This window comes from Dechloromonas denitrificans (genome assembly GCF_020510685.1).
GTDB classification, from domain to species: Bacteria; Pseudomonadota; Gammaproteobacteria; order Burkholderiales; family Rhodocyclaceae; genus Azonexus; species Azonexus denitrificans_A.
Genome location: NZ_CP075185.1, coordinates 57672 through 284451, shown reverse-complemented (window position 1 = coordinate 284451; position 226780 = coordinate 57672). Strand labels below are relative to the sequence as shown.

224 protein-coding genes, 3 tRNA genes and 5 riboswitches (2 of these 232 only partly in view) are annotated in these 226780 nt (G+C 62.6%); of the genes, 99 read left to right on the top strand and 128 right to left on the bottom strand.

Annotated features, from left to right (window positions below):
* The 4 genes from KI611_RS01400 to KI611_RS01385 form a co-directional block, all read right to left on the bottom strand.
* A protein-coding gene (locus tag KI611_RS01400) for an acyl-CoA dehydrogenase (RefSeq protein WP_226418059.1) crosses the window boundary here: on the bottom strand, nt 1-1519 show its 5' portion. It extends 260 nt beyond the left edge of the window; only the first 1519 of its 1779 coding nucleotides appear in the window; its start codon is at nt 1517-1519; its stop codon lies off the left edge, out of view.
* Between the two features lie 27 nt (nt 1520-1546).
* Nucleotides 1547-2476 carry an electron transfer flavoprotein subunit alpha/FixB family protein gene (locus tag KI611_RS01395; protein WP_226418058.1) on the bottom strand — a complete coding sequence of 310 codons (930 nt, stop codon included), beginning with the start codon at nt 2474-2476 and terminating at the stop codon, nt 1547-1549.
* Between the two features lie 13 nt (nt 2477-2489).
* Nucleotides 2490-3239, bottom strand: a complete 750-nt coding sequence (locus tag KI611_RS01390) for an electron transfer flavoprotein subunit beta/FixA family protein (protein ID WP_226416121.1) — start codon at nt 3237-3239, stop codon at nt 2490-2492.
* Between the two features lie 66 nt (nt 3240-3305).
* Nucleotides 3306-4949 carry an acyl-CoA synthetase gene (locus KI611_RS01385; RefSeq protein ID WP_226418057.1) on the bottom strand — a complete coding sequence of 548 codons (1644 nt, stop codon included), beginning with the start codon at nt 4947-4949 and terminating at the stop codon, nt 3306-3308.
* 155 nt (nt 4950-5104) lie between these two features.
* Between KI611_RS01385 and KI611_RS01380 the strand changes: the two genes are divergently transcribed.
* Genes KI611_RS01380 through KI611_RS01370 form a run of 3 tightly spaced genes read left to right on the top strand, consistent with a single transcriptional unit; the run spans nt 5105 to nt 8740 of the window.
* Nucleotides 5105-7126: a PAS-domain containing protein gene (locus tag KI611_RS01380; RefSeq protein ID WP_226418056.1), complete on the top strand. Its 2022-nt coding sequence runs from the start codon at nt 5105-5107 to the stop codon at nt 7124-7126.
* Nucleotides 7123-7863: a response regulator transcription factor gene (locus KI611_RS01375; RefSeq protein WP_226418055.1), complete on the top strand. Its 741-nt coding sequence runs from the start codon at nt 7123-7125 to the stop codon at nt 7861-7863. Before KI611_RS01380 ends, KI611_RS01375 begins: the two co-directional genes overlap by 4 nt.
* Nucleotide 7864: 1 nt before the next feature.
* Complete coding sequence (locus tag KI611_RS01370) at nt 7865-8740, top strand: EamA family transporter (protein ID WP_226418054.1); 876 nt, start codon at nt 7865-7867, stop codon at nt 8738-8740.
* A 48-nt stretch (nt 8741-8788) separates the two neighbouring features.
* Here the strand turns inward: KI611_RS01370 and fusA are convergent, their stop codons facing one another.
* The 16 genes from fusA to KI611_RS01290 all read right to left on the bottom strand — a co-directional run bounded on the left by fusA (nt 8789) and on the right by KI611_RS01290 (nt 31349).
* On the bottom strand, nt 8789-10837 hold the full coding sequence (gene fusA / locus KI611_RS01365) for an elongation factor G (RefSeq protein WP_226418053.1): 2049 nt from the start codon (nt 10835-10837) through the stop codon (nt 8789-8791).
* Nucleotides 10838-10874: 37 nt separating this feature from the next.
* The gene (locus KI611_RS01360) at nt 10875-11180 is read right to left on the bottom strand and encodes a hypothetical protein (protein WP_226418052.1); all 306 of its coding nucleotides are present in this window, start codon (nt 11178-11180) and stop codon (nt 10875-10877) included.
* On the bottom strand, nt 11180-12538 hold the full coding sequence (gene glmU, locus KI611_RS01355; RefSeq protein WP_226418051.1) for a bifunctional UDP-N-acetylglucosamine diphosphorylase/glucosamine-1-phosphate N-acetyltransferase GlmU: 1359 nt from the start codon (nt 12536-12538) through the stop codon (nt 11180-11182). Before glmU ends, KI611_RS01360 begins: the two co-directional genes overlap by 1 nt.
* 42 nt (nt 12539-12580) lie before the next feature.
* On the bottom strand, nt 12581-13309 hold the full coding sequence (locus KI611_RS01350) for a YEATS-associated helix-containing protein (RefSeq protein ID WP_226418050.1): 729 nt from the start codon (nt 13307-13309) through the stop codon (nt 12581-12583).
* A gap of 81 nt (nt 13310-13390) precedes the next feature.
* Nucleotides 13391-14917, bottom strand: coding sequence for a SpoVR family protein (locus KI611_RS01345; RefSeq protein WP_226418049.1), 1527 nt, complete (start codon nt 14915-14917; stop codon nt 13391-13393).
* Complete coding sequence (locus KI611_RS01340; protein ID WP_226418048.1) at nt 14914-16185, bottom strand: YeaH/YhbH family protein; 1272 nt, start codon at nt 16183-16185, stop codon at nt 14914-14916. Before KI611_RS01340 ends, KI611_RS01345 begins: the two co-directional genes overlap by 4 nt.
* Nucleotides 16186-16230: 45 nt before the next feature.
* On the bottom strand, nt 16231-18153 hold the full coding sequence (locus tag KI611_RS01335) for a PrkA family serine protein kinase (RefSeq protein WP_226418047.1): 1923 nt from the start codon (nt 18151-18153) through the stop codon (nt 16231-16233).
* A gap of 252 nt (nt 18154-18405) precedes the next feature.
* Nucleotides 18406-19872 carry a glutamate synthase subunit beta gene (locus KI611_RS01330; RefSeq protein ID WP_226418046.1) on the bottom strand — a complete coding sequence of 489 codons (1467 nt, stop codon included), beginning with the start codon at nt 19870-19872 and terminating at the stop codon, nt 18406-18408.
* Nucleotides 19872-24503 (bottom strand): glutamate synthase large subunit, encoded by a 4632-nt coding sequence (gene gltB, locus KI611_RS01325; RefSeq protein WP_226418045.1) that lies wholly within the window; start codon nt 24501-24503, stop codon nt 19872-19874. The genes KI611_RS01330 and gltB overlap by 1 nt, the downstream gene beginning before the upstream one ends.
* A gap of 187 nt (nt 24504-24690) precedes the next feature.
* Entirely contained in the window at nt 24691-25776 is a 1086-nt protein-coding gene (gene aroB, locus KI611_RS01320) for a 3-dehydroquinate synthase (RefSeq protein WP_226418044.1), read from the bottom strand.
* Nucleotides 25773-26300 carry a shikimate kinase gene (locus KI611_RS01315; protein WP_226418043.1) on the bottom strand — a complete coding sequence of 176 codons (528 nt, stop codon included), beginning with the start codon at nt 26298-26300 and terminating at the stop codon, nt 25773-25775. Before KI611_RS01315 ends, aroB begins: the two co-directional genes overlap by 4 nt.
* 82 nt (nt 26301-26382) lie before the next feature.
* A complete protein-coding gene (pilQ, locus tag KI611_RS01310; protein WP_226418042.1) occupies nt 26383-28497 on the bottom strand; it encodes a type IV pilus secretin PilQ in 2115 nt (704 codons plus the stop codon).
* Nucleotides 28494-29027: a pilus assembly protein PilP gene (locus KI611_RS01305; protein WP_226418041.1), complete on the bottom strand. Its 534-nt coding sequence runs from the start codon at nt 29025-29027 to the stop codon at nt 28494-28496. Before KI611_RS01305 ends, pilQ begins: the two co-directional genes overlap by 4 nt.
* Nucleotides 29028-29035: 8 nt before the next feature.
* Nucleotides 29036-29701 (bottom strand): type 4a pilus biogenesis protein PilO, encoded by a 666-nt coding sequence (locus KI611_RS01300; RefSeq protein WP_226418040.1) that lies wholly within the window; start codon nt 29699-29701, stop codon nt 29036-29038.
* Entirely contained in the window at nt 29698-30267 is a 570-nt protein-coding gene (locus KI611_RS01295; RefSeq protein ID WP_226418039.1) for a PilN domain-containing protein, read from the bottom strand. Before KI611_RS01295 ends, KI611_RS01300 begins: the two co-directional genes overlap by 4 nt.
* A complete protein-coding gene (locus KI611_RS01290) occupies nt 30264-31349 on the bottom strand; it encodes a pilus assembly protein PilM (protein ID WP_226418038.1) in 1086 nt (361 codons plus the stop codon). Before KI611_RS01290 ends, KI611_RS01295 begins: the two co-directional genes overlap by 4 nt.
* 150 nt (nt 31350-31499) lie before the next feature.
* On the opposite strand from KI611_RS01290, the gene KI611_RS01285 reads away from it, so the two are divergent.
* The gene (locus tag KI611_RS01285) at nt 31500-33818 is read left to right on the top strand and encodes a penicillin-binding protein 1A (protein ID WP_226418037.1); all 2319 of its coding nucleotides are present in this window, start codon (nt 31500-31502) and stop codon (nt 33816-33818) included.
* Here the strand turns inward: KI611_RS01285 and cyaY are convergent, their stop codons facing one another.
* Nucleotides 33819-34136: an iron donor protein CyaY gene (gene cyaY, locus KI611_RS01280; RefSeq protein WP_226418036.1), complete on the bottom strand. Its 318-nt coding sequence runs from the start codon at nt 34134-34136 to the stop codon at nt 33819-33821.
* 41 nt (nt 34137-34177) lie between these two features.
* On the opposite strand from cyaY, the gene lptM reads away from it, so the two are divergent.
* From lptM to KI611_RS01265, 3 genes are read left to right on the top strand one after another with little or no spacing between them, the layout of a single operon-like run.
* Nucleotides 34178-34360: an LPS translocon maturation chaperone LptM gene (gene lptM / locus KI611_RS22160; RefSeq protein ID WP_226418035.1), complete on the top strand. Its 183-nt coding sequence runs from the start codon at nt 34178-34180 to the stop codon at nt 34358-34360.
* Nucleotides 34357-35619, top strand: coding sequence for a diaminopimelate decarboxylase (gene lysA, locus KI611_RS01270; protein WP_226418034.1), 1263 nt, complete (start codon nt 34357-34359; stop codon nt 35617-35619). Before lptM ends, lysA begins: the two co-directional genes overlap by 4 nt.
* An 8-nt stretch (nt 35620-35627) precedes the next feature.
* Nucleotides 35628-35996: an RNA-binding S4 domain-containing protein gene (locus KI611_RS01265; RefSeq protein ID WP_226418033.1), complete on the top strand. Its 369-nt coding sequence runs from the start codon at nt 35628-35630 to the stop codon at nt 35994-35996.
* Here KI611_RS01265 and KI611_RS01260 read toward each other — a convergent pair.
* From KI611_RS01260 to KI611_RS01180, 17 genes are all read right to left on the bottom strand, one after another.
* Nucleotides 35991-36863 carry an AEC family transporter gene (locus tag KI611_RS01260; RefSeq protein WP_413463942.1) on the bottom strand — a complete coding sequence of 291 codons (873 nt, stop codon included), beginning with the start codon at nt 36861-36863 and terminating at the stop codon, nt 35991-35993. The two genes, KI611_RS01265 and KI611_RS01260, sit on opposite strands and share 6 nt — an antisense overlap.
* Before the next feature lie 11 nt (nt 36864-36874).
* Nucleotides 36875-38203: an ATP-dependent protease ATPase subunit HslU gene (gene hslU / locus KI611_RS01255; RefSeq protein WP_226419859.1), complete on the bottom strand. Its 1329-nt coding sequence runs from the start codon at nt 38201-38203 to the stop codon at nt 36875-36877.
* 14 nt (nt 38204-38217) lie between these two features.
* Nucleotides 38218-38754, bottom strand: a complete 537-nt coding sequence (gene hslV, locus KI611_RS01250) for an ATP-dependent protease subunit HslV (protein WP_226418031.1) — start codon at nt 38752-38754, stop codon at nt 38218-38220.
* A 15-nt stretch (nt 38755-38769) separates the two neighbouring features.
* Complete coding sequence (locus KI611_RS01245; protein WP_226418030.1) at nt 38770-39981, bottom strand: STAS domain-containing protein; 1212 nt, start codon at nt 39979-39981, stop codon at nt 38770-38772.
* An 81-nt stretch (nt 39982-40062) separates the two neighbouring features.
* Complete coding sequence (locus tag KI611_RS01240; protein ID WP_226418029.1) at nt 40063-40827, bottom strand: metal ABC transporter permease; 765 nt, start codon at nt 40825-40827, stop codon at nt 40063-40065.
* A complete protein-coding gene (locus KI611_RS01235; protein ID WP_226418028.1) occupies nt 40817-41395 on the bottom strand; it encodes an ATP-binding cassette domain-containing protein in 579 nt (192 codons plus the stop codon). The genes KI611_RS01240 and KI611_RS01235 overlap by 11 nt, the downstream gene beginning before the upstream one ends.
* Nucleotides 41392-42288 (bottom strand): metal ABC transporter substrate-binding protein, encoded by an 897-nt coding sequence (locus KI611_RS01230; protein ID WP_226418027.1) that lies wholly within the window; start codon nt 42286-42288, stop codon nt 41392-41394. The genes KI611_RS01235 and KI611_RS01230 overlap by 4 nt, the downstream gene beginning before the upstream one ends.
* A gap of 9 nt (nt 42289-42297) precedes the next feature.
* Complete coding sequence (locus tag KI611_RS01225; RefSeq protein WP_226418026.1) at nt 42298-43656, bottom strand: TonB-dependent receptor; 1359 nt, start codon at nt 43654-43656, stop codon at nt 42298-42300.
* A gap of 97 nt (nt 43657-43753) precedes the next feature.
* Nucleotides 43754-44035 (bottom strand): hypothetical protein, encoded by a 282-nt coding sequence (locus KI611_RS01220; RefSeq protein WP_226418025.1) that lies wholly within the window; start codon nt 44033-44035, stop codon nt 43754-43756.
* 9 nt (nt 44036-44044) lie between these two features.
* Nucleotides 44045-45238 carry a class I SAM-dependent rRNA methyltransferase gene (locus KI611_RS01215; RefSeq protein ID WP_226418024.1) on the bottom strand — a complete coding sequence of 398 codons (1194 nt, stop codon included), beginning with the start codon at nt 45236-45238 and terminating at the stop codon, nt 44045-44047.
* Between the two features lie 73 nt (nt 45239-45311).
* Nucleotides 45312-45464: a hypothetical protein gene (locus tag KI611_RS01210; protein ID WP_226418023.1), complete on the bottom strand. Its 153-nt coding sequence runs from the start codon at nt 45462-45464 to the stop codon at nt 45312-45314.
* 114 nt (nt 45465-45578) lie between these two features.
* Nucleotides 45579-46472 carry a tyrosine recombinase XerC gene (gene xerC / locus KI611_RS01205; RefSeq protein WP_226418022.1) on the bottom strand — a complete coding sequence of 298 codons (894 nt, stop codon included), beginning with the start codon at nt 46470-46472 and terminating at the stop codon, nt 45579-45581.
* Nucleotides 46469-47140 carry a DUF484 family protein gene (locus KI611_RS01200; RefSeq protein ID WP_226418021.1) on the bottom strand — a complete coding sequence of 224 codons (672 nt, stop codon included), beginning with the start codon at nt 47138-47140 and terminating at the stop codon, nt 46469-46471. The genes xerC and KI611_RS01200 overlap by 4 nt, the downstream gene beginning before the upstream one ends.
* Nucleotides 47137-47967, bottom strand: coding sequence for a diaminopimelate epimerase (gene dapF, locus KI611_RS01195; RefSeq protein WP_226418020.1), 831 nt, complete (start codon nt 47965-47967; stop codon nt 47137-47139). The genes KI611_RS01200 and dapF overlap by 4 nt, the downstream gene beginning before the upstream one ends.
* Nucleotides 47968-48026: 59 nt before the next feature.
* Entirely contained in the window at nt 48027-48530 is a 504-nt protein-coding gene (locus KI611_RS01190; RefSeq protein WP_226418019.1) for a GNAT family N-acetyltransferase, read from the bottom strand.
* Complete coding sequence (locus tag KI611_RS01185; protein WP_226418018.1) at nt 48527-49402, bottom strand: lysophospholipid acyltransferase family protein; 876 nt, start codon at nt 49400-49402, stop codon at nt 48527-48529. Before KI611_RS01185 ends, KI611_RS01190 begins: the two co-directional genes overlap by 4 nt.
* A gap of 6 nt (nt 49403-49408) precedes the next feature.
* Entirely contained in the window at nt 49409-50251 is an 843-nt protein-coding gene (locus tag KI611_RS01180) for a lysophospholipid acyltransferase family protein (protein ID WP_226418017.1), read from the bottom strand.
* 159 nt (nt 50252-50410) lie between these two features.
* Between KI611_RS01180 and metK the strand changes: the two genes are divergently transcribed.
* The 8 genes from metK (at nt 50411) to KI611_RS01140 (ending at nt 58842) form a co-directional block, all read left to right on the top strand.
* The gene (metK, locus tag KI611_RS01175) at nt 50411-51574 is read left to right on the top strand and encodes a methionine adenosyltransferase (protein ID WP_226418016.1); all 1164 of its coding nucleotides are present in this window, start codon (nt 50411-50413) and stop codon (nt 51572-51574) included.
* A 111-nt stretch (nt 51575-51685) separates the two neighbouring features.
* Nucleotides 51686-51747, top strand: a riboswitch (S-adenosyl-L-homocysteine riboswitch).
* A gap of 81 nt (nt 51748-51828) precedes the next feature.
* Nucleotides 51829-53241 (top strand): adenosylhomocysteinase, encoded by a 1413-nt coding sequence (gene ahcY / locus KI611_RS01170; protein WP_226418015.1) that lies wholly within the window; start codon nt 51829-51831, stop codon nt 53239-53241.
* A 3-nt stretch (nt 53242-53244) separates the two neighbouring features.
* Nucleotides 53245-53595, top strand: a complete 351-nt coding sequence (locus tag KI611_RS01165) for a phage holin family protein (RefSeq protein WP_226418014.1) — start codon at nt 53245-53247, stop codon at nt 53593-53595.
* The gene (locus KI611_RS01160; RefSeq protein ID WP_226418013.1) at nt 53595-54338 is read left to right on the top strand and encodes a TlyA family RNA methyltransferase; all 744 of its coding nucleotides are present in this window, start codon (nt 53595-53597) and stop codon (nt 54336-54338) included. The genes KI611_RS01165 and KI611_RS01160 overlap by 1 nt, the downstream gene beginning before the upstream one ends.
* A complete protein-coding gene (gene metF, locus KI611_RS01155) occupies nt 54335-55159 on the top strand; it encodes a methylenetetrahydrofolate reductase [NAD(P)H] (RefSeq protein WP_226418012.1) in 825 nt (274 codons plus the stop codon). Before KI611_RS01160 ends, metF begins: the two co-directional genes overlap by 4 nt.
* A gap of 136 nt (nt 55160-55295) precedes the next feature.
* Nucleotides 55296-55371, top strand: a tRNA-Lys gene (locus KI611_RS01150).
* Nucleotides 55372-55388: 17 nt separating this feature from the next.
* Nucleotides 55389-55464, top strand: a tRNA-Lys gene (locus KI611_RS01145).
* A gap of 237 nt (nt 55465-55701) precedes the next feature.
* Nucleotides 55702-58842 (top strand): EAL domain-containing protein, encoded by a 3141-nt coding sequence (locus KI611_RS01140; RefSeq protein ID WP_226418011.1) that lies wholly within the window; start codon nt 55702-55704, stop codon nt 58840-58842.
* Between the two features lie 109 nt (nt 58843-58951).
* On the opposite strand, the gene KI611_RS01135 is transcribed toward KI611_RS01140, so the two are convergent.
* From KI611_RS01135 to rng, 3 genes are all read right to left on the bottom strand, one after another.
* Nucleotides 58952-59374, bottom strand: coding sequence for a ProQ/FINO family protein (locus KI611_RS01135; protein WP_226418010.1), 423 nt, complete (start codon nt 59372-59374; stop codon nt 58952-58954).
* Between the two features lie 63 nt (nt 59375-59437).
* Entirely contained in the window at nt 59438-60313 is an 876-nt protein-coding gene (locus KI611_RS01130; protein WP_226419858.1) for a dienelactone hydrolase family protein, read from the bottom strand.
* Between the two features lie 21 nt (nt 60314-60334).
* Nucleotides 60335-61786 carry a ribonuclease G gene (rng, locus tag KI611_RS01125; RefSeq protein ID WP_226418009.1) on the bottom strand — a complete coding sequence of 484 codons (1452 nt, stop codon included), beginning with the start codon at nt 61784-61786 and terminating at the stop codon, nt 60335-60337.
* Nucleotides 61787-61822: 36 nt separating this feature from the next.
* On the opposite strand from rng, the gene yegQ reads away from it, so the two are divergent.
* Both yegQ and KI611_RS01115 read left to right on the top strand, forming a co-directional pair.
* Nucleotides 61823-63115, top strand: coding sequence for a tRNA 5-hydroxyuridine modification protein YegQ (gene yegQ, locus KI611_RS01120; protein ID WP_226418008.1), 1293 nt, complete (start codon nt 61823-61825; stop codon nt 63113-63115).
* 67 nt (nt 63116-63182) lie between these two features.
* Nucleotides 63183-64292, top strand: a complete 1110-nt coding sequence (locus KI611_RS01115) for an acyltransferase family protein (protein ID WP_226418007.1) — start codon at nt 63183-63185, stop codon at nt 64290-64292.
* On the opposite strand, the gene KI611_RS01110 is transcribed toward KI611_RS01115, so the two are convergent.
* Genes KI611_RS01110 through KI611_RS01075 form a run of 8 tightly spaced genes read right to left on the bottom strand, consistent with a single transcriptional unit; the run spans nt 64289 to nt 72621 of the window.
* On the bottom strand, nt 64289-66241 hold the full coding sequence (locus KI611_RS01110; protein ID WP_226418006.1) for an acetoacetate--CoA ligase: 1953 nt from the start codon (nt 66239-66241) through the stop codon (nt 64289-64291). The genes KI611_RS01115 and KI611_RS01110 overlap by 4 nt on opposite strands.
* A 17-nt stretch (nt 66242-66258) precedes the next feature.
* Entirely contained in the window at nt 66259-66906 is a 648-nt protein-coding gene (maiA, locus tag KI611_RS01105; RefSeq protein ID WP_226418005.1) for a maleylacetoacetate isomerase, read from the bottom strand.
* Nucleotides 66907-66919: 13 nt separating this feature from the next.
* Entirely contained in the window at nt 66920-68122 is a 1203-nt protein-coding gene (locus KI611_RS01100; RefSeq protein ID WP_226418004.1) for a multidrug effflux MFS transporter, read from the bottom strand.
* Nucleotides 68119-69135, bottom strand: a complete 1017-nt coding sequence (locus tag KI611_RS01095) for a fumarylacetoacetate hydrolase family protein (RefSeq protein ID WP_226418003.1) — start codon at nt 69133-69135, stop codon at nt 68119-68121. Before KI611_RS01095 ends, KI611_RS01100 begins: the two co-directional genes overlap by 4 nt.
* 6 nt (nt 69136-69141) lie before the next feature.
* The gene (locus KI611_RS01090) at nt 69142-69681 is read right to left on the bottom strand and encodes a VOC family protein (protein ID WP_226418002.1); all 540 of its coding nucleotides are present in this window, start codon (nt 69679-69681) and stop codon (nt 69142-69144) included.
* Nucleotides 69682-69691: 10 nt separating this feature from the next.
* Nucleotides 69692-69916 carry a DUF2783 domain-containing protein gene (locus KI611_RS01085; RefSeq protein ID WP_226418001.1) on the bottom strand — a complete coding sequence of 75 codons (225 nt, stop codon included), beginning with the start codon at nt 69914-69916 and terminating at the stop codon, nt 69692-69694.
* 10 nt (nt 69917-69926) lie between these two features.
* Nucleotides 69927-71600 (bottom strand): FAD-dependent oxidoreductase, encoded by a 1674-nt coding sequence (locus KI611_RS01080; RefSeq protein WP_226418000.1) that lies wholly within the window; start codon nt 71598-71600, stop codon nt 69927-69929.
* Between the two features lie 52 nt (nt 71601-71652).
* On the bottom strand, nt 71653-72621 hold the full coding sequence (locus KI611_RS01075; RefSeq protein ID WP_226417999.1) for an MBL fold metallo-hydrolase: 969 nt from the start codon (nt 72619-72621) through the stop codon (nt 71653-71655).
* A 168-nt stretch (nt 72622-72789) separates the two neighbouring features.
* Here KI611_RS01075 and KI611_RS01070 point away from each other — a divergent pair, with 168 nt between their 5' ends.
* On the top strand, nt 72790-73587 hold the full coding sequence (locus KI611_RS01070; protein WP_226417998.1) for an IclR family transcriptional regulator: 798 nt from the start codon (nt 72790-72792) through the stop codon (nt 73585-73587).
* A gap of 28 nt (nt 73588-73615) precedes the next feature.
* On the opposite strand, the gene KI611_RS22120 is transcribed toward KI611_RS01070, so the two are convergent.
* From KI611_RS22120 to KI611_RS01040, 5 genes are all read right to left on the bottom strand, one after another.
* A complete protein-coding gene (locus tag KI611_RS22120; RefSeq protein WP_319002321.1) occupies nt 73616-74932 on the bottom strand; it encodes an ATP-binding cassette domain-containing protein in 1317 nt (438 codons plus the stop codon).
* Nucleotides 74933-75054: 122 nt separating this feature from the next.
* Complete coding sequence (locus tag KI611_RS01055; RefSeq protein ID WP_226417997.1) at nt 75055-75816, bottom strand: ABC transporter ATP-binding protein; 762 nt, start codon at nt 75814-75816, stop codon at nt 75055-75057.
* A 1-nt stretch (nt 75817) separates the two neighbouring features.
* Nucleotides 75818-76750, bottom strand: a complete 933-nt coding sequence (locus KI611_RS01050) for a branched-chain amino acid ABC transporter permease (RefSeq protein WP_226417996.1) — start codon at nt 76748-76750, stop codon at nt 75818-75820.
* Between the two features lie 2 nt (nt 76751-76752).
* The gene (locus KI611_RS01045; RefSeq protein WP_226417995.1) at nt 76753-77628 is read right to left on the bottom strand and encodes a branched-chain amino acid ABC transporter permease; all 876 of its coding nucleotides are present in this window, start codon (nt 77626-77628) and stop codon (nt 76753-76755) included.
* Nucleotides 77629-77945: 317 nt separating this feature from the next.
* Complete coding sequence (locus KI611_RS01040; RefSeq protein ID WP_226417994.1) at nt 77946-78749, bottom strand: IclR family transcriptional regulator; 804 nt, start codon at nt 78747-78749, stop codon at nt 77946-77948.
* 78 nt (nt 78750-78827) lie between these two features.
* Between KI611_RS01040 and paaY the strand changes: the two genes are divergently transcribed.
* From paaY to KI611_RS01020, 4 genes are all read left to right on the top strand, one after another.
* Nucleotides 78828-79448: a phenylacetic acid degradation protein PaaY gene (gene paaY / locus KI611_RS01035; protein ID WP_226417993.1), complete on the top strand. Its 621-nt coding sequence runs from the start codon at nt 78828-78830 to the stop codon at nt 79446-79448.
* 23 nt (nt 79449-79471) lie between these two features.
* Nucleotides 79472-80290, top strand: coding sequence for a YdcF family protein (locus tag KI611_RS01030; RefSeq protein WP_226417992.1), 819 nt, complete (start codon nt 79472-79474; stop codon nt 80288-80290).
* A 14-nt stretch (nt 80291-80304) separates the two neighbouring features.
* The gene (locus KI611_RS01025; RefSeq protein ID WP_226417991.1) at nt 80305-80517 is read left to right on the top strand and encodes a heavy-metal-associated domain-containing protein; all 213 of its coding nucleotides are present in this window, start codon (nt 80305-80307) and stop codon (nt 80515-80517) included.
* A 148-nt stretch (nt 80518-80665) separates the two neighbouring features.
* Nucleotides 80666-81193, top strand: coding sequence for a winged helix DNA-binding protein (locus KI611_RS01020; protein ID WP_226417990.1), 528 nt, complete (start codon nt 80666-80668; stop codon nt 81191-81193).
* Nucleotides 81194-81325: 132 nt separating this feature from the next.
* On the opposite strand, the gene KI611_RS01015 is transcribed toward KI611_RS01020, so the two are convergent.
* The 16 genes from KI611_RS01015 to KI611_RS00935 form a co-directional block, all read right to left on the bottom strand.
* Nucleotides 81326-81592 carry a hypothetical protein gene (locus KI611_RS01015; protein ID WP_226417989.1) on the bottom strand — a complete coding sequence of 89 codons (267 nt, stop codon included), beginning with the start codon at nt 81590-81592 and terminating at the stop codon, nt 81326-81328.
* A gap of 289 nt (nt 81593-81881) precedes the next feature.
* On the bottom strand, nt 81882-82262 hold the full coding sequence (locus KI611_RS01005) for a hypothetical protein (RefSeq protein ID WP_226417988.1): 381 nt from the start codon (nt 82260-82262) through the stop codon (nt 81882-81884).
* 22 nt (nt 82263-82284) lie between these two features.
* Nucleotides 82285-83001, bottom strand: a complete 717-nt coding sequence (locus tag KI611_RS01000; protein ID WP_226417987.1) for an RHS repeat domain-containing protein — start codon at nt 82999-83001, stop codon at nt 82285-82287.
* A 204-nt stretch (nt 83002-83205) separates the two neighbouring features.
* Nucleotides 83206-83793 (bottom strand): hypothetical protein, encoded by a 588-nt coding sequence (locus KI611_RS00995; protein WP_226417986.1) that lies wholly within the window; start codon nt 83791-83793, stop codon nt 83206-83208.
* Between the two features lie 205 nt (nt 83794-83998).
* Nucleotides 83999-87976, bottom strand: a complete 3978-nt coding sequence (locus KI611_RS00990; RefSeq protein ID WP_319002320.1) for an RHS repeat-associated core domain-containing protein — start codon at nt 87974-87976, stop codon at nt 83999-84001.
* 1225 nt (nt 87977-89201) lie between these two features.
* The gene (locus KI611_RS00985; RefSeq protein ID WP_226417985.1) at nt 89202-90209 is read right to left on the bottom strand and encodes a 2Fe-2S iron-sulfur cluster-binding protein; all 1008 of its coding nucleotides are present in this window, start codon (nt 90207-90209) and stop codon (nt 89202-89204) included.
* An 8-nt stretch (nt 90210-90217) separates the two neighbouring features.
* Nucleotides 90218-90529: a non-heme iron oxygenase ferredoxin subunit gene (locus KI611_RS00980; protein WP_226417984.1), complete on the bottom strand. Its 312-nt coding sequence runs from the start codon at nt 90527-90529 to the stop codon at nt 90218-90220.
* 62 nt (nt 90530-90591) lie between these two features.
* Nucleotides 90592-91767: an OmpP1/FadL family transporter gene (locus KI611_RS00975; protein ID WP_226417983.1), complete on the bottom strand. Its 1176-nt coding sequence runs from the start codon at nt 91765-91767 to the stop codon at nt 90592-90594.
* 36 nt (nt 91768-91803) lie between these two features.
* On the bottom strand, nt 91804-92592 hold the full coding sequence (locus KI611_RS00970; protein WP_226417982.1) for an SDR family oxidoreductase: 789 nt from the start codon (nt 92590-92592) through the stop codon (nt 91804-91806).
* Nucleotides 92593-92602: 10 nt separating this feature from the next.
* Entirely contained in the window at nt 92603-93130 is a 528-nt protein-coding gene (locus KI611_RS00965; RefSeq protein ID WP_226417981.1) for a flavin reductase family protein, read from the bottom strand.
* Nucleotides 93120-94385 carry a styrene monooxygenase/indole monooxygenase family protein gene (locus tag KI611_RS00960; protein WP_226417980.1) on the bottom strand — a complete coding sequence of 422 codons (1266 nt, stop codon included), beginning with the start codon at nt 94383-94385 and terminating at the stop codon, nt 93120-93122. The genes KI611_RS00965 and KI611_RS00960 overlap by 11 nt, the downstream gene beginning before the upstream one ends.
* Nucleotides 94386-94396: 11 nt before the next feature.
* Complete coding sequence (locus KI611_RS00955) at nt 94397-94897, bottom strand: nuclear transport factor 2 family protein (RefSeq protein ID WP_226417979.1); 501 nt, start codon at nt 94895-94897, stop codon at nt 94397-94399.
* A gap of 19 nt (nt 94898-94916) precedes the next feature.
* Nucleotides 94917-95255 carry a hypothetical protein gene (locus KI611_RS00950; protein ID WP_226417978.1) on the bottom strand — a complete coding sequence of 113 codons (339 nt, stop codon included), beginning with the start codon at nt 95253-95255 and terminating at the stop codon, nt 94917-94919.
* Nucleotides 95256-95266: 11 nt separating this feature from the next.
* Complete coding sequence (locus tag KI611_RS00945; RefSeq protein ID WP_226417977.1) at nt 95267-96472, bottom strand: aromatic ring-hydroxylating oxygenase subunit alpha; 1206 nt, start codon at nt 96470-96472, stop codon at nt 95267-95269.
* Nucleotides 96473-96530: 58 nt separating this feature from the next.
* Complete coding sequence (locus KI611_RS00940) at nt 96531-97850, bottom strand: acetamidase/formamidase family protein (protein WP_226417976.1); 1320 nt, start codon at nt 97848-97850, stop codon at nt 96531-96533.
* 689 nt (nt 97851-98539) lie between these two features.
* Nucleotides 98540-99046 carry a hypothetical protein gene (locus KI611_RS00935; protein ID WP_226417975.1) on the bottom strand — a complete coding sequence of 169 codons (507 nt, stop codon included), beginning with the start codon at nt 99044-99046 and terminating at the stop codon, nt 98540-98542.
* Nucleotides 99047-99285: 239 nt separating this feature from the next.
* Here KI611_RS00935 and KI611_RS00930 point away from each other — a divergent pair, with 239 nt between their 5' ends.
* Nucleotides 99286-100332, top strand: a complete 1047-nt coding sequence (locus KI611_RS00930; RefSeq protein ID WP_226417974.1) for an IS110 family transposase — start codon at nt 99286-99288, stop codon at nt 100330-100332.
* Nucleotides 100333-100753: 421 nt separating this feature from the next.
* Here KI611_RS00930 and KI611_RS00925 read toward each other — a convergent pair whose 3' ends face one another.
* The 3 genes from KI611_RS00925 to KI611_RS00915 form a co-directional block, all read right to left on the bottom strand.
* Nucleotides 100754-101017, bottom strand: coding sequence for a hypothetical protein (locus tag KI611_RS00925; protein ID WP_226417973.1), 264 nt, complete (start codon nt 101015-101017; stop codon nt 100754-100756).
* Nucleotides 101018-101090: 73 nt separating this feature from the next.
* Entirely contained in the window at nt 101091-101276 is a 186-nt protein-coding gene (locus tag KI611_RS00920) for a hypothetical protein (protein WP_226417972.1), read from the bottom strand.
* A 142-nt stretch (nt 101277-101418) separates the two neighbouring features.
* Nucleotides 101419-102537: a hypothetical protein gene (locus tag KI611_RS00915; protein ID WP_226417971.1), complete on the bottom strand. Its 1119-nt coding sequence runs from the start codon at nt 102535-102537 to the stop codon at nt 101419-101421.
* 402 nt (nt 102538-102939) lie between these two features.
* Here KI611_RS00915 and KI611_RS00910 point away from each other — a divergent pair, with 402 nt between their 5' ends.
* On the top strand, nt 102940-103170 hold the full coding sequence (locus KI611_RS00910; RefSeq protein WP_226417970.1) for a ParD-like family protein: 231 nt from the start codon (nt 102940-102942) through the stop codon (nt 103168-103170).
* Entirely contained in the window at nt 103167-103982 is an 816-nt protein-coding gene (gene map / locus KI611_RS00905; RefSeq protein WP_226417969.1) for a type I methionyl aminopeptidase, read from the top strand. Before KI611_RS00910 ends, map begins: the two co-directional genes overlap by 4 nt.
* 64 nt (nt 103983-104046) lie before the next feature.
* Here the strand turns inward: map and paaX are convergent, their stop codons facing one another.
* The 3 genes from paaX to KI611_RS00890 form a co-directional block, all read right to left on the bottom strand.
* Complete coding sequence (gene paaX, locus KI611_RS00900; protein WP_226417968.1) at nt 104047-105033, bottom strand: phenylacetic acid degradation operon negative regulatory protein PaaX; 987 nt, start codon at nt 105031-105033, stop codon at nt 104047-104049.
* 44 nt (nt 105034-105077) lie between these two features.
* Complete coding sequence (locus KI611_RS00895; protein WP_226417967.1) at nt 105078-106127, bottom strand: 2Fe-2S iron-sulfur cluster-binding protein; 1050 nt, start codon at nt 106125-106127, stop codon at nt 105078-105080.
* 88 nt (nt 106128-106215) lie between these two features.
* Nucleotides 106216-107244: a hypothetical protein gene (locus KI611_RS00890; protein WP_226417966.1), complete on the bottom strand. Its 1029-nt coding sequence runs from the start codon at nt 107242-107244 to the stop codon at nt 106216-106218.
* A 377-nt stretch (nt 107245-107621) separates the two neighbouring features.
* Between KI611_RS00890 and paaN the strand changes: the two genes are divergently transcribed.
* From paaN to KI611_RS00825, 13 genes are all read left to right on the top strand, one after another.
* The gene (paaN, locus tag KI611_RS00885) at nt 107622-109289 is read left to right on the top strand and encodes a phenylacetic acid degradation protein PaaN (protein WP_226417965.1); all 1668 of its coding nucleotides are present in this window, start codon (nt 107622-107624) and stop codon (nt 109287-109289) included.
* A gap of 9 nt (nt 109290-109298) precedes the next feature.
* Nucleotides 109299-110093 (top strand): 2-(1,2-epoxy-1,2-dihydrophenyl)acetyl-CoA isomerase PaaG, encoded by a 795-nt coding sequence (paaG, locus tag KI611_RS00880; RefSeq protein WP_226417964.1) that lies wholly within the window; start codon nt 109299-109301, stop codon nt 110091-110093.
* 4 nt (nt 110094-110097) lie between these two features.
* On the top strand, nt 110098-111627 hold the full coding sequence (gene paaH, locus KI611_RS00875) for a 3-hydroxyacyl-CoA dehydrogenase PaaH (RefSeq protein ID WP_264180083.1): 1530 nt from the start codon (nt 110098-110100) through the stop codon (nt 111625-111627).
* Nucleotides 111620-112099 (top strand): hydroxyphenylacetyl-CoA thioesterase PaaI, encoded by a 480-nt coding sequence (paaI, locus tag KI611_RS00870; RefSeq protein ID WP_226417962.1) that lies wholly within the window; start codon nt 111620-111622, stop codon nt 112097-112099. The genes paaH and paaI overlap by 8 nt, the downstream gene beginning before the upstream one ends.
* An 80-nt stretch (nt 112100-112179) precedes the next feature.
* On the top strand, nt 112180-113505 hold the full coding sequence (paaK, locus tag KI611_RS00865; RefSeq protein WP_226417961.1) for a phenylacetate--CoA ligase PaaK: 1326 nt from the start codon (nt 112180-112182) through the stop codon (nt 113503-113505).
* Between the two features lie 68 nt (nt 113506-113573).
* Nucleotides 113574-114779: a 3-oxoadipyl-CoA thiolase gene (gene pcaF / locus KI611_RS00860; protein ID WP_226417960.1), complete on the top strand. Its 1206-nt coding sequence runs from the start codon at nt 113574-113576 to the stop codon at nt 114777-114779.
* A gap of 26 nt (nt 114780-114805) precedes the next feature.
* Nucleotides 114806-115951, top strand: a complete 1146-nt coding sequence (locus KI611_RS00855; protein ID WP_226417959.1) for an ABC transporter substrate-binding protein — start codon at nt 114806-114808, stop codon at nt 115949-115951.
* Nucleotides 115952-116027: 76 nt separating this feature from the next.
* Entirely contained in the window at nt 116028-117041 is a 1014-nt protein-coding gene (paaA, locus tag KI611_RS00850) for a 1,2-phenylacetyl-CoA epoxidase subunit PaaA (RefSeq protein ID WP_226417958.1), read from the top strand.
* Nucleotides 117038-117331 carry a 1,2-phenylacetyl-CoA epoxidase subunit PaaB gene (paaB, locus tag KI611_RS00845; protein WP_226417957.1) on the top strand — a complete coding sequence of 98 codons (294 nt, stop codon included), beginning with the start codon at nt 117038-117040 and terminating at the stop codon, nt 117329-117331. The genes paaA and paaB overlap by 4 nt, the downstream gene beginning before the upstream one ends.
* Entirely contained in the window at nt 117331-118113 is a 783-nt protein-coding gene (paaC, locus tag KI611_RS00840) for a 1,2-phenylacetyl-CoA epoxidase subunit PaaC (RefSeq protein WP_226417956.1), read from the top strand. The genes paaB and paaC overlap by 1 nt, the downstream gene beginning before the upstream one ends.
* Nucleotides 118114-118117: 4 nt before the next feature.
* Nucleotides 118118-118618: a 1,2-phenylacetyl-CoA epoxidase subunit PaaD gene (gene paaD / locus KI611_RS00835; RefSeq protein ID WP_226417955.1), complete on the top strand. Its 501-nt coding sequence runs from the start codon at nt 118118-118120 to the stop codon at nt 118616-118618.
* A 19-nt stretch (nt 118619-118637) separates the two neighbouring features.
* The gene (locus tag KI611_RS00830) at nt 118638-119735 is read left to right on the top strand and encodes a 2Fe-2S iron-sulfur cluster-binding protein (RefSeq protein WP_226417954.1); all 1098 of its coding nucleotides are present in this window, start codon (nt 118638-118640) and stop codon (nt 119733-119735) included.
* A 127-nt stretch (nt 119736-119862) separates the two neighbouring features.
* Nucleotides 119863-120636 carry an enoyl-CoA hydratase gene (locus KI611_RS00825; RefSeq protein WP_226417953.1) on the top strand — a complete coding sequence of 258 codons (774 nt, stop codon included), beginning with the start codon at nt 119863-119865 and terminating at the stop codon, nt 120634-120636.
* Between the two features lie 60 nt (nt 120637-120696).
* On the opposite strand, the gene KI611_RS00820 is transcribed toward KI611_RS00825, so the two are convergent.
* A complete protein-coding gene (locus KI611_RS00820; RefSeq protein WP_226417952.1) occupies nt 120697-121566 on the bottom strand; it encodes a hypothetical protein in 870 nt (289 codons plus the stop codon).
* A 135-nt stretch (nt 121567-121701) separates the two neighbouring features.
* Here KI611_RS00820 and KI611_RS00815 point away from each other — a divergent pair, with 135 nt between their 5' ends.
* Nucleotides 121702-122772, top strand: coding sequence for a hypothetical protein (locus tag KI611_RS00815; RefSeq protein WP_226417951.1), 1071 nt, complete (start codon nt 121702-121704; stop codon nt 122770-122772).
* 22 nt (nt 122773-122794) lie between these two features.
* On the opposite strand, the gene KI611_RS00810 is transcribed toward KI611_RS00815, so the two are convergent.
* The 9 genes from KI611_RS00810 to KI611_RS00770 are packed head-to-tail and all read right to left on the bottom strand — an operon-like array spanning nt 122795 to nt 128435.
* Nucleotides 122795-123397, bottom strand: a complete 603-nt coding sequence (locus KI611_RS00810) for a Maf family protein (RefSeq protein ID WP_226417950.1) — start codon at nt 123395-123397, stop codon at nt 122795-122797.
* A complete protein-coding gene (gene rlmH / locus KI611_RS00805) occupies nt 123397-123867 on the bottom strand; it encodes a 23S rRNA (pseudouridine(1915)-N(3))-methyltransferase RlmH (protein WP_226417949.1) in 471 nt (156 codons plus the stop codon). Before rlmH ends, KI611_RS00810 begins: the two co-directional genes overlap by 1 nt.
* The gene (gene rsfS, locus KI611_RS00800; protein WP_226417948.1) at nt 123864-124229 is read right to left on the bottom strand and encodes a ribosome silencing factor; all 366 of its coding nucleotides are present in this window, start codon (nt 124227-124229) and stop codon (nt 123864-123866) included. The genes rlmH and rsfS overlap by 4 nt, the downstream gene beginning before the upstream one ends.
* A 6-nt stretch (nt 124230-124235) precedes the next feature.
* A complete protein-coding gene (gene nadD / locus KI611_RS00795; protein WP_226417947.1) occupies nt 124236-124892 on the bottom strand; it encodes a nicotinate-nucleotide adenylyltransferase in 657 nt (218 codons plus the stop codon).
* Nucleotides 124885-125658 (bottom strand): BPSS1780 family membrane protein, encoded by a 774-nt coding sequence (locus tag KI611_RS00790; RefSeq protein WP_226417946.1) that lies wholly within the window; start codon nt 125656-125658, stop codon nt 124885-124887. Before KI611_RS00790 ends, nadD begins: the two co-directional genes overlap by 8 nt.
* A gap of 2 nt (nt 125659-125660) precedes the next feature.
* Complete coding sequence (locus KI611_RS00785) at nt 125661-126407, bottom strand: BPSS1780 family membrane protein (RefSeq protein WP_226417945.1); 747 nt, start codon at nt 126405-126407, stop codon at nt 125661-125663.
* 9 nt (nt 126408-126416) lie between these two features.
* Nucleotides 126417-127343: a homoserine kinase gene (locus KI611_RS00780; RefSeq protein WP_226417944.1), complete on the bottom strand. Its 927-nt coding sequence runs from the start codon at nt 127341-127343 to the stop codon at nt 126417-126419.
* Between the two features lie 3 nt (nt 127344-127346).
* Entirely contained in the window at nt 127347-127673 is a 327-nt protein-coding gene (locus KI611_RS00775) for a DUF2782 domain-containing protein (RefSeq protein ID WP_226417943.1), read from the bottom strand.
* Between the two features lie 33 nt (nt 127674-127706).
* Nucleotides 127707-128435, bottom strand: a complete 729-nt coding sequence (locus KI611_RS00770) for a TIGR00730 family Rossman fold protein (RefSeq protein ID WP_413463926.1) — start codon at nt 128433-128435, stop codon at nt 127707-127709.
* Between the two features lie 5 nt (nt 128436-128440).
* Between KI611_RS00770 and polA the strand changes: the two genes are divergently transcribed.
* The gene (polA, locus tag KI611_RS00765; RefSeq protein ID WP_226417942.1) at nt 128441-131164 is read left to right on the top strand and encodes a DNA polymerase I; all 2724 of its coding nucleotides are present in this window, start codon (nt 128441-128443) and stop codon (nt 131162-131164) included.
* On the opposite strand, the gene KI611_RS00760 is transcribed toward polA, so the two are convergent.
* Genes KI611_RS00760 through cobC form a run of 12 tightly spaced genes read right to left on the bottom strand, consistent with a single transcriptional unit; the run spans nt 131161 to nt 144159 of the window.
* Complete coding sequence (locus KI611_RS00760) at nt 131161-132186, bottom strand: glycosyltransferase family 9 protein (protein ID WP_226417941.1); 1026 nt, start codon at nt 132184-132186, stop codon at nt 131161-131163. The genes polA and KI611_RS00760 overlap by 4 nt on opposite strands.
* Nucleotides 132183-133493: an O-antigen ligase family protein gene (locus KI611_RS00755; protein ID WP_226417940.1), complete on the bottom strand. Its 1311-nt coding sequence runs from the start codon at nt 133491-133493 to the stop codon at nt 132183-132185. The genes KI611_RS00760 and KI611_RS00755 overlap by 4 nt, the downstream gene beginning before the upstream one ends.
* Complete coding sequence (locus tag KI611_RS00750; RefSeq protein ID WP_226417939.1) at nt 133490-134221, bottom strand: hypothetical protein; 732 nt, start codon at nt 134219-134221, stop codon at nt 133490-133492. The genes KI611_RS00755 and KI611_RS00750 overlap by 4 nt, the downstream gene beginning before the upstream one ends.
* Complete coding sequence (locus KI611_RS00745) at nt 134221-135339, bottom strand: glycosyltransferase family 9 protein (protein ID WP_226417938.1); 1119 nt, start codon at nt 135337-135339, stop codon at nt 134221-134223. Before KI611_RS00745 ends, KI611_RS00750 begins: the two co-directional genes overlap by 1 nt.
* Nucleotides 135336-136529 carry a glycosyltransferase gene (locus KI611_RS00740; RefSeq protein ID WP_226417937.1) on the bottom strand — a complete coding sequence of 398 codons (1194 nt, stop codon included), beginning with the start codon at nt 136527-136529 and terminating at the stop codon, nt 135336-135338. Before KI611_RS00740 ends, KI611_RS00745 begins: the two co-directional genes overlap by 4 nt.
* Nucleotides 136526-137674: a glycosyltransferase family 9 protein gene (locus KI611_RS00735; RefSeq protein ID WP_226417936.1), complete on the bottom strand. Its 1149-nt coding sequence runs from the start codon at nt 137672-137674 to the stop codon at nt 136526-136528. The genes KI611_RS00740 and KI611_RS00735 overlap by 4 nt, the downstream gene beginning before the upstream one ends.
* A 1-nt stretch (nt 137675) precedes the next feature.
* Nucleotides 137676-138506, bottom strand: coding sequence for a polysaccharide deacetylase family protein (locus KI611_RS00730; RefSeq protein ID WP_226417935.1), 831 nt, complete (start codon nt 138504-138506; stop codon nt 137676-137678).
* Nucleotides 138503-139591 carry a glycosyltransferase family 4 protein gene (locus tag KI611_RS00725; RefSeq protein WP_226417934.1) on the bottom strand — a complete coding sequence of 363 codons (1089 nt, stop codon included), beginning with the start codon at nt 139589-139591 and terminating at the stop codon, nt 138503-138505. The genes KI611_RS00730 and KI611_RS00725 overlap by 4 nt, the downstream gene beginning before the upstream one ends.
* Entirely contained in the window at nt 139591-141336 is a 1746-nt protein-coding gene (gene msbA, locus KI611_RS00720) for a lipid A export permease/ATP-binding protein MsbA (protein WP_226417933.1), read from the bottom strand. Before msbA ends, KI611_RS00725 begins: the two co-directional genes overlap by 1 nt.
* A gap of 45 nt (nt 141337-141381) precedes the next feature.
* Complete coding sequence (locus tag KI611_RS00715) at nt 141382-142542, bottom strand: glycosyltransferase family 4 protein (RefSeq protein WP_226417932.1); 1161 nt, start codon at nt 142540-142542, stop codon at nt 141382-141384.
* Nucleotides 142539-143636, bottom strand: a complete 1098-nt coding sequence (rfaQ, locus tag KI611_RS00710; RefSeq protein ID WP_226417931.1) for a putative lipopolysaccharide heptosyltransferase III — start codon at nt 143634-143636, stop codon at nt 142539-142541. Before rfaQ ends, KI611_RS00715 begins: the two co-directional genes overlap by 4 nt.
* A gap of 10 nt (nt 143637-143646) precedes the next feature.
* Nucleotides 143647-144159 (bottom strand): alpha-ribazole phosphatase family protein, encoded by a 513-nt coding sequence (gene cobC / locus KI611_RS00705; RefSeq protein WP_226417930.1) that lies wholly within the window; start codon nt 144157-144159, stop codon nt 143647-143649.
* A gap of 117 nt (nt 144160-144276) precedes the next feature.
* Here cobC and KI611_RS00700 point away from each other — a divergent pair, with 117 nt between their 5' ends.
* On the top strand, nt 144277-144603 hold the full coding sequence (locus KI611_RS00700; RefSeq protein ID WP_226417929.1) for a hypothetical protein: 327 nt from the start codon (nt 144277-144279) through the stop codon (nt 144601-144603).
* 1 nt (nt 144604) lies between these two features.
* On the opposite strand, the gene KI611_RS00695 is transcribed toward KI611_RS00700, so the two are convergent.
* Together KI611_RS00695 and cobT are read right to left on the bottom strand one after the other, a co-directional pair.
* Complete coding sequence (locus tag KI611_RS00695; RefSeq protein WP_226417928.1) at nt 144605-145366, bottom strand: adenosylcobinamide-GDP ribazoletransferase; 762 nt, start codon at nt 145364-145366, stop codon at nt 144605-144607.
* Nucleotides 145366-146415 carry a nicotinate-nucleotide--dimethylbenzimidazole phosphoribosyltransferase gene (cobT, locus tag KI611_RS00690; protein ID WP_226417927.1) on the bottom strand — a complete coding sequence of 350 codons (1050 nt, stop codon included), beginning with the start codon at nt 146413-146415 and terminating at the stop codon, nt 145366-145368. The genes KI611_RS00695 and cobT overlap by 1 nt, the downstream gene beginning before the upstream one ends.
* A gap of 82 nt (nt 146416-146497) precedes the next feature.
* Nucleotides 146498-146682, bottom strand: a riboswitch (cobalamin riboswitch).
* A gap of 36 nt (nt 146683-146718) precedes the next feature.
* On the opposite strand from cobT, the gene cobU reads away from it, so the two are divergent.
* On the top strand, nt 146719-147276 hold the full coding sequence (cobU, locus tag KI611_RS00685; protein WP_226417926.1) for a bifunctional adenosylcobinamide kinase/adenosylcobinamide-phosphate guanylyltransferase: 558 nt from the start codon (nt 146719-146721) through the stop codon (nt 147274-147276).
* A 60-nt stretch (nt 147277-147336) separates the two neighbouring features.
* A complete protein-coding gene (locus tag KI611_RS00680) occupies nt 147337-147762 on the top strand; it encodes a Pvc16 family protein (RefSeq protein WP_226417925.1) in 426 nt (141 codons plus the stop codon).
* On the opposite strand, the gene KI611_RS00675 is transcribed toward KI611_RS00680, so the two are convergent.
* Nucleotides 147738-149237, bottom strand: coding sequence for a cobyric acid synthase (locus KI611_RS00675; RefSeq protein ID WP_226417924.1), 1500 nt, complete (start codon nt 149235-149237; stop codon nt 147738-147740). The two genes, KI611_RS00680 and KI611_RS00675, sit on opposite strands and share 25 nt — an antisense overlap.
* 85 nt (nt 149238-149322) lie before the next feature.
* Nucleotides 149323-149510, top strand: a riboswitch (cobalamin riboswitch).
* Nucleotides 149511-149550: 40 nt separating this feature from the next.
* On the opposite strand from KI611_RS00675, the gene bluB reads away from it, so the two are divergent.
* The 9 genes from bluB to KI611_RS00630 are packed head-to-tail and all read left to right on the top strand — an operon-like array spanning nt 149551 to nt 157913.
* Entirely contained in the window at nt 149551-150306 is a 756-nt protein-coding gene (gene bluB, locus KI611_RS00670) for a 5,6-dimethylbenzimidazole synthase (RefSeq protein WP_226417923.1), read from the top strand.
* Nucleotides 150303-151217: an adenosylcobinamide-phosphate synthase CbiB gene (gene cbiB, locus KI611_RS00665; RefSeq protein ID WP_226417922.1), complete on the top strand. Its 915-nt coding sequence runs from the start codon at nt 150303-150305 to the stop codon at nt 151215-151217. Before bluB ends, cbiB begins: the two co-directional genes overlap by 4 nt.
* Complete coding sequence (gene cobD, locus KI611_RS00660; protein ID WP_226417921.1) at nt 151210-152202, top strand: threonine-phosphate decarboxylase CobD; 993 nt, start codon at nt 151210-151212, stop codon at nt 152200-152202. Before cbiB ends, cobD begins: the two co-directional genes overlap by 8 nt.
* Complete coding sequence (locus KI611_RS00655) at nt 152199-153101, top strand: cobalamin-binding protein (protein WP_226417920.1); 903 nt, start codon at nt 152199-152201, stop codon at nt 153099-153101. Before cobD ends, KI611_RS00655 begins: the two co-directional genes overlap by 4 nt.
* Entirely contained in the window at nt 153098-153892 is a 795-nt protein-coding gene (locus KI611_RS00650; protein ID WP_226417919.1) for a cobalamin-binding protein, read from the top strand. The genes KI611_RS00655 and KI611_RS00650 overlap by 4 nt, the downstream gene beginning before the upstream one ends.
* A gap of 57 nt (nt 153893-153949) precedes the next feature.
* Nucleotides 153950-154285, top strand: coding sequence for a hypothetical protein (locus tag KI611_RS00645; protein ID WP_226417918.1), 336 nt, complete (start codon nt 153950-153952; stop codon nt 154283-154285).
* Complete coding sequence (locus KI611_RS00640; RefSeq protein ID WP_226417917.1) at nt 154282-154866, top strand: SCO family protein; 585 nt, start codon at nt 154282-154284, stop codon at nt 154864-154866. The genes KI611_RS00645 and KI611_RS00640 overlap by 4 nt, the downstream gene beginning before the upstream one ends.
* 51 nt (nt 154867-154917) lie before the next feature.
* Nucleotides 154918-155823 (top strand): ABC transporter substrate-binding protein, encoded by a 906-nt coding sequence (locus KI611_RS00635; protein ID WP_226417916.1) that lies wholly within the window; start codon nt 154918-154920, stop codon nt 155821-155823.
* Nucleotides 155820-157913, top strand: a complete 2094-nt coding sequence (locus KI611_RS00630; RefSeq protein WP_226417915.1) for a diguanylate cyclase domain-containing protein — start codon at nt 155820-155822, stop codon at nt 157911-157913. The genes KI611_RS00635 and KI611_RS00630 overlap by 4 nt, the downstream gene beginning before the upstream one ends.
* Nucleotides 157914-157958: 45 nt before the next feature.
* Here the strand turns inward: KI611_RS00630 and KI611_RS00625 are convergent, their stop codons facing one another.
* Nucleotides 157959-160052 (bottom strand): TonB-dependent receptor plug domain-containing protein, encoded by a 2094-nt coding sequence (locus KI611_RS00625; RefSeq protein ID WP_226417914.1) that lies wholly within the window; start codon nt 160050-160052, stop codon nt 157959-157961.
* Nucleotides 160053-160646, bottom strand: coding sequence for a PilZ domain-containing protein (locus KI611_RS00620; RefSeq protein ID WP_226417913.1), 594 nt, complete (start codon nt 160644-160646; stop codon nt 160053-160055). It abuts the gene before it with no gap.
* Nucleotides 160647-160901: 255 nt separating this feature from the next.
* Here KI611_RS00620 and metX point away from each other — a divergent pair, with 255 nt between their 5' ends.
* Genes metX through KI611_RS00605 form a run of 3 tightly spaced genes read left to right on the top strand, consistent with a single transcriptional unit; the run spans nt 160902 to nt 163890 of the window.
* Nucleotides 160902-162026 (top strand): homoserine O-succinyltransferase MetX, encoded by a 1125-nt coding sequence (metX, locus tag KI611_RS00615; protein WP_226417912.1) that lies wholly within the window; start codon nt 160902-160904, stop codon nt 162024-162026.
* Complete coding sequence (gene metW, locus KI611_RS00610; RefSeq protein ID WP_226417911.1) at nt 162023-162622, top strand: methionine biosynthesis protein MetW; 600 nt, start codon at nt 162023-162025, stop codon at nt 162620-162622. Before metX ends, metW begins: the two co-directional genes overlap by 4 nt.
* Nucleotides 162622-163890, top strand: coding sequence for an AmpG family muropeptide MFS transporter (locus KI611_RS00605; RefSeq protein ID WP_226417910.1), 1269 nt, complete (start codon nt 162622-162624; stop codon nt 163888-163890). The genes metW and KI611_RS00605 overlap by 1 nt, the downstream gene beginning before the upstream one ends.
* On the opposite strand, the gene KI611_RS00600 is transcribed toward KI611_RS00605, so the two are convergent.
* The 5 genes from KI611_RS00600 to KI611_RS00580 form a co-directional block, all read right to left on the bottom strand.
* Nucleotides 163874-164182, bottom strand: coding sequence for a hypothetical protein (locus KI611_RS00600; RefSeq protein WP_226417909.1), 309 nt, complete (start codon nt 164180-164182; stop codon nt 163874-163876). The two genes, KI611_RS00605 and KI611_RS00600, sit on opposite strands and share 17 nt — an antisense overlap.
* Nucleotides 164183-164184: 2 nt before the next feature.
* Complete coding sequence (locus KI611_RS00595; protein ID WP_226417908.1) at nt 164185-164478, bottom strand: YqjK-like family protein; 294 nt, start codon at nt 164476-164478, stop codon at nt 164185-164187.
* A complete protein-coding gene (locus KI611_RS00590) occupies nt 164475-164882 on the bottom strand; it encodes a phage holin family protein (protein WP_226417907.1) in 408 nt (135 codons plus the stop codon). The genes KI611_RS00595 and KI611_RS00590 overlap by 4 nt, the downstream gene beginning before the upstream one ends.
* A 4-nt stretch (nt 164883-164886) precedes the next feature.
* Nucleotides 164887-165201: a DUF883 family protein gene (locus tag KI611_RS00585; protein ID WP_226417906.1), complete on the bottom strand. Its 315-nt coding sequence runs from the start codon at nt 165199-165201 to the stop codon at nt 164887-164889.
* Nucleotides 165202-165280: 79 nt separating this feature from the next.
* Nucleotides 165281-166060 carry an exodeoxyribonuclease III gene (locus KI611_RS00580; protein WP_226417905.1) on the bottom strand — a complete coding sequence of 260 codons (780 nt, stop codon included), beginning with the start codon at nt 166058-166060 and terminating at the stop codon, nt 165281-165283.
* Between the two features lie 47 nt (nt 166061-166107).
* Between KI611_RS00580 and pyrE the strand changes: the two genes are divergently transcribed.
* Both pyrE and KI611_RS00570 read left to right on the top strand, forming a co-directional pair.
* Nucleotides 166108-166749, top strand: coding sequence for an orotate phosphoribosyltransferase (pyrE, locus tag KI611_RS00575; protein WP_226417904.1), 642 nt, complete (start codon nt 166108-166110; stop codon nt 166747-166749).
* A 19-nt stretch (nt 166750-166768) separates the two neighbouring features.
* Nucleotides 166769-167404: a hypothetical protein gene (locus KI611_RS00570; protein WP_226417903.1), complete on the top strand. Its 636-nt coding sequence runs from the start codon at nt 166769-166771 to the stop codon at nt 167402-167404.
* Here KI611_RS00570 and gatB read toward each other — a convergent pair whose 3' ends face one another.
* From gatB to gatC, 4 genes are read right to left on the bottom strand one after another with little or no spacing between them, the layout of a single operon-like run.
* Nucleotides 167405-168859 carry an Asp-tRNA(Asn)/Glu-tRNA(Gln) amidotransferase subunit GatB gene (gene gatB / locus KI611_RS00565; protein WP_226417902.1) on the bottom strand — a complete coding sequence of 485 codons (1455 nt, stop codon included), beginning with the start codon at nt 168857-168859 and terminating at the stop codon, nt 167405-167407. It lies immediately after the preceding gene.
* A 12-nt stretch (nt 168860-168871) separates the two neighbouring features.
* Nucleotides 168872-169405: a hypothetical protein gene (locus tag KI611_RS00560; RefSeq protein ID WP_226417901.1), complete on the bottom strand. Its 534-nt coding sequence runs from the start codon at nt 169403-169405 to the stop codon at nt 168872-168874.
* A gap of 1 nt (nt 169406) precedes the next feature.
* A complete protein-coding gene (gene gatA, locus KI611_RS00555; protein ID WP_226417900.1) occupies nt 169407-170864 on the bottom strand; it encodes an Asp-tRNA(Asn)/Glu-tRNA(Gln) amidotransferase subunit GatA in 1458 nt (485 codons plus the stop codon).
* On the bottom strand, nt 170861-171148 hold the full coding sequence (gene gatC / locus KI611_RS00550; protein WP_226417899.1) for an Asp-tRNA(Asn)/Glu-tRNA(Gln) amidotransferase subunit GatC: 288 nt from the start codon (nt 171146-171148) through the stop codon (nt 170861-170863). Before gatC ends, gatA begins: the two co-directional genes overlap by 4 nt.
* Before the next feature lie 103 nt (nt 171149-171251).
* Between gatC and KI611_RS00545 the strand changes: the two genes are divergently transcribed.
* From KI611_RS00545 to ubiT, 9 genes are all read left to right on the top strand, one after another.
* Nucleotides 171252-172295, top strand: a complete 1044-nt coding sequence (locus tag KI611_RS00545; RefSeq protein ID WP_226417898.1) for a rod shape-determining protein — start codon at nt 171252-171254, stop codon at nt 172293-172295.
* Between the two features lie 33 nt (nt 172296-172328).
* Complete coding sequence (gene mreC, locus KI611_RS00540; protein WP_226417897.1) at nt 172329-173261, top strand: rod shape-determining protein MreC; 933 nt, start codon at nt 172329-172331, stop codon at nt 173259-173261.
* Complete coding sequence (gene mreD / locus KI611_RS00535) at nt 173261-173782, top strand: rod shape-determining protein MreD (RefSeq protein ID WP_226417896.1); 522 nt, start codon at nt 173261-173263, stop codon at nt 173780-173782. Before mreC ends, mreD begins: the two co-directional genes overlap by 1 nt.
* A 12-nt stretch (nt 173783-173794) precedes the next feature.
* Entirely contained in the window at nt 173795-175705 is a 1911-nt protein-coding gene (mrdA, locus tag KI611_RS00530; protein WP_226417895.1) for a penicillin-binding protein 2, read from the top strand.
* The gene (rodA, locus tag KI611_RS00525) at nt 175702-176814 is read left to right on the top strand and encodes a rod shape-determining protein RodA (protein ID WP_226417894.1); all 1113 of its coding nucleotides are present in this window, start codon (nt 175702-175704) and stop codon (nt 176812-176814) included. Before mrdA ends, rodA begins: the two co-directional genes overlap by 4 nt.
* Nucleotides 176815-176816: 2 nt before the next feature.
* Complete coding sequence (locus KI611_RS00520; RefSeq protein ID WP_413463925.1) at nt 176817-177785, top strand: septal ring lytic transglycosylase RlpA family protein; 969 nt, start codon at nt 176817-176819, stop codon at nt 177783-177785.
* A gap of 83 nt (nt 177786-177868) precedes the next feature.
* Complete coding sequence (gene ubiU / locus KI611_RS00515) at nt 177869-178876, top strand: ubiquinone anaerobic biosynthesis protein UbiU (protein ID WP_226417892.1); 1008 nt, start codon at nt 177869-177871, stop codon at nt 178874-178876.
* An 11-nt stretch (nt 178877-178887) separates the two neighbouring features.
* Complete coding sequence (locus KI611_RS00510) at nt 178888-179790, top strand: U32 family peptidase (protein ID WP_226417891.1); 903 nt, start codon at nt 178888-178890, stop codon at nt 179788-179790.
* A 2-nt stretch (nt 179791-179792) separates the two neighbouring features.
* A complete protein-coding gene (ubiT, locus tag KI611_RS00505) occupies nt 179793-180245 on the top strand; it encodes a ubiquinone anaerobic biosynthesis accessory factor UbiT (protein WP_226417890.1) in 453 nt (150 codons plus the stop codon).
* A gap of 404 nt (nt 180246-180649) precedes the next feature.
* Here ubiT and KI611_RS00500 read toward each other — a convergent pair whose 3' ends face one another.
* Entirely contained in the window at nt 180650-182485 is a 1836-nt protein-coding gene (locus tag KI611_RS00500) for a PHA/PHB synthase family protein (protein WP_226417889.1), read from the bottom strand.
* 17 nt (nt 182486-182502) lie between these two features.
* Nucleotides 182503-183543 (bottom strand): MBL fold metallo-hydrolase, encoded by a 1041-nt coding sequence (locus KI611_RS00495; RefSeq protein WP_226417888.1) that lies wholly within the window; start codon nt 183541-183543, stop codon nt 182503-182505.
* A 102-nt stretch (nt 183544-183645) separates the two neighbouring features.
* Between KI611_RS00495 and KI611_RS00490 the strand changes: the two genes are divergently transcribed.
* The 17 genes from KI611_RS00490 (at nt 183646) to KI611_RS00410 (ending at nt 200494) form a co-directional block, all read left to right on the top strand.
* A complete protein-coding gene (locus tag KI611_RS00490; RefSeq protein WP_226417887.1) occupies nt 183646-184038 on the top strand; it encodes a MerR family transcriptional regulator in 393 nt (130 codons plus the stop codon).
* Between the two features lie 112 nt (nt 184039-184150).
* A complete protein-coding gene (locus KI611_RS00485; RefSeq protein WP_226417886.1) occupies nt 184151-185323 on the top strand; it encodes an isovaleryl-CoA dehydrogenase in 1173 nt (390 codons plus the stop codon).
* Between the two features lie 54 nt (nt 185324-185377).
* Nucleotides 185378-186526 (top strand): carbonate dehydratase, encoded by a 1149-nt coding sequence (can, locus tag KI611_RS00480; RefSeq protein ID WP_226417885.1) that lies wholly within the window; start codon nt 185378-185380, stop codon nt 186524-186526.
* A gap of 30 nt (nt 186527-186556) precedes the next feature.
* On the top strand, nt 186557-187747 hold the full coding sequence (locus KI611_RS00475; RefSeq protein ID WP_226417884.1) for an acetyl-CoA C-acyltransferase: 1191 nt from the start codon (nt 186557-186559) through the stop codon (nt 187745-187747).
* Complete coding sequence (locus KI611_RS00470) at nt 187748-188650, top strand: DMT family transporter (RefSeq protein ID WP_226417883.1); 903 nt, start codon at nt 187748-187750, stop codon at nt 188648-188650.
* Nucleotides 188647-189783 carry an acyl-CoA dehydrogenase gene (locus tag KI611_RS00465; protein WP_226417882.1) on the top strand — a complete coding sequence of 379 codons (1137 nt, stop codon included), beginning with the start codon at nt 188647-188649 and terminating at the stop codon, nt 189781-189783. Before KI611_RS00470 ends, KI611_RS00465 begins: the two co-directional genes overlap by 4 nt.
* A 69-nt stretch (nt 189784-189852) precedes the next feature.
* On the top strand, nt 189853-190470 hold the full coding sequence (locus KI611_RS00460) for a 2-hydroxychromene-2-carboxylate isomerase (RefSeq protein ID WP_226417881.1): 618 nt from the start codon (nt 189853-189855) through the stop codon (nt 190468-190470).
* A gap of 7 nt (nt 190471-190477) precedes the next feature.
* Nucleotides 190478-191077 (top strand): TIGR00730 family Rossman fold protein, encoded by a 600-nt coding sequence (locus tag KI611_RS00455; protein WP_226417880.1) that lies wholly within the window; start codon nt 190478-190480, stop codon nt 191075-191077.
* A gap of 75 nt (nt 191078-191152) precedes the next feature.
* Nucleotides 191153-192760, top strand: a complete 1608-nt coding sequence (locus KI611_RS00450) for a carboxyl transferase domain-containing protein (protein ID WP_226417879.1) — start codon at nt 191153-191155, stop codon at nt 192758-192760.
* A gap of 9 nt (nt 192761-192769) precedes the next feature.
* Nucleotides 192770-193555, top strand: a complete 786-nt coding sequence (locus tag KI611_RS00445) for an enoyl-CoA hydratase/isomerase family protein (protein WP_226417878.1) — start codon at nt 192770-192772, stop codon at nt 193553-193555.
* A 3-nt stretch (nt 193556-193558) separates the two neighbouring features.
* Nucleotides 193559-195610, top strand: coding sequence for an acetyl/propionyl/methylcrotonyl-CoA carboxylase subunit alpha (locus KI611_RS00440; RefSeq protein WP_226417877.1), 2052 nt, complete (start codon nt 193559-193561; stop codon nt 195608-195610).
* A gap of 18 nt (nt 195611-195628) precedes the next feature.
* The gene (locus tag KI611_RS00435; protein ID WP_226417876.1) at nt 195629-196537 is read left to right on the top strand and encodes a hydroxymethylglutaryl-CoA lyase; all 909 of its coding nucleotides are present in this window, start codon (nt 195629-195631) and stop codon (nt 196535-196537) included.
* The gene (locus KI611_RS00430) at nt 196534-197523 is read left to right on the top strand and encodes a hypothetical protein (protein ID WP_226417875.1); all 990 of its coding nucleotides are present in this window, start codon (nt 196534-196536) and stop codon (nt 197521-197523) included. The genes KI611_RS00435 and KI611_RS00430 overlap by 4 nt, the downstream gene beginning before the upstream one ends.
* On the top strand, nt 197524-197715 hold the full coding sequence (locus KI611_RS00425; protein ID WP_226417874.1) for a DUF1289 domain-containing protein: 192 nt from the start codon (nt 197524-197526) through the stop codon (nt 197713-197715). It begins immediately after the preceding gene.
* Between the two features lie 7 nt (nt 197716-197722).
* The gene (locus KI611_RS00420) at nt 197723-197902 is read left to right on the top strand and encodes a DUF1289 domain-containing protein (RefSeq protein WP_226417873.1); all 180 of its coding nucleotides are present in this window, start codon (nt 197723-197725) and stop codon (nt 197900-197902) included.
* The gene (locus KI611_RS00415; protein WP_226417872.1) at nt 197899-198813 is read left to right on the top strand and encodes an MBL fold metallo-hydrolase; all 915 of its coding nucleotides are present in this window, start codon (nt 197899-197901) and stop codon (nt 198811-198813) included. The genes KI611_RS00420 and KI611_RS00415 overlap by 4 nt, the downstream gene beginning before the upstream one ends.
* Nucleotides 198814-198880: 67 nt before the next feature.
* Entirely contained in the window at nt 198881-200494 is a 1614-nt protein-coding gene (locus KI611_RS00410) for a methyl-accepting chemotaxis protein (protein WP_226417871.1), read from the top strand.
* Between the two features lie 3 nt (nt 200495-200497).
* Here the strand turns inward: KI611_RS00410 and KI611_RS00405 are convergent, their stop codons facing one another.
* The gene (locus tag KI611_RS00405; RefSeq protein WP_226417870.1) at nt 200498-201673 is read right to left on the bottom strand and encodes a M20 aminoacylase family protein; all 1176 of its coding nucleotides are present in this window, start codon (nt 201671-201673) and stop codon (nt 200498-200500) included.
* Nucleotides 201674-201744: 71 nt separating this feature from the next.
* Here KI611_RS00405 and rapZ point away from each other — a divergent pair, with 71 nt between their 5' ends.
* From rapZ to KI611_RS00380, 5 genes are read left to right on the top strand one after another with little or no spacing between them, the layout of a single operon-like run.
* Nucleotides 201745-202590, top strand: a complete 846-nt coding sequence (gene rapZ, locus KI611_RS00400) for an RNase adapter RapZ (protein ID WP_226417869.1) — start codon at nt 201745-201747, stop codon at nt 202588-202590.
* Between the two features lie 27 nt (nt 202591-202617).
* Nucleotides 202618-203043: a NusG domain II-containing protein gene (locus KI611_RS00395; protein ID WP_413463924.1), complete on the top strand. Its 426-nt coding sequence runs from the start codon at nt 202618-202620 to the stop codon at nt 203041-203043.
* Nucleotides 203024-203560: a Gx transporter family protein gene (locus KI611_RS00390; RefSeq protein WP_226417868.1), complete on the top strand. Its 537-nt coding sequence runs from the start codon at nt 203024-203026 to the stop codon at nt 203558-203560. The genes KI611_RS00395 and KI611_RS00390 overlap by 20 nt, the downstream gene beginning before the upstream one ends.
* Nucleotides 203553-204158 carry a flavin prenyltransferase UbiX gene (locus KI611_RS00385; RefSeq protein ID WP_226417867.1) on the top strand — a complete coding sequence of 202 codons (606 nt, stop codon included), beginning with the start codon at nt 203553-203555 and terminating at the stop codon, nt 204156-204158. The genes KI611_RS00390 and KI611_RS00385 overlap by 8 nt, the downstream gene beginning before the upstream one ends.
* Nucleotides 204155-204790 (top strand): LON peptidase substrate-binding domain-containing protein, encoded by a 636-nt coding sequence (locus tag KI611_RS00380; protein WP_319002319.1) that lies wholly within the window; start codon nt 204155-204157, stop codon nt 204788-204790. The genes KI611_RS00385 and KI611_RS00380 overlap by 4 nt, the downstream gene beginning before the upstream one ends.
* On the opposite strand, the gene KI611_RS00375 is transcribed toward KI611_RS00380, so the two are convergent.
* The 6 genes from KI611_RS00375 to KI611_RS00345 all read right to left on the bottom strand — a co-directional run bounded on the left by KI611_RS00375 (nt 204787) and on the right by KI611_RS00345 (nt 210110).
* Nucleotides 204787-206361, bottom strand: coding sequence for a tetratricopeptide repeat protein (locus KI611_RS00375; RefSeq protein ID WP_226417866.1), 1575 nt, complete (start codon nt 206359-206361; stop codon nt 204787-204789). The genes KI611_RS00380 and KI611_RS00375 overlap by 4 nt on opposite strands.
* A 73-nt stretch (nt 206362-206434) precedes the next feature.
* Entirely contained in the window at nt 206435-207046 is a 612-nt protein-coding gene (locus KI611_RS00370) for a carbonic anhydrase (RefSeq protein WP_319002318.1), read from the bottom strand.
* Nucleotides 207047-207338: 292 nt separating this feature from the next.
* The gene (gene cbpB, locus KI611_RS00365; RefSeq protein ID WP_226417864.1) at nt 207339-208709 is read right to left on the bottom strand and encodes a peptide-modifying radical SAM enzyme CbpB; all 1371 of its coding nucleotides are present in this window, start codon (nt 208707-208709) and stop codon (nt 207339-207341) included.
* Complete coding sequence (cbpA, locus tag KI611_RS00360) at nt 208706-208861, bottom strand: modified peptide precursor CbpA (RefSeq protein WP_226417863.1); 156 nt, start codon at nt 208859-208861, stop codon at nt 208706-208708. The genes cbpB and cbpA overlap by 4 nt, the downstream gene beginning before the upstream one ends.
* A gap of 84 nt (nt 208862-208945) precedes the next feature.
* A riboswitch (cobalamin riboswitch) is annotated at nt 208946-209135 on the bottom strand.
* Nucleotides 209136-209493: 358 nt separating this feature from the next.
* Nucleotides 209494-209567, bottom strand: a tRNA-Gly gene (locus tag KI611_RS00350).
* A 51-nt stretch (nt 209568-209618) separates the two neighbouring features.
* On the bottom strand, nt 209619-210110 hold the full coding sequence (locus tag KI611_RS00345; RefSeq protein ID WP_226417862.1) for a flavin reductase family protein: 492 nt from the start codon (nt 210108-210110) through the stop codon (nt 209619-209621).
* A 72-nt stretch (nt 210111-210182) separates the two neighbouring features.
* Between KI611_RS00345 and mutY the strand changes: the two genes are divergently transcribed.
* Nucleotides 210183-211220, top strand: coding sequence for an A/G-specific adenine glycosylase (gene mutY / locus KI611_RS00340; protein ID WP_226417861.1), 1038 nt, complete (start codon nt 210183-210185; stop codon nt 211218-211220).
* Here mutY and KI611_RS00335 read toward each other — a convergent pair.
* From KI611_RS00335 to KI611_RS00325, 3 genes are read right to left on the bottom strand one after another with little or no spacing between them, the layout of a single operon-like run.
* Nucleotides 211192-212412, bottom strand: a complete 1221-nt coding sequence (locus KI611_RS00335) for an HD-GYP domain-containing protein (protein WP_226417860.1) — start codon at nt 212410-212412, stop codon at nt 211192-211194. The genes mutY and KI611_RS00335 overlap by 29 nt on opposite strands.
* A gap of 15 nt (nt 212413-212427) precedes the next feature.
* Entirely contained in the window at nt 212428-213033 is a 606-nt protein-coding gene (locus KI611_RS00330) for a hypothetical protein (RefSeq protein WP_226417859.1), read from the bottom strand.
* Complete coding sequence (locus KI611_RS00325) at nt 212997-214202, bottom strand: HD-GYP domain-containing protein (RefSeq protein WP_226417858.1); 1206 nt, start codon at nt 214200-214202, stop codon at nt 212997-212999. Before KI611_RS00325 ends, KI611_RS00330 begins: the two co-directional genes overlap by 37 nt.
* A 41-nt stretch (nt 214203-214243) precedes the next feature.
* On the opposite strand from KI611_RS00325, the gene KI611_RS00320 reads away from it, so the two are divergent.
* The 5 genes from KI611_RS00320 (at nt 214244) to KI611_RS00300 (ending at nt 219394) form a co-directional block, all read left to right on the top strand.
* Entirely contained in the window at nt 214244-216151 is a 1908-nt protein-coding gene (locus KI611_RS00320; RefSeq protein WP_226417857.1) for an ATP-binding cassette domain-containing protein, read from the top strand.
* Nucleotides 216152-216173: 22 nt separating this feature from the next.
* Nucleotides 216174-217208, top strand: coding sequence for a class I SAM-dependent methyltransferase (locus KI611_RS00315; RefSeq protein WP_226417856.1), 1035 nt, complete (start codon nt 216174-216176; stop codon nt 217206-217208).
* 92 nt (nt 217209-217300) lie between these two features.
* Nucleotides 217301-217909 (top strand): bifunctional phosphoserine phosphatase/homoserine phosphotransferase ThrH, encoded by a 609-nt coding sequence (thrH, locus tag KI611_RS00310; RefSeq protein ID WP_226417855.1) that lies wholly within the window; start codon nt 217301-217303, stop codon nt 217907-217909.
* A gap of 75 nt (nt 217910-217984) precedes the next feature.
* Complete coding sequence (gene purU, locus KI611_RS00305; protein WP_226417854.1) at nt 217985-218848, top strand: formyltetrahydrofolate deformylase; 864 nt, start codon at nt 217985-217987, stop codon at nt 218846-218848.
* A gap of 3 nt (nt 218849-218851) precedes the next feature.
* A complete protein-coding gene (locus tag KI611_RS00300) occupies nt 218852-219394 on the top strand; it encodes a hydrolase (protein WP_226417853.1) in 543 nt (180 codons plus the stop codon).
* A gap of 58 nt (nt 219395-219452) precedes the next feature.
* Here the strand turns inward: KI611_RS00300 and KI611_RS00295 are convergent, their stop codons facing one another.
* The 3 genes from KI611_RS00295 to KI611_RS00285 form a co-directional block, all read right to left on the bottom strand.
* A complete protein-coding gene (locus KI611_RS00295) occupies nt 219453-220958 on the bottom strand; it encodes an ammonium transporter (protein WP_226417852.1) in 1506 nt (501 codons plus the stop codon).
* 10 nt (nt 220959-220968) lie between these two features.
* Nucleotides 220969-221307: a P-II family nitrogen regulator gene (glnK, locus tag KI611_RS00290; protein WP_226417851.1), complete on the bottom strand. Its 339-nt coding sequence runs from the start codon at nt 221305-221307 to the stop codon at nt 220969-220971.
* An 81-nt stretch (nt 221308-221388) separates the two neighbouring features.
* Nucleotides 221389-222246 carry a TorF family putative porin gene (locus tag KI611_RS00285; protein ID WP_226417850.1) on the bottom strand — a complete coding sequence of 286 codons (858 nt, stop codon included), beginning with the start codon at nt 222244-222246 and terminating at the stop codon, nt 221389-221391.
* A 243-nt stretch (nt 222247-222489) separates the two neighbouring features.
* Between KI611_RS00285 and KI611_RS00280 the strand changes: the two genes are divergently transcribed.
* From KI611_RS00280 to KI611_RS00270, 3 genes are read left to right on the top strand one after another with little or no spacing between them, the layout of a single operon-like run.
* Nucleotides 222490-222732 (top strand): accessory factor UbiK family protein, encoded by a 243-nt coding sequence (locus KI611_RS00280; RefSeq protein WP_226417849.1) that lies wholly within the window; start codon nt 222490-222492, stop codon nt 222730-222732.
* 6 nt (nt 222733-222738) lie between these two features.
* A complete protein-coding gene (locus tag KI611_RS00275) occupies nt 222739-224232 on the top strand; it encodes a YifB family Mg chelatase-like AAA ATPase (protein ID WP_226417848.1) in 1494 nt (497 codons plus the stop codon).
* Entirely contained in the window at nt 224225-225430 is a 1206-nt protein-coding gene (locus KI611_RS00270; protein ID WP_226417847.1) for a multidrug effflux MFS transporter, read from the top strand. The genes KI611_RS00275 and KI611_RS00270 overlap by 8 nt, the downstream gene beginning before the upstream one ends.
* On the opposite strand, the gene KI611_RS00265 is transcribed toward KI611_RS00270, so the two are convergent.
* Entirely contained in the window at nt 225410-225802 is a 393-nt protein-coding gene (locus KI611_RS00265; protein ID WP_226417846.1) for a rhodanese-like domain-containing protein, read from the bottom strand. The two genes, KI611_RS00270 and KI611_RS00265, sit on opposite strands and share 21 nt — an antisense overlap.
* 130 nt (nt 225803-225932) lie before the next feature.
* Between KI611_RS00265 and KI611_RS00260 the strand changes: the two genes are divergently transcribed.
* Nucleotides 225933-226427, top strand: coding sequence for an outer membrane protein assembly factor BamE (locus KI611_RS00260; RefSeq protein ID WP_226417845.1), 495 nt, complete (start codon nt 225933-225935; stop codon nt 226425-226427).
* Between the two features lie 49 nt (nt 226428-226476).
* Nucleotides 226477-226543, top strand: a riboswitch (S-adenosyl-L-homocysteine riboswitch).
* A gap of 72 nt (nt 226544-226615) precedes the next feature.
* Nucleotides 226616-226780 carry the start of a methionine synthase gene (gene metH, locus KI611_RS00255; RefSeq protein ID WP_226419966.1) on the top strand. Its footprint extends 3498 nt past the window's final position, so the window shows 165 of its 3663 coding nt (coding positions 1-165); it begins with the start codon at nt 226616-226618; its stop codon lies beyond the right edge, outside the window.

Genomic DNA, 226780 nt, shown 5'->3' with positions numbered 1-226780 from the left:
TCTCGTAGTTGGCGAGAATCCACTCGGCAGCACCGCTCAGGGCTGCGATGCCGTTTTTCAGATTGGCGGCAATGCCGGCCAACTGGGCGTTGCCGGCCAGTTCTTCAGCCGTGGCCGTCATTTCGGCCAACAGGGCTTTCATTCCGGCGCCCGGCACCTTCTCGCGGGCCAGCTTGCGGCCGACCAGGTCGTTGGCCTGGATCGCCGTCGTGCCTTCGTAGATGGTGGTGATGCGCGAATCGCGGTAGTACTGGGCCGCCCCGGTTTCCTCGATGAAGCCGACGCCACCGAAAACCTGGACGCCGGTCGACGACAGTTCGACGCCCTGCTCGGTACTCCAGCCCTTGACCACCGGGGTCAGCAGGTCAACACGGACCTGGGCGGCGGCATCGCCGGCGTGGGCGCGGTCGATGTTGGCGGCGGTGTAGTAGGCCAGCGTACGCATGGCTTCGGTGCGCGACTTCATATCCATCAGCATGCGGCGGACATCCGGGTGATGCAGGATGGGCTTCTTGACGCCGGATTTGTCGCCGACCGGCGCCCCCTGGATGCGCTCGCGGGCATACCACAGGGCGTGCTGGTAGGCGCGCTCGGCGATGCCGACGCCTTCCAGGCCGACATTGACGCGAGCGTGGTTCATCATGGTGAACATGTAGCCGATGCCCTTGTGCTCTTCGCCGACCAGATAGCCGACGGCACCTTCGTTCTCGCCATAGGACATCACTGCCGTCGGGCTGCCGTGGATGCCCATCTTGTGTTCGATGGAGGCGCAGATCAGGTCGTTGCGCTTGCCCAGCGAACCGTCGTCATTGACCAGGAATTTCGGCACGATGAACAGCGAGATGCCCTTCAGTCCCGGCGGGGCATCCGGCAGACGGGCCAGCACCAGGTGAATGATGTTCTCGGCGACGTCGTGTTCGCCCCAGGTGATGAAGATCTTGGTGCCGCTGACCAGGTAGGTCCCGTCGCCGGCCGGCTTGGCCTTGGTCGAGATGGCGGCGAGATCGGAACCGGCGTTCGGCTCGGTCAGGTTCATCGTGCCGGTCCAGGTGCCTTCGACCATCTTCGGCAGGTATTTCTGCTTCAGCTCTTCGGAAGCGTGGTGGGCGATGGCTTCGATGGCGCCGCCGGTGAGCATCGGGCACAGGCCGAAGGCCATGTTGGCGCCCTTCCACATTTCGTTGACCGCCATCGACACGACGGCCGGCAGACCCTGACCGCCGAATTCCGGCGAGAAGGGCATGGAGGTCCAGCCGGTTTCGGCGAACAGCTTGTAGGCTTCTTTGAAGCCGGGCGCCGTGGTGACGACGCCATCCTTGCAGACGTGGCCGGTGCGGTCGCCGACGCGGTTGATCGGGTCGAGGACGCCGGTGGCGAACTTGGAAGCCTCATCGAGGATGGACTCGACGAGATCGACGGAACATTCCTCGTTGCCGGGCAGCGCGCAGATCTCTTCGAGACCGGCGACTTCGTTGAGGACGAACTGCATGTCGCGAATCGGGGCGATATAGGTGCTCATAGGGGTATCTCCTGGCTATTTTTGGGTTTAGACGGTGGCAACGAGTTGCGGTACGACTTCAAACAGATCGCCGACCAGGCCGTAATCGGCGACCTGGAAGATCGGCGCATCGGGATCCTTGTTGATGGCGACGATGACCTTCGATTCCTTCATGCCGGCCAGATGCTGGATGGCACCCGAGATGCCGACCGCGATGTAGAGCTGCGGTGCGACGATCTTGCCGGTCTGACCGACCTGGTAGTCGTTCGGCACGAAGCCGGCATCGACCGCCGCACGGCTGGCGCCGAGGGCGGCACCGAGCTTGTCGGCGAGCGGTTCGAGCAGGGCGTGGTAGTTCTCGCCACTGCCCAGACCGCGCCCGCCGGAAACGATGATCTTGGCGGCGCCGAGTTCGGGCCGTTCGGATTTGGTCAGTTCGCGGTGGGTAAGTTGGGTTTGGGCGGTGTCGGCCGCCGGGCTGATGGTCTCGACCGGGGCGCTGTGGCCGCTGGCTACGGCATCGAAGGCGGTGGTGCGGACGGTGATGACCTTGACCGGATCGGCGCTCTTGACCGTGGCCAGGGCGTTGCCGGCGTAGATCGGGCGGACGAAGGTGTCGGCGGCTTCGACGCCGGTGATTTCCGAGATCTGGGCGACGTCGAGCAAGGCGGCGACGCGCGGCAGCAGGTTCTTGCCGAAGGTGGTGGCCGGGGCGAGGATGTGGCTGTAGCCGGCGGCCTGGGCGATGATCAGAGCGGTCAGGTTTTCGGCGGTCTGGCTCTGGTAGTGGGCGGCGTCGGCGACTTTGACCTTGGCGACGCCGTGCAGGCCGGCGGCTTGCTGGGCGGCGCCGGCGCAGGCGCTGCCGGCGACCAGAACGTGCACTTCGCCACCGATCTTGACGGCGGCGGCGACGGTGTTGAGGGTGGCGGCTTTGAGGCTGAGCTGGTCGTGTTCGGCAATGACGAGAATGGTCATGGTGTGTTCTCCCTTAGATCACTTTCGCTTCATTGCGAAGCTTGTTGACGAGTTCGGCGACGTCGGCGACCTTGACGCCGGCACTGCGCTTGGCGGGTTCGGCGACTTTCAGCGTCGTCAGGCGCGGCGCGACATCGACGCCGAGGTCGGCCGGCTTGACGGTGTCGAGCGGCTTCTTTTTGGCTTTCATGATGTTGGGCAGCGTAGCGTAGCGCGGCTCGTTCAGGCGCAGGTCGGTGGAAACGACGGCTGGCAGGCTGATCGCCAGGGTTTCGAGGCCGCCGTCGATTTCCCGGGTGACCGTCGCTTGGCCGTCGGCGATGACGACCTTCGAGGCGAAGGTGGCTTGCGGCCAGTTTTGCAGCGCGGCGAGCATCTGGCCGGTCTGGTTGGCATCGTCGTCGATGGCTTGTTTGCCGCAGATGACGAGTTGCGGTTGTTCCTTGTCGCACAGGGCTTTCAACAGCTTGGCGACGGCCAGTGGCTGGAGCTCGACGTCGGTTTCGACGAGGATGCCGCGGTCGGCACCGATCGCCATCGCGGTGCGCAGGGTTTCCTGGCAGGCGGCGACGCCGCAGGAGACGGCGATGACTTCGCTGGCGATGCCGGCCTCCTTCAGCCGGACGGCTTCTTCAATGGCGATTTCGTCGAAGGGGTTCATGCTCATCTTGACGTTGGCCAGGTCAACACCCGAACCGTCGGCCTTCACCCGAATCTTGACGTTGTAGTCCACTACCCGTTTCACGGGGACGAGAATTTTCATGGGATATTCCTTTTCCGGACACAAAACCCCCTGCCGACCAAGGCATGGTGACAGGGGGTATGCCGATTACTCGATGGCGAGCGCGGAGTTGGCGTGCTGGCGCAGGACGTATTTCTGGATTTTGCCGGTGGACGTTTTCGGCAATTCACCGAACACCACCTGCTTCGGCACCTTGAAGCGGGCCAGGTGAGCTCGGCAATGCTCGATGATCTCAGCTTCGGTCGTCGTCGAACCTTCCTTCAGCTCGATGAAGGCGGCCGGCACTTCGCCCCACTTCTCGTCGGGCTTGGCGACCACAGCGGCGGCGATCACCGACGGATGACGGTAGAGCACATCCTCGACCTCCAGCGAGGAGATGTTCTCGCCGCCGGAAATGATGATGTCCTTCGAGCGATCCTTGATCTTGACGTAGCCATCGCTGTGCACGACGGCCAGGTCGCCGGTATGGAACCAGCCGCCGGCAAAGGCTTCCTCCGTGGCATGCGTGTTCTTCAGGTAACCCTTCATCACCAGATTGCCGCGGAACATGATTTCGCCCATCGTTTCGCCATCCCAGGGCACCGGATCGAGAGACACCGGGTCGAGTACGGCGATCGCTTCCTGCATGTGGTAGCGGACGCCCTGTCGGCCGTTGCGCGCGGCGCGCAGGTCGATTGGCAGCCGGTCCCATTCGGGATGCTTGGCGCACACCGAAGCCGGACCATAGGTTTCGGTCAGGCCGTAAACGTGGGTGATATTGAAGCCCATCTGCTCGCAGCCTTCGATGATGGCCGCCGGGGGGGCAGCACCGGCGATCAGGCCGTTGACCTGATGGGTGATGCCTTCCTTGAGCGCCGCCGGGGCGTTGATCATCATGCCGTACACAATCGGCGCACCGCACATGTGGCTGACCTTGTGCTCCTTGATCAGGCCGAAAATCAGGGCCGGATCGATCTTGCGCAGGCAGATGCTGGTTCCGGCATTGGCCGCCATGGTCCACGGGAAGCACCAGCCGTTGCAATGGAACATCGGCAGCGTCCACAGATAGACCGAGTGCTGCGGCATGCCCCAGGAAATGATGTTGGACGCGGCATTCAGGTAGGCGCCGCGATGGTGGTAGACGACGCCCTTCGGATTGCCAGTGGTGCCCGAGGTGTAGTTCAGCGCGATGGCATCCCACTCGTTGGCCGGCAGTTGCCAGGCGAAATCGGGTTCGCCTTCGGCGAGGAAGGCTTCATAATCCTTTTCGCCCAGCGTTTCGCCACCGGTGAATTCCGGGTCCAGCGTATCGATAATCAAGGGCTTGGGGCCTTCGAGCAACGCCAGGGCCGGTTTGACGATGGCGGAAAATTCCGGATCGGTAATCAGCACTTTGGCTTCACCATGCGTCAGCATGAAGGCGATGGCTTCCGGATCAAGCCGGGTATTCAGGGTATTGAGTACGGCGCCGCTCATCGGCACGCCGAAATGACATTCGAACATCGGCGCCGTATTCGGCAACATTACGGCAACGGTGTCGCCCTTGCCGATACCGCGGCTCTTCAGCGCGGAGGCAAGCTGGCGACTGCGTTCATAACTTTCCTTCCAGGTATATTGACGAGCACCCTGGATGACGGAAATACGTTTGGGGTAGATAAACGCCGAGCGCTCGATGAAGCTCAGCGGGGAAAGCGGAACATAATTAGCCGGGTTCTGATCGAGCCCGACGGTGTACGGATTGGCCACAAACATCTCCTCACGATTCTTGCGAAAGCGCTGTTCTCTTTTGGGCTTTGGTTTTTTTATATCTGACAAGAGTGACAAAATACTCTTGCGCAACTATTGGTCGAATGTAACGAATGGTTACACCGACCGAACTCGCCAAACGCCTGCTCTAGAATTGTGACATGAACCTCGCCCCCCCTGCTCCGGGTCTCGCCCAGCATGACGCAATGCTGCAAACCGGGCTGGATTTGCTCGACCAGGGCATCACCGTCTTCGACGGCGATCTGCGGTTGGTTGCCTGGAACCAGCCCTTTCTCCGGCTACTCGATTTTCCGGACGAGATGGCCTGGGTTGGCGCCTCTTTCGCGTCGTTCATCCGCTACAACGCCGAACGGGGCGAATACGGACCCGGCGACAAGGAAGCCCAGATCGCCGAACGGGTGACCGCGGCGGCCGGCTTCGCGGCCCGGGTCACCGAACGCCAGCGGCCGAACGGGCGGGTTTTGCTGCTGCGCAGCGAGCCGCTGCCGGACGCGGGATTCGTTACCTTGTACAGCGACATCACCGAACAACGTTACATCGAGAACCTGAGCGAACATCAGAATATCCAGCTCGAGGAACGGGTCCGCCGGCGGACCGCCCAGCTGGAAAACGCCAACGCCAACCTGATCCGGGCCAATACCGAAAACACCCGGATTGCCGCTGCCCTGCGCCGCAGCGAGGAACGCCTGCGGCTGATCAACGACACCATTCCGATCCTGATCGGCTATGTCGACAAGGACGAGGTCTATCAATACGCCAACAAGGGCTACTCCGACTGGTACGGACATCCCGAGGGCGGAGTCACCGGGCGGGCCGTGCGCGAGGTGACCGGCGAACAGGTCTATAGCCAGGTGCGCGAGCCGGTACGCAAGGCGCTGGCCGGCCAGCAGGTGACTTACGAATACAAGATGGATCGTCCGGGGCAAAGCGTTTTCGCGCGCAGCACACTGGTTCCGGAAATCAGTGCGGAAGGCGAAAAGTTGGGATTCTTCGTCTTCTCGCATGAAATTACTGAGCAAAAACGGATGGAGGCCGCCCTCGTCCAGGCCCAGAAAATGGAGGCCATCGGCCAGCTGACCGGCGGCCTGGCCCACGACTTCAACAACCTGCTGACCGTCGTCATCGGCAATCTCGCGGCGCTGCAGGATCATCGGCCGAATGACGCCGAGATCAACGAATTCGTCACCCCGGCGCTGCAGTCGGCGCGGCGCGGCGTACAACTGATCAAGCGCTTGCTCACCTTCTCCCGCCAGCAGCCGCTGGAACCGCAGGCGGTCGATATCGGCCGGCTGACCGCCGGGCTGGCCAAGCTGGTACGCCGCTCATTGCCCGAATCGATTGTCGTATCGACCGATCTGGCAACCGGCTCGGTGCATGCCCTGGTCGATCCGGGGCAACTGGAAAGCGCCCTGCTCAATTTTGCGCTGAATGCGCGCGACGCGATGCCGGCGGGTGGCCGACTGCACATTGCCGCGCGCGCCATCGAACTGTCGAGCGATGCCGCGGCTTTCGACGTCGCCCCCGGCCCCTATGCGCTAATCGAAGTGGCCGACAACGGCTGCGGCATGGATGCGGCGACCCTGGCCCGCGTCTACGAACCTTTTTTCACCACCAAGCGCTTCGGTCTGGGCAGCGGCCTCGGCCTGTCGATGGCCTACGGCTTCGTCAAGCAGTCGGGTGGCGGCATCGCCATCCAGAGCCAGACCGGCCAGGGCACGACGGTGTTGATGGTGCTGCCGCTGGTCGCCGCCGAACCGGACATCGACCCGCCGGCCGCCGATGCCCTGTTGGCGCACGGCGGCGAACTGGTGCTGCTGGTCGAAGACGAGCCGAATGTCCGGCGCGTTGTCCGCCAGCAACTGATTGACCTCGGCCACCCGGTGATCGAAGCGGAGAACGGCGCCCAGGCGCTGGAAATGATCGAACAAATCCCCGATATCGGAATCGTCGTCAGCGATGTCATCATGCCGGGCGGCATCAACGGCCGCCAACTGGCCGAGCAGACGCTGGCCGGACACCCGGCCATGCGCATCGTGCTGATGAGTGGCTACACCGACGAAGGCGAGGAGGACACTGGCAACAATCTGCCCATCCTCGCCAAACCCTTCGCCCGTCAGGATCTGGCCCGCGCCCTGCAACGAGCAAACAAAGACAAGCCATGAGCGAAACCGACGTCCACAAACTGATTGCCATCGTCGAGGACGACCCCGACGTCGCCCGCATCATCGAACAGGTCCTCGGCGATTTTTCCTTCCGTACCGTCTGGTGCCGCAGTGCCGGCGACTTGCTGCGCCGCCTGCGCTCGCTGGCGCCCGACCTGTGCATCATCGACCTCGGCCTGCCGGACATGGATGGTCTTGAAGTGATGCAGCGCGTCCGCACCCAGTCGGCCTGCGGCATCGTCATCCTGACCGGCCGCGCCCATGTCAGCGACCGGGTGATGGGGCTTGAGCTGGGGGCCGACGATTACATCCTGAAGCCGTTCGAACCGCGCGAACTGGTCGCCCGCGTCCGCAGCATCCTGCGCCGCCGGGAAACGGCAAGCAGCAGCCCGTCCCGGCAGATCGCCGAATTCTCCGGCTGGCGCTTCAACCTCGGCAACAACACGCTGTACGCCCCGAACGGCGAGGAACACCTGCTCAGCACCTCGGAAACCGAGTTGCTCAAGGTCTTCGTCAGCAATCCGAATCGCATCCTGCAGCGCGAACAGCTGATGGGCACCCGCGACCTGGCGCCGACCGACCGCAGCATCGATGTCCGCATCTCGCGCCTGCGTCGCAAGCTCGAACCCGATGCACAAAGCCCGGCCTTCATCAAGACGGTGTACGGCGCCGGTTATCTCTTCCTGGCCACGGTCAACTGGGCTGGCGAGGCGAATTCCGCGAACGCGAGTCGCTGAGATGCGCTACCTCGGCATCGTCACCGTCCTCTGGGCGTTTTCCTTCAGCCTGATCGGTGTCTATCTGGCCGGTCAGGTCGATAGCGACTTCGCCGTGCTGGCCCGGGTGTGCATCGCGGCCCTGGTCTTCGCCCCTTTTACGCTGTGGCGCGGCCTGCCACCCCGCCTGCTGGCCGGCTTCTGGCTGGCCGGCGCGCTGCAATTCGGCGTCACCTATCTCTGCCTCTATCGCAGTTTTGCGGTGCTGACGGTGCCCGAGGTGCTGCTATTCACCGTGCTGACGCCGATCTACGTCACGCTGCTCGACGACGCCCTGGCCCGCCGCTTTTCGCCGTGGTCGCTGCTCGCCGCGCTGGTCGCGGTCGGCGGCGGCGTGATCATCCGTTTCGAGCATCTCGAAGGCGATTACCTGATCGGCTTCCTGCTGCTGCAACTGGCCAACGCGACCTTTGCCGCCGGCCAGGTGCTATGCCGCCAGTTGCTCGTCCGCTATCCGACCGAGCAACCGCTGCACCGCTTCTTCGGCCATTTCTTCCTCGGTGCCCTGCTCCTTGCCCTGCCCTCCTTCCTGCTCTTCGGCAATCCGGAGCGCCTGCCGCACACCGCGATGCAGTGGGGCGTGCTGCTCTGGATGGGGCTGTTCGCCACCGCCCTCGGCATGTTCTGGTGGGTCAAGGGCAGCACCCTGGTCGACGCCGGCACGCTGGCGATCATGAACGAACTGCACGTGCCGGCCGGCCTGCTGGTCAATGTGCTGATCTGGAACCGCGAGGCCAACCTGCCCCGCCTGGCACTCGGCGGCGCCATCATCGTCGCCTCGCTCTGGCTCAATCGCCAGGGGCGGCAAGCGGCCTTGCCGGCCAGCCAGGCGCCATAGAAAAAGGGGCAGTTGCCTGCCCCTTGGTGACTGATGCCCGGACGGAAATTACTCGTCTTCGTCGTGCAACTGGAACTTGCCGGCCAGTTGCTGCTGGACGTTGGCCGGGACTGCCGAATAGCGGGCGAACTCGATGGTGTAACTACCCTGGCCGCCGGTCAGCGACTTGAGCCGTGACTGGTAGTCGTTGAGCTCCGCCAGAGGCACTTCGCCGCTGATCGCCGCCAGACCGTGGCCGCGCCCGTCGGTACCGGTGATGTGGCCGCGCCGGCCGGAGAGATCGCCGCTCAGGTCGCCGATCGCGCCTTCCGGCACGACGATCTCGATATTGACGATCGGTTCCAGCACGATCGGTTTGGCGGCCCGGATGGCCTCGATAACCGCCTTGCGACCGGCGACCACGAAGGCCACTTCCTTGCCGTCGACGGCGTGGGTCTTGCCGTCGAAGACGGTCACTTTCAGGTCGTCGACCGCATAGCCGGCGACGACGCCACCCTCCAGACCCTGGCGCACGCCTTTTTCAACTGCCGCCATGAAGACGCCGGGAATGACGCCGCCCTTGACCGCATCGACGAACTCGAACCCGGCACCGCGCTCCTTCGGCTCGATGCGCAGATGCACTTCGCCGAACTGCCCGGCACCGCCGCTCTGCTTCTTGTGGCGATGCATGCCTTCGGCCGAACCGGTGATCGTTTCGCGATAGGGAATGCGCGGTGGCTTGGTGTCCACTTCCAGCTTGTACTGGCTGGCCATTTTCTCCAGCTTGGCCTTCAGGTGGATTTCGCCGAGGCCGCGGATGACCGTTTCGTTGCTGGTCGGATGACGCTCGATGAGGAAGGTCGGATCTTCCATCGCCAGCTTGCCGAGGATGTCGAACAGTCGCTGTTCGTCGCCCTTTTTCCGGGTTTCGACGGCCAGACCAGCCATCGGCCGGGGAAACTCGAGCGGCACCAGGTGGATGTGGTCTTCGTCATGCGAATCGTGCAGCACGCTGTCGAAATCGATGTCGTCGACCTTGGCGACCGCCCCGATATCGCCCGGCTGGAGTTCGTCGACTTCGACCGTATCCTTGCCCTGCAACTGGTACAGGTGAGCGACCTTGAACGGCCGCTTGCTGTCGCCGACGAAGAGCTGCATGTCCTTCTTCACCGTGCCCTGATGGACCCGGAAGATGCCGATCTTGCCCATGTAGGGATCGGCCACCACCTTGAACACATGGGCCAGCACGTGCTTGCCGGCATCCGGCACGGCGGCGAACGGTTCCGTGACGTCGCCCGGCTGCCCTTTGTAAAACGGGGGCCGGTTGCCTTCGGCCGGATTCGGCGCCAGCGAGGCCAGCACATGCAGCAATTCCTTGATGCCGGCGCCGGTTTTGGCCGAGACGAACAGGATGGGAATCAGATGCCCTTCGCGCAGCGCCTTCTCGAAAGGCGCATGCAGGTCGGTCGCTGTCGGATCGTTGCCGTCCAGATAGCTGGCCAACAGATCCTCGTCTTCCTCGACGATCTGGTCGATCAGTGCACGGTGGGCAGCGGCGACCGATTCAAAATCGGCATCGCCGGCGGCCTGTTCGAGCACCTCGACGACATCTGCCGCACCATGGGCCGGCAGGTCTAGCAGCATGCACTGCTTGCCGAAACGCTCGCGGATATCGGCGATCAGACCCGGCAGATCGAGGTTGTCGGCATCGATCTTGTTGATGACGATCATCCGGCACAGCTTGCGCTCGGCGGCATGCCGCATCATCCGCTCGGTCATCAGCTCGACGCCGGTCTGGGCATTGATGACGACCAGCGCGGTATCGACACCGGCCAGCGCGGCAATGGCCTGGCCGGCAAAATCCGGGTAGCCCGGCGTGTCGATCAGATGGACATGGGTATTTTCGTAGCCGAAATTGACGATGGCCGAACTCAGGGAATGGCCGGCTTCCTTTTCCTGGGTATCGAAATCGCAGACGGTGCTGCCTTTCTCGACGCTGCCCCGGGTGTTGATGGTGCCGGTGGCGTGAAGCAGAGCTTCGGCCAGACTGGTCTTGCCGGCCGCGCCATGGCCGACAAGCGCGATGGAACGGATAGCCTCGGTGGTGTACTTGGACATTTTATTCTCCCTGAGCTTGCGCGAAATCAGTTCAACATCATTTGACGCCGGCCGCCATGCGGTCGACGAAGTGCGGCCCGGCACCGTAGAGCAGGCCGACGGCGGCCGCCAGCAGGATCAGGCCGACCAGCAGTTGCCGACCAGGCCGCGAAAACTCCGCCCAGCGCGTGCTGGCGAACCACAACGGGCCGAGCACCGGCAACAACAGCGCCGGCATCCAGGAGCGCCAGCCATGATCGAACGAAGCCGGAAGAGTGCCGAGATAACCGACGAGCAACAGCGAAACACCAACGGCAACCAGAATGGCGACCGTGAACAGAAAAGTCAGGAACCAGAAATCCATTATTTTTTTACCTTTTGCGGACGCCGCCAGCCGGTCAGCGTCAGTTGTTTGGCGCGCGATACGGTCAACGCATCGGGCGGCGCATTTTGCGTCAAGGTCGTGCCGGCGCCCAGCGTCGCCCCCCGCCCGACGGTGACCGGCGCAACCAGTTGGGTATCGGAACCGATGAAGACGTCGTCCTCAATGATCGTCTTGTGCTTGTTGGCGCCGTCGTAATTGCAGGTGATGGTGCCGGCGCCGACATTGACCCGCTGGCCGATCTCGGCATCGCCGATATAGGCCAGATGGTTGGCCTTCGACTGGGCGCCGATGATGCTCTTCTTGACCTCGACGAAGTTGCCGATATGGACTTCGGGACCGAGTTCGGTACCTGGCCGCAGGCGGGCGTAGGGGCCGAGCACGCCGTCCGGACCGATCACCGCATCCTCGAAATGGCAGAAAGCGGCGATCCGGCTGCCGGCGCCGACCTTGACGTTCTTCAGCACGCAATAGGGACCGACCTCGACGGCATCGGCCAGCTCGACCTTGCCCTCGAAAACACAGCCGACATCGATCGACACATCGCGGCCGTAGCTGACTTCACCCCGCACGTCGATGCGGTTCGGATCGGCCAGACGGACGCCGCCGACCAGCATGGCCTCGGCGATGTTGCGCTGATGGACGCGCTCCAGCTCGGCCAGCTGGACCTTGCTATTGACCCCCAGCACTTCCCATTCGCCATCCGGCTGCGCCGTGCGCACCGGCAGACCTTCGGCGACGGCCAGCGCGACGATGTCGGTCAGGTAGTACTCGCCCTGGGCGTTGTTGTTCGACAGCCGGCCCAGCCAGTCGGCCAGGCGCCCCGACGGAATGGCCATGATCCCGGTATTCACCTCGCGAATGGCCTTTTCTTCGGCCGTCGCGTCCTTCTCTTCGACGATGCGCTGCACGTTGCCGACGGCGTCGCGGACGATGCGCCCGTAGCCGGTCGGGTTGGCCAGATCGACGGTGAGAATGGACAGCGCATCCTTGCCGGCATGCAGCAGGCGTTTCAGGGTATCGACCCGGGTCAGCGGCACATCGCCGTAGAGAACCAAGGTCTGACCGCTGGCGCCCAGCGCCGGCACGGCCTGCGCCACGGCGTGGCCGGTGCCGAGCTGCGGCTCCTGCCTGGCCCAGGCCAGATCGTCGGCGGCCAGCGTCGAGCGCACCACGTCGCCGCCATGACCATAAACCACCACCATTTTTTCGGGGGCCAGCGCCCGCGCGGTATCGATGACATGTTGCGCTAGGGCCTTGCCGGCGATCGGGTGCAGCACCTTGGGCAGATTCGAGTGCATGCGCTTGCCTTGGCCGGCAGCGAGAATGACGATGTTCATGGTTTTGGCTTCAGGTTGGGGTCGGCGCACGGCCGGCCGGGTTCATGCGGTTTTTTTGTCTTCCTGACCGGACAGGATTTCACCGAGCACGGCCTTGCCGCGCGCCGAAACTCCCCAGTGCAGAACATTCTTGTCGTTGATGCGGGTTTCGATGACGCCCAACGCCTTCATCACCGTCAGGCGCTGGCTGACGAAATCGCGCGCCAGGCCGGTGCGCTCGCAGATGGCGGCGAGGTTGCCATAGACAAAACTCTCTTCGCTGAGCGTGCGGAGAATTTCGATGTCGTTGTAGGACAGCACCTCGCGCGGTTCCGGTTCGTTGTTCTTGGCCGCTTCCGCCCGGCCTGCCGCAATGATCGGTTCTTCGCGCTGCTGTTGGGCGAGATCGCCGACTTGTCGCTTGACCTGGTCGATCTGCCCGAGCAGGCGCTGGGCGACGTTGTCGAGCAGGCGCCGCGAGGCGACGACGTAGATCAGGCAAAAACCGGCGAAGGCGAAGAAATCGACCGGCTTGGTCCGCGCGCCCTCGAGCAGGGTGCTGGAAATCATGTTCAGGAACAGCGGCACGGTCAGCGCCGCGACAATGCCCAGAACAGGATATTTCAGCCAGTCCCGCCGGGCCGGTTCGGCCGGACGGTCGGCGAGGAAATAATTGGCCACGCCACCAAGAATTCCCGTCACCACCATGATGATCAGGATGAGCACCATGTGCGTATCAAGCCCACCGTTTGGCGCGCTCACCTGGAAGGCAGTTTGCAATTCAGCCGACATTTTTATCCCCCTATGATTGCCAAGCATTTTTACACGATTGCAGCGGCCTGTCGAAGGAGGAAGCGCTAATAATCGGCTGTTTCAGGGATCGGTGTGCTTCCGTCGCTCGGTCTTCCGTTCGGCGAGCAAGGTCCATTCGCCAGCCGGATTCTGGTGCTCGAGACGGACGTTGAAACCCCACAGCGTAGACAAGTGTTCGAGCACCACCAGACTGGCCGGCGAGAGCGGTCGGCGTTGATGGGCGAAATGGCGCAGGGTCAGCGAACGGTCGCCACGCAGATCGACGTTCCAGACCTGGATGTTAGGATCGCTGCTGCCCAGGTTGTATTGTTCGGCGAGGTTTCGGCGCAGCGCCCGGTAGCCCGGCTCATCGTGGATGGCATCGACTTTCAGCATCGCCTTGGCGTCATCGTCGAGCACGGCGAACAGGCGGAACTCGCGCATCAGCCGAGGCGACAGGTACTGGGCAATGAAGCTCTCGTCCTTGAAATTGCGCATCGCGAAGTCGAAAGTCTCCCGCCAGTCGGAATCGGCGATCTCCGGGAACCACTGGCGATCCTCGTCGGTCGGCGTCTCGCAGATGCGGCGGATGTCGCGCCACAGGGCAAACCCCAGCGCATAGGGGTTGATGCCGGAATACCACGGGCTGTTGTAGGGTGGCTGGTAAACGACATTGGTATGCGACTGGAGGAATTCCAGCATGAAGCCTTCGTTGAGCTTGCCTTCGTCGTACAGGGTATTGAGCAGGGTGTAATGCCAGAAGCAGGCCCAGCCTTCATTCATTACCTGGGTCTGGCGCTGCGGGTAGAAATACTGGCTGATCTTCCTGACGATACGAACAATCTCGCGCTGCCACGGCTCGAGAAGCGGCGCGTTTTTTTCGACGAAATAGAGCAGGTTCTCTTCCGGTTCCTCGGGGAAACGACGCTCCTCGGCAGCGCTCACCGTGGCATCGTGGCGCGGCAGGGTGCGCCACAGGTCGTTCACTTGCGCCTGCAGGTAGGCCTCGCGTTCACGCTGACGGACTTTCTCCTTTTCCAGCGACAGCGGCGGCGAGCGCTTGTAGCGGTCGACCCCGAGATTGCCGAGGGCATGGCAGGCATCGAGCAGGTGCTCGACGGCATCGACGCCGTGACGCTCCTCGCATTCGGCAATGTAGTGCCGGGCGAAGACCAGATAGTCGATGATCGCGTCGGCACTGGTCCATTGCTTGAACAGGTGGTTGCCCTTGAAAAACGAATTGTGGCCGTAGCCGGCATGGGCGATCACCAGCGCCTGCATGGTCAGCGTATTTTCCTCCATCAAGTAGGCGATGCAGGGATCGGAGTTGATGACGATTTCGTAGGCCAGCCCCATCTGGCCGCGTTTGTAGCGGTTTTCGGTTTCCAGGAAGTGCTTGCCGAAGGACCAGTGGTGGTAATAGACCGGCATGCCGATCGCCGCATAGGCATCCATCATCTGCTCGGCGGTGATGATCTCGAGCTGGTGACGATAGCAATCGAGCCCGAACTCGCGGGCCACACGGCCGATTTCGGCATCGTACAGGGCGAGGTTTTCGAGCGTCCACTCGGAACCCTCGGCAATCAGACGGGAGCGTTTTTTGGTCATGCCAGCCGCTTTCTGAACAGTTCGCGGAACACCGGGTAGATGTCGCTGGCCGCGGCGATGTGCTGCAAGGCAAAAACGCCGGCATGGCTGGCCGTCAGTTTTTCATACTCGTCCCACAGGTTCTGCGGTTCGCCATCGGTGATCTCGATGTAGGCGAAGTACTGGACCCACGGCAGGATGGCATTGGCCAGCAACTCCCGGCACTTCGGCGAATCGTCGTTCCAGTTGTCGCCATCGGAAGCCTGGGCGCCGTAGATGTTCCAGGTATCGCTGGCATAGCGCTCGCCGATGATCCGTTGCATCAACAGCAAGGCGCTGGAGACGATGGTGCCGCCGGTTTCGCGGGCGTGGAAGAAGTTCTCCTCATCGACCTCCTCGGCTGCCGTATGGTGACGGATGAAGACCACCTCGATATGCTCGTAATTGCGGTTGAGGAACAGGTAAAGCAGCATGAAGAAGCGCTTGGCCATCTGTTTCTTGGCTTCGTCCATCGAACCGGAAACGTCCATCAGGCAGAACATCACGGCTTGCGTCGATGGCTGGGGAATGCGGATGCGGTTGCTGTAGCGCAGATCGAAGGGGTCGATGAAGGGGATGGCCTCGCGGCGCAGCTTCAGACTGGCGATCTCGCGTTGCAGGTGGGCGATTTCCGGCTCGTCGGGCGGCATTTCGTCGAGCGCCAGTTCCAGTTCGGCTTGCAGGCTGCGCAGCCGGGTGGCGTAAGGTCCGCCGACCGCCACCCGCCGCCCGGCCGCGCCGCGCATGGTGCGCACCAGATTGATGTTGGTCGCCACCCCGGTTTGCGTATAGCCGGCGCGGACCCGCTTGTATTCGTCGATCCGGGCCAGTTGCCGCTTGACCAGGTTGGGCAGGGCCAGCTCCTCGAAGAAGATGTCGAGAAACTCGTCGCGACTCAGCGTGAACACGAAATCGTCCAGCCCCTCGCCATCCGGGCTGGCCTGGCCGCGCCCTGGCCCCGACGCGCCACCCAGCGGACGTTCCACCTCGTCGCCGCTCTGAAAGCGGTCATTGCCCGGGTGTACCGATTGCCTGACGCCGCCTTGGCCGTGATGGAATTGCGGCTCGGAAATGTCCTGGCCGGAGATGCCGATCTTCTCGCCGTTTTCCAGGTCGCGAATACCGCGCTGGGCGATGGCATCGGCCACCGCCTTGCGGATCTGTCCCTTGTAGCGGCGAATGAAGCGGCTGCGGTTGATGGAACTCTTGTTCCTGCTGTCCTGCCGCCGGTCGACGATGCGAACCGTCATGTGCGCTCCCTTGGCCCCCGGAACCTGCGCCCCGGAGCTAATCGATCAAGACGACTTGCGGACGCGCAGATACCATTCGCACAGCAAGCGCACCTGCTTTTCGGTGTAGCCCTTGGTAATCATGCGGTTGACGAAATCCTGATGCTTTTTCTGCTCGTCGGCGCTCGACTTGGTGTTGAAGGAGATGACCGGCAGCAGTTCCTCGGTGTTGGAGAACATCTTCTTCTCGATCACCGCACGCAGCTTCTCGTACGAGGTCCACGCCGGATTCTTGCCGTCGTGCTTGGCGCGGGCGCGCAGCACGAAGTTCACCACTTCGTTGCGGAAGTCCTTCGGGTTGCTGATGCCGGCCGGCTTCTCGATCTTGTCCAGTTCGTCGTTGAGGGCGCTGCGATCGAGCATTTCCCCGGTGTTCGGATCGCGGAATTCCTGATCCTGGATCCAGAAATCGGCGTAGGTGACGTAACGGTCGAAAATGTTCTGGCCGTACTCCGAGTAGCTTTCCAGGTAGGCCGTCTGGATTTCCTTGCCGATGAACTCGGCGTAGCGCGGGCTGAGGAACTCCTTCAGATAGCGCAGGTAGCGCTCCTCGACCTCGGGCGGAAACTGCTCCTGCTCGATCTGCTGTTCCAGCACGTACATCAGGTGCACCGGGTTGGCCGCCACCTCGCGATGGTCGAAGTTGAAGACCTTGGAGAGAATCTTGAAGGCAAAGCGGGTCGATAGCCCGTTCATCCCCTCGTCGACCCCGGCAAAATCGCGGTATTCCTGATAGCTCTTGGCTTTCGGATCGGTATCCTTGAGATTCTCTCCGTCGTAAATCCGCATCTTGCTGTAAATGCTCGAGTTCTCCGGCTCCTTCAACCGCGACAGCGTGGCGAACTGGGCCATCATGCGCAGCGTGTCGGGGGCGCATGGCGCTTTGTCGAGCGAGGAATTGAACAGCAGCTTCTCGTAGATGTGCATCTCGTCGGTCACCCGCAGGCAGTAGGGCACCTTGACGATGTAGATGCGGTCGAGGAAGGCTTCGTTGTTGCGGTTGTTCTTGAAGGTCAGCCACTCCGCCTCATTCGAGTGGGCGAGGACCATGCCGTCGAAGGGAATCGCCCCGAAACCTTCGGTGCCCTTGTAGTTCTGCTCCTGGGTTGCCGTCAGCAGCGGATGCAGCACCTTGATCGGCGCCTTAAACATCTCGACGAATTCGAGCACGCCGCGGTTCGCCAAGCACAGGCCGCCGGAGTAGGAATAGGCGTCCGGATCGTTCTGCGAATAGGTTTCCAGCTTGCGGATGTCGATCTTGCCGACCAGCGCCGAAATATCCTGATTGTTCTCGTCGCCCGGTTCGGTCTTCGACACGGCGATTTGCGACAGCACCGACGGGCGGAGCTTGACCACCCGGAAACGGCTGATGTCGCCGCCGAACTCGCTCAAGCGCTTGACCGCCCATGGACTCATCACCGTGCCGAGGTAGCGGCGGGGAATGCCGTAGTCCTCTTCGAGGATCGCTCCATCCTCATCGATATTGAACAGGCCAAGCGGTGACTCATGAACCGGCGAGCCCTTGATCGCATAGAACGGTACTTTCTCGATCAGGTACTTCAGGCGTTCGGCCAGCGAAGACTTGCCCCCGCCGACCGGGCCAAGCAGGTAGAGGATCTGCTTCTTTTCCTCCAAGCCCTGCGCGGCATGACGGAAGTAGGAAACGATGTTTTCGATCACCTCTTCCATGCCGTAAAACTCGCGGAAGGCCGGGTACAGCTTGAGCATCTTGTTGGCGAAGATCCGCGAGCGGCGCGGATCGCTGCGCGTATCGACCAGCTCCGGCTCGCCGATCGCCAGCAGCATGCGCTCGGCGACGCTGGCATAGGCGGTGCGATCGCTCTTGCAGACATCCAGATACCCCTGAAGTGACAGCTCTTCTTCCTGAAGGGCTTCATAGCGGTGCTGGTAGCGGGCGAATATCGACATGGCTGCCTCCTTCGATGTACTGCGACCAATCTGCCTTGCTGCTCCTGCCTTTTCCTGCTGATGCCTGGGTCGGGCGTCCACGGCAAGAACTCCCTGTCCGTTGGTGTGGCTGGGCAGGCAAAAGTTCGCTTGGCCACAGAGAAATTTCGCGCAAGCCTTCGGCCGCCAAGCGCTCACCGACAACCGCGAGGCCAAACAAAAAGCCCCGCCGGCATGGTGACCGGCGGGGCTTTTTTTGGGGATGCTGCGTTTTTAGCGCGGCAGCGTCGTGCTACCCATCAGGAAGTTATCGACCTCGCGGGCACACTGCCGACCCTCGCGGATCGCCCAGACGACCAGCGATTGACCACGCCGAACGTCGCCGGCGGCGAAGACCTTGCCGACATTGGTGGCATAGCAGCCGTCGCCGTCGGTCGTTGCCTTGGCATTGCCGCGGTTGTCCTTCTCGATGCCGAAGGCTTCGAGCAGGCTGCCGACCGGATTGGTGAACCCCATGGCGAGGAAAACGAGATCGGCCGGCAGTTCGAATTCCGAACCGGCAACTTCGCTCATCTTTCCGTCCTTCCATTCGACACGCACCGCCTTCAGCGCCTTGACGTTGCCTTTGCCATCATCGATCAACGCCTTGGTCGCCACCGCGAAATCGCGGCTGCAGCCTTCGTCGTGCGACGAGGAAGTGCGCAGCTTGTACGGCCAGTACGGCCAGGTCAGCGCCTTGTTTTCCTCTTCCGGCGGCATCGGCATCAGTTCGAACTGGGTCACCGAGGCAGCGCCCTGACGGTTCGAAGTACCGACACAGTCGGAGCCGGTATCACCGCCGCCGATGACGATCACGTGCTTGCCCTTGGCATTGATCGGGTTGGCCTTGCCGGCCTGGACTTCCTTGTTCTGCGGAATCAGGAATTCCAGCGCGGCATAGGTGCCCTTCAGTTGGCGGCCGGGGACCGGCAGGTCGCGCGGCACTTCCGAACCGGCCGCGACGATCACCGCATCGAAGTCTTTTTTCAGTTGCTCGGCCGAAACGAACTCGACGGCGTCATTGTTGATGCCGGCCGGCAGATCCTTGCTGCCGACGACGACCTTGGTCTTGAAGCTGACGCCTTCGGCTTCCATCTGGGCGACACGGCGATCGATCACCGTCTTTTCCAGCTTGAAGTCGGGAATGCCGTAACCGAGCAGGCCACCGATACGGTCGCTCTTCTCGAACACCGTCACGGCGTGACCGACCCGCGCCAGTTGCTGGGCGGCAGCCAGGCCGGCCGGGCCGGAACCGACCACGGCAATCTTCTTGCCGGTCTTGGCCTTCGGCGGTTGCGGCACGACCCAACCCATTTCCCAGCCCTTGTCGATGATGAAATGCTCGATCGACTTGATGCCGACCGGCGCAGCATTGATGCCCAGCGTACAGGCGGCTTCGCAGGGGGCCGGACAGATGCGGCCGGTGAAGTCCGGGAAATTGTTGGTGGAATGCAGCACTTCCAGGGCCTGCTTCCAGTTGCCGCGATAAACCAGATCATTCCAGTCGGGAATGATGTTGTTCACCGGACAACCGTTGTTGCAGAACGGAATGCCGCAGTCCATGCAGCGTGCGCCCTGGGTCTTGGCATCCTCGTCGTTCAGGGTATGAACGAATTCTTTGTAGTGCTTCAGGCGCTGTTCAACCGGATCGTAAGCCTCGGAGAGACGGTCGAATTCCATAAAGCCAGTCGGCTTGCCCATTATGCGGCCTCCTTCTGTGCAGCGGCCAGCTCGGTGAGCGCCCGCTTGTACTCATGCGGATAAACTTTGACGAACTTCTCGCGGTAGGCATCCCAGTCGGCCAGGATAGCCTTGGCGGTCGTGCTGCAGGTGTACTCGGCATGGCGGGTGACCAGTTCCTTGAGTTGCTCTTCGTCGGCGATGCCCAGGTGCAGAGGCTCACCGGCAGCCTGGCGGCTCGCCGGCAGAACCTTCTCAAGCGCGACCTGAGCCAGATTGGCGCGATGCTTGAAGCTGCCATCCTCGTCCAGCACGTAGGCGATGCCGCCCGACATGCCGGCCGCGAAGTTACGCCCGGTCATGCCAAGCACAACCACGGTACCGCCGGTCATGTATTCGCAGCCGTGGTCACCGACGCCTTCGACAACCGCCGTGCCACCGGAGTTACGGACGGCGAAACGCTCGCCGCCGACGCCGGCCAGGAAAGCCTCGCCATCGGTCGCACCGTACATGACGGTGTTGCCGACGATGATGTTTTCCTGCGTGTTGCCACGGAAATCGGGGCTCGGCTTGATGATCAGGCGACCGCCCGACAGTCCCTTGCCGACATAGTCATTACCTTCGCCACTCAGTTCGAGCGTGACGCCCTTGGCCAGGAAAGCACCGAAGGCCTGGCCGGCGGTGCCGGTCAGCTTGACGTGGATGGTGTCGTCCGGCAACCCGGCGTTGCCATAACGGCGGGCCACTTCACCCGACAGCATGGTGCCGCAGGTGCGGTTGACGTTGATGATCGAGGTTTCGATCTGCACCTTCTGACCCTTTTCCAGGGCTGGCTTGGCCTGCTCGATCAACTTGTGATCGAGCGCCTTGGCCAGACCGTGATCCTGCGTTTCGGTCTGGCGACGCGGCTCGCTGGCCGGCACGTTCGGCTGGTAGAAAATGCGCGAGAAATCGAGACCCTTGGCCTTCCAGTGTTCGATACCCGGACGGGTGTCGAGCAGGTCAGCCCGGCCGACCAAGTCGTCAAACTTGCGAATGCCCAGCTGGGCCATGATTTCGCGGACTTCTTCGGCAACGAAGAAGAAGTAATTGACAACGTGCTCCGGCTGGCCGCTAAAGCGCTTGCGCAACTCAGGGTCCTGGGTGGCAACGCCGACCGGACAGGTGTTGAGGTGACACTTGCGCATCATGATGCAGCCCTCGACGACCAGCGGCGCGGTAGCGAAACCGAATTCGTCGGCGCCGAGCAGGGCGCCGATGACGACGTCGCGGCCGGTCTTGATCTGGCCGTCGACCTGGACGCGGATACGGCTGCGCAGGCGATTCAGGACAAGAGTCTGCTGGGTCTCGGACAGACCGAGTTCCCACGGCGTACCGGCATGCTTGATCGACGATTGCGGCGAAGCACCGGTGCCGCCGTCGAAGCCGGCGATCACCAGGTGATCGGCCTTGGCCTTGGAAACACCGGCAGCCACGGTACCGACGCCCACTTCGGAAACCAGCTTGACCGAGATCGACGCTTTGGAATTGGCATTCTTCAGGTCATGGATCAGCTGGGCCAGATCTTCGATCGAGTAGATGTCGTGGTGCGGCGGCGGCGAAATCAGGCCGACGCCCGGCACCGAGTGACGCAGGAAGCCGATGTACTCGGACACCTTGTGCCCCGGCAACTGGCCGCCCTCGCCCGGCTTGGCGCCTTGGGCCATCTTGATCTGGATCTGGTCGGCATTGACTAGGTATTCGGCGGTGACGCCGAAACGACCGGAAGCGACCTGCTTGATCGCGGAACGCAGCGAATCACCTTCCTTCATCTCGATGTCGCGCTCGATGCGGCCGGCGCCGATGATTTCGGAGAGCATGGTGCCCGCCTTGACCGGGGCGAAACGCTTGGCATCCTCACCACCTTCGCCGGTGTTCGACTTGCCGCCGATGCGGTTCATCGCCAGGGCAAGCGTGGTGTGGGCTTCGGTCGAAATGGAGCCGAGCGACATGGCGCCGGTCGCAAAACGCTTGACGATCTCCTTGGCCGACTCGACTTCATCGAGCGGTACCGGGGTACCTTGCGGCTTGAATTCGAACAGGCCGCGCAGCGTCAGGTGACGCTTGGTCTGATCGTTGATCAGCTTGGCGTATTCCTTGTACGTCTCGTACTTGCCGGAGCGCGTCGCATGCTGCAGTTTGGCGATCGAATCGGGCGTCCACATATGCTCTTCGCCACGCGTGCGATAAGCGTACTCACCGCCGGCGTCGAGCATGCTGGTCAGCACCGGATCAGCCGAGAAGGCTTCCGTATGCAAACGAATGGCTTCCTCGGCCACTTCGAAGACGCCAATGCCTTCGACGTTGGATGGCGTGCCGGTGAAGTACTTCTCGATGAAGTCCTTCTGCAGGCCGATCGCTTCGAAAATCTGCGCGCCGGTGTAGGACATGTAGGTCGAGATGCCCATCTTGGACATGACCTTGTTCAGCCCCTTGCCGATCGCCTTGACGTAATTCTTGACGTATTTGTCGGCTTTTTCGGCATCGCCCTTGGCAAAGCCCTCGATCGTTTCCAGAGCCAGGTAGGGGTGAATCGCTTCGGCGCCGTAACCACCGAGCAGCGCGAAGTGATGCGTTTCACGCGCCGAGCCGGTCTCGACGACCAGACCGGCGCTGGTGCGCAAGCCCTTCTTGACCAGATGCTGGTGAATGGCCGAGGTCGCCAGCAGCGCCGGGATCGCCACGTGATCGGCATCGACCTTGCGGTCGGAGACGATCAGGACGTTGGCGCCGGAGCGCACGGCATCTTCGGCATCCGCCGCCAGCGAGGCGAGACGGGCTTCGACACCGGCCTTGCCCCAGGCGACCGGGTAGCAGATATCCAGCTCGAAAGAGCGGAACTTGCTCGAGGTGTATTTCCCGATATGGCGCAGCTTCTCCATGTCGGTGCAGTTCAGGACCGGCTGCGACACTTCCAGGCGGATCGGCGGGTTGATGTCCGTGGTATTCAGCAGATTGGGCTTGGGACCGACGAACGAGACCAGCGACATGACCAGTTCTTCACGGATCGGATCGATCGGCGGATTGGTAACCTGGGCAAACAGCTGCTTGAAGTAGGTGTAGAGGGTCTTGTTCTTGCTCGACAGCACCGGCAGCGCGGAATCGGTACCCATCGAACCGGTCGCTTCTTCGCCGTTCTGTACCATCGGCTCGAGGATGACCTTGATGTCTTCCTGGGTGTAACCGAAGGCCTGCTGACGATCGAGCAGCGAAGCGGACGGCACGGCACACTTTTCGTCGGCCGCCGGGACCTGGTCGAGCTTGATGCGGATCTTTTCGATCCACTCGCGATAGGGCTTGGCCTTGGCCAGCGAGTCCTTGAGTTCCTTGTCGTCGATGATGCGGCCTTGTTCCATGTCGATCAGGAACATCTTGCCCGGTTGCAGGCGCCACTTTTTGACGATCTTCTTTTCCGGAATCGGCAGCACGCCGGATTCGGAGGCCATGACCACGAGGTCATCGTCGGTAACAAGATAGCGGGCAGGCCGCAGACCGTTACGGTCGAGCGTCGCGCCGATCTGGCGACCGTCGGTGAACGCGACGGCGGCGGGGCCATCCCACGGCTCCATCATCGCAGCATGGTATTCGTAGAACGCCCGACGATTTTCGTCCATCTGCGTGTGCTTTTCCCAAGCCTCGGGAATCATCAGCATCATCGCCTGGGCCAGCGAATAGCCGCCCATGACCAGCAGTTCGAGTGCGTTATCGAAGGAGGCCGAATCGGACTGCCCCGGATAATGCAGCGGCCAGACCTTCTTCAGGTCATCGCCGAGAATCGGGGAGGAAATTGCCTGCTCGCGCGCCTTAAACCAGTTGACGTTGCCGCGCACCGTGTTGATTTCGCCGTTATGGGCGATGTAGCGGAACGGGTGGGCCAGATCCCAAGTCGGGAAGGTATTGGTCGAAAAGCGCTGGTGCACCATGGCCAGGGCGGAAACGGTGCGCTTGTCCTGCAGGTCGAGATAGTAGACACCGACCTGGTCGGCCAGCAACAGGCCCTTGTAGTTGACCGTACGAGCCGAGAAGGACGGCACGTAGAATTCCTTGCCGTGCTTCAATTTGAGCGACTTGATCGCATTCGCGGCACGGCGGCGGATGATGTAAAGCTTGCGCTCGAGGGCATCGGTGACAAATACGTCAGGACCGCGACCGACAAAAATCTGACGGATCACCGGTTCCTTGGCGCGTACCGTCGGCGACATCGGCATGTCACGATTGACCGGAACTTCGCGCCAGCCGAGAACAACCTGGCCTTCGGCCTTTACCGAGCGTTCGATCTCCTCGACGCAGGCGTGGCGCGATGCAGCCTCCTGCGGCAAAAAGACCATACCGACACCGTATTCGCCAAGCGGCGGCAACTCGATGTCTTTCTTAGCCATTTCTTCCCGATAGAACTGGTCGGGAATCTGAATGAGAATACCGGCACCGTCACCCTGCAACGGGTCGGCACCAACGGCGCCCCGGTGATCAAGGTTTTTCAGGATCAACAAACCTTGCTCGACGATGCTATGACTCTTCAGCCCCTTGAAATGGGCAACAAAACCCACGCCGCAAGCGTCGTGCTCGTTGGCTGGGTCGTACAAACCCTGCCGATCAGGTACTGCCGGTTCCATCACACGCATTCCTTCAAATAACTTGGCCAGACCACATGGACCAAAGATAAAAAAAGCCGAACATCATAATTTATGCGTCGGCCTGTACGAAATTTTGAGGCAACCATCAAATATACTGGTAAAACCCTGTCAATTCAAGATGCTGCAATGCACCAATATGGCCCAATCGCATTCAAGCGGTCCCCGCTCAAGTGCATCGGGCTTCGATCGCCGCACGGATCAACTCCTTGCCAGCCTCATCGGACATTACCGCCTTGCCTATTTCTTTCAGTAGCACAAGACGTAACTTGCCATCCTGCACCTTCTTGTCGTGGCTCATCAACTCAAGATAACGTGCCGCACCCAAGGCCGGTCCTTGCACAGGCAAGCCTGCCTGAATGAACAATTTTTCGATTCTTTGAACCGTCTCGGCTGACAGCCAGCCAAGGCGACGCGACAGCTCTGCCGCAATTAGTGTGCCGGCCGCTACTGCTTCGCCATGCAGCCACACCCCATAGCCCATACCTGTTTCAATGGCATGACCGAAGGTATGACCAAGATTCAGCAGCGCGCGCTCGCCGCTCTCCCGCTCATCAGCGGCCACCACCTTAGCCTTGTTCGAGCAAGAGCGATGCACAGCATAGGCGAGGGCCGTCTTGTCACGGGCCAGCAATTTGTCGATATTCGACTCCAACCAAACGAAGAAGTCCGGATCACGAATCAAACCATACTTGATGACTTCGGCCAGGCCTGCCTGCAACTCTCTGTCGGGCAAGGTATCAAGGGTCGATAGGTCGGCCAGCACCAGCTTGGGCTGATAGAAGGTGCCGATCATGTTTTTCCCCAGAGGGTGGTTGATGGCAGTCTTGCCACCGACCGAGGAATCGACCTGCGACAGTAACGTTGTGGGCACCTGAATGAATGGCATACCCCGCTGGTAGCAAGCCGCGGCAAAGCCCCCCATATCGCCGATCACGCCTCCGCCGAGAGCGATCAGCGTGGTGCTGCGTTCGCAATGCGCCCCGAGTAAGGCGTCGAAGATCAGATTCAAGGTTTCCCAAGTCTTATAGCGCTCTCCATCCGGGAGAATGACCGGCAAAACTGAAACACCACCCTTTTCCAAGGTTGATCGCAGGACATCAAGGTAAAGAGGCGCGACGGTCGTGTTGGTCACCACCACCGCATTTTTCTGCTTCAAATGAGAAAGCAGCAATTCGGCGTCAGTCAGAATGCCGCAGCCGATATGGATCGGATAGGAGCGCTCACCCAGCGCCACATTCAAAGTCTGATTCATGATTTACCCAGCCGATTAAATTCCCGCAGCAAATGCTGCACGATGCCCGAAGCGACGAGATGAGAACCTTCAACAACGAAATGGGCTACATCTCGATAAAGTGGGTCACGCACCGCATAAAGCTCTTCCAGCCTGGCCAACGGATCCGGCACATTGAGTAGAGGTCGATTCCTGTCGTGACGGGTGCGTTCATACAAGAGCCTTGGCGGCACATTCAGATAAACCACCCAGCCCGTATCGTGCAGACGCCGACGATTTTCCGGATTGAGCACAACACCGCCGCCAGTCGCCAGGACAATATCTTGTGCATTTGACAACTCTGCGATTGTTTGGGCCTCCCGACGCCTGAACCCGTCTTCACCCTCAATTTCGAAAATAGTCGGAATGGGAACCCCCGTCCGCTCGACGATTTCATGATCGGAGTCGTAAAAGGCGCGTCCCAGACGTTTCGCCAGTTGCCGCCCTACGGTTGTTTTGCCGGCCCCCATCAGGCCGACGAGATAGATATTTCGACGATTTTCCACGACCGAATTCTATCCGACTCTAGCCTAGCCACAAAAAACAAAGGCCGGCTAAGCCGGCCCCTGATGACAAATCGGTTACTTATCAATCCAAACGCATCTTGTCGGAAAGAATGCGTGGCGTGATGAAAACCAGTAATTCGCGACGCTCTGCAATATCGTTCTTGTACTTGAAGAGCCAACCAAAGAACGGAATATCACCCAACATCGGCACCTTCTCGGTGGACGCTTGAGTATTCGTGATAAAAACCCCGCCGATCACCACAGTGCCACCATTTTCGACGACGACATTGGTTTCCACAATTGAACTTTTCAGTGGTGGATTCCCCAAAATAGCCTTCGTCCAATCCGGCTCCTCTTTTTTGACGATCAAAGCCATCCGCACGGTTCCTTCCGGCGTGATCTGTGGCGTCACTTCAAGAGATAACTTGGCCGCCTTGAAGCTAACAGTCTGCGTAGTCGTTCCGCCACTGCTTGAGGTGGTTACGTAGGGAATCTCCGAGCCATCCTCAATCTTAGCCTTTACGTTATTGGCGGTTATCACCCGCGGACTCGAAATGATCTTGCCAACGCCATCCGACTCCAATGCAGCCAATTCAAGATTTAGAATACGAGTCAGTGAAGAGTTGAACAAAGACAACGCCAGCGTTCCTCCCGTTGAAGTAAAAGAAGGAAGGTTAACGCCCACGGCGCTGGTTGCTGATTGAGTCCCTGTACTGCTGTAGGCACCACCATTTACGGCGATTCCACTACCCCCAATATTGGTCGCGCTTTTAGCTCCTGAGAGAAAATTAAGCTTCACCCCCAAGTCACGATTAAAACTGTCGTTAGCTTCAACCACGCGCGCTTCAATCAATACCTGCCGAGCACCAATATCAATTGCATTGATAAAGGAACGAATTTCTTCCAACTTCGATGGAATATCATTTACGAACAGAATATTGGATTGTGGGTCTGCCACCGCACTTCCCCGCTTACTCAAAATACGCTGTGCTGCGCCAGCAACCCCTCCCGTCGGGGCCACCCCGGCAAGAAGGCGGGCAACATCGATCGCTTTCTGATAATTGAGGGCAAATTGCTCAAGCTTAATTGGCTCAAGATCGTTGATCTGTTGCTTAGATTCGAATTCAAGCTTTTCTCGAGTCGATATTTCATCACGCGGGGCAATCATGATGATATTGCCCTTTTTGCGCATATCCAGACCCTTTTGCTGGAAAATAATATCAATGACCTGATCAGCAGGCACATCCTTGAGGACCAATGTAGTTGTTCCCGTCACGGTTTCGCTGATCACCGCATTCAAGCCCAACTCTTCGGCCATTAAACGGAGCAACGCCCGAACATCACCATTTTGGTAATTGATACTGACACGCGGCCCCTGATAACCGACTTTCGACCCCTGAACCAGTTTGTTCGGATCTTCGACAATCCGTTTTACCTCAACGATAAACTGATTGTCGCTCTGATAGGCATTGTGTTCCCACTGGCCTTTGGGCGAGATCGTCATGCGCGCATTTTCACCCAGCGACTTCGTTTCAACGGTACCCACCGGTGTGGCAAAATCAGTAACATCCAGTTTGCGACGGAGATGCTCGGGAACAGCTGTTTTGATGAAATCAACAATCAACGCAGACCCTTGTTGCCGGATGTCGATCCCGGTACCCGCGTCACTTAGATCAACAACAATACGACCTTCGCCATCTTTCCCCCGGCGAAACAGGACATCGCGCAAGGCATGCCGACTCCCAACCGCGCTTTCTTCAGCGAATCGGGTCACTTGCTGCGCGGCCGTATCGCCAATCCGAGCAATCGGAGAAAGCGTGACGTAAAGCGACTTGCCTTCCAGGCGGGTCGTGTAATTCATGTGACGCACCAGATTCAGTACCAGACGAGTCCTTTCGCCAGCCTGAACGATGTTCATGCTACGCAAATCCCCCTCATTCAGCACCTGGCTATTTTTTCCGAGACTGTTCGCCGTTGACGGAAAATCAAGCGCAATCTTGGCTGGATTGGCAACGCTAAAGCCCGCAGGAGGGACAGACAGCGCTTCCTTTAGATCAATCTTGACCGCTATTTCGTTGCCTTGTTTGGCCACATTAATCGCCTCAATGGCGTTGGCCGGAACGTTCTGGGCACGAACAGGCGAAATCAAGGCGAGGCAAGCCATGGCCGCAAGCAGCGTGTAGTTTAATAGTTTCATTTCTTGCTTCCCTCCTTGCTCTGCAGGTAGAGCGAACTCTTGCGCTCGCTCCAGTCACCGGCAGAATCCTGTATCAATTCGCGCAACTCAACTTCCTTGTCGGTAATCTGCGTCACCATCCCAAAATCCAGACCGATGTAATCGCCAACCTTGACTTGCTTGACCTTGTCGTCAACCTGAATGGCCGCCATCGGACGATTGTTGATATTCAGATAACCAATCATTTTCAGCGACTCAATCGGATATTTCTCAAGTAGGCTGTTACGCATTTCACGAGCCTCGAAATCAGGCTGAAAAGCGCCTCCCTTCCCGGCTGCTTGCTTGTACTTTGACTCTGGCTCTATCTTGTTCGGCTTGAATGGGTCCAAAACCCCCTCCACCTCATAAGGAACTGGCTGGTAGGGCAAAACTTCAGGCACCTTGGGAACACTCCCTCGCATATCCTTGGTGCTCTCGACCATCCATTGCTTCAAGTCTTCATGGTCCCCTCCGGAGCAAGCTCCAAGGGCACCACACAAGGCGACAAGCATTATCCGCTTCACTTCTTCGCTCCTTGTGCTGGCTTCTTCTGTTTGGCGATCTCTTCTTCATCCAGATAGCGGAAGGTCTTGGTCGTAGCATCCAAGGATAAAACGCCCCCCTCCTTGACCGGTGTGATTGAAATATTATTCAGGGTCACGATCCGAGGCAATTTTGCGATATCAGCAGCGAACGCACCAAAATCGTGATAACTGCCATTAATTTTTACAGCAATCGGTAATTCGGCGTAGAAATCCTTGATCTGCTCCTGACCAGGCCGGAACAGCTCAAATTGCAGGCCGCGCCCCAAGCCAGCCTGGTTCACCTCGATAAGTAAGGCTTCAATTTCCGACTTATTAGGTAACTGCTTGAGCAAAGCACCAAACGAACGGTCGATTTCCGCTAGCTGTTGCGTATAAAGGTCGAGATTGACGGCCTGACGCTTTTTGTCGAGATACTGTTGCCTCAGAGTCTCCTCTTCACGCCGCTTGCTTTCAAGCTCTGTCAGCTGATCGCTCCAGACAAACCACCATCCGGCCACCAAGATCGCCACAAACAAGCCGAGCAACACTGCAATCTTTGGAATTAATGGCCAAGCACCTGGGTCATTCGGATTCAAGTATTTAAAATCATCCAGAATGTCTTGGAGATTAATTTTGGGCAACGAAATGGATTTTGCACTCATTTCTTCCCCTTTGCATCTTCAGGCTTGACTCGAGTCAGAACAAAAGTCATGCCGAACTCGTTGATCCGTCGCCCCCCCAGCACACCAGCCTTAGTCTCGATCAAGCGAGGATTTTCGAGCCACGGAGAAGCTTCCAGATTGCGCATCAATGCCGAAACCCGCGCATTGGATTGGGCAAAGCCGGATATATTCACATTCAAGCCATCCTGCTTGAGGGTTTTCAAATAAATCCCCTCGGGAACCTGCTTGACAAGCTCACTCAGCAAATAAACGGTTTCACCGCGATCGCGCTGCAAATTTTCAATGACCTGCTTACGAGACAGCAAGGCTTGGGTCTGCTCCTTAAGCCTCTTGATTTGATCAAGCTGCTTGTCAAGAACGGCAATTTCCTTCTTAAGAAAATTATTGTTGCTAATCTGGTTTCCGATGGAGTTATCGATCAGCGTGTAGACGGCAAAAACAATCAGTGCCGAAAGTACCGCAACAAGGCCACCCAACACAAAAAATTGTTCACGCCGAGCCTTTTTCGCCTCTTCGCGATGAGGAAGGAGGTTGATACGAATCATGAGGGATCAAACCTCCGCAGAGCTAGGCCACAAGCCACCATCAGTGATGACGAATCTGCCAACAGATTCTTAGCCCGAACACGGTCGGAAAGAACCATGTTGGCAAACGGGTTGGCAACCAGTGTATTAACCTGCGTTCGCGTCGCAACAACCTCATCGATACCGGGAATCACAGCACACCCACCCGCCAATACGATGTGATCGACTTGATTGTATTGCGTCGAGGTGAAGAAGAACTGCAGCGCCCGCGATACTTCGAGTGCCAGATTTTCCATAAACGGATTAAGCAACTCGGCCTCGTAGCCTTCAGGCAGATTTCCGGCTCGCTTTGCCGCCTCGGCATCCTCGTAACTCATCCCATAGTGCCGGGAAATGTCTTGCGTCAGTTGACCACCGCCAAATGCTTGCTCGCGTGAATAAACCTGCTGCCCATTGCGTAAAACTGTCAGGTTCATGACATTGGCACCGGCATCGATCAGCGCTACCACCTGATTTTTCCCGGATTCGGGCAGTTGCCGCTCGACCAGCTCAAAAGCAGACAATGACGCCAGTGACTCGACATCGATGACGACAGCCTTGAGGCCAGCCGCATCCGCCACCGCCACACGATCTTCAACCCGCTCCTTCTTTGAAGCGGCGATCAGAACCTCCAACTCGTCGGGCACAGAAGGCGCCGGACCAATTACCTGGAAATCCAGATTCACTTCATCGATGGAAAAAGGAATGTACTGATTGGCCTCCGACTCGACCTGAGCTTCGAGCTCATCGTCGCGCAGACCTGCCGGCACAATAATTTTCTTGGTAATCACTGCCGACCCAGGCAAAGCCATGGCGACGTGACGAGTCGAGGTGCCGAGACGTTTCCAGGCACGCCGGACACAGTCAACGACCCCTTCCAAATTGGCAATATTGCCGTCGGATACCGCATCTTTAGGCAACACCTCTATGGTGTAGCGTTCGACGCGGTAGCCATCTTTTCCGTTGGCGGTCAATTCGACCATCTTGACTGCGGAGGAACTAATGTCCAAACCGAGCAAGGAACGCGCCTTGGGATTTAATAACGCGGAGATATCGAAGCCCACCAGACCCCCAAAAAGTCCTTACGGAATACGAAGTTAGCAAAACAACCAATAATTCACTTCAGATGCTAGCAACAACCTATAGGCATGTAAAGCACTTTCACGGCCAAGAATTGACGCAGCGTATAATCCGCGCAATTCCAATTTGCACCCTTGACCACCTTGCCCACCCTTCCTTTGGCACTCCGTATCGTTCTGTACCCGCTGATTGTTCTGCTGGGTACCGCTTCCATCATCGTGGCAATCATTCTGATTGTCCTGGTCCTGACCTACCCCAATCTTCCCTCTCTCGAGGTGCTGACCGATTACCGGCCGAAGATACCTTTACGTGTCTATACCGCCGACGGCTACCTGATCGGTGAATTTGGCGAAGAACGACGCGCCGTGGTGACGATCCAGGAGGTTCCTGAAATCATGAAACAAGCCATCCTGGCGGCAGAGGACGACCGTTTCTATCAGCACGGCGGCATTGATTACGTCGGCATACTGCGCGCCGCCGGCGCCAATGTACTCGGTGGCGGCAAAAGGCAGGGGGCATCAACGATTACCCAACAGGTTGCCCGTAATTTCTTTCTGACCGGCGAGAAGACCTACACCCGAAAGCTCTACGAGGCGCTTCTTTCCTTCAAGATTGAAAGCAATCTATCCAAGGACCAAATCTTCGAGCTGTACATCAACCAGATTTTCCTCGGCCAGCGAGCTTACGGCTTTGCCGCTGCCTCCCAGATCTATTTCGGCAAGCCGCTCAAGGATATTTCCATCGCCGAAGCTGCAATGCTGGCCGGTTTGCCCAAGGCACCATCGGCTTACAATCCAATCGTCAATCCCAAACGGGCAAGGCTCCGCCAGCAATACGTGCTGCGCCGGATGCACGAACTGGGAAAAATTACCGAAACCCAGCACGAAGCGGCGCTCAAGGAGCCCCTCGTGGTCAAGCGCGAACTCGCCGAATATTCCGTCCATGCAGAATTCGCCGCTGAAATGGCGCGCCAGATCACCGCTGAACGCTTTCCAGACGACGTTTACTCGCGCGGCATGAAGGTCTACACAACACTGATCAAGTCCGAGCAGGAAGCCGCCTATAACAGCTTGCGCCGAGGGGTGATGGATTACGACCGGCGCCATGGCTATCGCGGTGCCGAGTCCTATCTCGACATGAAGGATTTCAAATCCGATCAGGACGAGGCGATTGACGAAGCACTGCAGGAGATTGCCGAAGCTGGCGACCTGATCCCTGCCTTGGTTCTGGCGGCCGATGCCAAGCAGATCCGCGCCTATCGCAAGGGCGGCGAACTTGTCCAGCTCAATGGCGAGGCGATGAAATTCGCCGTCAAGATGCTCGACGACAAGGCCCCGCAGAACAAACGCCTGCGGCGGGGCGCAATCATCCGCCTGCAGAAGAACGAGAAGGGTGACTGGCAGATCAGCCAGCTACCGGAGGTTGAATCGGCCTTCGTCGCAGTTACGCCGAAGGATGGGGCGATTCGCGCGCTGATCGGCGGTTTCGATTTCAATCGCAACAAATTCAACCACGTCACGCAAGCCTGGCGACAGCCCGGATCAAGCTTCAAGCCTTTCATTTACTCGGCCTCGCTGGAAAAAGGCTACAGCCCGAACAGCGTGATCGCCGACGAGCCGATTGTCATTCCGGCCAGCCAGACGGGCGCCCAAGCCTGGCAGCCGCACAATTACGACGGCAAGTATGAAGGCCCGATGAAAATGCGGACCGCGCTGGCCAAATCCAAGAACATGGTGTCGATCCGCATTCTGCAATCGATCGGCACGCAATACGCACAGGATTACGCCAGCCGCTTCGGTTTCGATGCCGACAAGCACCCACCCTACCTGACGATGGCGCTTGGGGCGGGTTCAGTCACTCCGTGGCAGATGGTGACGGCCTATTCGGTATTCGCCAATGGCGGTTTCAAGATCAATCCTTACATCGTGCGCGAGATCCGTGACGAACGGAACCAGGTCCTGGCTCATTCGGCCGGCGTCGAAGCAGGAGAGGAATCGATCCGCGCCATCGACCCGCGCAATGCTTTCATGATGGATGCCATGCTGCGCGATGTCGCCATCTATGGCACTGCGGCAAAAGCCTCGGCAACCCTGAAACGCCAGGATCTGGCAGGCAAGACCGGGACGACCAACGAGTATGTCGATGCCTGGTTCTGCGGTTATCAAATGACTGTCGCTGGCTGCGCCTGGCTAGGCTTCGACCAGCCCAAAAAACTGGGTGACCGGGAAACCGGCGGCGCGGCGGCATTGCCGATCTGGATCGGTTATATGAGCCGCGCTCTCAAGGACGTGCCAATTCAGCTCCCGGAAATGCCGGATGGCCTGATCACCTCGGGAGAAGGCCGGGATCGCAGCTATATTTATGCCGAGAATGCCAGCAAGGGGCATCCGCCAGAAGACGCAGCAACCGCCCCGGAGCCGGTTCCCGACTTGAGCGCGCCACCGAGCGACTGATCAGCTCAGCGTAATGTTCTCGCCGGCTTGCTGGCTGGCGAGGGCTGACAGCTTGCCCATCAACTCGGCGCCATCCCGGGTATCAATCCAGGCACTACCATCCCAGCGAAAATGGAAGCCGCCGGCCCGTGCGGCAACCCATATTTCACGCGCCACGCCGTGTCGATTGACGATGATCTTGCCGCCATCCTCGAACTCGATTTCCAGCACGCCGCCGGCGGCCAATTCGAAATCAATATCGGCCCCACTGGCCTCCAGTGCAGACTCGATCCGGGCCAATACTGCATCGGCCAAACCGTTGAATTCCTTGTCATCCATCGTGTGCTACCATCCCGCTCTTTGCTGACAACCCATCGCCAATGTCCAGAATTGCAGCCGTTTTACTGACTTTCAGCCTCGCCGCCTGTGGCATGAAAGGCCCTCTCGAATTGCCGCCCGGCCCGGCGCCGGAACCGCTGCTTGGCACACCGAAACCGGCCAAGCCGGCCACTAAGGCAAGCCCGGCCGATGTTAGCACGACCACCAAAACAAACACCCAATGAGCCCATTTACCCTGAAAGACGGCGTGCTGCATGCCGAATCCGTTGCCCTGCCGGCCATTGCCGACCAGTTCGGCACCCCCGCCTATGTCTATTCACGTGCCGCCCTGGAATCTGCACTCGGTGAATTCCACGATGTCCTCGCCAGCCACCCGGCCGGCCTGGGCGCACTCGTCTGCTATGCGGTCAAGGCCAACTCGAACCTCGCCATTCTGAATATCTTCGCCCGCCTCGGCGCCGGCTTCGACATCGTCTCGGGCGGCGAACTGCAGCGCGTCCTGGCAGCCGGGGCCGATCCGCAAAAGATCGTGTTTTCCGGGGTCGGCAAGACCGCTGACGAAATGAAACAGGCGCTTGAGGCGGGCATCTTCTGCTTCAACGTCGAATCAGCGCCCGAACTGGAGCGCCTCAACGAAGCCGCCGGCCAGCTTGGCAAGAAGGCGCCAGTCAGCTTGCGCGTCAATCCGAATGTCGACCCGAAGACGCACCCCTATATTTCCACCGGACTCAAGGAAGCGAAATTCGGCGTCGCCTATGACGACGCGCTGCCCCTCTATCGCCGTGCCGCTGCCTTGCCGAATATCGAGGTGGCCGGCATCGACTGCCATATCGGCTCCCAGTTGCTCGACCCGTCACCCTTCAGCGAAGCGCTTGAGCGGATTTTGGCGCTGATCGATCAGCTGACCGCAGCCGGCATCCATATCCACCACCTCGACCTCGGTGGCGGCCTCGGCATCAAGTACAAGGACGACCAGGTGCACCCGACCGTTGCCGCCTATCTGACGCCCTTGCTCGACAAGCTGGCTGGTCGCGGCCTGAAGGTCGTGCTCGAACCCGGCCGTCGGCTGGTCGGCAATGCCGGCCTGTTGCTGACCCGTGTCGAGTATCTGAAACCGGGTGAAGGCAAGAGTTTCGCCATCATCGATGCAGCCATGAACGACCTGATGCGCCCGGCGCTCTATGAAGCCTGGCATGACATTCTGCCCGTCGTGCCACATGGCGGCGAAAGCCGGGTTTATGACGTCGTCGGCCCGGTTTGCGAAACCGGCGATTTTCTCGGCCAGGCACGGCCGCTGGACATCGCAGCTGGTGACCTGCTCGCCGTGATGTCGGCTGGCGCCTACGGCATGGCGATGAGTTCCAATTACAACACCCGGCCGCGGGCGGTCGAAATCATGGTCGATGGCGACCGGACCTTCATCATCCGCCAGCGTGAAACAGTCGCCCAGCTATACGCCGGCGAAACCTTGTTGCCGCAATAAGCGACGTCGTGCGCCTCGACAAATGGCTGTGGGCTGCGCGTTTTTTCAAGACGCGCACGCTGGCCAGTGATGCGGTCAGTGGCGGCAAGGTCCAGCTTAACGGGACGCGCATCAAGCCATCCCGCGAAGTCAAAATCGGCGACCGCCTGGATGTCGCCAATAGCGAAACGCATTGGGAGCTTACGGTCCGGGCGCTTTCCGACAAACGCGGCCCGGCTCCCGAAGCACGGCTGCTCTATGAAGAAAGCCAGGCGAGTATCGCCAGCCGCGAAGCACAGCGCGAAACCCGCCAGCTGGTCGTCGATCCGGCAGCCGATTTGCACGGCCGTCCAACCAAGCGCGACCGCCGTCAGATCAACCGATTCGGCGGCTCATAACACCATCGCCAGCGCCAGCGGCAGGAACAACAGCGCCGCCAGATTGCCGATCAGCACAATCGACGCGACGCGCTCCGGTTCCTGCTTGTAACGTTCGGCAAAGAGGAAGTTGAGCACGGCCGGCGGCAAGGCACCGAAGACCAGCAGCATCGCGGCTTCCCGACCATGCAGGCCGAGCAGCTGGATGACCCCGGCAGAGATCAGCATGCCGGCAAGCGGCCGCAGCACAGCACTGCCGGTTGCCACCTTCCACTCGCGGAAGGAGACATCGGTCATCCGCACGCCGAGCGAGAACAGCAGCAACGGCACCGAAACGTCGCCGAGCATCTTGATGGCAATGACCAGCGGCTGCCAGATGGGAATCTTGAGCATGGCGACGGCCAACCCGGCGATTGCGGCAAAGACCACCGGCACCCGCCACAAGGTCAGCAGGCGGGCATGCGGATCGAGCAGCCGGGCGCCGAACGAAAAATGCAGGGTGTTCTCGACCATGAACAGGATGACCGCCGCCGGCAGCGCATCTTCGCCCCAGGCCAGCACGGCGAGCGGCAGGCCGATGTTGCCAGAGTTGTTGAAGATCATCGGCGGCACCAGCGTCTTTGGCTGCACACCGATCAACTTGGCGACCGGCCAGGCCAACAGGCCGCAGGTCGCCAGCACGATGAAGCCGCCCAGCGCCAGCGGCCCGAAAGCCACCAGATCGAAGGACTTGCCGGCCATCGCGGCGAAAACCAGGGCCGGGACGAAGACATCCATGTTCAGCCGGTTGGCCACGGCCATTTCCGGCTTGTGCTGGCGGGCGTAGAAATAGCCCGCGGCGATAATCCCGAAAATCGGGAAGAGAATGGCCAGCAGCCGGAAGGCCAGGCTATCCGGCGTCACAGAACGTAACGCGACAGGTCTTCGTCGGCGGCCAGCTCCCCGAGACGTTGATTGACGCTGGCTGCGTCGATGACGATCTTTTCCTGACCGGCCTTGCCGGCATCGAAGGAAATTTCCTCGAGCAGCTTTTCCATCACCGTATGCAGGCGACGGGCGCCAATGTTTTCAGTCTTCTCGTTTACCTGAAAAGCGATTTCCGCCAGCCGGCGGATACCGTCGGCGGCGAATTCGAGATGGACGCCTTCGGTTTCCAGCAATGCCTGGTATTGCCGCGTCAGGCAGGCGTCGGTCTGGGTCAGGATGCATTCGAAATCGGCTACTGACAGCGAATCGAGTTCGACGCGGATCGGGAAGCGCCCCTGCAGCTCGGGAATCAGGTCGGATGGTTTCGACAGATGGAAGGCCCCCGAGGCAATGAACAGGATGTGGTCGGTCTTGATCATCCCGTACTTGGTCGACACCGTGGTCCCTTCGACCAGCGGCAACAGGTCGCGCTGGACGCCCTGACGGGAGACATCGGCCCCCTGCATTTCGGAACGGCTGGCGATCTTGTCCAGCTCGTCGAGAAAGACGATGCCATTCTGTTCCACTGCGGTAACCGCCTGCTGTTTCACTTCCTCGTCATTGACCAGTTTGCCGGCCTCTTCCTCGGTCAGCAGCTTGAGCGCTTCCTTGATCTTCAGCTTGCGCGATTTCTTCTTGCCGCCGCCGATGTTCTGGAACATTCCCTGAATCTGCTGGGTCAATTCCTCCATGCCGGGCGGGGCGAAGATCTCGGCCTGCATGCCCGGCGCGGCGACTTCGATATCGATGTCCTTGTCGTCCAGCTCGCCCTCGCGCAGCTTCTTGCGAAATTTCTGGCGGGTCGCATTGTCTTCGGCCGGGCCGCTGTTCTCGGCATAAAACCCGGGGCTGCGGGCCGGCGGCAGCAGCACGTCGAGGATGCGATCCTCGGCTGCATCCTCGGCGCGCGAGCGCATCTGCTTGATGGCCCGCTCGCGATGGCTCTTGATGGCGATTTCCACCAGGTCGCGGATGATCGTTTCGACATCGCGCCCGACGTAACCGACTTCGGTGAACTTGGTCGCTTCGATCTTGATGAAGGGCGCGTTGGCGATCCGCGCCAGTCGCCGGGCGATTTCGGTTTTGCCGACGCCGGTCGGGCCGATCATCAGGATGTTCTTCGGGGTGATTTCCTGGCGCAGGGGTTCCGCCACCTGGGCTCGCCGCCAGCGGTTGCGCAGCGCAATGGCCACCGATTTCTTGGCATTGGTCTGGCCAACGATATGTTTGTCCAGCTCGGAAACGATTTCCTGCGGCGTCATCGATTCTCCAGCGCTCATTCCAGCACCTCGATGGTGAAATTGCGATTGGTGTAGATGCAGATATCGCCGGCAATCTCCAGCGACTTGGTAACGATGTCGCGCGGACTCAGTTCGGTATTTTCCAGCAAGGCACGGGCCGCGCTCTGGGCGTAGGAGCCACCCGAGCCGATGGCGACGATGCCTTGTTCCGGCTCGAGCACATCGCCATTGCCGGTGATGATCAGCGAGACGTCCTGGTCGGCCACCGAGAGCATCGCCTCCAGCCGGCGCAGCGCGCGGTCGGAACGCCAGTCCTTGGCCAGTTCGACCGCCGAACGCGTCAGGTTGCCCTGATGCTTTTCCAGCTTGGCTTCGAAACGCTCGAACAGCGTGAAGGCGTCGGCCGTACCGCCAGCGAAGCCGGCCAGAATGCGGCCCTGATACAGTCGCCTGACCTTTTTCGCAGTCGCCTTGATGACGATGTTGCCCAGCGTCACCTGACCGTCACCACCCATGGCGACCGAATTGCCCCGCCGCACCGACAGGATGGTCGTGCCGTGATATTGCTCCATGCTTTTTCCTGACTCTTAAAACTTGGGAACGATGATCCGGGCCTGCTTGTTCAGCCCGACCACGGCCATCAGCTCGGCGACCAGATGATTCGGGCTGCGGATCACGATGTCGCAACCCTTTGCCTTGAACGGCGCGATGCGATTGACCAGTTGCCCGGCCGAAAAGAAATCCATCCGGCGCACGGCGGAGAAATCGAGAATCGTTAGCTCCCCTGCTTCGAACACGGCGACCAGTTCATCGAAACGACAATTTTTGAGTTCGCCGGACAGGTAGTACGCCTCATCGCGCGGCCGCTCGCTGGCCTTTGGCACCACGGAGTGTTTGGCCGGCAAGGTTTCCCAGGACGGTGGCGACAATTCGAAAGTCACCGCGTAATCGACCGCCCGCTCCTCGAAGGTGTCCTGGGTACCGTGCCGTTGCAGCAACTCAAGCAGCAACAGCCAGGCCGTGGCGCGGGTTGCCTCACCCGCCACCAGACGCTCATTCAGTCGATCGATGAAACCCTCGACATGCTCCAGATCCACCGCGACACCGGTACGCCGTGCTTTTCTCAGCAGCGCGGCCAATTCGCCGGCGACATCGTCGTCGCAACCGACCAGCTTGCCGCAGTCGACGCGAACATCAATTTTCTGATCGACCAGTTTGGCCAACTCGGCGACCGGCTGCGCGCCATCGCCGGTCAACACCCCCTGCAGCACGAAAACCCGGGGGCCGGCAACGGCGGTCGGCGGCGCCGGGTGCTCCTGCCGCCAGGTTGGCGGCGAGGTTTCACAGGCCTCGGCAAACTCGAACCCGAGTTTTTCAAACGCCGCCCGGTCGCCCGTTGCCTGCAGCAAATCGAACAGCAAGCGCCAGAAGCGCATGCCTTCTTCGCGCGAATAGCTGCGAATCAGCATCTCGAGCAGGGCGCGGGCCGGGGCATCCTGGCTGTTGGCGAACATCACCACGACTTGTTCGATATCGGCCTGGACGGGATCGCCGCCCTGCTCGACGTCGATGGCCATGACGCTTGATTCGGTGAAATCGCGATCGAAATCTTCGCCGGAGAAATCGAAATCATCAGTAACCGCCAGCGGCATCAGGGGCGCTGACGGCGCCGGATTGCTGTTGGTGAACTCGAGATCGGGCAACGGCTCGGCCAGCGGGGCCGCAGCCTCCGGCTCAGGCTGTTTCAGGACAACGGGCGGCTCAGCGGGGCGGGGGCGGGCAGCCGGGCGCTCCGGCATTTTCTGAGGTTGTTTTTTGAAGAAGGAAAAAACCATAAGCACTCCGCGTACAGAATGGATGTTTTAGCACGCCATCCGGCGTCATGCAATGACCAGCCCTATGCCAATCAGGAGAAGCGCCAGGACCGGCCCGAACGGTTGGTCCAGGCCGAGCGCCAGTAGAAAGCCGGCAATATAGGCGAGGACGCCGATGACTTGGGCAAGGAGCAGCCCGCGCCGCCAGTTGGGCGCCCGCCGGAAGGCCAGCCAGGGCGGAATGAAGACCAGGGCAAATGCCCCCATCACCCCGATGCTCATGGTCGCCAGGGCCAGCAGCAAGGCGGCGAGCACATCGAAGCCGCTCTGCGTTGGCCAGGCATGCAGACCGCGCAGACGGAAAAAATCGGGATAAACATGGGCCAGCAGCAGGTGTTTGGCTAGCGCCCGCAGAATGGCCAAGGCGATCAGGCTACCGCCGGCAACCAGCCAGAGCTGTTCGCTGCTCGAGAAATAGAGCTGACCATCGAACAGGGCATGGCCGAGGCGCTCGGCCAGCGGATGATTGGCCGCCAGCAAGACCGCCACCGCCCAGCCGCCGAGCAGCAGCAAGGCATAACTGGCGCCACCGGCCAGCTTGCTGGCAAAAAACCGTTTGCCGGCCCCGACCAGGCCGGCCGCCGCCATACCGCCGAGCACCGGCGGCATGGCGATGACCAGGGCGAGCAAGGCACCGGCAGCGGCAACATGCGAATAGGCCAGCGCCGCCAGCCATTCATCGCGCAACCGCAGGTAACAGCCGAGCAGGGGCAGCACGATGGCAAGACAAAGGCCGGTCAGGAACGGCACCAGGAAGAGGTCACTCCACATCGCCGGCTCCCAGTACGATGACGCGATCGCAGACGGCTTCTACAAAAGCGGCGTCGTGACTGACGACAATCACCCCCGCCCCGGCTTCGGCCCTCTCGCGCAGGTGAGCCGTCAGGTGGGCGACACCGGCGGCATCGAGATTGTTGGTGGGTTCGTCGAGCAGCACAAGGTCGGCCGGCGCCTGCACAATGGCCCACAGCACCAGGTAATGGCGCTGACCGCCGGACAGGCGGTCGAGGCGGCTATCGATGCGCTCGGCCAGCCAGGGTGGCAGGCCGGCGGGACTGGCGCCGGTCAGCGCCAGCAATTCCCGGCCGGCCAGCGGCAGGCCGTCGACCGGCGGGATATCCTGGGTCTGCAAGGCCAGGCGCAGCCCCGGTTGCCGTTCGAGACGACCGGAGAAGACGGTTGCCCGGCCGGCCAAGGCCGCCAGCAGCGTGCTCTTGCCAACGCCGTTGGGGCCGGTCAGGCCGACGATCTCACCGGCTGCCAGCGTCAGGTCGACGGGCTGGGTGGCCGGCCGTTGCCAGCCGGCCACCAAGTGCTCGATGCGCAGCAGGAAACTCAAGGTAGAGCTTTCAATAAACGTTGCAGCGTGTCGTCAAACAGGCCGAAGAGATCTTTCGCCTCGGCCGTCCCGCCCACCGTATAGGGCAGCAGCACCGCCGGAATGCCCGCCTTGCCGGCAATCCACTGACTCGGACCATCCTGGTTGTAGGCGGCGCGCAGCACCATTTTGGCGGGCGTCGCTTGCTGCTTGGCCAGCAACCCGGTCAGATGTCCGCTGCTCGGCTCGATGCCGGGCTTTGGTTCAAGCGCCCCGACCTCCTTCATCGCCAACCAGTTGGTCAGGTAAACGAAGGAAGAATGATGGACCAGCACCGGCACGCCGCGCAGCGGGGCGGCCGCCTTCTCCCAGCGGGCCATCGCCGTCTGCCACTTGCCGGCAAATGCCTTGAAGCCGGCCTGATAGGCCGGACCATTGGCGGCATCGAGTTCCGCCATGCGGGTAGCCAGAGCCGCACCGACCAGCATCACGTTATGCGGATTGAGGTGGGTATGCGGATTGCCCGCCGCATGCACATCGCCATGGGCACGATCAAGCACGGCCGGGACATCCAGACGATTGACGTAGTTGGCGGCTTCGAAATAACCCGGGCTACCGGGCTGTATCGTCGAATTGCCCGAATCGCGGACGACCAGCGGCAGCCAGCCGATCTCCAGATCGGCGCCGGCGGCGACGACCAGCTGAGCCCGCCGCGCCTGGGCGAGCAATGACGGTTTGGCCTCGATCCGGTGCGGATCCTGAAAGGCGGTGGTGGCGCTATAGACGGTGACCTTGTCGCCGCCGATCTCCTTGGCCAGCGCCGCCCATTCCGGCACGGTGGCAAAGACATTGAGATTGGCCCAGGCCGGCAAGGCGGCCAGCGTCAGTAACAAAAGGGATAGTTGTTTGCGCATCGTCCGCTCCTAGAACTTGTGCGCACCATGGGCACCCAGGCTCATGATGTACTGCATGGTGAGTTGATTGTCGGTAATGCCCTGCATCGATTTGTCCTGGGCAAACTGCAGGCGAACGCGCGAGAACTCGCTCCAGCTGTAATCGATCATCGCCGTGGCTTTCTTCGGCTTGTAGGCGTCGACTGCCAGATTCGCCGCATTGAGACCGAAATCGCGTGTGCCGCTGTCGAGTTGCTCGTAACGCAGACCGGCCCGCCATTCGGGTGTGAATTGGTAGACGCCTTGCGCATACCAGCCGGACTGGCGCGTCCGGTAACTGCTGTCGACGGCGACATTGCACAGGCTGGCCGCGTCATCCGAACGGCAGCTCAGGGCCCCCTTCTCCTCCCGCGAGAAGTACTCGCTCTGGAACTTGAAGTTCTGGTATTTCGGATTGCCGTTCGGCGCCCATTTCCAGACGAAATCGGCCAACCAGGTTGTCGAGTCGCCGCTGAAGGCACCCTGCGCCGTCACCCCGGCCAGATCGGTGAAATCGGCACTACGCTCGCCCGCCTTGGTCTTCAGCCAGGACATGCCGACCCGCCAGCTATTCGAAATCCCAAGGTCGTCGCCGACATGGACATAGAGCGCCGACCCGTTAGCGCCATTGCGATTGCGCTCGGTGCCCGGGAAATTGGCGCCGCGGCCGACCTCCGCACCCAACTCGACAAACAGCGGCGTCGGTGCCAGCCATTTGAGCTGCACGCCATCCTGGGCGTAGCTGTCGCCGAACATCGCCTGGTACATCAGCGGCGCATCGGCGAAATCGCGCGCATGCGGGTGCTGCTCGTTGATATAGCCGATACCGGAGCGGAAGCGCCCGGCCTTCAGGCCGACGCCATGGCCGATAGCCAGTGACTGGAACCAGGCCTCCTCGACTTCGGCCTGGCCATCGGCCATGGCAATAATTGCTTGGCCGCGCCAGTAAGGATCGATGTTGGCGGCCAGCACGAGCTCCGTTTCATCGGCCGAGAAGCCGCGCTTGTTGGCGCCTTCGATACCGGCCGGAAAAAATCCGGTGATACCGCGGTTCGGAATATCCTTCATCTGGCGAAACTTGCCTTGGAGGATCAGCGACACTTCTGGATTGAAAGCGCTGGCCGAGGCTTGCGCCTGCGGGGCGGCGGCAACCACTGGGGCCTGGGCCGGCTGAGCCGTCTTGCTCTCGGCTTCGGCCAGTTTGTTTTCGAGCGCGGCGATGCGCTGCTCGTAGCTTTGCTTCATTTCGGCGATCTGGGCGCGAATGGCGGCCAGATCGGCATCACTGCCAGCCGCCTGGGCCGCGCACGACGCAGCAAGCAAGGCAGCCATGGCAAAAGACTTCTGCATGGGATTCTCCTGAAAAATGCACGGGTTCGGCCGCCAACGGCGCGTCTCGGTAAAGACAAGCCGTGTCAGGCGGGCGACGCTTTAGAAAAGGCAGTTTTCAGGCAGAAGGAGGATCGCGTTGGCGCGCCAGCGGCGGCGGGAAGGCTGTGCGCGCATGCGTTTGCAGCGTTTCCGGCCGCACATAGGCAGTGACGACCGGCGGCAACACCGCCAGCGATGGCAGGGCCGAACCGAGGTCGTGCGCCGCCAGACAGAGTTCGCAGACGTGCGTCGGCGGCGCCCCCTCGTTGTCCACCGCATGCCCGACGGCATGCGCCCCCGCCGCCAGTTGGGCGAAGAGGAGAACGGCAACGAGAAGAAGATGGCGCAGCGAATTCACGATGAGAGTTTAATCGACCTGGACGAGCAAGCCTTTGAGATATTCACCTTCCGGAAAGTTCAGTGCCACCGGATGGTCGGCCGCCCCGGCCAGACGCCGGACAATGCGCGCCTCGCGCCCGGCGTCGTGGGCCGCGCCGGCGACGATCTTCTGGAACAGCTCAAGGCCGATGCCGCCGGAACAGGAATAGGTCATCAGCAGACCGCCCGGCCTCAACAGTTTGAAGCCGAAGACATTGATGTCCTTGTAAGCCTTGGCGGCCCGCTCCGCATGGGCGGCCGAGGGGGCGAACTTGGGCGGATCGAGGACGATCAGGTCGAACAACCGCCCTTCCTTGCGAAAATCGCGCAGCGCCTGGAAGACGTCAGCCTCGCGCCACTCGGCCCGTTCGGCCGGCAGTTGCGGATTCAGCGCCAGATTGGCCTTGGCCTGCTCGAGCGCCGGGCCGGAGGAATCGATCGAAAGGACGCTCGCCGCGCCGCCAGCCAGAGCCTGCAGCGAAAAGCCGCCGGTGTAGCAGAAGCAGTTCAGGACATCCTTGCCGGCCGACAACTGGCCGAGCAAGGCGCGGTTGTCGCGCTGGTCGAGATAGAAGCCGGTCTTGTGGCCGCCGACGATATCGACCGCCAACTTGACACCGTTTTCGGCGATGGCCAGCGGGGTCGTCGGCGCTTCGCCGTACAACCAGCCGGTGGTCGGCTCCAGGCCTTCGAGGCCGCGCACGTCGGAATCCGAACGTTCGTAGATGCGGGCGCAGCCGGTCGCCTTGACCAGCCCGGCAACAATCGCGTGGCGCCACTTGTCGGCCCCGGCCGAAGTCAGCTGCAGCACCACGGTATCGCCGTACTGGTCGGCAATCACCCCGGGCAGCCCGTCCGACTCGGCATGGATCAGCCGCAAGCCGGCCTGGCCAAGCAACTCGGGCAGGGCCTGCCGCCGTTCGACGGCCGCCGCAACGCGGCGCTTGAAGAAGGCATCATCCACCGATTCTTCCGGATCGAAAGTCCAGAAACGCCCACGGATCTGCGATTTCGGACTGTACGCCGCACGGCCCAGCGGGCGCAGATTGTCGGCCAGCACCTCGACCGTATCACCCGGTCGGGCCCTGCCTTCGAGACGCCCGACCGAACCGGCAAACAACCACGGATGATGCTGCTTGAACGCGGAGCGTTCCTTACCCGGCATGAGAATCAGCTGAGCCATGTTTTTCTCGACCTCAAATGCAAGAGGCCCCGGTTACCGCAAGGTAACCGGGGCCCAACAAACCTGAATTGGCTTAAGCGCCCAGTGCCTTGCGATTGCGTGCGTGGCATTCGGCAGCGTAGATGACCTTGAACATGGTCTTGCCGGTGCCCTTGAACAGGCGCTTGGTGGACTTGGAAACGCTGCGGCGTTCCAGCGACGAACGGCGGGTACGATTGATAGCCATGACTAACTCCTTGATTCCGGCGAAATTTTGAACTCCCAATAATAGAGGCTGGCGAAGAAAAGGTCAATTGAAGCGTATTTTTTGTCGATTTTCCCCGGCCGCCGAAGCCAACCGCTAGCGCTTGGCGCGCGGATGCGCCGAGTCATAGACCTTGGCCAGATGCTGAAAATCGAGATGGGTATAGACCTGCGTCGAAGCGATGCTGGCGTGGCCGAGCATTTCCTGTACCGCGCGCAAATCGCCGGACGACTGCAGCACGTGTGAAGCAAAGGAGTGGCGCAACATGTGCGGATGGACGTGTTGCGGCAGGCCGAGTTGCACGGCACGGCGGGCCAGGCGCAACTGGATCATGCGATGGCTGATGCGCGTGCCGCGCCGGCTGACAAAAAGGGCAGCCTCGTTGACCGCCGCCAAGGTATCGCGCAGCGCAGCCCAGGCGGCGAGCGCCTCGCGGGCCTTGCTGCCGACCGGGACAATGCGCGCCTTGCTGCGCTTGCCGAGGACGCGAATTTCACCTTCATCGAGCGCCGATTCAAGGGCTGCGAAATCGAGCGCCGCGAGTTCGGCCAGGCGCAGGCCTGATGAATAGAACAACTCGAACATCGCCGCATCGCGTGCCGCCAGTACCGGATCGGCCTCGTCATCGGGTTCGAGCAGATGCGCCGCCTCATCGACCGACAGGGCATTCGGCAGATGCTTCGGGGATTTCGGGGCGCGAATGCCGTCGCAGGGGTTGGCGCGCACCACGTCGCCTCGCCCCAACCACTTGAAAAAGCCGCGCCAGGCCGACAACAGCCGCGCCAGCGAACGGCCGGAAAGGCCCTGGCCATGCATTTGCGCGACAAAACGGCGAACGTGATGGACCTGCAGTTCGGCCAGCGGCGTTTCGCCAGCCAGCGTCACCAAACGGACGAGATCGCGCCGGTAATTGCTGACGGTATGGGGCGACTGCCGCCGTTGCTCGGCCAGCTCGGCCAGATACGCAGCGACGGCAGCAGTGGAGCTCACAGTACGCTCTTGGTCACCCGGGCGAGCGCGGCGGAAACCATCTCGCCGAGACGTTCGAGGTAAAGCGTGCCCATGTCGGCGTAGAAACGCTGCGTCTCTTCGCTGCCCAAGGCGATCATGCCGATCGTGCCACCGCCGTTGCGCAGCGCGATCAGCGCTTGCGAGCGAACGTGATTGGCATGCTCGCCGAACCACGAAGCGGTACCGAAGCCGGCGGTCGAACCGCAATACGGACGGCTGAGCGTTTCGGCGAAAACCTGCAACTCTTCGCTGACGGCGGCGAATTCCGGCAGGTCATCGATGTCGGCCGGCGTGTTCCACAAGCGTAGCGCGACATGCGGCACGGTAAAGTCGTCGCGCAAATGGAAGTTCAACAGATGAATGACCGCCTGGAAGGTTTCAGCGGCAACCAGCGCCACGGCCAGGCGATGCACCTTCTCGCTGATGGCATCGTTTTCCTCGCCAAAGGCAGTCAATTCGGCCAGCTTGCTTTCCGTTTGCCGGTTCTTCTCGCGCAAGGTCAGCATCTGGCGCTCGGCCAGCGAAATGGCGCGGCCGCCATGCGGATGCGGCAGGAAAATCTGCGCGATCAGGTCGGCGTACTGCTCGAAAAATCCAGGGTTGTTCTTCAGGTAATCGGCAACATCTTCGGGGAACAGCGCACTCATAATTCAATTTCTCCAGTGAAGACCGTCATTGCCGGTCCGGTCATCAGCACGGGCCGCTCGGCGCCGCCCCAGACGATGCTCAAATCACCGCCACGCGTGCTGACCCGCACCGGCGAATCGAGCAGGCCGCGGCGAATGCCAGCGACCACCGCGGCGCAAGCACCGGTGCCACAGGCCAGCGTTTCGCCCGACCCGCGTTCATAGACGCGCAATTTGATGGCATGCCGGTCGATCACCTGCATGAAGCCGGCGTTGACCCGCTGCGGAAAGCGTTCGTGGTTTTCGATCAGCGGACCGTGCTCGCCAACCGGCGCCAGATCGACGCTATCGACAACCTGGACGGCATGCGGATTGCCCATCGAGACGACGCTGATGTCGAGTGTTTCGTCTGCCACGTCGAGCGAGTAGATGATCACATCGTCGTCGTGCAGGAAGGGAATCTGGTTTGGCGAGAAGCGCGGAATGCCCATGTCCACGGTGACGCTGCCGTCCGCTTCGAGACGCGGCGCGATGATGCCGCTTTTCGTCTCAACGCGAATTTCGCGCTTGTCGGTCAGCCCTGCTTCATGCACGAAACGGACGAAGCAGCGTGCGCCATTGCCGCACTGCTCGACCTCGCTGCCATCGGCATTGAAGATGCGATACCGAAAATCGATCTCCGGCTGACTGGGCTTTTCGACCAGCAAAATCTGGTCGCAGCCGACGCCGAAATGGCGATCGGCCAGGTAGCGCAGCTGTTCCGGGGTCAGGGAAATCTGCTGACGAATGCCGTCGAGGACAACGAAGTCGTTGCCCAGCCCGTGCATTTTCGAGAATTTGAGTTTCACATGCCGCTCCGCTGAGTAATTAAAAAAGAATAGCAGAGACAGCAACTTGTCTCAAATTCTTAAAGTTTTTTCTCCATCACGAAATCGTCCATCACGAAACCGTGACCGATGTCGTCAACAATCGCCTCGCGCACGGCAAAACCGTATTTCTTGTACGAACCGATGGCCTTGTCGTTGCGTTTGTTCACCGCCAGGATCACGCACGGATAACCCAGCTTCTTGGCCCGCGCCGCGACATGCGCGATCAGTTGGCCGCCGACGCCCTTGCGCTGAACATCCGGATGAATATAAAGCTTGTCGAGCTTGAACTCACCCTTGTATATCTCGCTGAAGGCGAAGCCGACGCGACGTCCTTCATGGAAGGCCTGATCCAGCCACTTGTCGGCATCCTCGATATCGTCATAGAGCCGTTCGTGGCCGTAACGCTGTTCGAGCATGAAGTCGATCTGTTCCTGGGTGATGATGCCCGGGTAGGTGGCCTGCCAGATTTCGCGGGCCAGTGTCGAGATGGCCGGCACGTCGGGCGGCGTGACGGGACGAATTTCGATGTTCAGGCTGCTCATTTGTAAAACCTCTGTTCTCCGGGTGGCCGGGTCTTGAACCGCTTGTGCAACCAGAAGTACTGTTCCGGCATGCGCAGTACCTGGCTTTCGATAAACCGATTAACATACTCCGTATCCGCCTCGACGCTTGCCCCGGGGAAGTCTTGCCAGGGCGGCATCACCTCGACTTCGTAGCCATCCGCCACCTGACGGGTGATGCAGGCAACCACCCTGGCCCCGGTCAGGCGGACCAGCCGGGCAACACCCGGGATAGTCGCGGCCTGCACGCCGAAGAACGGCACGAAAATCGATTCCTTCGGACCAAAGTCCATATCCGGCAGATAGTAGAACTGATGCCCCGCCTTCATTGCCTTGATGATGCCGCGCATCCCCTCCTGACGGGAAAAGAGCACGGTCGGGTTAAATCGCTTGCGGCCATCATAAAGCAACTTGTTGAAAACCGGATTCTTCTGGTTTGAATAGACGCTGCAACCGGTGACGTACATCGAAATTCGCGTCGCCCCGGCATCGAGACCGACAAAATGCGGCGACAGCAGGATGATCGGTTTGCCTTCCGGATCGTTCAAATGTTCGGCACCGTGGATCCGGATGATGCGCTCCAGTCGCTCCTTCGATGCCCACCAGCCGAGCGTCCGGTCGAGCACGGCGCGACTGAAGGCAATGAAATGGCGGCGCGCCAGATCCTCGCGTTCGGCTTCCGTTTTTTCCGGAAAACACAGGCGCAGATTGGTCAACGCCACCTTGCGCCGCTCGCGACCAACCGCGTACAGCAGGGCACCCAGCGCACCGCCGATAGCCCGCAGGACAGGCAAGGGCAGCCAGTGCAAAAGCCAGAGAAAACCAACCAGAAGATAAGTAAACAATAGTTTCAAGACAAATTACTCCACCGGCGGCGCATCGGCGCCGCCCGGCTGTTTGTAGCGGTTGTAACCCCACAGGTACTGCGTCGGACATTCGCGGACCAGCGCCTCGATCTCATGATTGATCTGCTGGGCGCGCTCCACGGTAGCTCCGCTCAGCGGCTGGCGCGGCGGGTGAAAATGCAGGCGGTAGCCACGTCCGGCCGGCAACCGCTCGCCCCAGGCCATCAATGTCGTCGCCCCGGTTTCGGTCAGGCGTGCCGCCAGGGTCATCGTATAGGCCGGTTTGCCGAAGAACTTGAGCCAGACGCCTTCGCCAACTTTCGGCGCCTGATCCGGCAACATGCCGATCGCTTCACCTTTTTTCAGCGCCTTGATCAGCGCCCGCACCCCCGACAAATCGGCCGGCGCCAGATGCAGACGCTCGCGCTTGCGGCCATCGAGAATCATTTTTTGGATTGAGGCCTGACGCGGCGGCCGGTAAAGCACGGTCACATCGCCGAAGGCCGAATAATACTGGGCGGTAATCTCGAAACAACCGAGATGCGGCGTCATGAAAACAATGCCCTTGCCGGCCTGCTGTGCTGCCTCGACATGCTCCCAACCGCATACCTCGACGACCTGGGCGTTGGTCTCCGCCAGCGTCCGCAACCAAATGCGGGCCAGTTCGACCATTTGCTTGCCCGCCTCGGCCACCGCCGCGCCGCGTAGCGCTGAATCGATACCGGCTTGCGCCATGTTCTCCTGCACATGGCGACGATAGGTTGGCGACAGCAGATAGGTCAGCCAGCCAAGCCAGCCACCCAGGCGGTGCACCAGCGACAAAGGTAGCCGGGAAAGAATCCTGAAAAGAAAAACCATGCGACTCCGGGGGTTGATACCCGCCGTGAAAAGTTTAATATTATGGGATCGCCGAGTTAAACAGACAACTTGCGGGGCGATTTACAAATTCTGCTAAAGCGTCACCCGCTCATGGTCCGAGGCTGGTAACGCCAGATCAAAGGACCATTGGAGCATCGCATGAGCGAGTACTTCTTCACTTCGGAATCGGTTTCCGAAGGCCATCCCGACAAAGTCGCCGACCAGATTTCCGATGCCATCCTCGATGCCATCCTGGCCCAGGACAAGCATTCCCGCGTCGCCGCCGAAACGCTGTGCAACACCGGTCTGGTCGTACTGGCCGGTGAAATCACCACCAACGCCAACGTCGATTACATCCAGGTGGCGCGCGACACCATCAAGCGCATCGGCTACGACAACACCGACTACGGCATCGATTACCGCGGCTGTGCCGTGCTGGTCGCCTACGATAAGCAAAGTCCGGACATCGCCCAGGGCGTCAACAAGGCCTACGACGACGGCCTCGACCAAGGTGCCGGCGACCAGGGCCTGATGTTCGGCTACGCCTGCGACGAAACGCCATCGCTGATGCCGCTGCCGATCTACCTGTCGCACCGCCTGGTCGAACGCCAGGCCATGCTGCGCAAGGACGGTCGCCTGCCGTGGGCGCGCCCGGACGCCAAGTCGCAGGTCACCATCCGTTACGTCGACGGCAAGCCGCACTCGATCGACACCGTCGTGCTGTCCACCCAGCACTCGCCGGACATCAGCCTGGAAGACCTGCGCGAAGCGACCATTGAAGAAATCATCAAGCCGGTGCTGCCGAAGGAACTGATCAAGGGCGACATCAAGTACCTGGTCAATCCGACCGGTCGCTTCGTCGTCGGTGGCCCGCAGGGTGACTGTGGCCTGACCGGCCGTAAGATCATCGTCGACACCTACGGCGGTGCCGCACCGCACGGCGGTGGCGCCTTCTCCGGCAAGGATCCGTCGAAAGTGGACCGATCCGCCGCCTATGCCGGTCGTTACGTCGCCAAGAACATCGTTGCCGCCGGTCTCGCCTCGCGCTGCCTGGTGCAGATTTCCTACGCCATCGGCGTTGCCCATCCGACGTCGATCATGGTCGACACCTTCGGCACCGGCAAGGTCAGCAACGAAACCCTGACCGCCCTGATCGCAAAACACTTCGATCTGCGGCCGAAGGGCATCGTCAACATGCTCGACCTGCTCCGCCCGATCTACCAGAAGACCGCCGCCTACGGCCACTTTGGTCGCGACGAGCCGGAATTCACCTGGGAAAGTACCGATCGCGCCGCCCTGCTCAAGGGCGACGCCGGGCTGTAACACCACGACGCACCAACAAAGGGGAGCCATCACGGCTCCCCTTTTTCGTCAGGACAATTTGAACCGCTAGCGGGCCGACGACAAAATCCAAAACCGGTTTATAATCCTCGGCCTACCGAGGGGCGCTGCAGGAGATCACTCCCAGGCTCGGTTTAAAACGGCGCTCACTGATCAACCCTGCCGGGCGCAGGGGGCCGCCGGTGAGTATCCAAGCCGTCTTTCCCCTCCCCGTCACAGTTATTTAGGAGCTTACTGTGGCTGAATTCAAAGATTACGTTATTGCCGATCTGAACCTTGCCGACTGGGGTCGCAAGGAAATCCGCATTGCCGAAACCGAAATGCCGGGCCTGATGGCCATTCGCGAAGAATTTGCGAAGACCCAGCCGTTGAAGGGCGCGCGCATCACCGGTTCGCTGCACATGACCATCCAGACCGCCGTCCTGATCGAGACGCTGACCGCGCTTGGCGCCGAAGTCCGCTGGGCTTCCTGCAACATCTTCTCGACCCAGGATCACGCCGCTGCCGCCATTGCCGCCGACGGCATCCCGGTCTTCGCGGTCAAGGGCGAAACCCTGGTCGATTACTGGGATTACACCCACCGCATCTTCGAATGGACCGACGGCGGCTATTCGAACATGATTTTGGATGACGGCGGCGATGCCACCCTGCTGCTGCACCTCGGTGCCCGTGCCGAAAAGGACATCTCGCTGCTCGCCAAGCCGGGCTCGGAAGAAGAAACCATCCTGTTCGCCGCGATCAAGGCCAAGCTGGCCGTCGATCCGACCTGGTACTCCGTGCGCCTGGCCCAGATCAAGGGCGTCACCGAAGAAACCACCACCGGCGTCCATCGCCTGTATCAGATGCATCAGCGCGGCGAACTGAAGTTCCCGGGCATCAACGTCAATGACTCGGTCACCAAGTCCAAGTTCGACAATCTCTACGGCTGTCGCGAATCGCTGGTCGATGGCATCAAGCGTGCCACCGACGTGATGATCGCCGGCAAGGTCGCCGTCATCATCGGCTACGGCGACGTCGGCAAGGGCTGCGCCCAGGCCATGCGCGCCCTGTCGGCCCAGGTCTGGGTCACCGAAATCGACCCGATCTGCGCCCTGCAGGCGGCCATGGAAGGCTACCGCGTCGTCACCACCGAATTCGCCGCCGACAAGGCCGACATTTTCGTCACCACGACCGGCAACTTCCACGTCATCACGCATGACCACATGGTCGCGATGAAGAACAACGCCATCGTCTGCAACATCGGTCACTTCGACAACGAAATCGACGTCGCTTCGATCGAAAAGTACCAGTGGGAAGAAATCAAGCCGCAGGTCGATCACGTCATCTTCCCGGACGGCAAGCGCATCATCCTGTTGGCCAAGGGCCGCCTGGTGAACCTCGGCTGCGGCACGGGCCATCCGTCCTACGTGATGAGTTCCAGCTTCGCGAACCAGACGATCGCCCAGATCGAACTGTGGACGGAAGCGGTCAAGGGCTCGAACAAGTACCCGATTGGCGTGTACACGCTGCCCAAGCACCTCGACGAGAAGGTCGCCCGTCTGCAGCTGAAGACGCTGAACGCCCAATTGTCCGAGCTGACCGACGAACAGGCCGCCTACATCAGCGTCCCCAAGGAAGGCCCGTACAAGGCCGACCACTACCGCTACTAAGCCATGCGCCTGCTCGCCATCTGGATCGTCAATGCACTGGCCTTGCTGGTGCTGCCTTATGTGGTGCCTTCGGTTCAGGTGGCGAGCTTCGGCACGGCGCTGATGGTGGCGCTCGTGCTCGGGTTGATCAACGCCGTGCTGCGGCCGCTGCTCATCCTGCTGACCTTGCCGGTCACCCTGCTGACCATGGGCCTGTTCATTTTCGTGATCAACGCCCTGCTCTTCCAGTTGGCCGGCAATCTGGTCGACGGCTTCAATGTCGGCGGCTTCTGGCCAGCGCTGCTCGGCTCCATCGTCTATAGCCTGATCTCCTGGATCCTCAGCAGCCTGTTCTTTTCAGCCAGGAAACCCTGATGCCGCGGGCCGATCAGCTGCTGGTCGAGTCCGGCCTCGCCGTGTCGCGCACCGCTGCGCAACGATTGATTGCTGCCGGGCGCGTCAGCTGGGCGGGCGGGGTGATCAGCAAACAGTCGCAGGAATTGGCCGCCAATACACCGCTGACCGTGACCAGCGACCCCGACGACCGCTACGTCTCGCGCGGCGGCCTGAAGCTGGCTGGCGCCCTGGGCGAAACCGGCATTGCCATCGCCGGCAAGACCTGTCTCGACGTCGGCCAATCGACCGGCGGTTTTACCGATCGCCTCCTGCAATCCGGGGCGCGCCATGTGGTCGGCGTCGACGTCGGTCACGACCAGTTGCATCCTCGTCTACTCGCCGATCAACGCGTCACCAGCTTCGAAGGCATCAACTGCCGGGCGCTGAGCCCCGACGATCTCGGCGAAGCGTTCCCGCCAGCCGGTTTCGACCTGATCGTCGGCGACCTCTCCTTCATCTCGCTGACCCTGATCCTGCCGCAACTACCGGCTCTGCTGGCCGACCACGGCGACCTGCTGATGCTGGTCAAGCCGCAGTTCGAGGTCGGCTTTGGCAAGGTCGCCCGCGGCGGCATCGTCCGCGACTCGACACTTTTTGCCGAAGTCGAAAGCAAGCTCCGGAACTGCGCCCAAAACCTTGGCCTCACCGTCCGCGCTTGGCTCGACAGCCCGATTACCGGCGGCGACGGCAACCGCGAATTTTTCATCTGGTTGAACAAATGAACCCTGAAATCTCCATCGAGTTTTTCCCGCCGCAAACGCCGGAAGGCGTAGACAAGCTGCGTACCGTGCGCGGCGAGCTGGCCAAACTGAAACCCGCCTTCTTTTCGGTAACCTATGGCGCCGGCGGCTCGACCCGGGAACGCACGTTCTCCGTCGTCAAGGAAATCGCCACCGAAGGCTTCGATGCGGCGCCCCACCTGTCGTGCATCGGTTCGACGCGCGACAGCATTCGCGAAATCCTCGGCGAGTACAAGGCGGCCGGCATCAAACGTACCGTTGCGCTGCGCGGCGACCTGCCCTCAGGCATGGCCGAAGCCGGCGAGTTCCGCTACGCCAACGAACTGGTCGAATTCATCCGGGCCGAAACCGGCGACTGGTTCAGCATCGAAGTCGCCGCCTACCCGGAGTGGCACCCGCAGGCCCGCAGCCCGAAGGATGACCTCGAAGCCTTCGCCCGCAAGGTCAAGGCCGGCGCCAACTCGGCCATCACCCAGTATTTCTACAACGCCGACGCCTATTTCCATTTCGTCGATGAAGCGCGGGCGCTGGGCGTCACGATACCGATCGTGCCGGGCATCATGCCGATCGCCGGGTTCACCAAGCTGGCCCGTTTCTCGGATGCCTGCGGTGCCGACATCCCGCGCTGGATGCGCAAGAAATTTGAAAGCTATGGCGACGATGCCGAGTCGATTCGTGCCTTCGGTCTCGATGTCGTCACTGAGTTGTGCGAACGCCTGCTCAAGGGCGGCGCCCCCGGTCTGCATTTCTATTGCATGAACCAGTCGGCACTGACCACCGAGATATGCCAGCGACTCGCCTGACCCAAGATTGGCGGCACGAAGCACCGGCAACCTGGAATAGCCCGATTTTTTCAGGCTTTTTCACGAACAATTGTCGACAAACAGCAATTTCGTTGACGCCGGTTTACCCCATCTATATAATTCGCGCTCCCTCGGCGGGTCGGTAGCTCAGTCGGTAGAGCAGCGGACTTTTAATCCGTTGGTCCCGAGTTCGAATCTCGGCCGACCCACCAGTCGCAGAAGGAATCTTGGGGCGCTAGCTCAGTTGGTAGAGCAGCGGACTCTTAATCCGTAGGTCGACAGTTCGAATCTGTCGCGCCCCACCAAGAATTCACCGGATAAAGGCCAATCGTCAGGTTGGCCTTTTTCTTTGTCCATTTTTTGGACTGCTTGTTTCCGGCGTGGTCGTCAGCCAAACCACAATCCATAGTGCGGACATTCACCGAAAACGAGCGGCGCCATCGGTCTTTGACGGGTATGCTCCGTAACATCCGTGCCGTGCATTGGATCAACAAGGCTTTATCGCAACAGGTAGAGCAAGCTCATCAACGGTGAACGTCTGCATGAACTTGAGTATTTTTCAGAACTGGTCGCTCAAGACCCGGGCAACCCTCTTCACGCTGGCCATTTTCCTCGGCGGCCTGTGGACGCTTGCCTTGTACGCCAGCCAGATGCTGCACAACGACATGCAACGCCTGCTCGGCGAGCAGCAGGTTTCGACGGTTACCTTCATCGCCGCCGAGATTAATCGTGAACTCGGGGATCGCCTAAGCGCCCTGAAGGCAACGGCGAAAATCATCAGCCCAACGGTACTGAGCGGCCCGACGACTATTCAGGACTTCCTCGAACAGCGCCCGGTTCTGCAAAACCAGTTCAATGGCGGCATCGCCGTCCTCGATCGCACCGGCACCGCAATTGCCGATGTACCTCGGACAGCCGGACGAATCGGCGTCAACTATCAGGACGTCGAGAGCGTAGCCACCGTGCTGCGCGAGGGGAAAGCGATGATCGCCCGACCGGTGATGGGGAAAAAGCTGCGCGCCCCGATTTTCACGATGCTGGTCCCCATTCTCGATGCCGAGGGCGGCGTCGTCGGCGTCCTGAGCGGGATAACCAACCTGAGCACGCCGAACTTCCTCGATCAGATTACCGAGAACCACTACGGCAGAAGCGGCTACTACCTTCTTCAAGAGCCGAGCGCCAGACTGATCATCACCGGCAGCGGCAAGGCGCACATCATGCAGTCGCTTCCGCCCCCCGGCGTCAACGCGCTGGTCGACCGACACCTTGCCGGCGATGATGAAACGGCGGTCACCGTCGATCCGTTTGGCACCGAAATACTCGCATCGGCGCGCCGCATCCCGATCGCCAACTGGCTCGTGGTCGCCGCTTTGCCCACCGCCGAAGCATTTGCCCCAATTCGCGCCATGCAGCAGCGGATGATCGGGGCGACGATCCTGCTCACCGTGCTGGCCGGCCTCCTGACCTGGTGGATGTTGCGACGGCAACTGGCCCCGATGCTGGCGACCATTAAGACATTGGCCAGCCTGGCCGAGAAGGATCAGCCGCTGCGGCCCTTGCCTATCGCCCGTCAGGACGAAGTCGGGCAATTGATCGGCGGCTTCAATCGCTTGCTCGAAACGGTGCGGCAAAGGGAGGAGGCGCTGATCGAGAGCGAGGCGCGTTTCCGCAATTTTTTCGAGAAAAATTCCTCGGCGATGCTGATCATCGATCCGGCCACCGGGTCCATCAAGGAAGCCAACAAGGCGGCCGCCGCTTATTACGGTTATTCATCGGCGCAACTGACCGGGATGCCGATTAGCAACATCAACACCCTGCCGGCGGCCAGCATTGCCGAGGACAGGCAGCGGGCGATGAAAGAGGAGCGTAACTATTTCCAGTTCCGCCACCGCCTCGCGTCGGGCGAGATCCGCGATGTCGAGGTGCATGCGACACCGATGGAAATGGGCGGACGCACCCTGCTGTTCTCGATCATTCACGATATCACCGAACGCAAGCAGGCCGAGGACGATCTGCGCATTGCGGCGGTCGCCTTCGAGTCGCAACAAAGCATGATCGTCACCGATGCCAACCGGGTGATTCTGCGGGTAAACAGGGCCTTCATCGAGAACACCGGCTACAGCACCGAGGAGGTGCTGGGCCAGACACCGCGCCTGCTCCATTCCGGACGTCAGGACAAGGATTTTTATCGCGCGATGTGGGAGACCATCGGCCGCACCGGCGGCTGGCAAGGCGAGGTCTGGGACCGCCGCAAGAATGGCGAAATTTTCCCCAAATGGCTGACCATTACGGCCGTCAAGCGTGATGATGGCGTCGTCACGCATTACATCGGCACGCACCACGACATTACCGAACGCAAGCAGGCCGAAGAAAAAATCGAGGCGCTGGCATTCTTTGACCAGTTGACCGGCTTGCCCAACCGCACACTGCTGCTCGATCGCTTGAAGCAGGCGCAGCGGAGCAGCGCCCGTAGCGGCAACTACTGCGCCTTGCTCTTCCTCGACCTGGACAATTTCAAGACGCTCAACGACACGCTCGGTCACGAGGTCGGCGACCTGCTCCTCAAGCAAGTCGCCCAGCGACTGCTGAGCTGTGTGCGCGAAGGCGACTCGGTCGCCCGCCTGGGCGGCGACGAATTCGTCGTGATTCTCTCCGGCCTGAGCGGCAATGAGCGGGAGGCCGTCAATGGCACCGAGACGGTTGCCGAGAAAATACTTGCCGCGCTCAACCAGATTTACCAGCTCGGCGACGTTGGCCATCACAGCACGGCGAGCATTGGCGCCACCTTGTTCAATGGCGCCCGGACACCGATCGACGAGTTGATGAAGCAGAGCGATCTCTCGATGTACAAGGCCAAGTCGGCGGGGCGCAATACGTTTCGCTTCTTCGACCCGGCGATGGAGATCGCCGCCAAGGAACGGGCGGCGCTCGAAGGCGATCTGCGGCGGGCGCTGGCGGACGGCCAGTTCCTGCTCCATTACCAGGCCCAGATGGCCGATGATGACCGCCTGACCGGGGCGGAAGTCCTCGTCCGCTGGCAGCACCCGCGGCGCGGCATGGTGTCGCCGGCCGATTTCATTCCGCTGGCGGAAGAATCCGGGCTGATCCTGCCGCTCGGCCAGTGGGTTCTGGAAACGGCCTGCCGGCAATTGGCGACCTGGGCGCGCCGGGCCGACATGGCGCATCTGACGCTGGCGGTCAATGTCAGCGCCCATCAACTGCACCAGGCCGACTTCGTCGAGCAGGTCCTCGGCGTTCTGGACGAGAGCGGCGCCAATCCGCAGCACTTGAAGCTGGAGCTGACCGAAAGCCTGCTGGTCGATAACGTCGAGGCGATCATCGAGAAAATGTCCGCACTGAAAGCCAAGGGCGTCGGCTTCTCGCTCGATGACTTCGGCACCGGCTACTCCTCGCTGTCCTACCTCAAGCGCTTGCCGCTCGACCAGTTGAAGATCGATCAGTCCTTCGTCCGCGACGTGCTGATCGACCCGAACGATGCGGCGATTGCCAAAACCGTCGTCGCGCTGGCCCAGAGCCTTGGCCTCGGGGTGATCGCCGAAGGGGTTGAAACGAAAGCGCAGCGCGACTTCCTGGCCGACGCCGGCTGCCATGCCTATCAAGGTTATTTCTTCAGCCGCCCCTTGCCGCTCGCCGACTTCGAGAAATTTGTCGAGCAGCGTTGATTTGCCCGACCGGGCGATGCGTTCTGAAAAACGAAAGGCCAGTCAAAATGACTGGCCTTTTACTGACTGGCTTGCTCGGCCGGAACAGAGCAAAAGCCGGCGCTAACCCTTATTTGCGACCGAATTTTTCGGCCAGCTGACTCAGCTTTGCCGCCCGCACCTGTTCCGCCTTGGCCGCCGCTTCGGCTGCCTTGCGCTGTTCGACCTGCTTCTTGAAGCGCTCGCGCAGCAGCTCGGCAGCGTGCTGACGGTTTTCGTCGGTGACTTCGCCGGCCGGCGTGCCATCCAGATTCAGGCGGACCGTTCCCTTTTCCATTTCCTTCAGGTAGCGGGTCGAGATGGTGTGGCTGCGCATGGCCAGGCGCAGCGCCTTCTTTTCCAGCTCCGGCAACTGGGCAAACACCTGTTTGTCGATACCGATGGCCAGCGGGCTGTGGTTACGGAAAACATCGAAGCGGTTTTGCAGGTCCTTGAGCAGGGCCCGGGCATCGATCGGTTTGGTTGCAGTCGGTTCGGCAGTCGTCATGGTCATACATTGTCTTTTCGAGGCGCGAAGCGTAGCACGAAGGCACGCCGCGCAGCCGCGAAATTAGTGTCACACACCGCTCTTGCGGAACCAGGCCAGCATGCGCTGCCAGCCGTCCTCGGCTTCTTCCTTGCGGTAGCTGGGCCGGTAGTCGGCATGGAAGGCATGCGGGGCGTTGTCATAAACATGAATCTCGGAAACCTTGGCGGCGGCGCTCCCCTGTTTCAGCGCCTTTTCCATGCTCTCGACCGTTTCAAGCGGGATGCCGGTATCCAGCCCGCCATACAGACCGAGCACCGGAGCCAGCAACTGGCCGACCAGATCCATCGGCTGCTTCGGCGTGATCTCGCTGGCACCACCGACCAGGCGGCCATACCAGGCCGCCGCGGCCTTCAGTTGCGGATTGTGCGCGCTGTACAGCCAGCTGATCCGGCCGCCCCAGCAGAAGCCGGTAATCGCCAGCCGGTTGGTGTCGGCCCCCTTACTGGCGGCCCAGGCGACACAGGCATCGAGATCGCTCATGACCTGGGCGTCGGGCGTCTTGTAGACGATTTTGGCCAGGATGTCGGGAATGCTGTCGATGCCGCGCGGGTCACCCTGGCGGGCGAAGAGTTCGGGGGCGATGGCGCAGTAACCGGCCTTGGCCAGGCGGCGGCAGGTGTCCTTGATGTATTCATGAACGCCGAAAATCTCGGAGACGACCAGCACCACCGGCGCCTTGCTCGCCCCCTTGGGCAGCGCGCGATAGGCCACCATCTCGCCATCCTTGACCGGCACCTTGATTTCGCCGGCCAGCAGACCGCTGTCGTCGGTCCGGATCGCCGTCTGGGCCATCACCGGCTGGACGGCCAGCGCGAAACCGGCACCCAGGCTGGTCACGAGAAAACTCCGCCGGTCAAAGAATTGCGCCGGGACAAGACTGTCGAATTCCGGATTGGGGTTCATCATGGGTCTCCTTCATGGTCATTACATCAGGACGATGTCGTACTGCTCGGGTGAGTAGCTCGGTTCGGACTGCAGCGAAACGGCCTTGCCGATGAAATCGGATAGCATGGCCAGCGACTGCGACTCTTCGTCGAGAAACAGGTCGACGACCGCCGGCCCTGCCAGGATGCGGTATTCACGGGCATTGAACTGGCGCGCCTCGCGCAGCAGTTCGCGGAGAATTTCATAGGCCACGGTGCGCGCCGTCTTGACCTCGCCGCGTCCACCGCAGGTCGGGCAAGGCTGGCACAGCACATGGGCCAGCGACTCGCGCGTCCGCTTGCGGGTCATTTCGACCAGACCGAGGGCGGTGAAGCCGTTTACCGTCAGCCGGGTGTGGTCGCGGGCCAGCGCCTTGTTGAATTCGTCGAGCACGGCTTTCTTGTGTTCCTCGTTCTCCATGTCGATGAAATCGACAATGATTATGCCGCCGAGGTTCCGCAATCTTAGCTGGCGGGCGATGGTGACCGCCGCTTCGAGGTTGGTCTTGAAGATCGTGTCGTCGAAGTTGCGGACGCCGACAAAGCCGCCGGTATTGACGTCGATGGTCGTCATCGCCTCGGTCTGGTCGATGATCAGGTAGCCGCCCGATTTCAGGTCGACGCGGCGGGCCAGCGCTTTCTGGATTTCCTCCTCGACGCCGTGCAGGTCGAACAAGGGGCGCTGGCCGGTGTAATGGTCGAGCAGCGGCAGGACGGCGGGCGTGAACTCCTGGGCAAAGGCACTCAGTTTCTGGAAATTTTCGCGGGAGTCGATGACCATGCGCGCCGTTTCCGGATTGACGAAATCGCGCAGCACGCGCTGGCTCAGCGAAAGCTCCTGATAGAGGACGCAGGGCGGCGCGCAGGTGCGCGCCTTGTCCCTGATATCGGCCCAGATTTTGCGCAGGTAGGCGATGTCGGTGGCGAATTCCTCGTCGCTGGCATTTTCGGCCATCGTCCGGACAATGAAGCCCCCGGTTTCATCGGCCGGGACCAGCCGGGTGATCCTTTCGCGTAGCGCTTCGCGCTCGGACTCCGCTTCGATGCGTTGCGAAATACCGATATGTTTTTCCTGCGGCAGGTAAACCAGCATCCGCCCGGCGATCGAAATCTGCGTCGACAGTCGGGCCCCCTTGGTGCCGATCGGATCCTTGACGACCTGGACGACGATGCTCTGGCCGTCGAAAAGAATTTTCTCGATCGGCCGCTCGGTCGTCGTTTCGCGCGGCTGCCAGATATCCGCCACATGCAGGAAGGCCGTGCGATCCAGGCCGACATCGATGAATGCCGACTGCATGCCGGGCAGGATGCGACAGATGCGGCCGAGATAAACATTGCCGACCAGGCCACGGCTCGCCGTGCGCTCGATATGCAGTTCCTGGACCACACCTTGTTGCATCACGGCAACGCGGGTTTCCTGCGGTGTGAAATTGATCAGTATTTCTTCGGACATGAGGGGATAGAATCCAAGGTTTTGCCTGATTCTACTATGCTCAAAGCCCCCGAACTCCTAGCCCCTGCCGGCTCGATCCAGATGATGCGCACCGCCTTCGATTTCGGCGCCGATGCGATCTATGCCGGCCAGCCGCGCTACAGCCTGCGCGTGCGCAATAACGAGTTCGGCACGGTCGCTGCGCTGAAGGAAGGGATCGACGAAGCGCATGCCCGCGGCAAGCAGTTTTTCGTCGTCAGCAACATCTTCCCGCACAACGCCAAGCTCGCCACCTACCTGGCCGACATGGCGCCGGTCGTCGCCCTGAAACCGGACGCGCTGATCATGTCCGACCCCGGACTGATCGACATGGTCCGCGAAACCTGGCCGGAACAGGCGGTGCATCTGTCGGTCCAGTCGAACACGGTGAACTGGGCGGCGGTACGCTTCTGGAAAAAACTCGGACTGACCCGCATCATCCTGTCGCGCGAGCTGTCGCTCGACGAAGTGGCTGAGATCCGCCAGCAATGCCCGGACATCGAACTCGAAGTCTTCATCCATGGCGCGCTGTGCATCGCCTATTCCGGCCGCTGCCTGCTCTCCGGCTACTTCAACCACCGCGACCCGAACCAGGGCAGCTGCACCAACTCCTGCCGCTGGGACTACAAGGTATCGACCTCGGATAACCCCGGCGTGGCGACGAATCAGCCCGTGTCGTTCTACAGCCATCCCGAGCAGGAAATCCTGCTCGAGGAAAGACAGCGTCCGGGCGAGCTGATGCCGATCGAGGAAGACGAGCACGGCACCTACATCATGAATTCGAAGGACCTGCGCGCCATCGAGCATGTCCAGCGCCTGGTCGAGATCGGCATCGACTCGCTGAAGATCGAGGGACGGACCAAGAGCGCCTACTACGTCGCGCGCACCGCCCAGTCCTATCGTCAGGCAATCGACGACGCAGTCGCCGGCAAGCCGCTCGACCCTTCGCTGCTGCGCGAACTCGACGGACTGGCCAACCGCGGCTACACCGACGGCTTCTACCAGCGCCACCACGATGCCGATTATCAGAACTACCTGCGCGGCCATTCCGAATCGGACCGCAGCCTCTACGTGGGCGATGCAATCGGTTTTGACGCGGCGCGCGGCCTGATGGAAATCGTCGTCAAGAACCGCTTCAGCGTCGGCGACCGTATCGAATGCGTGCATCCGTCCGGCAACCACATTTCATTGCTGAGCCGCATGGAAAACAAGGCCGGCCAGCCGATCACCGTCGCCCCGGGCAGCGGGCACCGGGTGTGGATCGATTTGCCGGCCTTGTACACCAATTCCTTCGTCGCGCGTTTTGTTTAGCTATATCCATATATATAGATAGGAACCTCGTTTGGTGCACCGCAGCAAACGGGGGTAAAATCCCCCCATGAGTCACCCCAGCAACCGCATGCCGCTGATCGACACCCTCAAGGCGATCGCGGCCATCCTTGTCCTGCTCAATCACTTCTCTTCCTACGGCCCGCTCGCCGCGGTGGCGAGCGAGGCTTTCCCCGACACCTTCGGCTGGCTCTACGGCTATGGCCGGATGGCTGTCCAGGTCTTCCTGGTCATCGCCGGCTTTCTCGCCGCCCGCGGGCTGTCGGCCAACGGTCAGGCGCTCGGCGCCTCGCCGCTGCCGCTGATCTGGAAACGCTATCTGCGACTGGTCGTGCCCTATCTGGCCGCCATCGGACTGGCCATTGCCAGCGCCGCCATCGCCGATCACTGGATGGATGACGACGCCATCCCGGCCCGCGCCACCTTCAAGCAGTGGCTGGCCCATGCCCTGTTGCTGCAAAGCCTGCTCGGCTTCGATTCGCTGTCGGCCGGCGTCTGGTATATCGCCATCGACTTCCAGCTCTTCGCGCTGATGGCCATGCTGCTCTGGCTCGGTCGCCGCAAACTGGTCGCCCCGGCGCTCGTGCTGAGCGTGGCGATCGCATCGCTGTTCTGGTTCAACCGCGATGCCGAATGGGACAACTGGGCGCTCTATTTCTTCGGTTCCTACGGACTCGGCGCCGCCGCCTGGTGGGCCTCCGACCGCCGGCAGATGTCGGCCTGGCTGGGGGTCATCGCCACCGTGGTGATCGCCACGCTGATCGTCGATTTCCGCCTGCGCATCGTGCTCGCCCTCGGCATCGCGCTGCTGCTCGGCTTCGGCCGCCGCACCGGCTTCCTGGAAAAATGGCCGGATATCCGGCCGCTGAGCTTTCTCGGCCAGATTTCCTACTCGATCTTCCTGGTGCACTTCCCGGTCTTGCTGCTGGTGAACGGCCTATACGCCAAGCTAGAGTTCGCCTCACCCGCCTCGGCCATTGTCGGCCTGCTGCTCGCCCTCGCCGCCAGCATCGGCGCGGCCACGCTGTTCTACCGCTGGATCGAAAGTCCGGCCGCCAGCCAGCGGATTACCGCGGCGCTCGGCGGGCTGTTCGACAAGGGCGAGGAACTGGCGCGCAAGGTGCCCGGCCTGGCCACCCTGCTCGCCCGCCGCGCCTAATCGGCCAGTTCGACCCGCCCCCGGAAGTATTCCAGCGCTTCCGGGTTGGCCAGCGCTTCGACGTTTTTCACCGGCTGCGCATGCACGACGTTGCGCACCGCCAGTTCGACGATCTTGCCCGACTTGGTGCGCGGAATGTCCGTCACCTGCACCACCTTGGCCGGGACGTGACGCGGCGTCGTGTTGTCGCGGATCTGTTTCTTGACCCGGTCGATCAGCGCCGCATCCAGCGTGTGACCGTCCTGCAGCTTGACGAACAGCACGACGCGGACATCGTCGTTCTTGCCCGGCGGCCAGTCCTGGCCGACCACCAGCGCTTCGGCGATTTCCGGTAGCTGCTCGACCTGGCGGTAGATTTCCGCCGTGCCGATACGCACCCCGCCGGGGTTCAGCGTCGCGTCGGAGCGGCCGTAGATGATCACGCCATCGTGTGCCGTCAGTTCCGAGAAGTCGCCGTGACACCAGATGTCGGCGAAGCGCTCGAAGTAGGCGGCGTGGTATTTCCGGCCGTCGGGGTCGTTCCAGAAACCGACCGGCATCACCGGAAACGGTTTGGTGCACACCAGCTCGCCTTTTTCGGAACGGACCGGCTGGCCGGCGTCGTTGAACACATCGACGGCCATGCCCAGGCCGCGGCACTGGATTTCGCCGCGATAGACCGGCAACACCGGGTTGCCGAGCACGAAGCAGGAAACGATGTCAGTGCCGCCGGAAATCGAGGCGAGCAGGATGTCCTGCTTGATCTCGCGATAGACCCAGTCGAAACCTTCCGGCGACAGCGGGCTGCCGGTCGAGAACATGGCGCGCAGCGCTGTCAGGTCGTGCGTCTTGCCCGGCGTCAGGCCGAGCTTGGCGGCTGCGTCGATGAATTTGGCGGAAGTGCCGAAATGGGTCATTTTCTCGGCTTCGGCATAGTCGAACAGCACCCTGCCCTTGGCGGCGAACGGCGAACCGTCGTAGAGCAGCAGCGTGGCGCCGCAGGCCAGGCCGGAAACCAGCCAGTTCCACATCATCCAGCCGCAGGTGGTGAAGTAGAACAGCCGGTCGCCGGGCCGCACGTCGCTGTGCAACTGGTGTTCCTTGAGGTGCTGCAGCAGCACGCCGCCGTGGCAATGGACGATGCATTTCGGGACGCCGGTGGTGCCGCTGGAAAACATGATGAACAGCGGATGCTCGAAAGCAACGCGCCGGAAACTGACCGCCTCGGTTGCGGCCGGCAAGGCATTCCAGGCGATGGCCCCGGCGATGCGATCGATGGCCGGGGCGGCAGCGAGATACGGCACGACGACGGTGCGGAGCAGCGACGGCATTTTCGCAACGATCTCGGCGTTCTTTTCCAGGCAATCGACCGGCTTGCCGTTGTACCAGTAGCCGTCGACGCAGATCAGCACCTTCGGTTCGATCTGGCCGAAACGGTCGAGCACGCCCTGCACGCCGAAATCGGGCGAGGCGGACGACCAAATGGCGCCGAGCGCCGTGGTCGCCAGCATGGCGATCAGCGTCTCCGGCAGATTGGGCAGGTAGCCGGCGACCCGGTCGCCCTCGCCGACCCCGGCGGCGATCAGGAATTGCTGGAAGCGGGCGACTTCGCCATGCAGTTCGGCCCGGCTCAGCCGCCGCTTGATCTTGTCCTCGCCCCAGAAAACCAACGCTTCGCCGGCATCGCGATGCTTCAGCACGTTTTCCGCGTAGTTCAGCCGGGCATCCGGGAACCAGCGGGCACCCGGCATTTTCTCGCCATCGACCAGGACGCGACCGCCTGCTTCGCCGACCGCGCCGCAAAAGCGCCAGATCTGCGACCAGAACTCGGCCGGCTGGTCCACCGACCACTGCCACAGCTCGGCATAGGGCGCCCGGCCCATTGCCTGCATGAACTGCGCCATGCGCGTGTCGCCGACGGTGGCGGGATTGGGTTTCCACAACGGGGTTGAATCGATGGCGTAAGTCATGTCGTCTCCGGTATTTTTTACTCGGCGTCCGGCTGATTGGCCGGCGCGGCATTCTGGAAAGCGGGCAGCGCCTCGCAGGCGGCGACGATGCGCTGGATGGTCGGCATTTTATCGAGGGCGCAGTTGAAACGGCGCGCATTGAAGACCTGCGGCACCAGACAGCAATCGGCCAGCGTCGGCGCCTGACCGTGACAGAAAGTGGCGGTGCCCGGCTGGGCAACCAGCATCTGTTCGATGGCGAGCAGACCCTCGATCACCCAATGGCGATACCAGGCATCCTTCTGCTCCTGGCTGGCGCCGAATTCACGGCCCAGGTAGTTGAGCACCCGCAGGTTGTTCACCGGGTGGATGTCGCAGGCGATGGTCTGAGCCAGCCCCCGGACGCGCGCCCGCCCTTCGGCCGAGGCCGGCATCAGCGGCGGCAGCGGATGCGTTTCGTCGAGGTATTCGATGATCGCCAGCGACTGGGTCATCGCCCCCGCCCCGGCATCCAGCGTCGGCACCGTGCCGAGCGGGCTCAGGGCGCGATAGCCCGGCTGGTTCTGCTGGCCGCCATCGCGCAGCAGATGCACCGGCACCGTTTCGTAAGGCAGGCCCTTCAGATTGAGCGCGATGCGCACCCGGTAAGCAGCGGAACTGCGGAAATAACTGTACAACTTGAGCATGACAACTCCGGAATCAGGGGGCTGGATGACGGACCAGCGCAAGATGGCATAAAGGTACCAGCAAGGCGCACCCGGCGACTGTCATCGGCAGGACAGTTGCCGCGCCATCGACGCCGTGGCCGACCAGCATGCCGACCAGCGCGCCGATCCCCATCTGGCAGAAACCCATCAGCGACGACGCGGCGCTGGCCATTTTCGGATAAGGGGCGAGCGCCTGGCCGACGGCATTCGACATCACCAGACCGACGGCCAGCGTGACGAAGAACATCGGCCCGAGCAGCGCCGCGACATGCCGTGGGCCGGCCGCTTCAAGGCCCCACATGGTCGCCCCGGCCAGCGCGCCGAGCCAGGCACCGGCGAGCAGCAGGCGGTCGCCGCCGAAGCGCCGGACCAGTTTGCCGGAGAGCATGCTGCCGGCCAGATAGCCGGCGACGACCAGCCCGAAGGACAGGCCGAAAAGCTGCGGCGACAGGCCGAAACGGCCGATCAGCACGAATGACGATCCGGAGATGAAGGCGAACAGCGTGCTGTAGGAAAAGGACAGGGCGAGCAGATAGCCGAGATAGTTGCGGTCGGCCAGCAGGATCCGGAAATTGGCCAAAATGCGCCCGGGCCGGGTCGCGGTCGGATCGCGATGGCCATTGCTTTCGGCCAGCCAGAACCAGACCGCGCCGATCTGCAGCAACGAAAACAGCACCAGCAATGCAAAGTTGGCCTGCCAGCCGAACCATACCGTCAGGTAACCGCCGAGCGTCGGGCCAAGCAAGGGCGCCAGGGCCATCGCGCCGCTGACGTAAGCGAGCACGCGCACCGCCTCGACCGGCCCCCAGACGTCGCGGACGATCGCCCGACCGAGCACCGGCCCGGCACAGGCGCCGAGCGCCTGGACGAAACGGGCGGCGATCAGCGTTTCGACGCTGTCGGCGAACAGGCAAGCGAGCGAAGCGACGAAATAGAGCAGCAGGCCGCCGAGCATCAGCGGCCGGCGGCCGAAGCGGTCGGACAGCGCGCCGTAGGCCAGCTGGGCGACGGCAAAGCCGGCGAGGAAGACCGACAGCGTCAGCTGGATGCGCGCGGCGTCGGTGGCAAAGACCCTGGCCAGCGTCGGCAGCGACGGCAGGTAGAGATCGGTGGACAGCGGGCCGAGGGCGACCAGCGTGGTCAGCAGCGCCGCCAGCCGGAAGGATGGCGACGCCGCGGCTGGCGAGGCGCTCACCCCGGGTAGGGGGCGACGCGCTGCTCGATGGCACCGAAGATGCTGGCCCCGGCGCGGTCGAACATCTCGATCCGGACGCGGTCGCCGAACTTCAGAAAAGCGGTCTGCGGCTTGCCCGATTCGATGGTCTCGTACATCCGCACTTCGGCCAGACAGCAGTAGCCGACCCCGCCGTTGGCGATCGACGAGCCGTGCAGGCCGCCCTGCTTGTTGGAGACGGTGCCGGAGCCGATGATCGAGCCGGCCGCCATGTCGCGCGTCCGGGTGACATGCGCCAGCAGTTGCGGGAAATTGAAGATCATGTCGGTGCCGGCATCCGGCCGGCCGAACAGCTGGCCGTTCAGATGCACGGTGAGCGGCCGATGCACCCGGCCCTCGCGCCAGTCGGCGCCGAGTTCGTCGGGGGTCACGGCGACCGGGCTGAAGGCGCTGGCCGGCTTCGACTGGAAGAAGCCGAAGCCCTTGGCCAGTTCGGCCGGGATCAGGTTGCGCAGCGACACGTCATTGACCAGCATGAGCAGTCGGATGGCCGGCGCGCACTGTTCCGGCGTCGCGCCCATCCGGACGTCGCCGGTGATCACCGCGACCTCGGCTTCGAGATCGATGCCCCAGTCTTCGGAACGGGCCAGGATCGGATCGCGCGGCCCGACGAAAGAGTCGGAACCGCCCTGGTACATCAGCGGATCGTTCCAGAATTCGGGCGGCAGTTCGGCGCCGCGCGCCCGGCGGACCAGTTCGACATGGTTCACGTAGGCCGAGCCGTCGGCCCATTGATAGGCGCGCGGCAGCGGCGAATGGCAGGCCGCCGGGTCGAACGGATCGGGATCGCTGAGCGCGCCGCTGTTCAGCGCTTCGTAGATCTGGCGCAACTGCGGCTCGACCGCCGGCCAATCGTCGAGCGCCGCCTGCAGCGTGCGGGCGATGGCCGGCACCGGGCGGCAATGGGTCATCTGGCGGTTGACGACGACCAGCGTGCCGTCGCGGCCGCCTTTTTTCAGGGTGGCTAGTTTCATTGCGGCTTACTCCCCGGCATAGCTGCCATCGTGCATCCAGCGCGCATGTTGCGGCGCCTTCCTGGTTATCGCCCACTCGTTGAGCATGTCCCATTTCACTTCGTCGAGCATTTTGGCCATTTTCGGCGTGCCGGTGTTGGCCGCCAGTTCGAGGCGATGGCCGCTCGGGTCGAAGAAATAGATGGATTTGAAAATGGTGTGATCGGTCGGCCCGACGACGGCGATGCCGTCGGCTTCCAGCTTGGCCTTGGTTTCGAGCAGCGACTCAAGCGAATCGACCTCGAAGGCGATGTGCTGGGTCCACGTCGGGGTATTCGGATCGCGCCCCATCGGCGGCTTGGTCGGCAACTCGAAGAAGGCCAGGACATTGCCGTGGCCGGCGTCGAGGAAGACGTGCATGTAGGGGTCCGGCTCCTTGGTCGACGGCACCTCGTTTTCGGCGATCGCCAGCACGAAACCCATGTTCAGGTACTTGCCGTACCACTCGACGGTTTCCTTGGCATCCTTGCAGCGGTAGGCCACGTGGTGAATTCTCTCGATTTTCATGGAGTTCTCCTTAAACGCCGGCCCGGGCGATCTGCATCGCCTGGCGGAGGACGGCGATGTCGCCGATATGGTTGGACAGCAGCAGGATCAGTTTGGCGTTGACCAGCGCGCTCTGCTCGTCCGACAGGTCGCGGTGAGTGTCGATCAGTGCTTCGTAGAAGTCGTCGCCGGGCGTGAAGGCGCGGAAATAGCGTTTGCCGGGCTCGGTGAAATTGGGCTTCAGATTGAGTGCCATGTCCGGCTCCTTATTGAACGTTGCAGGTGGCGCGGGCCAGCGCGGCCTTCAGGCGGGTCGCATCGAAGCTGCGCCAGCGGGCGGCGACATGCTGGTCGGGGCGCAGCAGGTAAACGGTGCCCGGCTCGCTGTCGTAACGCTCGGCGAAACGGCCGGTGTAATCCTCGAAGACGCGCAGGCCTTCCGGCGCCTGGCCGGCTATCGGCGAAACCAGCACCACCTCGAGCGGGATGCCGGCGTCGGCCAGTGCCTTGAAGCGGCGCGCCGTCGCGGCATCGAGCGCCGCCGGGTCGCCGACATGGACGAGCGCCATGAAGCGCTGGCCGACCCGGTCGAGCAACCAGAAATCGCTGCCGTTTTCGCGCATCGGGCTATCGTCCATCGGCGCCCCCGGCACCATGTCGCCGGCAAAGGCCGAGCCATCCGGCGTATTGAGCCGCGATTCGGTGAGATACGACGGCACCGACAGGCGGCCGGAATTGACCAGCGCCCGGGCGAAGGCATGGTCGCGAGCAAGGGTCAGCACGGCATTGCGGAAGGTCAGCGAGGTCTTGCTCTTTGGCGTGATGAAGTCGGTCGAGCGCGTCGAGTTCATGATGTTCTCGTCGGCCGCGAACTCGCGCTCTTCGCCATAGCTGTCGAGCAGGGCGGCCGGGGCCTGGCCGTCGATGACCAGCTTGAGCTTCCAGCACAGGTTGTCGGTGTCCTGGATGCCGGAGTTGGCACCGCGGGCGCCGAACGGCGACACCTGGTGCGCCGCGTCGCCGACGAACAGTACGCGACCATGGCGGAACTTGTGCATCCGCCGGCACTGGAAGGTGTAGACGCTGACCCATTCCAAGTCGAACTCGCGGTCGTCGCCGAGCATCGCCTTGATGCGCGGGATGACCTTTTCCGGCTTCTTCTCTTCTTCCGGATCGGCCTGCCAGCCGAGCTGGAAGTCGATGCGCCAGACATTGTCGGCCTGCCGGTGCAACAGCACCGACTGCCCCGGATGGAAGGGCGGATCGAACCAGAACCAGCGCTCGGCCGGGAAATCGGCCTTCATCACCACATCGGCGATCAGGAAACGATCCATGAAGATCTTGCCTTCGATCTCCAGGTCCATCATCCGGCGGATGCCGCTGCGCGCGCCATCGGCCACCACCAGCCAGTCGGTTTCCAGCGTGTAGATGCCGTCCGGCGTTTCGACCTGGAGCGTCGCGCCGTTGCCTTCGGGCGCCACCGAGACGACCTTGTTCCTGAAACGCAGGTCGAGGTTGGGCAATTCCTTCGCCCGCTTGACCTCGTATTCCTCGAGGTAGTACTGCTGCAGGTTGATCATGCCCGGGCGCTTGTGGTCGGGCTGCGGCAGCAGGTTGAAGTTATAGACCTCTTCCTCGCGGAAGAAGGTGCGCCCGACATTCCAGCTGACGCCCTTGGCGACGCAGGCATCGCCGACGCCGAGGCGGTCAAGTACTTCGAGAGCGCGCTTGGCGTAGCAGACGCCGCGCGAGCCGACCGAGACGGTGTCGTCGTCGTCGAGCACAACGACCGGCACGCCGGACTGCGCCAGCTCGATCGCCGCGGCCAGGCCGACCGGCCCGGCGCCGACGATGACCACCGGATAACGCTTGGTTACGCCGCTTTTCTGTTCCGGCGGCTGGACGTACTCGTACTTCGGGTATTGATAGGTACTCAGCATTTTTGTCTCCTCGTTCTCGTTATGGCCGCGCCCCAGCGAGGGGGAGCGGTCTTTACTCCGCCGCTTGCAGGCCGTGCCACATCTCCTTGTCGCGTTCCGCCGTCCAGATGCGCGGATGCTTGATGCCGCTCGCTTCATCGACCGCCCGGGTAACGTCGAAGGGCAGACAGTGTTCGTAGATGAAGACCTGGCCGAACTTCGGGTCCATCGCCTTGCGGCAATGCGCCATCGCCTGATTCAGGTTGAGGCCCTGGGCGACCGCTTCCCTGGCCGAGGCCAGCAGCGTGGTGACGAAATCGCGGGTATAGGCCAGGCCAGCCGCGACGCGTTCCGGCGTATCGAGAGCAGGACCGCGGCCGGGCACCAGCTTTTCGGCGCCGAAAGCAGCCAGCGCATCGAGCGTTGCCGGCCATTCCTCGAGCTGGGCATCGCCGGTGTAGCAGGCGGCGTCGGCTTCGACCAGATCGCCGGAGAACAGCACCTTCTCGGACGGCACCCAGACGATGGTGTCGCCCTTGGTGTGGCCGGGGCCGACGTGCATGATCTTGACTTCCAGATCCTTGCCCATCCACAGCGTCATTTCGTCCTTGAACACCAGCGTCGGCCAGGTCAGGCCGGGGATCGAGTCGTAGGCATCGAACAGCCGGGGAAAGCGCTCGTACTCCGACTTCCAGTCCTGTTCGCCACGCTCGACGATCATCTCGTAGGTGCCCTGGCTGGCGATGATTTCCTGCATGCCGGCGGCCTTGTAGCCGGAAGCGCCGAGCACGCGGACGGCGTGGTAATGCGAGAGGACGACGTACTTGATCGGCTTGTCGGTGATCTTGCGGATCTCGGCGATCAGGCTCTGGGCCATCACCGGGGTGGCCAACGCATCGCAGATCAGCACGGCATCGTCGCCGATGATGACGCCGGTGTTGGGATCACCCTCGGCGGTATAGGCCCAGCAATGGGCGGACAACTGGGCGAAGGTGGTTTTCTTGACGGCGAGATCGGCGACGGAGGCAAACTTTTTGGTCATGGTGAATTCCTTTACTGGACGATGAACGTAATTTAGATTTGCATTCGTTAATAGTCAATGCATTTGTTAATGGCGAACATTGAAACATGGGCAAACGGGTTTGCCATTGACCGCCCGGCGCACTCCCGCTAAGGTGGCCCCCGTCAGGGATAGACCGGCAGGAAGGCCATGGAGCACGAAGACGAAAAAGAACGGCGCGGCATTCAATCCATCGAGGTCGGCGGGCAACTGCTGACGGCGCTGGCCAAATCGGGCGGCGCGATGTCGCTCAAACAGCTCGCCCAGGAAGCGCAGATGACCGCGGCCAAGGCGCACCCCTATCTGGTCAGCTTCGGCAAGCTCGGGCTGGTCAGCCAGGACCCGGTCTCCGGGCGTTACGCCCTCGGCCGGCTGGCCCTGCACATGGGCCTGGCCTGCCTGCGCCAGCTCAATCCGGTGCGCCTGGCCACCGCGGCGGCGGTCGAGCTCGAACAGCGCATCCATCACACGGTGGCGCTGGCGGTCTGGGGCAATGCCGGCCCGACGGTGGTGCATCTGGAAGAATCCAGCCATCCGATTCACATGAACCTCCGGACGGGCACCGTGATGTCCTTAACGACCGCCACCGGCCTGGTCTTCGGCGCCTACATGCCGGCCCGGATGATCGAGCGCTTCGTCGAGGAATCGATGCACCCGGACGCCTTTCCGCACATCATCGGCGAGCGCCGCAACTGGCAGGAAATGCAGCCGGCCCTGGCCGAGGTCCGCGCCCACGGCATGGCGCGCGCCATCGGCCAGCCGATTGCCGGCGTCAGCGCCTTTTCCGTGCCAGTCTTCGATCACAACGGCCATATCGTCCTCGTCATCACCATCGTCGGCCCGACCGGCGGCTTCGATCCGGACTGGGACTGCACCAATGCCCGCGCCCTGAAGGAAACGGCCGCCGCCATCTCGGCCGATCTCGGCTTCAACGCGTCGGCCCACTGAGTCACGGCTGCCGCCTCGATCCCGGCGGCTACATGCCGAGGTACGCGGCGCGCACCTGCTCGTTGCTGATCAGCTCCTGGCCGGTGCCGGTCAGCGTGATGTGGCCGGTTTCCAGCACGTAGCCGCGGTCGGCGATGGCCAGCGCGGCAAAGGCGTTCTGTTCGGCGAGGATGATGGTCATGCCCTGCGCCTTCAGCGTCTTGACGACGTTGAACACTTCCTGGACGAGCAGCGGTGCGAGGCCCATCGACGGCTCGTCGAGCAGTAGCAGCTTGGGCCGGCCCATCAGCGCCCGGCCGATCGCCAGCATCTGCTGTTGCCCGCCGGACAAGGTGCCGGCCGGCAGGGCGCGCTTTTCCTTGAGGATCGGGAACATCGCGAAGATTTTCTCCATGTCCTCGGCGACCTGGCCCTTGGGTTGGGTGTAGGCGCCGAGCCGCAGGTTGTCCTCGATCGACAGCGGCCCGAAGACCTGCCGCCCCTCCGGGCTCTGGCAGATGCCCTGGCGCATGCGCATGTCGGAACGCAGCTTGCTGATGTCCTCGCCGGCGAAGCGGATCGTGCCGCCGCTCATCGGCTGAACGCCCGACAGCGTGCGCAGGAAGGTCGTCTTGCCGGCGCCGTTGGCGCCGACCAGGGCGATGGTTTCACCGCGCCGCACCTCGAAATCGATGCCTTTCAGCGCCTTGATCCGGCCATAGCAGCTTTCCATGCCGGATACCGCGAGCAGGACGTCGCCGCCCGGCACCCCGACACCCGGCTGCAGTTCGCCGGCGCTCTGCCCGCCCAGGCCGATCGATTCCGGCGCAAGGCTGGCGATGCGGTGGAACAGTTCGCGGAATTCGGCTTTCGCCTTCTCGCCGAACAGCGGGTCCTCGCCGTCGAGAAAGGCCCGGTCGATCTGCGCCCAGTCCTCCGCGGTCAGCACCTCGCGGGCCAGCGGCATGGCATCCTTCTCTTCGGTGCGGATGTGGTTCTTCAAGCTTTCCGTATAGGTCCGCAGGGCAGCGGCAAATTCGGCGTTGCCGAGTTGCCCAGCCGCCGTTTCGGCCAGCTTGCCGCGCAGCGACTTGAGGACTTCCGGCCCGTTGCGGTGCTCGGCCTGCAGGCGATCGAGAATGGCCGCCGCGTCGGCGCTGCGCGCCCGCAGCAACGGGAACAGGTGATCGTCCTCCTTGGCGTGGTGGCAGGCATCCATGAACTGTTCGATGTAATCGAAAATCGAGCTGAAGAAGGCCGGATCGACCTTGCTGCCGGCGGCCATCTCATCGGCCACGAGATCGATGGTGGCGACGATGCGCCACAGGTTGCGATGGTCTTCGCTGATGATGCGCAATGCTTCCATATCAAACTCCTAATTCTTCGATTCCGTTCCCGGCTCGCCGAGGACGCGAAGGCGAGCCGAAGACAATGCAAGTTGCACGGCGAGGCGAAGTTGACAAAGTCATGGGTGGGCCGGGAACGGAATCAGGCGTGCGCGCCGAGATAGGCGGCGATCACGTCGGGATTCTGGCGGACTTCCTCGCCCGTGCCTTCGGCCAGCTTCTTGCCGTAGTCGAGCACCAGGATGCGGTCCGAGAGGTTCATCACCATCTTCATGTCGTGCTCGACCAGCACCACGGTGACGCCGGAATCGGCCACCTTGCGAACCAGATGATCGACCTCGATGGTTTCCTTGGGATTGAGGCCGGCCGCCGGCTCGTCGAGGAAGATCAGGCGCGGCTTCATGGCCAGCGCCCGGGCGATCTCCAGCCGTTTGAGCGCGCCGTAGGGCATGCAGTCGGCGCGCGCCTCGATGAATTGCTCGAGGCCGACGAAGCGCATCAACTCGGCTGCCTCGGCCCGCATCTCGGCATCGCGCCGCTTCAGCGTCGGCAGACGCAGCGCCGCCTTGAGCAGGTTGCGGTCGAGCCGCAGGTGGGCGCCGACCATCACGTTCTCGATGGCGCTCATGTTCATGCAGATCTGCAGGTTCTGGAAAGTCCGGGCGACGCCGCGGGTGGCCAGTTCGTTCGGCGACTTGCCGCCGATCGCTTCACCGTCGAGGCGGATTTCGCCACTGGTCGGTTTGTACACCCCGGTAATCAGGTTGAACAGCGTCGTCTTGCCGGCGCCGTTCGGGCCGATCACCGCATAGACGATGCCGGCGTCGATGCTGAAGCTGACGTTCTGTACCGCCTTGACGCCACCGAAGTGGATGGAAAGATCCTGGACATCGAGCAGTGCCATATCAGTCTCCCTTCCCGAACTTGGCGGCCAGCGTCGGCACCAGTCCCTTGGGCATGAAAATCATGCACAACATCAGGATCGAACCGAAGGCGACGGTTTCCCAGCCCTCGAACGTGGCCAGCGCCTGCGGCAAGGCGGTCAGCAGCACGGCGCCGACCAGCGAGCCATAGACCGAGGCCATGCCGCCGATCACCACCATGGTGACCAGTTCGATGGAATGGAAGAAATCGGCCAGATTGGGCGTCACGAAGCCGACGTAGTGCGCCGTGACGCTGCCCATCAGGCTGGCGAAGACGGCCGACATGACGAAGATCGCCACCTTGTAGCGGACGACATCGACGCCGACCACCTGCGAGGCGACCTCCGAACCATGCAGGGCGCGCAGGGCACGGCCGAACGGCGAGTCGATCAGGTTGAGCGAGGCCCAGACGCTGACCGAAAGCAGCAGCGCGACGACCCAGTACCAGTGCTTGTCGCTGGCGAGATCGAAACCGAACAGGCCCATGGTCGGGACCGGCATGCCGTCCGGCCCGCCGGTCCAGGTCGCCTCGTTGCGCAGCGCGATGTTGATGATGATGCCGAGGCCGAGCGTCGCCATCGCCAGATAGTGGCCCTTCAGCTTGAAGATCGGCCGGGCGACCAGGCCGGCCAGCAGGCCGGTGGCGAGCGCCCCGGCCGCCATGGCGAGGACTGGATGCCAGCCGAAGTGGGTCGGCAGCACGGCCGAGGCGTAGGCGCCGATGCCGAGGAAGCCGGCATGCCCCATGCTGATCTGGCCGGCGAAGCCGATCAGCAGGTTGAGGCCGAGGACGATTACGGCGTTGATCGCCATGCGGATGACCAGATCGAGATAGAAGCTGTTGGGCACCACGAACGGCAGCACGACGAGGATGGCGATGACGATATACAGGCCGAAATAGGCGTTCTTCTTCATCGTTACACCCGATCCGTCGATTTGCTGCCGAACAGACCGCGCGGCATGAAGAACAGGATGAGCAGGATGAGCACGAAGGGAATCGCGTCCTTGTAGCTCGACGAGATGTAGCCGGCGCCCATCGCTTCGAGCACGCCGACCAGCAGGCCGCCGATCACCGCGCCAAGGCCGTTGCCGAGACCGCCGACGACGGCGGCGACGAAGCCCTTCAGGCCGAGCATGATGCCGACGTCGTAGGAAGTCAGCGTGATCGGCGTCAGCAGGATGCCGCCGAGGGCGCCGAGAGCGGCCGACATGGCGAAACTCATGAACAGCACCCAGCTGGTGTTGATGCCGACCAGCTCGGCGGCGACGCGGTTGAACGAGGTGGCGAGCATGGCCTTGCCCTGCAGCGTGCGGTTGAAGAAGTACCACAGCGCGACGACGACCAGCGCGGTGACGCCGAGCACCCACAAGCTCTGCGGCAACAGCGTGGCGCCGAGGATCTCGATCGGCGCATCGCCCGAGAAGGCCGGCAGGCTATGCGTGCCCTTGCCGAGCCAGACCTGGATCAGGCCGCGGATGACCAGCGAGGCGCCGATGGTGATAATGATCAGCGTCACCGTCTCGGCGCCCTTGACCGGCTCGATCGCCAGTTTCTCGACCAGGATGCCGACGATGGCCGGAATCAGGATAGCCAGGACCAGCGCCACCGGCAGCGGCAGGCCGGCCTGGGTGAAGAAGACGGCGAGCATGCCGCCGAGCATGATGAATTCGCCCTGGGCGAAGTTGATCACGTTGCTGGCGTTGTAGATCAGCGTGAAGCCGAGTGCCGCCAGCGCATAGGTCGCCCCGACGGTCAGGCCGGAAAAGAGAAATTGCAGGAACTGGGCCAGCATCAGAGGCTCCCCCGATTGCTGGGCGCCGCCCGGCCGCGGACATACCGTCGGTCTTTCATGTCGTCTCCTGTTGTTATCAGTCGAAGCAAATATGGATGTGTTGCTTCTTTTCTGTGGAATCGATTCTGAAATATGGAATTAATCCTGTCAAGCAGAAATGATACAAAGTTGCGCCAACTTTAAAAATTCCGTATCAATTTCAAGCAACTGATTTATTACTGTTTTTCACCCAATTCACATGTAATCCGCCAATGAAAAACCCGCCGGGCGGCGGGTCGATTTGGGCGGGTCGCACGGCCTGATCAGCCGGCTCGGGCTCACTCGGCTGGCGAATAACCGAGGCGCAGGGACAACTCGGCGGCGGTCTTTTTCATCGCCCCGACGACCTTGCCGTTCGGGTCCATGTCGAACATGCCCTGGACGCCAACGACCAGCATCGCCAACGTGATTTCACCCTTGAAATTGAATACCGGCGCGGCCAGCGCCTCGACGCCGGGCACCAGGTGATAACCGGAAACCCCGGCATAACCGTCGGCCCGGACCTTGGCCAGCAAGGCATCGACTTCGGCCCGCGTCTGCAACTCGGGCGGCAGGTCGCCGCCTTTCAGGCGGCGGTCGATCAGCCGGTTCATCGTTTCCTTCGGCAACCAGGCCGAAAACACCCGGCCGCTGGCCGAGGTCAGCGGATCGAGCGCCGTGCCGGTCACCACATTGACGGTAATCGGCCGGCGCGGCCGCTCCCAGCGCACGATGATCGGCCCGCTCTCGCCCCACACCGCCAGCGCCGTCGTTTCGTTGATCTCGTCGCGCAAGCCGGCAATGGCCGTCAGGCCGAGACGGATGCGATCGAGGCGGTCGATGGCGACCAGACCGATATTGAGCGCAAAGGGACCGAGGTCGTAGCGCGAGGTCATCGGGTCCTGCTCGACCAGGCCGGCCCGGATCAGGCTGACCAGATAGCGGTGCGCCTTGGAGGGCGGCATCTCGGCCGCCGCGGCAATGTCCTTGAGCATCATCGAACGCTGGCCATTGACCATGGCGCGCAGGATGCCCATCCCTATTTCCAGTGACTGGACGCCGTGTTTCCCCTCGCCCAGCCTGCTCTCGGATTCTTCGCTCATCACGCCCCCTGAAAATTCCACATGTCGAAACGACTTTTATTTTATAGAATCTGCGCTCTGTTTGTCTGGAGCATTTGCATGAAGCCCTTGCGCGTCTACGCCATCGACGGGATTGTACCGGTCGTCGATCCCACCGCCTTTGTACACCCGAGCGCCGTCCTGATCGGCGACGTGATCGTCGGCCCGGGCTGTTACGTCGGCCCGTGCGCCAGCCTGCGCGGCGATTTCGGCCGGCTGATCCTGGAGCGCGGGGCCAATCTGCAGGACACCTGCGTGATGCACGGCTTTCCCGGCACCGACACCGTTGTCGAGGAAGATGGCCACATCGGCCACGGCGCCGTGCTGCACGGCTGCCGGGTCGGGAAAAACGCGCTGATCGGCATGAACGCGGTGATCATGGACAACGCGGTAATCGGCGAATCGGCCATCGTCGCGGCCTGCGCCTTCGTCAAGGCCGGCGTCGAAATCCCGGCGCGCAGCCTGGCCGCCGGCATGCCGGCCAAGGTCATCCGCCAACTGTCCGACGAAGAAATCGCCTGGAAGACCGAAGGCACCCACACCTACCAGGACCTGACGCGGCGCTGCCTGGCAACCATGGTCGAATGCGAACCGCTGACGGCAATCGAAGCCGACCGCCCGCGCATTCACCTGCCGGACGTCATTCCGCTGGTCGAACTGAAGAAAAACAACCGCGCCTAGATGTCTGGCCCGGCCGCCGGGCGTTGACGCTGGCGAGCCAGCCGACGACACTCGCCGGCATGTCCTTCGCCTTCATCTTCAAGACCCTGCTCGGCACGCTGTTGCTGCCGCCGGCCAACGGCTTGCTGCTGCTCTGCCTCGCTGCCCTGTTCCGCCGGCGACGCTGGGCGCTTGGCCTGGCCCTGGCAGGCGGCGGGCTGCTCCTTGCCCAAAGCCTGCCGCCGGTGGCAACTGCGCTGATCGCGACCCTGGAGCAGCGGGCCGCACCGGTATTGAGCAATGCCGCCGGCGCCCAGGCCATCGTCGTGCTGGGCGGCGGAATCAAGATGGAAGCGGCCGAATACGGCGGCGACACGGCCAACGAGCGCAGCCTGATTCGCCTGCGCTATGGCGCCCGGCTGGCCCGCCAGCTCGGTTTGCCGCTGCTGATCAGCGGCGGCCGGCCGACCAATGCCGACAGCTCGGAAGCCGAGGCGATGGCCGGGATCATCGAACGCGAGTTTGGCGTGCCGGTGCGCTGGCGGGAGACGGAATCGCGCGACACCGCCGACAATGCAGCGATGTCCGCCCGCATTCTGCGCAGCGCCGGGATACACCGCATCGTGCTGGTCACCCAGGCTTTCCACATGCCGCGGGCAAAAAGCCTGTTTACGGCGGCCGGACTCGAGGTCATTCCCGCCCCAACCGATTTCAAGAGCGGCAAGCGGGAATCCTTCGCGCCGTTCGACTGGCTGCCGCAGGCCAATGCGCTGCAGACTTCCTACTACGCCCTGCATGAATGGCTGGGCATCCTGTGGATGCGCCTGGCGCAAATCGTCGGCCCGTCCGCCTCACCAAGCTAAGCCGAGGAAAGACCATGGACACCCTGCATTTGAAGATCGGCGGCCTGACCGACAAAGCCAGCGTGCGCACCTTGGCCAACGCCATCCAGGACCTGCCGAACATCGGCCATCTCGACATAAACCTGAGCAGCGGCGAAGCCAGCATCGAACACGGCCGCTTCATCAGCCCGGACGACATTGTTCAAGCCATCGTCGATGCCGGGTTTACCGCCGATTACTTGCCTTGAGTAAATCCGGCCTTGTCCGTGCCCCGCTCGACGCGCAGAATTACGCCCTGCAGATAGCCGCGGGCGGCCCGACGTTCAACCGCTATCGTTTGAGCATCCCGGCCCAGGCGCTTGGCTCAAACCCACTTCACGACACAGGTATCAGACGATGAAAGATCTAGCCCCGCAGGATTTGGAAAACTGGCATTTGGGTCAGGACAGCCTGGAAAAAACCATGGCCAACTTCGAACATACCCTGATGTGCCTGAACGAGGCGTTTGCCAGGTTCAACTGGCAGGGCCTGGCAACAGCCGCCCACGATCTGACGTTCAGCAGCCAGGACAACACGATACTTCACATCATTCACACGCTGGGTCGCCCCAAAAGCGTCTCGGACATTGCCCGTTTCCTGAATCGCGACGACCTGGCCAATATCCAGTACAGCATTCGCAAACTGCTCAAAGCGAAATTCATCGAAAAGGCCGACGACCGATCCAGTCGCGGCACGACCTACCGGACGACGGCCAGCGGCAAGTCGGTCATCGACGACTACGTCAATACGCGGCGCAATCTGGTCGCCAAACCGGCCAGCGACATCGCCAACATCGAAGAGCAACTCCAGGTGGCGACCCGGGCCATGGGCGTCTTTATCGGCCTTTACGATCACGCCGCCCGAGTCCTGACGACTCGCCCGTAATCGGCATTACCTACCGAGGGTGCCGGCGGCGTTGGCACTGACGGTCTGGCCGGCGATACTGGTCAGGCGCTCGGACTTGGCTAGGTAACTGTGCGGACCGCTGGCGTCACTGGTCCGGACTCTAGACCGTCACTATTCACTACGATTTACTTGAATCCGCTGATACCAATCACCAAGGACCTCCTTTAGCCCCTCAAAATCTAGTACATAGTCAAGCTGGGAATCCTTTAACTCAAGAAGATCTCCTGTACCGAGGTACTTGAAAATATGGGTTGATGGGCGCCTCTCCTCCTCTCCCAAATATTCAAAAGTACTAAGAATAGGACGCGAGAGACTTTCGTCGTCTTCGTAGCCCACCCCAAAATAGATTGCTCCGACCTGAAGCGAGTTTTCGTCCATGGCAGTTCCTAGCTAATGAGGACAACTCCCGGAGCCGTTCCCAGCCCCCGACCCTGAGCCCGATCCGGCTCCACTGCCGCCGCCCGGAATGCTTCTCTCCAACATTCCGCCCGATCCTGAATCGGTAGACGAACTTCCGCCACTTCGTCCCCGCCCCCCGGCCACCGAAGCCACCAAGCCCACCGAAACCTCCCGCGCTTCCACCAACAGCGCCACCAACTTGAAGTCCAAGTGGATCGGTATAGCTCAGCGGATTCCCCCCCACATACCCAAAAATGCTAAACCTGATTTAGGGGGTACAAAGCTCCCCTTCTTTGTAGTATCTGATTCTCAATTCACCATGCCCCAGTAATTCTGGAGCAATTTTCATAATCTCTGGCTCAACCATCTGGGCACAGCTAAGGGTTTCCAGGCATGCACGTACCGTGTTTACCTGAGCGCTGGCTTGAACGTTAATTAGGCATAGAGCTTGTGCATTTTTCCCCCCCGCTATTGCTTGGGCAATATCTGCCTGATATGAGTACGCGGCACTTGCGTTAATAACAGCCAAATAAGAGTCTCGCAACAGGTGTTGTCTCTCCGTTCCCGACGCTCCTATCTGACGGCCAGCAAAGAACGCGCCAATGCAAACAACTAACGCTACGAAACTATATACAACACTTTTTTTCATAATCAACTTTCGCTTAACCAGCTTATCTGCCTGGGGCTGTTAGGCCAGGCGGTGGTCCGCCTTGGTAATTTGGATCGAGACCAAACTGAATACACTTGCAAGTCGTAGTAGCAGGATCGAACGCATTTGTTTGCGTTGCTTTAGGCCCAGAGTAAAAGATTTTGCCATCGCACGTAGTGCAAATTGACAATTCGCATCGCAGCGCCTTTTGTATCTCTTTAAGCGCATCGCATGCTACAAGGCCGAAGGCACATTTCCATGCATCGAGTTGATCCTGTGCCGTTTGCTGATTGTTCTTAACACTCTCATTCGTGTCATTGGGCAGTTTTTCAGGTGGTGGTAACGGTTTGCCTTTACCAAAGCTCTTGGGGATTGCACCTGCGAGACCTTCAGGGTCAATTATTGATAGTGGGTTCCCGTTTACATACCCAAACAAATTCAACCCACCATCCAACCCAATCGGGTCCGCCGAAATATACCGCCCGACCCGCGGATCATAGTACCGATGCCAGTTGTAATGCAGCCCCGATTCCTTGTCGTAGTACTGCCCCGGGAATCGCAGGTTGATCGTCGTGGCAGTCCCGTCGCCATCCGGGTCTTCGTTGGCGGGCGTGGCCCCGAAGGCGTCGCTCTCCCATTGCCAGACGAGGGTGCCGGCGGCGTTGCGGGCGGCGCGCGGGGTGCCGAGGTGGTCGGTTTCGAGAAGGAGGACGCTGGCCGATGGGCCGTGCTCGATCACCGCGACCGGGATGTCGTCGCGCCAGACGTAGGTGCGCCGCGGGTTGCCCTGCCCGTCCGTTTCGCTCAGCAGGCGGTCGTCCTGGTCGTAGAGGTAGAGCGTCGTACCGGCGCCTTGCGCGGCGAGGGCGGTGGTGGTTTTCTTGAGCCGCCGGCCGAAGGCGTCGTAGTCGTAGGTGGCGATCAGCGCGCCGCCGGGGCTGCCCTAGCGGATTTCCTTGAGGGCGCCGGGGCCGTCCCAGATGAAGCCGAGACCCTGGGCCTGGGTGAGGTAGCCGGAAGTATTGGCGCTGATGGTCTGGCCGGCGATGCTGGTCAGGCGGTCGGACTGGGCCAGGTAACTGTGCGGGCCGCTGGCGTCGCTGATCCGGTTGCCGTTGGCGTCGTAGGTGAGGGTCTGGGTTTGGGCGGGACCGGCTTCGCCGACGACGCGGTCGAGGGGGTCGTAGGCGTAGGTGGTGGGGCCGGCCGGGCCGGCGGCGCTGACGAGGTTGCCGTTGAGGTCGTAGTCCAGGGTCCGCGGTGTCGTTCCGGCGATTTCGGCGAGCCGGCCGTCCGGGCCATAGCGGCGGGTCTCGCTGCGACCGTCGGCGAAGACCTGGCTGGTGGCTTGGCCGAGGGCGTCGACGGTGACGGTCAGCAGCGGCAGTTCGTTGCCGGCGAGGTTGGCCGCAATACGTTCGATGCGCCCGGCGGCGTCGCGGGCGTAGGTCAATGTCGTGCCCGAGGGAGCGACCAGGCTGGCCAGGCGGTTGCCTCCCGAGTCGGCGATCGCTAGAGGGAAAGATGGCACTAATTCACTCTGACCCTTTATCGCTTCTGGGCCTTCACTGGTCTGTTGCGCCTTCACAAAAAGAGGTAGTGCTGTTCCATCGCCCACCTCTATCAAGGCAGCTATCAATTCGAAGCTCATGTCGAACCCACAAAGCCCCCACCGCAATGATGGCCAATAGAATCGCGACCTTCCAGAACGTCAATGTACTTTTCTTCATATGCGCCTAATACCTACCAGGAAGTCCATTCGGCCTGAATGGCGAGCAAATCTCTTGGCAGGATTGTCCAGAGCTTGCCCCTTGGCTTCGGCCGTGATGATTTGCAATCTGGTCAGCCGCTGAAGCACTTGCAGGGTCTCCTTTAACGTTCTGATCGACCCACTCGCGGGTATCGGAAATCAAACAAGCCATTTTTTCTCCTTCCTTGCCGCGTTTAGATGCCTCGCAATTCGCCTTGCAGTGGAAATACTTATCTCCGCCAATAGTGTTGGCGTTTCGCATATCGTTGTAGTTTTGCACGAAGTCGTTCCATGCTCCGACAGTGCCTTGACCAGGCCCTGAAGGCACATATCCTGGATGCCCCGCAGGAGCGCTCGGCAAAGCCCCCGCCAATCCCAGGGGGTCAACAAAGCTCAGCGGATTCCCGCCGACATAGCTATAGGTGTTCAACCCACCCGCCAACCCAATCGGGTCCGCCGAAATATACCGCCCGACCCGCGGATCATAGTACCGATGCCAGTTGTAATGCAGCCCCGATTCCCGGTCGTAGTACTGCCCCGGGAATCGCAGGTTGATCGTCGTGGCAGTCCCGTCGCCATCCGGGTCTTCGTTGGCGGGCGTCGCCCCGAAGGCGTCGCTTTCCCATTGCCAGACGATGCTGCCGGCGGCGTTGCGGGCGGCGCGCGGGGTGCCGAGGTGGTCGGTTTCGAGAAGGAGGACGCTGGCCGATGGGCCGTGCTCGATCACCGCGACCGGGATGTCGTCGCGCCAGACGTAGGTGCGCCGCGGGTTGCCCTGCCCGTCCGTTTCGCTCAGCAGGCGGTCGTCCTGGTCGTAGAGGTAGAGCGTCGTGCCGGCGCCTTGCGCGGCGATGGCGGTGGTGGTTTTCTTGAGCCGCCGGCCGAGGGCGTCGTAGTCGTAGGTGGCGATCAGCGCGCCGCCGGGGCTGCCCTGGCGGATTTCCTTGAGGGCGCCGGGGCCGTCCCAGATGAAGCCGAGACCCTGGGCCTGGGTGAGGTAGCCGGCGGTATTGGCACTGATGGTCTGGCCGGCGATGCTGGTCAGGCGGTCTGACTGGGCCAGGTAACTGTGCGGGCCGCTGGCGTCGCTGATCCGGTTGCCGTTGGCGTCGTAGGTCAGGGTCTGGGTTTGGGCGGGACCGGCTTCGCCGACGACGCGGTCGAGGGGGTCGTAGGCGTAGGCGGTGGGGCCGGCCGGGCTGGTGGCGCCGACGAGGTTGCCGTTGAGGTCGTAGTCCAGGGTCCGCGGCGTCGTTCCGGCGATTTCGGCGAGCCGGCCGTCCGGGCCGTAGCGACGGGTCTCGCTGCGACCGTCGGCGAAGACCTGGCTGGTGGCTTGTCCGAGGGCGTCGAGGGTGACGGCCAGCAGCGGTAGTTCGTTGCCGGCGAGGTTGGCCGTGAGGCGTTCGATGCGCCCGGCGGCGTCGCGGGCGTAGGTCAGTGTCGTGCCCGAGGGGGCGACCAGGCTGGCCAGGCGGTTGGCTGCGTCGTAGGTGTAGGTGGTGGTGAACGGCAGGCTGGCGATGGTGCGGGTTTCGCTGAGCCGGTTGCCGTGTGCATCGAAGGCGTAGCTGCTGGTGCCGGCCGGGTCGATCACGCCGCACTGGCGGCCGATGCCCTGCGGGCAGCTATCCCAGGTGTAGGCGATGGTTTCGCCAGTCGGCGTGTAGCTGGCCGAGCGCAGCCGGTTGAGCGCGTCCCAGGTGAAGGTGGCGGTGACGCCACGCGATTCGGTCAGGCTCTTGATATTGCCGGCGGCGTCGCGCGGGGTGAGGCGCAGGCCTCGATTGGTCGAGTTCTCAGCCACGATATCGCCAAGATAGTTGGTTTCAAAAACCGTACCGCTACCGTTGGCGGCGATGACCTGTTTGAGCTGCTCCTGGCCGCCGTAATAACTGAACTGGGCGAGGCCGGCCAGCGGGTCGGTGGTGCCGGTGACACGACCGAGGGCGTCCCGGCCGATGGCGGTGGTCTGCTGCTTGGGATCCATGATGGTGGTAGACCGGCCATTGGCATCGTAGCCGTAGACCGTGGTGGCGTCCTGACCTTCACGCGGATCGACGAGGGCCTGCCGACGACCAAGGGCGTCGTAGGCGTAGCCTTGGCTCTTGGCTGTCGAGCCGTCGGAGTTTAGCCAGTCGACACGGGTGATGTTGCCTTGGGCATCGCGCTGATAGGCAAGGCGGTTGCCGGCCGAGTCGGTGATCGCTTCGAGACGGTGGGCGCTGTCGTAGATGTAATCGGTGCGGCTATCGTCGGGCAGGCTTATCTGGATGAGCTGGCCGACGCCGTCATAGTCGTAGGTGGTGGTCTGACCGGCGACGCTGCGGCTTTGCAGCCAGCCGCGTGGGGTATAGGTGAAGGTGGTGACAATGCCATTGGGGTCGACAACAGTGAGAGGGCGGCCGCTGAGGTCATAGGCGGTGTATTGCGTGACATGGCCGAGGGCGTTGGTGACCGTGGCGATATTGCCGCGCTTGCCGAGATCCGGGTCGTTGGCGGGGTAATACGTGGTGGTGGCGACATCCGCCACGTCGGTGCGCGGGCCATTTTCGCTGAGTACCTGACCGGTTGCGTTGTAGGTCCAGGCCCAAGTGCGAGGCAAGGAACCGGGCAGTGCGGTGGCGGCAAGCCCCAGGCTGCCGCTCTCGTCACCGCCTGCCTGTTCGGTCCTGGCGCAGAGGACGCCAATCGGTTGGGCGCCACCGTTAATGCCAGGGATGGTTGCCGTGGACGGGGCACAGTAGACGCCACCATCGCCGTTGTAGACGTAGGTGGTGATTTTCAGGGGGGCGACGATCTTGACCGGCAATCGCCAGTACGGGTGCCACTGTGTTGTGATCGTGCGCTGTTCCGGCTTGCCGGCAGCTTCGACCCGTTGCGTTTCGAGGTTGCGGGTCAGGTCGTAGGTGTAGGTGGTGGTGTTGCCGTTGAAGTCGGTGCGGGTCGCCACGTTGCCGTTGGCGTCGTAGGTGATGGCACTGGACGCCGGGCCGCAGCCGCTGCCGCCGGGTTGGGAAACGCCAGTGTTCTTCGCTACGCCGAGAATGGTCTGGAAATTGTAGGTGCGTTGCGTACCGAGCGGATCGGTGACCACCGTGCTGTTGGCGCCAAAGTTGAGCCCGTAGGGTTCGACATTCCCGGCCAGTATTTCGCCGATAGCCCGCCCCGTGCTGTCGTACGTGTAGGTGATGTAGCGGATGCCGTTCTCGTCGGTGATGCCGGTCAGGGCATTTGGGAAACGGCTGTCTTCGTAGTGGTAGGTTTTGCTGTTGCCGTCGGGGTAGGTCACCGTCGACAAGTTATTGGCCGCGTCGTAGGTATAGCGGATGATGCCACCGAGGGCATTGGTTAGGGTGGCAACGCGGTTCTGGCTATCGTAGGTGAAGGTAAGTATGCGTCCAAAACCATCCGTGATGCTGGATAACCGGCTCTGGAGATCGTAGGCCATAACCTGAGTCTTGCCGCTGACATCGGCAAGGCTGATCAGACGACCAGCAAGGTCGTAACGCTCCATGTGTAGATCGGCGGTATCAAGACGGTAGCCGGACAGGCCCCCATTGGGGTCGGTCTCGCGTCTAAGGCGGTTGTTGATGTCCGCATCCGAAAGATAGACATTTCCGGACAAGTGGAAGCTGTAGAGCTTGCCGTCGGGACGGTATGCCCGAACGGTGCCAGTCGAGGTTTCAAAACTGAGGCGCTGACCATAAGCCGATCGCCAGCGAGCACCGAAGACCGAGCCAACAGTGGCGGCGTTACTGTTGTAAGTGCGACCGAATTTCAACGAACCACTACCCGCTATATCTACTTCACTTAACCATTTGTTGCCTGTTCCAAGGGTTATCGGGTTGAAGGTGGATGGCTGACAGGTCGGACCGTTATCCTTACCAGACCCAGGATCTACGCACCGATTGGCATCGGCATCATCCTTTATCTGCCCGGTCGGGCACTGGCATATTCCCATTTCGTCTACGGTCTGCCCGGAAGGACACGACGTAATGCAAGCCCCTGTTCCAGCTTCACGAACTTTCGGAAAAATGCAAACAGGCTGACACACGCCTGAAACTGCTTCCATTCCTGCTGCACATACTGCTGTGCAACCAGCCACTTTGTTTTCCGCTAAAACCAAAAAACTTGAACCGCAGTTGTAGGTTCCTGAAGCAACGACTTGCCCACTTAAAACTTGCCCAGACTTGCGGCAATCTCCAGCGCCGCTAGGTGGACTCGATACGCCATTAGCAGTTTGCACAAAAAAAAATGGACCCGGCCCCCAAGGGCTGGAACCTAGCGCATCACAGGCTGCTTGCGCTGTAACGAAATTGTGTAACGACTGAGAACCAAGATAAGGAAAATCCCATACAACAACAGATGCCGCATAAGACAGCACCGATACCACCGAAAGCAACATACCAACCACAAACGATACAAGGCATGAAAAACTGCGAATTGAAGTCATATGTCAGATGGGTTTATTTTTTGTTGTCACGTCAAGAGACGACAAAGCGTTCGATTAATTGGTGTTACAAGCATATTGAAGAAATAAAATAATTGCTAATGCATATTTATATTTTGTCTACGAGTCAATAATAGTTGCAATTAATGACATTAAGATTACACGGTCTGGCCATTTGCACTAACATATAGCTATCAAACGTGCATCACTACGTTTAGTTAGTAATTTTATGAAAATAGGGATTTCTCATTATTACCAGACGTACGAGATTGTAGGGAATCAAGAGGCACCGGACTTCCTGAGCCCCCCGCTGGTTGCTGACTACACACAGGCAGGGCGGCCCTCAGGATCAATCGCGATCGCTAGTTTCGATCTCCCGGTGATCTTGATCCTGTATGGGATGTCAGCGAATTTTGGCAGACCCGCTCTAGACCGCACGAACCGTTCAAGCCATCCGTGAGGTGTCAGAGCGCACATCCCCTTCGGCGTTGGATTTGCCAATTAGATAGTGGCGCCACTCCCCGTCATCATCAACCTCAACAGGATTTCGGTGCAGGGAATGTCGTGATGAAGGAAACTCGGGAGTCGTCAGCTACCCGCTCTAGCAAAGTCTTGCCATGCGCCCTATGATATTGGTCGAACGCTATATCTGCGGCCAGATCCGTTGGAATTACAGCGATCGACTATCTTGGCTCTCGACAAGTCGGGCTATAGCGAAAGTCCAATTCATCGATCCCTAAAAAAATCGGTCGAAATGGATTTGTTGGGGCGGTACCGCGTGTGCGACGCACAAGGTATCGATCACGGCCTGAATCATCGCTGGCGGCCCGGCCATGTAGAACTCGTAGGATGCCGGTTCCTTGTCCAGGGTGCGCAAAGCCAGGTCGTGCACGTAGCCGACGGGACCATCCCACGGCAGTTTGCCGTCGGGATCGGAAACGATGGTGTGACTGAAAAGGTGCGAACCGAAGGCCGGCAGCGTTTGCAGCAGGGGCTCGCTGCAACAGTCGGCGGCGGTACGGGCGCCATAGAAGAAATGGACCTTGCCCGTCCACGCTGTCGCGGCACTCAGTCCCCGGGCGATCGACAGCATCGGCGCCAGGCCTGAGCCACCGGCCAGGCAAACGACATCGCGCGGAATTTCGGGGCGGACATGGGCCAGGCCATAGGGACCGTCCAGCACGATTTCGTCGCCCAAATCGATCTGCTCGAACAGGCAGGTCGTACCGCGCCCGCCGGGGACGCGGCGCACGATGAATTCCCAGGTGCCGTCCGGATTGGCGATGTTCGACAGCGAATAGGCCCGGACGCCCGGCACGCCGGGTAGCGAGAGCAAGGCATACTGGCCGGGCAGGAATTCGGCGGCGCCCGCACCGGCAAACGAGAATTGACGCATGTCGTGGGTGACGTTTGCCACCTGCTGCAAACGGACGGTGCGCTTGGTCGGGATGAAGAACGGTTTGGACGAGTCCGCCAGATGCGTCTTGATCAGGCAGTCGCCGAGCGCCTTCGACTGGCAGGCCAGTCGCCGGCCCTTCTTGATGTCGCGCGGCGATAATCCCGGCGCCTCGTTCCAGAGCGTTTCGACCGCGCCGGACAGCAACTCGAACTTGCAGCTGCCGCAGGCCCCGACGCTGCATTCATAGGGCATGCCGAGGCCGGCGCGCAAGCCGCCCTGGAGGAGCGTATCGCCCGCCGCACAAGAGAAACTCGACGGCTCGCCGTCAATGGTGATTTCAGCCATGGCCCACCTCAAGTAGTCGGAAGATCGGCAAAAACTTCGTCGCCCCGCGTTTCGCTGCGATAGACCTTGAGCGGAATGGCGCACGGGGCGGCCACCGGCTTGCCCGTGGCAATGTCGAAGGCACCTTGATGAAAGGGGCATTCGACGATGCCGTCCTCGATCTCGCCGTCGCAGAGCGAGGCATCGCCATGCGTGCAGGTATCGTCGGTTACGACAAAGCGTCCATCCAGAGAAAAGACGGCGAGTGGCGGACGAGCGGCCAGTTCGATACGCAGGGCGCCGCCTTCCGGCACCGCTTGTTTTTTACAGATGAAGTGCATGTTTTTCCCGCAGTGATTTGCTTGCAGCGGGGCATTCCAGCCGACGCCCCGCCGCTCGCCGATTAAAATTTCATGCCGTAGGCAATGCCGATCCAGTGCTGACCCATCGCGACATCGGTCCCGGTGGAGGCTCCGCTGCCGCTGACTTTCTCGCGGATGGCATAGCCGTAAACCGCGGACAGTTCGGCGGCCGGACTGACCGCCCAGGTGCCGCCGAGCGTCAGATGATCCTGCGGGGTCACCGGGGCCAGATAGTTCAAGGTCGTGTCGCGCGTCGGAACGATCTGCGAACCATGGCTATAGCCGGCGCGCAACGTGGTGCTGGCGGTTGCCGCATAGCTGAGGCCGATGCGGGCGACGTTCTGGTTCTTCCAGCCGAATCCCGGGCCGTTGTCGGCACCGAAGGCACCGACCGAGGTCAGGTGGTTGCCCAGGGACTTGATATCGCCCCAGTTGATCCGCAGATAATCGGCGGCCACGGTCAGGGCCGGCGTGACCTTGAAGGCGACGCCGACGCCGTAGTTCTCGGGAATATCGAATTCACCCTGGCCGGCCAGCAGATTGCGGTACTTGTCCAGCTTGCCCATCTTGGTCTTGCTGGTGTATTGCACGCCGAGGCTCAGGCGGTCGGTCAGCTGGCCCAGCCAGCCGAGCTTCAGGCCGTAGCCCCAGGAGCTATCGTGGCCTTGATCTTCCTTGCCCAGGCCATCCGGCACGCCGGTGATCTTGAAGTCCTGATAGGCGATGTTGAGCGCCACGCCGATGCTGTTAACGTCATCCAGCTTCATCGCAAAGGACGGCGAAATGATGATCTGCATCAGGTTGGAGCCGTCCTTGTCGCTGTTCGGCCCGCCGCTGATGTTGGCGTCGTACTTGGTCGTCACCCCGTTGCCGTAGACCGAAACGCCGACCGAATGGCGAGCGTCCAGCATGTGGTTGTAGCCGAGTTCGGGAATGGGAATCGCCTTGACCCCGCCGCCGTCGAAATCGGTGCCGCGGATGTCCGCATGAATATTCGGCAGGACCGCGGCCAGGCCGATATCCAGGCGTTCGCCCAGGCTGACCATGCCGGCCGGGTTGTTGGCGGCGGCCACGGCATCCTGCGGCAAGGCAATGCCGACGCCGCCCATGCCCTGCGCCTTGATGCCGTAACCGTGCGGCATCGTGCCATTGGTCGCCCATACGCCATGGGAGGCCGCCACGGCGGCCAGCAGCGTCACTAGTTTTCTGGTTTTCATTGTTTGTCCTGTTGGGGTTGGTTCAACAAAGGGGGGTTAATTCAACAAATCGTTGATCGGCGACAGGCACTGCTCCGGGCCGAGTGCCGAATAGCCGCCATCGACCGGCAAATTGACGCCGGTAATGAACGAGGCATGGCTCGAGCAGAGGAACAGAACCGCGGCGGCAACCTCCTCCGGCTCGCCGATCCGGCCGAGCATGTGATACTTGCCGGCCACCCGATTGGTCTTGTCCTTGTCGCCGCCGGAGAGCGTGTTCATGATTCCCGACCAGGTCCAGCCGGGCGAAACGGCATTGACCCGAATGCGATCCTTGGCCAGATCGAGCGCCTGGCTGCGGGTCAGTTGCAGCAGCGCCGCCTTGCTCGCCGGGTAAAGCCAACGCCCGGCCTGAGCCGAGGTAGCGCTGGTCGAGCCGAAATTGACCACGGCACCGCCGCCGCTCTTCAGCAAATGCGGATAGGCCGCCTTGAGCAACATCACGCCGCCGAACACATTGACGTCGAAGGCCTGATGCCAGTCGGCCCGGGACGACGCCATGCCGCTATCGACGTAGGCGGCGGCGACATTGACCAGGCAGTCGATGCGGCCGTAGTCGGCCACTGCCACCTCGACGCAAGCGGCAATGTCGGCATCCGAGGCCAGATCGGTTCGCACGAAGCGAACGCCGGCCCCGAGTTCGCCGGCCAGGGCGCTACCGCCGATCGTATCGATGTCGGCAATGACCACCCGCGCCCCGGCGGCGAGAAAGGCCTTGACCACTGCGGCGCCGATCAGCGTGGCGCCGCCGGTGACGATCGCCACCTTGTTTTCCAGTCCGTTCATGAGCATCTCCTCAAGCGGTTTTTTGCAAAGCGGCCGGGCTCGGCACGCCGCTCAACTGTCCCTGACAGAAGAGCAGCGGCACCGGCCCGAGGCCCCAGGCGTAGGCGAGCACCTTGCCGACCAGGATGAGGTGGTCACCGCCCGGATAGATCGCCGAGCGGGCGCATTCAAAATGCGCCAGAGCGCCCTCGATCAGCGGCACGCCGTGTTCCGACATGCGGTAATCGACGCCGGCAAACTTGTTGCCGCCCGGCGAAGCGAAGCGGTTGCACAGATCGAGTTGCTCCTCGGCCAGCACGCTGATGCCGAAATAGCCGGACTTTTCGAAGGTCGCCAGACTCGGCGAACTCTTGGCCAGGCTCCACAGCACCAGCGGCGGATCGATCGACACCGACGAGAAGGAGTTGGCGGTCAGGCCGACCAGCCGCCCATCCTCGGCAACGGTAGTGACCACGGTGACGCCGGTCGCGAAGCAGCCCAGGGCCCGGCGGAAATCCTTGGGGTCGAGCGCCACGCCGGATTTGAGCTCAGGCAGCAAGATGGCCTCCGTTGTCGACGATGAATTTGCGTGCGAGATCGAGATCGACCAGCCACGGCCAGTAGTCGCTGGGCTTGTCGAAGTTCTGCATGAACTTGTCGGCGATGGCCGGCGTCTGCGAGGCGGCGACCAGCACTTCCATCACCGACGGCGGCGGCGGATTGAGCAGGGCGTTGGTGAAGGCCGAGGTGTACTGGCCGGATTCGTGCCAGAAAGTATCGACGACGTCGTTGACCCAGCCCGGGGTGAAGCTGCCGTCACCCATGGCGAGGATTTTCTCGATGACGAATTTCGACATGCGGGCGGCGTTGTTCGAGCCCTGGCCGGTAATCGGGTCGTTGAGAACGACCGTGTCGCCGACGCCCATGACGAAGCGGCCCGAGGGCAGGCGGCCGACCGGCTTGCGGATGGTCGGCGTGAAGGCGCCTTTCAGCCAGGCATTCGGATCGGTCAGTTGGACATCCTCGAAATGATGCGCATCGTCGGGTGAAAATTCGCGGATCACGCCCTTGGCGATTTCCAGCAGTTCCTCGCCGCTCTGGGCGTTCTGGAAGCGGTCGATGGGGCCGCCGGGAATGGCTTCGAAGAGCACGCTCCGGCACTCGCCGACGGTGTGGGTATAGAACGGCAGCGAGAAGAACTCGCCGACGCCGGCGACGAAGTTGAAGCGCAGCGGCCGGAACGGGACGCGCAACCAGGGACGGTCGCCCATCAACTTGGGGCCGGTCAGCAGCAGCGCGGCGAGGTGGCGCGGCGGCTTGGTGTGCACGCTGCGTTGGTCGTCACGCTCGAACAGCGCATTGATGTTGCCCTTGCCGGCGGTGACGATGGTCAGGTCGTTTTCCGCCGAAATCTGGTCCAGTTCCTCGACCGAAACGGCCTTGATGACCAGCTTGCCGCCGCGTTTCGGAAACTCTTCCAGCCAGCGCGAAAACTTGGTGCGCTGGTCGAGGGCCTGGCCTTTCCGGTCTTCCAGCCGGCCCTGGACGGTGAGGCCGATGGCCCCGCTCGGATCGCGGAAATCGACGTGCATCCCTTCGCCGTAGGGAACCAGGTCTTCCCAGAAATTCAGACCGAGTTCCCGCTCCATGTCCAGCGTGCTGTTGAACAGGAAGGCCGTGCTGGGAATCCGGCTGCCCAGGATTTCGGCCGGAGTCCGGTCGCTGTACAGCGTCACGGCATGGCCCGCCTTGAGTAAAGCGAAACCGATATGCAAGCCGGCCTGCCCGCCACCGATGATTGCAAATTTGCGCATTGCCTTTCCTTTCAGTTCTCTGTTGGGGTTTTCTGTGTCGTTGATGGCTGGCTTTGCCAGCCTTCGGAATACCGGCTGTTCAGCTTCAGGTTGAGCAGCACGTGGGAAAAGCGCCAGCCGGCGGCCGTCTCGATCAATTCGCTGTGGTAGCAGCCGCCGATCCAGTGACTCTGCGCGCCATCGCCCCCGGGCATCTTGGCCAGTTCCCAGAGATACCAGTGACAACGGGCGCTCTGCCCGGACGGTGCCACCTCGATGACCGGAGAAACCATGTAGTGCAGCGACCAGAGGATTTCCTCGCGGCCGATGCGCGCCAGTTGGCGGGTGATTTCATCCCGGCCCTCGTAACGCCCGAAACCGGGCGCTTCCCAGACCGCATCGTCGGCCAGTAGCGCACCCATGATCTGCGGATCGTTGTTGCGATCCGCGCCGTGGGCATAACGGCCAACCAATAGACGGATGGCCTCGATATCCTCGAGGCGCTTGATCCGTTGCTCCAATGTCGCTGGCATCTCTTCCCCGGCCTCCGGATCAGGCGGCGACTTCGCCGTGTTCGGCGACGAAACGGGCTTCGTCGAAACTGTGCGGCACCTTGGGGTCGCCGCCGTACAGCTCGACGTGCGGGGCGATCTCGGCGAGCGACAGCGCCATGCAGTACAGCTCGTAGGCCGGCGACGGAATCTTGCCCAGCGGGTACTCGTCGGCCAGCTTCAGGATGCCTTCGATATTCGGCAGCATGGCGTCGTAAAAGGCCTGCAATTCACCGCGCGACGAGGAAATGCGCTTCTGCTGGCGTTGATTCTGCGTTGCCAGGGCCCATTGGCTGACGAAGGGGTCGAGGGCTTCAAATTTTTTCGGGAGGGTCAACATGATCATTCCTTTCAGTTCTGTTCCATGTAGTCGTGAAGCGCGGTGTAGCCATGGCGGATCAGGACTTCGTCGTCCTGCAGGTGCATGAACTGCTTGGCGCCGGACTCCAGCGCGCACTGGGTGTCTTCCATGGTCGCCGTGTCTTCCAGCCAGGCATTGCGCTGCAGGCACTGGGCGTGTTCGAGGGCCCAGCGTTCGCTGTTGGTCTTCGGCGCGGCCACGTAGTACTTGCCTTCCCACAAGGTCTTGTTGTGGGCGATGGGCCAGAACTGGTGGGTAAACCAGATGCCTTCGGAGATGTGCAGCAACAGGTTGGGGAAGGTCACCGACAGCTCGAAGGAGAAATCTTCGCGACGGGAAGGATTGACCGACGGCGGCAACATCGAGGCGCCGCGCTTGGCGACCAGCGAGCCGGTGACCAGCGAGTTGGCCAGCTTGGCGACCGGCGTCGGCTCGGCATTCAGGCTCAGACAGATGGCCGTGCTGCGATGCGGGCCGAACAACTGGACGTCCGACAAACCGGAAGAAAACACGTTCGGGAAAGAGCCGGCGTGGATGGTCGCCACGTGGTAGGCCTCGGCGAATGCGTCATGCGCCACCTTCCAGTTGCAGTCGAGATAGGTGTAGTAGCTGAAGCAGTACGGCAGTTCGCCATACGGGAAACCGGCCATGTGTTCGCCATAGCCGCCGAGGAAGTCCTTGAGCGGAACGACCGACTCGGCCGGGTTGAGATTGACGAAAATGAAGCCTTCCCAGACGTCGGTATGGACCGGGGTCAGCGCGTTCTTTTCCTTCTCGAAACAGGCGTGGAACTTGTCCTGCTCGGGCAGCTGGACGATCTCGCCCTTGGCGCCATAGACCCAGCCATGGAAGCGGCAGGTGACGACGGCGGCCTTGTTGCGGCCGAAGGTTTCCTCGCCCTGCTCGACGATCACCTTGTTGCCGCGGTGCGAGCAGACGTTGTGAAAGCCGCGGATCTGACCGTCCTTGCCGCGGATCAAGATGACCGAGGTCTTGGCGAAGGACAGCTTCTTGACCTTGTAATCACCAGGATTAGCGATTTCCTCGACGCGGCCGACTTTCAGCCAGCTGTTCAAAAATACCTTTTGCCGCTCTTCCTCGAAAAACTCCGGGGAAACGCAGGGTTCGACGGGAATCGGACCGGTGCCGAGTTCGGGATACTTGGCGGCCCACTTCAGTTCTGCTGGTGCATTCATTTTGCTTCCTTGAAAAAAGGTGGTGGTGGTTCGCCGGACGTTGCCGCCCGGCCGGATTTCAATCGTTCAATTGGTACTGTTCGCGGACCAGGTGGGCGATGCCCAGGCGCTCCAGGATCGGCATCGGACAAAGAAAGGTGACGCGGACGACGCCGGGCAGGCGGCTGATTTCGATCGAACCGGTGATCGTTGCCCGGTTGAGGATTTCGGCGACCGGCAGGCCGGTGACCTTGGCAGCCCGCTCCAGGCCGTTGTCGGTTGCATCGTTCAGCGTCTTGCCGGAGCCGATGAAAGTGATCGGGCCGTTGTCCTCGATTTCGCGCTGGCCGTAACGCGCCGCCAGCCGCTGCACGGCCGCCTTTTGCGTCTTGTTCATCGGCCGGGCCATGGGCGGCAGGTCGTCCAGGCGTTGCAGCAGGATCGGGCCATCCAGGGCGAGGTTCTTGATCACTTCGACGTCGAGCTCGACGATGCCGGAGACGTCGGTGGCGTGCCCGGCCACCTCGCCATTGCCCTGTTGGGCGTGCATGTCGCCCATGTACACGCCGGCGCCGGGCACCTTCACCGGACAGATCAGGATGGCGCCGGCCCGCACCGAATTGGTGTCCATGTGGCCATCGGTCTTGTGGCGGTCCAGCTCTTCCTGGGTCATCGCGTACTGGTGCGGGGCGCCGACCAGAAAACCGCCGAAATCGCCGGCATTGTGCGAATCCGGCAGATCGCGCGACGGCGTCGTGCCGATGTTGCCGAGAAACGGTTGCATGTGGGCGGCCAGGCCGGCAATGTCGGCCCGCGCCAGGCTGAGGATGGAGTGCTGCTCGGACGCGCCGGGCAAGGCCGACATCTCCCGGGCATTCGCCGCCAGCCGTTCGGCGACGTCCTTGCCGACGGTCAGCGAAACGCCGTTGTCCTTGTCGAGGACAATGACATAGCCGTTGCTGAAGCGGAAGGCATTGACCTCGGCGCCGCAGACATCGCAATGAACCGCGTCGTCGCCGATGCCTTCGATATGGCTGGCCGGACTGACGGTGCCGCATGACGGGCAGAGCTTGGCGACAAACGGATCGCCGAGATAGCGGCCGTCTACAAAGCTCATCACGCCGGAAGAGGTAGCCAGGGAAGTCACGTCGACCTGCCGGATCTTCAGGGCGACCGCATCGCCGATATCGGCCCCCTCGACGGCAACCGGCTGACTGACCTCATGGCCGCCCTGAAACTTGGGCGTGATCATCGGTCCCCAACAACCTGGCGGCGTACCGGCAATGATCCGCCCGCCGTTCTTGACCGGCCCCAACATGCTGTTGCTCGGCCCAACAATACCTCTGGTGTAGCTATCAACCGTCACGACCGGTTGCGCCTGCCCTTTGCTTACGTCCATAAAGCCTCCTGATCAACTTGACTGTTCCATACCGGGTGTGACGGAACGCAAGAACGGGATAGCAAGCAAAGTGCCAGAAATATTTATTATATAAATTCAGTAACTTACAAAATTATCACATTGATTTACACTGTAATTCACGCCGTAATCTGGTGCAACAAGGCACCAGCAAGCACGTTTACGGTGCGAAATTGCATCAAATTCACGCGGTAAATTCACCTGGCAAACGGGGATCTGTGATCAGGTCTTGGCTGTCGGAAAGGGAAAACCGGGTTCGGATTCACCCTTGCCCGGCGACGTATTGCCTGCCTTGGCTAAAAATAGGTGAAGCCAATGTGGAATACCGCCGCCTTATCGGCCTGGACAACATTCGCCAATCCATCGTCGAGGCCGGGTTTGCCGCAGATTACTGGCGGCCGAAAAAGCCGTGGCGGAAACTAACAGGGCTCCGAGCTGCGGTAGTCACCTTCATCACGCTCAGCTGCGGAATCGTGCTGTGTTGACCACTGAATCGCATCTGATCTGACCGGGCGAAATCATCAACTTGACCAGCCCAAGCGGAACGGCAGCGGGGTGCCCTTTGTGGACCTAGGTCGATTGCGAAAGCGGACCTTTAGGAACGTGGAGCTAAGCGGACCTGCGCGGCTTTTCGCGCAGGTCCGCTTGAGCGGTTAGAGCACGGAAAACATTCATTGCACATCGGCGCCCTTGCAGCCATCTCTGATTGCTTTTGATTGATCCTGTCCGGCGGGAACATCTACAATGAAATATGGCCTCTTCCATGGAAAGCCAAACGAGGTGCGAAACCACGTTCCGTCGTCGTTCTTGTGCACCTTAACAAGGCCACCTTCGCGGCACGTAGCGGAAACGAATACATCATAGTCAGCGACAACATCAAAGTCGCCAGTACGAGCAGCTAGCTCCGCGTCTACAGTGGTGACCATATTTGCTGGCGCACATAGATGTTCCCCGATGGCGACTTGAAATATATGGCTATCTCCAGATGGGGACAGCTCTCCCTGTTCTAAGAGATTGAAGCAGTAGTACGTGTGGTCGGCCGGAGTACGTTTTTCCATGACAGACGTTACGCGCTGCGGGAATTGCATACCTCCTGTGCATGCTCCCTTGACGACCTTCGCCCAAATAGTCTTGAACCATTCGGTGCCCGTTGACGACGCGTCTGCGATATCGATCACGTCTCTCTCGTCATTGCATTGCATCCACCCATGCTTCAGGACATACGTTGGCTCTGTCTGGGGCAAGGCGACTCCTGCATACAGGGCGACCAAAAAAAAGATGTTGAGTTGGCGAACCATAGGTGCTCTAACGAATGAAAGGGACTTCCCCGTCCCGAATTAGCGGCGGAAGCCGCCGGCAGCAGTTGCTGCCATGATTGAGTTTCCACACCAAATCATTCGTTCGAAAGGGGAAGTCCATGAATATTGTCACCGTAGGCATCGATCTCGCCAAGAATGTATTCGCTTTGCATGGCGTTGACCAGAGCGGCAAGGCGGTTTTCATCAAGCCCAAGGTGGTTCGCGGCCAATTGCTGGAGACGGTCGCCAATCTGCCACCCTGCCTGATCGGCATGGAAGCCTGCTCCGGCGCCCACTACTGGGCCCGGCAGTTCAGTCGCTTCGGTCACACCGTCAAACTGATGGCGCCCAAGTTCGTCGCACCCTACCGGATGAGCGGCAAGCGCGGCAAGAACGACGCCGCCGATGCCGCTGCCATCTGCGAAGCCGTTACCCGGCCCAACATGCGTTTCGTGCCGGTCAAGGACGTCGATCAACAAGCCATCCTCTGCCTGCATCGCACCCGGCAAGGCTTCATCGAAGAACGCACGGCGCTCTATAACCGCCTGCGTGGCCTGATCAGCGAGTTCGGCATTGTTCTGCCGCAGAAAGTCGAACGCCTGCGCCGGGAAATCGGTGCCCACCTTGAAGCACTGCCCGGCTGGGCCAACCGCTGTGTCGGCGACCTGCTCGTACACGCCGACCGCCTCAATGAACGCATCGACGAGTACGCCCCGAAGGAAGTCCTCTTGGGGGACGACAAAGCCATTGCCGAGGCAGCCAAACAAGACCAGCGCAGCCGGCGCCTGATGCAACTCCCCGGCATCGGTCCGACCACGGCCAGTGCCCTGGTCGCTAGCCTGGGCGGCGGTCACGACTTCAAAAATGGTCGGCAACTCGCCGCCTGGGCCGGCCTTGTCCCCGGCCAATACAGCAGTGGTGGTAAAGCCCGGCTGGGCAGGATCACCAAAGCCGGCGATGCCTACCTACGCAGTCTGCTCGTCATGGGCGCCCGCGCCGTTCTCTCCGGCCTCGGCGAGAAGCTGGATAGGTTCAGTCGCTGGGCCAGAAACCTGGCTGAGCGACGGGGTTACTGGAAAGCGGCGGTCGCCATTGCCGCCAAGAACCTGCGGCTGGCCTGGGCGGTCATGCACTATGGCGAAGATTTTCGTCTCACCACTGAATAGGCGATGGAAAAGCAAAAGCGTCGATAGGGAAAAACAGGAAAGGAATCACCGGCCGTTCGCTGGCGGCCTAAGACCAGCGAAGCACTGCCAGCGTTGATGTGAAGCGGGTTGGACCCGCGCGGGGAGAGCCTGATTAGCTACAGGGGAGGCAAGTGACTCCCGGCTAACGAATGAGGCCCCCGCGCGCGTCTTTCATCAGGGTCCGGGCAAAAGCCCAAGATGACCGGTTGTAGTACCGCAGTCCTTCACCTTCTCGCACCAACACAGCAGGAATCGATGAACAGCAGGAAAACAGGATCAGGAATGAAACGATAAAACTTCAGAACGCTTGCGGAGAATGGGGAAGCCCTTGTAGCTAGCTCAGCCGACGGCAAAAAGCGTAGCTTTTCGACGGTCGGCTGGAGCTGATTGTTGGGCATGACTAGGCGATGCCTTTCACTCGCTTGAAAACCTCAAGCGGAACCCTATGAATAACAAGGCAGCCGTTTGTGCCAGCTTTTTTGGCATAGAGAACCTTGGTGAGGTCTTTCGATTCCTCGGTTGTTCGGTAGCCTTTGTGAGGGTTGCTTCTCTTGACGTGCTCAAGCGCGCGAGACTCGGCTTCCTTTTTCGAGGAGGCTGCAACGACCATCTCCGAAACATGAGGATCGTCTTCGGTGTGGATGTAAACCTTGTAAACCTCCATCTTGATGCCCTCCTAAAGCAATTAATGAAGCCCAACGTTGGAATTGGTTTCCCATGAACATTGCCATATTTGCCTAGATCTTCTCGATCTTCACTGCCTCTGCTTCTTTGTTCCTGTATGCGGCGTTGCTGCTCTTGAACTTGTTGACGGCTAGCTGCATTGCAGTCGATTCACTCTCCGCCTCGACCGTAATGTATTGAGAGGCGTTTTTGTATTCCCCCGGATTTCCATATTTGATCGTCACTCTGTACTTGGTCATTTTCTCTGTGCTCCTAACTGGGTGGAAACAAACAACGAAATAGCTAAAGGGGTACGGCTGTGGGTGCCCAACGTAGAAGTCACCGGCGCTGCGCGGCTTTATCGCGCAGCGTCCGTGTGGACTGCCGGGTTGGATTGCAGTGTCATACACCACGCGACATTAGTGAAGTCAGCAACGAGCCTATGATTCCGCCGCCAATCGCCGATAGGACCACCGCGGCAATCTCCGCCGATTTCAGTGACGACCCCACAACGTGCTCGCCCCATTTCACTATCGATTCGACAGGGTACATAGGAAGTTTTTCACTGCGATCACAGATGTACTTTTCAAGATACGTTGCGACCCCTTTTTCGTAGGTTGATGCAATGTCTCGCTGAACCTGCTGCTCTTCGACTGCGTATTGGGCCTGCAACGTATAAGCGTCGGAGACAAGAGCCTGAGCCTCTCTGTGGACGCGTATTCGAGAACGCACATCGAATAGTCCTATGCTTGGCGTCGCAATTGACTGAAGGGCTTGCCAATTAGCTGTTAGGTTGTCTCCGGCGTGCATTAAACGAACGGCTCTTCGCTGAATCTCGTAGAACAAGCTGAGCTCGCCACTCAACTCACCAAGGAGATCGTCGAGTGCTTTGTCGGGCGATTGGTTCTGGCTGTACTTGAAAATGAGATCGTTATAGCCACGTCGTTTGGTTTCCTCTAGCACAAAGGATTGATCCAAAGTGGCTTCGCCAGGACGCAGGAAGAAATCAGCATGAAATGGCGACGGCCCGAGGTATTCGAAGGAAACCGGCGTAGCGAGCTTCTCGAACTCTCGTTCAAGGTAGACCCTAAGCAGGCGTACTGAATCGGATGGGCTGCATAGGTCTGTAGCTCCTATGCATTCAACGAAACTAAATGGGCCATGAAATGAGTCTCGAACTGAAACCCGGAATGTCTCCGTCGTCGTTTGCATTTCGACGGATTCGTTCGGGAACAGTTCTGATTGAACTCTGAATGGGATGAAAACCGTAAAGGTGATAGTCAGCCCCATGACGCCCGGAAAATAATCTCCGTCGTCTAATAAGCTTGGCGCCTTATCGGCGACCTCAAATGGCTCGCACAGTTCTTCGAAGAAAGAAACTTCCAACTCACTCAGAGAGGAGAGCGAAGACAACGCCTTCTTAACATCACTGACATAGTCGGACGCCGAAAAGCGATACGGAACCGCCTTGCGGTAGCCAAAATGAAAGCATCCAACACCGAATGCGCGATTAGGGTTCATATGCAATCCAACAGTTATTCAGGTACAGAAACGTCAGCGTTATTGCTAATAATACGGACACGATTGCATCGCCTGTAAGTTTTTGAATAACATGGAGATTATCCGATGCCGGTCTCCTTATCAATCAACAATCATACGGACCGGGCCAACGTCCGATATGTGGCGACTTCCTGAGGAACCGCTCCTGGCCGATGTCTGCCTGATGGCATTTTCATTGCCACTATGCGGAGTTGGCCAGGCGCATGATATTTGCTGGTCAGCATTGTTGAGAATTCATGGTCAACTCACCTGATATTCCGCACTCAGCGGCAACAAGGCCCCCCCACGTTGCCCGAAGGAAACCAACGCAGCCGCGCATCTGGTAATATACGAACCGTATACAAACCATATATCGGTGATCTGATGGGAATCGTCAAAATTTCAGAGCGGATGCATGAGAACTTGCGTCTGACCAGTGGCGCGCTGAGTCGCTCGATCAATGCGCAGGCCGAGCATTGGCTTCGCGTCGGGATGCTTGCCGAGTTGAATCCGAACCTGCGCTATGCCGACATTTGCCAGTTGCTTGTCCAGGCGGAACAGCAGGCCGAGGGGCAGGCGCTTGGCAATGGCGCTTTGTCGGTTGTGGCAGCATGAGCGCTTCCGGACAGGTCACGATAAGGACGGAATCCGAAATTGCCATGGCCCGGCGGGCCGGCATGCTGGCGGCCGATGTCTTGCGGATGATTGCCCCGCACGTCAAAGCGGGCGTCACGACCGATCAACTGGACAAGCTCTGCCACGATTACATCGTCGATGTGCAGCAGGCGATTCCGGCCAATGTCGGCTATCACGGCTACCCGAAGACCATTTGTGCGTCGGTCAATCATGTCATTTGCCATGGAATTCCGTCCGACAAGAAGCTGAAGGATGGGGATATCGTCAATATCGACGTCGCCATCATCAAGGATGGCTGGTTTGGCGATACCAGCCGGATGTACCTCGTCGGCAACCCCAGCACGCTGGCAAAACGCCTGGTCCGAACGACCTACGAAGCGATGCGGGCGGGCATTCGGCAGGTTCGCCCGGGCGCCACGCTGGGTGATGTCGGTCATGCCATCCAGACCGTCGCCCAGCGCGAGGGCTTCAGCGTCGTTCGCGAATACTGCGGGCATGGCATCGGCACCATCTACCACGATGATCCGCAGGTGCTGCATGTCGGCCAACCGGGCAAGGGACTCAAGCTCGAGCCGGGGATGATATTTACCATCGAGCCGATGATTAACGCCGGCAAGGCGGCAATCACGCACTTGCCCGACGAATGGACCGTAGTAACCAAGGATCGCTCCCTCTCCGCGCAGTGGGAACATACCGTGCTGGTCACCGACAGCGGGTTCGACATCCTGACCCCGTGGCCGGATGGCTACGGCGATTACACGCCGATCCTGCCGGTCAGCCCGCCCGCTTGATCTGGCTGGCAGGCTCGTCCGTCGGCGATCGGCGGCCGGCCGGACTGATTCCACCTGGCCGCCGTTACAGCGCCATCGCGGCCAGCGGGTCGTCCTGGGGAAAGCGGTCGGCGTAGGAGGGATCGCAGGGCGGGTTGGTGCCGTCGGCGAGCGTCAGCAAGTGGTCGAGATGCCGCTCCGAGGCGGGCACCAGGCGGCGGTAGAGTTCCTTGCACAACAACCGGGCCTTCTGGCCGGGCCAGTCGACCGGCAGCAGCACGTCGGGCAGTTCCGGGTCGCGCAGCAGCAGACGACGGTAGTCGTGGATCAATAGCGTGCGCAACAGGAAGGCGTCTTCCTCGCCGACCTCGGCCTGGCGGTCGCGGCGCAATTCGGCGAGGGCCGGCAGGTAGGTCGCGACGAACTCGCTGTAGGCGCTGGCCAGCGCATCGAGATTCCAGGCCCGGCGGACCAGATCGGCGTCGTTGGCCGACAGCCCGGAGCGCGAATCGGCCGCAAGCAGCGGCATCAGGCGGTCGAGATAGCCTGACAGGCCTTCGGCGACCAGCGCATCGAAGGCGGCGGTCAGATCGGCCGAGGGATGCACGAAACAATCGGCGCCGAGCACCCCGAAGCCTTGCCAGAACAGCGCCTGGCGCAGTCGCTCGCGCTCCTTCGGCTCGAACTCGCCGACCGCCAGAATCAGCCGCCAGCGGCGATCCCAGAGCGGCGCATGCGAAGCGTAGATGTGGCGCGAGGCCTCTTCGAAACGCCGCCGCCCGGAATTGGTCAGCACGTAGTCGGCGCGCCGGCCGACCGTTTCGGTGCGCAACCATTCTTCCTTGGCGAGCCGAAAGACCGAGGTGCGAACCAGCCGCTCGTTGAGTTCCAGCGGTTCGAGCAGACGGATCAGGCTGCCGAGCCAGACCCGCCCGCCACGCGGCAGGATGGCGTCGCCAAACATGGAGATGATGAGCGAACCGGCCTGGACGCGGGTTTGTTGCCGAAAATCGTCGAGGCGGGTCTTGATCGGTTGAATCACTGTATCGGCTGCAACGGAGAATCTGCGCATGTTAGCGACTCCACCCGGTACTGAACAGGGCGGAGGGCATCAAATCAGGCTGGCAACAGGTGATCGGCATCGGCCGTCACCGGTTGCTGCTGCGCGAAGAAGCCTTCGGTGTGGATCAAATCGTCCCGGGCGCCGAGTTTCTTGATGGTGGCAACACAGGTTTCGACGAACTCCGGGCTGCCGGCGACGAAGATGGTGTGTTTCGACAGGTCGGGAAACATTTTCGGCAACACCGCGTCCACCCGGCCGGCCAGATAGCCTTCGGCGGTTTCGCGGGTCAGCGTCACCTTGTAGTCGAAATTGCGATGCTTGGTACGCCACCAGGCCATCATCCCCTGGCTGTACACGTCTTCTTTGGTGCGCGCCGAGAAGAGCATCGTCACCGGCTTGCGGAAACCGCGGCGCAAGGCGGCTTCGGCCAGCGCCAGGACCGGCGCGAGGCCGGTACCGGCGGCCAGGCAGAGAACCGGCGTATCGACCGCCGGGTCGCCGATGAAGGTGCCGTAGGCGCCGGAAATTTTCAGGCTGTCGCCGATATTCAGGCTGTCGTGTATCCAGTTGCTGGTCTTGCCGCCCTCGGCGCGGGCCACCTGCAGCACCAGTTCGCCATCCGGGCGCGGCGCGTTGGAAATCGAGTAGGCGCGGGCCGGCACGTCGGCGCGTGGATTGCCGACCGTGACGTACTGGCCGGGCCAGTAACGGATCGGCTGGCCGACCGGGCGCATCCGCACTTCAACGACGCGCGCCGCGACCGGGCGCTTGTCGGTCACCACGAACAGCGCGTCTTCGCGCGGCGGGAAGAGTTTGGGCCGGGCATCGAGGGTGCCCCATTCGATGACCAGTTCCTCGGAAATCGGCTTGGCCATGCACATCAGGCCGTAACCCTGCTTGCGCTCGTCCTGCGACAGCGCCATGTCGAGCACCATGCCCTGGTCGAACTGGCCGCCGGTGACCTTGACCTTGCACTCGCCGCAAGCGCCGGCCCGGCAGTTGTTGGGCAGCGCGTAGCCGGCCTTTTCGAGCGCCATCAAAACCGTGTCGCCGTAGTTGCAATCGACCGACTTGCCCGAAGGCTGCATCACGATACGAGCCATTTTCTTCCCCTTTGTCTATTCGTCTCTCTCTTGCGGCAAGGCCGACACCCCTTGCGGAGCACCGGCCGGCAGCATTTCTTATGGCTGCTTAGAAGACCGGAATGATGTCTTCCATGTCGATTTCCGACACTTCCTGGCCGGAGATGCCGACTTCCGGAATGGCCGGGAACGGAATGTTGTAGCGGTCGAGCACGCCCTTCAGGTTGAGCATCGCATTACGCCAGTTTTCCAGCTTGGCTTCGTAGCTCGGGATGCCGAAACCGGCGCCGCGTGCCACTTCTTCGGCTTCCCGCTGGTTGCCGATGAAGTCGGCCGGGAGGTCCCAGAATTCCATCGGTGGCTCGAACAGCACGGCCGACAGGAACAGGTAACCGGCGCGGATCTGCTTGGTGACGACGGCCTTGGTCGATTCGTCGAGGCCCGGATAGTCGCGCTCCATCACCGCCATGCAGATGGCCATGTGCCGGCCTTCGTCACGGCCGATGTTCTTGAAGCCCTCCTTGAAGACGGGTTCGCGGGAGTTGTCGAACATCTGCTTGAAGATGGTCGCGGCAGCGATCTCGCCCATCAGGAAGGAGCTGAACAGGACGGCCAGGTCGTACTTCGGCACCGCCTGCTTGTAACCGGTCCAGTAGCGGCCGCCGTTGAAATACAGCCAGGCGACATTCTTCTGCAGGCGCTTGCCGAGGTCGGTCTTCGGCACGTAGGTCAGCGGGTCCGGATGGCCGAGCAGCTTGGTAATGGCCAGGCCGCACATGATCTCGTGGTTCTGTTCGTCGCGGGTGACCGAGAAGAAGCATTTGCGGACCGGATCTTCCTCATGCACTTCATAGGTCTTGATCAGCGCTTCGGCGAACACCGGCGGTGCCGAGGCGTCGAATACCGACAGCAGGCTCCACCAGTAGGCGATGGATTCGCGCTCTTCCCAGGTGTAGCTGTCCACATCCAGGGTATCCCAGGGCAGCTTTTCCGGATCCCAGTTCTCGCGCAACGAGGCTTCCCAGACTTCCTGCAACTTCTTGGTCTTGCTGTTCCAGGACAGCGGATAAATGTTCGGCTGCGGTGTAGCCGGCGGAAATTCCATCTTGTCCGCGAAACGCTCTTTATTACTTGCCATGTGTGTCTCCTCCTCAGGTCGGATCGTCAGGTAGAAGGTCAGCCCGAAGCAGGCTGCCGTGGAAGCATCATGTTACACATTCATTCGATTAGTCAACGCTTTTTGTATCGCTTTGTGAAAATAGAACGAAACATTTTTGCCGAGGGGGCTGTCAAAGCACTTGAATTTTCCTTATAAAACAGAATTCAATGATTGTTTTTGATGTATTTTTTGGTGCACCGAGGAATGACTTCCCGCATTTAAAACTTCACAACAGGAGCAAATGACGTGATACATTTCATCAACAGTCTTAGCAATAGTTGGTAACGAATTACCCGAAGAACGGCCTTCACCGGCTGTCTCTCGACAAGAAAACGCCCCACTCCCGGAGGAAGCAAATGACTCACCCCCTATTCGAGAAACACCGCGCCACGCTGGACGGCGCCCTGAATGCCATCCACACCCGCGGCTACTGGTCGGCCTTCAATGAAATGCCGAGCCCCAAGGTGTATGGCGAAACGGCGCCGGACGACGGCAAGAAAGCCTACGCAAGCCACCTCGGCCAGCCGTTCGCGCTCAACCAGCCGGGCGAAAGCGGCTGGACCGGCGGCGAGCAATCGCCGTACGGGGTCGCCCTCGCCGTGCAATACCCGGTTTGCGACTTCGCCGCGCTGATCGCCGCCGGCCAGCAAGCCATGCCGGCCTGGCAGGCAGTCGGCGCCGAAGGCCGCACCGGCATCTGCATCGAAATCCTCAGCCGCCTGAACCAGCAGAGCTTCGAACTGGCCCATGCCGTGATGATGACCACCGGCCAGGGCTGGATGATGGCCTTCCAGGCCGGCTCGCCGCATGCCCAGGAGCGCGGCCTGGAAGCCGTCGCCTACGCCTGGCGCGAGCAGAGCTTCGTGCCGGCCGAAACGGTCTGGGAAAAGCCGCAGGGCAAGAACCCGCCGCTGGTCATGAAGAAGCATTTCGAAATCGTCGGGCGGGGCGTCGCCGTCGTCGTCGGCTGCGGCACCTTCCCGACCTGGAACACCTACCCCGGCCTGTTCGCGGCGCTGGCCACCGGCAACGCGGTAATCGTCAAGCCGCACAGCAACGCCATTCTGCCGGCGGCGATCACCGTCCGCACCATCCGCGCCGTGCTCGCCGAAAACGGCATCGATCCCAACCTGGTCACGCTGTGCGTCACCGACAAGCGCGAAACCACCCAGCAGCTGGTCACCCACCCGGCCGTCAAGTCGGTCGACTTCACCGGCGGCAATGTCTTCGGCCAATGGCTGATCGACCACTGCCGGCAGGCCCAGGTCTATGCCGAGCTGGCCGGCGTCAACAACATCGTCATCGACTCGACCGATGCCTACCGCAAGATGCTTGGCAACCTGGCCTTCACGCTGTCGCTCTACTCCGGCCAGATGTGCACCACCTCGCAAGCCATCCTGGTGCCGGCCGCCGGCATCGACACCGAAGAGGGCCACAAGTCCTACGACGAGATCTGTCGCGACCTGGCCAATGCCGTCACCGGTTTCCTGGCCAAGCCGGAAGTCGCCTTCGCCGTGCTCGGCGCCATCCAGTCGGCCGATACGCTGAAGCGCATAGAGGAAGCCGGTTCCGGCAAGCTGGGCACGGTCATCCTCGCCCCGACCCGGCTGGAAAACCCCGATTTCCCCAAGGCCGAAGTGCGCACCCCGGTGCTCCTCGCCTGTGCTGCCGGCGAAGAAGCCAAGTACATGGAAGAGCGTTTCGGGCCGATCAGCTTCATCGTCAAGGTGGCCGATACCGCCGCCGCCATCGCCCTGTCCGAACGCATCATCAGCACGCACGGCGCGCTGACCGCCGGCATCTATTCGACCCGGCCCGAAGTGATCGAGGCGATGACCGCCGCCACCTGGCGTTCCAAGGTCGCGCTGTCGATCAACCTGACCGGCGGCGTCTTCGTCAATCAGTCGACGGCCTACTCCGACTACCACGGCACCGGCGGCAACCCGTCGGCCAACGCCTCCTACGCCGACTCCGCCTTCGTCGCCAACCGCTTCCGCGTCGTCCAGCGCCGCTACCACGTTTGAGGACAGCCCATGAACTTTGACAACATCACCTTTGAAGTCGCCGACGGCATCGCCCGCCTGACGCTGAACCGGCCGGACAAGCTGAACAGCTTCACCGACGCCATGCACGCCGAGCTGCGCACCGCCCTCGACCACGTTCAGGACAACACGGCGATCCGCGTGCTGGTGCTGAGCGGCGCCGGACGCGGCTTCTCGGCCGGGCAGGATCTCGGGGACCGGGCCATGCAGATGCAGGCCGGCAAGATGCCGGACATCGGCAATACCGTCGAACGCAACTACAAGCCGCTGGTGCTCCGTCTGCAGAACCTGCGCGTGCCGACCATCGCCGCGGTCAACGGCATCGCTGCCGGGGCCGGCGCCTCGGTCGCCCTGGCCTGCGACCTGGTGATCGCCGCCAAGTCGGCTTCCTTTCTGCAGGCTTTCAGCAAGATCGGCCTGATTCCCGACACCGGCGGCACCTGGTTCCTGCCGCAACGGGTCGGCATGGCCCGCGCCATGGGCCTCGCCCTGCTCGCCGAGAAGCTGCCGGCCGAGAAGGCCGCCGCCTGGGGTTTGATCTGGCAATGCGTCGAGGACGCCGAGTTCGCGGCGACGGTCGATGCCATCGCCAAACAACTGTCCACCGCCCCGACCAAGGCACTGGTCCGCACCCGTCAGGCGATGCATGCCGCCCCCGGCCACACGCTGGAGCAGCAACTGTCCTTCGAAGGCGGCTTCATGCGCGAACTGGGCTGGAGCCCGGATTACGCCGAGGGCGTCGCCGCCTTCATGGCCAAACGTGCGCCGAATTTCACCGGAGAGTGAAGGCGTGAGTCACCCACCCCTACCCCAACAAACCGTCATCGCGGTGGTCGGCACCGGCGCCATGGGCGCCGGCATCGCCCAGGTCGCGGCGGCTGCCGGCCACCCGGTCAAGCTGCTCGACAACCGCCCCGGCGCTGCCGAAAAGGCGGTCGACGGCATTCGTGCCCAGTTCGCCAAGCTCGCCGCCAAGGGCAAGCTGAGCGCCGAAGCCGCGCAGGCGGCCGGCGCCCGCCTGATCCCGGTCGAGCAACTGGCCGATCTGGCCGATGCCGGCCTGGTCGTCGAAGCCATCGTCGAGAACCTCGCAGCCAAGCAGAAGCTTTACGCCGACCTCGAAGCCATCGTCGGCCCCGACTGCCTGTTCGGCACCAACACCTCGTCGATCTCGGTCACCGCCATCGGCGCCGCCTTGCAGCGCCCGGAACGGCTGGCCGGCCTGCACTTCTTCAATCCGGCACCGTTGATGGCGCTGGTCGAAATCGTCTCCGGTCTGGCCACCGAACCGGCCGTCGCCGCGACGCTGTTCGCCACCGCCGCCGCCTGGGGCAAGACCCCGGTGCATGCCAAATCGACGCCCGGCTTCATCGTCAACCGCGTCGCCCGCCCCTATTACGCCGAGGCCCTGCGCCTGGCCCAGGAAGGCGCCGCCGACTACGCCACGATCGACGCCGTGCTGCGCGAGGCCGGCGGTTTCCGCATGGGGCCGTTCGAGCTGATGGACATGATCGGCCACGATGTCAATTTCGCCGTGACCAACTCGGTGTGGCGCGCCTTCTACCACGACCAGCGCTTCCTGCCCTCGCTGCTGCAGCAGGAGCTGGTCGATGCCGGCTTCTTCGGCAAGAAGAGCGGCCGCGGTTTCTACGATTACCGTGAGGGTGCCGTGAAAGCCGTGCCGCAAAGCGAAGCGGCCCAGACGCCGGTCGGCAAGATCAGCATCGTCGGCGAATCGGCGGCCGCCGAAGCGCTGGTCGACCGACTGCATCACTGCAGCCTGTCGTTCAGCCGTGTCCCTGAAAACGGTGGCCGGATCGCCGAGATCGGCCGCGCCGCGCTCTACGTCACCGACGGCCGCAGCGCCACGCAACGGGCAGCCGAGAGCGGCGTCGCCAACACCGTGCTGATCGACCTCGCCCTCGACTACGGCAAGGCCACGCGCCTGGCCATCGCCGTTGCCGAACAGTGCGACCCGGAGGCCGCCAACGCCGCCTGCGGTCTACTCCAGGCAGCCGGTTTCGCCGTCTCGCGTTTCGCCGACATTCCCGGCCTGGCCGTCATGCGCAGCGTCGCCATGCTCGCCAACGAGGCGGCCGATGCCGTCAATCAGGGCGTCTGCTCGGCTGCCGCCGCCGATTCGGCGATGCGCCTCGGCGTCAATTATCCCCAGGGACCACTCGCCTGGGCCGATCAGGTCGGCCTGCCGAACATCCGCAATGTCCTCACCCATCTCGGCGCCAGCTACGGCGAAGACCGCTACCGCGTCTCGCCGCTGATCCAGCGCGCCGTTTTTGCCGGAAAGAAAATCCATGACTGAACATCACCCCAAACCGACCGCCGAAGAAGCCCAGACCTTGGCTGATGCCACCGCCACGGCGATGTGGGCGCGCGACCGCGCCGCCCAGGCGCTCGGCATGAAGATCGTCCGCGTCCAGCCGGGCAAGGCCCTGCTCACCATGGCGGTTCGCGGCGACATGGTCAATGGCCACCACATCTGCCACGGCGGCATGATCTTCAGCCTAGCCGACACCGCCTTCGCCTATTCCTGCAACAGCTACAACAAGAACACGGTGGCTTCGGCCTGCCACATCGACTTTCTGGCCCCGGCCCGCGAAGGCGAAACGCTCGAAGCCGAGTCCATCGAACAGTCGGCATCAGGCCGCACCGGCGTCTATGACGTCACGGTGCGTACCGCCGACGGCCGGACCGTTGCGCTGTTCCGCGGCAAGAGCTATCGCATCAGCGGCGAAGTCATCGCCGGACTGCAAACGGCAGCAACTAGTTGTTAGGAGGCAAGAGTTGCTAGCAAACCCGCTAACAACTCCAGCTACTAACGACTAACAGCTAACAACCAACAGAGGAGATAACCATGACTGTCAAAAAACCCCTGCCCGGCGACCTCGAGCCGATCGAGAGCGCCAGCCGCGACGAGATTTCCGCGCTGCAACTGGAGCGCCTGAAATGGTCGGTGCGCCACACCTACGACAACGTCGAGCCGTATCGCCGCAAGTGCCTGGACAAGGGCATCCACCCGGACGACCTGAAGACGCTGGCCGATATCGGCAAGTTCCCGTTCATGACCAAGCTCGACCTGCGCGACAACTATCCGTTCGGCCTGTTTGCCGTGCCGCGCGCCAAGGTGGCCCGCCTGCACGCCTCGAGCGGCACGACCGGCAAGTCGGTGGTCGTCGGCTACACCACCAGGGACATCGACAACTGGTCCGACCTGATCGCCCGCTCGCTGCGCGCGGCCGGCGTCCGGGCCGGCGACATGGTGCATAACGCCTACGGCTACGGGATGTTCACCGGCGGCCTCGGCGCCCATTACGGGATCGAACGCGCCGGCTGCTGCGCCGTGCCGATGTCCGGCGGCCAGACCGAAAAGCAGGTGCAGCAGATCATGGACTTCAAGCCGGACGCGATCATGGTCACGCCGTCCTACTCGCTGGTCATCGCCGAGGAATTCGAGCGGCTCGGCATCAAGCCGGCCGACATCTCGCTGAAGGTCGGCATCTTCGGCGCCGAGCCGTGGGGCGAAGGGATGCGCCATGAGATCGAACGCAAGCTCGGCATCGACGCCATCGACATCTACGGCCTGACCGAAGTGATGGGCCCCGGCGTCGCCTGCGAATGCATCGAGAGCAAGGACGGCCCGGTGATCTGGGAAGACCATTTCTACCCCGAGATCATCGACCCGGAAACCGGCGAAGTGCTGCCCGACGGCGAGGAAGGCGAGCTGGTGTTCACCTCGCTGACCAAGGAAGCCTTCCCGGTCATCCGCTACCGGACCCGCGACCTGACCCGCCTGCTGCCGCCGACCTCCCGTTCGTTCCGCCGGATCGGCAAGATCACCGGGCGTTCCGACGACATGCTGATCGTCCGCGGCGTCAATGTCTTCCCGACCCAGATCGAGGAACAGATCCTGCGCGACCCGCGGCTGGCCGGCACCTACCAGATCCTGCTGACGCGCGACGGCCATCTCGACAACGTCGAAGTGCGCTGCGAACTGCAGCGCGAACTGTCCGGCAAGCTGTCGCCGAGCGAGATCCAGACGATCAGCAAGGAACTGCAGCACCACATCAAGACGATCATCGGCATCTCGACGCGGATCACCGTCATGGAGCATGACTCCATCCCCCGCACGCTGACCGGCAAAGCCAAGCGCGTGCTCGATGAACGACCCAAACAGCAGTAGTTAGCTACTAGCTCTTAGCTACTAGCAAAACCACTCGATCCTAACAACTCGATCCTGGATCCTAAAAAATGATTGAAGCTTTTATCTGCGACGCCATCCGCACCCCGATCGGCCGCTACGGCGGCGCCCTCTCCGGCGTGCGTGCCGACGACCTCGGCGCCATTCCGCTCAAGGCGCTGATGGAACGCAACCCGCAGGTCGACTGGACGGTCGTCGATGACATCATCTACGGCTGCGCCAACCAGGCCGGCGAAGACAACCGCAACGTCGCCCGGATGTCCGGCCTGCTGGCCGGACTGCCGATCGAAGTGCCGGGCACCACGGTGAACCGCCTGTGCGGTTCCGGCATGGATGCGGTCGGCCTGGCCGCCCGCTCGATCAAGTCCGGCGAAACGTCGCTGATGATCGCCGGCGGCGTCGAAAGCATGTCACGCGCCCCCTTCGTCATGGGCAAGGCGGAATCGGCCTTCTCGCGCAACGCGGCGATCTACGACACGACCATCGGCTGGCGCTTCAGTAACCCGCTGATGAAGAAGCTCTACGACACGCATTCGATGCCGCAGACGGCCGACAACGTGGCAGCCGAGTTCGCCATTTCGCGCGCCGACCAGGATGCCTTCGCCGTCCGCTCGCAACAGCGCTGGGCCGCCGCCCAGGCGGCCGGCCGCTTCGCCGACGAGCTGGTGCCGGTGCTCATTCCGCAGAAGAAGGGCGAGGCGAAAGTGGTCGATACCGACGAGCATCCGCGGCCGGAAACGACGCTGGAAATGCTCGCCAAGCTGAAGGGCGTCAATGGCCCCGAACTCACCGTCACCGCCGGCAACGCCTCCGGCGTCAATGACGGCGCCTGCGCGCTGCTGCTGGCTTCCGGTGCCGCCGCCAGCCAGTATGGCCTCAAGCCACTGGCCCGCGTCGTCGGCATGGCGACGGCCGGCGTGCCGCCCCGGATCATGGGTTTCGGCCCGGCCCCGGCGGTGCGCAAGGTGCTGGCGCAGACCGGCCTGACGCTCGACCAGATGGACGTCATCGAGCTCAACGAAGCTTTCGCCGCCCAAGGTCTGGCGGTGCTGCGCGACCTCGGCCTGGCCGACGATGCGGCGCATGTGAATCCCAACGGCGGCGCGATCGCGCTCGGCCACCCGCTCGGCATGAGCGGCGCCCGGCTGGTCACCACCGCCGCCTATGAACTCAAACGCCGTGGCGGCCGCTACGCCCTGTGCACCATGTGTATCGGTGTCGGGCAAGGCATCGCCATGGTGATCGAGCGCGTTTGACCCCATTACAACAGAGGAGACTAACCATGAAGCACAGCATCAAGAAGCTCGTTGCCGGTACCGCCCTGGTCCTCGGCGCCTTTGCCGCCGTCGCCGCCGAGCCGATCAAGATCGGTTCCGTGCTGTCGGTCACCGGTCCGGCCGCCTTCCTCGGCGACCCGGAACTGAAGACGCTGCAGATGTACGTCGAGGACATCAACAAGAAGGGCGGCCTGCTCGGTCGTCCGCTCGAACTGGTCCATTACGACGACGGCAGCGATGCCGGCAAGGCCAACGGCTTCACCAAGCGGCTGATCGACGACGACAAGGTCGACATTCTGGTCGGCGGCACGACGACCGGCGCCACCATGTCGGCCGCCCCGCTGGTCGACAAGGCCGGCATCCCGTTCATTTCGCTGGCCGGCGCCGTGGTCATCGTCGAGCCGGTCAAGAAGTGGGTTTTCAAGACGCCGCACACCGACCGGATGGCCGCTGAAAAGGTCTTCGAGGACATGAAGAAGCGCGGCATCAGCAAGGTCGCCCTGCTCTCCGAGTCCTCCGGTTTCGGCCAGTCCGGCAAGAAGGAGACCGAAGGCGTCGCCGCCAAGTACGGCATCACGCTGGTCGCCAACGAGACCTACGGCCCCAAGGACACCGACATGAGCCCGCAGCTGACCAAGATCAAGAACACCGCCGGCGTCCAGGGCGTGTTCATCTTCGGTCTCGGCCAGGGTCCGGCGATCGCCACCAAGAACTACAAGCAACTGGGCATCACGCTGCCGCTCTATCACGCGCACGGCGTCGCCTCGGAAGAGTTCATCAAGCTGGCCGGGCCGGCCGCCGAAGGCATCCGCCTGCCGGCCGCCGCCCTGCTGGTGGCCAGCAAGCTCGACGCCAAGGACCCGCAGAAGCCGATCGTCACCGCCTACTCCAAGTCCTTCAGCGACAAGTGGAAGACCGACGTCTCGTCCTTCGGCGGCCATGCCTATGACGGCCTGATGCTCGCCGTCGATGCCATCAAGCGCGCCGGCAGCACCGACAAGGCCAAGGTCCGCGACGCCATCGAAGCGACCAAGGGCTACATCGGCACCGGCGGCATCGTGAACATGTCGGCGACCGACCACATGGGCCTCGACCTGACCGCCTTCCGCATGCTCGAAGTCAAGAACGGCGACTGGACCCTGGTCCCGTAAGCCGTCGGAGCAGCAGGCAACAACGACAAACCGGTTCCGGCCCGCCCGGAACCGGCCCAACCCCAAGGAGATACTCATGTACACACAGTCTTTCAACGTCCCGGACACACCCGGCGCGAAGACCGTCGCACTGGCTCCAGCCATTGAAGATGCCGCCCTGCAGGCGGCGTTCGACAGCCGCATCGACGCCGATGGGCGGATCGAGCCGCAGGACTGGATGCCCGACGCCTATCGCAAGACCCTGGTGCGCCAGATCAGCCAGCACGCCCACAGCGAAATCGTCGGCATGCTGCCGGAAGGCAACTGGATTTCCCGCGCCCCCAGCCTGAAGCGCAAGGCCATCCTGATCGCCAAGGTCCAGGACGAAGGCGGCCACGGCCTCTACCTCTACTCCGCCGCCGAAACGCTGGGCACCAGCCGCGACCAGATGCTCGACGGCCTGCACAGCGGGCGCGCCAAATACAGCTCGATCTTCAACTACCCGACCCTGACCTGGGCCGACGTCGGCGTGATCGGCTGGCTGGTGGACGGCGCCGCGATCATGAACCAGATCCCGCTCTGCCGCTGCTCCTACGGCCCCTACGCCCGGGCGATGGTGCGCGTCTGCAAGGAAGAATCCTTCCACCAGCGCCAGGGCTACGAAGCGCTGCTGGTGATGATGACCGGCACCGAGGAACAGAAGGCGATGGTCCAGGATGCCGTCAATCGCTGGTGGTGGAAGTGCCTGGCGATGTTCGGACCGCCCGACGCCGACAGCCCGAACAGCGCCCAAGGCATGCGCTGGGGCATCAAGCGGGTGACCAACGACGAGCTGCGCCAGAAATTCGTCGATGCCACCGTGCCGCAGGCCAGGGTACTCGGCGTGACGCTGCCCGACCCCGATCTGAAATGGAACGAGGAACGCCAGCACCACGACTACGGCACGATCGACTGGGACGAATTCTGGGCGACGGTGAACGGCAACGGCCCATGCAACAAGGAACGCCTGGCGACCCGCGTCAAGGCCTACAACGAAGGACAGTGGGTGCGCGATGCCGCGCTGGCCCACCACAGCAAACAGCAAGAACGCGCCACTAAGGAGGCAGCATGACTACCGCATTGAAAGAATGGCCGCTCTGGGAAGTTTTCGTCCGCAGCAAGCAGGGCCTCGAACACAAGCACTGCGGCAGCCTGCACGCCGCCGACGCCGCCCAGGCGCTGGACATGGCGCGCGACGTCTATACCCGCCGGCAGGAGGGCGTCAGCATCTGGGTCGTGCCCTCGGTGGCGATCACCGCCAGCAACCCGGACGAAAAGGGCGAACTGTTCGACCCGGCGGCCGACAAGATCTACCGCCACCCGACCTTCTACGACATCCCGGAAGAAGTGGGGCACATGTAATGAGCGCCGCCATCGACTACCTGCTGCACCTCGCCGACAATGCCCTGGTCCTCGGCCAGCGCAATGCCGAGTGGTGCGGCCATGGCCCGATCCTCGAGGAAGACATCGCGCTGTCCAACGTCAGCCTCGACCTGATCGGCCAGGCCCGCCTGCTCTATCAGCTGGTCGCGACGCTCAAGGGCGGCGACTGCACGGAAGACAAGCTGGCCTATTTCCGCGACACCGGCGAGTTCCGCAACTACACGCTGCTCGAACTGCCGCACCACGGCCCGCTTTCCGGCTACGCCCAGGCCAGCCTCGACTACGGCACGACCATCGTCCGCAACTTCCTCTACAGCGCGCTGATGGCGCTGCTCTGGGAAGCGCTCGAAAAGTCGGCCAATGCCGATCTGGCGGCGATCGCCGCCAAGTCGCTGAAGGAAGTGCGCTATCACCTGCGCCATTCCCGCGACTGGCTGGTCCGCCTCGGCGACGGTACCGATGAATCGCATGCCCGGACCCAGGCGGCGCTCGATCACCTGCTGCCCTACACCGAGGAATTCTGGGCGAGCAGCCCGGCCGAAGCGGCGGCCATCGCGGCCGGTATCGGCATCGATCCGCAGAGCCTGAAGGCCGACTGGGACGGCCTCGTCGATGCCGCGCTGGCCGAAGCAACGCTGCACCGCCCGGCGCTCGGCGGCTATGTACCGGAAGGCAAGAAGGGCCTGCATTCCGAGCATCTCGGCTTCCTCCTCGCCGAAATGCAGAGCCTCGCCCGGGCCCATCCGAACGGAAACTGGTAAGGCGATGACGACGAGCGTCGAGGCCGCCTGGGCCGCGCTGGCCGATCTGGCCGACCCGGAAATCCCGGTCATTTCGCTGCGCGATCTCGGCATCCTGCGCGACGTGCGCCAGGGGCCGGACGGCCTGGAGGTGGTCATCACGCCAACCTACAGCGGCTGCCCGGCGATGGGCCAGATCGAGGACGACGTGCGGGCGACGCTGCTCGCCCAGGGCATTGTCGCCCGCGTCGTCACCCAGCTGGCCCCGGCCTGGACGACCGACTGGATGAGCGAGGCCGGCAAGGAAAAGCTGCGCGCCTACGGCATCGCCCCACCCCACCAGACACCGGCCGGCAGCTCGGTGGTGCGCTTCATGGCCCGCCCGGCCACGGCGGCTGTCGTGCCCTGTCCGCAATGCGGCTCGAGCCACACCGTCGAATCCTCACACTTTGGCTCAACGGCTTGCAAGGCACTCTACAAGTGCCTCGACTGCCAGGAACCATTCGATTATTTCAAGCCATATTAGATTTTCGGAGCATAACGACATGTCCGCCCCCCGCTTTCATGAACTCACCGTCAAGCGTGTCAGCCCCGAAGCGGCCGGCTCGCTGGCGGTCACTTTCGCCATCCCGGCCGCCGCCCGCGAAGCCTTCAGTTTCCAGCCCGGCCAGTTCCTGACGCTGCGTACTCAAATCAATGGCCAGGATGTTCGCCGCACCTACTCGATCAGCAGCCCGCGCAGCCGGCTGGCCAAGGCCGGCGAGCTGGAAATCGGCATCCGCCCGGTCGAAGGCGGCCTGTTTTCCAACTGGGCGGCGCAAACCCTGAAGGCCGGTGCGACGCTCGACGTGATGCCGCCGGACGGCCGCTTCATCGTCAAGAAGCAGCGCGCCATCCATCGCGTCGGCTTCGCCGCCGGTTCGGGGATCACGCCGATCCTGTCGATTGCCGCCAGCACGCTGGAAGAGCAGCCGGAATCGAAATTCACGCTGGTCTATGGCAATCGCCGGATGTCCAGCGTGATGTTCAACGAAGCGCTGCAGGATCTGAAGGACCGTTACCCGGACCGCCTGACGCTGATCCACATCCTCTCCCGCCAAGCCCAGGAGGTTGACCTCCTGCAGGGCCGCATCGACGGCGCCAAGGTGCAAGCGGTAATCGATGCCCTGTTGCCGGTAAAGAGCATGGACGAAGTCTTCATCTGTGGCCCGGAAGCGATGATCGAAGCCACCGAGAAGGCGCTGATCGACGCCGGCGTGCCGGCCAGCCGCGTCTATGCCGAGCGCTTCACCAGCGGCCCGGCAATGGCCGCCAAGGTGCAGGCCGATACCGATGCGGCGGCGACCCGGACGCAGGCTGCCAAGGACATCGCGCTGACCATCGTGCTCGACGGCAAGGAGCATGAGCTGCAGATCGGCGCCGACGAGCATGTCCTCGATGCCGCGTTGAATGCCGGCCTCGATCTGCCCTTCTCGTGCAAGGCCGGCGTCTGCTGCACCTGCCGGGCCAAGGTGTTGTGCGGCGAGGTGGTGATGGACAAGAACTTCACGCTGGAAAGCGCCGAGATGGAACAGGGCTTCGTGCTCAGTTGCCAGGCCCGGGCGACGACCCGGAAACTGGTGGTCAGTTTCGACGATCGCTGAGCAAGCCATCGGCATGGTCGGCCGGGGCGGGTTAAACTGCCGCCTTTCGGCCATGGCCGGGACAAGCATTGATTCAACGTGAGCCGCCGGGAGCACCCCGGAGCGGCCATTTTTTTGGAGAGCAGAGATGACACAGGTAGTTCTGGTTGAAACCCACGGCAAGGTTGGCCTGATCCGCATCAACCGTCCGGAAGCGATGAATGCGCTGAACAACGACGTGGTCGACGGCATCGGCGCGGCGATCGATGCCTTCGAAGCCGACGAAGCGATCGGCTGCATCGTCATCACCGGCAATGAGAAAGCCTTCGCCGCCGGAGCCGACATCGGCTTCATGAAGGATTTCGACTACATGCACGCCTACAAGACCGACTTCATCACCCGCAACTGGGAGCGCATCAAGACGACGCGCAAGCCGGTCATCGCGGCGGTGGCCGGCTTTGCGCTGGGCGGTGGCTGCGAGATGGCGATGATGTGCGACATGATCTATGCCGCCGACACCGCCAAGTTCGGCCAGCCGGAAGTCAAGCTCGGCACCCTGCCCGGCGCCGGTGGCACGCAGCGCCTGCCGCGCGCCGTCGGCAAGGCCAAAGCGATGGACCTCTGCCTGACCGGCCGGATGATGGATGCCGTCGAAGCCGAGAAAGCCGGCCTCGTCGCCCGCATCATCCCGGCCGATCAACTCCTCGAAGAAACGCTGAAGGCGGCGACGACCATTGCCGGCTACTCGCTGCCGGTGGTGATGATGATCAAGGAATCGGTCAATCGCGCCTTCGAGTCGTCGCTCAACGAAGGCCTGCTCTTCGAGCGCCGCGTCTTCCACTCATCCTTCGCGCTGGAAGACCAGAAGGAAGGCATGGCCGCCTTCGCCGAGAAGCGCAAGGCGAGTTTCAAGAACCGCTGAGTTCACCGGGGTGCGCCCTCCGTTGCCGGGGAGCGCCCCCTTTGGCTATTGCCCCGGCCGTTATTTGCCGACCGGCACTGCCTTGCCGCTGCTCACATCCCAGGCCGAGCCATTTTCCAGGCTGATCCGGTAGAACTCGCGCAGCACGTTGCCCATGAAGCCGATCTCGACGATGGAAACATCCTTGAACTGGGTGTCGATGCCATTCGGCAAAATCCGGTTCATTTCGTCGGCGACATCCTTCATGGCCGCCTGCACCCGCTCGTCGTAAGGCGTCATGCTGTACACCAGCGTGGTGTGCGGATTATGCGAAGCGGTTTCCTTGCCGTCCTTGAAGACATTGACGCCGCTGACGCCGACCGTGCGCGTCAGTTCCTTCGCTGCCTCGCTCATCTTGGCGAACACCGGTCCGGTGCAACGCGGCAGCGGCCCATCGCGCAATGGCGTCAAGGCGGCCGTCGCCACGGTGTTGAAGGACATCATGTCGCTATAGCCCGAGCCGCTCTTCACCACGCCCAAGTCGAACCACCAGGGCGCACCGGCTCCCTTGGCGGCCTCGGTGTTGTAGAAACTCTTCAGCGTCAGCGTGATTGGCGGCGGCATGCCGGGCAAGGCCTTGAGCATTTTTGCCGGGGTCGTCGGGTCGGCACTGTGAATGTGCAGCACCGTCACGTGCGGCAGATTGAAGGTGCGCGCCTCGTTTACCAGGCCCAACTTGATCAGGCGCTCACGCAACGGCGGCGAAATCTTGCTGTCGAGAAGCGCAGTGACTTCCGGCGGCAAGCGGTAAACCAGGCCGTAAGTGGCCTTATGCTCGCGAAATGCCGGCTGATCCAGCGAACTGTTATCGACGGCGATGGCCACTGGGGCAAGCAGCCCGGCCCCCAGGCCAACGAGTGATGCTACGACGACTCTGCGCAACGTATTCATAAGGAACTCTCCTTTATTTATTTTCGCGGTAGGTTGTCGGGAATCACACTCCAGCATTCCCTTGGGCAGCATAGCACCGGCGCACTTCCGGGAGATGACAAAGCGCTTTTGCCAAGCTGCTACCATGGCGCCGCCATGCTCAATCCACTGCACCTTTTTGTCGACATCTCCAGCCACGGCTTCGGTCATCTCGCCATCACCGCCCCGGTCCTCAATACCCTGGCGGAAATCGTCCCGAACTACCGCCTGACCATCCGGACACGGCTGCCCGCCAGCAAACTCCGGCAACGCATCGACGTGCCGTTTACCTTGATCGAAGAGCGCACCGATTTCGGCTACGTGATGCTCGACGCCACCCGCATCGACCGGCCGGCCAGCGCCGCCGCCTACCGCCAGGCCCATGCCGACTGGCCGGCCAGTGTGGCCGCCGAAGCGGCCTGGCTGAGCCGGCTCAAGCCGGACCTCGTGCTGACCAATGTCAGCTATCTGCCGCTGGCCGGCGCCGCCGCGGCCGGCATTCCGGCCCTCAGTCTGTGTTCGCTGAACTGGGCCGATCTGTTTGCCCACTATTTCGCTGACGAACCGTGGGCCGCCGCGATACATGCCGAGATGCTCGCCGCCTACCGGGCGGCCAAGGCCTTTCTGCGCGTCACGCCCGGCATGCCGATGGACAGCCTGGGCAACGTCCGGGCCATCGGCCCGATTGCCGCACTCGGCCAAAAACACGACCTCGGCTTGGGCGGCGACCGGGCCGTGCTGGTCGCCATGGGCGGCATCGCCCACCACCTGCCGGTCGACCAATGGCCGCGCCGGCCCGGCCTCCGCTGGCTGGTCGCCGCCGACTGGCAATGCCGTCACCCGGATGCGCTGACCGTCGAGAGCTTCGGGCTGAGTTTTACGGATCTGCTGTGTTCGGTCGACGCGATCGTCACCAAGCCCGGCTACGGCACCTTCACCGAAGCGGCCGCCAATGGCACGCCGGTGCTCTATCAGCGACGGGAGGACTGGCCGGAACAGGACTGTCTGATCGATTGGCTGGCCGGCCATGCGCCCAGTCTGGAGATCGCGGCCGGCCGGCTGGCCGACGGGCAACTGGCTGAAGCGCTGAGCGCCCTGTGGCAGCAACCGCGGCCGCCACGGCCGGCGGTCGGCGGCGCCCGCCAGGCGGCCGAAGCGATCGTCGCCCTCGGCGCCCGGCCAGGCTAGCCGCCGGACGGGCCCGGACTGCTCAGAAGCGCCAGCCGAAACGCTTGAGCAACTCGCCGGTTTCGCAGACCGGCAGACCCATGACCCCGGAAAAGCTGCCCGACAGATGTTCGACGAACATCCCGCCGCGCCCCTGGATGCCGTAGGCGCCGGCCTTGTCCATCGGTTCACCGCTCAGCACGTAATGGCGGATTTCTTCCTCATCCAGCGTGCGAAAGCGCACTTCGCTGCGCGACAGCACGTATTCGGTCCGCCCCATGTGATCGAGCGCCACACCGGTCAGCACGCGGTGGGTGTGGCCGGACAGGCGGCGCAGGATACTGACAGCGTCAGCCATATCAACCGGCTTGCCGATGATCTGGCCGTCGAATTCGAGCGTCGTATCGGCGGCCAGCACCGGGCGCAGCGGCAGCTTGCGTTCATTGACGATTTTCAGCCCGTGCTCAGCCTTGGCACGGGTAACGCGCTCGACGTAAATGACCGGGTCTTCGGCGGAAAACGGCGTTTCATCGGTGGCCGAGTCGCTGCGCAAGCCATCGCGAAAAACGATGGTGTCGAACGCAATGCCCATCTGGGTCAACAGTTCGCGGCGCCGCGGGCTACGCGAAGAAAGGTAAAGACGCATCATCCCTCCCGATGATATGGATGGTTTTTCAGTACGCTGACCGCCCGGTACAGCTGCTCGCACAGCACCAGGCGCGCCATGCCGTGCGGCAGCGTCAGGCTGGACAGGCGCAACTTGTCGTCGGCCTGTTGTTTGAATTCTTCATCCAGCCCGTCCGCCCCGCCGATCAGCAGCGCCACGTCGCGGCCGTCCTGCATCCAGACTTCCAGCCGACGGGCCAGCTTGAGCGTCGTCAGGTCGTCGCCTTTTTCATCGAGCACGACAATGCGACAGCCCGAACCCAGGGCATCGCGGATCCGCCCTTTTTCGGCGGCCAGCAGTTGCTCGCGTGTTTTCGAGCCGCGTGGCTCGGGCTTGATTTCAGTGACGCTGACTGCCAATTCGCGCGGCAGGCGCTTGAGGTACTCGGCACAGCCGTCGCTCACCCAGTCGGGCTGGCGATGGCCGACAGCGAGTACGCTCAGTTTCATTCAGACGCAGCCTGCTCCGTTGCCTTGCGGCGCTGGGAAGGCGTGGCCTGCCAGAGTTCTTCGAGGTTGTAGTACTGGCGCACGGTCGGTTGCATGACGTGGACGATGATGTCGCCCAGATCGACCAGCACCCATTCGCCGCCGTCTTCACCTTCGGTGGACAACACCTCGCCGCCGGCTTCCTTGACCTTTTCCTGGACGTTGCCGGCCAATGCCTTGACCTGGCGGTTGGAATCGCCGGTGGCGATGACCAGACGATCGAACATCGAGGTCAGCTTGGTGGTGTTGATGACTTCGATGTCCTTGCCTTTGATGTCTTCAAGGGCGGAAACGACGATTTTTTGCAGCTTGCGGATATCCATCAGGGTTTAGAGCCTATTTCTGTAGAGTTGGTGAAGGTCAATATAGTCGAGAACGCTATCCGGCAGCAAATAGCGCGCGGAAAGGCCGTTAGACAACAGTTTTCGGATTTGGGTCGCCGAAATGGCGAGCTGGGTCATGGCAAAGGTGGCAATGCGGCCGGCCGGCGCGCTTTTCAACTGCGCCATATCGCTCAGCTGGCGCGTCTTGAACTGGCTGGCCAGTTCCGGCGGCAGGCTGGCGGCTTCGACCGGAAAGCCCGGGCGGTGCGAAATGGCGATATGGGCCAGCGCGAAAAGCTCCGACCAGCGGTGCCAGGTGGTCAAGCCGGCAAAGGCATCGGCGCCGACCAGCAGGACCAGCGATTGCCCGGCGCCGAGTTCGCCCCGCAGGCGCTCCAGCGTATGCACGGTATAGCTCGGGGCGCTCGCTTCGACCTCGCCGGGGTCGATCGAAAACCGGGGATTTCCGGCCGTCGCTTGGCGCACCATCGCCAGCCGCTGCTCGGCCGTCACCTGTGGTGGGCCACGGTGCGGCGGATGCCCGGCGGGAATCCAGCGCACGCCGCCCAGGCCAAGCTGACCGATGGCTTCCTCGGCCAGCCGCAGGTGGCCGAAGTGCACGGGATCGAAGGTGCCGCCGAACAGGCCTAAAGGCTCAGACAATTTCGGAGATGCCGAAAATATCGCGGTAACTGGCGTAGAAGCTGGCAAAGATCACCGGCGCGATAATCAGCGCGATGGGCACCATGACCAGCCCGGCGATCAAACTTGCGGCACCCGGAAAGAGGATCAGCAGCAGGCCGAGCAGGATGCCCGGAACGACCCCGGCAAACAGCAGCAGGCCGATGCTGTAGGCGAGGAAAGGCCGCCAGTTGATCCAGCAGGCGACAAAGCTGAAAAACAGCGACTTGCCGATCGGCAAGCGATGCCAGGCGGCCAGCACCGGGGCGAACCAGTAGGCCATCAGCAGCGGCACGAGCATGATCATGACGACCAGCGAGGGCAGCAGGAAATCGGCATCTTCGACGGCCGCTCGTTCGGCCCGGCTGGAGGCCAGCATGTAGCGCAGCAGATCGCCGCCGTCGGCCAAGGTCGAGGCGCCAAGAATGCCGAGGGTGCAACAGAGATAGAGGGCGCCGAGGCCGATCAGCGTCCTGGTGTTTTCCTTCAGCCCGCCATACAGGGTTTGCAACCCGATCGGCTGGCTGCGTTCGAGGTTGCGCGCCGCCTGCATCAATCCGACGGAAAGACCGGGAATGACCAGCGAAGCCGCCACCGCGCCGATCAGCGGCAGGACGTTGAGGAAAATCACGGTGAACCAGTAGGTGACCACCAGCATCGAGAAAGTCAGCGGATTGCGCCGGAAGATCGCCAAGCCGGCGACGATCCAGCGCCAGCCGGCGGCGGCGGGAAGAGTCTGGGCGCGCACCGTCAGGTCCCGACGAAAATGTCGCGGTAGGACGCGTACACCGCGCCGGAAAATATCGGCAGCAGCAGCAGCAAGCCGAGACCGAGCGGCAGCATGGCAAAGAACAGCGCAACGACGAGAAAGACGCCAAAGATCAGCATGGCCAGCCAGTTCTTGGCGCCGGCATCGAAACTCGCCCGCATCGCCGCGGCCGGCTTCATGTCGTGAAAGAAGACCAGGGCCGGCGCGAACCAGGTGGCCATGATGACCGGAACCGACAAGATCGCGACGACCAGCCCGGCCAGCATCACCCCGCCCAGCGCAATGCCGAAGCCGGCGATCTTGCCGGTGACGACGCCACCGAAGACGCCGCCGCTGACCAGTAGGAAGGCGATGAAGGCGAGGCCGAAAACACCGGCGGCAAAGAAGACGCCGACCATTACCAGCTGACCGGCGTTATGGCGAAAACCGGCAAACAGATCGGCAATTTCGGCCTGGCGCTCGTCGCCCATATGCCGACAGATCTGCACCATGCCGGCGCCGAACAGCGGGACCAGCAGGTGGGCGGCGATCTGGCCGAAAAATGGCACGATCGAGATGGCCATCAGCATGATCAGCAGCAGCATGGTGCTGCCGATCCATACCCCGGGGTTGACCAGGAACATCGTCCAGCCCTGTTGCAGCCAGTCAAAACAGGCGCCGGGGTCGACTTCACGGCTTTCACCGTTGAAAGGCGCCGGCTCCAGCGGAAATTCGGTAGTTTCGTTCATGCGCGGATGCTAACGGGGGAGCGCCTCGGGAGCAAGGCGGAAACGTGCCAGCATCTGGCCAAAATGCTCCGGATCCTTGATCGTCACCACCTCGCCATCGCGCGGCCGGTGTCGGGCGTCCAGCCGGAGCAGCCAGAAACGCAGCGCGGCGGCCCGCCGCATGGCCGGCCAGGCGGCCATCTCGGCCTCGCTCAACGGGCGCTGGCGGCGGTAGCCGGCGAGCAGTTGGGACAATGTTGCGTGGTTGAAACACCACTCGTTGGCGACGACGGCCAGATCGAACAATAAACAGTCCTCACCGGCGAAATAGAAGTCGAGCACGCCGGAAAGCCGCCCCGCTTCATCCCACAGCACGTTGTCGCGAAAGAGATCGGCGTGGATGATGCCGCGCGGCAAGGCCGAGAAATCCTGGGCCGCCTGGAAGGCCAGTTCGTCGGCCAGCAGGCTGCGCTCGGCGGACGCCAGCATCGGCATCAGGACCTCGCCGGTCGCCTGGCGCCAGGCGGCGCCGCAGGGATTGGCCAGGGGATTCTGCAGGTCGGCCCCGGCCAGATGCATACGCGCCAGCATTTCGCCGAGCGCTTCGCACTGCGCGGGGCTTGGCGATTCTTCGATGGCGCCGGGCAGGCAACTGAGCAGCGCCGCCGGCTTGCCGGCCAAGAGCCGCCAGCGCCGGCCTTGCCGGTCGGCCAGCGGCTGCGGACAGGGAATGCCGCGGCGCGCCAGATGATCCATCAGGCCGAGGTAGAAATCGAGCGCCGCCGGCTCGATGCGCTCGAACAGGGTGAGCACGAAACGGCCGCTGGCCGTCGTCACGAAATAGTTGGAATTCTGCATGCCGGCGGCGATGCCGGCATGCCCGATCAACTCACCGAGGGCCAGCGGCTGCAGCCAGGCAGCGAGTTCGTCGCGCCCGACCGAGGTATAGACGGACAAGACTTACCAGCTATGGAGTATCCACATCGGTGGCTTGACCGGGTTTTTGCCGATGTCCGCCTCGATGAAATTGCCGTCGCCGAGACGATCGACCAGGTAATAGGACGGGCCGATGGCCGGCGTCACCTTGACCATGTACAGCTTGCCCTTGACGCGGTATTCCTCGCGGGTTTCCTTTTCGGCTTTGACGATCGTCACCTGCGGCTCAAGCGCCTCGTCGAAAGCCTCCATGCCGGGCGGCGGCGGTGGCACGGCGGGTAGCGGCTGCAGATCGTTCTGCGCCCAGACGGGCAAGGCGGCGAGAAGCAGGATGGGGAGAAGACGGCGCATGGGGTTTTCCTCGTTGGTCTAGGGCCAATTTTATTACAGGTTGAGCATCAACTCGCGCTCGTTGGGCAACGGCCCGAATGGACGCGCTTCGTAATGCTTGAAAATGGCTTCGACGACCAGGGCTGGCTCGTCGATCATCTGGATCAGGTTGATGTCTTCCGGATCGACCATTCTTTCCTCGACCAGTTTTTCCTTGAACCAGTCGATCATGCCCTTCCAGAAATCGGAACAGACCAGAATCAACGGAATCTTGCGGGACTTGCCGGTCTGGATCAGGGTCAGCGCTTCCATCAGTTCGTCCAGCGTGCCGAAACCGCCGGGCATCACGACATAGGCGCTGGCGAAGCGGACGAACATGTATTTGCGGGCGAAGAAGTGGCGGAAAGTCTGCGAAATATCCTGGTAAGGATTGGTCTGCTGCTCGTGCGACAACTGGATATTCAGGCCGACCGAGGGTGACTTGCCGAAGAACGCCCCCTTGTTGGCCGCCTCCATGATCCCCGGGCCGCCCCCGGAGATCACCGAGAAACCGGAATCGGAGAGCAGCCGCGCCGTCTGCTGCGTCAGCATGTAATAAGGCGAATCGGGCCGAACGCGGGCGCTGCCGAAGACGGTGACGGCCGGCTTGATCGCCGCCAGACGTTCGGTCGCCTCGACGAACTCTGACATAATGCCGAAAATCCGCCAGGATTCCCGGGCCGATGCCGCCTGCAGCAGGGCCTCGGATTCCACGCCCATCACCAGTTTGTCATTCTCCGTCACTTCTCATGCCTCTTTTGTTGTTGGTGGACGGTTCGTCCTATCTCTATCGCGCTTTCCACGCCATGCCCGACCTGCGCAACAAGGCAGGCGAGCCGACCGGCGCCATCTATGGCGTCCTGAACATGCTACGCCGGCTGGAAAGCGACTACAAGGCAGACTACAAGGCCGTCGTCTTCGACGCCAAGGGCAAGACCTTCCGCGACGACTGGTATCCGGAATACAAGGCGCACCGGCCGCCGATGCCGGACGAAATGATCGGCCAGATCGAACCGCTGCACGCCGCCATCCAGGCCGCCGGCTGGCCGCTGCTGATGGTCGATGGCGTCGAGGCCGACGACGTGATCGGCACGCTGGCGACCAAGGCCGCGGCGGACGGCATCGAAACGCTGATTTCGACCGGCGACAAGGACCTGACCCAGCTGGTCAGCCCGCTGGTCCGCTGGTACAACACGATGAGCAACGAATTGCTCGACGAAGCCGGGGTCGAGGCCAAGTTCGGCGTACCGCCGGGCCGCATCGTCGATTACCTGGCGCTGGTCGGCGATACCGTCGACGGCGTGCCCGGCGTTGCCAAGTGCGGCCCGAAAACCGCGCTGAAATGGCTGGCCCAGTATGGCTCGCTCGACGCCATCGTCGCCCATGCCGATGAAATCGGCGGCGTGGTCGGCCAGAACCTGCGCGCTCACCTCGCCTTCCTCCCGCTCGGCAAGAAGCTGGTCACCGTCGCCTGCGACCTGTCCAATCTGCCCGCCCCGAATGCGCTGACCACCACGCCGCGCGACAGCGAAACCCTGCGCCGCCTGTACAGCCGCTATGAATTCCGGAGTTGGTTGCGCGATCTCGATGCGCCGGCCGCCTCCACCGCACCAAGCGAGGACGGGAACCGCCCAGCCCCCATTGAGCAAGAGCCGGCCGGGGTGATTCCGGTCGCCTACGAGACAGTCTTCACTTGGGCGCAACTGGATGCCTGGCTGGCCAGAATCGAAGCCGCCGAACTGACCGCACTCGACACCGAAACGACCAGTCTCGACTCGTTTGCCGCCCGCATCGTCGGCATTTCGCTGTCGGTCAAGGTCGGCGAAGCCTGCTACATCCCGCTCGCCCACACCGCTCCCGGCGCCCCCGACCAGTTGCCGCGTGACGAAGTGCTGGCCAAGCTGAAGCCCTGGCTGGAAGCAAGCAGCCACAAGAAAGTGCTGCAGAACGCCAAGTACGACCAGCACGTCTTCGCCAACCACGGCATCGCGCTGGCCGGTATCGAACACGACACGATGCTGCAGAGCTATGTCATCGAGTCTGACAAGGGTCACGATCTCGGCCAGTTGTGCAGCCGCCACCTCGGTCTCGCCACCATCGCCTACGAAGACCTGTGCGGCAAGGGTGCCAAGCAGATCGGCTTCGATCAGGTCGATATCGAGCGCGCCGCGACCTATTCGGCGGAAGATTCCGACGTCACGCTGCGCGTCCATCAGGCGCTGCATCCGCGCTTTGCCGCCGAGCCCGGCCTGTCCTACATCTATCACGCCATCGAAATGCCGGCCCGCCAGGTCATCTGGCGGATCGAACGCAACGGCATCCTGATCGACAGCGCCGTGCTGGCCCGGCAAAGCCACGAAATGGGCCAGAAGATCATGGCCCTCGAAGCGCAGGCCTTCGAGCTGGCCGGCCAGCCCTTCAACCTCGCCTCACCCAAGCAGCTGGCCGAGATCCTATTCGAGAAGCTCGGCCTGCCGGTCAAGAAGAAAACACCATCAGGCGGCCCGTCGACCGACGAGGAAGTGCTCTCCGAACTGGCCCTCGATTACCCGCTGCCCAAGCTGCTGCTCGAGCACCGCAGCCTGTCCAAGCTCAAGGGCACCTACACCGACAAGCTGCCACGCATGGTCAATCCGGCCACCGGCCGGGTCCATACGCACTTTGCCCAGGCCGCCGTGGTCACCGGCCGCCTCGCCTCGAGTGACCCCAATCTGCAGAACATTCCGGTACGCAGCGAAGAAGGCCGGAAAATCCGTACCGCCTTCATCGCGCCGGCCGGCAGCAGCATCGTCTCGGCCGACTATTCGCAGATCGAGCTGCGCATCATGGCGCATCTTTCCGGCGACCCCGGCCTGCTCGATGCCTTCGCCCATGGCGAGGACGTGCACCGCGCGACGGCCGGTGAAATTTTCGGCGTCACGCCGCTCGAAGTCGGCCCCGACCAGCGCCGCGTCGCCAAGAGCATCAACTTCGGCCTGATCTACGGCATGAGCGCTTTCGGCCTGGCCCGCCAGCTCGGCCTGGAACGCAGTGCGGCGCAAATCTACATCGACCGCTATTTCGCCCGCTACACGGGGGTCGCCCAGTACATGGAAGAAGCGCGCGAAACCGCTCGCCAGAAGGGCTACGTCGAAACCGCCTTCGGCCGCCGGCTGTGGTTCCCCGATATCCGCTCGAGCAACGGCAATCGCCGCCAGGGCGCCGAACGCGCCGCGATCAACGCGCCGATGCAGGGCACCGCCGCCGACCTGATCAAGCTGGCGATGATTGCCGTCCAGAACTGGCTGGAGGAATCAGGCCGAAAATCGCGCCTGGTGCTGCAGGTGCACGACGAGCTGGTCCTCGAAGTACCGGATGACGAGCTGAACGAGGTACGCATGCACCTGCCCAGACTAATGGGCCAGGTCGCCGAACTTAAAGTACCGCTGGTCGTCGAACTGGGCGTCGGGCCGAACTGGGAGGCGGCGCACTAGCGCCGGGATAGCAACCGGCCAAAAGCGTCGACGGCTTCGTCGACGCTGATGTCGGATACATCGCGCGACGGCTTTTGCAATAATTCGTAGGGCACACCCCACGGGTGCCAGCGTTCGACTGAAGAATTGCCGAAAAAGCAGACCAACGGTTTGCCGAGGCCGGCCGCGACGTGCATCGCCCCGCCATCGGAAAGCACCGCCGCATCGCACAGCGACAGGCCGGCAATCAATTCGGAGAGATGCTCAGTCCGCATCGGTGCGACCGGCAGGTCGGACAACGCTGCCAGCAGGCGAGCTGCCTTGCCGTCATCGCCGGGATGGAAGGGGTTGTTCTCGTCACCCGGCGACCAGAAGACCAGGAAACGCGCGGCATGTGGCTCGTGTAGCCGATGCGCCAGTTCGCTGAAGCGTTCTACCGGCCAGCGCTGTTTTTCCTTGCGGGCACTGATGTGCAACGCGACAAGAGGACCGTCGCCCAGCGCTACAACAGCCGGCAACTGGCCATGCAGGCGTGCCGCCAGATCACCATCGGCACGCACCGTCAGACCCGGTATTTCACCGGCAATGCCCAACGGGACAAGCAGACGAAAGATGTCCTCGGTCTCATGCAGCGGACCGTCTTTGCCGTGCGGGATGGCCAGATCGATTCTGGCTGAGGAATTCTTTTTGGTGACGAACCCGACGATATGCTTCGGCGCCAGGAGCCGCGCCAGTTTCAGCGAGCGTGCGGCAAAGCCGCTGCTCGCCAGGACGACGTAATCAAAATTCATCCGGCGCAGCTGCCAGAGCAGCTTTGCCCGTCGCAGATAGGCCTGCCAGACCGGCTCACCGGCCGCATGCTTGCCCTTGGTATAGGCAAAGATCGCATCGAGATGCGGATTGCCGTCAATCGCCGGGGCGTTGTAGCTGTTCACCAGCGCCGCGATGTAGGCCTGCGGGTATTGGCGCCGGATGGCCTCGAACAGCGGCGTCGTGCAGATCAGGTCGCCGATGTTGTCGCGCCGGATGATGAGAATTTTCATTGTTTTACCGTTTCCTCGCGCACGGCAAGGAGGATTGCCAGAACCAAGAAAAAAACCATGAGCATGTGATCCCGGTTGATGCTGTCGAGCGCCATCCGGCCGAAGAATCCGCCAACGACAAAAGTGAGAATCAAGCCGGCCGGGTCGGCCCCGGCAAAGTACCGCCGGACCCCTACCCAGGCGGCCCAGGAGAGGAAGCCGACCGCCAGGCAGAGGCCGGGAATGCCGAGACCGACGGTCCAGTCGATGAGACCGCTATGGGCATGGCCAAGGCGGGTTTCCATCGTCTTGCGCAAGGCGTGCCCGAAAGCGTTTCTCCCGTAGCCGACCCCCCAGGGGTAGTCAGCGACCAGATTCAGGCCGGCCCGAATCCAGGCAATCCGGAAGTACGCCGACGGTTCGACGGACTCGCCGGACTTCAGGCGCGGCAGCACGGTGTCGTCCGGGTGCAGCCATGCCTGATTCGGGCCAGCCTGCCAGGCCACCTGCGCCGTCTCCTCAAACCTTGCCCAGCGCGGATCAAGCTGGTAGTTGGCCCAGCCCAAAATGCTCATGACAGCGACACCAAGCACGACAACGCCCAACACTTTGCCGACCGAACGCCTCTTCCGCTCATGCCAGAGGACAAGCAGCAGCAGCGAACTGAGCAACAATAACGAGCCGATGACTCCGTTGCGGGCGCCAAAAGCCAGGTTGCTGAAGAACGCTATGACGATGCCGCCGACCAGCACGGAGGTCGGAAGGGAACAGAGGCGCTGCCGAAAAAGCCATCGGGTCAGGCCATCGACGGCAAGAAAGGCGAGCAACAGGTTGTTCCAGTAGCTGATTTCCAGCTTGCCGGCGGTCAGGATGGTCTTGCCTTGCGGAAAGACGCCGTCGGCCAGGAAATCCGGGATGCAGACAAGCAGCGAAAAGATGGTCTGGGCAAGAAGGAGAAGGACCAGTCGGCCGAGCATTTGCGACCGCGACCAGCCGGCAAAGCGTCCAAGCAATACGGCGCCGACGCCGACTGCCGCTGCCAGCAGCGCCGGCAGCCACTGACTGAGCGACTCCTTGAGCGCCCAGGCCGTTTCATCGGAAATCCAGACGGCCTGGAGCACTATCCACGCGCTGAGCGCGGCCAGCCAGCCAGCCAGCCCCGGCACACGCGAGACATCAAGCGAATAGGCCTGGCGCAATTCGCGCCGGCACAAGACCATGAGCAATAGCAGCGTAAGCAGCAGCACGTTACGCAAGGCGATGGTCCCGGGAATGGGCAGGATAAACAGGAAAAGCCCGAAGGCAATTTCGAAGGCGCGAATTGTCATAGGCTATTCAGCAGTCCCCGGGCCCAGAGCGACGCACTGGCCGGATGGGATAAATGATGATCGTCGGCTGAGGCAACGAAACGACCATCGACCAGGCCGGTCTCCGGATTCATGGTCTGAGCCGTGAGATCGAAGTAGCCGACCTGCATTTCATCGGCCAATTGCCTGAGCTTTTCATTGAAGGACAATACCAGACGCGTCCGCTCGCCTTGCGAAGTCCGGATCTCGCGGCGCAGAACGTTCTCCTGGCGGGTTGCCGCGCAATCATCGACGGTCGGCAGAATCGCCCCGACCAGAATGATCCGGCGAGCCGGCAACGAAGTATCGCCGCGAACCTTCAGCACCAGGCGGCGCAAGCCAGCAAGCGACTGATCGATCAGCGATTCCGCTGAAACATGCAGGCGCTCGGCTTTTTTCAGCAACGCGAAACTGCAATCGCATTCGCCGAGCATCAATACCACGACATCGAAATCGGCAAAACGCCGCAAGGCGCGCTCGAACTTTTGCCAGGCTCCGGTTTGCGATGCATCGTTATTCAAGCCGTATGCCGTCGCGCCGGCGACGATCTCGCAATTCACCAAGTGGGGCACGAGCAACCCGTGGTCAAAGCAATACTCGAAGATGCCGCAATGCGAATCGCCGAGGACCAGTATCTTGCGGCCGGAAAACAGCCGGTTTTGCAGCCGGCGAACGGCCTTTTTGATCGATTTGACGTAGCGGCGCAACATCATTGCTCCAAGCGCTGGCAGACAGCGCGCACCATCGCCTCAAGCGGCGCGGCGACGATGCAGGCCCGTGTCCCCAGATGGCAGCGATACGGCGCATCGAAAGCGTGCGAGCAGGGCGCGCAAGGTTCGGCGCTGCGGATGACCACAGCCCGGGCGCCGGTTGGTCGCTGATCCCCGGCATCGGCCGGGCCCATGAAATCAACGACCGGCACGCCGAGCGCATCGGCCATGTAGGTGGCGCCGGAATCGACCCCGACAAAACAATCCAGCGCGGCCAGCAACGAGGGAAGCTCGCTCAGGCTCCATTGGCCGGTGGTGTCGATGGCGCGCCCGGGCGGCAGCAGCGCCAGCAATTCTGCGGCACCAGGCTGGTCCGCCGCGGTGCCGATCAAAATCAGGGTCGCCGCACTTTGCTCGACAAGCCGGCCGGCCAGCGTCCTGAGTTGCGCAGCATCCAGCGCCTTCATCCGGTTGCCGGCGCCCAGCCCGATGCCGATGAACGGCCCGGCGCATGCCGCAAACAAGGCTTGTCGCTTGGCCTCCCCGCCGGCCGTGCAAGGTACTTCGTTGCTCAAGGTCAGCAGCGCATCATCGACGGCAATGCCCAGCCCGGCCAGCGCCCGCAGCGCTGTTTCGCGGAAGAGACAGCCGGCAACATGAGCTTCGCCGTGGGTCAGAAACGGCCAGGCCAGACGCGCACTGCCCTGGCGCCGATCGGGCAAGACCGAAACGCGTTGCGCGATGCCCGCCCAGAACGGGGCCAGCAGGGTCGTCAGATTGGGGGAGAGAACCAGCACGCCATCGTAGCCGTCGGCCAACTGCGCGAGCAGCCAGCGCTTGCCGGCCCAGCCCTTGAAACCGCCGGGCGGCAGCGCGATGCAGCGGTCGATGCTGTCGAGGCCGGCAGCGAGCGGTAGATTGACCGGGTGCAGCAGGGCAACGATTTCGGCCTGCGGCAGGCGTTGGCGCAAGGCACGAAAAACCGGCGTAGTAGCGACAAAATCGCCGATCTTGGCGGTCTGGATGACGAGGATCCGACGGGATGGACCTGGCTGATGCCGGGCGGCACGCCACCACAGCCACGGGGCGGCCAGCCAGGTGAGCAGCAGATAAATCATGCGCCGGCCTCCTCAAGCACCTGGGTCACGCCGGCGACATAGGTGGCGATGGAGAAATTCTCGATCACCCGCTGCCGCCCGGCCACGCCCATGGCCTGGCGCAACGGGGCGTCGGACAGCAGGCGGCGGAGAGCGGCGGTCAGCGCCGGAACGTCGCCATGGTGATAGAGGATGCCGGTTTCTTCATGGACGATCAGTTCGCGGGTACCGGTCACATCGGAGCCGACGACCGGCTTGCCGGCCAGCATGGCTTCGAGGACGACGCGCGGCAGGCCTTCCTTGCTCGAACAGAGGACACAGACATCCATCGCCTGCACCCAGGCCAGCGGTACGGGCTGGAAGCCGACGAAGCGGAGTTGGCCGGCGATGCCGAGTTGGCCGGCCAGCGCTTCCAGTTCGCCGCGCTGCGGCCCTTCGCCGAGAATCAGACAGCTTACCGGCCGGCCTTCGGCCTTCAGCGTCGCCACTGCCTGCAACAGATGCTGGACGCCCTTACGGGCGGTCAGCTGGCCGACCGTGCCGATCACCGGGCCGGCCGGCAATACGCCGTCGACCGGCGGCGGCAATGCGGCGCTGCTGTCGATCGCGTTATAGACGACGCGCAGCCGGTTTTCCGCCACATGCTGGGCGGCCAGGACATCGGCTACGCCTTGCGAAACGCAGATGACGCGCGATGCGACGCGATTGACGATGGCCGCCTCGCTGGCCTGCAGGGTTGGCTCAATGCGGCAATGCTGGACGACCGGCAGGCCGGCTATCTGGCCGGCCAGATAGCCTTCCAGATTCGAGGCCGGCTGGTTGTTCATGTAGAGCAGATCGAAGGCGCCCTCGACCAGCAGCTGGTGCAAGGCGGCGGCACGGGGCGCGACCCGCCAGCGCCGCTCGATGGCGAAAACGGCACGCTTTTTCAGCCGGCTCGACCAGGAAAAAATGCCCCGCGCCACTTCCTTGGCCAGCTTGGCCCACAGCGGCTGGCGGCGGATCGGCAACAGGATCAGCGGGATACCAATGTCGGCCAGTTCCTCGGAGAGCAGGCGGCCATCCCGGCCCTTGCGGTAATCCTTGTAGAAGCAGCAGGTGACGGCAAAGCGGCTGCGGTCGAGGCGCTTGAGCAGCTCGATCATGCTGTTGGTGCCGCCGCCCCATTCGTTGCCGGTATCGAGCAGCAGGATGCGTTTCGGCGTGCTCATGCGCTTTTCCGGGCCAAAATCGTGGCCGCCGCGGCAACCACCTCGTCGACCGCGATGTTGTCCATGCAGATCGGCTCGGCATAGGGGCAGTTCTTGGAAAAACAGGGGTCGCAGGTCCGCCATTTGCGGATCACCACATGCTTGTCCAGATCGTAGCCCGGCCCGGAACGCGCCGGATCGGAGACGGCGAACAGCGCGACAACCGGCGTGCCGACCGTCACCGCCAGATGCATCGGACCGGTATCGCCGGTGACCAGCAGGCGGGCGCGCTGCATCAGCGCCGGCAGGGCGATCAGTGGCAACTGGCCGGCCGAGGCCCAGGCTCGCACGCCGCCGGCCAGCGGCGCCGTCGTTTCGATGCCGGCCGCCACTTCCTGACAGAGCGCCGCTTCGGCCGGAGAACCGCTGACCACGAAGCGCAAATCGGGGTAAGCCTGCGCCAGTTGCACCGCCGCCGTGATGAACCGCGAGCGTGGCCAGCGTCGGCTGATCGTCGAGGCGCCGGGCTGCAGCGCGACGATGTTCGCCTCTTGCCAGCCGCGCTCGGCGAGAGCCGTGCTCAATGCAGCGGCGCCGGCCGCCGGCAGCGGTACCGTCATGCGCGGCGAAAGTTCGCCAACCGCCCCGGCCAGCCGCGCCACGGCCAGCCGTTGGGCGATGCCATGGCCGAGGTCGTCCCAGCCGAGCAAAGGCGTCCGATTGCTCAACAGGAAGTTCCAGCGATTGTTGTTGGGCAGCTTGAAGATATGGCGGGCGCCGGACAGGTAGGCCAGCGGTGTCGCCTGCGGTTCGTTGCCGTGGAAGATCGCCGCCAGATCGTAGTCTTTGAGTTGCCGGGCCGTGCGGCGGAAACTGCGCCACTTGCCGTCGTAGGGAATCAGTTCGTCAACCTCGGCCAGCCCGGTGAACAGCGCGAGCAGCGAAGGATGAACGAGCAGCGTAATGTGGGCCTGCGGATAGGTCAGGCGCAAGGCCCGCAGCCCGGGCGTCGACAACAGCGTGTCGCCGAGTGCCGTACAGGAAATGGCCAGGATGCGGCGGATGGCCGGCGTACCGAGTTCGCTGGCCGGGCGCGGCCGCCGGTCGACGGCGCGCTTCAGACGCAGCCAGCGGTAGAGCAGCGGTTCGCGCAGGCGCAGTCGCATGTCAGTGGCCTTTGTTACCCGACTTCAGGCCGAGATACAGCGCCGACAGCAGCGGCCGACCGTAGATACCCAGGCGCCGGGCGAACCAGGCGGCCGGTTTGTCCTTGGCGACGAGCCGGGGCAGGCGGATCAACTCGACGTCAGCCCGGACGACGCCTGGCTCGGTGGTGTACAGGTGGGTAAACCCGGCTTCCTGCGCGACGCGCTGATAGGCTGTATCGAAATAGCCCTGCGGCCAGCACAGGTGCGGACTGGCGGCACCGAGGCGGGCCGCCAGGGTCGCCCGTGAGGCGCTTAGATCGTCGGCCAGCGCGGCATCGCGCGTTGCCTGATCGGCCAGCTGGCGGTCCCAGCGGGTATGGCTGTGGGTGTGCGAATGGAAGTCGCAAGTCCCGGCGATGCGCATCGCCTCGACCTCGGACCAGCGCAGGAAGGCGTCATCCAGCTTGCCCTCGGCGGCGGCCGCCATCGCCTGCTTGTGGGTCGGCACCTCGGGAACCGCACCCTGCCCGGCATGCGGGCGGCACGGGCCGTCGCCGAGCCAGCCGGTGATGAGAAAAATGGTGGCCCGCTGGCCGAATTCCTGCAGTACCGGATGGGCATAAACCCAGTTGTCGAGATAACCATCGTCGAAGGTGACGAGGACACTCTTTTTCGGAATCTCGCCGCTCTTCAAGACCGCCTCGAATTCCGCGGTAGCCAGGGTTTTCCAGCCGTTGTTCGCCAGCCAGGCCATCTGCGCCCGGAAATTTTCGGGCGAACAGGTGACCAGCCCCGGCTTCGGACTGACGTGGTGATACATCAGCACGGGCAGCGGCTGCCCGAAACTCACCGGGCCTCCAGCAACTGCAGATAAAGGCGCTCCATGCCTTCGGCCATGGCTTCGCGGGAGAATTTGCGACGCACGAATTCGGCCGCGTTGGCGCCCATGCCCCGGCGATAGACTGGGTCGGCGAGCAGCTTGCAGAGCGCTTCGGCAATCGCCGCGCCGTCCTTGACCGGGACCAGCAGGCCGGTCCGGCCGTCCTGGATCACTTCCGGCACGCCATCGACGGCGCTGGCGACGGCCGGCAAGCCCATCGCGCCGGCCTCGATGAAGGCGGTGCCGAGCGCTTCCTGATGGGTCGGCAAGACGAAGACGTCGAGCGAGGCGAGGATATTGGTCACATCACGGCGCAGGCCGAGCAGATGCACCCGGCCGCCCAGCCCGTCAGCCGCGATGCGCGCCGTCAGGTTGGCCGTCTGGGCGCCGTCGCCGGCGAATACGAAATGCGCGTCGGGAAAGCGTTGCAGCACCGTTGGCACCGCATCAAGAATTTCGGCATGGCCTTTCTTGGCGCGCAGGATGGCGACGGTGCCGATCAATAGGGCATCGGCCGGCAGGCCGAGCTCGGCGCGCAGATCGCCGGCGACGGTGGACCGGTCATAACGCGCGAAATCGACGCCGGTCGATACCGTGGTGATCTTGGCGCGCGGCACGCCGGCCTCGACCAGATAGTTTTCGACGAACTTGCTGACCGTCACCACGTGATCGGGCAGCACGCTGTAGGTGAATTTCGAGGTGATCGGCAGCGCCAGGTGACGGGTGCGCACGATGCGCGGCCGCCGGCCGACGATGCTCCGGGCGGCCATCCCGGCCAGCTGGGTATCGCGGCTGCTGTGGGTATTGACGATGTCGGCGCGGAAGCGCTGAATCACGCCGCGCAGCCGGAAAATGGCCGGAAAATCGATGGCGCCGCGCATATCGACGGCAAAAGTCTCGAACCCCGCCTCCTTGGCCCGCTCGAGAATGCGCGCCCCGGGCCGGCTGAGCACGGCGAGCTCATGGCCGCGCTGGCGCATGGTGATCAGTTCGTTGAGCGTGCGGTTTTCCTGGCCGCCCCAGCCGGTCGACGACTCGGTATGCAGCACGCGCATCAGGCGATGCCCTCTTCCGCCTTCTGCATCCGGTAGAGTCGGGCGTACAGGCCGTCGTGGGTGAGCAGTTCGCTGTGCGAGCCCTCTTCCTGCTTCTGGCCGTGAGCCAGCGCGACGATGCGGTCGGCCCGTTCAATGGTGGACAGCCGGTGGGCGATGACCAGCGTGCTGCGACCTCGCATCAGCTCGTCGAGCGCTGCCTGGACATGGCGCTCCGACTCGGTGTCGAGGGCCGAGGTGGCTTCGTCGAGAATCAGGATCGGCGCGTCCTTCAGGATGGCGCGGGCTATGGCCAGGCGCTGGCGCTGACCGCCGGACAGCTTGACGCCGTTTTCGCCGATCATCGTGTCGAGGCCGTCCGGCAGCGCATCGATGAATTCGAGCGCATGCGCGGCCTTGGCGGCGGCGCGAATTTCTTCCAGCGTCGCATCGCGCTTGCCGCCATAGGCGATATTGGCGCCGATGGTGTCGTTGAACAGCACGACATCCTGGCTGACCAGCGCGATGTTGTCGCGCAGGCTGTTCAGGCGGATATTGGGCAGCGCATGGCCATCGACGCGGATTTCACCGCCATCGATGGCATAGAAACGCGGCAGCAGATTGGCCGCCGTCGTCTTGCCGCTGCCCGAGGGACCGACCAGGGCGACGCATTCGCCGGGCCGGACGGTGAGCGAGACGGCATTGAGCGCCGGGCGCTCGGCACCGGGATAAGTGAAGCTGACCTGGTCGAATTCGACCAGACCCTTGGCCCGTCCGAGCTCTTCCTTGCCCGCGTCCTCTTCGGCCTCTTCGTCGATCAGCGAGAAAACGCTTTCGGCTGCCGCCAGGCCGCGCTGGATCGGCGCATTGACGTCGGTGATCCGGCGCAGCGGCGGCAGGATCATCAGCATCGCGGTGATGAAGGAGACGAAGCTGCCGACCGTCGTCTGGTCGCTCGACGCCTGCTTCAGAGCAACGCCCATGATGATGGCGACGCCGGAGGCGGCAAAGAACTGGACGATCGGGCTTTGCGCGGCGGTGGCCATGGTCGCCCGCATGGCGAACCGGCGCTGCTCGCGCACCGATTTGTAGAAGCGCCCTTCTTCGTAAGTCTGGCCGCCGAAAATCTTGACCACCTTGTGGCCTTCGATGGTTTCCTGCAGCACCTGGGTAATCCGCCCCATCGATTCCTGCTGCCCCTTGGCCACGGCGCGCAGCCGCTTGCTGAAGAAACGCACGACGAAGGCGATGAACGGGACGACCGACAGCGTGATCAGCGTCAATTGCCAGTTCAGGTAGATCAGCCAGGCGAGCAGGCCGACGATGGCCAGCGAATCCTTGATCAGCGAAGTCAGCGCATTGGTCGCCGCCCCAGCCACGCCGGCCACGTCGTAGGCGATGCGCGACATCAGCCGACCGGACAGGTTGTCACTGTAATAGCGGGTCGGCAGCCGAACCATGCGGGCGAACATCACCCGGCGCAGTTCGGTGATGACATTGTTCGAGACCCAGCTCATCGCGTATTCGCCGATGAAGCCGAACACCGCGCGAGCGAGGAAGATGCCCATGATGGCCAGCGGGTAGATCAGCCAGTCCCACGCGCCGGCCGACTGGGAAAACCCGTCGTCCAGCAGTTTTTTCATCATCGCCGGAAACACCGGTTCGGCCAGCGCCGACAGGCCCATCGCCACCAATGCGGCAGCGAATGCCTTCCAGTACGGGCGGACATAGGTCAGCAGCCGAAGGTAGAGCTCACGACTGGTCATGTCACTGGCCATGCAAATCCCTGAAGCAAAAAGTTGAACCCGCGATTATACCCGGCCGCCCTGTGGCCGGCCGAGCGAACGGTAGAGCGCCAGCAGCCGGTCGGCCATCGCCGGCAAGGTGAGCGGCTCGGCAACCGCCCGCGCCGCGGCCCGGGCCGCCGGATCGCCGGCCAGTGCGGCGAGATCGTCGAGGCGGTCGGCCAGTTCGACGTTATCGACAGCATCGACTACCCAGCCATTTTTGCCCGGCCGCACCCACTCCTGGGCGCCACAGGTCGTCGAGGTGACGATCGGCAAGCCGCAGGCCAGCGCCTCCAGCGCGGCATTCGGGCAGGGATCATAGAGGGTCGGCAGGACGAAACCGTCGGCCGCGCCATACCACGGCCGGACATCCTTCAGCGGGCCGGTAAAGTAAACGCGGCCAGCCAGCCCGAGCCGGGCAGCCAGGGCCTGCATCGCCGCCAGCTTGCGGTCAGCGCCGACGATGACCAGGCGCGTCTCGACCCGGCGCATCCTGGCCGCCGCCCGCAGCAACTGCGGCACGCCCTTGCGCTCGAAACCGCTGCCGACGAAAAGCAGCACCGGTGCCCGCCGCGCAATGCCGGCCTGCGCCCGCATCGTCTGACGAAATTCGTCGGCCAGCCCGGGATGGAAAACCGCCGTATCGACGCCGTTGTAGATGACCGGCAACTTGCTGCGGTCGACGGCGTAATAGCGCTCAATCTCATCGGCCACCATCTGCGAATTGCAGATCACCGCGCGCAGAGCCGGGTCGGCGAACATCGCCCGCTCGGCGGCCTGCACGTAGCGATGGTAGCCGGACCAGCGCTGGCTCAGCCGCTGCAGCGGCGTCAGCACGCGGGCCCGGTGATCGAGCCAGGCGGCATGCACGCCGTCACCGGCGCGAAAGATCATGCAGCCAGGAATCCGTTCGTGCGACTGGGTAATGTCGAAGCCGCCCTGCGCCATTTCCCGCCGGGCGCAGTTGGCGAAACTCCGGTCACGCGCCGCCCGGCCGCCGAACAGCCGGGAATAGGACGGATCGCAGGTGATCTGCCGGAAGCCTTCACGCGGCGCCCCGTCCCAGCTGCGGGTGATGAGCGTCACCTCGGCCCCCTCGCTGGCCAGCGCGCCGAGCGCCCGCTCGACGAAGCGCTCCGCCCCGCCGTAGGGGTTGTAGCGCTGACGGACGATGGCGATCTTCACCGGGCGAGCAGTTCGTGGGCGGCGTCCAGCACGGCATCGACGCTTAGCGAAGTCAGGCAGTCGCTGACCTTGCCGCCGCCGCAGCCGTCGATACCGCACGGCCGACAGGGATGCTGCTGGCTGCTGATGACGCGAAACGGCACGCCCCACGGCCCCCACTGCTTGTCGCCGGACGGCCCGAACAAGGCGACGGTCGGCGTGCCGACTGCCGCAGCAATATGCATCGGCGCCGAATCGACGCCGATGAATAGTTTTGCCGCTTGGGTCAGCGCCGCCAGTTCCTTCAGCGACAGCTGGCCGGAAAGCGCCAAGGCCCGCTGGCTGAGCCGGGCCTGGATCGCTTCCAGCATCGCCTGCTCGTCCGTGCTTGGCGCCGCGGTCAGCAGCACGGCGTGGCCCTCGGCCTGCAAGCGCCCGACCAGCGCCGCCATGTGCTCGACCGGCCAGCACTTGAAGAACCAGCGCGAAGCCGGATGGACATGGATGAAATCGCCGCCGGCCAAACCAAAGCCGTGCAGATGCGCCGCCACGCTGGCCTCGGCGGCCGCCCCCGGGACCAGCGTCAGGCGCCGTTCGTCCGCGCCGGGCTGGATGCCGAGCCGGCGCAGCGCATCGAGATTGGTCTCGGCCATGTGACGCAAGGCATTGCGCGGTGCCGTCTGGAGATGGGTGAAACTCTGCCGCCAGCGCTTGCTGCGCCCGCCGACCGCCGGCCCGACCGACCAGCGCGGCTTGAGCAGGCGGCACAGCCAGGCGCCGCGCCAGTGTTCGGTGAGGTGGATGATCAGATCGTAATGGCGCGCCTTCAGGCTGTTGAACAGCGCCAGTTCGGCCTTGAGCTGGCCGATGGCACCGAGCTGCTTCCATTTGCGGTCGATGGTGTGCACGCTGGTGATAGCCGGATGGAAAGTCAGCATCTCGGCCGTATCGGCGTAAACCAGCGCATCGATCTCGACCTGCGGAACATGCGCCTTGAGTACCGAGAAGACCGGCGAACTGACCAGCACATCGCCGTGGTGACGCAACTTGATGACCAGCACCCGCTTGATCTCGGCGAGCGGCACGGCGTCGCGCAAAGGATTGAAAGTTTCCATGGGTGGCATTTTACCGGGGGACTTCGACAGTCGTGCGCGATCCGTAAGCGAAAACCAGTTGCGTCCATTGCTCGGGCGGCAAACCCTGCCAATGTGCCAACAAGGTGCGGATCACCCCGGCATGGGTGACGATGACCGCCTCCGGCACCGCCAGTCCGGCCACGAAATCGAGCGCCCGGCGCTGCAACTGGCGCGGCGATTCGCCGCCCGGCGGGGCATAGCCGGCGACATCGGCCGCCCAGGCATCGAGTTCGGCGCGCGGAATATCGTCCCAGCGCCGGCCCTCCCAGCTGCCGAAATCCATTTCGAGCAGCCGCTCGTCGAAGCTCGGCTGGCGGCTCAACTGTTCCGCCAGCATCCGGCAGCGGCGCAACGGACTGCTCCACACCGGCAAGCCGGCCGGCAGTTCGCCAAGCAGGCCGCGGGCGACAGTCGCCGGATCTTCGGCCGGAATATCCAGCCGACCGTAGCAGATGCCCGGCTCGATCGCCGGTTTCGGGTGACGGATCAGGTGCAGGATCATGGTAAAAACCAGGCTTCAGTTGATGGACCGCGACTTGATGCACGGTTGGCCAAGATTATCTGTTTGACAACGCAAATAATCAGGGAATTTCGGATAGACGACACAATCGAATCACCCATGGCTTCCCATCTGACATCCTTCATCCCCAATCGCGCCGAAACGCTCAAGGTGCTGCAGCTGATGGGCGCCCATCAGCCGATCCTGATGCTGCACGGCGCCGACGACGGCTTTGGCACGCGCTGGATTATCGATGGGCAGCAGGTGCAGCCGGTCATCGCCCGCTATTTGATGGACGAAGGCTTCATTGCCGAGGCCGGGCTGACCGAATTGGGCGCCAGAACGCTCGCGCTGACCCCCTCCGGGGCAAAATTCCGCGAAAACGGCTTCGTCTGGTGGGCCAGTCTTGATTTTTTCGAGCGGCTGAAAATCATCATTTTCGGCTGAATCAATTCGGCCAGTGCGCCAGCAGACCAAGGTAGAAGACAATCTCGCTGACCTGCTGCACCGCCCCGAGACAATCGCCGGTATAACCGCCGAGCCAGCGCTTGAACTTGCCGGCCAGCCACAGCGTGGCCAGCGCGGCCAGGGCGCAGCCGGCGACGGCCTGGGGCCAGGGCAGCCAGACCAGCGCCGCCAGCACGAAGACCAGCGCGACCAGCAACGCGCCGCCGGACAGGCGGTTGGCCAGCGGCTTGGCCTTCGACAATTGGTCGTCGCGGGCATAGTCCATGCCGGCCAGCAGCAGCGTCGCACAGAAACGCGACACGGCATGGCCGGCGAGCAGTGCGAGCGGCAGCAGCGCCGGATCGAGCGCGACGAGCAGCGTGAATTTGCCGAGCAAGGCCAGTACCGTGGCCACCGCGCCATAGCTACCGACCCGCGAGTCCTTCATGATTTCCAGGATGCGCTGCTTCTCCCAGCCGCCGCCCAGACCATCGACGGTATCCGACAGGCCGTCTTCGTGGAATGCGCCGGTCGCGTAGATGGTCGCCGCCATGGCCAGCAGCACGGCAACCGGCGCCGGCCAGAACAGTGCCGCCGCGAGATAGACCAGCCCGCCGAGGCCGCCGATGAGCAGGCCGACGGCCGGAAAATAGCGGGCCGAGTGGTTCAGCGCCTCGGCCGAATGCCCGACCCAGCCGGGCACCGGCAGCCGCGTGAAGAAGCGGATGGCGCCGAAGAAATACTCGAGCTCGCGGCGCAGCATCAATCTTTATCCGAAACGCCGGCCGATTCGAAACTGGCCATTTCGCCAAGGAAACTGATCGCCGCCAGGACCAGCGGATAGGCCAGCGCCGCGCCGGTCCCTTCGCCCAGGCGCAAGCCCAGATCGAGCAGGGGTTCGGCAGCCAGCGCCTGCAGTTGGGCGGCATGGCCGGCTTCGGCCGAGCGGTGGCAGAAGATGCAGTAGTCGGCCACCGCCGGCACCAGACGGGCCGCGACCAGCGCCGCCGAACCGACGATGAAGCCGTCGATCAGCATGACCATCTTGGCTTCGGCGGCGGCCAGCATGGCGCCCACCATCATGGCGATTTCAAAACCGCCGAACTCGGCGAGTACGGCCGCCGGCTGGTCGCCGCCGCCGGCCGCCCGGTAACGCCGCAGCGCCTGTTCAAGCAGGCCCTGCTTGCGCTGCAGGCCGGCATCGTCGAGCCCGGTGCCGCGCCCGACACAGGCGGCCAGCGAGACGCCGGTCAGGCAATGGGTGATCAGCGAGGCGGCGGCCGTATTGCCGATGCCCATTTCGCCGAAACCGACCAAGTTGCAACCGTTGGCCGACAGATTGCGGATGAATTCCGCCCCCCGCTCGACGGCCACGGCACACTGCTCGGCGGTCATCGCCGGTTCTTCCAGGTAATTGGCCGTGCCGGACGCCACCTTGGCGTTGATCAAGCCCGGCCGCTTGCCGAAATCATGAGCCACGCCGGCATCGATGATCGCCAGATGGAGGTCGTTCTGGCGGGCAAAAACGTTGATCGCGGCCCCGCCAGCGAGAAAGTTCTCGACCATCTGCCAGGTGACGTCCTGCGGGTAAGCTGAAACGCCGGCCTTGGCCGCGCCGTGGTCGCCGGCGAAGACCAGCATGTGCGGCTGGCCGAATTCCGGGTCGAGGCGCTGCTGGATCAGACCGATCTGCTTGGCGACCGCTTCAAGCTGGCCAAGTGCGCCGAGCGGCTTGGTCTTCTGGTCGATCTTCTGCTGCAGCGCAGCGGCCAGCCCCTGGTCCGGGGCGGTGATGGTGAATTTTGAATGCATCCGATTCTTCCTGTTCAAAAAAACAAAAGGGCCTCGCGGCAACGTTCGCGAAAACGCCACCGCGAAGCCCTGTCCACAGGCTTCCAGCCCAAAATGATGCGATAGGTCTTCTGGCTTTCGGATCAGCCGGATCGTCGCACCTTCCCGCCGGGTCTGTTTCCCCATAGGCAGTGGCATTTCACGACATCCGTCCCCGATTACAGCGGCGGGCCCGCCACGGATTTGCACCGTGTTCCGTTTTATCGAATCGGGGCGAATTATCCGGCTTGCCGGGAAGCCACGCAATCACCTACAGTTCCGGCCATGAAAGAACTGATCCTTGGCGGCGCCCGTTCGGGCAAGAGCCTGCTGGCCGAGAAGCGGGCGGCGGAATCCGGGCTGCACGTCGTTTATCTGGCGACGGCCGAAGCACGCGACGGCGAAATGAACCGCCGCATCGCCCACCACCGCGAGCGCCGCCCGGCCGACTGGGGCTGCGCCGAAGAAACCCTGCACCTCGCTGCCCGCCTGCGCGAGCTGGCCGCAGCGGATCGCTGCATCCTGGTCGATTGCCTGACCCTGTGGCTGTCCAACCTGCTGTTCGCCGGTCAGGCCGCCGCCCAGGCCGAAGCCGGTGAGGCCATCGGCTGCCCGCTGCTCGATGCCGAAACGACGGCGCTGATCGAGCTGTTGCCGCGCTTGCCGGGGCGGATCATTGTCGTTTCCAACGAAGTCGGCTGGGGCATCGTGCCGATGCATCCGGTCTCCCGGCTGTTCGCCGACGAGCAGGGCCGGCTGAACCAGCGCGTCGCCACCGTCTGCGAGCGCGTAACGCTGGTCGCCGCCGGCCTGCCGCTCAGCCTGAAGCCGGCCGCTAACTGACGCAGCGGCTAGCCCGCTGTGCTAACCTGAATTTCAATCTGGCCTATTCAGGAGAACGCCATGCCGCTCCACACCCGCCTGACCGCGCTGTGCACACTGATCGAAAAGAGCGCCGGACTGCCGGTGCGTATTGGCCGGCCGGACGAGGCTGGCGGACTCTATGTCTGGCCCTGGCGCCTGGAAGAGGATGCGCGTGTCCGCAGCACGCCGTTGCCGCGCCTGCTCGGCGACACCCCGCTGGCCCGCGTCCCGGCCCCGGCGATTCACTTCCTCGTGCTATCCAGCACCAGCCTCGAAGCCGAGGTGTTTCTGGCCCTCGAAAGTTCGCGCGCCGCCCTGCTCGAAACGCCGGTCTTCGAAGCCGGCAACGGGCGCGTCAGCGTCGCCCCGGATACCCTGAGCGCCAACGAACTGACCGACTTGTTCACCGCCGCCGACATTCCGATGCGGCTCTGCCTGGCCTACACGCTGCGCACGTCGGCCTGAGTCTGCGCCGGCCCGGCCGGCAGGTAGGGCGCCAGTTTTTCCCAGTCGAGTGCCGCCTCGACCGAATCGGCCAGACGGTCGAGATCGGCTTCGCGGCGGGCCGCGAAATCGACCTGTTCGCTCTCCGTCATGCCGGCCCAGGCCAGCAGCCCGGTGAGGGCATCGGGGTGGTCAAAGACGCCATGGCAGTAGGTGGCGAAGATCTGGTTGTCGGCCGAAATGGCGCCGTCGCTACGACCATCGGCCAACTGCACGGCGCCCTGCGCCAGCCCGGCGCCACCCGTGACGCCAAGGTGAATTTCGTAACCGGTCATTGCCGGCCGGCCCGGCAGCGCCAAGTGACCGCTCACATTGCGTAGCTGCTTCTCCGTTTCCAGCGTCGTTTCGACATCGAGCACAGCCAGCCCCGGCGTGCTGCCGGCCTGACCTTCCAGACCCAGCGGATCGTGGATCGTCCGCCCGAGCATCTGGTAGCCGCCGCACAGGCCGACCACCTTGCCGCCATAGCGCAAATGCTTCTGGATCGCCGTCGCCCAACCCTGTTCGCGCAGCCAGCCGAGATCGGCCCGCACCGCCTTCGACCCGGGCAAGACGATCAGGTCGGCGGCCGGCGGCGTTTCGCCCGGCCCGATCCAGCGAAAATCGACTTCCGGATGCAGCCTCAGCGGATCGAGATCGTTGTGGTTGGAAACGCGCGGATAGGCCGGCGCCACTACTTTCAGTTTGGCCGTCTTTTTGCCCGCCACCGCGGCTGTCGCGATGGCATCCTCGGCATCGAGCATCAGCCCGTGCAGGTAGGGCAAGACGCCGAGCACCGGTTTGCCGGTCCGCTCTTCCAGCCAGCTCAGGCCCGATTCGAGCAGGCCGATATCGCCGCGAAAGCGGTTGATGACGAAACCCTTGACCCGGTTCTGCTCGGACGGCGAGAGCAGATCAAGCGTGCCGACCAGATGGGCAAAGACACCGCCACGGTCGATGTCGGCGATCAGGATCACCGGGCAGTCGACGGCCTCGGCAAAGCCCATGTTGGCGATGTCGCGGTCACGCAGATTGATTTCAGCCGGCGAACCGGCCCCTTCGACGACCACGCACTCGTAGGCCGTGGTCAGCCGCCCCCAGGATTCGAGCACCGCCCCCATCGCCCGCGGCTTGTAGGCGTGATAAGCCTTGGCATCGAGATCGGTGGCCACCTGGCCATGAATGATGACCTGCGCCTTCTTGTCGGTGGTCGGCTTCAACAGCACCGGATTGAAGTCGGTATGCGGCGCCAGCCCGGCGGCCAGCGCCTGCAATGCCTGGGCCCGACCGATCTCGCCGCCATCGACCGTCACCGCCGAATTGAGCGCCATGTTCTGCGGCTTGAACGGCGCAACCCGCACGCCACGGCGTTTCAAGATGCGGCACAAGGCGGCGACCAGGGTCGATTTACCGGCATCGGAGGTAGTGCCTTGGACCATCAGCGACAGGCAGGACATGGGGAAAGCCTTGAACAAAGGGGCGAGGATTATCGCACTTGCCACTTGCCGCACGCTCGCTTAGCATCGCCCTCGCCCGATTTCGATCGGGGGAGTGTCTCCAGGTGCCGTTCCGCCCAGGTTGAACGGAGAATCGGGAAGGCGGTGCGAATCCGCCACGTGCCCAGCGCTGTATGGATGACGGGCGATGCATAAGCCACTGGCGCCAGCCGGGAAGGCGCATCGGCCGGGTGAAGCCAAGTCAGAAGACCGGCCGGGAGATCAGTTCAGGCTGCACGGCCAGGCAGCTGCCGTTTTTCCAGAAGGGGAATCCATGGAAAACCCATTCGCGCCGATGGCGCACGCATTTTCCGACGCCGACCGGGCGGCGGTGTATCACGCGATTTTCAGCCGGCGCGACGTGCGCGGCCAGTTCCTGCCCGATCCGGTCCCGGACGAGGTGCTCAGCCGCGTACTGATGGCGGCCCACCATGCGCCGTCGGTTGGCTTCATGCAGCCGTGGAACTTCCTGCTGGTCCGTTCGCCCGAGGTCAAGCAGCGCGTCCATGATGTCTTTGCCGAGGCGAACGGCGAAGCGGCGCGGATGTTCCCGAACGAAAAACGCGAGATCTATAGCCGGCTCAAACTGCAGGGCATCGTCGAAGCGCCGCTCAACCTGTGCATCACCTGCGACCGCTCGCGTAGCGGCCCGGTCGTCCTCGGCCGCACCCATATGCCGACCATGGATCTCTACTCCAGCGTCTGCGCCGTGCAGAACCTCTGGCTGGCGGCCCGCGCCGAAGGGCTGGGCGTCGGCTGGGTCAGCATCTTTCACGAGAAGGCGCTGCAGGACGCACTCGGTATTCCGCAGCACATCGTGCCGATCGCCTACCTGTGCATCGGCCAGGTCAGCCATTTCAAGGACAAGCCGGAGCTGGAACAGGCCGGCTGGCTGCCGCGCCTGCCGATCGATGAACTGCTCTATTTCGAGCAGTGGGGTGCCACGGATGCCGGACAGAATGCGCCGCTGATCACGGCATTGCGCACCATGCAGAGCGAGATCCAGACACAAGGCATTTTCCCCGCATGAGCCTGAACTTCGCAGCCTTCGCCATGCCGCTGGCGGCGCTCGCCGCCGTCGCGCTCGATCGCCTGTTTGGCGAGGTGCGGCGCTGGCATCCGCTGGTCAGCTTCGGCCATCTGGCGGCGGCCATCGAGCAGCGGCTGAACCGGCGGACGCGCTTCGCCGGCCTCCTCGCCTGGCTGCTCGCGGTCGGCCCCGGCGTCGCCCTGGCGGCGCTGCTCCGCCCGCTCGCCCCGTTCATCGTCGATGTCGTCCTGCTCTACTTCGCGCTCGGCGCCCGCAGCCTCGCCGAGCACGCCGAAGCCGTCGCCCGACCGCTGCGCGAAGGCCGTCTGGAGGAGGCCCGGCAGCGCGTTGGCTGGATTGTTTCCCGTGAAACATCGCAACTCGATGAGTCCGGCGTCGCCAAGGCCGGCGTCGAATCGGTGCTGGAAAACGGAAACGACGGGATCTTCGGCGCGCTGTTCTGGTTCGCCCTGCTCGGCGGCCCCGGCGCCCTGTTGTTCCGGCTGGCCAACACGCTCGATGCAATGTGGGGTTACCGCACCGAACGCTTCACGCATTTCGGCTGGGCCGCCGCCCGCCTCGACGACGGCCTCAACTGGCTGCCAGCCCGCCTGACCGCATTGACCTACGCGCTGCTCGGCCGGACGCGCAGCGCCCTGAATTGCTGGCGGACCCAAGCCCCGGGCTGGGACAGCCCGAATGCCGGCCCGGTGATGGCGGCCGGGGCCGGCAGCCTCGGCGTGCGACTGGGCGGCGCCGCCATTTACCACGGCCAGGAAGAAATCCGGCCGCCACTCGGCGACGGCCCGCCGCCAATGGCGGCCGACCTTGGCCGGGCGATTAGCCTGATCCGGCGCAGCGTGCTGCTCTGGCTGGCAGTCTTTTTGATGATCGGATTCCTGCATGCTTGAACACGGTGGCCGTCTGCGCGAAGCCGCAGTCCACTACGCTATTCCGCTGGCCAACTGGCTCGACCTGTCCACCGGCATCAACCCGCAGGGCTGGCCGGTGCCGGCCTTGCCGGCCAGTTGCTGGCAGCGCCTGCCGGAAGCCGGCGACGGGCTGGAAGCGGCAGCCGCCGCCTATTACGGCAACGACCAGCTGCTGCCGGTGGCCGGCTCGCAAGCCGCCATCCAGCTCCTGCCGATGCTGCTGCCGCGCGCCGTCGTCGCCTGCATCAGCCCGATCTATGCCGAGCACCCGCAGGCCTGGAGCCGCGCCGGGCACCGCCTGCGCTTTCTGCAGAACGCCACCTTGCCGCGCGCCCTAGCCGCCGCGACGCCCTATGTGCTGCTGTGCAATCCGAACAACCCGACGGCCGACCGGCACCCGCGCGAGCTGGTGGTGGATGCCGCGCAGCAGCTGAAAAAACGCGGCGGCTGGCTGATCGTCGACGAGGCTTTCATCGACGCCACGCCGGATGACAGCCTGACGCCGCTGGCCGGCACCGCCGAGGCGCCGAATCTGATCGTGCTGCGCTCGCCCGGCAAATTCTTCGGGCTGGCCGGGGCCCGCGTCGGCTTCCTGTTCGCGGCGCCCGACCTGCTCAACCGGATGAACGACGCGATGGGCCCGTGGACCGTCGCCGGTCCGTCGCGCGAGGCGGTGCGTCTGGCGCTCGCCGACAGTGCCTGGCAAAGCGCGATGCGCCCCCGTCTGGTGGCGGCCGGGCAACGCCTGCAGCAGTTGCTGGCGCCGCTCGGCGAAGCAAAATCCGCCGCCCTGTTCGCCACGCTGAACACCCCGCATGCAGTGGAACTGCACGAAGCGCTGGCCAGCCAGGGCATTCTCGTTCGCCGCTACGAACAACAGCCACTGCTCCGTTTCGGCCTGCCGGGCAGCGAAGCCGAATGGCAACGCCTGGCCGCCGCCCTCGAAACCTGGAAACCCGCATGAAAAACCGTCCGCTTGTTCGTCACGTCACGGCCTTCGCCGTCGCCTTCGCCCTGCTGCCGGCCGCCCGCGCCGATCTCGTCGTCAAGGACGACACCGGCCAGGAAGTCCGCCTCAAGGGGCCGGCCAAGCGCATCATCACCCTCGCCCCGCATGCCGCCGAAACCCTCTATGCCGCGGGGGCCGGCGATCGCCTCGTCGGCACCGTCGAGTACAGCGATTACCCGGCGGAAGCGAAGAAAGTGCCGCGGGTCGGCGGCTATTCGCGCGTCGACCTGGAGGCAGTCGCGGCACTCAAGCCGGACCTGGTCCTCGCCTGGGAAAGCGGCAACAACCTGACGCAAGTCGACAAGCTGAAGGCACTCGGCCTCACCGTCTATGTCTCGCAGCCCAACACCATGGCCAATATCGCCTATCAGCTGGAGCAGATGGGCCGGCTGGCCGGCACCGAGGCAGCCGCCAAGCTCGCCGCCGAGCGTTTCCGCAAGCGACTCGAGGGACTGCGCGCGAGCTATGCCGACAAACCGAAAGTGCGGGTTTTTTACCAGATCTGGAAGGCGCCGCTGATGACGGTCGGCGGGCCGCAGATCATCAGCGACGCGATCAAGCTATGCGGTGGCGACAATGTCTTCGGCCACCTGGCGCACATGGCGCCGACGGTCAGCGTCGAGGCGGTGCTCGAAGCCGACCCGGAAGTCATCATCGCCACCGGCATGGGCGATGCCCGCCCGGAGTGGCTGCATGACTGGGACAAATGGACCCGGATGACCGCGGTCAAGCGCGGCAACCTTTTCCACATCAACCCGGACATCATGCAGCGCCACACGCCGCGCATCCTCGACGGCGCCGAGAAGCTGTGCGCCGACCTCGATATCGCACGCAGCCGGCGGCCGGCCAAATGAGCCGCCGGCCGCAACGCATCGTCTGCCTGACCACCGAGACCGTCGAAGTCCTTTATGCGCTCGGCGAACAGGACCGCATCGCCGGCATCTCCGGCTATACCGTGCGACCGCCGCAGGCGCGCAAGGAAAAGCCCAAGGTCTATGCCTTCACCACCGGCGACATCGACAAGATTCTCGCCGTACAGCCCGACCTGGTGCTCACCTTCTCCGACCTCCAGGCCGACATCGCACGCGACCTGATCAAGGCCGGCGTGCCGGTGTACGCCTTCAACATGCGCAGCGTCGAGGACATTCTCGGCATGGTCGAAACCTTGGGCCGCCTGGTCGGTGCCGAGGCCAGGGCAGCCGAGCTGGTCGGCGCGCTCGAAGCGCAGATCGACCAAACCCGCGCCATCGCCGCCGAACGCTTCGCCCGCACCGGGCACCGGCCGCGCGTCTATTTCGAGGAATGGGACGAGCCGAACATCACCGCCGTGCGCTGGGTCTCCGAAATGATCGCGATCGCCGGCGGCGAAAACATCTTCCCCGAGCGCGCCGCCCTGCCGCTGGCCCGCGACCGCATCCTGGCCGACCCGCTGGAAGTCGTCGGCCGCGACCCGGAGATCATCATCGGCTCATGGTGCGGCAAGCACTTCCGTCCCGAACATATTGCCGCCCGCCCCGGCTGGGCGGACGTCAGCGCCGTGCGCAGCGGACGGATGCATGAAATCAAGTCGGCAATCATCCTGACGCCAGGGCCGGTCGCCATCAGCGAAGGCTTGCCGCAATTACTCGCTATTTTTGATCTGTGAAAAGGCCAGCGCCAGGCCGCCGCCTATAATCCACTGTCCACTTTCCGGAAACCGCTCATGAAACTTGCTGCCTCCATCCTCATGCTGACGCTGGCTGGCCTCAGCACCGCCAGCCTTGCCGCCGACGCCGGCAGCGCGGCGATTGCCGCCGTCGGCCAGATCAACGGCATCGCCCTCGCCTGCCAGCAACCGGCCATCGTCAGCCGGGCGCGCAATGCCGTACAGACCAGCGCACCGAAAACCCGGGCCAACGGCGAAGCCTTCGAAGCGGCGACCAATGCCGCCTATCTCGAGCAAGGCAAGGGCGCCCCCTGCCCCGACGCCGCGACCCTGGCCGGCCGCCTCGGCGATGCCGAGAAACAGCTGCAGGATGCCTTCCCTACCAGCCGATGAGCCGCCTCCCCGCGCTTTTCCTGGCCCTCGCGCTGAGCGGCCCGCTGGCCGCCCAGACGGCGTCCTTGCCGGCGGCCGAGGAAAGCGTCGGGATCAATCCGCGTTACCTGCTACAGGACCCGAATGGTCGTTCGGTGACCAGCGAGGACTTCCGTGGCCGCTTTCAGCTGATCGCCTTTGGCTACACCTACTGTCCGGACATCTGCCCGACCACGCTGGTCGAAATGGCGGCCATCCTCAAGCAGCTTGGCGACCAGGCCGGCCGCCTGCAGGCGATCTTCATCACCGTCGACCCCGAGCGCGACAGCGCCCAGGTGCTGAAGACCTATACCGGTTTTTTCGACCCGCGCATCATCGGCCTGACCGGCTCGCCGGCCCTGATTCGGCGCGCCGCCGACAATTTCAAGATCCGCTACGCCAAGGTTCGCGAACCCGGCGGCGACCCGGCGCATTACGCGGTCGACCACTCGGCCGGCATGTTCCTGCTCGGCCCGGATGGCAGCTTCATCGCCAAATTTGCCTTTGCCACCCCTGTTGACGAGTTATCCGCCCGAATCGGCGGCTATCTGGGCGCTCGCTAGGCGCTGAAAACAGCCATTGCCATGGCATAGCCCGGCAGCTATATTCGGGCGATGCTTCGCCTTCTGCTGCGCGCCTTCGTCGTATTCTCCGCCACGCTCTCCATTGCCTGGGCGGGAAGCATTACGCTGGCGCTCAGCGACCACGGCGGCCCCTACGCCGAATTTGCCAATGCGCTCGGCGAAGCGCTGCAAGGCGGCAGCTGGAAAATCACCACGAGCGGAAAACCGACCGCCGGCGATCCGCCGAGCCCGGCGTCCGACCTGATCGTCACGGCCGGCGGCGAGGCCCTGCGCCAGACCCTGGCGCGCGCCCCGAATGCGCCGATCATCGCCACGCTGCTGCCCCGCCAGACCTACGAAAAGATCCTGGCCGAGGCCAACAAGGGGCGCAGTCGCAGCACGGCGATTTATCTCGATCAGCCGCCCGGCCGTCAGGCGGCTTTTGTGCGTCATCTGCTGCCCGGCCAGAAACGCATCGGCATGCTGTTCAGCAGCGAAACCCGGGCGAGCGCCGCGCAGTTCCGCCAGGCCTTCGCCAATGCCGGCCTGACCCTCGACAGCGAAGACAGCGATACCAGCAGCACCCTGCTACCGGCCCTCAACACCCTGCTGCCCCGGATCAACGCTTTGCTGGCCATCCCGGACGGGACGATCTTCAAGCGCGACAACATCAAGGCCATCCTGATCACTTCCTACCGGCACCAGCGGCCGGTCATCGCCTTCTCGGCCGCTTTCGTCAATGCCGGGGCACTCGCCGCGCTCTACTCGACGCCCACCCAGATCGCCCGCCAGACGGCTGATATCGTTAACAGCCTCGGCCCAACGTTGCCGCCCCCGATGGCACCCAACTTCTTTGCCATTGCCATCAACCAGAACGTAGCCCAGGCCCTCGGCCTCTCCGTTCCCGACGAAGCCACCATCCGGCAAGCCATGCTCGCCGACCGGGAGTCTCGATGAATCGACTCACTCTACGCCACCGCCTGTTGCTGCTCACACTGCTTCCCAGTGCTGTGATCGCCATCGCCCTGGTCGCCTATTTCACCATCTCCGGCATTCATACCCTGGAAGGGGAGCTGCGCACCAAAGGCATGGCGACAGTTCGCTACCTGGCGCCGATCAGCGAATACGGCATCATTGCCGGGCAAATCGAGAGTTTGCACGGGCTGGCTCAGGCGACCGTCCAGGAACCCAGCGTCAAGGCGGCCATCATCGTCAACCAGAAGGGCCGGGCGATCGCCGTCAGCGGCCGTGTCTCGCTGGCCAGCGAGACCCTGCGCCAGGCGCTCGACGAGCCGACCCAGGTGGCCGAGACCGACCGCTGGGTGGCGTTCGGCGCCCCGGTCAGACGTTCGCTGAACGAGACCGATGCCTTGTTCGAACCGGCCGGCGCCGCCGACAAGAACACCCCGCCGGAAGTCATCGGCCACATCTTCGTCGAGTTCGACAAGAGCGAACTCGCCACCCGCCAGCGCGACCTGCTCAATCGCGGCCTGCTTATCGTGCTTTTCGGGCTGATGGTCCTCGCCATTCTTGCCGTGACGATGGCTGACAACCTCGCCAAACCAGTCATGCAGCTGGTTCACGCCGTGCGCGAAATGTCCTCCGGCCATCTGAACAGTCGCGTCCAGGTCACTTCGAGCGGCGAAATCGGCGTACTCGAGCAGGGCTTCAACGAAATGGCCACGCATATCCAGGAGGCGCATCAATCGATGCAGAGCCGGATCGAGGAAGCGACGGCCCAGCTTGCCTTCCAGGCCCGCCACGATGCCCTGACTGGCCTGCTCAACCGGCGCGAATTCGAGCACCGGCTGGACAAGGCGCTGACCAGCGTGCAGGCCGGCGGCGAGGAATGCAGCGTCCTGTTCATCGACCTCGACCGTTTCAAGCCGGTCAACGACACCTGCGGCCACCTGGCCGGCGACGAACTGCTGCGCCAGATATCGCAACTCTTCCAGGGCCGCCTGCGCGAAGAAGACACCCTGGCCCGGCTCGGCGGCGACGAATTCGGCATCATCCTGGCCAACTGCGGCGGGCCGCGCGCCCGCCAGGTGGCCGAGGATATCTGCGGCCTGGCTGCCGCCTATCGCTTCATCTGGCAAGACAAGGTCTTCGCCATCGGCGCCAGCATCGGACTGACACCGCTCAGCCGTCGGGTCCGCAACATCACCGAAATTCTTGCCGCCGGCGATTCGGCCTGTTATCGCGCCAAGGAAACCGGCCGCAACCAGGTTTGCGAGCAGGAGCCGCTCAATACCGAAGAGCGGCGCCATGAAACCAATGGCTGGTCGACCCGGATTGCCAGCGCGCTGGCCGACGATCGCCTGCACATCGAAGCCATGCCGCTACACGCGCTGCAAAGCAATGCGCAGACCGGGCACCTGGTCGAACTGACGGCCCGCCTGCACGAACCGGGACAACCGCCGGTGGCCTTGTCGGCCTTGATGGATGCCGCCGAGCGCTATGATCTGGCGCCGACCATCGACCTGCGTTTTGTCGAAACGGCAATCAACGCCCTGGCGCGCGCCCAGCGCCAGAACAAGTCACTGCACTGCCTGGTACCGCTGTCCGGTGCCTCGCTCGGCCGCAGCGAGGTGGTCGACAGCATCGCCGCCAGCCTGGCCAGCCATAATCTTTCCGGTAACGGGCTATGCCTGATCTTCTCGGAAGACGTTTCAACACATCAGACCAGCCAGGCCATCGAATTTTCGCGGCAAGTCCGCGCCCTCGGCTGCCAGATCGGCCTTAATGACTTCGGTGGCGGTCTGTCATCGTTCAGCCACTTGCGCAGCATCTCTCCCGGCTACGTCAAGCTCAGCCGCAGCCTGACCCGCGATCTCGGCGGAAACCGCGCCTCGACCGCGCTATTGCGCGCCATCCAGGAAATCACCGCCGACCAGAATATCTACTCGATCGCCGAAGGGATCGACGACATCTGGGCCATCAAGCAATTGAAAGACCTCGGCATCAGCTACGTCCAGGGCAGCGCCGTCGCCCCTTGCGAACCCTTTGAGGTCTGGCTGGAAGGGGCGGTGCTGCGGAGCGTATAAACGAGGAGCGCGTCGGGCAGCCCCCGAATCTCGCAATGACCGCGCCTAGAAATCCAGGCGCAACGAAAGCCAGTGCATCTCGTTGGCCACCCGCGTTTCACGCCGCCCCTCAATGCTGTGATTCGCCATCTGGGCGGTATACGCCACCTCGGCCCGCGAACTGCCGAGCTTGAAAGGCCAAGCCAGGCGCCAGTCCACGCGTTCGTATGGGCTGGTATAAGAATTCCGCCGCCAGCGCATCCAGCCGCTCTTGTAATACATCAGCGAAGCTTCCAGATCGAACGGAAGTTTCTGAATGACCATCAACGACTGCGAGCGGCGCGGCGCCGACTCGCTGGTTTGGCGGGATATTTTCGCGATGTTGTTGGCGGCATCGACAACCATGTCCTCGCTGCTTAAGAAGGCGTAGGTGCGGATATAGGCGTAGCTGTAGAGCAGCCGGGTTCTTTCCAGGGCTTGCCAGTTGGCCTGATATTCATAACCCTGAATGGTGACCCGCTCGAGATTGAGTGCCGAATCGGCCCGTCCGTAAGGATGTGCTGAGTCCTCAAACTTGTCGTCGGCCGCAGTCGCCGGCGGAGCATAGGGAATGATGGTGATCCGGTTCGGACTACGCTCATGAAAGGCCCGAAAATCGAAACTCGCTCGCCAGGGTTTGTACTGGCCAAGATAGCCCAGCTCCAGCGTGTCAATCCGTTCGGCCTTGAGGCCGGGCTTCGCGTAGAACGTACGGTCAACCGGGGAAACCGTTCCGGCCGCTGCTTTCGAGGTATTGCCATAGGCTTCGTAAAGGCTGGGAGTACGATGGGCACGGGACGCCACGAAACGCAACGTGTGATCCTGGAAAAGATGGTAGCTGACACTGGCCCGCGGATCGAACAGTTCACCGACCACCGAATCGTTTTCGAAGCTCCCCCCCAGGTTGAACAACCACTCCTTATCTGGCCGCCATTCCAGATTGCCGAAAATACGGTGCGACGAACGCTGCTGCCAGTCCTTGGTGGAGAACTGCTGATACGAGGAAAGCGCAGTCCATTTTCCACTCATTCCCCAGACGAAACGGGTTTTTGCCGAAGGGGAAAACAGGTGTTCAAAGTCGATTTCGTCGATCCGCGACTCACCCCCTGGATTAGCGGGGTAATAATAAGTCTGCGTCACGCTGTTCTTGTCGGCGTAGGAAAGACGCTCCTGATAGGCCCCAGATGCCCAGTCTTCGACATGGGAATAACGGATTTTCACTTCTGAGCCTTCGCCGAGAACGCGACGCCACTGACCACTCAGCGCCGTACTGCTCTGACTCAGATCGCGAAACGGATCGGTCAGACTGTTCGGACGGCCGTATTGCGAGATATCAGACGCATGGCTGAGGGTAAATTGCAGTTCGTCCCGATCACCCAGAGGCGCATCGACGCGCAAATCAAAAACCTTGGAGTGGCGACTGTCATGCGGATCGAACCAACGGTTGGCATCGAACATTTTCCGGAATCCGGAGTCGCCCAGTTGGTGATAGGTCATGCGGACATCGACCGGGCCGCTCCGTCCACCCCAGCGGACTGTTTCATCGCGAATCGAGGCGTTCCCATGATTCGCCGCAATCATCCAGCCCTGAGTTTGCGATGTATCCTGAGTAATGATGTTGACCACACCGAGAAAGGCATTCGAGCCGTAGGAAACCGTATTGGAGCCACGAATCACTTCGATCCGCTCGATATTCTCAAGCACCACCGGCAACAAGTTCCAGTTCACCCCGGAGTTGAATAGCGGCGAATACTGCGAACGACCATCAATCAACACTTGGACTCGTGGCGTGTATTCCTCGTTGCTCAAGCCATGGTAGGCAACAACGGCGCTCTCCTGATTCGGCGGTGTAACCTGAAAACCGGGCACCAGACGCAACAGATCGGCAAAATTGCGGGCACCAGAAGCCCGGATCATGTCCCGATCGATTACCGTCACCGATGCAGGCACCTCGGAGAGCCGCTGCGGCAAGCGGCTGACCGAGGCGACAATCGGCAGATCGCTGAAGTAGAGATTTTCATCGTCCTCTGCGGCGGCGGCGGTTCCCGCCAGCCAGACACCAGCCAGGGCCAGAACCAGGGGGTTGCATCGCCGACGAAACGATTGTTGTACCAGCACCATTCAAATATTCCCCGTTGCACCCGGTATCGCCAGCGCCAATTTCCACGCACCGGCGAAGCATTCCGACTGAGCTCCGATAACCACCCCATGGCGACCAGTCGCCACCAGGCATAGGGCCAGACCGCTCTGATCGACGGCCGTAACGGCCTCAAGATCAATCTCATCAACGCCAACCCGGGTCAGGGCATGCATGAAGTCATTGCGCAATGCACCGTTCAGACCGCCGGAAATGCGCATGACCCGGCGCCCGGCAAGTTCGCGGACAGCGAGAATCGAGGCCTGGCCGCTGGCCAGTGCCGCGTTGATCGCATCGTCGATCAGGACCTGGTTGATCGGCCCGGTCTGGAAGCGGGCGCCAAACAGGTCGCCAACCCGACTGACGACCATTGCCGGCACATCGATGATCGGCGATCCGAACAGCGAGAACTCGCAACCCGCCGTGTGACCAACCTCAAGGGCGAGGTTGGTCCGCGCCATCAGTCCCGATACCGAGAGATTCTCGATCCACCCCTCACCGATGGCTCCGCCGTGGCCGATTCTGACCAAGGGCGGCACACTAAAACGAATTCTCTGGTGCCGTCTTTGATCCAGCATTGGTCGGCTACTCCTCGCTCATCGAAAATTGTCGTTTTCGGCAGTTTAACAAAATCTAACACTCCAACCACCTTGCCGCAGGGATCTTGTTTCATTGACTTTTCGCAGCTCGCTGGGTATTGTCTTTCACACACTGGCATTAGGCCAGCCGCGCCGATTTGAGCTCTGATTGCGGGCGCTACATAAATACTGCTAAAACGGGAACCACCCAGTTCGCGTTTTTGGCCAACTGGGTTTTTTGTTTTCAGGAAGCACATGTCAGGACAATCCGTCGGCGTCGTCCATTCGCAGCACGCCCACTTTGATCAGCCGCTGCACCTGCGCAGCGGCGGGGTTCTCCCGGCCTACGATCTGGTCTATGAGACGTATGGCTCGCTGAATGCCTCCAAGTCGAATGCCATCCTGGTCTGTCACGCGCTTTCCGGCCATCACCACGTGGCCGGGCATTACGCCGAACAGCCGGAGAACATTGGCTGGTGGGACAACATCGTCGGCCCCGGCCGCCCGCTCGATACCGACAGGTTCTTCATCGTTGGCCTGAACAATCTCGGCGGCTGCCATGGCTCTACCGGGCCGTCCTCGCTGAATCCAGCCACCGGCAAGCCATGGGGTGCCGACTTCCCGATCGTTGCGGTAAATGACTGGGTGCATGCCCAGGCCCGACTGGCTGATCTGCTCGGCATCGACAGCTGGGCGGCGGTCATGGGCGGCAGTCTTGGCGGCATGCAGGCCTTGCGCTGGACCATCACCTATCCGGAGCGGGTGCGCCACGCCATTGTGATCGCGGCGGCGCCCAAACTCTCTGCACAGAATATCGCCTTCAACGACGTCGCCCGGCAGGCCATCCTGACCGACCCCGATTTTCACGGCGGCCATTATTACGAGCACAACACCCGACCGCTACGTGGCTTGCGCCTGGCCCGAATGCTCGGCCACATAACCTACCTGTCGGACGATCAGATGGGTGAAAAATTCGGCCGCGAGCTGCGCAATGGCTCGTTCTCCTTCGATTTCGACGTCGAATTCGAAGTGGAATCCTATCTGCGCTACCAGGGCGACAAGTTCGCCGGCTATTTCGATGCGAACACCTACCTGTTGATGACCAAGGCACTCGATTATTTCGATCCGTCGCGGGAAAACAACGGTGATCTGAAGGCCACCATGGCCCGCACCAAGGCGGGTTTCCTGATTGCGTCCTTCACCACCGACTGGCGCTTTACGCCGGCCCGCTCCAAGGAAATCGTCGCCGCCCTGCTGGCCAACGGCCGCAACGTCTCCTATGCGGAAATCGATCTCAACTTCGGCCATGATTCATTCCTGATGGATGACGCGCACTATCACGGCGTGGTCGATGCCTATCTGCGGAACATCAAGCTATGACGCATACCCTGGGCCGCCCCGACTTCGACGTCATCGCCGGCTGGATCGAGCCGGGCCACCGCGTCCTCGACCTCGGTTGCGGCGATGGCACACTGCTCCGCCACCTGATCGACACCCGTGGCGTGCAGGGCTGGGGCGTCGAAATCGACGATGCCAACATCCTGGCCGCCATCCGCAACGGAATCAACGTCATCCAGGGCAACCTGGAGCGTGGCCTCGACGTATTTGCCGACCAGGCTGTCGATCACGTTGTTCTGTCGCGCACCTTGCAGACCGTCCGGCACACCGAAGGAATCCTCCGCGAAATGCTGCGCGTCGGCCGCGAGGCGGTGGTCTCCTTCCCCAATTTCGCTTACTGGAAGAATCTGCGCTCGGTGCTTGATGGCCGCATGCCGGTGTCCGAAGACCTCCCCTATCAGTGGTACGACTCGCCCAACGTGCGCTTTTTCACTTTGCTCGATTTCGAGGCGTTGTGCGCGCAAATGGGCCTGATCGTCCGCGAGCGGAGCGTCCTCGATGAAGCCGGCAACCCGGTCGAGAATGAAGTCAATTTCCTCGGCAGTCTCGCCGTCTATCGCCTGACGCGCGCCCGCTGATGCCGGCCTGGCTCGCAGCACTGCTCACCCGGAAGATGCTGATCTGCATCTTCACCGGCTTCAGTTCCGGGCTGCCGCTCTATCTGCTGCTCAACCTGCTGCCGGCCTGGCTGCGCAGTGAGGGCGTCGATCTGAAAACGATCGGCTTCTTCGCCCTGATCCAGTTTCCCTATACCTGGAAATTCCTCTGGTCGCCGCTGCTCGACCGTTTCAGCGTCCCCGGCTTCGGCCGCCGGAGGGGCTGGATGCTGCTCACCCAAGGCGGCCTGCTGTTCACCATCGGCTCGCTTGGCGGATTGAATCCGCAGGAAAACATCTGGCCCATCCTGTGGCTGGCCGCGCTGCTTGCCTTCCTCTCGGGAACCCAGGATATTGCCGTCGATGCCTACCGCCGGGAAATCCTGAACGATGAGGAACTCGGCCTAGGCAACGCGGTGCACGTCAACGCCTACCGGATCGCCGGACTGATACCCGGCTCGCTGTCGCTGATCCTGGCCGACCGCCTGCCGTGGAATGAAGTGTTCTGGATCACCAGCGCCTTCATGCTGCCCGGCATGGCCATGGCCTGGCTGGTCAGCGAACCGCTGGTCAAGGGTGCGCCAAAAACCCTGCGCCAGGCGGTGACCGAGCCTTTCCACGAATTCATCGGCCGGCAGGGCTGGCGCGGCGCCCTGATGGTGCTCGGCTTCATCTTCCTCTACAAGGTCGGCGACAGCCTGTGCACCGCCCTGGCCACCCCGTTCTACCTCGACATGGGTTTCACGAAGACCGATATCGGCCTGATCGCCAAACACGCCGGGCTATGGCCGGCGGTTATCGGTGCCTTGCTGGGCGGCCTGTGGATGGTCCGCCTGGGCATCAACCGAGCCCTGTGGCTATTCGGCGTGGTTCAACTGGTGTCGATCTTCGGCTTTGCCTGGCTCGCCGCCCAAGGCCACTACGACAGCATCGGGGGCAGCGAACGCCTGGCCCTGGCCTTCGTCATCGGCCTCGAAGCGCTCGGCGTCGGGCTGGGCACGGCGGCCTTTGTCGCCTTCATCGCCCGCTCCACACATCCCGCCTATACCGCGACGCAGATGGCCCTGTTCACCAGCCTGGCGGCAGTCCCGCGCACCTTCATCAATGCTTCGGCCGGCTGGCTGGTTGAGATGCTCGGTTGGTACAGCTTTTTCTGGTTATGCGCCGCGCTAGCCGTACCGGGCATGCTCCTGCTGCTGAAAGTGGCGCCCTGGCACAAGCGTGCCGAGGCAATCACTCACCGCGCCTGAGTCGACGTCGATCCAGCCACCAGGCATAGGCTGGCAGAAGCAATACCGAACCGGGCATCAGCAAGGCAATCAGGTAAGGCGAAAGATGAACCATCCGGCGTAGATGGCTGAGGAGTTCCTCTTTTTCTTCGGCGGTCCACTGTTCGCCGTTACGCGCCTTCATCAGCAAAGGCATCATGCCGCGCGTCACCATCAATTCGGCCAAAACCCGTCGCGCTTCGCGACGTTGCGCGGACCACATCTGCCGCCACCAGCCCGGCAGTTCCGCGGCAACGCGTTCCGCTTCAGCCACGGTCAGCGTATTGCAGCGAGCGAACTGCGGACAACCTGCCAGCCGCGCCAGATCAAAAATCCGCGTTTTGCCCAGCGCCAGGCCTGTTTCGGGCGCGCCACCACGACGGCCGCTACAGCTGCGCCAATTGCCAGCGGATGATGTTTGAACCAGTCCACGCCCTTGAGCACGCTATCCCCCCGGGCCAGAGCAGCCTGCAAAGGCACGGCGTGCTGGCCCAGAGCACGCCGCTGCTCGTCGATGCGCGCCTTGAGCATACCCCGCCGGGTCGCCAGATCAAGCTGCTTGCTGTTCATTCGGCCTCTTTGGCCCGCCGGCGCAGTTGCGCCATGTCTGCTTCGAGCTCGGACAGACTTGTCCGGAAAAGTTTGCTCGGCTGACTGGCCTGGCTTTTCAGCGAGCCGATCAGGAGCAACCCGCCGCCAATGAACATGACGGCGAAGGCACCAAAGAGAAATACACGCTGCTCCCAGAAAGCCAGCGCCAGACAAAATACCGCCATGATGATGCCGAGACAGAGCATGAACGCTGCGCCGATGGCCTTCGACCAGAGCGACATGAGGCGATACTTCTCCTCTTCCAGCTCGGTCACCAGCAATTCGGCACGCGTCCGGCCGATCGCGATCAGTGTCGCGACGATATTTTTCAAGGCGGCGAAAAGCCCCTCCCGGCTTCCTTCGCCACCTGCCTGATCAGTCATTCGCTTAGCGACGGCCGATCAACACGCCAAGGGCAAGACCCAGAGCAGCGGCAACGCCGACCGCTTTCCACGGCTCTTCATGGACGAAATCATCGGTGGCACGAGCCGCTGCCTTGGTTTTTTCGACCACGGCCGCTTCGAGATCAATCAGGCGCTCCTTGGCATCGCGCAGACGCAGGCTAAGACGCTCGCGCAGATCGCCAACCTTCTCACCGGCAGCACCAGCCGTAGCACGCAGCAACTCTTCGGTATCGGAAATAACGACACGCAAGTCGGAAACCAGCTTGTCTTTATTTGCAGTGGTGAATTGTTCAGCCATTTTGAACCTCGTCGGAGTCAGTTAAACAAGGACTACAGGTTAGCCCGTCCGTGCAGCGAAATCAATTCGCATCCGGCATTTATGCAATTTCATAATCGATGATCAACGGCGCGTGGTCGGAGAATCGCTCGGCCTTATATATTTCAGCTCGCTGGGCCAGCGCCGCGAGACCCGGCGTGGCGATCTGGTAATCGATTCGCCAGCCGACGTTCTTGGCCCAGGCCTGGCCGCGATTGCTCCACCAGGTGTAGGAATCGCCGGTCGCATCCGGATGTAGCCGGCGATAGACATCGACCCAACCCATCTCGTCGAACACCCGACTCAACCAGGCGCGCTCTTCGGGCAGGAAGCCGGAGTTTTTCTGATTCGACTTCCAGTTTTTCAGATCGATTTGCTGATGCGCGATATTCCAGTCGCCACAGAGCACGATCTCCCGGCCCTCTGCCCGCAGCGCAAGCATCTGCGGGAAAAAGGCGTCGAGAAAACGGAACTTTGCCTCTTGCCGTTCCGGCGATGATGACCCCGAGGGCAGATAGAGCGAAATCACCGACAGATTGCCGAAATCGGCCCGGATATAACGCCCTTCGGCATCGAATTCGCCGGCATCAAAACCTTCGACGACCCGATCGGGTTCCCGCCGGCTCCAGATGCCGACACCGCTGTAACCTTTCTTTTCGGCGCAGTGATAAAAGGCATGCATGCCGTCCGGCCCAAGCATTTCCGGCGTAAGGTCCGGCAATTGGGCTTTTAATTCCTGCAGGCAAATGACGTCAGCCTGCTGGGCAACCGCCCAGGGCAGCAATTTTTTGCTCCAGGCGGAACGGATTCCATTGAGATTGAGGGAGATGATGCGTAACATTGCGCGAGTATTGGCCTTGTTTTGCCGGACACGTTAATTGGGAAAATATGGATTTTCGTCAGGATTTCATCGAGTTTGCCCTCGCCAACCAAGTGCTGCGTTTTGGCGAGTTCAAGACCAAGGCGGGGCGGCTTTCGCCTTATTTCTTCAATGCCGGCCTGTTCAATGACGGCAACTCTCTTGGTCGCCTGGCCGAATTTTACGCCAAAGCCACCGAGGCTGGCGGCATCCGCTTTGATATGCTGTTCGGCCCCGCCTACAAAGGTATCCCGCTGGTCGCGGCGATTGCCATCGCCCTCGCTCAGCGCGGACAGAATTTCCCGTTCGCTTACAACCGCAAGGAAGCCAAGGACCATGGGGAAGGCGGCAGCATCGTCGGCGCCCCGCTCACCGGTCGCGTCCTGATCGTGGACGACGTGATTTCAGCCGGCACCTCGGTGCGTGAATCAGTCGAACTGATTCGTGCCGCCGGCGCCACGCCGGCCGGGGTACTGATCGCGCTGGATCGGCAGGAGCGCGGACAGGGCGAACTTTCCGCCGTCCAGGAGGTGCAACGCGACTATGGCATTCCAGTCGTTGCCGTGGCTGGTCTCGGCGACCTGATGGCCTACCTCGAACACCACCCTGAATTTGCCGCATACCGCGCGGCAGTTGCCAATTACCGGGAGCAATACGGCATCAATGCCTAAATGCCTGCTCGTGCCTCTTTTGCTTTTTGTTGCAGCCAGTTCGACCCAGGCCGCCGGCGAGTTTTATTGCTGCCCGGACCCGGCCAGCGGACGCCGGATCTGTGGCGACACACTGCCCGAACAGTGCCGGGGGCGCGCCTATCGTGTCCTCGACAGCGGGGGCAACATCGTCAAGGAAGTCGGCCCGCCGATGACGGCCGAGCAGAAAATCGAACTCGCCGCCGAAAACCGGCGCAAAAAGCAACTCGAAGAAGCCGCCCGGGAATTGCGGCGCAGGGATCAAGCCTTGCTCGATACCTACGCCACACCGCAGGATATCGACTTGGCCCAGCGCAAGGCCGAGGCCGACGTCAATCTGGCAATGCGGGATACGCAAGGCCGCATTGATGCGGCGGTTAACAAGCGCAAGAAATTTGAGCAAGAGGCCGAGTTTTACAAGAAAAAAGCCATGCCGCCCGAACTTGCCAAGGAGTTGCGAGCGCTCGACCACGAAATCAAGGTCCAGCAGGAACTGATGGACGTCAAAAAACACGATTTCGCCGCGATCAAGGCAAAATACGACGCCGATCGCAAGCGCTACTTCGAGCTGACCGGACGCTCGCCGGCCCCCGCGCCGACTGGCGGCGCGGCGCCGGCGACACCCGAGCGACGCTGATCAGGCCGTCAGTTTCAGGCGCAACAGATCATTGACCTGTTGCGGATTGGCCTTGCCCTTCGCCGCCTTCATCACCTGACCGACCAATGCGTTGAAGGCTTTCTCCTTGCCAGCCTTGAATTCAGCGACATTGGCCGCATTGGCGGCGAGGACCTCATCAACCAGCGCCTCGATGGCGCCGGTATCGGTGATCTGCTTCAACCCCTGCTTTTCGATAACCTCGTCGGCCGTCGCCCCTTCACCATTCCACAAAGCCTCGAAAATCTTTTTGGCGATGTTGTTTGAAATGGTGTTGTCGGCAATGCGCAGCACCAACCCGGCCAATTGCGCAGCGCCAACGGGCGACTCGGTGAGATCCTTGCCTTCTTTGTTCAGGCGGGCGGCCAGATCGACCATTACCCAGTTGGCACAGGGCTTGGCGTTGGCCTTGCCGGCAAGCGCGACGGTGGCCTCGAAATAATCGGCCATTTCCTGGCTGGCGGTCAGCGTCCGGGCATCATAGGCCGACAGCCCGAGATCGTTGATAAAGCGCTCGCGCATCTGGCCCGGCAACTCCGGCAGCTCGCCCTTGACGCGATCGATCCAGTCGCTGGAAATGACCAGTGGCAACAGATCCGGATCGGGGAAGTAGCGGTAGTCATGCGCATCTTCCTTGCTCCGCATCATCCGCGTTTCGCCAGTATCCGGATCGAACAGTACGGTGGCCTGCTGAATCCGGCGGCCTTCTTCGATTTCGTTGATCTGCCACTGGACCTCGAAGTCGATCGCCTCCTTGAGAAAACGGAAGGAGTTGAGGTTCTTGATTTCGCGCCGGGTACCGAATTCGGCCTGGCCCTTGGGGCGAACCGAGACGTTGGCGTCGCAGCGGAATGAGCCTTCCTGCATGTTGCCGTCGCATATACCGATCCAGCGGACCAGCGCGTGCAACGATTTGGCGTAGGCGACGGCCTCGTCGGAGGACCGCATGTCGGGTTCGGAAACGATTTCGAGCAGCGGCGTACCGGCCCGATTGAGGTCGATACCGGATTTGCCGTGGAAATCTTCGTGCAGCGACTTGCCGGCGTCCTCTTCCAGGTGGGCGCGGGTCAGGCGAACCAGCTTTTCATAAGCCTTGTCGCCCTGGCCGACCTGCAACGTGATGGTGCCGCCAACGACTACCGGCAGGTCCATCTGGCTGATCTGGTAACCCTTGGGCAAATCGGGATAGAAATAATTCTTGCGGGCGAATACCGATTTCTGCGCCACCTCGGCACCGATCGCCAGCCCGAAGCGGATGGCGCAATCGACGGCCTTCTTGTTTAGCACCGGCAAAACACCGGGCAAAGCCAGGTCGACTGCGCAGGCTTGCGTATTTGGCGCGGCGCCAAAAGCCGTCGAAGCACCGGAGAAAATTTTCGAAACGGTCGCCAGTTGCGCGTGCGTTTCGATGCCGATCACTACTTCCCACTGATTCATAGTTTCATCCGTTCAGAAACAACGTCCTGATTTCGCCTCGACCATGATTGGCCAGAGGTAACTGAAAGCGTCCCCTTCGCAGGACTTGGGGCAACTGTTGAACGCCACCGTCACCCGGGGGCCCTCTTCCCACATGCGGACCAGACAGCCGGCATCGCGCTTGTGCCGGAGCAAGGCCTGCGGCAACTGCTCGGTCTGCTCGAAATCCTTCAGATCAAAGTGGCAGGAACCATAGCCCTTCATGGTTACCCGCGCGTCGAAGGTTTTGACGACCGCTTCCTTGACCAGCAGATCGAGCTTCGTCGTCGTCCCGATCGCATCCTTGTGCGCACAGCGCGACTTGACGTTGAGTGGCCGGGTCGGCTGCGGCTTCAGCTTGCGGTTGGCCAGATATTTCAGCGTCGAATTCTTGAGTTTCGGCTCGCGGCTTGCGGCCGGCGACCTTTCGGCATTCGATTCGACTTCCGGGGTGGCTTCCGGCTGCTTCTCGACCTCGGCACACCCCGCCGCGAGCAGCACCGCCAGAAGCGCCCAAGACCGCCGCATTTTACTCGAGGCCGGCCGGCCGACGTTGATGCCAGTCCGTCGCCAACTGGTAACGATGGGCGACGTTGAGCAGTTGCGCCTCGGCGAAATAATTGCCGATCAGTTGCAGTCCGACCGGCAGGCCGCCGACAAAACCGCAGGGTACCGACATGCCGGGCAGACCAGCCAGGTTCACGGCGATGGTGTAAATATCGGAAAGATACATCTGCACCGGATCGGCCGCCTTCTCGCCCAGCTTGAACGCGGTGGACGGCGAGGTCGGCCCCATGATCACGTCGCACACCTTGAATGCTTCGACAAAATCGTTAGCGATCAGCCGGCGGATGCGCTGCGCCTGCAAATAATAGGCATCGTAATAGCCGTGCGACAACACGTAGGCACCAATCATGATGCGCCGTTTGACCTCGGCGCCGAAACCTTGGGCGCGGCTCTTCAGGTACATGTCGTCCAGGCTGTCATAATCCGGCGCCCGATAACCGTAACGCACGCCATCGAACCGCGACAGGTTGGAACTGGCCTCGGCCGGCGCGATCACATAATAGGCCGGCACCGACAGGTGCGAATTGGGCAACGAGACGTCGACGATGGTCGCGCCGAGCTTTTCGTACTCGGCAATCGCCGCGCGCACCGCAGCCATCACCTGGGCGTCGCAACCATCGCCGAAAAACTCTTTCGGCAGGCCAATGCGCAGGCCGGCCAGCGGCTTGTCGAGATCGCGAGCGTAATCTTCGGTCGGGCGGTCGAGCGAGGTCGAATCGCGCTCGTCAAACCCGGCCATGCTATTGAGCAACAGGGCGCAGTCCTCTGCGCTCGCCGCCATCGGCCCCGCCTGGTCAAGCGATGAAGCAAAGGCAATCATGCCGTAGCGGGAGACCACGCCATAAGTCGGCTTCAGACCGGTCAGATTACACAGCGCCGCCGGCTGGCGAATCGAACCGCCGGTATCGGTACCGGTCGCCGCCGGGGCCAGACGGGCTGCGACCGCCGCCGCCGAACCGCCCGACGAGCCGCCGGGCACGCGGGCCTGATCCCAAGGGTTGCGCACCGGGCCGAAGAATGAAGTTTCATTGGACGAGCCCATCGCGAATTCGTCCATGTTCGTCTTGCCGAGCGACACCAGTCCGGCTCCCGCTTCCATTTTGCGGATCACCGTCGCATCGTACGGCGAGACAAAATTGGCGAGCATTTTCGAGCCACAGGTGGTGCGCCAACCCTCGGCACAGAAAATGTCCTTCTGGGCAATCGGAATACCGGTCAGGGCGCCGGCAGTCCCGGCCGCCAGACGGGCATCAGCGGCACGTGCCGAATTCAGGCTTTTTTCGGCATCAATCGTGACAAAAGCGTTCAGCGACGGATTGAGGCGGCTGATCCGATCAAGGAATAATTGGGTCAGTTCGACACTGGAAATCTGTTTCGCGGCCAGCGCCTGCGACAGTTGTTTGAGACTGGCGTTGATCATTCGATTACCTTCGGCACGAGATAGAGACCGGCCTCGGTTTCCGGCGCGACAGCCAAATAGGCGGCGCGGCGATCGCCTTCGCTGACCACATCGTCGCGCAGACGCTGACTGAGATCCTGAGCGTGTGCCATCGGCTCGATGCCCGCCGTATCAACGGCCTGCATTTGTTCGATAAGCTGGAAGATACCGTTGAGATGGCCCTGCGTGCTGAGAGCCTCGGATTCGCTGACCTCGATACGGGCGAGATGAGCGATACGCTGAACCTGTTCTAATGTGAGCGACATGGGACCCAAAGACTTTATTGCAGTGCACAAAGTCTTAAAATGGAAAGCGTTATAAGGTATCATAAAAGTTTTCCCTACCGCACCCCCCCTCGCGGAGTCACAGATGTTCGGTTTCCTCAGTAAATACTTCTCCAACGACCTTGCTATCGACCTCGGTACGGCCAACACACTGATTTACGTGCGTGGCCGCGGTATCGTGCTCGACGAGCCATCCGTCGTCGCCATCCGCCTTGAAGGCGGTCCCAATGCCAAGAAAACCATCCAGGCCGTCGGTAAAGAAGCCAAGGATATGCTCGGCAAGGCCCCCGGCAGCATCACTGTCATTCGGCCGATGAAAGATGGCGTGATCGCCGACTTCACCGTCACCGAGCAGATGCTCAAGCAATTCATCAAGAAGGTGCATGACTCGAAGCTGTTCAGTCCGAGCCCACGCATCATTATTTGTGTACCCTCCGGCTCGACTCAGGTCGAACGCCGCGCCATTCGCGAATCGGCGATCGGCGCCGGCGCCAGCCAGGTTTATCTGATCGAAGAACCAATGGCTGCCGCCATTGGTGCCGGCCTGCCGGTTTCCGATGCAACCGGTTCGATGGTCGTCGATATCGGCGGCGGCACCACCGAAGTTGGCGTCATCTCGCTCGGCGGCATGGTCTATGCCGGTTCCGTGCGGGTCGGCGGCGACAAGCTGGACGAGGCGATCATCAATTACATCAGCCGGAACTACGGCATGATGATCGGCGAGAACACCGCCGAAAACATCAAGAAGAACATTGGTTCCGCCTTCCCGGGCGCCGAGGTCAAGGAAATGGAAGTTTCCGGCATCAACAAGGCCGAAGGCATCCCGCGCAAGTTCACGATTTCCTCCAACGAAATCCTCGAAGCGCTGACCGACCCGCTGAACCAGATCGTTTCCGCCGTGAAATCCGCGCTGGAAAAGACCCCGCCTGAACTCGGCGCCGACATTGCCGAAAAGGGTATGGTACTGACCGGTGGCGGCGCCCTGCTGCGCGATCTCGACCGTCTGCTGATGGAAGAAACCGGCTTGCCGGTGATCGTTGCCGATGAGCCATTGACCTGTGTTGCCCGCGGTTGCGGCATGGCACTGGAAAAGATGGACAAACTGGGCAGTATTTTCGCCTCGGATTAACCCATCGACCGCAGCCGAGCAGGATTGATTGCGATGGCCGGAATCGACCACGCACCACCGCCGTTCTTCAAGCAAGGGCCAGCACCGCTGGCTCTTCTGACTTTCTACATCGCCATTTCCCTGGCGATCTTTGTCGTCGACCTGCGTTTCCGCAGCCTCGATCTGTTGCGCCAGAGCATCGCCCTCATCGTCGACCCGGTCCAGCGCATCGCCCAGACCCCGGGCAGCCTGGTCGACTATGCAGCGACCTACCTGCAGGGCATGCGGGCGCTGCAAAGCGAAAACAACGAATTGAAGCATGCCAAGCTGACGAGCGCTCCCGACTTGGAGCGCGTGGCCCAACTCGAATCGGAAAACGGGCGTCTGCGCAAATTGCTCGAGGTCAAGGAGCGCGAAAAGGCCAAGGGACAGGTTGCCCAGATTCTCTATACGGCGCGCGACCCCTTCTCCCGCAAGGTGATTGTGGACAAGGGGCAGCAGTCCGGGATTATTGCCGGTCAACCGACGATCGATGAAGCGGGTGTCGTCGGTCAGGTGACCCGCGTTTTTGCCTTCTCGGCTGAAATTACACTGATCACCGACAAGGATCAGGCGGTCCCCGTGCAGATTGTCCGCAGCGGCCAGCGTTCCGTTGTCTTCGGCCTCGGCAACGGCCAGCTCGAACTGCGCTACATGCCGACCAACGCCGATATTCAAGTCGGCGACGTACTGGTCACCTCGGGTCTTGACGGCGTCTACCTGCCGGGCTTCCCGGTCGCCAAAGTGGTCAATATCGAACGGGACAGCGCCTACTCTTTCGCTCGCATCTTCTGCCTACCGGTAGCCGGCGTTGAAAACTTTGGCGAAGTCATGGTACTTGACCGGCGCCAGCCGCTTCCACCCGCTCCGCCGGCGGCCGCCAGCCGCGGCACAGTCGGTGGCGAAGGCAGCCGCCTGAACAAACGACGGGCGATGAACGCAAACTGATGCAACCGACTTTTTCTTCCTCTCGCATCCTGCTGCCGGTCCGGCCCTGGTTCATTTTTTTCAGCCTGATCGGCGCGGCCCTGCTGAACTTCCTGCCGACCGCACACTGGCCCGGCATGCCGGACTGGGTGGCGCTGGTGCTGTGTTTCTGGAGCGTCCGCGAATTCCGGCGGGTCGGCATGGGCTGGGCCTTTGTGCTCGGTTTGGTGATGGATGTCGCCGATGGTGCCGTACTCGGCCAGCACTGCTTCGCCTATGTCCTGCTCGCCTACGTTTCCGCCTCGCTGTCCCGGCGCCTGCTCTGGTTTCCCCTGTTCCAGCAGGCCCTGCAGGTCATGCCGCTGCTCGTTGCCGCCCAGGTCATTCAGGCTTTGATGCGCCTTGCCGTGGGTGCCGACTTTCCGGGCTGGGGCTATTTCATCGGCCCGTTGATCGCCACCCTGCTCTGGATTCCCGCCACCTTCATCCTGCTCCTGCCGCAATACCGGCCGGTTCACCAGGATCCGAATCGACCGATTTAAGCCGAGCGGTCAGTGGGCAACTTTCACAATCCTGAAGGCGATGTCGAGCGTTTCCGCTTTCGCCTCGGCATCGCGGTGTTTGTCGTACTGCTCGCCTTTGGCCTGCTCATCACCCGCTTTTTCTGGTTGCAGGTCATTCAGCACGACTTTTACCAGACCCGTGCCGAAGACAACCGAATCGCGCTGATTCCGATAGTCCCCAACCGCGGCGTCATCACCGACCGCAACGGTATCGTGCTGGCCCACAATTATTCGGCCTTCACGCTCGAAATCACCCCCTCGCTGACCGCCAACCTGGAAGAAACGATCGACTCGCTGGCCGAGATCATCGAAATCCAGCCCAAGGATCGCAAGCGTTTCAAGCGCCTGCTTGAAGAAGCGAAGAATTTCGAATCGATTCCCATCCGAACCCGCTTGTCCGACGCCGAAGTAGCGATCTTCGCCGCCCAGCGTTACCGCTTCCCTGGCATCGAGGTCAAGGCCCGGCTGTTCCGTCAGTATCCGATGGGCACGGTGGCTTCGCATGCGCTTGGCTATATCGGACGGATTACCGACCGCGACCTCAAATGGATCGAGGAAGCTGAACAACAGGCCAACTACAAAGGCAGTGACCATATCGGCAAAACAGGCCTCGAGCAGCGTTACGAATTCGAATTGCACGGGGAAACCGGCTACGAGCAGGTCGAAATCGACGCCGGCGGCCACGCCGTACGCAGCCTGAAGCGGATCCCCCCGGTCTCCGGCAACAATCTGCAGCTGACGCTCGATATCAAACTGCAGGAAATCACCGAAAAGGCCTTCGGTGATCGCAAGGGGGCGCTCGTCGCCATCGACCCGGCCAGTGGCGGTGTTCTCGCCCTGGTTTCGAATCCGACCTACGATCCGAATCTTTTCGTCGATGGCATTTCGCCGGAAAACTGGAAGGAACTGAACGACCATCCCGACAAGCCGATGATCAACCGGGCGATCAACGGTGCCTATCCGCCCGGCTCGACCTTCAAGCCCTTCATGGCACTGGCCGCGCTGGAGACCGGCAAGCGCACGGCGCAGCAGGCGATTAGCGACCCCGGGTTCTTCACCTTTGGCAACCACACCTTCCGCGACGACAAGAAGGGGGGCCACGGCATGGTGGACATGTACAAATCCATCGTCCATTCCTGCGATACCTATTATTACTCGCTGGCCAACGACATGGGCATCGACACCATCGCCCGTTTCATGGGCCAGATGGGCTTCGGCCAGCGCACCGGAATCGACCTCGGCAAGGATGAGCTGGCCGAATCGAAAGGGGTGCTACCCTCGCAGGAGTGGAAGAAGCAGCGCTTCAAGCGGCCGGAACAGCAGAAATGGTATGCCGGCGAAACGATCTCCATCGGCATCGGTCAAGGCTACAACGCCTACACCCCGATGCAGCTTGCCCACGCCACGGCGACACTAGCCAACAATGGCGTGATGTTCCGCCCCCATCTGGTTCGTCACATCATCGATACGCGCACTTCCGAAAAGCGTCCGGTCGAGTCCAAGCCCGTCCGTGACCTGCAATGGAAGGAGAAAAACCTCGAGGTGATTCATCGCGCCATGCTCGGTGTCATCAAGGAAGGTACCGGCACCCGTGCCTTTGCCGGCGCGCCTTACCTGGCTGGCGGCAAGACCGGGACGGCCCAGGTCTTTTCGCTGAAAGGCTCGGACTACAAGACATCCTCGGTCAAACAGCACTTGCGCGACCATGCCTTGTTCATCGCTTACGCCCCGATCGAAAAACCGACGATCGCCCTTGCCGTCCTGGTCGAAAACGGCGGTTTCGGCGCCCAGTCGGCGGCGCCGATTGCCCGCATGGTGCTCGACTACTACCTGCTCGGCAAACTGCCGGCCGGCGCGGCGCCCGAGGATGCCGAGGCGCTCGAAGAGGACCCGGTCGAATGATGGACATCACTGGCACCCTCAAGCGTTGGTGGCTCAACGCCACGGCCCACATCGACTTTCCGCTGCTGCTGATTACCGCTGCGATCATGCTGGTCGGGCTGGCCACGGTCAATTCGGCAACCATCGACAGCGCCCACCGGATGCTCTCCCAGGCCGGCAACATGGGTATTGCCCTGGTCATCATGTGGATCGTCTCGCGCATGCCGCCGCAGAAACTGATGAATTTTGCCGTTCCCCTCTACATCATCGGGGTTCTGCTGCTCATCGCGGTCTTTCTCTTCGGTATCAAGGTCAATGGCGCTCGGCGCTGGTTGTCGATCGGCATCACCCGTATCCAGCCATCGGAAATCCTGAAGATTGCGATGCCGCTGATGCTCGCCTGGTATTTCCAGAAATACGAAGCGACGCTGAAATTGAAGCATTTCGCCGTCGCGGCCCTGCTCCTGCTGATACCGTTCGGCCTGATCGCCAAGCAGCCCGATCTCGGTACCGCCATCCTGGTCGGCGGGGCCGGATTTTTCGTCATTTTCTTTGCCGGCCTGCCGTGGAAAATAATCCTTGGCCTCGCCGCCGCCGCGGCCGGTGCCGCCCCCCTGCTGTGGAATGCCCTGCATGACTATCAGCAGCGCCGGATCATGACCCTAATCGACCCGACCACCGACCCACTCGGCTCCGGCTACCACATCATCCAGTCCACCATCGCCATCGGCTCCGGCGGGCTGTCCGGCAAGGGTTACCTGAACGGCACCCAGACCCATCTCGAATTCATCCCGGAAAAACACACCGACTTCATTTTTGCCGTCTATTCGGAAGAGTGGGGCCTGCTCGGCAATCTCCTGCTGGTCTTTCTCTACACGCTGCTCATCGGACGCTGCATGATCATCGCCTCCGCCGCGCCAACCATTTTCTCCCGCCTGCTGGCCGCGGCGATCACACTGAATTTCTTTAGCTACGCCTTCATCAACATGGGCATGGTCAGCGGCATCCTGCCGGTGGTTGGCGTCCCGCTGCCTTTTATCAGTTATGGCGGCACAGCATTGGTGACACTGTTCCTCGGCATCGGTATGCTGATGTCCATTCACACTCATCGGATGCTGGTCAAGAAATGATCTTGCGCCTGACCCCCTTTGCCATCGGGCTACTGCTGCTGGCCGGTTGCGGCAGTTCGCCGAGGACGCCTGACGATGTCGCGGCGAATGGTCAGAAAACGGCATCGTCGAAAACGCCAACGCCGACCCGGAAGCCGGGAGTGACCTTGAAGAAAGGTGGCGGCTTCTACAAGGACGATGGTCCGGCCGACGACATCCCGGATGGCCTCGATGACATTCCGGATGCCGAACCGAAATGGGAGCCGTTGCACAAACCGGCCACCAAACCCTATGTGGTTCTCGGCAAGGAATACGTCCCGAATACCGCGCTCAAGCCCTACCGAGCGCGCGGCATCGCCAGCTGGTATGGCAAGAAATTCCATGGCCAGAAAACCTCTATCGGCGAGCCTTACGACATGTTCGCCATGACCGCCGCGCATCCGACGCTGGCGCTGCCGTCCTATGTCCGGGTCACCAATACCCAGAGCGGCAAGGCCGTCGTCGTGCGCGTGACCGATCGCGGCCCCTTCCATGCCGACCGCGTCATCGACCTTTCCTATACCGCCGCTTACAAACTCGGGCTGGTCAACGGCGGCAGCGGTCAGGTCGAGGTCGAAGCCGTTATCCCCGGCGAACTGGGCACGACCTCCTATGCGCAACTGACGCCGCCGGCAAAAACGGCAACGGCTGAAAACGACGAAATCGAACGTCTGGCGGCGCGCATGTCGGTTGAGCAGCAGCCCGTCCAGAATACAAAGCAGACGGGGATCTATCTGCAACTCGGCGCGTTCGCCAATGCCGACAATGCCGAAAACCTGAAGAATCACCTGACCCGCGAACTCGACTGGCTGACCGAACCGATGCGCGTCCAGCCGGGCGGCAGCATCCATCGCCTGCAGCTCGGTCCTTACGCCAGTCGCGACGATGCCGACCGGATCGCCGACAAGATCCGCACCGCCCTCGGTTACAAGCCGACGGTCGTCAGCCGCTAATTCAGCGTCTCCGTTTGACCAGGATCAATGGCCTGACGTAGTCGCTGGCTATACTGCCCTGCTTGCCTTTCAGGATATCTCCCATGAGCTCGCTGCCCGATCTCATCTGTCCGGCCGGCAGCCTGCCGGCCCTCAAAGCTGCGGTAGATAACGGCGCCGATGCCGTCTATCTCGGCTTCAAGAATGATACCAACGCCCGCAATTTCGCCGGCCTCAATTTCGACCCGAAGAGTATGGCCGACGGCATCCGTTACGCCCATGCCAAGGGCCGCGAAGTACTGCTGGCCATCAATACCTTCCCCCAGGCCGGCCGCGTCGCCGACTGGCAGAAGGCCGTCGACGCGGCGGTTGACCACGGCGTCGACGCCCTGATCCTGGCCGATGTCGGGCTGCTCGACTACGCGCGCAACCGCCATCCGCAGCAACGCCTGCACCTTTCCGTTCAGGGTTCGGCGACCAGCTACGAAGCGATCAATTTCTGCCAGCGCGAATTCGCCATCAAGCGCGCCGTCCTGCCGCGCGTCCTGACGCTGGCGCAGGTCGAGAACGTCATCAAAAACACCACGGTGGAAATCGAAGTCTTCGGTTTCGGCAGCCTGTGCGTCATGAACGAAGGCCGCTGCTGGCTTTCCTCCTACGCCTGTGGCGAATCGCCCAACACCGTCGGGGCCTGTTCGCCGGCCAAGTACGTCAAGTGGGACAAGAAACCGGGCGCCATGGAAACCCGCCTCAACGGCATCCTGATCGACCGCTTCGGCGATGACGAACCGGCCGGTTACCCGACCCTGTGCAAGGGCCGCTTCGAGGTCGAGGGCGAAACCTATTACGCACTGGAAGAACCGACCAGTCTGAACGTGCTGCCGATCCTTCCGGAAATCATCAAGATCGGCGTCCGGGCGATCAAGGTCGAGGGCCGCCAACGCAGCCCGGCCTACGTCACCCAGGTTACCCGCACCCTGCGCGCCGCACTCGATTCGCTGGCCGATGGCAGTGAGCGGTTCCACGTGAAACCCGCCTGGCAAGCCGAACTGGCCAAGGTCTCCGAAGGCAGCCAGGCGACGCTGGGCGCCTACAACCGGCCCTGGCGCTGAGGAAACCCCCGATGAAATTATCTTTAGGTCCCCTGCTCTACTTCTGGTCCAAGGCGGAAGTCATGGAGTTTTACGCCGAAATGGCGCAGAACCCGGCTCTCGACATCATCTACGTCGGCGAGGTCGTCTGCTCGCGCCGCCAGCAACTGCGCACGGCCGACTGGATCGGCCTGGCCCGCGACCTGACCGACGCCGGCAAACAGGTCGTCGTCTCGGCCCAGGCCTTACTCGAATCGGAGAGCGACCTCAAGGCGCTGCGCCGGCTGATCGACGACGCCGGCTGCATGCTCGAAGCCAATGACCTCGGGGCGGTCAATCTGGCACATGGCCAGGATTTCGTCGCCGGCCCGCACCTCAACATCTACAACGAAACGACGCTCGCCACCTTCGCCCGTTACGGCCTGAAGCGCTGGGTGCCGCCGCTGGAAGCGACCCGGACGCTGGTCGAAACTCTGCACCGGAGCAAAGCGGACGGTGTCGAAACCGAGGTTTTCGTCTTCGGCAAGATCCCGCTCGCCTTCTCGGCCCGCTGCTTTACCGCCCGGCATTACGACCTGAACAAGGACGACTGCCAGTTCAAGTGCCTCGATCATGCCGACGGACTGACCCTGAAAACCCGCGACGGACAGGATTTCCTGACCATCAACGGCATCCAGACGATGTCGGCCCAGTGCTACAACCTGCTGCACGAAATTCCCGAGATGCTCGGCATGGGCATCGATATCGTCCGGATCAGCCCGCAGAAGCAACACATCGATGCCATCATCGGCGCCTTCGATACCGCCCGTCGCGGCGAACCGGTCAGCGTCGACAGCACATCCTGGAACGCCAGCGGTCTGGTCGATGGCTACTGGTTCGGTGATGCCGGGATCGTCCAGCACCACACGCGAGCCCTCGCCCAACCGGGAGCATGACCATGAATCCGAGTTTCACCATCCCGAAATTTCGCCTGCCGACCTTCGTCGCCAGCCTCGGTCAGCGCCTACCGCAATGGCCGCACGTCATCGTGTTGGTCGCCGGGCTGAATGCCGCGCTGAAGATGAAACTGTTGGCGGAAGACGGCTTGAGCCTGCTCGAAGACAAGCTCTTCCGGGTGCGCATCAACGATACCGGCGGCGAGGCTTCATACACCTATAGAAATGGCATGTTCCGGCCGGTTTTCCACCCCGACCGCGAGCCCGACCTCGCCTTTGCCGCAAACCTCTCCGCCTACCTGCAATTGCTCGCCCGCCAGGAGGACCCCGACACGCTGTTCTTCAACCGGGAGTTGGAGATTACTGGCGATACCGAACTGGGACTGGTCGTCAAGAACATGCTCGACGCCGTCGAGTGGCCCAGCCTGCCACGTTTGCCCCTGACCAGCCGCTAAGCCGGCGGGAAGCTCACCGGTCGGCACAATGCTGACCAGTTCCTCCTGCAGGACAGGGGTCGCCAAACCCTGCAACCGGCCGATGCTGGTCGACCCAAGATAGACGTTCAAGCCGGCCGCCAGGCGACCGTCGTTCCCGATCAAGCGCGAATGGAAAGCCGGATATTCGCGACCGATCGCCTGCAGAATGTCGCCGACCGTTTCGCCGCTGGCCATGACCTCTTCATGCCCATCGGCAAACTGACGCAAGATGGGCGGAATGTGTACGGTAACCACAGGGAACTCGGAAAGCATGATCGTTCTCCTCAGGGATGTTACCGGTCAGACACCCTGGCTCAAATCGAGTTCGAAAAAACGGGAGGCCGCAGCCTCCCGTCTTCATCGTTTCAGGCGAACAAGCCTGTTCAGTCGTTCTTCTGGGTATCCAGACGGAACTTGACATAGCTGCCCGGCGCCTCTTCGATGACCTTCAGCGTGCCGTCTTCCGGCTTGCGGGCCTTGACCTTGGCCGCGCCGCCCGGCAGGCTGGTCACCCACTTGTCCCAGTGCGTCCACCACGAACCGGCGTTCTGGGTCGCGCCAGCCAGGAAATCTTCCGGACTGGCCGGCAGATTGCCGTCGGTCGCCTCATTGGTCCAGAAGCCGTACTTGTTGGCGGCCGGCGGATTGACGATGCCGGCGATGTGGCCGGAGCCACCCAGGACGAACTTGGTCGGGCCGGAGGGCAGACGCGCCCCCATGTAGGTGCTCTTCCACGGGGCAATGTGGTCTTCGATGGTCGAGATGAAGTAGCACGGGGTCTTGACCTTGCTGATGTCGATCTTGACGCCGCCCAGCGTAATGCCGCCCGGCTCGACCAGCTTGTTCTCGAGATACATGTTGCGCAGGTAGAAGCTGTGCATCGCGGCCGGCATGCGCGTCGAATCGGAATTCCAGTAGAGCAGGTCGAACGGGAACGGATCCTTGCCCATCAGGTAGTTATTGACCACAAAGGACCAGATCAGGTCGTTGGCACGCAGCATGTTGAAGGTGCCGGCCATTTCCGAACCTTCGAGGAAGCCGCGCTGGCTCATCTTCTTCTCCAGGCCTTCGATGGCGCCTTCGTCGAGGAAGACCGAGAGTTCGCCCGGCTCGGAGAAGTCGAGCATGGTGGTGAAGAAGGTGGCGGAACTGACGCGCTTGTCCTTCTTGGCGGTCATGTAGGCCAGCGTGGACATCAGCAGGGTGCCGCCAATGCAGTAGGCGGCGACGTTGATGCTGTCTTCGCCGGTCTGGGCGCAAACCTGGTTGATGGCCTCGAGTGAGCCGTCGAGCATGTAGTCTTCAAACGACTTCTTGGCCAGCCGCTCGTCGGGATTCACCCAGGAAATGATGAAGGTGGTGTGCCCTTGATCGGTCGCCCATTTGACCAGGGAGTTCTTTTCGCGCAGATCGAGCACATAGTACTTGTTGATCCAGGGCGGCACGATCAGCAGCGGCTTCTTGTTCTGTTCCGGCGTGCTCGGGTTGTACTGGATGAGCTGGAACAGTTCGTTCTGGAAAATCACCTTGCCCGGCGTCGTCGCGACATTCTTGCCCATTTCGAAGGCCGAGGTGTCGGTCATCCGGATGCGCAGCTGGCCATCGCCGGACTCGACGTCATGCAACAGGTTGTTCAGACCCTTGATCAGATTCTGGCCATGGCTCTTGACCGTTTCGCGGAAAACTTCCGGATTGGTCAGCGCGAAGTTGGACGGCGACAACGCGTCGATGTACTGGCGGGTAAAGAAGTTGACCTTCTGCTGGGTTGCTTCGTCCAGACCGTCGGTGCCGGCCACCGTGTCATGCAGATGACGGGCCGTGATCAAATAGGACTGCTTGACGAAATCGAACAGGAAATGCTGCTCCCATTCTTCATCCTTGAACCGCTTGTCGCCCTTGCTGGGCGTCGCCACCGGATTATGTACCGGCATCCCGAGCATCTTCATCGAGGTGTTTTGCCACAGCGAGAAGTAGTCCCACATCATGTTCATCTGGGTCTGCGCCATCTTGTACGGATTGGCCATCAGACGCGACGAGAGGTCCATGAAGGCCTTGGCGACGCCAAGTTCGTCAGTCGGGGCACTGACGCCGTCCTTGGCCTTCTTTTCCATGAACTGGGTGATCAGGCGCGAAGCGCGCTGGGCGACCTCGGCATAGGTTTTGGCTATTTCAGCCGGATTGGGCTGGTTCAGGCCCTGTTCTTCGGATTGCTGCGACATACTTGAAACTCCCTCTGTCAGTGCGCGGTAGGTTGATGCTGCAACCGCAAGAATCGAATTACACCGTCGGAGCCTGTGCTGCGCGACAACCGTCCGGCTTGTTCAAGGTAATTCAGATGAGCAATTGCTTCGCCCATCGCAAACATCGTTTGGTGCGTATCGAGCGCCCGCTGAAAAAGGACATCAAGCAACTCGGCTGCGCTCTTCGGCGCATGTTCACAACTGATCTCCAGAGCGCGCAGACGTTCTTCATGGTGCGCGCGCAAAGCCGCCACCCGGGGCTGTACGCCAAAAAACGGCAGTCCGTGCGACGGTAACACCAAGGTATTGGCTGGCATTTGACCAGCCAGTTCATCCAGCGAATCGAGAAACCACGACAAGGCGTTTGCATCTGGCGTTGCCGCGAACACACTGATATTAGTGGAAATTTTTGGCAATAGCATGTCACCTGAAATTAACACGTCAAGTTCCGCGCAGTAAAGCGCCATATGCTCCGGGGCATGCCCGTGGCCAATCAGAATCTGCCACTCCTTGCCATCGACGGTCGCCACATCGCCGGCCTTCAGCCGGTGATAGTACTCGGGCAAGGCCGGCACGGCCTTGCGATAGCCCGAACCGCGTTTCTCGAATTTGGCCAGGTGATCGGTATCCAGCCCGTGCTGACGGAACTGCTCGACCATGAAACGCGCGCCGTGTCCGGCGACCTCGTGCCAGACGACATGAGCAGTGAGAAATTCGCCGCTGGTCATCCACAGCGGTGCACCGGTCAGTTCCATCAACCAGGTCGCCAGACCAAGGTGGTCGGGGTGGAAGTGGGTCACGATCAAGCGTTTCACCGGCCCGTCGAGCCGTTCGATGATCTGCTGCCAGGTCGCCCGCACCGCGTCATCGGGAAAACCGGTATCGACTATCGTCCACCCATCGCCATCGCGCAGCAGCCAGAGGTTGATGTGATTGAGCTGAAACGGCAGCGGCATGCGCAACCAGAAGACACCGCGAGCGACCTCGATCAACTCGCCGGCAGACGGCGGAACAGCGTGCGGGTAGTGCAGGGACATGGCCAAACTCGGGAATCGGGAACTGCAAATTACCATACGGTAGCGGATTGAAAAAACCTCTTTCTTCTGATTTACTTGGCCGACTTCTTCAAGGACAGCCAAGTGAACCAGCCGGCCATCATCTTCGCCATTTCCGACCTCGCCCGCGAGTTCGGCATCACGCCGCGCACCATTCGTTTCTGGGAAGATCAGGGCATTCTGGCGCCGCACCGCGAGGGCAGTAAGCGGGTATTCACCCGGCGCGACCGGGCGCGGCTGAAGATGGCCCTGCGCGGTAAACGGCTCGGTCTGTCGCTGGCCGAGATCAAGGACCTGATCGGCATGTACAACTCGACCGAGGACGAGACGCCACAGCTGATGGAATGTCTGCGCGTCATGTCGAAACGGCGGGAGGCCCTGGAACAGCAGCGCGAGGATATCGAAGCCATGCTGGCCGAAATTGCCCAGTTCGAAGAGCAGTGCCAATTGGAGTTGGCTCGCCGGGATGCCGCATAAAAACTTGGGCAATCAGTTGACGTTAACGTCAACGTAAATACAATCACGCCATGCCCGGAATATCCAATCCCCATTGGGGATTGAAAAACAAACCTAGAACGGAGACAAACCCATGAACATTCCCAGCCTCGACTTCGCCCTCGGCGAAGACATCAATATGCTGCGCGATGCGGTGAAAGCCTTCGCCGACGCCGAAATCGCGCCGCGCGCCGCGGAAATCGACCGCGCAAATGAATTCCCGGCCGATCTGTGGAAGAAATTCGGCGACATGGGCCTGCTCGGCATGACCGCCGGCGAGGAGTACGGCGGCACCAACATGGGTTATCTGGCCCATATCGTCGCGCTCGAGGAAATCTCCCGCGCCTCGGCGTCGGTCGGCCTGTCCTATGGCGCCCACTCGAATCTGTGCGTCAACCAGATTCGCCGCAACGGCAGCGCCGCGCAGCGCCAGAAATATCTGCCCAAGCTGATTTCGGGCGAGCATGTCGGCGCACTGGCGATGTCCGAGCCAAACGCCGGCTCCGACGTCGTGTCGATGAAATTGAAAGCCGAGAAAAAAGGCGACCGTTACGTGCTGAACGGTTCCAAGATGTGGATCACCAACGGCGGCGACGCCGACACCCTGGTGGTCTACGCCAAGACCGACCCGACCGCCGGGGCCAAGGGAATGACCGCTTTCATTGTCGAGAAGGGCATGCAAGGTTTTACCCACGGCAGCCACCTCGACAAACTGGGGATGCGCGGCTCCAACACTTTCCCGCTGTTCTTCGACGATTGTGAAGTGCCGGAAGAAAACGTCCTCGGCGGCATCGGCAACGGCACCAAGGTCCTGATGTCCGGCCTCGACTACGAACGCGCCGTGCTATGCGGCGGCCCGCTCGGCATCATGGCGGCGTGCATGGACGTTGTCGTGCCCTTCGTCCATGAACGCAAGCAGTTCGGCCAGGCGATCGGCGAATTCCAGCTGATGCAGGGCAAGGTCGCCGATCTCTATTCGACCTGGCAGGCCACCCGCGCCTATGTCTATGCCGTCGGCCGGGCCTGCGACACGACCGACCATTCGCGCACGCTGCGCAAGGACGCCGCCGGCGCCATCCTTTATTCGGCCGAAAAGGCTACCTGGATGGCTGGCGAGGCGATTCAGACACTGGGCGGCGTCGGCTATACCAACGAGTACCCGACCGGCCGTTTGTGGCGCGATGCGAAGCTTTACGAGATCGGGGCAGGCACCTCCGAAATCCGTAGAATGCTGATCGGTCGCGAACTTTTCGCCGAAACCGCCTAACAAGCTCCCGCCGGCGTCCCCGGAACGGGGCGCCGCTACATGGAGCCGAACAGCATGCCCGCCACCCTGCGCACTCTCACCGCCAACGATACCGACGCCCTCGAGGACGTCCGCCAGTTCTTCCGCAACTACGCGGCCTGGCTCGGCGTCGACCTGTCCTATCAGAACTTCGATCAGGAAATGGCCTCGCTGCCCGGTGCCTACGTCGCACCGCAGGGCAGGCTATTTTTCGCCGAAGTCGAGGGCCGCCCGGCCGGCTGCGTCGGCGTCCGCCCGCTACCGGGCAGCGATGGCGTCTGCGAAATGAAGCGTCTTTATGTGACGCCCGAGGAACGCGGCCACGGCGTCGGGGCCAAGTTGGCGCTGGCGGCGATCAAGGCGGCCAAGGAAATCGGCTATCGCAAGCTGATGATCGACACCCTACCCAACATGCGGATGGCGGTAAAACTCTACCGCGAACTCGGTTTCACCGAAGCGCCTAACTATTACCAGACGCCGGTCGAAGGCACGATGTTCCTCGCCCTCGACCTCGACAACTGGTCGGAAGAGGAAATCCGCAGCGAGAACCTCTCCCACCTGTTCGACTTCAACCGCGCCTGGGCGAGCCAGATGCGTGAAGTCGACCCGACCTATTTCAAGAAGCTGGCCGAGTTGCAGGCCCCGGAATTCCTGTGGATCGGCTGCTCCGATTCGCGGGTGCCGGCCAACCAGATCGTCGGCCTGCTGCCGGGCGAGGTCTTCGTCCATCGCAACGTCGCCAATCTGGTGATGCATACCGACATGAACTGCCTGTCGGTGATCCAGTACGCCGTCGATGTCCTGAAGGTCAAGCACATCATGGTCGTCGGCCACTACGGCTGCGGCGGCGTCGGGGCCGCACTGCGCCGCGACCGCGTCGGGATCGTCGATTTCTGGCTGCACAACGTCACCGAAGTGCACAACAAGCATCTCGCCCACCTCAATGCCCTGCCCGAGGGCGAACGGCACGACCGGCTGTGCGAGCTGAACGTTCTCGAACAGGTGGTGAACCTGTGCCACACGCCGGTCGTCAAGGATGCCTGGATGCGCGGCCAGAAGCTGACCATCCACGGCTGGGTCTACGGCCTGAAGGACGGCCTGGTGCACGACCTCGGCATCACCATCGATTGCCCGGAAGATTTACTTACCCGTTACGACGCCGCCCTGAAGGCGTTGGAAGTCTGATTTCATAACAAGCACGCAGGAGAAAACAGCATGAATGATCCGATCGTTATCGTTTCCGCCGCCCGTACCGCGATGGGCGCCTTCCAGGGCGGCTTTGCCAGCCTGACCGCCGCCAACCTCGGCGCCGTCGCCATCAAGGCGGCGGTCGAGCGCGCCGGCCTCGACGCCAACCTGGTCGAAGAAGTGCTGATGGGCTGCGTGCTGCAAGCCGGCCAGGGCCAGGCCCCGGCCCGCCAGGCGGCGCTGCAGGCCGGCCTGCCGATCACCGCCGGCTGCGCCACCATCCACAAGGTCTGCGGCTCGGCGATGAAAGCCACCATGCTCGGCCACGACGGCATCCTCGCCGGTTCGTACAACGTCGCCGTAGTCGGCGGCATGGAGTCGATGACCAACGCCCCCTACCTGCTGCCCAAGGCGCGCGGCGGCTATCGTCTCGGTCACGGCCAGTTGATGGACCACATGTTCCTCGACGGTCTGGAAGACTCCTACGGCAAGGAAACGCGCGGCCGCCTGATGGGCACTTTTGCCGAAGAGTGTGCGACCACTTACGGTTTCACCCGTGAAGCACAGGACGAGTTCGCCGTCCGTTCGACGACTCGCGCGATCGAAGCCAGCAACAACGGTTCCTTCGCCTGGGAAATTGCCCCGGTCACCGTCGCCGGTCGCAAGGGCGATGTCGTCGTCGACAAGGATGAAGGCCCGTTTGCCGTCAATGTCGAAAAAATTCCAACGTTGAAGCCGGCTTTCCGGAAGGATGGCACGGTCACCGCCGCCAACTCCTCGTCGATTTCCGACGGCGCCGCCGCCCTGGTCCTGATGCGCGCCTCGCAAGCCGCCAAGCTCGGACTGCAGCCGCTCGCCCGCATCGTCGGTCACACCACCAATGCCGGCGTGCCGGCGCTGTTCCCGAGCGCCCCGGTCGGCGCCATGCAGAAGCTGTTCGCCAAGACCGGATGGACGGCCGAAAGCGTCGATCTGTATGAAATCAACGAAGCCTTCGCCGTCGTCACCATGGCCGCGCTGCACGACCTCAAGCTCGATCCGGCCAAGGTCAACATCCACGGCGGCGCCTGTGCGCTCGGCCACCCGATCGGCGCCTCCGGCGCCCGCATCGTCGTCACGCTGCTCGGCGCGCTGAAGAAGTACGGCCTGAAGCGCGGCGTTGCCTCGCTGTGCATCGGCGGCGGCGAAGCGACGGCGCTGGCGGTGGAACTGCTGTAAGTGCCGCAGCGGGCCGGGTCGATTACCTATTTCAAGCTGATCGCGACCATGTTCATGTGGGGTGGAACCTGGATTGCCGGGCGGGTCGTGGCGCAGGAACTGACTGCGCCGCTGGCCGTGCCGGCTTTCCGCTTCCTGCTCGCTGGGCTGGTCCTGGCCGGCGTTGCGCTGGCCAGCGAAGGCCGCATCCCGCGGCCACAGACCGGCAGCGAATGGGGCATCGTCACCGGCCTGGCCGTCACGGGGATTTTCATCTACGCCCTGTGCTTCTTCTACGGCCTGAAATACATCACCGCCGGACGCGGCGCGCTGGTCGTCGCCCTCAACCCGGTCCTTGTCGCACTGGCCGCCTGGTTTCTCGGCCAGGAAAGGATGACGCCGCGCAAGCTGGCCGGTGTCATCGTCGCCATGGCCGGCTGCCTGACCGTGGTCGGTAACGGCGATCCGCTGGCCCTGCTGCAGGGCGCGGTCGGCACCGGCGAGTGGCTGATTCTCGGCTGCGCGCTGTGCTGGACGGCCTACACCTTCATCGGTCGCCGTGCGACAAAAACCTTGTCGCCGCTCGCCGCGACCTTGTGGGCCAGCCTGCTCGGGGCGCTGCTGCTCGGCGTCACGGCGCTGCTGCAGGGCGGCAACGAATTGGCCGAGTGGTCGTGGCGGGTATGGACCAGCGTCCTTTTTCTCGCCATCGGCGGCACCGCCCTCGCCTTCACCTGGTTCGCCGATGGCGTCAAACAGCTGGGGGCGGCGCGGGCTTCGATCTTCGTCAATCTGGTACCGGTCTTTGCCGTGTTGCAAGCGGCGGTACTACTCAATGAACACCTCGGCCTGGCCGTGCTGGCCGGTGGCCTGCTGGTCATCGCCGGGGTCTGGCTAACAAGCTACAGCAAGGAAACAGCATGATTCTCACGCAAGAACAGGAAATGATCCGCGACTCGATGCGCAGTTTCGCGCAGGAGCGCCTCGCCCCCTTCGCCGCCGACTGGGACAAGAACCACACCTTCCCGGCCGAAGCGCTGAAGGAACTCGGCGAACTCGGCGCCATGGGCATGGTCGTGCCCGAGGAATGGGACGGTGCCGGCATGGACTACATGTCGCTGGTCCTGACCCTGGAAGAAATCGCTGCCGGCGACGGCGCCACGTCGACCATCGTCTCGGTACAGAACTCGCTGGCCTGCGGCATCACGATGAAATACGGCACCGACGCGCAGAAGGAAGAATGGCTGAAGCCGCTCGCCCGCGGCGCGAAACTCGGTTGCTTCTGCCTGACCGAACCGCACACCGGTTCCGACGCCGCCGCCATCACCACCAAGGCCGACCGTGACGGCGACCATTTCGTGCTGAACGGCGTCAAGCAATTCATCACCACCGGCAAGCATGCCCACATGGCCATCGTCTTTGCCGTCACCGACAAGGCGGCGGGCAAGAAGGGCATTTCCTGCTTCCTGATCCCGACCGCGACGCCGGGCTTCATCGTCGGCCGTACCGAAGACAAGATGGGCCAGCACGCCTCCGATACCGTGCAGATCATCCTGGAAAACTGCCGTGTGCCGGCCTCGGCCCTGCTCGGCAAGGAAGGCGAAGGCTACAAGATCGCCCTCTCCAACCTCGAAGCCGGCCGCATCGGCATCGCCGCCCAGAGCATCGGCATGGCCCGCGCCGCTTTCGAAGCCGCCATCCGCTACGCCAAGGAACGCGTCACCTTCGGCGTGCCGATCATCGACCACCAGGCGGTCAACTTCAAACTGGCCGACATGAACACCCTGCTCGACGCCGCCCGCCTGATGGTCTGGCGCGCCGCCCAGTTGAAGGATGCCGGCAAGCCCTGCCTGAAGGAAGCCTCGATGGCCAAGATGTTCGCCTCCGAAGCCGCCGAGAAGATTGCTTCGGACGCCATCCAGATCCACGGCGGCGTCGGTTACACCAGCGATTTCCCGGTCGAGCGGATCTACCGCGACGTGCGCATCTGCCAGATCTACGAAGGGGCGAACGACATCCAGCGACTGGTCATCGGGCGCAGCATCGCCGCCGAATAAACCGCACTACCGCGGTCGACGGGCAAAAAACAAAAAATGCCCGCGACCGCCCCAACGAGGAGACAAACCATGCCTGATTCCGGCACCGCGCCCATCGAGTTCTACTTCGATTTTTCCAGCCCCTACGGCTACCTGATGAGCGAGAAGATCGATGCCCTCGCCGCCCGGCATGGCCGCAAGGTCAGATGGCACCCGGTCCTGCTCGGCGTCATTTTCCAGGCCGTCGGCTCGCGGCCGCCGGCCGATGGGGTGAGCAGCAAGGGCAAATACATTGAGCGGGATTTCCACCGCTCCGCCCGCTTCATGGAAATCCCCTACAACCCGCCGAGCCGCTTCCCGCTGCCGACGCAGAATGCCGCCCGCGCCTATTACTGGCTGCACGGCCAGGACTGCGGACTGGCCCGGCAATTTGCCCATGCCGTCTACCGCGCCTTCTTCGTCGACGACCGCGACATTTCCTCGCCCGACACCGTGCTCGACATCGCTGCCGGTCTGGGCATCGACCGTGGCGAACTGGGTTCTGCGCTGCAAAGCCCGGAAATCAAGGCCCGCCTCAAGGATGAATGCGACAAGGCATTGGCCATCGGCGTCTTCGGCTCGCCGCACGTGATCATCGACGGCGAAGCTTTCTTTGGCGCCGACCGCCTGCCGCAGATCGAGCAATGGCTGGCCAGCGGTGGCTTCTGAGACCGACATGCAACGAATCTGCGTCTTCTGCGGCTCCAACCCCGGCCACAACCCGCTATACCGTAGCGAGGCTGAAAAGCTCGGCCGGCTGCTCGCGGCGCGCGGCATCGAACTGGTCTATGGCGGCGGCAATGTCGGCCTCATGGGTGCCGTCGCCGATGCCTGCCTGGCGGCCGGCGGCGCGGCCATCGGCGTCATTCCGGAAGCGCTGATGGGCAAGGAAGTGGCCGGTCGCCATGTCGAGCACCGGGCGCTGACCCGCCTCGAAGTAGTCGATTCGATGCATACCCGCAAGGCGCGGATGGCCGAACTGGCCGACGGCTTCATCGCCCTGCCCGGCGGTTTCGGGACATTCGAGGAATTCTGCGAAATCCTGACCTGGGGCCAGCTCGGGTTCCACGTGAAACCGATGGGCCTGCTCAACGTCAATGGCTTTTACGACCCGCTGCTCGCACTGTTCGACCATGCCGTCGGCGAAGGTTTCCTGCGCGAGCAGAACCGGGCGATGGCACTGGCCGACACCGACATCGGGCGCCTGCTCGACCAGATGGCGAGCTACCGGCCAGAGCCGGTCAGCAAGTGGCTGAAAAGCAGTTATGAGTTATGAGTTGTTGGTCATTAGCAAAAGCGCGGTTTGGCTAATAACTAAAGACTAACGGCCAACTACTAGAAAAGAGGAGACATGACTGTACTAAAAACCCAACTCAACCCGCGCTCGGCCGACTTTCAGGCCAATGCGGCAGCGATGGATAGCGTGGTTGCCGACTTGCACGAAAAAGTCGAAAAGATCGCGCTCGGCGGCCCGGAAGCCGCCCGCCAGAAACACCTGGCGCGGGGCAAGCTGTTGCCGCGCGAACGGGTCAGCGGCCTGCTCGATCCCGGCACGCCATTCCTTGAAATCGGCCAGTTCGCCGCCTATGGCATGTACGGCGGCGATGTGCCGGCCGCTTCGGTGATTGCCGGCATCGGCCGGGTGCATGGCGTCGAATGCATGATCGTCGCCAACGACGCCACGGTGAAGGGCGGCACCTACTACCCGCTGACCGTCAAGAAACACCTGCGGGCCCAGGAAATCGCCCTGGAAAACCGGCTGCCCTGCGTCTATCTAGTCGATTCCGGCGGCGCCTTTTTGCCGATGCAGGACGAGGTCTTTCCGGACAAGGAACACTTCGGTCGCATTTTCTTCAACCAGGCCAACCTGTCGGCCCAGGGCATTCCGCAGATCGCCGCCGTGATGGGCTCATGCACGGCCGGCGGCGCCTACGTGCCAGCAATGTGCGACGAGTCGATCATCGTCAAGAACCAGGGCACGATCTTCCTGGGCGGCCCGCCGCTGGTCAAGGCGGCGACCGGCGAGGTGGTGACCGCCGAAGACCTCGGCGGGGCCGACGTGCATACCCGCGTTTCCGGCGTCGTCGATCATCTGGCCGAGAACGACGCGCATGCGCTGGCCATTGCCCGACGCATCGTCAAGGATCTGAACTGGCAGAAGGCGCCGCCGGTCACCTTGACCGCCCCCAGCGAGCCGCGCTACCCGACCCAGGAGCTGTACGGCGTCATTCCGACCGACAGCAAGAAACCCTTCGATGTCCGTGAAATCATCGCCCGCGTCGTGGATGACTCGGATTTCGACGAATTCAAGGCGCGCTACGGCACCACACTGGTCTGCGGCTTTGCCCGGATTTACGGCTACCCGGTCGGTATCGTCGCCAACAACGGCATCCTGTTCAGCGAATCGGCCCTGAAAGGCGCCCATTTCATCGAACTGTGCGCCCAGCGCGGCATTCCGCTGGTTTTCCTGCAGAACATCACCGGCTTCATGGTCGGCCGCAAGTATGAAAACGGCGGCATCGCCCGCGACGGCGCCAAGATGGTCACCGCAGTGGCGACCGCCAAGGTGCCAAAATTCACCGTGGTCATCGGCGGCTCGTTCGGCGCCGGCAATTACGGCATGTGCGGCCGGGCCTACTCGCCGCGCTTCCTGTGGATGTGGCCGAATGCCCGAATTTCGGTGATGGGCGGCGACCAGGCGGCCGGCGTGCTGGCCACCGTCAAGCGCGACGGCATCGAGGCGGCCGGCAAGACCTGGAGCGCAGAGGAGGAAACCGCCTTCAAGGCGCCGATCCGCGAGCAGTACGAAACCCAGGGCCACCCCTACTACGCCAGCGCCCGCCTGTGGGACGACGGCATCATCGACCCGGCCGATACCCGCCGCGTGCTCGGTCTCGGCCTGTCCGCCGCAATGAACGCCCCGGCCGAAGAAACCAAGTTCGGCATCTTCCGAATGTAAGGAATAGACATGTTTACCACACTGGAAATCGAACTCTCGGGCAAGGTCGCAACGATCTGGATGAACCGTCCGGACATGCACAACGCCTTTGACGAAACGCTGATCGCCGAACTGACCGCCGCCTGCATCGCCCTCGACGCTGACCCCGACGTCCGCGTCGTCGTGCTCGCCGGTCGCGGCAAGAGCTTCTCGGCCGGCGCCGACCTTAATTGGATGAAGCGCGCCGCCAACAACGGCCTCGACGACAACCTCAACGACGCACGCGGCCTGGCCGGCATGCTGCGCACGCTGGCCGAGATGAAGAAGCCGACCATCGCCCGCGTCCAGGGCGCCGCCCTGGGTGGCGGCACTGGCCTGACCGCCGCCTGCGATATCGCCGTCGCGTCGAGCAAGGCCTTCTTCGCCACCTCGGAAGTCAAGTTCGGCATCATCCCGTCGGCCATCAGCCCTTATGTTGTGCGCGCCATCGGTGCCCGCCAGGCCTACCGCTACTTCCAGTCGGCCGAACGGATCAACGCCGCCCGCGCCCGCGAGCTCGGACTGGTCCACGAAATGGTCGAACCGGAGCAACTCGACGCCAAGGTGCAGGAAATCGTCGCCGCCCTGATTCTCGGCGGGCCGCTCGCCCAGGCCGCGGCCAAGGACCTGATCCGCGCCGTCGATAACCAGCCGATCAACCACACGCTGGTCGAAGACACCGCCCACCGCATCGCTCACCTGCGGGCGACGCCGGAAGCCCGCGACGGGATCGCCGCCTTCCTCGACAAACGCCCGCCCGCCTGGATTGGGGAATAGACCATGTTCAACAAAATTCTGATTGCCAACCGTGGCGAAATCGCCTGCCGGGTGATCAAGACGGCCCGCCGCATGGGCATCCGCACCGTCGCCGTCTATTCCGCAGCCGACGCCAACGCCCGCCATGTCCGGCTGGCCGACGAGGCGGTGCTGCTCGGCCCGGCCGCGGCTCGCGAGTCCTATCTGGTCGCCGACAAGATTCTCGACGCCGCCAAGCGCACCGGCGCCCAGGCCGTCCATCCCGGCTACGGTTTTCTTTCCGAAAATGCCGACTTTGCCGAGGCCTGCGCCGCCAGCGGCATCACCTTCATCGGCCCGCCGGCTTCGGCGATCCGCGCCATGGGCTCGAAATCGGAAGCCAAGAAGCTGATGGGCAAGGCCGCCGTGCCGCTGACCCCGGGCTACCACGGCGATGACCAGAGCCCCGAGCTGCTGCACCGCGAAGCCGACCAGATCGGTTATCCGGTCCTGATCAAAGCGGCGGCCGGCGGTGGCGGCAAGGGCATGCGGCTGGTCGAAAAAAGCGACGATTTCCCCGATTCGCTCGCCTCGTGCAAGCGTGAAGCGGCGTCCAGCTTCGGCAACGAGCATGTGCTGATCGAGAAGTACATCACCCGCCCCCGGCACATCGAAATCCAGGTCTTTGCCGACAGCCAGGGCAATTGCGTTTACCTGTTCGAGCGCGACTGCTCGGTGCAGCGCCGCCACCAGAAGGTGCTGGAAGAAGCCCCGGCGCCCGGCATGACGCCGGAGCGCCGCCGCCAGATGGGCGAAGCGGCCGTCGCCGCGGCCCAGGCGGTCGGCTATGTCGGCGCCGGCACGGTCGAGTTCATCGCCAATCAGGACGGCTCGTTCTATTTCATGGAAATGAACACCCGCCTGCAGGTCGAGCACCCGGTGACCGAAATGATCACCGGCCAGGATCTGGTCGAATGGCAATTGCGCGTTGCCGCCGGCCAGCCGCTGCCGCTCGCCCAGGAACAGCTGCAGATTCGCGGCCACGCGCTGGAAGCACGGATTTATGCCGAAGATGCCAACAAGGGCTTCCTGCCCTCGACCGGCCACCTGATCCGCCTGTCGCCGCCGGCCGAAAGCCTCAATGTGCGCGTCGATACCGGCGTCGAGGAAGGCGACGAGATCACCCCCTTCTACGACCCGATGATCGCCAAGCTGATTGTCTGGGACGAACACCGCGATGCGGCGCTGGCCCGCATGCGGAAAGCCCTGGCCGACTACCAGGTAGCCGGCGTCACCACCAACATCGACTTCCTGTCGCGCCTTGTCGCCTGCCCGGCCTTCGCCGGTGCCGATCTCGATACCGGCCTGATCGAACGGCAGAAAGACTTCCTCTTCCCGGCCGCTCAGGCCGTGCCGCGCGATGCGCTGCTCGTCGCGACGGTCGGCGAACTGCTCTGGGAACAGCATGCCGCCAAACAGGCGGCGAAGGCCAGCGGCGACCCCTGGTCGCCCTGGCACGCCCGCGACGGCTGGCGGATGAACCTGTCGTCGGCCCGCACCATCAGCTTCCGCGCCCCCGCCCCCAAGGGGACTTGCTTCGCGGCGCAGGAAGTCCCCTTGGGGGAAGATGGCGAAGCGCTGATCGATGCGCACGTCCGCTACCGGCGCGATCACTGGGAAATCACCATCGCCGGCATAACGACCCTGGCCCGCGGCAAGAAGCTGGACGGCGACCGCTTTGCCGTCGAACTCGACGACCGCCGCTTGATGGCCAGCGTCGTCGCCGCCGACGACAAGCGCAGCCTGTTCTTGAACGGGAGCACGTACTCACTTCTCCGCGATGACCCGCTGCATCGTGTCGACGCCGGCGACAGCCACGGCGGCGGACTGACCGCGCCGATGCCCGGCAAGGTCGTCGCCCTGCTCGCCCAACCCGGCCAGAAGGTCGACAAAGGCACGCCGCTGCTCATCCTCGAAGCGATGAAAATGGAACACACCATCACCGCCCCCGCCGCCGGCACCGTCAAAGCCTTCTGCTATGCCGCCGGCGAGCAGGTCAGCGACGGCGCAGCGCTGGTCGAGTTCGAAAGCCAGTAATCCCTACGAGGTCAGTCCATGTCCCTTCCCAGCCAGGTAAAAATTGTCGAAGTCGGCCCGCGCGACGGCTTGCAGAATGAAAAGCAGGTCGTGCCGACAGCGATCAAGATCGAACTGATCGAACGTCTGGCCGAGGCCGGCCTGCGCGTCATCGAGGCGACCTCTTTCGTCTCGCCGAAGTGGGTGCCGCAGATGGGCGACAACACGGCAGTCATGCAGGGCATCAAACGCCACCCGGCGACGGCGTACCCGGTCTTGACGCCGAATTTGCAGGGTTTCGATGCGGCGGTGCAGGCGGGAGCCACGGAAGTGGCTATTTTTGGCGCCGCTTCCGAGTCTTTCTCGCAAAAAAACATCAATTGCTCGATTGCCGAGAGCCTGAAACGCTTCGAACCCATCGTTTCGGCCGCCAGCGCGCTGGAAATCCCGGTCCGCGGCTATGTTTCCTGCGTCGTCGGCTGTCCCTACGAAGGGGCCATTGCACCGGCGCAGGCGGCCAGTGTCGCCAGCCGGCTGTTTGCCATGGGCTGCTATGAAGTGTCGCTCGGCGACACCATCGGCGTCGGCAACCCGGCCTCGATCCAGCGCATGATCGAAGCCTGCGCCCGCCTCGTGCCCATCGAAAAGCTGGCCGGCCATTACCACGACACCTACGGCATGGCGATTGCCAACATCCACGCCTCGCTGCAACTCGGCATGGCCGTTTTCGACAGTTCCATCGCCGGTCTGGGTGGTTGCCCCTACGCCAAAGGCGCCTCGGGCAACGTGGCGACCGAGGATGTTGTTTATTTATTGCAGGGCCTGGGCATTGAAACCGGCATCGATCTGGCTAAACTGGCAGCTATCGGGGAATGGATTTCCACCTCCCTCAATCGCCCGAACGGCGCCAAGGCTGGCCGGGCACTTTGTGCCAAAGCTACTGTGTGAGTCTGATTTCCGCTGTTGCCGATTTTCTGAAGCCTACGCCGCGGCCGGAACCGGCTGTCCTCAAGGCGCTCGAACGGGTGGCCGAACTGGTCGATCCGCTACTCCGGGTGGCGCCGAATTTCGAGAAACAGCTGGCTTTTCCGGTACAGCACGCGCTGGGCTATTGCGACGGACTGGTCGCGGCGCTGCCCGGACCGATCGAGATCAACCGCCAGGCCTTTGCCACCGATCCACTGATCCATGCGCTGTTCGCCACGGCCGGCGACATCGACCAGATGCTCGGTCGCAGCGAGGCCGTACGGGATTTCCTGGCCGAGCCGGGCTGCTGGGAGAACGAGCATTTTTACGCGATGTTCGCGGCGCGCCGCCAGCAAAAGAAACAATTCGGCATGGTGCAGCAGGGCGACCTGATTCAGAACGATGTGCCGCAGCAGGTCCTGTTCTTTTCCGACCATCTGCTGATCGCGCCGTGCTGCGATCTTGCCGTCACCTTGCAGAAACTGCGCTGCCAGGCGCTGGAAAGCCTGCTCCGCACCTTCAGCGCCCACGTCGAGGCGCTGCGCCAGGAGCGCGAAGGCTTGCGCGCCGATGTCTCGGTCGGGCGCTCCCACCTGACGGTGCTGCGCGGCAGCACACCAGGTTCGGAATACGCAGTGCGCACCCGACATCTCGCCGACCTCGACGCCCGCCTGCGCCAGAATGTCGAATCCTTGATGCCTGAACAGTTGCTCGCCTCGCTGGCCGAGTTTCTCCGTTCGCCGGAACCGGCGCTCAGCCTCACCCCGGTCAGCGTTACCGTTGACCGCCTGGGCATCGTCCGCGAGGAGGCGAGCCAGGATATCGACGTGCACACCCTCAACTTTCCGGAACTATCTGCCCGCGACAAGCGTCTTCATCTGGTCATGCTCGCCAAAATAAGCCGCGACGAAGCACTCGAAGCCGTTGAGATGGTGCGCGATCAGCAACACCGGTTCATGCTCATCTAAATGCTCCCCTCACCCTGTATCAACATCTGTCGGATGGATGCCGACAACGGCCTGTGTCTCGGCTGTTTCCGGACCATCGAAGAAATCACCGTCTGGTCGCGGACCGACGATTCCCACCGGGCCCGCATCCTCGCCGCCATCGCCCGGCGCCGAGCCGAACACGACGCATTGCCGGGCGACGGCAAGCGCTGAGCCGATCATGGAAAACTACGAAGAAGACCAATATCTCTGCGTCGGGGTCTGCATGGCCGATCCCGATTCCGGCTACTGCCTGGGTTGTGGCCGGCCGCCGCTCGGCGCACCGCAAATCGTCGCTGAGGTGGCCTGGCCATCGATCCAGCCGGCCAATATCAGCACCGACCCGGACCACCCGGAATGAGCGTGCATCTGCCCGAGTCGCTGGTCGTTCTCGAACGCGGCTGGCTCTCGGCCAACAACATTCTTTGCCTGGAAGGCGAAAACGCCACGCTGGTCGATAGCGGCTACGTCGCGCATGCCGCCCAGACCGTCGAGCTGGTCGGCCATGCGCTGGATGGCCGGCAGTTGAAGCGGCTGTTCAACACCCATTCGCATTCCGACCATATCGGCGGCAACGCCGCCTTGCAGGCCCGGTTTGGTTGTTCAATCAGCGTGCCGGCCGGCCTGCATGCGGTGATTGCCGAATGGGACGAAAACGCCCTGCTCCTTTCGCCGCTCGGCCAGCAATCGGCGCGCTTCCAGCACGACAGCCTGCTCGCCGCCGGCAGCGAAGTCGAAATGGCCGGCCTGAACTGGCAGTTGCTGGCCGTGCCCGGCCACGACATGGAAGCGCTCGCCTTCTACAACGCCGAACAGCGCATCCTGATTTCCGGCGATGCGCTGTGGGAAAACGGTTTCGGCGTGATTTTCCCGGAACTGCTCGGCGAGGCCGACGGCCTGGCCAGTACCCGGGCAACGCTGGAAATGCTCGCCCGGCTGCCCATCGACACGGTGATTCCCGGACACGGCAAGCCGTTTGCCACGGTGGATGCGGCTTTTGCGCGGGCTTTCCGGCGTCTCGAGATGTTTACCGCCGAAATCGACAAACTGGCCTGGCACGCGATCAAGGTCATCGTCTCGTTCGCCATGATGGAACGGCGGTGCATCGCCGCTGCCGATTTCCCCCGTTTCATCCTCAGCCTGCCATTTGCCATCGACGTCAATCGCCGCTACCTGGGGCTTGACGAAGAGATGCTGGCGGCCCGGGTCGAACGCGATCTGCTGCTGGTCAACGCCTTGCGCCGCGAGGCCGGAGATCTGGTCGCAGGCTGATTCTCGCTGGATCGAGGCAGACCGATAACGTACAATCAAACCCTTATATGCAAAGGGTTTAATCAACATGAGTTTCCGTAATCGACTGCTGCTCGGCATGGCCCTGATCATGGCCGCCTTTATCGCGGCAATCGTCGTCTCCTACAGCGGCCTGCGCTCCACCTCGGCGCAATTCGGCACCTTCCTCGACGGGGTCGGAGCACTCAATCAGAATTACCGGGAAATGTACGCCCAAGGTTTGCAGATGGGCCAGGCCCTGCGCAACATCGTGCTCGACCCGGGCAATCCCAAGGCCTACCAGAATCTCGAAAAGGCCCGCAAGGATTTCGCCGCCGCGCGCGCCAGCGCCATCGCGGCCAGCGCGACGGTCGATGGCTTCGCCAGCAGCATCGGCCGCCTCGAACCGCTCGCCGCCGCCCAGACCGAAGCCCAGACGCAGGTCATGGCAGCCCTCAAGGCGGGCCAGATCGACGAAGGAAAGACCCTGATCAACAGCCGCGAAACGCCCGCCTGGCGGGCGCTGAAACAGGCCTTGCTGGACGATATCGGGGCCCTGCAGAAAATTGCCGATGCGCAGCGCAGCGCCGTCGCCACGCAGGTCGAACGCCTGCAAGGAATCATTCTCGGCTTGTCGATACTGGCAGTGCTGATCGGGATCGCCAGTGCCCTCACCACGCTTGCTTACGTCCGCCGCGAACTCGGCGGCGAGCCGGCTTACGCCCGCCAGGTGGCCAATGCCGTGGCGATTGGCGACCTGACCCAGCCGATCGCCCTGAGCAGCGGCGACAGCAACAGCCTGCTCGCCGCGCTGGCCAGCATGCAGCAGCAACTGCGCCAGCTGGTCGGGACGCTGGCCAGCCATGCCCGCGATGTCGAGCAGACGGCTCGCCAGGTTGGCGAAGCAACCGAGCAAGTCGCCGCCGGCAGTCGCCAGCAGCTCGACCGAGCCGGCGAAATGGTCGGCAATGTGCAAAGCCTGGCGACCAGCCTGCGTGCCGTGATGTCGGCCGTCACCGAGGCCGAGCAGATTGTCGGCGCTTCAAGCAATATTTCCGGCAGCGGTGCCGCGCTGGCCAGCAAGGCGGCGAGCGAAACCGAGGCAATGGCCAATTCGGTTCGCGCCACGGCCGGCCACGTCCAGGAACTCGGCGCCCTCTCGGCGCAAATCAGTTCCATCCTCGGCGTCATTTCCGAGATTGCCGGCCAGACCAACCTGCTGGCGCTCAATGCGGCCATCGAAGCGGCCCGGGCCGGCGAACAAGGGCGCGGCTTCGCGGTGGTCGCCGACGAGGTGCGCAAGCTGGCCGAACGGACGACGCAATCGACCGCCGAAATTTCGGCCATGGTCGAAAGCATCCAGTCCGGCACCAAACGCGCCGTCGCCGGCATGGAATCGGGTTTGCTGCAGGTCGGCGACAGCGTCGACCTGTCGCATCAGGCCCGCGAAGCCTTCGACCAGATGAATGCCAGCTCGTTGCAGGTCACCCAGGTGGTCCAGCAGATTGCCACGGCGATCAGCGTCGAGAACGGCAACGAGAAAGCCCTGCAGTCGCATGTCGAACAGGTCCGCAACCTGATCGAACAGAACGACCAGGCGATGCAGAATGTGGTCGGCTCGGCCGGCCGTCTGAATTCGACGTCGACCGCCTTGAGTCAGGCCATCGCCCGCTTCAAGGTCTGAGCCTCAGGCTTTCGGCAAGGCCCGCCGGACGAGTTGCACCCAGTAGCTGACTCCCAGGGTCAGCAACTCGTCATTGAAGTCGTAGTGCGGATTGTGCAGCGTGCAGCCGCCGGTGCCCGGGCCGTTGCCGAGCCAGACATAGCAGCCCGGCTTTTCGCGCAGCATATAGGCGAAATCCTCGGCGCCCATCGACGGCAGAATATCGGTGAGTACCCGTTCCGGACCAAAAACCTCGGCCGCCACGGCCTGGCAGAATTTTGCCTCAGCGACGCTGTTGACCGTCGGCGGATAGCGGTGGTCGAAATGCACGCTGATCTGTGCCCCGTTCGCCGCCGCAATGCCGCTACACAGCCGCTCGATGGCCCGCTCGATGTTCTCCTGGACGTCCGCCTTGAAACTGCGGATCGTGCCGCGCAGCACCACCTCTTCCGGAATGATGTTCCACGCTTCGCCGGCATGGAACTGGGTGACGCTAACCACCGCCGACTCGCACGGATGCAGCGTGCGGCTGACCACCGTTTGCAGGGCCTGCACCAGTTGCGCGCCGGCGACGATGGAATCGACGCCCTGATGCGGCATCGCCGCGTGGCAACCGTGGCCGCGCACGAAGATTTCGAAAGCGCAGGTGCCGGCCATCACCGGCCCCGGCATCGCCGCCATTTCGCCGACCGGAATGCCCGGCCAGTTGTGCAGGCCGTATACCGACTCGACGGGAAAACGCTCGAACAGGCCGTCTTCGATCATCACCGCGGCGCCGCCTTCCGATTCCTCGGCCGGCTGGAAAATGAACACTGCGACGCCGTCGAAATCCGGATTGCCGGCCAGGTGGCGCGCCGCACCGAGCAGCATCGCGGTATGGCCGTCATGGCCGCAGGCGTGCATCTTGCCGGCATGCCGCGAGTGGTGCGGAAACTCGTTCATCTCGGCGAGCGGCAGGGCATCCATGTCGGCCCGCAGGCCGATCATTTTGGACGAAGTGCCGGCCCGCAGTACGCCGACGACACCGGTTTTGGCAATGCCGCGATGCACTTCGAGGCCGTAGCGTTCAAGTTCGCCGGCCACCAGATCGGCCGTGCGCGCCTCGGCGAAGGCAAGTTCGGGATGGGCGTGGATGTCGCGCCGTTGCGCGGTCAGCTCGGCGAGGAAGGGTAAATCAAGCAGGGGAAGGGTCGGGGGCATGGTCGTCTCCTTATCGGTTTCCATTATGCCGCGGCTTGCCCCGCCGCGCCGCCTTGATTATGCTGCGACAAATGGAACTCGTTCTCATCAGCGGCCTCTCCGGCTCGGGCAAGTCGGTCGCCCTCAACCTTCTCGAAGACTCGGGCTATTACTGCGTGGACAACCTGCCGGTGGTCATGCTGACGATACTCGTCCCGATGCTGATGGAGGACGAAATCCGCAAGGTGGCGATCGCCATCGATGCCCGCTCCGGCCACGGCATCGAAATGCTGCCGGAAAAACTGGCGAAACTCGTCGAATACGGCGTGCGCCCGAGCTTTCTCTTCCTCTACTCGAACGAAGAAACGCTGCTCAAGCGCTATTCCGAATCGCGCCGCCGCCATCCGCTGGCCAGCAACGGCAAGACGCTGGAAGAAGCGATCCGCAGCGAACGGAAAATGCTCGAACCGATCGCCGGCCTCGGCCATCGCATCGACACCAGCGGCATGAAAGCCAATGCGCTGCGCGAGTGGGTGCGCCAGTTCATCGAAGCCGAGCCCGGCCAGGGCCTGACGCTGATGTTCGAATCCTTCGGCTTCAAGCACGGCCTGCCGCTCGATGCCGACCTCGTCTTCGACGTCCGTTGCCTGCCCAACCCGCATTACGACGTCGCATTGCGCCCGCTGACCGGCCGCGACCAACCGGTCATCGACTTCCTCGAAGCCGAGGAAGAGGTTCGCCGGATGCGCGACGACATCAGCCATTTCGTCGCCACCTGGCTGCCGGCCTACATCCGCGACAACCGCAGCTATCTGACGGTAGCGATCGGCTGCACCGGCGGCCAGCATCGTTCGGTCTACATCGCCGAATGGCTGGCCCGCGAATTCGCCGATCGCGCCCGCGTACTGGTCCGCCACCGCACCCTGGCCGGCGGCTGACCGACCCGCCATGGCCGATTCCCCGATTTGCCCGCCCGGCACGCCCATTCCGGCCAGTCTGCTACGGCGCTGGCCATAGTGCCCTGGCTAAGCCTGATCCGACCGGGCGACTGGCTGGTCATCCTGGCCGGCACGCTGCTGGTCGGCACCAGCATTCCGCTGTTCTGGCAGGGCGGCATGGCCGACCGGGCGATCATCCGCCAGGAAGGCAAAGTTTTTGCCGAGGTCGACCTGCGCAGCAAGCGCCAGTTTGAAATCAGCGGGCCGCTCGGCACCACGCTGATCGCCGTCGAACCCGGGCGGGTCCGCGTCGTCTCCGACCCCGGGCCGCGCCAGTACTGCGTGCGCCAGGGTTGGTTGATGCGTCCCGGCGAAATCGCCATCTGCGCCCCCAATCGCGTCAGTGTCCAGATCACCGGGCGCACCAAGGTCTATGACTCGATCAATTACTGAACTCACGGTGACCAGCGAAGACCGCCGCGTCGCCTGGCTGGCCACCGCCGCCGTCGCGCTGTCGCTGGTCGATGCCGCCATTCCGTCGCCGCTGCCCGGCGTCAAGCCCGGCCTGGCCAATATCGTGACGCTGGTCGTCCTCGCCCGCTATGGCTGGGGCACGGCGGTCTGGGTCAGCGGCCTGCGCGTCCTGGCCGGCAGCCTGCTCCTCGGTTTCTTTCTCGCCCCCGGCTTCTTCCTGTCGCTGACCGGCACGACGCTCAGCCTGCTCACGCTGGGTCTGGCCCGCCACCTGCCGCAGCGCTGGTTCGGGCCGGTCAGCCTGAGCATCCTGGCCGCCTTTGCCCACATCGGCGGGCAATTGTTGCTGGCCAGGGTCTGGCTGATTCCGCACGACGGCATTTTCCTGCTGACCCCGGTCTTTGCCGGCGCAGCGCTGGTATTCGGCACCATCAACGGCCTGATCGCCGCTAAACTGCTGGCTGAACCCGCGCCATCGGAAACCCGCCATGCCTAAGACCATCTGCCTTGCCCTGACCGGCGCTTCCGGGATGCCCTACGGCCTGCGCCTGCTGGAATGCCTGCTCGACGCCGGCTGCCAGGTCCAGCTGCTCTACTCGCAGGCCGCCCAGGTCGTTGCCCGCCAGGAAATGGATTTCGAACTGCCGTCGCGCCCGGCCGAAACCAAGGCCGCCCTGCTCGCCCGTTTCCCGGCCGCCGATCCGGACAAGCTGCAGGTTTTCGGCCGCGAAGAATGGTTCGCCCCGGTCGCCTCCGGCTCCAACCCGCCCGATGCGATGGTCGTCTGCCCGTGCTCGATGGGCACGCTGGCGGCGATTGCCCAGGGGCTGGCCGACAACCTGATCGAACGCGCCGCCGACGTGGTGCTCAAGGAAGGCCGCAAGCTGGTGCTGGTTCCACGTGAAACGCCGTTCTCGGCCATCCACCTGGAAAACATGCTGCGCCTGGCGCGAGCCGGCGCCGTCATCCTGCCGCCCAGCCCCGGCTTCTACCACCATCCGCAAAGCGTCCAGGACATCGTCGATTTCGTCGTCGCCCGCGTCCTCGACCAGATTGCCGTCGGCCATACGCTGATGCAGCGCTGGGGCGAATGATGGGCTGGTTCGATTTCGTCCGCTCGCCAACCGGGGCCTCGGTCGATACCCTGCGCATCCCGCTGTTTCCGCTGAACGCCGTGCTCTTTCCCGGCGGCGTCCTGCCGCTGAAAATTTTCGAGCAACGCTATCTCGACATGGCCGCCGCCTGCCTGAAGGGCGACAAGCCCTTCGGCGTCTGCCTGATCGCCAGCGGCGGCGAAACTGGCACCGCCGCCCAGCCGCACCCGGTCGGTACGCTGGCCACCATCGGCAACTGGGAAATGGAGCAGCTCGGCATCCTGATGATCACCGCCCACGGCGGCCGGCGGTTTCGCATCATCGAAACGCAGGTCGGCCCGGACAACCTGCTTGAAGCCTCCGTCGAACTGCTCGCCGATACGCTGCCGGCTACCCTGCCGGGCGAACGCGGACGCCTGCTGCCGCTGCTCCGCCGGGTGGTCAACGACCTCGGCAACGAACGCATTCCCGAACCGCATCGCTACGATGACGCGGAATGGGTCGGCTACCGGATTACCGAAGTCCTGCCGATCCAGAACCTGGCCAAGCAGAAGCTGCTCGAACTGGAAGACCCGCTGGCCCGGCTGGAAATCCTTGAGAAGTTTCTCGACCAGCGCAAACTGCTCGGCTAAACGCCGTCCCTGAAGTGCCGCAAGGCCTCGGCCAACTCGGCCACCGTTGCCGTCCAATCACCGCGCTGCGCCTGCCGGAACAGCCGCATGGTCGGGTACCACGGGCTGTCGCGGCGCTGCTGCAACCACCGCCAGTCGGTCTTGTAAGCGGGCAGCAGCAACCAGCACGGCAGGCCGAGCGCCCCGGCCAGATGGGCAACCGCGGTATCGACGGCAATCAGCAGATCGAGCTGGCTGAGCATGGCCGCCGTATCGGCCATGTCCTCAATGGCCGGGCCGAGTGCGGTCAGCGGTAATCCTGACGGCACTGGCGCGGCTCCCTGCTCGCCTTGCTGGACGCTGAAGAAACGCACCCCGGCCAGCCGCCACAAGGGCGCCAGCACTTCCAGCCCGGGCAACGACCGGTCGGCATCGTTGGCGTGTTGCGGATTGCCGCGCCAGACCAGCCCGACCCGCAGGCCATCGCCGGCCAGCAGCGCGACATGCCGGGCCACCCGCACGGGATCGACAAACAGGTAGGGGGTCGCCGACGGAATCGTGCTCAGCACCGTGCCGGCATGCAGTGGCAGACTGAGCAGGAAAACCCAGTAATCGTGGCTGTCCAGGTACGGCTCGGCGTCGTTCAGGCTGACCACCAGATCGGGGCCGGCCAGCGTCTTCAGCAAGGCCTGCTGGCAGGGCCGGCCAAGCAGCGTCAATTGCCGCGGCCCCTGCGCCTTCAGCCAGGCAAGATAGCGCACGAACTGGATTTCATCGCCCAGCCCCTGCTCGGCGATGACGACGATCGACTTGCCAGCCAGCGCCTCGCCCTGCCATTGCAGGCAAGATGGCGGCCGGCCCAGCGCCCCGCTGCCGGCCCCGGCGCGAACGTGCTGGCGCGCCTCGTAGAGCGGCCAGCCCTCGGCCAGACGGCCCTGCTGCAGCAACAACTGGGCAAAATTCATCCGCGCCTGCTGGGCGTCCGGCTGAAGTGCCAGCGCCGCGCGAAAACAGGCTTCCGCCTCGGCCGCCCGCCCCTGGTCGACGAGCAAAATAGCCAGATTGGAATGCGCTTTGGCAAACTCGGGCTTGAGCCGGATCGCTTCCCGGTACAACTTTTCCGCTTCCACCTCCTGCCCCGCCTTGAGCAGCAGGCCGGCCAGATTGGAACAAATCTCCGCCGAGTCGGGCGCCAGTGCCAGGGCTTGCCGCTGCTGAATTTCTGCCTCGTCCAGCCGGCCAAGATCCTCCAGCAACAAGGCAAGATTGGCGGGCAGCGCCGGATCATCGGGAAAGGCTGTCAACGCCTGCCGATAGGCCGTTTCGGCCTCGCCACCCAGCCCCCGGCGATGCAAGGCAAGGCCCAGACTGTTGTGGGCCGTAACCAGCGACGGATCAAGTTCGAGCAGACGTCGCCAGCAGGTCACCGCATATTCGTCATCGCCCTCGCTGCCCGCGCAAGTCGCGGCAAGCTCGAGCAACGCCCCATCATCGGGAAACAGCGTCAGGCCCATCCGGGCCGTGCGCAACGCCTCGGCGGAAGAGCCACGCAGGAACTGCAACTCCGCGAGCTCTACAAACGGGTTATCCATCGGGCAGTGAAGACCATGATCACCAAAGTTGCTCAGTATCTACGAAAACATAAGATCACCTCTGTTACCGACTCTAGGTGGCAACAACCTGATGATTGGCTGATAGCGGCACGAAACTCGAACTTGCGCCGTCGAGTGCATCGATCACCCCTTTCTCGATGTCGTACACCCAACCGTGCAGGTTCAGGCGGCGCTGCGCGAGGGCTAGCGCGACCGAGGGATGGGTACGGATATTGGCGAGCTGGGCGATCACGTTCTGGCGAACCAGCGCATCAGCTTTCTCCTGCTGGGTCGCGTACTCCTGCGAGGCGACGATGGCCTTGGCGGAATCCGCGTGGCGCAACCAGTGGGCGACCGCCGGCAGGTGGTCGAGGCATTGGCAGCTGGAAATTGCCGCCATCGCGCCACAATTCGAATGACCGCATATCACGATATCGCTGACCTGAAGGACCGATACCGCGTACTCGACCGTTGCCGAAACACCGCCCGGTTCCGGCCCGTAGGACGGCACGATGTTGCCCGCGTTGCGAATGACGAACAGATCGCCCGGCTCCTGCTGCGTAAACAGTTCCGGCACCACCCGGCTATCCGAGCAAGTCACAAACAGCACCTTGGGGTTCTGCCGCTGCGCCAATTGCTTGAACAGCTGGGTTCTTTCCGGAAAAACATCCTTTTGAAACTTCAAGAAACCTTCAATCACCTTTTGCACTGCTTAACTCCGGGAGCGTATCTGATGGGAAATGCCAGCAATAGAGCTGGGACGAGCAGAGAAGTTCCAAGTGCGCTTCTGACCAGTTACCGGAAATTGGCACAGCCGTGGGTTTCTGAAACTCAGTGTAAAACCGACATTGCTTGAGCAGCTACTCGACGTCGGCAACCGGCTCAGGTCAGCCAGAAGCGAACAGGCAGGAGGCCATGGTGGATATCGCTGGAGAAATGACCGAGGGCGCCATGTTACGGCGCCCTCCGGCAATTCCTCAACTCAGCGCAAAAACGGTTTCCGTTCCCTCGTCCCAGCCGTCCCACAGGTAGTCGTTGGCCTTGCCGTCGGCGATCAGGCGCAGGGCGTAATTGACCTGTTCCTTGTAGAAATCGCAGAAGGCACCGATCTTGTCCATGCCGCCGTTCATCTCGAAGGCTTCGGCCGGACACGGTGAGCCGCAGAAATGGCGGATCGCACAGTCGCCGCACGGGCTGAACTTGTCCACATCCCGCGTCGTAACGGTCTGGAAGGCCGGTGAGGCCAGGGCCGCCTCGACGCCATCGACCAGCAGGTTGCCGCCTCGGAAGTTGGGCAGGCCGATGAACTCGCTGCACGGGTAGAGGCCGCCGTCGGCGGCCAGCGCGAAGAAGGCGCGACCGCCGCCGCAGGGCGAAATGTCGCACATCAACCGGCGCGCCGTCGGGGCCAGGATGCCAATCAGGATATTGGCGAAATTGGCGACCATCAGCTTGCGGCCGGTCTCCCGGTACAGCTCGTGGGTGCGGTCCATGGCGGCGAAGAAGGCCTTGGCCATGTCGCCGTCGGCCGGCTTGACGCCGCGCGCCCCGGGCAGGGTGCAGCGCACGGTGTTGAGCATGCAGGTCGGCACTTCATGGGCGTGGAACAGCTCGACCATGCGCGTCAGGTAGGGCAGGTTCTCGGTCGTGCAGGTCGTGATGACGCTCCATGAACCGTAGCCGCGCAGCTTCTCCATGGTACGCAGCACCTTGTCGTGGACGCTCTTGCCGCCCCAGGTCCGGCGCGTTGCATCGGTAATTTCGGCCAGCGGGCCGTCGAGCGAGAGGCCGATGCTGACATTGCGCGAGGTCAGGAAGTCGAGCGCCGCATCGTCGAGCAGTGTGCCGTTGGTCTGCAGGCCGAAGATGAAATCGTCGCCAAAGGCATCGATCGCTTCGAAGACAGCGGCCTGGTTCATCAGCGGCTCGGCGCCGTGGAAGATGGCGCGCGGCTTGCGGCCGTCCGGCATCACCGAGCGGAAATAGTCGCGCAGCTTACCGAGCGAGGCGTGCAACAGTTCGGCCGACATGTGCGTACCGCTGCTGCGCTGGGTATCGGGCAGATAGCAGTAGGTGCAGTTGAGATTGCAGCGCTCGGTCGGGTTGAGATAGACGCCGGAGGGCTTCAGTTCGAAGCGCAGGGCATGCAACTCCTGCCGGAACCCATCTGCCTTCTCGCGATAGGCGGCAAGCGTCGCCGAGTCGAGCCCCTCGCCGACCTTGCGCTTGTCGACCAGGGCCCAGAAGGCGGTATCCGGGTCGGTCAACGCGGCGTAGACATCATGGCCGATGTCGACAGGCAGAAAATGCGGGTCGCGCAGCGCTCCCTCAGGAAGCGCTGCGGTCATTTGGCCGCCTTCTTGTCCATCAGCACGTAGTGCGACAGGCCCATGCCTTCCGGGTTGCAGCTCTTACGCACGGCGATGGTCGGGGCGACCGACGCAGTCTGACTGATCGGCGTTTGCGGGTGTTTAACGGTTGAAGTCACAGTTTTGGTCATGTTCCACTCCTCGGGAATGCAAAAACAAAAAGGGCTCCGGCTGACTGCACGCTTCTCGCATGCAGTCAGCCGGAGCCCTTGCCTTGGCTCCTGATTGGTATCGATTCGTCTTCTGGCTTCCGGATCAGCCGAAGCACTGCGCCTTCCCTGCGCGGTATGCCCCGCAAGTGGCTGGTCTGGCGACCATGCAGTCTTCGTCCCCGGTTACAGCGGCGGGCCCGCCACGGATTCGCACCGTGTTCCGTATCTCGATACCGATAGGAGCGCGGATTCTCTCAAAGCGCCACGAAAACAGTCAAGTGTCTTAGAACCGGTTCACGGCCTTCCGAGCAAGAGCGCGAGAGAGGCGGGAGGAATGATCGCTCCGCCACCCAGTGCTGGGGTATCACGGCAATGCTGTGTAGTTCGCTTCGTTTGGCGATTTGAGTGTGGACACGGAAAAGGTCTTCAATGGCATGGCCAACTTTGAATGCTTCCTTGCTGATGCCACTGGGTAGCATTCGGCCCCACGCGTGCCGCAGGTATATCTGTTAGCTGGTACGTTGAAATCTGCCTTCTGAAAGCCCAAAGGGCTGCAAAGAGCACGGCACCGACGTAGGTCAGTTACAAACAGGAAAACTGCCGGAGGAAAGTGGAGCGGGCGATGAGAATCGAACTCACGGCTCTAGCTTGGGAAGCTAGGGTATTACCATTATACGACGCCCGCTCTGGGCAGAAGGCCGCATTCTAAGCGGAGAAGCCGCCGCGAACAACCTTGTCAGAGGTCGGCCAGTTTCCGGTACTGGCCGGCGTGGAAAAGCAGCGGCGCGAGATCCGGCGTCTCGCTGAATTTTTCGATGCGGCCGATGAAAACGGTGTGGTCGCCGGCGACATGCGTCGTTTCGTTGGCGACTTCGAAGCTCGAGCAGCAGGCCGGGAAGACCGGCGCCCCGCCGGCACCCGGGTGCCAGGGCAGGCCGACGAAACGGTCGGTCGGCCAGGTGGCGAAACGGTTCGAGAGATCCTGTTGGGCAACCGACAGGATGTTGATCGCGTGGTGGCTGGCCCGGCGGAAGGCTTCGAGATTGTGCGAGCCGTTGTCGAGGCACCACAGGACAAGCGGCGGCTCGAGCGATACGGCGGAGAAGGAATTGACGGTCAGGCCGATCGGATGCCCATCCGGATCGATGGCCGTGACGACGGCAATGCCGGTGGCAAAACGGCCGAGGGCATTACGCAGTGCACGGGTATCAGTTTGGGCTTGGGTCATCGGGGTCGATCAGGCTAGGGCCGGCGAAAAGGCCGTATTATCCGTGCTCCCGTAGCCGACGTCGAGGCAGAATTGGCCGTTCCCAATGCATTTACCGCACATCTGATCGCCTGGCAGCAAGTCGCCGGGCGCCACGACCTGCCCTGGCAGAAAACCCGCGATCCTTACCGCATCTGGCTTTCCGAGATCATGTTGCAGCAAACGCAGGTGACGACGGTGATCCCGTATTACCAGCGCTTCCTCGCCAGTTTTCCCGATGTCCAGGCGCTGGCGGCGGCGTCGATCGATAAGGTCAGCGAACACTGGGCCGGCCTCGGCTACTACGCCCGGGCGCGCAATCTGCACCATTGCGCCGGGCAGATTGTTGCGCTGCACGGCGGCAAATTCCCCGAATCCGCCGAACAGCTGAGCGAACTACCCGGCATCGGACGGTCCACAGCGGCGGCCGTTGCCGCTTTTGCCTTTGGCCAGCGCGCGGCAATTCTCGATGGTAATGTCAAACGCGTCCTCTGCCGGCACTTCGGGATCGCCGGCTTTCCCGGTGCAGCGGCCGTCCATAGCAAGTTATGGGAGCTGGCGGAAGAACTGCTGCCGGATAGCGGCATCGAAACCTATACGCAGGGCCTGATGGATCTCGGTGCAACGCTGTGCACGCGCAGTCGGCCGCGCTGCGCCGATTGCCCGGTGGCCGGCAGCTGCGTCGCCCGGCGCGATGGACGCCAGGGTGAATTGCCCGAGGCGCGGCCACGGGCGGCGGTGCCGGAACGCACGGCGAGCTTCGCCTTGATTGTCGACGGGTCGCGCCTGCTGCTCCAGCGGCGACCGCCGAGCGGCTTGTGGGGCGGCCTGCTGGTGCCGCCGGAGGGCGACGTTGACAGCATCCTCGCCCGGCTCGGCCTGAACGCCGCGCAGCAGCAGCCATTGCCGCCGCTGAAACATGCCTTCACGCACTTTCGCCTGACCTTGCAGCCGGTACTCTGCCGCGTCGTGGCAAACCCGAGGATTGCCGAACCAGGCCTCGAATGGGTCGATCTCGACAAGGCGGCCGAGGCCGGCGTGCCGGCGCCGATCAAGAAACTGATCAGGCTGGTAGCCAGCGCAAGGGACTGAGCCCCCAGCGCTCGTAGCTCTCGGCGCGGACGATCTGGCCGTAGTGATTGCCGACTTTCCGGGTCAGGTCGATCTCGACCGGCGTCACGTACTGGTGGCGGGCGGCGTGGTAAATGACCCGGACGATCGGGCTGAGCAGATTGTCGTGGTGCAGTTCCTCAACCACCGCCAGATGGCCGCTTTCCAGCAAAACCAGGGTGCCGACCGGATAGATCCCGACGGTGCGGACAAAGGCGGTGACCAGCGACGGGTCGAACTGGGTGCCACCCTGGTCGTACAGCTGGCGCAAGGCATCCGAGGGCGAAATGGCCGGCCGGTAGGGGCGATCCGAAGTCATCGCGTCGTAACTGTCGACAATCGCCGCCATCCGGCCGGCCACTGAAATTCCGTCGCCGGCCATGCGGTAAGGGTAGCCGCAGCCGTTATAGCGCTCGTGATGTTCGAGAACGACGGCCACCGAGGTTTCCGACAGGTGCGAGGTCGCTTCGAGAACGCTCAGCCCTTCCTCGACATGGCTCTGGACCACCGAATATTCGGCCTGCGAGAGCATGCCGGGCTTGGTGATCAGGCGGGCATCGAGGGCCGCCTGACCGATGTCCTTGAGCATGGTGCCGAGCGCCAGCTTTTCGATTTCCGGCTGCGCCATGCCTTGTTTCTGGCCAAAGGCAATGATCAGCGCCGCAGTCGCCACGGCGTGTTCGGTGGCATAGGTCGCGGCTTGCTTGAGGCGGGCCAGCGGGGCCAATGCATCCGGGTTGCGGCTGACCGATTCGATCATCTTGCTTACCACCGGTTCGAGACGGGCGGCATCGACTTCGCGGCCGGCCCGCGCGGCGAGCATCAGATCGCTCACCGTCGCGCTGGCTTCGGTGATCAGGCGGCTGGCCCGCCGGCGCTCCTCGCCCAGTGAAATCGTCGCCGGGCTGGCCTTGAGGCGCTCGGCCCGCGACATGAAGGTGCGCACCAGCAGATTGTCCGGAACCAACCGCGGCGGCGGTGGCGGCGGTAGATCGATGCCCTTGGCGGTGTCGATGCTGACCTGGACGATGCCTTCCTCGAGCAGCCGGCCGATCTGCGCTTCGTCGCGGACGAAAAAGCGCCGCCGCCAGAACGAGTGCTCCAGCCAGTGCCGATGCAGATCCACCACATACATGCCGGGCAGCAGCTGCCGAATCGGAATCTGGCGGATCACGCTGGCTATCCCGCCCTATTTCTTCGCCGCTTCGGCTTCGTGCCGTTCGGCCTGTTGCATTTTCCGGGCAACGCGGGCCTCGTGGTCCTCGCGCTTCTTGCGCTGCTGTTCCGCCTCGGCTGCCTTGCGCCGGGCGCCTTCCTCGGCTTGCCGCGCCTTGTTGGCCCGGGTCGCTGCCGCCTCGGCCTCGGCCGCCTGCCGCGCCTCGCCGGTTTCCACGGCCCGGTTCTCACGTTCGACAGCCCGTTGCGGCGCCGCCTCGGCCTGGCGCCGGTCCTTATCGGCCAGCTGTTCTTTCTTGACCGCGCGTTCCTGCGCCTTGCCCTCGATCTCCAGTTTGCTCGCCGCACGGCCGGAAAGCATGTGCTCGTGGCGTGCCTGATCGAGGCATTGGTTCACCAGAAAATTCTTCCGACATTGCGCACTTTTTTGCTCGAAAATCCGCTCCGCCTCTTCCTTGCGCGCCCGGCTTTCGCTCTGCAGCGCTTCTGCCTTGTCGAGGCGCAGCTGCCAATCGGCCTCCAGCTCCGGGCTCGGCCCGCTATCGGCGGCCAGCGCCGGACAACTGAAGGCAAGCAGCAGGATCAGGCGGGCAGCCAGTGATAGGGATCGATTTTCCATTTTTCGTAATTCTCAAAACTGGCGATGCGGTCCTGCACCTTGGCGAGATCGACGATCTCCGGCGGAATGTAGTGCTGCTGACCGGCGTGGTAAAAAATCCGCACCACCGGTTCGAGCAGGCTTTTCTCGTTTTGTTCGACGACCACGCCCATCCGCTTGCTGTCGAGCTGGACCAGCGTGCCGGTCGGGTAAATGCCGATGGCCCGGATGAAAGCCTGGACCAGCTGCGGATCGAAGTGGTGGGCGCTCCATTCGAGCAGCTTCTTCAGCGCTTGCGTCGGCGACATGCCCTTGTGATAGACGCGCTCGGAGGAAATCGCATCGTACACATCGACGATGGCCGCCATCTGCCCGTAGAGCGAAATACCCCCGCCGGCCAGCTTGTCCGGATAACCGCTGCCATCGAAACGCTCATGGTGCTGGCAGGTGACCTGCCGGGCAATTTCGCCGATACCCGGCGTCTGTTCGAGCAGCAGCCTGCCCTGCGCGACGTGCGACTGGATCCGGACATATTCATCGTCGGTCAGCTTGGCCGGCTTGTTGAGAATCTCGTCCGGTATCCGCGCCTTGCCGACGTCGTGCAGCAACCCGCCCAGCGCCATCTCCTTGATGACTTCCTTGGACAGCTTCATGCCCCGGCCGAAAGCGACCAGCAAGGCACAGACGCTGACCGAATGCTCGAAGGTGTAATCGTCGTGATTCTTCAGACGGGCCAGCGGCAGCAGCGCATCCTGGTTGCGAAAGATCGAATCGACCATGTTCTCGACCAGCGGCTCGATACGGTCGATCTGGATCTGCTGGCCCATGCGGATGTCGTCCATCATGTGGCGAACGATCTTGTTGGCTTCGCCGTGCAAGCGCCGAGCGCGCACCGATTCCTCGGTCAGCTCGGTGGCAATCGGCTTTTCCGGCGGCTTCCGGGCGATTTCCTGCAGCCGCTGGTCGAGATCGGCATTGACTTCGCGCTGGCTGCGCGCCGCCCAGACATCGGCGCCTTTGACCGTGTCGATGTACAACTCGCGGATGCCGACCTCGGCAATCTTGTCTACGGTTGCCGCATCGCGCACGTAGAAGGCATTCGACAGGAAAGGGTGATCGAGCCAGCCGCAATTCAGGTCATGGACATACATGCCGGGCTTGAGCTGGTCGATGCGAATCTGCTTGATCATGCAGAAGATTTTAGCAGCCCACCGCTATAATTCGCGGCCTTATGATCGCCCTTCGTCAAGTCACTTTTGCCCGTGCCGGCCGCCCGCTGGTCATCGATGCCTCCGTTCAGCTCCACCCCGGCTGGAAGGTCGGCGTCGTCGGCGCCAACGGGTGCGGCAAATCCAGCCTGTTTGCGCTGCTCTCCAACGAGCTGCACGCCGAATCCGGCGATGTCGAGATCCCGGCCAGCTGGCACATCGCCCGCGTCGCCCAGGAAACGCCGGCCCTGCCCGATGCGGCGCTCGAGTTCGTGCTCGACGGCGACGTCGAACTGCGCCGCGTCGAACGCGAACTGGCCGCCGCCGAAGCGGCCGGCGACGGCGTCGCGATCGGCCACCTGCATGCCCGCTATGGCGAAATCGAGGGCTACTCGGCCAAGGCCCGCGCCGCCGAAGTGCTGCACGGCCTCGGCTTCAAGGATGCCGACTTCACCCGCCCGGTCGCCGATTTCTCCGGCGGCTGGCGGGTTCGCCTCAATCTGGCCCGCGCCCTCTCCTGCCGCGCCGACCTGTTGCTGCTCGACGAGCCGACCAACCACCTCGATCTCGACGCCGTGTTCTGGCTGGAAAGCTGGCTGAAGAACACGCCGGCCACGCTGTTGCTGATTTCGCACGACCGCGACTTCCTCGATGCCGTGGTCGGCCAGATCATGTCCATCGACCTGCAACGGCTGACCCTGACCACCGGCGGCTATTCCGACTACGAACGGGCCCGCGCCGCCCGGCTGGCCACCCAGCAATCAGCCTTCGAGGCGCAGCAACGGCAGATCGCCCACCTTTCCAGCTACATCGAACGCTTTCGCGCCCAGGCCACCAAGGCCCGCCAGGCGCAGAGCCGGATCAAGATGCTGGAACGGATGGAAACGGTGGCCGCTGCCCACGTCGACTCGCCTTTCCATTTCAGCTTCCGCCAGCCAACCGCGCTGCCCGACCCGCTGCTGACGATAGAAAGAGCCTCGGCCGGCTATATCGACCGGAAGATTCTCGACAATATCTCGCTGACCCTGCGCCCGGGCTGCCGCATCGGCCTGCTCGGCCGCAACGGTGCCGGCAAATCGACGCTGATCAAGCTGCTGGCCGGCACCATCGCCCAGCAGGGCGGCGAACGCAAGGAGGCGAAAGCGCTGAACATCGGTTACTTCGCCCAGCACCAGCTCGAACAGCTGCGCCCAGACGAATCGCCGCTGCAGCACCTGGCCCGCCTCGAACCGACCACCCCGGAGCAGGAACTGCGCGACTACATCGGCGGCTTCGACTTCCGCGGCGACATGGCGATGCGCGCCATCGAACCCTTCTCCGGCGGCGAAAAATCTCGTCTGGCGCTGGCCCTGCTGATCCGCACCAAGCCCAACCTGCTGCTGCTCGACGAGCCGACCAACCACCTCGACCTCGAAATGCGCGAAGCCCTGACCTTCGCCATGCAGGATTTTGCCGGCGGCATGGTCTTCGTCTCGCACGACCGCCACCTGCTGCGCACCTGTGCCGACGAACTGCTGCTGGTCGCCGACGGCAAGGCCGAGCCCTTCGACGGTGACCTCGACGATTACGCCGCCTGGCTGGCCAGCCAGCGCAATGCCGAAAAAGCGGCCGAACCGGAGCTCCTCGCCGAAAAAACCGAGCGCCTGCAGCAGCGTGCCGACGCCAAGGCCAGCCGGCAGGCCGTGCTCGCCCAGCGCCGGCCGCTGGTCAAGGAAATCGAGCAACTGGAGAAGAAGCTTGCCAAGTGGCACGAGGAAAAGACCGCCCTGGAAGCGCAGTTTGCCGATCCGGCCTTCTACACCACGGTCGACCGGGCGAAAAGCGAGGAAATGCATAAGCAGGCCGGGCAGCTCGGCGACCAGATCGACGAGGCGGAAATGCGCTGGCTGGAAGTACATGAAGCGCTGGAAGCATTGCCGGCCGTCGACTGACCGCACCCAGCATTAGCCCACCATGACCACGCCCCCGCCCCGCCCGCCCAAACCCGACGTCTGCCTGCCGAACGGCTCGGCTGAACTGGCCATGCTCGACGTCTACATGCCGATGATGAAGTCGGCGGCGATCATCTCGGCCAGCCGCCTCGGCCTGTTCGAAGCCCTGGCCGGCGGCCCGCTGGCCATCGTCACGCTGGCCGCGAAAATCCACGCCAGCCTGGAAGGTACGGCCCGCCTGGTCGATTTCCTGGTCAGCATCGGTTATCTCGAGGAACAGGATGACTGCGTCGCCAATTCGGCCAGTACCCAGCGCTGGTTCACCAGCGCCGGCCAGATCGACTACACGCCGGGCGTGCTGTGGACGCATGCCGCCTGGTCGATGATGGGCAACCTGGCCGAAGCGGTGAAAGCCGGCATGCCGGAAAAGACGCTGTGGGACAATATGCTCGAACAACCGGAGCTCGGCCCGCTATTCTCGTCCTACATGCGGGCTTTTTCGCACGATCTCGGCCCCGACCTGCTCAAGCACGTGCCGATTGCCGACGGCCACCAACGCCTGCTCGACCTCGGCGGCTCGCACGGCCTGCATTCGATCCGCTTCTGCCAGCGCTATCCGCAGCTCGAAGCGCTGATCGTCGATCTGCCGACGGCTTTGGCCGACACCGCCACCACCATCGAACAGGAGCAGCTCTCCGACCGCGTCCGCCTGCGCCCGGGCGACGTCCTGCATTGGGACTGGGGCGGTCAGCACGATGTCGTCTTCTACCTGTCGGTCGCCCACAACCAGAGCGCCGACGACAACCGCCAGGTCATCGCCAAAATCGGCGAGACGCTGCGCCCCGGCGGTTTGCTGGTCATTCACGAATACCTGCACGACGAGACGCCCAGCGCCTTCCAGGCCGCTTTCCGTCTGACGCTGCTCTACGAGACCGGGACCCGCACCTATCATTACGACGACTACACCGAATGGCTGACGGCGGCCGGTTTCACGGCAATCGAGCGGATCGATCTCGACCCGCTGGAAAAGGGTTCGCTGATCCTCGCCCGACGCTAACTTAATGCCCGGAAGCCGCGGCAAAGCAGGCGAAATCCACGCCGCATCAGGTAAAATTTCGTCTTTCCGAACACCTCCGCAGGAGCCTCACCGTGCAAATCGTCTGCCTTGACCTCGAAGGGGTCCTCGTCCCTGAAATCTGGATCGAATTCTCCAAGCGGACGGGCATTCCCGAGCTGATGCGCACGACGCGCGACGAGCCGGACTACGACAAGCTGATGACCTACCGCCTGGACATCCTGCGCCAGCACAAGCTCGGCCTGCCGGACATCCAGAAGGTGATTGGCGAAATGGGCCCGATGCCGGGTGCCCGCGCCTTCCTCGACAAGCTGCGCGAGGATTACCAGGTCGTCATCCTGTCCGACACCTTCTACGAATTCGCCCATCCGCTGATGCGTCAGCTCGGCTGGCCGACGCTGTTCTGCCATTCGCTGGAAGCCGACACGGAAGGCATGCTGGTCGCCTACCACCTGCGCATGCCGGACCAGAAGCGCGAAGCGGTCAAGCGCTTCAAGGAACTGAAATTCACCATCGTCGCCGCCGGCGACAGCTACAACGACACGGCGATGCTCGGCGAAGCCCACGGCGGCATCCTGTTCCACCCGCCGGAAAACGTCATCCGCGAATTCCCGCAGTACCCGGTCGTGCTGAACTACGACGACCTGCGCAGTGAAATCGACAAGGCTTTTTTAGCTGCCTAGTTGCCCGGGATCCAGTTACCTGGCAAGACCAAACCCACTGGATCCCCGATCCCAATAGCTCGATCCTGAAAAGCCATGCTACGCAACCGTTTCTACACGCTATCCGCCTCCTGCCCCGACCAGGTGGGCATCATCGCCAGGGTATCCGGCTTCATCGCCGAACACGGCGGCTGGATTCTCGAATCGAGTTTCCATTCGGATGTGCTGACCAGCCGCTATTTCATGCGCATCGAGATCAAGGCCGATTCACTGCCTTTCCTGCTCGCCGAATTCCGCGAACGCTTCGCCAACGAAGTCGCCGATCCGCTGCAAATGACTTGGCAGATCAACGATAGCGCGGTCAAGAAACGGGTCGTCATCCTGGTGTCCAAGCAGGAACACTGCCTCTACGACCTGCTGGCGCGCTGGCAAGCCAAGGAACTGGACATCGAAATCCCCTGCGTCATTTCCAACCACGACACCTTCCGCGGTTTCGTCGAATGGCACGGCATCCCTTTCCATCACCTGCCGGTCACCGCCGACAACAAGAAGGGGTCCTACGCCGAAATGGCGCGGATTTTCGATGATGTGCGCGGCGATACGATGGTCCTCGCCCGCTACATGCAGATCCTCTCGCCGGAACTGTGCGATGCGCTGCCCGGCAAGATCATCAATATCCACCACTCCTTCCTGCCCAGCTTTGCCGGCGCCCGGCCTTACCACCAGGCCTACGAGCGCGGCGTCAAACTGATCGGCGCAACCTGCCATTACGTGACCAGCGAACTCGATGCCGGGCCGATCATCGAGCAGAACGTCATCCGCATCGACCATTCCGATTCGCCGGAAGACATGGTGCGCTACGGCAAGGACATCGAAAAGACCGTGCTGGCCCGTGGCTTGCGCTATCACCTGGAAGACCGGGTGCTGGTCCATGGCAATAAAACCATAGTCTTCCGCTAGACCATGCTGATCCGCCGCGACAGATCGCTGCTACTGCTCGTCGATATCCAGCAAAAGCTGGCTCCGGCGATCTTCGCCGGCGATGCAGCGATTGCCAACAATGTCCGCCTGCTTGCCGGCGCCCGGCAACTGGGCATACCGCGCTTCGTCTCCGAACAGTATGTGCGCGGACTCGGCGCCAGCGTCGCGGCGATCCGCGATGCGGCGGGCGATGCCCGGTTTTTTGAAAAAATGCATTTTTCCTGCACCGGCGAACCCGGGGTCATCGAGATGCTGCGCGCCACCGGCCGCCGGCAGGTCATCCTGACCGGCATGGAAACTCACGTCTGCGTGCTGCAAAGCGCCTTCGGCCTGATTGAGGCCGGCTTTACCGTTTTTCTCGTCGCTGACGCCGCGTCGTCGCGCACAGCGGAAAACCGCTCGGCCGCCATCGAGCGGATGCAGGCCGGCGGCGTCCATATCGTCACCACCGAGATGGTCCTCTTCGAGTGGCTGCAGCAGGCCGGTACCGACGAGTTCCGGGCCCTGCTCCCGCTGATCAAGTAACTCCCAATAAAAAACGGGCACCCGAAGGTGCCCGAAAGGAGAGAGACTGCGGTGTTGCTTAGTGGTGGTAGGCGGTTTCGCCGTGCGAGGTCAGGTCGAGGCCTTCGCGCTCTTCCTCTTCCGGCACCCGCAGACCGATCACGATATCCACCAGTTTGTAAGCGACGATCGAGACGACACCGGACCAGACGATCACGGTACCGACACCCCAGATCTGGCTGATCACCTGAGCAGTCATGTCGTAGGCGCCAACCGCGTTGGCGACGTAGTCATAGACGCCCGTGCCGCCCAGGGCCGGATCGGCGAAGACACCGGTCAGGATGGCACCGAGGATGCCGCCGACACCATGCACACCGAAGACGTCGAGCGAGTCGTCGGCACCGAGCAGCTTCTTCAGGCCATTGACGCCCCACAGGCAGACCACACCAGCCAGCAGGCCGATGATGATGGCGCCCATGACACCGACGAAGCCAGCCGCCGGGGTGATCGCCACCAGACCAGCAACGGCGCCGGAAGCGGCACCCAGCATCGAAGGCTTACCCTTCAGGATCCACTCGGCAAACATCCAGGAGAGCGCGGCGCAGGACGTCGCCACCCAGGTGTTGACCATGGCCAGAGCAGCACCGCCGGAAGCTTCGAGGGCGGAACCGGCATTGAAGCCGAACCAGCCGAACCACAGCAGCGAAGCACCGATCATCGTGAAGGTCAGCGAGTGCGGGGCCATCGAGACATTGCCCAGGCCAGTCCGCTTGCCGATCATGTAGGCACCGACCAGACCGGCCATCGCGGCATTGATATGCACCACGGTACCGCCGGCGAAGTCGAGCGCGCCCTTCTGGAACAGGAAGCCGGCCGTCTTGCCAGCCGCTTCACCGGCTGCCGCATCGATGTAGGCATCCGGACCAGCCCAGTACCAGACCATGTGCGCCATCGGGATGTAGGACAGCGTGAACCAGATCACCATGAAGACCAGAATCGCGGCAAACTTGGCGCGTTCGGCAAAGGAGCCGACGATCAGGCCGCAGGTGATGGCGGCAAAAGCGCCCTGGAAGACGACGTAAGCCAGTTCGGAGATGTTCACACCCTTGGTGAAGGTAGCCGCCACGGAATCAACCGTGACCCCCTTCAGGAAGAGCTTGTCCAGCACGCCGAAGAAGGCATTGCCTTCGGTAAAGGCAGCGGAGTAGCCGTAGATCACCCAGAGAACCGAGATCAGCGAGAAGGTGACGAAGACCTGCATCAGCACCGACAGCATGTTCTTGGTGCGGACCAAACCGCCGTAGAACAGGGCGAGGCCGGGAATGGACATCAGGATGACCAGCGCAGCGCTGATCATGACCCAGGCGTTGTCACCCTTGTTGGGCGGAATCGGCGCTGCGGCAGGAGCGGCAGCGGCCGGAGCAGCCTCCGCAACAGCGGCGGGAGCGGCGGCGGCATCAGCGGTTGCTGCCGGGGCAACGACAGCGGCAGCCGCTACCGGTTCGGCAGCCTTTTCTTCGGCCCAGGCCGGTGCGCCGAATGCGACGGCACCAACGACGGCCAGCAATGCGATCAAGCGTTTCATGGTGCGCTCCTTACAGGGCATCGGTGCCGGTTTCACCGGTCCGGATGCGAATGACTTGTTCGAGGTCGAAGACGAAAACCTTGCCGTCGCCGATCTTGCCGGTACTGGCCGATTTTTCGATGGCTTCAATGACCTGCTCGATCTGATCGGACTTGACGGCGGCCTCGATCTTCACTTTGGGCAGAAAATCGACGACATATTCAGCGCCCCGATACAGCTCGGTATGCCCTTTTTGCCGGCCGAACCCCTTCACTTCGGTAACCGTGATGCCTTGCACGCCGATGGCGGACAAGGCTTCACGCACTTCGTCAAGCTTGAACGGCTTGATGATGGCGGTAACGAATTTCATGATGAGTATTCCTCACAAGATTGAAATTTTTGGTTCCCCCGCTGGCACCGGCCGGGACACCGGCGGGGGAAGGTAAAGTGCTTAGAAAGAGCGGGAAACCGAGAGGACGGCGATGCCACGACCGGCATCCTTGGACTTGCTGCCGAGGGTGCCATTGGCATTCAGCGAGTTCGAGAAGCAGTAGAACTCAGCCGATCCGCAATCGCCCTTGGCGCTGGTACCGACGTACGAAGCGCCAACCACCCAGCCGCTGAAGTCCTTGGTCACGCCAACCTTCCAGTCGGTGTAATCGATCTTGTCGGACCCGGTGGTGCCCGAGTAGCGATAGTCCTTGGCGAACAGATGACCAACGTGGCCGTTGACACCCCAGCCGCCGCCCAGATCATAGTTGGCGCCGAAATCGAGGTAGCTGGTGCCGCTCGAGTCGGGCAGAGAGAAATAGTCGGTGACGGCGTAGGAGTACTTGAGGGAGAGGAACTTCCAGCTCAAACCGACATAGATCTCGCCATTGTCGACGGTGCCGTTGACGGTCTTGCCCGGATTCTTCGAATTGGTACGGGAAAGCGGCGAAGCGTTTGAGCCCGGGTAGTAGTAGTACAGGCCGCCAACGTCGATCCCGAAGTCACCGACGGCGAACTTGTAGCCACCGTAGAAGTCCATTTCAATGTTGCCTTCCGGGAAACCGGCGCCGGAAGAAACGTTGGAGTTCCAGTTACCGGCATAGAAGCCGCTGGAGTGCGAGTAATCAAAGCCACCTTGCACAGCCGGCTTGCCGAAGGTTTGATCGATGCCACGGAAACGGTAGCTGGAGAACACACCGACGTTGGCGGTCAGGGTATGCGGGCTGGCTTCGGCCTCGGCGGCGGGAGCGGCGGTCTGGGCAAAAGCCGGAACAGCAAAGGCGCCAAACAGAGCCAGGGCAATAATGGATTTCTTCATGGTTTATCTCCTGTAGAACGGGTCAAATGCAAAACTTAATTTGTGCAGGACAGCAATAGCAGAAGGCGTGCCAGATGGAATTTTTGATTGAAATCATATGTTTTGCCTTGTTACTGTAGATGCTGCGCCAGCTTTACGCACCAAAATCGTGCGGTTACAGATCGTCACGCACCACGCACGAGCAATGCTTGAAAAGGGCCGGTTTGGACCCTGTGTTACAGTGTCGCATCTCGGAGGAACACCATGCTCGACCCAAAAATCCTGGAAGATTTCGGCGCCAAAATGAGCGCGCTGCTGGCCAATTCACCGGCCAAGGACATTGAAAAGAATGCCAAGGCCATGATGAGCGGCGTATTTGCCAAGCTCGATCTGGTAACCCGTGAGGAATTCGACGTGCAGGCCGAAGTTCTCGCCCGTACCCGGGCGAAACTCAAGGATCTGGAAGCCCGCGTCGACGCGCTGGAAAAAGCCCGCGCGGGCCAGTAATCCAGCATGGCGCTGGCCATTGCTCACAGCCGCGGGCTGGACGGCCTGAATGCGCAGCCGGTCACGGTCGAAGTGCATCTCGCCAGTGGCCTGCCGAGTTTTACGCTGGTCGGCCTGCCCGACACCGAGGTCAAGGAAGCACGCGACCGGGTGCGGGCCGCCATCGTCAATTCCGGTTTTGAATTCCCCAGCAAGCGGATCACCGTCAATCTGGCGCCCGCCGACCTGCCCAAGGAATCCGGCCGCTTCGACCTGCCGATCGCCATCGGCATTCTGGCGGCCAGCAACCAGACGTCCGGCAAAGCGCTGGCCGACTACGAGTTTGCCGGTGAGCTTTCGCTCTCCGGCGAATTGCGGCCGATCCGCGGGGCGCTGGCCATGGCCCTGCAAACCGCCGGCAACGGCAAGGCTTTCATCCTGCCCGAAGCGAGCGCCCGGGAAGCCGCCTTGACCGGCGCCGGCGAGATCCTTTCGGCCACCTCGCTGCTCGCCGTCTGCGCCCATCTGTCGGGGCAGGCCCTGCTGCCAACCGCCGTTGCGGAAGCCGGCGAAAACCTGCCGGTTTTCCCCGACCTGACTGAAGTGCGCGGCCAGGCCCAAGCCAAGCGGGCTCTGGAAATTGCCGCAGCCGGCAATCATTCGCTGCTGATGGTCGGCCCGCCGGGCTCCGGCAAGTCGATGCTGGCGGCTCGCCTGCCGGGCCTGATGCCGGCGTTGCACCCGGCAGCAGCCAAGGAATCGGCGGCGGTCCTGTCGCTGGTCGGCCAGTTCCGGCCGGCAGCATTCGGCGTTCGCCCCTATCGCCAGCCGCACCACACCGCGTCGGCCGTCGCCTTGGTGGGCGGTGGTAATCCACCACGCCCGGGCGAAATCAGCCTGGCGCATCAAGGCGTTCTGTTCCTCGACGAGCTGACGGAGTTCGACCGGAAAGTCCTGGAAACCCTGCGCGAGCCCCTCGAAACCGGGCGTATCCACATCGCCCGCGCCGCCCGCCAGGCCGAGTTTCCCGCCGAGTTCCAACTGGTCGCGGCGATGAATCCCTGCCCCTGTGGCTTTCTCAGTCACGGTAACGGGAAATGCCGGTGTACACCGGATCAGATCGCCCGCTACCGCGGCAAGCTGTCCGGACCTTTCCTCGACCGTATCGACCTGCTCCTCGAAGTACCGGCCCTGCCGGCCGAGGCGCTGACCGGCAAGGCCGATGGCGAAAGCTCGGCGACCGTCCGGGCCCGCGTCGAAACGGCACTGGCTCGCCAGATGGCACGCCAGAACAAGGTCAATGCCCGACTGAACGCCGGCGAAGTCGATATCCACTGCGAGCCGGACGAAGCCGGGTGCAAGCTGCTCAAGCAGGCGACGACCCAGCTCGACCTGTCGGCCCGGGCCTGGCACCGGATACTCAAGGTCGCCCGGACCATTGCCGACCTGGCCGGCAGCGACGCCATCCGCGCCGCCCACATCGGCGAAGCCATCCAGTATCGCCGGTTTGCCCGTGGCTGAACGGGAAAGCCGGGCCAGCACGCGCGGCATTGCGCTGCTTCTGGCAGCCCTGTCGGCCCTTGGGCCGTTTTCGATCGATGCCTATCTGCCCTCCTTCCACGACATCGCCAACAAACTGGGAGCCAGTCAGATCGAGGTGCAGCAGACGCTGTCGGCCTACCTGCTCGCCTTTGCCGTGATGACCCTGTGGCATGGCGCGATTTCCGATCGTTTCGGCCGCCGCCGCGTCATCCTGATCGCCCTCGGTCTGTTCGCGCTGGCCTCGGCCGGCTGCGCCTTCGCCACGCGCATCGAGCAACTGTGGTTCTGGCGCGCCATGCAGGGGATCACTGCCGGCGCCGGGATCGTCATCAGCCGGGCGATCGTTCGCGACCTGTACGACGGAGCCTCGGCCCAGCGCCTGATGTCGCAGATCACCATGATGTTCGCGCTGGCCCCGGCCATCGCGCCGGTCATCGGCGGCTGGCTGCAGACTTTCTTCGGCTGGCGCTCGGTTTTCGCCTTTCTGGTGCTGGCGACCGCCGCGCTCTGGCTGGCCTGCTGGAAACTGCTGCCGGAAACCCTGCCGCCGGAAAAGCGCCAGTCGCTGCAACCGGCCTACCTCGGCCGCACCTACTGGAAGGTCATGACCTCGCCCGCCTTCCTGTTCGCCTGCGCCGCGCTGTCGCTGAACTTTGCCGGATTCTTCATCTACGTGCTGTCCGCCCCGGTGTTTCTGATGACCCATCTCGGCCTCCCGGAAACCGGCTTTCTCTGGCTGTTCGGGCCGGCCATGGGGGGCCTGATGACCGGCTCCTGGCTGTCCGGCCGGCTGGCCGGAAAACGCTCGTTGAGCCAGACCATCGCGCTGGGCTACGGCGTCATGATCGTCGCCGTCAGCATCAACCTCGGCCTCAACCTGACGCTGCCGCCAGCCTTGCCATGGAGCGTCCTGCCGCTCTTCGTCTACACCACCGGCATGGCGCTGGCGATGCCCTGCCTGACCATCATGGCACTCGACCCCTTCCCGGAACAGCGCGGTCTGGCCGCCTCCTGCCAAACATTTTTCCAGTCGAGCTTCAACAGCCTGGCGGCGGGGCTGATCGCCCCGGCCTTGTGGGCATCGACGCTCAACCTAGCCTTCGGCATGGCCGGCCTAATGCTGCTCGGCGGCATCGCCGCCCTGGCCCACCAGCGCTCACGATTGCTGCCAGGGTAAGCCGCGGTGGCGCCAGCCGCCCAGCGTCCCGCGATGAAAATTCTCATCGAGCGGCCCCTCGAAACCTTCCAGCACGTTGATCACCGTCGCAAAACCGGCGGCTTCCAGCGCTTCGCCGGCATAGACCGAGCGGTGGCCGCTGCGGCAGATCAACAACACCGGCCGGTTCAGATCGCCCTTGACCAGGCGTTTCACCTTGTCGGCAAATTCCGGGTCGATATCCCAATCCGGCGCCTCCTGCCAGGCGACATGCTCGGCCCCGACCGGATGGCCGACGTACATGTGCTCGATTTCCGTCCGACAATCGACGAGTATCGCCTCCGGCCGCTGCTGCAACAGGGCATGGGCGGCACAGGGATCAAGTTGCTGCATGGTTTTTCCGAAAATAAGGAACGGCCGATATTATGAAAGCAAGGCAGCGGAAACGGAAACCATCGAGGTTTTGACAATCGCCCCGCTTGCCGCATTACAGTATTCCCCTCCCCGCCAAACCGGAGCCTTCATGAAACTGTCCGCCTGGATCACCACGGCCGCCGCGGCCCTTGGCGCCGCCCTGCTGCCGGCCTGCGATATCGTCAATCTGCCGCAGATCAAACCCGGCCAGACCACCGCCGCCGAGGTGCGCAGCCGCATGGGCGAACCGGGCTTCGAGCACTGGAATGACGATGGCACGGCGACCTGGGAATACAGCCGGCAGCCGATGGGCGTGCATTGCTACATGATCAGCTTCGACCGCCAACAGGTTGTCAGCAAGATGGAACAGGTGCTGACCGAGGCCAACTATGCCCGGGTACGCGACGGCATGGCCAAGGATGATGTCCGCCGCCTGCTCGGCGCCCCGGCGTCGAAGGTGGTTTTCGACAATCTGAAGGAAGAAATCTGGGAATGGCGGGTCGAAGGCATGCCGCCCAGCGAGGAAACCTACTTCATGGTGCATTTCGACACCGGCCACGGCGGCGTCAAGAAGACCTCTAAACGCATGGCGATGAAAGGCTAAATAAATCAAGGCACTTGGCAGCCCGGACGGCGGACAGTAAACTACGCCTTCTGCCGAGGAGCGCTGCGACCCTTTCAGGGGCCAGGCTCGGCAATGATCAACGGCGCTCGCAAACCCGAAACCGGTTTGTGGCGCCGTTCGTTTTTGCGGCGTCCCCGGTGTGTTTCCGCTTTGCCGAGGTGATCATGATGCAACCCGACCGTACCGCCGAACTCTCCACCCTGCTCGCGCAGCGCCTGCTTATTCTCGATGGCGCCATGGGCACCATGATCCAGCGTCACGGCCTGCAGGAAGCGGATTATCGCGGCGAGCGGCTGAAGGATCACCCGCACGACCTGAAGGGCAACAACGAC

What these genes read in the sequence shown, in the direction of transcription:
- KI611_RS01395 (WP_226418058.1), bottom strand. Translation starts at nt 2,476, where the DNA reads ATGACCATTCTCGTCATTGCCGAACACGACCAGCTCAGCCTCAAAGCC.
- KI611_RS01390 (WP_226416121.1), bottom strand. Translation starts at nt 3,239, where the DNA reads ATGAAAATTCTCGTCCCCGTGAAACGGGTAGTGGACTACAACGTCAAG.
- KI611_RS01385 (WP_226418057.1), bottom strand. Translation starts at nt 4,949, where the DNA reads ATGTTTGTGGCCAATCCGTACACCGTCGGGCTCGATCAGAACCCGGCT.
- KI611_RS01380 (WP_226418056.1), top strand. Translation starts at nt 5,105, where the DNA reads ATGAACCTCGCCCCCCCTGCTCCGGGTCTCGCCCAGCATGACGCAATG.
- KI611_RS01375 (WP_226418055.1), top strand. Translation starts at nt 7,123, where the DNA reads ATGAGCGAAACCGACGTCCACAAACTGATTGCCATCGTCGAGGACGAC.
- KI611_RS01370 (WP_226418054.1), top strand. Translation starts at nt 7,865, where the DNA reads ATGCGCTACCTCGGCATCGTCACCGTCCTCTGGGCGTTTTCCTTCAGC.
- fusA (WP_226418053.1), bottom strand. Translation starts at nt 10,837, where the DNA reads ATGTCCAAGTACACCACCGAGGCTATCCGTTCCATCGCGCTTGTCGGC.
- KI611_RS01360 (WP_226418052.1), bottom strand. Translation starts at nt 11,180, where the DNA reads ATGGATTTCTGGTTCCTGACTTTTCTGTTCACGGTCGCCATTCTGGTT.
- glmU (WP_226418051.1), bottom strand. Translation starts at nt 12,538, where the DNA reads ATGAACATCGTCATTCTCGCTGCCGGCCAAGGCAAGCGCATGCACTCG.
- KI611_RS01350 (WP_226418050.1), bottom strand. Translation starts at nt 13,309, where the DNA reads ATGTCGGCTGAATTGCAAACTGCCTTCCAGGTGAGCGCGCCAAACGGT.
- KI611_RS01345 (WP_226418049.1), bottom strand. Translation starts at nt 14,917, where the DNA reads ATGACCAAAAAACGCTCCCGTCTGATTGCCGAGGGTTCCGAGTGGACG.
- KI611_RS01340 (WP_226418048.1), bottom strand. Translation starts at nt 16,185, where the DNA reads ATGACGGTTCGCATCGTCGACCGGCGGCAGGACAGCAGGAACAAGAGT.
- KI611_RS01335 (WP_226418047.1), bottom strand. Translation starts at nt 18,153, where the DNA reads ATGTCGATATTCGCCCGCTACCAGCACCGCTATGAAGCCCTTCAGGAA.
- KI611_RS01330 (WP_226418046.1), bottom strand. Translation starts at nt 19,872, where the DNA reads ATGGGCAAGCCGACTGGCTTTATGGAATTCGACCGTCTCTCCGAGGCT.
- gltB (WP_226418045.1), bottom strand. Translation starts at nt 24,503, where the DNA reads ATGGAACCGGCAGTACCTGATCGGCAGGGTTTGTACGACCCAGCCAAC.
- aroB (WP_226418044.1), bottom strand. Translation starts at nt 25,776, where the DNA reads ATGAATCAGACTTTGAATGTGGCGCTGGGTGAGCGCTCCTATCCGATC.
- pilQ (WP_226418042.1), bottom strand. Translation starts at nt 28,497, where the DNA reads ATGAAACTATTAAACTACACGCTGCTTGCGGCCATGGCTTGCCTCGCC.
- KI611_RS01305 (WP_226418041.1), bottom strand. Translation starts at nt 29,027, where the DNA reads ATGCTTGTCGCCTTGTGTGGTGCCCTTGGAGCTTGCTCCGGAGGGGAC.
- KI611_RS01300 (WP_226418040.1), bottom strand. Translation starts at nt 29,701, where the DNA reads ATGAGTGCAAAATCCATTTCGTTGCCCAAAATTAATCTCCAAGACATT.
- KI611_RS01295 (WP_226418039.1), bottom strand. Translation starts at nt 30,267, where the DNA reads ATGATTCGTATCAACCTCCTTCCTCATCGCGAAGAGGCGAAAAAGGCT.
- cyaY (WP_226418036.1), bottom strand. Translation starts at nt 34,136, where the DNA reads ATGGATGACAAGGAATTCAACGGTTTGGCCGATGCAGTATTGGCCCGG.
- lptM (WP_226418035.1), top strand. Translation starts at nt 34,178, where the DNA reads ATGTCCAGAATTGCAGCCGTTTTACTGACTTTCAGCCTCGCCGCCTGT.
- lysA (WP_226418034.1), top strand. Translation starts at nt 34,357, where the DNA reads ATGAGCCCATTTACCCTGAAAGACGGCGTGCTGCATGCCGAATCCGTT.
- hslU (WP_226419859.1), bottom strand. Translation starts at nt 38,203, where the DNA reads ATGACGCCGCAGGAAATCGTTTCCGAGCTGGACAAACATATCGTTGGC.
- hslV (WP_226418031.1), bottom strand. Translation starts at nt 38,754, where the DNA reads ATGGAGCAATATCACGGCACGACCATCCTGTCGGTGCGGCGGGGCAAT.
- KI611_RS01245 (WP_226418030.1), bottom strand. Translation starts at nt 39,981, where the DNA reads ATGCCGGAGCGCCCGGCTGCCCGCCCCCGCCCCGCTGAGCCGCCCGTT.
- KI611_RS01240 (WP_226418029.1), bottom strand. Translation starts at nt 40,827, where the DNA reads ATGTGGAGTGACCTCTTCCTGGTGCCGTTCCTGACCGGCCTTTGTCTT.
- KI611_RS01230 (WP_226418027.1), bottom strand. Translation starts at nt 42,288, where the DNA reads ATGCGCAAACAACTATCCCTTTTGTTACTGACGCTGGCCGCCTTGCCG.
- KI611_RS01225 (WP_226418026.1), bottom strand. Translation starts at nt 43,656, where the DNA reads ATGCAGAAGTCTTTTGCCATGGCTGCCTTGCTTGCTGCGTCGTGCGCG.
- KI611_RS01215 (WP_226418024.1), bottom strand. Translation starts at nt 45,238, where the DNA reads ATGGCTCAGCTGATTCTCATGCCGGGTAAGGAACGCTCCGCGTTCAAG.
- KI611_RS01210 (WP_226418023.1), bottom strand. Translation starts at nt 45,464, where the DNA reads ATGGCTATCAATCGTACCCGCCGTTCGTCGCTGGAACGCCGCAGCGTT.
- KI611_RS01200 (WP_226418021.1), bottom strand. Translation starts at nt 47,140, where the DNA reads ATGAGTGCGCTGTTCCCCGAAGATGTTGCCGATTACCTGAAGAACAAC.
- KI611_RS01190 (WP_226418019.1), bottom strand. Translation starts at nt 48,530, where the DNA reads ATGAGCAGCCTGAACATCGAAATTCGTCCCGTCACGCCGCCCGACGTG.
- KI611_RS01180 (WP_226418017.1), bottom strand. Translation starts at nt 50,251, where the DNA reads ATGGTTTTTCTTTTCAGGATTCTTTCCCGGCTACCTTTGTCGCTGGTG.
- metK (WP_226418016.1), top strand. Translation starts at nt 50,411, where the DNA reads ATGAGCGAGTACTTCTTCACTTCGGAATCGGTTTCCGAAGGCCATCCC.
- KI611_RS01165 (WP_226418014.1), top strand. Translation starts at nt 53,245, where the DNA reads ATGCGCCTGCTCGCCATCTGGATCGTCAATGCACTGGCCTTGCTGGTG.
- KI611_RS01160 (WP_226418013.1), top strand. Translation starts at nt 53,595, where the DNA reads ATGCCGCGGGCCGATCAGCTGCTGGTCGAGTCCGGCCTCGCCGTGTCG.
- metF (WP_226418012.1), top strand. Translation starts at nt 54,335, where the DNA reads ATGAACCCTGAAATCTCCATCGAGTTTTTCCCGCCGCAAACGCCGGAA.
- KI611_RS01140 (WP_226418011.1), top strand. Translation starts at nt 55,702, where the DNA reads ATGAACTTGAGTATTTTTCAGAACTGGTCGCTCAAGACCCGGGCAACC.
- KI611_RS01135 (WP_226418010.1), bottom strand. Translation starts at nt 59,374, where the DNA reads ATGACCATGACGACTGCCGAACCGACTGCAACCAAACCGATCGATGCC.
- KI611_RS01130 (WP_226419858.1), bottom strand. Translation starts at nt 60,313, where the DNA reads ATGAACCCCAATCCGGAATTCGACAGTCTTGTCCCGGCGCAATTCTTT.
- rng (WP_226418009.1), bottom strand. Translation starts at nt 61,786, where the DNA reads ATGTCCGAAGAAATACTGATCAATTTCACACCGCAGGAAACCCGCGTT.
- yegQ (WP_226418008.1), top strand. Translation starts at nt 61,823, where the DNA reads ATGCTCAAAGCCCCCGAACTCCTAGCCCCTGCCGGCTCGATCCAGATG.
- KI611_RS01115 (WP_226418007.1), top strand. Translation starts at nt 63,183, where the DNA reads ATGAGTCACCCCAGCAACCGCATGCCGCTGATCGACACCCTCAAGGCG.
- KI611_RS01110 (WP_226418006.1), bottom strand. Translation starts at nt 66,241, where the DNA reads ATGACTTACGCCATCGATTCAACCCCGTTGTGGAAACCCAATCCCGCC.
- maiA (WP_226418005.1), bottom strand. Translation starts at nt 66,906, where the DNA reads ATGCTCAAGTTGTACAGTTATTTCCGCAGTTCCGCTGCTTACCGGGTG.
- KI611_RS01095 (WP_226418003.1), bottom strand. Translation starts at nt 69,135, where the DNA reads ATGAAACTAGCCACCCTGAAAAAAGGCGGCCGCGACGGCACGCTGGTC.
- KI611_RS01090 (WP_226418002.1), bottom strand. Translation starts at nt 69,681, where the DNA reads ATGAAAATCGAGAGAATTCACCACGTGGCCTACCGCTGCAAGGATGCC.
- KI611_RS01085 (WP_226418001.1), bottom strand. Translation starts at nt 69,916, where the DNA reads ATGGCACTCAATCTGAAGCCCAATTTCACCGAGCCCGGCAAACGCTAT.
- KI611_RS01080 (WP_226418000.1), bottom strand. Translation starts at nt 71,600, where the DNA reads ATGCTGAGTACCTATCAATACCCGAAGTACGAGTACGTCCAGCCGCCG.
- KI611_RS01075 (WP_226417999.1), bottom strand. Translation starts at nt 72,621, where the DNA reads ATGACCAAAAAGTTTGCCTCCGTCGCCGATCTCGCCGTCAAGAAAACC.
- KI611_RS01070 (WP_226417998.1), top strand. Translation starts at nt 72,790, where the DNA reads ATGGAGCACGAAGACGAAAAAGAACGGCGCGGCATTCAATCCATCGAG.
- KI611_RS22120 (WP_319002321.1), bottom strand. Translation starts at nt 74,932, where the DNA reads ATGGAAGCATTGCGCATCATCAGCGAAGACCATCGCAACCTGTGGCGC.
- KI611_RS01055 (WP_226417997.1), bottom strand. Translation starts at nt 75,816, where the DNA reads ATGGCACTGCTCGATGTCCAGGATCTTTCCATCCACTTCGGTGGCGTC.
- KI611_RS01050 (WP_226417996.1), bottom strand. Translation starts at nt 76,750, where the DNA reads ATGAAGAAGAACGCCTATTTCGGCCTGTATATCGTCATCGCCATCCTC.
- KI611_RS01045 (WP_226417995.1), bottom strand. Translation starts at nt 77,628, where the DNA reads ATGCTGGCCCAGTTCCTGCAATTTCTCTTTTCCGGCCTGACCGTCGGG.
- KI611_RS01040 (WP_226417994.1), bottom strand. Translation starts at nt 78,749, where the DNA reads ATGAGCGAAGAATCCGAGAGCAGGCTGGGCGAGGGGAAACACGGCGTC.
- paaY (WP_226417993.1), top strand. Translation starts at nt 78,828, where the DNA reads ATGAAGCCCTTGCGCGTCTACGCCATCGACGGGATTGTACCGGTCGTC.
- KI611_RS01025 (WP_226417991.1), top strand. Translation starts at nt 80,305, where the DNA reads ATGGACACCCTGCATTTGAAGATCGGCGGCCTGACCGACAAAGCCAGC.
- KI611_RS01020 (WP_226417990.1), top strand. Translation starts at nt 80,666, where the DNA reads ATGAAAGATCTAGCCCCGCAGGATTTGGAAAACTGGCATTTGGGTCAG.
- KI611_RS01015 (WP_226417989.1), bottom strand. Translation starts at nt 81,592, where the DNA reads ATGGACGAAAACTCGCTTCAGGTCGGAGCAATCTATTTTGGGGTGGGC.
- KI611_RS01005 (WP_226417988.1), bottom strand. Translation starts at nt 82,262, where the DNA reads ATGAAAAAAAGTGTTGTATATAGTTTCGTAGCGTTAGTTGTTTGCATT.
- KI611_RS00990 (WP_319002320.1), bottom strand. Translation starts at nt 87,976, where the DNA reads ATGGGAATATGCCAGTGCCCGACCGGGCAGATAAAGGATGATGCCGAT.
- KI611_RS00985 (WP_226417985.1), bottom strand. Translation starts at nt 90,209, where the DNA reads ATGGCTGAAATCACCATTGACGGCGAGCCGTCGAGTTTCTCTTGTGCG.
- KI611_RS00980 (WP_226417984.1), bottom strand. Translation starts at nt 90,529, where the DNA reads ATGCACTTCATCTGTAAAAAACAAGCGGTGCCGGAAGGCGGCGCCCTG.
- KI611_RS00975 (WP_226417983.1), bottom strand. Translation starts at nt 91,767, where the DNA reads ATGAAAACCAGAAAACTAGTGACGCTGCTGGCCGCCGTGGCGGCCTCC.
- KI611_RS00970 (WP_226417982.1), bottom strand. Translation starts at nt 92,592, where the DNA reads ATGAACGGACTGGAAAACAAGGTGGCGATCGTCACCGGCGGCGCCACG.
- KI611_RS00960 (WP_226417980.1), bottom strand. Translation starts at nt 94,385, where the DNA reads ATGCGCAAATTTGCAATCATCGGTGGCGGGCAGGCCGGCTTGCATATC.
- KI611_RS00955 (WP_226417979.1), bottom strand. Translation starts at nt 94,897, where the DNA reads ATGCCAGCGACATTGGAGCAACGGATCAAGCGCCTCGAGGATATCGAG.
- KI611_RS00950 (WP_226417978.1), bottom strand. Translation starts at nt 95,255, where the DNA reads ATGTTGACCCTCCCGAAAAAATTTGAAGCCCTCGACCCCTTCGTCAGC.
- KI611_RS00945 (WP_226417977.1), bottom strand. Translation starts at nt 96,472, where the DNA reads ATGAATGCACCAGCAGAACTGAAGTGGGCCGCCAAGTATCCCGAACTC.
- KI611_RS00940 (WP_226417976.1), bottom strand. Translation starts at nt 97,850, where the DNA reads ATGGACGTAAGCAAAGGGCAGGCGCAACCGGTCGTGACGGTTGATAGC.
- KI611_RS00930 (WP_226417974.1), top strand. Translation starts at nt 99,286, where the DNA reads ATGAATATTGTCACCGTAGGCATCGATCTCGCCAAGAATGTATTCGCT.
- KI611_RS00925 (WP_226417973.1), bottom strand. Translation starts at nt 101,017, where the DNA reads ATGGAGGTTTACAAGGTTTACATCCACACCGAAGACGATCCTCATGTT.
- KI611_RS00920 (WP_226417972.1), bottom strand. Translation starts at nt 101,276, where the DNA reads ATGACCAAGTACAGAGTGACGATCAAATATGGAAATCCGGGGGAATAC.
- KI611_RS00915 (WP_226417971.1), bottom strand. Translation starts at nt 102,537, where the DNA reads ATGAACCCTAATCGCGCATTCGGTGTTGGATGCTTTCATTTTGGCTAC.
- KI611_RS00910 (WP_226417970.1), top strand. Translation starts at nt 102,940, where the DNA reads ATGGGAATCGTCAAAATTTCAGAGCGGATGCATGAGAACTTGCGTCTG.
- map (WP_226417969.1), top strand. Translation starts at nt 103,167, where the DNA reads ATGAGCGCTTCCGGACAGGTCACGATAAGGACGGAATCCGAAATTGCC.
- paaX (WP_226417968.1), bottom strand. Translation starts at nt 105,033, where the DNA reads ATGCGCAGATTCTCCGTTGCAGCCGATACAGTGATTCAACCGATCAAG.
- KI611_RS00895 (WP_226417967.1), bottom strand. Translation starts at nt 106,127, where the DNA reads ATGGCTCGTATCGTGATGCAGCCTTCGGGCAAGTCGGTCGATTGCAAC.
- KI611_RS00890 (WP_226417966.1), bottom strand. Translation starts at nt 107,244, where the DNA reads ATGGCAAGTAATAAAGAGCGTTTCGCGGACAAGATGGAATTTCCGCCG.
- paaN (WP_226417965.1), top strand. Translation starts at nt 107,622, where the DNA reads ATGACTCACCCCCTATTCGAGAAACACCGCGCCACGCTGGACGGCGCC.
- paaG (WP_226417964.1), top strand. Translation starts at nt 109,299, where the DNA reads ATGAACTTTGACAACATCACCTTTGAAGTCGCCGACGGCATCGCCCGC.
- paaI (WP_226417962.1), top strand. Translation starts at nt 111,620, where the DNA reads ATGACTGAACATCACCCCAAACCGACCGCCGAAGAAGCCCAGACCTTG.
- paaK (WP_226417961.1), top strand. Translation starts at nt 112,180, where the DNA reads ATGACTGTCAAAAAACCCCTGCCCGGCGACCTCGAGCCGATCGAGAGC.
- pcaF (WP_226417960.1), top strand. Translation starts at nt 113,574, where the DNA reads ATGATTGAAGCTTTTATCTGCGACGCCATCCGCACCCCGATCGGCCGC.
- KI611_RS00855 (WP_226417959.1), top strand. Translation starts at nt 114,806, where the DNA reads ATGAAGCACAGCATCAAGAAGCTCGTTGCCGGTACCGCCCTGGTCCTC.
- paaA (WP_226417958.1), top strand. Translation starts at nt 116,028, where the DNA reads ATGTACACACAGTCTTTCAACGTCCCGGACACACCCGGCGCGAAGACC.
- paaB (WP_226417957.1), top strand. Translation starts at nt 117,038, where the DNA reads ATGACTACCGCATTGAAAGAATGGCCGCTCTGGGAAGTTTTCGTCCGC.
- paaC (WP_226417956.1), top strand. Translation starts at nt 117,331, where the DNA reads ATGAGCGCCGCCATCGACTACCTGCTGCACCTCGCCGACAATGCCCTG.
- paaD (WP_226417955.1), top strand. Translation starts at nt 118,118, where the DNA reads ATGACGACGAGCGTCGAGGCCGCCTGGGCCGCGCTGGCCGATCTGGCC.
- KI611_RS00830 (WP_226417954.1), top strand. Translation starts at nt 118,638, where the DNA reads ATGTCCGCCCCCCGCTTTCATGAACTCACCGTCAAGCGTGTCAGCCCC.
- KI611_RS00825 (WP_226417953.1), top strand. Translation starts at nt 119,863, where the DNA reads ATGACACAGGTAGTTCTGGTTGAAACCCACGGCAAGGTTGGCCTGATC.
- KI611_RS00820 (WP_226417952.1), bottom strand. Translation starts at nt 121,566, where the DNA reads ATGAATACGTTGCGCAGAGTCGTCGTAGCATCACTCGTTGGCCTGGGG.
- KI611_RS00815 (WP_226417951.1), top strand. Translation starts at nt 121,702, where the DNA reads ATGCTCAATCCACTGCACCTTTTTGTCGACATCTCCAGCCACGGCTTC.
- KI611_RS00810 (WP_226417950.1), bottom strand. Translation starts at nt 123,397, where the DNA reads ATGCGTCTTTACCTTTCTTCGCGTAGCCCGCGGCGCCGCGAACTGTTG.
- rlmH (WP_226417949.1), bottom strand. Translation starts at nt 123,867, where the DNA reads ATGAAACTGAGCGTACTCGCTGTCGGCCATCGCCAGCCCGACTGGGTG.
- rsfS (WP_226417948.1), bottom strand. Translation starts at nt 124,229, where the DNA reads ATGGATATCCGCAAGCTGCAAAAAATCGTCGTTTCCGCCCTTGAAGAC.
- KI611_RS00785 (WP_226417945.1), bottom strand. Translation starts at nt 126,407, where the DNA reads ATGAACGAAACTACCGAATTTCCGCTGGAGCCGGCGCCTTTCAACGGT.
- KI611_RS00775 (WP_226417943.1), bottom strand. Translation starts at nt 127,673, where the DNA reads ATGCGCCGTCTTCTCCCCATCCTGCTTCTCGCCGCCTTGCCCGTCTGG.
- polA (WP_226417942.1), top strand. Translation starts at nt 128,441, where the DNA reads ATGCCTCTTTTGTTGTTGGTGGACGGTTCGTCCTATCTCTATCGCGCT.
- KI611_RS00760 (WP_226417941.1), bottom strand. Translation starts at nt 132,186, where the DNA reads ATGAAAATTCTCATCATCCGGCGCGACAACATCGGCGACCTGATCTGC.
- KI611_RS00755 (WP_226417940.1), bottom strand. Translation starts at nt 133,493, where the DNA reads ATGACAATTCGCGCCTTCGAAATTGCCTTCGGGCTTTTCCTGTTTATC.
- KI611_RS00750 (WP_226417939.1), bottom strand. Translation starts at nt 134,221, where the DNA reads ATGTTGCGCCGCTACGTCAAATCGATCAAAAAGGCCGTTCGCCGGCTG.
- KI611_RS00745 (WP_226417938.1), bottom strand. Translation starts at nt 135,339, where the DNA reads ATGATTTATCTGCTGCTCACCTGGCTGGCCGCCCCGTGGCTGTGGTGG.
- KI611_RS00740 (WP_226417937.1), bottom strand. Translation starts at nt 136,529, where the DNA reads ATGAGCACGCCGAAACGCATCCTGCTGCTCGATACCGGCAACGAATGG.
- KI611_RS00735 (WP_226417936.1), bottom strand. Translation starts at nt 137,674, where the DNA reads ATGCGACTGCGCCTGCGCGAACCGCTGCTCTACCGCTGGCTGCGTCTG.
- KI611_RS00725 (WP_226417934.1), bottom strand. Translation starts at nt 139,591, where the DNA reads ATGCGCGTGCTGCATACCGAGTCGTCGACCGGCTGGGGCGGCCAGGAA.
- msbA (WP_226417933.1), bottom strand. Translation starts at nt 141,336, where the DNA reads ATGACCAGTCGTGAGCTCTACCTTCGGCTGCTGACCTATGTCCGCCCG.
- rfaQ (WP_226417931.1), bottom strand. Translation starts at nt 143,636, where the DNA reads ATGGAAACTTTCAATCCTTTGCGCGACGCCGTGCCGCTCGCCGAGATC.
- cobC (WP_226417930.1), bottom strand. Translation starts at nt 144,159, where the DNA reads ATGATCCTGCACCTGATCCGTCACCCGAAACCGGCGATCGAGCCGGGC.
- KI611_RS00700 (WP_226417929.1), top strand. Translation starts at nt 144,277, where the DNA reads ATGGCTTCCCATCTGACATCCTTCATCCCCAATCGCGCCGAAACGCTC.
- KI611_RS00695 (WP_226417928.1), bottom strand. Translation starts at nt 145,366, where the DNA reads ATGCTGCGCCGCGAGCTCGAGTATTTCTTCGGCGCCATCCGCTTCTTC.
- cobT (WP_226417927.1), bottom strand. Translation starts at nt 146,415, where the DNA reads ATGCATTCAAAATTCACCATCACCGCCCCGGACCAGGGGCTGGCCGCT.
- cobU (WP_226417926.1), top strand. Translation starts at nt 146,719, where the DNA reads ATGAAAGAACTGATCCTTGGCGGCGCCCGTTCGGGCAAGAGCCTGCTG.
- KI611_RS00680 (WP_226417925.1), top strand. Translation starts at nt 147,337, where the DNA reads ATGCCGCTCCACACCCGCCTGACCGCGCTGTGCACACTGATCGAAAAG.
- KI611_RS00675 (WP_226417924.1), bottom strand. Translation starts at nt 149,237, where the DNA reads ATGTCCTGCCTGTCGCTGATGGTCCAAGGCACTACCTCCGATGCCGGT.
- bluB (WP_226417923.1), top strand. Translation starts at nt 149,551, where the DNA reads ATGGAAAACCCATTCGCGCCGATGGCGCACGCATTTTCCGACGCCGAC.
- cbiB (WP_226417922.1), top strand. Translation starts at nt 150,303, where the DNA reads ATGAGCCTGAACTTCGCAGCCTTCGCCATGCCGCTGGCGGCGCTCGCC.
- cobD (WP_226417921.1), top strand. Translation starts at nt 151,210, where the DNA reads ATGCTTGAACACGGTGGCCGTCTGCGCGAAGCCGCAGTCCACTACGCT.
- KI611_RS00655 (WP_226417920.1), top strand. Translation starts at nt 152,199, where the DNA reads ATGAAAAACCGTCCGCTTGTTCGTCACGTCACGGCCTTCGCCGTCGCC.
- KI611_RS00650 (WP_226417919.1), top strand. Translation starts at nt 153,098, where the DNA reads ATGAGCCGCCGGCCGCAACGCATCGTCTGCCTGACCACCGAGACCGTC.
- KI611_RS00645 (WP_226417918.1), top strand. Translation starts at nt 153,950, where the DNA reads ATGAAACTTGCTGCCTCCATCCTCATGCTGACGCTGGCTGGCCTCAGC.
- KI611_RS00640 (WP_226417917.1), top strand. Translation starts at nt 154,282, where the DNA reads ATGAGCCGCCTCCCCGCGCTTTTCCTGGCCCTCGCGCTGAGCGGCCCG.
- KI611_RS00635 (WP_226417916.1), top strand. Translation starts at nt 154,918, where the DNA reads ATGCTTCGCCTTCTGCTGCGCGCCTTCGTCGTATTCTCCGCCACGCTC.
- KI611_RS00630 (WP_226417915.1), top strand. Translation starts at nt 155,820, where the DNA reads ATGAATCGACTCACTCTACGCCACCGCCTGTTGCTGCTCACACTGCTT.
- KI611_RS00625 (WP_226417914.1), bottom strand. Translation starts at nt 160,052, where the DNA reads ATGGTGCTGGTACAACAATCGTTTCGTCGGCGATGCAACCCCCTGGTT.
- KI611_RS00620 (WP_226417913.1), bottom strand. Translation starts at nt 160,646, where the DNA reads ATGCTGGATCAAAGACGGCACCAGAGAATTCGTTTTAGTGTGCCGCCC.
- metX (WP_226417912.1), top strand. Translation starts at nt 160,902, where the DNA reads ATGTCAGGACAATCCGTCGGCGTCGTCCATTCGCAGCACGCCCACTTT.
- metW (WP_226417911.1), top strand. Translation starts at nt 162,023, where the DNA reads ATGACGCATACCCTGGGCCGCCCCGACTTCGACGTCATCGCCGGCTGG.
- KI611_RS00605 (WP_226417910.1), top strand. Translation starts at nt 162,622, where the DNA reads ATGCCGGCCTGGCTCGCAGCACTGCTCACCCGGAAGATGCTGATCTGC.
- KI611_RS00595 (WP_226417908.1), bottom strand. Translation starts at nt 164,478, where the DNA reads ATGAACAGCAAGCAGCTTGATCTGGCGACCCGGCGGGGTATGCTCAAG.
- KI611_RS00590 (WP_226417907.1), bottom strand. Translation starts at nt 164,882, where the DNA reads ATGACTGATCAGGCAGGTGGCGAAGGAAGCCGGGAGGGGCTTTTCGCC.
- KI611_RS00585 (WP_226417906.1), bottom strand. Translation starts at nt 165,201, where the DNA reads ATGGCTGAACAATTCACCACTGCAAATAAAGACAAGCTGGTTTCCGAC.
- KI611_RS00580 (WP_226417905.1), bottom strand. Translation starts at nt 166,060, where the DNA reads ATGTTACGCATCATCTCCCTCAATCTCAATGGAATCCGTTCCGCCTGG.
- pyrE (WP_226417904.1), top strand. Translation starts at nt 166,108, where the DNA reads ATGGATTTTCGTCAGGATTTCATCGAGTTTGCCCTCGCCAACCAAGTG.
- gatB (WP_226417902.1), bottom strand. Translation starts at nt 168,859, where the DNA reads ATGAATCAGTGGGAAGTAGTGATCGGCATCGAAACGCACGCGCAACTG.
- KI611_RS00560 (WP_226417901.1), bottom strand. Translation starts at nt 169,405, where the DNA reads ATGCGGCGGTCTTGGGCGCTTCTGGCGGTGCTGCTCGCGGCGGGGTGT.
- gatA (WP_226417900.1), bottom strand. Translation starts at nt 170,864, where the DNA reads ATGATCAACGCCAGTCTCAAACAACTGTCGCAGGCGCTGGCCGCGAAA.
- gatC (WP_226417899.1), bottom strand. Translation starts at nt 171,148, where the DNA reads ATGTCGCTCACATTAGAACAGGTTCAGCGTATCGCTCATCTCGCCCGT.
- KI611_RS00545 (WP_226417898.1), top strand. Translation starts at nt 171,252, where the DNA reads ATGTTCGGTTTCCTCAGTAAATACTTCTCCAACGACCTTGCTATCGAC.
- mreC (WP_226417897.1), top strand. Translation starts at nt 172,329, where the DNA reads ATGGCCGGAATCGACCACGCACCACCGCCGTTCTTCAAGCAAGGGCCA.
- mreD (WP_226417896.1), top strand. Translation starts at nt 173,261, where the DNA reads ATGCAACCGACTTTTTCTTCCTCTCGCATCCTGCTGCCGGTCCGGCCC.
- rodA (WP_226417894.1), top strand. Translation starts at nt 175,702, where the DNA reads ATGATGGACATCACTGGCACCCTCAAGCGTTGGTGGCTCAACGCCACG.
- ubiU (WP_226417892.1), top strand. Translation starts at nt 177,869, where the DNA reads ATGAGCTCGCTGCCCGATCTCATCTGTCCGGCCGGCAGCCTGCCGGCC.
- KI611_RS00510 (WP_226417891.1), top strand. Translation starts at nt 178,888, where the DNA reads ATGAAATTATCTTTAGGTCCCCTGCTCTACTTCTGGTCCAAGGCGGAA.
- ubiT (WP_226417890.1), top strand. Translation starts at nt 179,793, where the DNA reads ATGAATCCGAGTTTCACCATCCCGAAATTTCGCCTGCCGACCTTCGTC.
- KI611_RS00500 (WP_226417889.1), bottom strand. Translation starts at nt 182,485, where the DNA reads ATGTCGCAGCAATCCGAAGAACAGGGCCTGAACCAGCCCAATCCGGCT.
- KI611_RS00495 (WP_226417888.1), bottom strand. Translation starts at nt 183,543, where the DNA reads ATGTCCCTGCACTACCCGCACGCTGTTCCGCCGTCTGCCGGCGAGTTG.
- KI611_RS00485 (WP_226417886.1), top strand. Translation starts at nt 184,151, where the DNA reads ATGAACATTCCCAGCCTCGACTTCGCCCTCGGCGAAGACATCAATATG.
- can (WP_226417885.1), top strand. Translation starts at nt 185,378, where the DNA reads ATGCCCGCCACCCTGCGCACTCTCACCGCCAACGATACCGACGCCCTC.
- KI611_RS00475 (WP_226417884.1), top strand. Translation starts at nt 186,557, where the DNA reads ATGAATGATCCGATCGTTATCGTTTCCGCCGCCCGTACCGCGATGGGC.
- KI611_RS00465 (WP_226417882.1), top strand. Translation starts at nt 188,647, where the DNA reads ATGATTCTCACGCAAGAACAGGAAATGATCCGCGACTCGATGCGCAGT.
- KI611_RS00460 (WP_226417881.1), top strand. Translation starts at nt 189,853, where the DNA reads ATGCCTGATTCCGGCACCGCGCCCATCGAGTTCTACTTCGATTTTTCC.
- KI611_RS00455 (WP_226417880.1), top strand. Translation starts at nt 190,478, where the DNA reads ATGCAACGAATCTGCGTCTTCTGCGGCTCCAACCCCGGCCACAACCCG.
- KI611_RS00450 (WP_226417879.1), top strand. Translation starts at nt 191,153, where the DNA reads ATGACTGTACTAAAAACCCAACTCAACCCGCGCTCGGCCGACTTTCAG.
- KI611_RS00445 (WP_226417878.1), top strand. Translation starts at nt 192,770, where the DNA reads ATGTTTACCACACTGGAAATCGAACTCTCGGGCAAGGTCGCAACGATC.
- KI611_RS00440 (WP_226417877.1), top strand. Translation starts at nt 193,559, where the DNA reads ATGTTCAACAAAATTCTGATTGCCAACCGTGGCGAAATCGCCTGCCGG.
- KI611_RS00435 (WP_226417876.1), top strand. Translation starts at nt 195,629, where the DNA reads ATGTCCCTTCCCAGCCAGGTAAAAATTGTCGAAGTCGGCCCGCGCGAC.
- KI611_RS00425 (WP_226417874.1), top strand. Translation starts at nt 197,524, where the DNA reads ATGCTCCCCTCACCCTGTATCAACATCTGTCGGATGGATGCCGACAAC.
- KI611_RS00420 (WP_226417873.1), top strand. Translation starts at nt 197,723, where the DNA reads ATGGAAAACTACGAAGAAGACCAATATCTCTGCGTCGGGGTCTGCATG.
- KI611_RS00415 (WP_226417872.1), top strand. Translation starts at nt 197,899, where the DNA reads ATGAGCGTGCATCTGCCCGAGTCGCTGGTCGTTCTCGAACGCGGCTGG.
- KI611_RS00410 (WP_226417871.1), top strand. Translation starts at nt 198,881, where the DNA reads ATGAGTTTCCGTAATCGACTGCTGCTCGGCATGGCCCTGATCATGGCC.
- KI611_RS00405 (WP_226417870.1), bottom strand. Translation starts at nt 201,673, where the DNA reads ATGCCCCCGACCCTTCCCCTGCTTGATTTACCCTTCCTCGCCGAGCTG.
- rapZ (WP_226417869.1), top strand. Translation starts at nt 201,745, where the DNA reads ATGGAACTCGTTCTCATCAGCGGCCTCTCCGGCTCGGGCAAGTCGGTC.
- KI611_RS00390 (WP_226417868.1), top strand. Translation starts at nt 203,024, where the DNA reads ATGACTCGATCAATTACTGAACTCACGGTGACCAGCGAAGACCGCCGC.
- KI611_RS00385 (WP_226417867.1), top strand. Translation starts at nt 203,553, where the DNA reads ATGCCTAAGACCATCTGCCTTGCCCTGACCGGCGCTTCCGGGATGCCC.
- KI611_RS00380 (WP_319002319.1), top strand. Translation starts at nt 204,155, where the DNA reads ATGATGGGCTGGTTCGATTTCGTCCGCTCGCCAACCGGGGCCTCGGTC.
- KI611_RS00375 (WP_226417866.1), bottom strand. Translation starts at nt 206,361, where the DNA reads ATGGATAACCCGTTTGTAGAGCTCGCGGAGTTGCAGTTCCTGCGTGGC.
- cbpB (WP_226417864.1), bottom strand. Translation starts at nt 208,709, where the DNA reads ATGACCGCAGCGCTTCCTGAGGGAGCGCTGCGCGACCCGCATTTTCTG.
- cbpA (WP_226417863.1), bottom strand. Translation starts at nt 208,861, where the DNA reads ATGACCAAAACTGTGACTTCAACCGTTAAACACCCGCAAACGCCGATC.
- KI611_RS00345 (WP_226417862.1), bottom strand. Translation starts at nt 210,110, where the DNA reads ATGACCCAAGCCCAAACTGATACCCGTGCACTGCGTAATGCCCTCGGC.
- KI611_RS00330 (WP_226417859.1), bottom strand. Translation starts at nt 213,033, where the DNA reads ATGGAAAATCGATCCCTATCACTGGCTGCCCGCCTGATCCTGCTGCTT.
- KI611_RS00325 (WP_226417858.1), bottom strand. Translation starts at nt 214,202, where the DNA reads ATGATCAAGCAGATTCGCATCGACCAGCTCAAGCCCGGCATGTATGTC.
- KI611_RS00320 (WP_226417857.1), top strand. Translation starts at nt 214,244, where the DNA reads ATGATCGCCCTTCGTCAAGTCACTTTTGCCCGTGCCGGCCGCCCGCTG.
- KI611_RS00315 (WP_226417856.1), top strand. Translation starts at nt 216,174, where the DNA reads ATGACCACGCCCCCGCCCCGCCCGCCCAAACCCGACGTCTGCCTGCCG.
- purU (WP_226417854.1), top strand. Translation starts at nt 217,985, where the DNA reads ATGCTACGCAACCGTTTCTACACGCTATCCGCCTCCTGCCCCGACCAG.
- KI611_RS00300 (WP_226417853.1), top strand. Translation starts at nt 218,852, where the DNA reads ATGCTGATCCGCCGCGACAGATCGCTGCTACTGCTCGTCGATATCCAG.
- KI611_RS00295 (WP_226417852.1), bottom strand. Translation starts at nt 220,958, where the DNA reads ATGAAACGCTTGATCGCATTGCTGGCCGTCGTTGGTGCCGTCGCATTC.
- glnK (WP_226417851.1), bottom strand. Translation starts at nt 221,307, where the DNA reads ATGAAATTCGTTACCGCCATCATCAAGCCGTTCAAGCTTGACGAAGTG.
- KI611_RS00285 (WP_226417850.1), bottom strand. Translation starts at nt 222,246, where the DNA reads ATGAAGAAATCCATTATTGCCCTGGCTCTGTTTGGCGCCTTTGCTGTT.
- KI611_RS00280 (WP_226417849.1), top strand. Translation starts at nt 222,490, where the DNA reads ATGCTCGACCCAAAAATCCTGGAAGATTTCGGCGCCAAAATGAGCGCG.
- KI611_RS00275 (WP_226417848.1), top strand. Translation starts at nt 222,739, where the DNA reads ATGGCGCTGGCCATTGCTCACAGCCGCGGGCTGGACGGCCTGAATGCG.
- KI611_RS00265 (WP_226417846.1), bottom strand. Translation starts at nt 225,802, where the DNA reads ATGCAGCAACTTGATCCCTGTGCCGCCCATGCCCTGTTGCAGCAGCGG.
- KI611_RS00260 (WP_226417845.1), top strand. Translation starts at nt 225,933, where the DNA reads ATGAAACTGTCCGCCTGGATCACCACGGCCGCCGCGGCCCTTGGCGCC.